This is a genomic window from Streptomyces lacrimifluminis (assembly GCF_014646095.1).
Taxonomy (GTDB): Bacteria; Actinomycetota; Actinomycetes; order Streptomycetales; family Streptomycetaceae; genus Streptomyces; species Streptomyces lacrimifluminis.
In genome coordinates, this window is the sequence record NZ_BMMU01000010.1 from 33,760 (window position 1) to 257,885 (window position 224,126).

Genomic DNA, 224,126 nt, shown 5'->3' on the forward strand with positions numbered 1-224,126 from the left:
CCCCCCCCCCCCCGCCCCCGTTCCCTCCGCTGATTCAGGCCTGCTGCGCTGCTTGCCTTCGGCCCTTCAGCAGGGCGGACCCCGCCCCCAGGGACACGACACCCATACCCGCACTGGTCACCAGGCCCTGGGTGCCGCCCATGGCGAAGGGGGCGACCGCGGCCACGGTGAGGTTGAAGAGGAACAGGAACCAGAGGACAGGGCGGGACGAGAGGAGCGACTGCATGGGATTTCCTTCCGGGGTGGGTGGCTGCTTCCGACCGGTGCGAGCCGAGTGGGGGAGCCGTGAACTGCCGAGATCAACGATCCCGGCATCCACCCGCCGCCACGAGGGAGTGCTCTCCCGAACCGGTGGTGTAGCGGGCTGCACCACCGTCCGGGAGCCCGGTCTCCCGCGCTCCCGCCGGCCCGTCGCCTAGCCTGATGACCATGTGGAAGACACTGCGGCAAGCAGCGCGGGCCACGGTCCAGCTGGTCGCGGTGGCGATCCTGGCCTTCGGCTCGTACATCTTCATCACCGTCCTGCTGATCACGGCCACCGTCTCGCTCGCGGTCGTCGGCATCGGGATGCTCCCCGAGACGGTCCTGCTCATCCGCCGGATCGCGGGCACCAAGCGGCGGATGGCGACCGAGTGGTCGGGCGTGGAGATCCCCGAGGTGTATCTGCCCATCGAGGGCAGGCTGAAGGAGAAGCTGCGCATCGTCGTCCGCGACCCCGGTACGCGCACCGACCTGCGCTGGATGCTCGCCCACTACGTGTACGGCGCCCTGCCGCTGCTGATGATCCCGCTCTGGCCGGTGGGTCTGGTCGTCGACGGTGTGTGGTCCGGACTGCTGCGCCGCGAGGCGGTCGTCCTCCCCCTGATCAGCAGGCTCGCCGACCTCGATGCCTCCTGGTCGGCCGCCCTGCTCAAGCCCTCGCCCAAGGCGCGGCTCGCCCTGCGCGTCGAGCAGCTGAAGGCGACCAGGGCCGACGCGGTCGCCGCGCACGGGGCCGAACTCCGGCGCATCGAACGGGACCTGCACGACGGCGCCCAGGCCCGTCTGGTCTCCCTGTCCATGCGGATCGGCCTCGCGAAACGGGCCTACGACCGTGACCCGGACGCCGCCCGCAAGCTGCTGGAGGACGCCCAGGACCAGGCCGAGGAGGCGCTGACCGAGCTGCGCAACGTGGTGCGCGGCATCCATCCGCCGATCCTCACGGACCGGGGGCTGGTGGGTGCCGTACGGGCCCTGGCGTCGAGCAGCGGCCTGGAGGTCGGGGTGGTCGACGACGGTGTCGAGGACGGCGTACGGGCGCCCGCGGCGGTGGAGGCCGCCGCGTACTTCGTGATCGCCGAGGCGCTGACGAACGCGTCGAAGTACAGCGGCTCGCCGACCGCCTGGGTCGAACTCGCCCGCGTACCAAGAGGGTTGAAGGTCCGGGTGGGCGACCACGGCAAGGGCGGCGCCGACGAGAGGGGCGGCACCGGACTGCTGGGGATGCGCCGCCGGGTGGCCGCGCTGGACGGCAGCGTGGACGTGTCGAGCCCGGTAGGGGGGCCGACCGTGATCGAGGTGGAACTGCCCTGCGTATGGTGAGGGCGACCGCCGCACAGCCGGCGGGCTGGACCGGATCGAGAACAGGACCGTCATGCGCGTAGTGATCGCCGAGGACAACGCCCTGCTGAGACAAGGCCTCGTCCTGCTGCTGACGTCGGCCGGTCACGAGGTCCTGGCCGAAGTGGGCAGCGGCCCCGAGGTACTGCCGGCCCTCCTCGAACACCGCCCGGACGCCGCGGTCCTGGACGTCCGGATGCCTCCCGGCTTCCGCGACGAGGGTCTGCGCGCGGCGCTGGAGGCGAGGGCGCGGATCCCCGGCCTCCCGGTGCTGGTCCTCTCCCAGTACGTGGAGGAGTCGTACGCGGCGGAGCTGCTGGGTGGCGGTGCGAGCGGCGTCGGCTACCTCCTGAAGGACCGCGTGGGCAGGGTCGACGAGTTCCTCGACGCCCTGGACCGCGTCGCCGCCGGCGGCACGGCCCTCGACCCCGAAGTCGTCACCGAGCTCCTCACCCGCCGCCGCGACTCCCCCCTCGACTCCCTCACCCCGCGCGAGCGCGAGGTCCTCAAGCTGATGGCGGAGGGCCACGACAACACGACGATCGCCAAGACCCTGGTGGTCACGGACCGCTCGGTCAGCAAACACATCGGCAACGTGTTCCTGAAGCTGGGCCTGCCCCCGAGCGACAGCGGACATCGCCGGGTACTGGCGGTACTGGCGTATCTGAACAACCAGTAGGAGCCGGCCACCGGTTGGCCAGGCTGCGCGCCAGCGTCTCCAACTCCGGCGCGTGCAGCACCCGTTCGCCGAAACCCGGCAGGGGTACGTGCAACGGCCCGGTCCAACGGGCGGGGATGCCGGTGACGCCGTACACCGCGCCCGCGGTGCGGCTAGGGTGCCGTCGTCCCCGCCTCCGGATGCAGGCGCGTCCAGCCCTCCCACGCCGAGGTGATCATGTCCTGGACATCGTGTTTCGCCTTCCAGCCCAGTTCTGTGGCGATGCGGTCGGCCGAGGCGACGACCCTTGCCGGGTCGCCCGGGCGGCGCGGGGTCACGACCGGGGCCAGGGCGCGGCCCGTGACGTCGTTCACGAGGTCGATCATCTCGCGGACCGAAACGCCCTCCCCCCGGCCGATGTTGAGGGTGAGTTCGCGGCCCGGTGCCGCCTCCAGCGCCCGGGCCGTCGCCACATGGGCCTCCGCCAGGTCCATCACGTGGATGTAGTCCCGGACGCAGGTGCCGTCCGGGGTCGGGTAGTCGTCGCCGAAGACGCGCGGGGGCTCATGGGCCGTCAGACGTTCGAAGATCATGGGGATGATGTTGAAGACGCCCACGTCCGCCAGCTCCGGGGCCGCCGCTCCCGCCACGTTGAAGTAGCGGAGGGAGGCTGTGGCGAGACCCGTCGCCCGGCCCGTCGCGCGGACCAGCCACTCACCCGCCAGTTTCGTCTCGCCGTACGGGCTCATCGGCTCGCACGGCGTGTCCTCCGTCACCAGGTTCACGTCCGGCATGCCGTACACCGCCGCCGAGGACGAGAACACGAACGACGGGACGCGGGCCGCCGTGACCGCGTCCAGCAGGACGCGCAGTCCCTCCACGTTCTCCCGGTAGTAGTGCAGGGGGCGGTCCACCGACTCGCCCACCTGCTTCTTCGCCGCCAGATGGACCACGCCCGTCACCTGGTGATCCCCCATGGCACGCGCCACCCGCTCACCGTCCAGGGTCGAGCCGACCACCAGCGGTACGCCGTCCGGCACGCGCTCGGCGATTCCGGTGGACAGGTCGTCGTACACCACGGTCCGTTCGCCCGCTTCGGTCATCGCGCGCACGATGTGCGCCCCGATGTAGCCGGCGCCGCCGGTGATCAGCCAGGTCATCTGCGGCCGCCCCCTCGTGTGGTCGGGTGATCGGTTGGTCGATCGGTGGGTTGTACTTTGTCAGCTAACTCCCGTTAAGGCGCACTAAGTTCCCGCTCGGGCCGCGGACGAACGAAAGAAGGGGCCGGAGGCGGAAGCACGGCCGGGCGGGCCGAGCGCCACAGCCGTACGAAGGACAGGATCGCCGCCGCGGCCAGCAGACCGTTGCGTACGACCATCACCGTCACCCCCGTCCAGGTGCAGTGCACGACCTCGGCGTACAGGACCGGGTAGTCGAGTCCGCTGACCGCCGAGGCCGCCAGCAGCAGCCACGCCACCGGGCGCTGGCTGGTGCACCGCGAGGTCAGGCACACGGCGGCCAGTCCGAGCAGCCAGACCAGGTACTGCGGGCTGATCACCCGGCTGGTGACCGTGAAGAGGAGTACGGCCGTCAGCGCCGCGTCGAACGGAGTCGCCTCCGTCCAGTGCCGGGCCCGCACCCGCCACAGCAGCAGAACACCGAACGCCACGGCCGTCAGGGCGAGGGACAGCGCGGCCACCGCCGAGACGTACGGGCCCACGAACTCCATCGCGCCGTACTGGTAGCGCACGCGCCCCTCCCACCCGGCGCGCGTGGCGAGGGAGAGCGCGGTGCCGCCGAACGACTCGATCTGCACGCCCCGACCGCCCTGCTGACGCAGGAAGGAGAGGGGATTGCTGAAGGCCACCGCCAGGAGCGCCAGCGCCGCCGTCGCCGTGACCGTCGCGGACGTCCACGCCGACCGGGTCGTACGGCCCTTCGGCATACCCAGCAGTACCAGCGCGGGCCAGACCTTCACCAGGGCACCCAGTGCCGCGAACGCGCCGCACGCGCGCGGGGAGCGCGACAACGTCAACAGGGAGATGACGGCGAACGCCGTGACCTGCACGTCGTAGCGCGCGAGCGGCACATGGAGGAGAAGCGGCAGGCTCGCCGTCCAGTACACGGCACCACGCAGTGAACGGCCCGGACGCCTCCCCGCGCGCGTGAGGGCCAGCAGGATCAGGAGGTCGGCGGCGAGCGTGAGCGCCACGAACGCCTCGAAATACGTCAGCGTCGGCAGCAGTGCGGGCGACAGCAGCACCGGACCCGCGCCCGGCGGGTACTGCCACAGCCTGTCGTCCGCCGGGAACGTGCCCTGGGTGAGGACGCCGTACCAGCGGAAGTACAGCCGCTGCACCTCACGCGCCACCGCGCCGCCGCCGAGCAGCGGGAGGTCGTCGTGGACCAGCAGCCACAGCATCAGCGCCCGGGAGGCGGCCCAGCCGGCGGCGAGGGTGAGGAGGCGGGCGAGGGGGGCGGGGGGTCTCGTCACGGCGGGATCGTAAGCCGCAGGAAGGGAACATTCACGGCAATTCATCACCAATCGCCAACAATGGTTGTCTCATCGCACAAAATCAGGCCCGTGATCAACAGACCGATGAACAAGGAGATGAACAAGAAGACAGCCGCCGTCGCGGTCCCCGTGATCCCCATGGCCGTCATGCTGGCGTTCGGCTGCTGGGGGCTCGACCGGGGCGGCATATGGCGCGACGAGGCGGCCACCTTCCAGGTCGCGCGGCGCACGGTGCCGCAGATCTGGCGGCTGCTGCACGAGGTCGACGCCGTGCACGGCCTCTACTACCTGCTCATGCGGCCCGTCCTCGCCGTCCATCCGGGCGAGATCCTCCTGCGGCTTCCGTCCGTCCTCGCCGCAGCCGCCACCGCCGGCCTCGTCGCGGCCCTCGGCGCCCGTCTGGCCCGCCCGCGCGTCGGCCTCTGGGCCGGTCTGCTGTACGCGGTCAACCCGATGGTCGGTCACTACGCCCAGGAGGGCCGGTCGTACGCCATGGTCGCCGCCGGCGCGGCCGGGGCGACGCTGCTGCTGGTCCGGGCGGTCGGGGGCCGCTCCTGGGTGCCGTACGGCGTGGTCGTCGCCGTCACCTGTCTCCTCCACGAGTTCGCCGTACTGCTGCTCCTCGCGCACGCCGTGACCCTCGCGCTCGTCCGCGTCCCCCGGCGGGTGTGGGCGGGCTGGCTGTGCGCGGCCGGCGCTGTGGCGTCGACGCTGCTCCCGCTGGCGCTGCTCTCGCACGCCCAGTCGGCACAGGTGGCGTGGCTGCGGCCACCCGGCCGGCACAGTGTGGACCACCTCGTACGCCAGTTCGCCGGCCCGACGGACGAGGTTCTCGCGCCCTGTCTGATCCTCATCTACGTCGCGTCGAGTCGCCCATGGGGTCAACACCCGGGCCGTGGCCCGACCCTCCCCGCCGTCGCCCTCCCGCTGCTCGTCGTACCGCCCGTGCTCCTCATGACCGTCTCCCAGTGGTCACCGCTCTACGACGCCCGTTACGTCCTGTACGCCCTCGCCGGGGCCCCTCTTCTCGTCGCCGCCGGGGCCGACCGCATCGCGCGGGCGCTGCCGCGCCTGCCCCGGGTGACCGTCACCCTGGCCGGGGTCCTCGCCGTGGCCCTCGTCTGCGCGCACCAGCTGCCACTGCTCCGGCAGGACCGTTCCATGGCTCAGCGCGGCGGCGACAACCTGGCCGTCGCCTCCGCGCTCGCGGCCCGTGAACTGCGCCCCGGTGACCCGGTGCTGTTCCTGCCGGCCATCGGACGGCGCTCGGCACTGGCGTACCCGAAGGGGTTCCGCGGCACCCGGGACGTGGCACTCGCCGAGTCCGCGCCCCTGTCCGGCACGCTGTACGGCGTCGAGACGAACCCGGCCGCGCTACGGCGGCGACTGGCGGGACTGGACCACGTATGGCTGGTCGCGGAACCGTACGCCCTACGCCCGACCTGGCACCCGGCCGACCCGACCGAACGGACCAAACTGACGGTGGTGAGGGAGGAGTTCGAGCCGCGCCGGGAGTTCAGGGGCAGCGGCGTAACGCTGCAACTCTACGAACGCAGGCTCACGCCGGCGCCCCGACGCGGGGGCGCCCCGTAGGGGCGCGGGGAACTGCGCGACCAGCCACGACGGCGCGGCAGCCGACCGACACACCTCAGCCTTTGCGGCACAGGCACAGGCACAGGCACAGGCACAGCGCCTACGCGTCCAGCGCCGCCGCGTCCAGGGCGACGGTGAGCTCGTCCAGGCGAGCCCGCAACGCCCGGATCTCGTCCACGTCGAAACTGGTCGCCGCGACGATCCGGCGCGGCACCTGAAGTGCCCGCTCGCGCAGCGCGAGCCCCTCCTCGGTCGCCCGCACCTCCACCGACCGCTCGTCCCGGGCGCTGCGCTCGCGCCGGACGAGACCGGCCGTCTCCAGTCGCTTGAGCAGCGGTGACAGCGTGCCGGAGTCGAGGCGCAGGTGTTCGCCGACCTTCTTCACGGGCAGCTGTCCGTGCTCCCACAGCACGAGCATCACCAGGTACTGGGGGTAGGTGAGCCCGAGGTCCTTGAGGACCACGCGATAGACGCCGTTGAAGGCGCGCGACGCCGCGTTCAGGGAGAAGCAGATCTGCTGGTCGAGACGGAGGAAGTCCTCGGCGGAGGTTGCTGACATACCTCCACGATACCTCTTTGCCCACCATCTAGTTGTGCACAATTGAATTGTGTGCTCTACTTATCTTCGTCAAGGAGCCCCCAGAAGGCTCCGGCAAGAAGCTAAAGAAGCTCTGATGTTGATGAGCTCGATGAGAGGGACGGGTTCCATGGACGCGATCTACACCGCAGTCGCCACCGCCACGCACGGCCGCGAGGGCCGCGCCGTCAGCTCCGACGGCAAGGTCGACCTCCCGCTCGCCATGCCGGTCGAGCTGGGCGGCAACGGCGCCGGAACCAACCCCGAGCAGCTCTTCGCCGCCGGTTACGCCGCCTGTTTCGGCAGCGCCCTGGGCCTGGTCGGCCGCGCCGCCAAGGTCGACGTCAGTGACGCCGCCGTGACCGCCGAGGTCGGCATAGGCAAGCAGGGCGAGGGCTTCGGCCTCAAGGTCGCCCTCCGCGTCGAGCTGCCCGACGGCGTGGACGCGGAGACCGGCCGCAAGCTGGTCGAGCAGGCCCACCAGGTCTGCCCGTACTCCAACGCGACGCGCGGCAACATCGAGGTCGAGCTCGTCATCGAGTAGTACGCCGCTCGGTCCATCGAGCAGGACGTGATCAGGAGCAGGTGGGGACGGGCGTGCCGTCGGTGCTGGACTGCGGGTGCGGCACGCTCGCGAGCGGTGCGCCCGCGAGCGTTGCTGCCGCCGATGGCGCCGGGTGACGATCGCCGAGCGGAGTGACCGCTGTCCGCCCGGCCGTCCGGCCCAGCACCAGCCGCTGGACGACCCGTTCGGCGGCGCGCCCGTCGTCGTACTGACAGAACCGCTCGCGGAACGCTCCGCGCAGCTGTGCGGAGCGTGAACCCCGCCAGTGGCCGGTCGCGAAGATGTCGATCAGCTCGTCCTCGCTGCGCGCGAACGCGCCCGGCGGGAAGGTGCGCAGGTCGAAGTAGGTGCCACGGGCCGCCTCGTACGCCTCCCAGTCGTCCGAGTGGATCACGATCGGCCGGTCCAGGTTGGCGTAGTCGAACATCAGCGACGAGTAGTCGGTGACCAGCGCGTCCGAGGCGAGGCACAGCGACTCGATGCTCGGATGGTCGGTCACATCGATGAGCCGGCCGCCGGAAGCGGGCGTCAGCGGGGCGTCGTAGAGATGGTGGGCACGGGCCAACAGCACGTAGCGCGGGCCGAGTTGGCGCAGGACGCGTTCCAGGTCGAGGGTGTGGCGGGGGCCGCGCAGATAGTCGCGCTGGGTGGGCGCGTACAGGATCGCGACCGAACCCTCCGGAATGCCGAGGGACTCGCGCAGCCGGGTCACGTCCGCCGAGGTCGCCTGCTGGAACACGTCGTTGCGGGGCTGCCCGGTTTCGAGAGTGGTGTAGCCGCCGGGGAGGACCCGCTCCCACACGAGGGTCGAGTGGCGGTTGGCCGACAGACAGTGGTCCCAGGTGTCGACGTCCGCGAGGAGTGCGGTGAAGTCGGTGTCACGGGCCGCGGCCGGCCGGTCCTGGAGGTCGAGGCCCATGCGCTTCAGCGGCGTCCCGGCTTGCGTCTGGATCACCACCTGCCCGGCCCGCTTCACGAACTTCTCGTCCCAACTCGCGTTGTTCACCAGGTACTTGGAGCGGGCCAACGCCGTCCAGTAGGCGGCGGTGCCCGGTCGCACCCGGGCGGTCGCCGTCGGGAGCGTGTGGTGGTGCTCGGGGCGGGCGACCCACGCCGTCCGCATGCCCGGCACGAAGGAACGGAACGCGGCTTCCAGGGCGCCCGGGTTGCAGCCGTACCCGCGCCCGGAGTGACTGGTGAAGACGGCCCGGTCGGCGCGCAGCGGCAGCCGCCGCTGGACCCCGTAGTGCAGCCGCAGAGATGCCGAACGGACGCTGCGTGCAAGGGACTTGACCAGGCGGGTGGTGTGTCGGCGCAGGGCGGACGCCAGGAGTACCGTCCGATACGTGCGGTAGCTGCCCGTCCGGACGAGGAGGTGCCGCAGCCGCGCGTGCAGCGGTACGGCGGCACCCGGGGTGCGGTAACGCCGGTAGTGGGCCCGGGACCTGCGCAGGAACTCGGCACGGGCGGTGCGCGGCAGCCGGTCCGGGCGGGCCAGCACCGACACCAGCTGGTCGACCATCCGGCGGAACAACACCGGCCGCCAGTGCGCGAGTTCGGGCCGCGCGTCGACGAACGCGAAGACCCGGTCGTACTGCTCGTGGATGTCGAAGTGCCCCTCACCGGTGGGAGCGCCGGTGAGTTGCCGCCGGCGGCGGTGGTGGACGCAGACCCGGTCCAGGGTCGCGACCGACCCGGCGGCCAGCAGCGCCGGGACCGTCCAGGAGGTGTCCGTGTGGGCGCCGGGTGCGAAGGTGAGACCCTCGCGCTCGACGAACTCCCGCCGGTACGCCTTGTTCCAGGCCACCAGCGGCAGCTTGAGCAGCAGCGGCCGGTCGTCGAGCCGGAAGGGGACGGGACCCTGCTCGGTGAGCTGATGGAGGAACGGGCTGCGGATCGTTTCGCCGGTCCACAGGGCGTGGGCGTGGTCGTAGACGACGACGTCCGGGTCGCCCGCCTCCTTGATCCGGTCGGCGATCGCCCGCAGGGCGTCCGGGGCGAGGGTGTCGTCGCCGTCGACGAAGACGAGATAGTCCCCGGTCGCGTGCTCGATCCCCGCGTTGCGCGCCACGCCCACCCCGCCGTTCTCCGGCAGGTGGACGGGGCGCACACGGGCGTCGCGTGCAGCGAACTCGTCGACGAGCGCACCGCAGGCGTCGGGTGAGCCGTCGTCGACGGCGAGCACTTCGAGATCCGGATACGACTGGCCGAGCACCGATTCCAGGCAGTCCTGCAGATACGCCTGAACCTTGTACGCGGGGACGATGACACTGAACCTGGGCAAGGCACATCCATGGGTCGGCGGGGCGGCGCGGGCCTACAGCCCGGGAACGGCCGATGGAGTGACTTGGTTACGCCGATTGCGGCATGTGGGGGACATGGACGTTTGAACCCGTAACCCCACAAGTGGGATGCTTATCCGTTTACTCGACCGGTGCCCGTTACTTGACCGCGCCCGCCATCACCCCCGACACGAACTGCCGCTGGAACGCGAAGAACACGGCCAGCGGAATGACCATCGAGATGAACGCACCCGGCGCCAGCACCTCGATGTTGCTGCCGAACTGCCGTACCTGCTGCTGGAGCGCGACCGTCAGCGGCTGCGACTGCGAGTCGGAGAACACCAGCGCGACCAGCATGTCGTTCCACACCCACAGGAACTGGAAGATCCCCAGGGACGCGATGGCGGGCGCGGCGAGCGGCATGACGACGGTCGCGAACAGCCGCATCTCGCCCGCGCCGTCCAGCCGGGCCGCCTCCAGCAGCTCGCGCGGGATCTCCGCGAAGAAGTTCCGCAGCAGGAAGATCGCGAACGGCAGCCCGAACCCCACGTGGAACAGCACCACCCCGATGATGTCGCCGAAGATCCCGAGCTTCCCGAAGAGATCGGAGAGCGGGATCAGCGCCACCTGCACGGGTACGACGAGCAGCGCGACGACGACCAGGAACCACCAGTCGCGCCCCTTGAAGTCCATCCAGGCGAAGGCGTATCCGGCCATCGCGCCGATCATGACGACCAGGAGTGTCGCCGGGACCGTGATCCAGACGGTGTTGAGGAGGGAGCTGGTGATCGCGTCGTTCTCCAGCAGCGTCCGGTAGCTCTTGGCGGTCAGCTGCCCGGGCGCGGTGAACACCTTCCACCACCCGGAGGTGGAGATGTCCGTCGGGTTGCGGAACGACGACACGAGCAGCCCGAACGTCGGCACCATCCAGATGAGCGCGACGAGGATGAGGAAGAACCGCATCACACCGCCCGCGGCGCCGGCGGCCAGGCGGGCGGCGAGGGAGCGCTTGGCGCGCACGGGCCGGTCGAGGGTTGGATCGACGGGCGGGTCGAGAGCCGTCACCGCTGACGCTCCTTCCTGAGTCGGCGCAGATTGACGAACATCACCGGCAGGACGAGCAGCAGCAGAATGACGCCGATCGCGCTGCCGACGCCGTAGTTGCCGCCCCCGCCGAACGACGACAGGAACAACTGGAGCGCGAGGACGTTGGCGTCGTCCTGACTGGGCTGCGGGGCGATGATGTAGACGAGGTCGAACACCTTCATCACGTTGATCATCAGTGTGACGAGCACGACGACCAGGACGGGTGCGAGGAGCGGTACGGTGACCCGCCGGAACACCTGCCACTCGTTGGCGCCGTCGACGCGCGCCGCCTCCAGCAGATTCCGGTCCACGCCCGCGAGCCCCGCCGCGATAAGGACCATCGCGAACCCGGCCCACATCCACGTGTAGCTGCCGATGATGGCCGGGGTGACGAGGGTGGGACCGAGCCAGTCGATCCCGCTGTAGGCGGCGGCGAAGTTCGAGCCCGGCAGACGCAGTTGGGCCCCGTCGGCGTCGGCGGACAGACTGAACGTCCCGTCGGCGCCGCTGGTCGCCGAGGCGACGACCTTCCCGTCCTTCACGGCCTCGACCTTGACCCCCTCCAGGGCCTTCTCACCCGGGTCGACCTGCCCCTTCGTACCGCCACCGCCGAGCTTGAAGTCCAGCCAGACGGTGCCGCTGATCCCGGAACCGGAGTCGCCGGCCGCCTTCGCGTCCTCGGGAGTGCCGGGGAGCTTGTTGGGCGCGATGCCCACGAGGGGCAGCAGCGCCGGGGTGCCCGGGCTGACGGTTCCGGTGGAGGTGAACGAGCCACCGCCGGACGCCTTGAGGTCGCTGGCCTGGGCGTTCGGGCGGGCCTTCGGATAGACGGAGGCGTCCACGAAGGCGTCGTGCACGGACGTCACGATCGCGTTGGCGACACCCTGGTCCGGGTCCGCCTCGTAGACGAGGCGGAAGATGATGCCCGCCGCGAGCATCGAGATCGCCATCGGCATGAAGACGATCAGCTTGAACGCCGTACCCCAGCGCACCCGTTCGGTCAGCACCGCGAAGATCAGTCCGAGCGCGGTGACAAGGGCGGGCGCGACCGCCACCCAGATCGCCGTGTTGCGTACGGCGGTCAGCGTGGCGTCGTTCGTGAAGATGTCGCCGTAGTTCTCCAGGCCGACGAAGCCCGAGCCGTCGGCGTCGTACAGGCTGCGCCAGATCGAGTAGCCGATGGGGTAGACGACGAGCGAGCCCAGCAGGACCAGGGCGGGCAGCAGGAACAGTCCTGCCACCCACCAGCGGGTGCCGGTGACGCTCTTGTTCCTGGCTGCCCTCGGGGCGATCGGCGCCGTGTTGGCTGTGTCCGTCTTCGACTCCATGCCGGGGCCGTCAGCCGTTCTTGTACGCCTTGGCGGCGTCGGCCTCTAGTTTCTTCTGGGTGCCCGCGATGTCCTTCGGGTTCTTCAGGAAGTCCTGGAGGTCCTTCCACTCGCCGACGCCCTGGGTACCGCCGAAGGCGGCCGGGGCCTGGTCGGACATGTCGAAGCGGAAGTCGTCGCCGGCCGCGATGAGGGCCTTGGCGATGTCCCGGGTGACGTCGTCCTTGTACGCCGACTGGTCCATCGCCTTGCTGGGCGAGAGGAAGCCGCCCTGGGCCGCCCAGATCTCGGCGGCGTCGGTCGAACCCAGGAACGTCAGGAGAGCCTGTGCGCCCGCGCCGTCCTTCAGCGCCACGGCGACGTCGCCGCCGCTGACGACGGGCGCCTGGTCACCGACCGCCGGGAACGGGAAGACCTTCGCGTCCGTGCCGATCTTCGCCTTCGTGTCCGCGTTGATGTTGGCGGCCACGAAGTCGCCCTCGAAGACCATCGCCGCCGGGGTGTCACCGGAGAAGGTCTGGATGACCGACTTCGGGAACTCCGTCGCCAGCGCGCCGGAACGACCGCCCGCGAGGAGATCGTCCTTGCCCCAGAGTTCGGCCAGGGTGGTCAGGGCGTCCTTGACGGAGGGGTCGGTCCACTTGATCTCGTGCTGGGCGAGCTGGTCGTACTTCTCCGGGCCCGCCTGCGAGAGATAGACGTTCTCGAACCAGTCGGTGAGGGTCCAGCCGTCGGCGCCGCCGACGGAGACGGCGGGGGAGCCGGCGTCGGACAGGGTCTGGGCCGCGGCGACGAAGTCCTTCCAGGTGGCGGGGACGTCGGTGAGGCCCGCGGCCTCGAACGCGGCGGTGTTGTACCAGACCAGGGACTTGTTGGCAGCCTTGACGTAGATGCCGTACTGCTTGCCCTCGAAGGCGCCGAGTTCCTTCCAGCCGGCGTCGAAGTTCTTGTCGAGCTGGGCCTGGGCATCCGCGCCGAGCGGCTTGAGCCAGCCCTTCTCGGCGAACTGGTGCAGTACGCCGACCTGCGGCAGGAACGCCACGTCCGGGGGCTGGCCGCCCTGGATCTTCGTACCGAGGAACGTGGAGGTGTTGTTGCCGGTCGGTACGAAGTTGACCTTCGCGCCGGTGCGTTTCTCGAACTCCCGCAGGACCTTGGTGAAGTTCTCCTGCTCGGGCCCCGTCCAGACGGCGGCGACCTCCAGTGTCTGGCCGTCGAGCTTGGGGAGTTCGACGGAGGCGGAGGTGTCACCGCCGGTGCCCGTGCTGGTGTCGGTGCCCTTGTCGCCCGGGTCGTCGTCGGAGCCGCAGGAGGTGAGGGTGAGGGCGAGGGCTGTGGCGGAGAAGGCGGTCAGGGTGCGTGTACGTAGCGTGCTGCGCATGTGTGCCCCGTTCGTCGTTCGGCGTTGAACGTGTTCGGCGCTTGTCCCGTGGGCTCTGGTCTACGCCGGGTCGTGGGGGTCGGCAAGTGCGCCTGGGGTGTCAAGCGGGTGATCGTGACCGCGTCGTGTCCTTGCTCTCCTGCCCGCCCACCCGACTCGGTCTGTCCACCGGGTGCCCTGGAAATGCTTTCCCACCCACCCCGCCCACCCGTTCACCGCCTGCGTCCAGCGAGGGCAACACCTCTTCAGCGCCGACCGGCACCAACCGGCCCGGCCGGCACCCTCCAGCCCGTCTGGGGGTCCCCCCTCTGGGGGAGTTCGAGGACGAGGCCCGTTCAGGGCCGAAGGGGGGGGCTGGGGGTCTGGGGGGGCAGCCCCCAGGAACGGGATGGGACGGGTAGGGGCGGCGGGGGCGAGGAACGCCCCCGGGTCACAACAGCGACGGCACCTCCGCCGCCGACACCGACCGCGCCGCCCGCTCCAGCGCACTCGCCAGCAGCGCCAGGTCAGTGGGTCCGTTGCCCAGCTCCCGCACCGGCCGCCGCGCCGGCGGATCCCCCATGCGCTGCCAGTCCAGCGCGGTGACAGTCGGCCGCAGCGTCGCCGTACGCGGAATACGCCCCGTCACCCGGCCCCCTTGGAACGGGATGCTCCTCCCGTCCGCCCCGCTCAGCCGCCCCCGCCCGGCCGCGGGTTCGTCCGGCCCCGGCGCCGGCGCGTCCAGCACGACCCGCAGCGCGGCCCCCCGGGCCAGTTCCGTCTCCGCCGTACGCCCACCGACGCCCGCCGCGGCCACCAGATGCACCCCGAGCCGCTCACCCTCCCGGGCCACCGCCTCCAACGCCCGCACCACGGACCCCGCCGACGGCCGCCCCGGCGATCCCAGCGCCGGCGACACCAACGCGTCCAGATCGTCCACGACCACCACGAGACGGGCCAGGGCCGGTGTCTCCGTACGCCGCCGATTCGCCGCCGGCCGCAACCGCATCGTCGAACTGGGCGGCGAATCGAGATCCCCGGCGCCTTCCCCCGCCCCAGCCCCCGCGCCCACCGAACCATGACTGGCCGATTTCAGCCCCGACCCCGACCGCTGCGGACCGATCCGGCCGGACAGTTCGCGCCCGGTGTGCCACTCGCCGAACCCGACCCGCCCGAGCAACTCGGCCCGCCGCTTGAGCTCGGCGCTGAGCGACTGGGCGAACTCCCGCATGCGGACCGGGTCGTTGGCCGTGAGGTGAGTGGTGACATGCGGAAGGTCGGTGCACACCCGCAGCCCTTCCCCGTGCTGCGCGCTGCCGCCGCTCCCCCCGGTGCCGTCCCTGCCGTCCATCAGCACGATGCCCAGCCGGTCGGGCCGCTCGGCGGCGGCCAGCGACGCGACGACCGCCCGCAGCAACTCCGTACGCCCGCTGCCGGGCGGCCCCTCGATCAGCAGGTGGGGTCCCTCGGCCGCGAGGTCCACACCGACGGGCCCGCGCGGCCCGGCGCCTAGCACGGCCCAGGCCCGGCCGCCGAGCGTCTCCTTGTCGTCCGCGGCGTCCGCCCAACGGGCCATCAGAGACGCCGGGGTGGCCCGGGCGAGCCCCAACTCGTCGAGCAGCCGCGCCGCTTGCGGCAGGGGTGCGGAGACGCGCTGCTGCCGCCCGCCGGCGGCACCGTCGGTGCGCAGCGGAGCCAGCGCCCGCGCGAACCGTTCCGCCCAGGCCAGGGACACGGCGTCCACGGCGGCGACGGAACCCTGGCCGACCAGCCCGGCGTTCCCCCCGGGAGTCCGGTCCGGCCCGTCGGCCAAGTCTCCGTCGGGGGAGCCCGGCCGCCCGGGTGCGGTGACCCCGGCCCGCGCCACCCGCATCACGTGCAGCGCCGTGGCCACGTCACCGCTGAGCAGTGCCACCGCCCCGCACTCACGGAACGGCGGCGAGGCCGCGCACGCCGCCTCGTACGTGTCCGTCACCGGTGAGGCGGGCGACGCCGCCTCCGTCTCCGCGAGGCACACGACGTGGATCCCGGCCCGCGGTCCCTCCCACGCCAGCCGTGCGACGGCCTCCCGGACCGCCGCACCGCCCGGGTCCCCGTCCACGACGACCACGGTGTACGGGCCCGCGCAACCGTCCGCCGGCCCGTCAGGGTCGTCGTCCCGGGCCCAGGAGGGCCGCCGGGGCTCTCCCCGGTCGCCCTGGGCATGTTGTTCGGGCTGTCCGCCGCCGGTGAGGCTCTTCGCCGCCGCCTCCGCGTCGTGGTCCTCCAGGCGCCGCAGGAGTTCGTCGGCGCGGGCGGTGGCCTGTTCGCGGTCGTAGGCGAGGAGGAGGCGGCAGTCCTGGCCGTGCCCGGGGCGCAGATGCGGGAGCCAGCCGAGCCAGGACCACTCGGCGGTGCGCTCCTCGGGGGTGCGTGAGCGGTCCGTGCTGATCAGGACGATTTCCAGGGCCTCGGGCGAGTGCAGCGCCGCCAGCTGGGCCACCACCGCGCGGGCCAGCCCGGCGAGCCGCGCGCGCGGCCCCGCCAGCCCCAGTGCCCCGACCTCACGCAGCCCGGCGGTCACCGGTACGGCGGGCAGCAGCCCCGAGCCGTCGGGGGCCGCGCGGTCCGCCGTACCCAGCCGGACCGTGAGTGCCTCCGGGTGTCCCGGGCCGCGCTCCCAGAGCCGGGGGCCGGGGCCCAGGGCCGTGAGCAGCATCGTCGCCGGGTCGGGCCAGCTCTCCGGTGCCTGCGGCGGCGCGTCCGCGAACTCCGGGGCCGCCGGGTCGGAGGAGGGCCCCTCGTCCTCGTACGCCTCGCCCTCGGGCGTCTCCTGCTCCGTGCGCCCGCCGGTCAGCCGTCGCGCCCACTTGGAGAGCCCGCCGCGCCTGCGCAGACCCGGCGGCACGTCCGTCCCCCGAAGGGGCGTTCCCTTGCGTCCGCTGTCCGTGGAGGCATCCGCGTCCGCCTCGTCGTGAGCGCGTGCCCCGGGTATCGTGCCGGCCCCGGACACCGGTCCGGCCACGGAGAACCCGGCGCCGTGGGTGTCCCCGCCACCGCCCGGTGCCCCGGCTGTGCCTGCGGGCCCGGTGGCCCCCCGGTTCTCGATCCGCGGCGCCCGGCCCTGCCCCGGGACGAGCGGCTGCGCCGCCTCCGACGAACCATGCGCCGCACGCGACTCGGGCACGCCCCCGGCAGCTCCCGGACTCGCCGAACCGTAGGCGTGACGGGTCTCCCCGGAGGGCGGCTTCGGCGTGCCGCCCGGCTGCACGCGCGCGGGAGGGACCTGGAGCGGACGGGACGGGGATGCCGTAGGGGAGGAGCGTCTGTTGTGGGTGTCGTCGGTGGTTCCGGGGGCCCCGGTGGTCTCCGACCCGTCCGCCGTACCCCCCGACGCCTTCGCGTGCCCGTCGGCGACACTCACGCGCACGTGCCCCTCGCCGTCCGGGGTCGTGCCCACGCGTGTGCCCGCGTCCCCGGGCGGTGTCAGCCGCAGGGCCGACTCGCCGATACGCAGCAGCGCGCCCGGCGCGAGACGGACCGGGCGGGTGCCGAGGCGGGTGCCGGACAGCGTCGTACCGTTCGTGGAGGCGAGGTCCGCGACCGCTATGCGGCCGTCCTCCGCGACCGTGACCGCGCAGTGCAGCCGGGACACGTCAGGGTCGTCCAGCGGGACGTCGGCGTCGGCGGAGCGGCCGATGGTGATCTGGCCGCCGTGCAGCAGATGGACCCCGCCCGCGTCCGGTCCCGCGACCACGTGCAGCTGGGCGGCCACCTCGTCCGCCTCGGGGTGCGGCTCGGGCTCGGCGGGGGTGCCCAGGGCGAGGACGGCGCCGTCGATCAGCGGGGGCTCACCGAGGGTGCAGCGCTGGGTGTCGAGGCGCTGGTCGCCCGCGTACAGCACCACCGCGCCGCCGCTCTCGCGGCCTGCGCCGCGCTCCGGCTGGGACGAACCACCGTCGCCCGCGACCACCGAGGCCAGGGCCGAGGCGACCGCGGCGAGCGCCGTGCCGGCGGGAGCGGTGACCAGTACGTCGCAGCTCGCGGCGCGCGCCCACGGCTCCGAGGGCGGCCCCAGCGGGTCTACGACGGTCAGCCGGATCTGCATCGCCGTCAGCGGTCCCTTCTGCACGGACACCCGGAAAGGAGGACGAAGCCACGCCACGGGTCCCACCACCGCGGACTTCCCCCACCACACCCGAGCACGTAGGCCAGTACTGGAGGCATCCTCGCACCTGCCACTGACAACGCGCCCGCCCCCCACCCATAAGTGATCTTGAATGGCCGCCTCTGCCCGCAAAAGTGCCTGACCAGTGACCGGCGCCTGTCCGTTTGGGATCGGTTTGGTAATCGATTTGAGATCGGTCACGTTCGGGATTCGGCAACCGAGGGGGCCGATCGAGACGTCTTTCCCGTCGACTTTCCGATTTCCGACGACTTTCCGTCGACTTTTGCGACGTCTTTCGTCGAACGCGCGAAGGGGGCCGTACGTAGCCGTCAGTGGACGGCGGTCGTTGCCCAGGGTGTCCTGGGGGCGCGGCACTACAGTGGGTCGGAAACAGCGTGTACGGGATGTACGTACGTAAGGGAGCCATGACGTGCGGCCGGTAGGGAGCAAGTACCTCCTTGAGGAGCCGCTGGGACGCGGCGCCACAGGTACCGTCTGGCGCGCCCGCCAGCGGGAGACCGCGGGAGCCGAGGCGGCCGTGCCAGGCCAGCCCGGCGAGACCGTGGCGATCAAGGTCCTCAAGGAGGAGCTGGCCAACGACGCGGACATCGTGATGCGCTTCCTGCGCGAGCGGTCCGTGCTGCTGAGGCTGACCCACCCGAACATCGTCCGGGTACGGGACCTGGTGGTCGAGGGCGATCTGCTGGCGCTGGTCATGGACCTCATCGACGGGCCCGACCTGCACCGGTACCTGAGGGAGAACGGCCCCTTCACACCGGTCGCCGCCGCCCTCCTCACCGCACAGATCGCCGACGCGCTCGCCGTCAGCCACGCCGACGGTGTCGTGCACCGGGACCTGAAGCCGGCCAACGTCCTGCTCATGCAGGACAACGGCCGGATGCACCCGATGCTCACCGACTTCGGCATCGCCCGCCTCGCCGACTCCCCGGGCCTCACCCGCACCCACGAGTTCGTCGGCACGCCCGCGTACGTGGCCCCGGAGTCCGCCGAAGGCCGCCCGCAGACCTCCGCCGTCGACATCTACGGCGCCGGCATCCTGATGTACGAGCTGGTCACCGGCCGTCCGCCGTTCGGCGGCGGGTCCGCCCTCGAAGTGCTGCACCAGCACCTCACCGCCGAGCCGCGCCGCCCGTCGACCGTGCCCGAACCGCTGTGGACGGTCATCGAGCGCTGCCTGCGCAAGAACCCGGACGAACGCCCCAGCGCCGAGAACCTCGCGCGCGGGCTGCGCGTCGTCGCCGAGGGCATCGGCGTCCACTCCAACTCGATGCAGATCGCGGCGGCCGAAGGGGTCGTCCACCTGCTCGCACCGGATCCGGCGCCGACCGCGGTGCCCGGCTCGGGCGACCCGACACAGGTGCTGCCGTACGGCGCCGCCGCCGCGGGAGCGTACGACCCGAACGCCGCCACCAGCGTGCTGCCGCACACCGGGGGGCCCGGCCCAGTGGGAGCGATGGGCGGCATGGGTGCCGCGGACCCCACGGCCGTCCTGCCGTCCGTGCCGCCGAACCAGCCCGGCGGCCCCGGAGGGTCCGGGCCCCAGGAGCCGCACCCCTGGCAGAACCAGTTGCGCGCCGCCCGGGACCGCAACGAGCAGACGCAGATCCAGAACCTGGACCCCGGCGAGGACCCCCTGCGCCGCCGGCCCCAGCGACAGCCGGGCCGGCCGCCGCAGCAACAGCCCCAGCAGCCGCCGTACCAGCAGCAGCCGCCGTCGCGTCAGCAGCAGCGGGGCCAACAGCCTCAGCACGGTTACGGCTATCCGCAGGGGCCGGGGCAGGGCGGGCCGCCCCAGCACCAGCAGTACGCGCCGCCGCCCCAGCACCAGCAACAGCCCCAGCGGTACGCGCCGCCCGCTCCGGAGCCCCAGCGCCCTCGGCAGCCCGAGGGCCGGCCGTCGCGTGAGCCGAGGCAGCCGAGGGAACCCCGGCCGCGCAGCGCCAACCCGATGAAGATCCCGGGGCTCGGCTGTCTCAAGGGGTGCCTGTTCACGATCGTCATCCTGTTCGTCGCCGCGTGGCTGATCTGGGAACTGAGCCCGCTGCAGAGCTGGATCGGGTCGACGAAGGGGTTCTTCGAGCAGATCGGTGACTGGATCGACACGGTCAGCGGGTGGGTGGACGGTCTGGGCGGAGGTTCCGGCGGCTCGGGGAACCCGTAGGGCCAGCAGTCCGGCAGTTTCCCGGTCACGGGGACGCCGTTCGCGCAATCAGGCCGTAGCCGGGGCATTTGAGGATCAGACGGGCGGTGCTCCGGCCGTGCTCCGGTGCGACTCTGGGGATTTGTCGACACCTGGGGGGTGATTTCCCTCCCGGTGGTGAAGGTTGGGGCTCCGGACGCGTAGTTTTGTCGGCTGAGGCCGAGGTCTCGTCGGCCGGGGGTCCGGGGGTCGCCCCCGGATCGGCGCAGCGTCGGCTGAGGTCGAGGTGTCGAGGTCTTGTCGGGTGAGGGTCCGGAGGGAGCCCCTCCCGGATCGGCGCAGCGTCGGCAACACGCGTCTGTAGGAGCAGTCTTGGCACGGAAGATCGGCAGCCGGTACACCGCCAACCAGATCCTGGGGCGGGGCAGCGCCGGCACGGTGTGGCTGGGCGAGGGACCCGAGGGTCCCGTCGCCGTCAAGCTGTTGCGCGAGGACCTGGCGTCGGACCAGGAGCTCGTCGGACGCTTCGTGCAGGAGCGGACGGCCCTGCTCGGCCTTGAGCATCCGAACATCGTGTCCGTACGGGACCTGGTGGTCGACGGGAACGACCTCGCACTCGTCATGGACCTCGTGCGGGGTACGGACCTGCGCACCCGGCTCGACCGGGAGCGCAGGCTCGCCCCCGAGGCCGCGGTCGCGATAGTGGCCGACGTCGCGGACGGGCTGTCCGCCGCGCACGCCGCCGGGGTCGTGCACCGCGACGTGAAGCCGGAGAACGTCCTGCTGGACATGCAGGGCCCCCTGGGCCCCGGCGGTGCGCACCCCGCCCTCCTGACCGACTTCGGCGTCGCGAAACTCATCGACTCACCGCGGCGGACCCGGGCCACGAAGATCATCGGTACGCCGGACTATCTGGCGCCGGAGATCGTCGAGGGCCTGCCCCCGCGCGCGGCGGTCGACATCTACGCCCTGGCGACGGTCCTGTACGAGCTGCTGGCCGGCTTCACGCCCTTCGGCGGCGGCCACCCGGGCGCGGTGCTGCGCCGGCACGTGACGGAGACGGTGGTCCCCCTCCCCGGGATCCCCGAGGAGCTGTGGCAGTTGCTCGTGCAGTGCCTGGCGAAGGCGCCGGCGTCGCGGCTGCGGGCGTCGGAGCTGGGGGCGCGGCTGCGGGAGCAGCTGCCCCTGCTGGTGGGGATGCCGCCGCTGGACGTGGACGAGCCGGACTCGGAGGACGAGGAGGAGTCCGGGCAGGGCCAGGGGCACGGTCATGGTTCTGGCCAGATGCCGGGGCAGGGTTCGCGGGCCGAGACGTACGACGAGGTGGCCGTGCCGGCGGGGGAACGGGTACGGCGGGGTGCGGTGCCGCTGGTGCGGGGTGCGAAGCCGGACTCCAACCGGGACACGCACACGTCGATGCGGGTGCCCGGGCCGGACGAGCTGGCGGGCGGGGCGCTGGGCACGGCCCGCGTACCGCGTCCCGCGGGCGCCCCGCGGCCCGGCTCGGCGCGGCACCGGGCTTCGGCGCGGCGGCGCAGGGTGACGTTGGGGGCGGCCGCGGTGGTGCTGGTGGCGGCGGTGGGGGTCGGTACGTGGGCGGCCCTGTCGGGCGACGACGCGGGGGCGACGCCCCAGGACACGCGGAACTCGGCACCGGCGTCACCGTGAGGCCCCTGGGGGCCGCGCCCCCAGACCCCCCTTCGCGCTGAAGGCGCTCGTCCTCAATCGCCGGACGGGCTGGATATGTGGGCCGAGGCCAGAGGGGTGCCGCCCGCGCTGGACAGATGCAGTAAACGGGCGGGTGAGTGGGAAACACGGCCTGCACTGCACCGACCCCACCCCTGAAGCTCCGGGCGGGACCGAAATCCTGCCGCCCGGCGGAGCCGTTACGCTGGTGTCGTGGCAGTCGTCGATGTATCCGAAGAGCTCAAGTCCCTCTCCTCGACCATGGAGTCGATCGAGGCCGTCCTGGACCTCGACAAGCTGAGGGCAGACATCGCCGTGCTCGAGGAGCAGGCGGCAGCGCCGTCCCTGTGGGACAACCCGGACGAGGCGCAGAAGATCACCAGCAAGCTGTCCCACCTCCAGGCCGAGGTCAGGAAGGCCGACGCCCTGCGCGGCCGGATCGACGATCTCTCGGTGATGTTCGAGATGGCCGAGGAGGAGGACGACCCGGACGCCCTTGCCGAGTCCGAGTCCGAACTCGTCGCCGTCAAGAAGGCGCTGGACGAACTGGAAGTCCGGACGCTGCTCAGCGGTGAGTACGACTCCCGCGAGGCCCTTGTCAACATCCGCGCCGAGGCCGGTGGCGTCGACGCCGCCGACTTCGCCGAGAAGCTCCAGCGGATGTACCTGCGGTGGGCCGAGCAGAAGGGCTACAAGACCGAGATCTACGAGACCTCGTACGCAGAAGAGGCCGGCATCAAGTCGACCACCTTCGCCGTGCAGATCCCGTACGCCTACGGCACCCTCTCCGTCGAGCAGGGCACGCACCGGCTCGTGCGCATCTCGCCCTTCGACAACCAGGGGCGCCGCCAGACCTCCTTCGCGGGCGTCGAGATCCTGCCCGTGGTCGAGAAGACCGACCACATCGAGATCGACGAGTCCGAGCTTCGGGTGGACGTCTACCGCTCCTCCGGCCCCGGTGGTCAGGGCGTCAACACGACCGACTCCGCGGTGCGGCTGACCCACCTCCCCACCGGCATCGTCGTCTCCTGCCAGAACGAGCGGTCGCAGATCCAGAACAAGGCCTCCGCGATGAACGTCCTCCAGGCCAAGCTGCTTGAGCGGCGCCGCCAGGAGGAGCAGGAGAAGATGAACGCCCTCAAGGGCGACGGCGGCAACTCCTGGGGCAACCAGATGCGTTCGTACGTCCTTCACCCGTACCAGATGGTCAAGGACCTGCGCACCGACTTCGAAGTCGGCAACCCCGAGGCCGTGTTCAACGGTGAGATCGACGGATTCCTCGAAGCCGGAATTCGCTGGCGCAAGCAGCAGGAGAAGTAGCACTCCGCAGGACGCGCCCGAACGCGCCTGAACGCGCCCGAAGGGCGCCTTGTCGACAAAGCAACCGCCGCCCGCTGGGCGGCGGTTGCTTTGCGTCGGTAGATGTCTGGGTTTTACATCACACTCACAGGGTCTGATGTGCGGCAAGCGAGGAGCAAGGGGACATTGCGCGCGCAACGACCTTGACGTGCTCTTGGAAAATCGGAAAGGTAAAGCGCGGCATGCGTATCTCTGGGGCGCATGTGAACCGGAGGTGCTCTCTGTCGCCTCTGTTGATCACGGCCCCGAGCGCGGCTCCACCGATGAATTCAGCTACTGGGGGTAGCAGCCATATGACGAACAAGACGCGGATCCGGGTCGCGCGGATCGCGGCCGGAGCGGTGATCGCCGCTGGTGCGTCCTTCACCGCCGCGGGCATAGCCTCCGCCGACGACTGTGAACTGCTCGGGGTCTGCGCCACGCCGAGCCCGGAACCGACCGTGACCGACCCGACCGGCGTCCCGACGGAGCCGGACCCGGACCCCACCACGGCGGACCCGGAGCCCTCGGAGCCGGACCCGGACCCCACCACGGCAGACCCGGAGCCCTCGGAGCCCGAGGAGCCCTCCACCGAGCCGAGCGAGCCCACCGAGGAGGAACCGAGCGCCGACCCGTCCGACGACCCGACGGACGACGGCAGCGGGACGGGCGGCGACGGTGGTGACGACACCGACGGCGGCAACAGCAACACCGACCCCGACGGCGGCTCCAACACCTCCGTCCAGGAGGAGGGCTCCTCGGCCCTCACCGACACGGGCTCGGACACCACGGCCCAGGGCTCGGGCGACGAGCTCGCCGAGACCGGTGCCGCCGAGACGGGCTTCCTGATCCTCGGTGCCGCCACCATGATCGCCGGCGGTGTCGCCTTCCGCGTCCTCCCGCGCCTCGTGGGCGGCCGTGGCGGCGCGGCAGCGTAAGCAGTGCCTGGCAGTACCCCGTAGTGCGCACGCGTAAGGGCCCGGAGCGACGAAGCTCCGGGCCCTTACGCGTTACACGCGTTACGTGTGATGTCGAGACTGTGTTCGGGCTATGCCGTCTGGTGTGCCACCAGCGCCAGTGCCGCGATCAGCAGTGCCAGCAGCGCGATCAGCGCCATCGGGTTCAGTCCGCCGAACTGACCGTCCTCCTGCAACCGCTGACGGCTGGCCCGGCAGACGCGACAGCGTCCCTCGTTCACGGGCGCCGCGCAGTTCGCGCACACCAATCGGTCGTACGTCATGCGCCTTGCCCTCCTTGCGCCGCTTCTACGCAGACAACGCTTCCGGGGACGCAACCGTTCCCCACTCCACGCTCCACTGTGCCAGGTTCCGCGGATTTCGGCGCGGCTCGCCTTATCCTGCCCAGCGCTTCCCCGGGTCAGTCGGCTGTGTGAGGCCGCTCACTACCGGCACAAAAGGGCACAACCCTTGTGCAAAGCACTCCCGCGCCTGCGCTCCCGTGCTCGGTTCGCGTATGGTCACGGTCACCTGCCCCCGATGGTCCGTGGTGTATCCGTGATCCGATTCGACAGCGTCTCCAAGGTCTACCCCAAGCAGAACCACCCCGCCCTCCGGGATGTCACCCTGGAGGTCGAAAAGGGTGAGTTCATCTTCCTCGTCGGGTCCTCCGGCTCCGGAAAGTCCACCTTCCTGCGGCTGATCCTCCGCGAGGAGCGCGCCAGCCACGGCCAGGTGCACGTCCTGGGCAAGGACCTCGCGCGCCTGTCCAACTGGAAGGTGCCGCAGATGCGGCGCCAGCTGGGGACGGTGTTCCAGGACTTCCGGCTGCTGCCGAACAAGACGGTCGCCGAGAACGTCGCCTTCGCGCAGGAGGTCATCGGCAAGTCGAAGGGCGAGATCCGCAAGTCCGTGCCCCAGGTGCTCGACCTCGTCGGTCTTGGCGGCAAGGAGGAGCGAATGCCCGGTGAGCTGTCCGGTGGTGAGCAGCAGCGTGTCGCCATCGCGCGGGCCTTCGTGAACCGGCCCAAGCTGCTGATCGCCGACGAGCCGACCGGCAACCTCGACCCGCAGACCTCCGTCGGCATCATGAAGCTGCTCGACCGGATCAACCGGACGGGCACGACCGTGGTGATGGCGACGCACGACCAGAACATCGTCGACCAGATGCGCAAGCGCGTCATCGAGCTGGAGAAGGGCCGTCTCGTCCGCGACCAGGCGCGCGGCGTCTACGGCTACCAGCACTGACGGTCACGGTCATGGTCACTGGTGATACTGGCGATCACCGGTGGTCGGTGACACAGACGGTCCTCGGAGTTCCCGGAAAGGCTTGAGCTCGCCATGCGTGCCCAGTTCGTACTGTCGGAGATCGGTGTCGGTCTCCGTCGCAATCTGACGATGACGTTCGCCGTCATCGTCTCCGTAGCCCTGTCGCTCGCCCTGTTCGGCGGCTCGCTCCTGATGAGCGACCAGGTCAGCTCGATGAAGGGCTACTGGTACGACAAGGTCAACGTCTCGGTGTTCCTCTGCAACAAGAGCGACGCCGAGTCCGACCCGAACTGTGCCAAGGGCGCGGTGACCGGCGACCAGAAGAAGCAGATCCTCGCTGATCTGAAGAAGATGGACTCGGTCGTGGAGAAGGTCACGTACGAGTCCGCGGACGAGGCCTACAAGCACTACAAGGAGCAGTTCGGCGACTCCCCGCTGGCCAGTTCGCTCACCCCGGACCAGATGCAGGAGTCGTACCGGATCAAGCTCAAGGACCCGGAGAAGTACCAGGTCATCGCGACCGCCTTCGACGGGCGCGACGGGGTGCAGTCCGTGCAGGACCAGAAGGGCATCCTCGACAACCTCTTCGAGCTGCTGAACCTGATGAACCGGGCGGCGCTCGGGGTGATGGCGCTCATGCTGATCGTCGCCCTGCTGCTGATCGTCAACACGGTGCGTGTCTCGGCGTTCAGCCGTCGGCGTGAGACGGGGATCATGCGGCTCGTCGGCGCCTCCGGCTTCTACATCCAGGCGCCGTTCATCATGGAGGCCGCGGTCGCCGGTGCGATCGGTGGTGGGCTGGCCTGTGTCTTCCTGATCCTCGGCCGGTACTTCACCATCGACCACGGCATGGCCCTGTCCGAGAAGCTCAACCTGATCACTTTCCTGGGCTGGGACGCCGTCCTGACGAAGCTGCCGCTGATCCTCGCCGCGAGCGTGCTGATGCCCGCGTTGGCCGCTTTCTTCGCGTTGCGCAAGTACCTGAAGGTGTGACGCATGCCAAGGGGGCCGTTCGGACATCCGACCGTACGGCCCTTCGCGTTGTCCTAGACTCACCCGCATGTCGGGCCGCGACCTGTTCACACAGCCCCGCCGCGCAGGCCGCGGGGCGGCTCTGACGTTGCTTTTCGCGAGTGTCCTGGTCGCCGGCGCTGCCACCGGATCGTTCCCCGAGCCCACCGAACAGAAGTCCGCCCTCCCGGACACGGACCGCTCCGCCGCCCCCGCCGGGCACCACGAGGACGTCGCCGCCGCTGCCGCCGAGGCCATGGCCGACGGCAAGTCCCCCATGGAGGCCGCCGAGCGCGCCGTCAGCCGCAGCGGGGACCGCTGGGGAGCGGTGTACTCCCCGGGGGACTACGAGGAGCTCGAAGAAGCTCTCGACGGCCGGTACACGGGCGTCGGGCTGTGGGCCCGGCGTGAGCGGGACGGCCGTATCGAGGTCACCAAGGTGCGGTCCGGGTCGCCCGCGGCCGTCGCCGGCATCCGTAGCGGAGACCGGTTGCGCAGTGTGGACGGCGAGGCGGTCGACGGGCGGCCGGTCACCGAGGTCGTCTCCTTACTCCGCGGTGACGCGCAGGACGCCGCCGCCGGTACGACCGTCCGGCTCGGGCTGGAACGCGGCACGCGCGCGTGGAGCGAGACCGTACGCCGGGCGCAGCTCTCCACGGACTCCGCGACCGTCCGTCGGGTCGCCGAGAGCAAGGTCACCGTCATCCGGGTCGCCGCCTTCACCAAGGGGGTCGGCGACGTGGTGCGCGGCGCGCTACGGGGGGCCCCGGCCGGCGCCGGGATCATTCTCGACCTGCGCGGCAACTCCGGCGGGCTGGTCACCGAGGCCGTCACCGTCGCCTCCGCCTTCCTCGACGGCGGCCTCGTCGCCACGTACGACGTCAACGGCGAGCAGCGCGCCCTGCACGCAGATCCGGGCGGCGACACCACCAGACCGCTGGTCGCGCTCGTCGACGGCGGCACGATGAGCGCGGCCGAACTGCTCACCGGCGCACTCCAGGACCGTGGCCGGGCGGTCGTCGTGGGCTCCAGGACCTTCGGCAAGGGCTCGGTGCAGATGCCGAGCCGGCTGCCCGACGGCTCCGTCGCCGAGCTGACCGTCGGCCACTACCGCACCCCCTCCGGCCGGGGCGTCGACGGCAGCGGCATCACGCCCGACCTGGAGGCGGACGAGGACGCCCTGCAGCGGGCCGAGACGGTGCTCAGCGGCCTCGGGCGGTAGCCGCCTCCGCCGACTCTCGCGCTCCTGCCAGCCCCTCTCGCGTTCCCGTGTTCACCGCTCCCGTTAATCGGCTTTCCGTGGACCCCCCGCGTAGTGCGAAAATGGGCGGCACTATGAGCAAGGGAATGTACGTACCGAAGGAGTCCCAGCCCAAGCAGGGCGGGACGGCCGCCAAGGGCCGGGACGGCGAGAAGGGCGGCAAGCGCAAGATCGTCGCCCAGAACAAGAAGGCCCGGCACGACTACGCGATCATCGACACCTACGAGGCAGGGCTGGTCCTCATGGGTACCGAGGTCAAGTCGCTGCGCGAGGGCCGCACCTCGCTGGCCGACGGCTTCGTCCAGATCGACCGGGGTGAGGCGTGGCTGCACAACGCCCACATCCCCGAGTACCACCAGGGCAGCTGGACCAACCACTCCGCGCGCCGCAAGCGGAAGCTGCTGCTGCACCGCGAGGAGATCGACAAGCTGGAGTCCAAGGCACAGGAGACCGGCCACACGATCATCCCCCTCGCGCTGTACTTCAAGGACGGCCGGGCGAAGGCGGAGATCGCTCTCGCGCGGGGCAAGAAGGAGTACGACAAGCGGCAGACGCTGCGGGAACAGCAGGACCGGCGGGAGTCGGACCGCGCGATCGCGGCGGCGAAGCGGAAGCAGCGCGACGCGTAGCCACGAGGAATACGGTGGCACGCGCTCGCGTTGGTCACGTACGATGGCACTGCACCTCACAGCGGGTGCGCAGGTCCTCCTCGGGGGACTCCTCCTCGGGGGACATTGAAAAAACAACATGGGGATGATCGGTTTCGACAGCGGATGTCGAAGCAGGGGAAGCGTGTCGAGGAAGCGGCCATGATCTCGTAAACCACAGGCCGAAAAAAATAATCGCCAATTCTAAGAGCGGTTCTTCCGCGCAGCAGTACTCTCTCGCCGCCTGATTCCAGGTAGCGACGAGTCTGCTCCGCACTAATGGGAGTGTCAGCCCGGGAGTGTTCCCGACCCGGATCCTGGCATCAGCTAGGGGACTAAACCTTGATCCTGGTCACGGGGTGAAGAGGGAAATCTAACAGTGACTGGGCCCGTCGGCGACTTGTTCGCGTGATTGCCGGGGCCGAGAAAAGCACAGCGAACTGCACACGGAGAAGCCCTGATTCCTCACCGTTGGACGCGGGTTCGATTCCCGCCATCTCCACAATTCCCATGTTATGCAGTGCCAAAGGCCCCGTCGCTTTCGAGCGGCGGGGCCTTTGGCGTGCCTGGGTGCCTACGACTACCTGGGTGCGGTGCCGCGTTTGGACGACTTGAGAGAGTCGATGAAGGGGGCGAAGGCTCCCGCCGGGAAGGTGAGGGTGCGGGTGGCCGGGGCCTTGGAGTCGCGGATGGCTGTGTGGGTGGGGGAGCTGGCTATCTCTACGCACTCGTTGCCGTCGCCGCCGCCGGAGTGCGACGACTTGCGCCAGGTGTCAGGGATGGTCATCGGGCGCCTCAAAGCTCCTTCGCCAACTTGTTGATGAAGTCACGCGAGCGTTCTGGTTCGAGTGACACGTCCTCCACCCTACGGAAGAGCGTTCGAAACGCGCTGAGTTGAGCTTCGGAATCGATGAAGACCGTGCCATGGGGTGCGTCGCGTACGACTGTGTCCAGCTTGGGTACGGAACCACTCACATAGGTCATCGCGTTTCCAGCTCGGGAAAAGCTGTCCAGGTCGAACGGGATCACACGCACGCTGATGTGATCCGCTTCGGAGACCTCCAGAATGCGGCCGAGTTGAGCCTGTGACACCTCGCGGTCGCTGACCCTGATGCGTAGGGCTGCTTCGTGGACCACGATCTCGATGGGAATGGGATTCGGACCTTCGATGATCGCGCGGCGCGCCATTCGGTGCCGGACGCGCAACTCGATTTCCTCTGGGGTGAGTTCAGGGATCCTGTCGGAGAACACGGCACGTGCGTAGTCCGCCGTTTGCAGTAGGCCCGGCACGTACATGATGGCCACGTGGCGCTGGAGGCGGGAGTGGTAATCCAGCTCGGACAGGTCCAGGAAGGACGTGGGCAACAGGCCCCGGTACTTCTCCCACCAGCCGCGAGTTCGATCGCTGGCCATCGCCACCAGGGCGTCGATGAACTCCTCGTCCGTGCAGGCGTAATGGGACGCGAGGCGACGCAGGCGCTGCTCACTCACCCCCGCGAGTGCGGACTCGATGTGGGTGATCTGTGCGGGGCTCACTCCGAGCAGTGCGGCCGCCTGGCGTGAGTTGAGGCCTGCTGTTTCACGGAGTCTGCGTAGTTCGGTCGCCAAGCGCGTCTGGCGGGCCGTTGGTTCGCGCCTCAAAGCTCTCGACCACTCCTTGGTTCAACGCGCCTGGGGCGCGACTCGTTCGGGGTCAGATTACGCGACCGTCTTGCCTCATCTCTATATTTAGATCTACTGTCGGTGACGCGACGCACACTCTGCGGAACGCCGGGACCCCCGGAAGCGCACCACTCCGTCCTGCCACGACGGCTGCGGCATGCCACCACCCGCCCGACCGCAACCCCCACCACCGAACGGGAGTTGACGCATGCCCGAAACCGATGCCGAACCCGAGTTCACGTCCGACCCCGAGTCCTGGGAGTACTCCCTCTACATCCCCAACGACCTCCGCGCAGTCACCGTCAGCCGCCGTACCCTCCGCCTGATCCTGACCATGCACGGACTGATCGGCCTCGTCGATGTCGCGGAACTCCTCGCTACCGAGCTGGTTTCCAACGCGGTACGGCACACCAAGGGCCCCGCGGCCCTGCGCGTGCGCTGGTCGGCCGGCGTACTGCGGATCGGGGCCTGGGACGCGGACCCTCGACCGCCGGAGCCGCCGCAGGAGTTGGGCCAGCTCATCGAGTCCGACGACGGGGGGCGCGGGCTCGGAATGGTGCGGGCCTGTTCAGATCTCTGGGGGTGGCAGCCGCTGTCCCGGTTCGGGAATCGTGGGAAATTCGTGTGGTGCGAGCTGCGGGCCGCCGCGTGATGCGCCCGGAACTGGAAGAGGAAGTCTCCGGCATCGCCACGGGGCTTGTGGCGGCCATGGCTCTGGTGGCCCTCTCGCCCGAGAGTGCCATGACCGAACTCCGCCGCAGTCTCAAGGAGATCCTCCAGCGGGAGGGGCTGTCGCCCGGAGAGATCGCGTATCTGTGGGAAAGATCGAGAACTGGCCGCCGGGATACGCCGAGCAATGGGCCATCGGCTACGCGGACGGCCTGGCGAAGGGGAAGGCCAAGACGATTCTGACCGTGCTGGAAGTAAGCGGCTCCCCGTCTCCGACGACATCCGCGACCGCGTCACCACCTGCGCCGACCTTGCCCGCCTCGACGACTGGCTCGACCGCGTCGGCACTGCGGAGCGCACGGAGGATTTGTTCACCGGGGAACCGGACGGTGTGACGGGTGGTGCTCCTGAACAGGGCTGACGGATCGTAGAGTGCCCGGATGAGCATCATCGGAGTCGGGATCGACGTCGCCGAGATCGAACGGTTTCGGGCCTCGCTGGAGCGGACGCCCGCACTGGCCCAACGGCTGTTCCTGGAGAGCGAGTTGCTGCTGCCCAGCGGTGAGCGGCGGGGTGCCGCCTCGCTCGCTGCCCGGTTCGCCGCCAAGGAGGCGCTCGCCAAGGCGCTGGGTGCTCCGGTGGGCCTGCTCTGGACGGACGCGGAGGTCTGCGTCGAGGACAGTGGACGGCCCTGGCTGCGGGTGACGGGGACCGTTGCCGCGCGTGCGGCGGAACTCGGGGTGCGGTCATGGCATGTGTCGCTCAGCCATGACGCGGGGGTGGCTTCGGCTGTGGTGATCGCGGAGGGGTAGGGCCTCCACGCAGGGGCTCGGCCCGTCTACGGCGGGCCGGTCGGTGGGCCGTGCGGGAGACTCGGTGTATGCGAACTGCGTACGGCGTGGAGACGGTACGGGCGGCCGAGCGTGAGCTGATGGCGCGGTTGCCGGAGGGTGTGCTCATGCAGCGCGCGGCGGCCGGACTGGCTGTCGCCTGCGGCCGGTTGATGGGGCGGGTGTACGGCCGCCGGGTCGTCCTGCTCGTCGGCAGCGGTGACAACGGCGGCGACGCCCTGTACGCCGGGGCCAGGCTCGCCCGGCGCGGAGCCGGCGTCACCGCGGTGCTGCTCGCCCCGGAGCGTACGCACGCCGGAGGGCTCGCGGCCCTGCGGGGAGCAGGCGGGACGGTGATTTCCGGTTCCAGTTCCGGTTCCAGTGGTGCCGAGGTGGCGATCCGGCGCGCCGACCTCGTCGTCGACGGCATCGTCGGGATCGGAGGGCGGGGCGGGCTGCGGGCCGATGCCCTGCCGTTGGCCGAGGCGGTGCGGGAGGCGCGGGTCGCCGTGGTCGCCGTTGATCTGCCCAGCGGGGTCGACGCCGACAGCGGTGAGGTGAACGGGGAGGCCCTGCGTGCCGATCTGACCGTGACCTTCGGGACCCACAAGCCGGGGCTGCTCATCGATCCCGCGCGGGAGTACGCCGGGACGGTGCGGCTCGTCGACATCGGGCTCGGTGAGGTACTTCCCGAGCCGGCCGAGCTGGAGGCGTTGCAACACGCCGACGTCGCCCGGCTGTTGCCGGTGCCCGGTGTCGAGAGCGACAAGTACCGGCGGGGTGTCGTCGGGATCGCGGCGGGGTCGGCGCGGTATCCGGGGGCCGCTGTGCTGGCTGTCGCGGGCGCGCTGCGGGGTGGCGCCGGGGCCGTGCGGTACGTGGGCCCGGCGGCCGACGCGGTGATCGCCCGCTTTCCCGAGGTGCTCGTGTCCGACCAGGGGCCGCACAAGGCGGGGCGCGTGCAGGCGTGGGTCGTGGGGCCCGGGGCCGGGGAGGACGCCGCCACGGTCGCCGAGGTGCTGGGGGCGGACGTACCCGTGCTGATCGACGCGGACGGGCTGCGGCTGGCGGACCGGGAGGCGGTGCGGAGGCGTGGCGCGCCGACGCTGATGACTCCCCACGCGGGGGAGGCCGCCGCGCTGCTCGGGGTGGCCCGTGCGGAGGTGGAGGGCGCCCGGTTGTCGGCGGTGCGTGAACTCGCCGCCCGCTATGGGGCGACCGTCCTGCTCAAGGGCTCGACCACGCTGGTCGCCGACCCGGCGGGGGGTGCCGTACGGGTCAACGCGACCGGCACGGGGTGGCTCGCCACCGCCGGCAGTGGTGACGTGCTGTCGGGGTTGGGCGGGTCGCTGCTGGCGGCGGGGCTTACCGCGTTGGACGCGGGCAGTGTGGGGGCGTATCTGCACGGGCTGGCGGGGCGGCTGGCGTCGGAGGGGGCGCCGGTGGGGGCGCAGGACGTGGCGGAGGGGGTGGGGAGGGCTTGGCGGAATGTCCGGGGCGTTTGAGGTGCTGAGGCGCACGGTCGGGTGACCCCGCCGCGCGGCTGAGCCCGGTGGCGTCAACCCCGCGTTCTCCTGATCGCATGATCAGTCGACCGTTCCTGCTCCGAGGGCTCACCGCGCTGCTTGTCGCGGTGGCCGTGCTGCCCGTCGGCCCTGCCTTCGCCGATCCCGTGCCATCCGCCCCCGGCCCCGAGGGCGTCCTCGTGCCCGGTGTGCCCCCCGCCCCCTCCCAGCCCTGGACCTTCGACACGCCGGACCAGGTGCTCGCGCCGCAGGTGTACACGCCGACGAGGCAGGAGGACGCCCTTGAGCCGGCCCAGGCCGCGCAGGGGACGTACGACCTCATCGAGTACGTACCGTTGGGTGACGCCGCCCGGAAAGTGGCCTGCTCCAAGCTGACCGGGCCCTATCAGCGGCAGGTCGAGTACTGGCTGAAGCTGAAGGTGGACGGAAAGCAGTCCGCCGCCGACTGCCGGGCCATCCGTGCCTTTCAGCGCAAGCACAAGATCAAACCGGACAGCGGATTCGCCGGGCCCGTCACCTGGTCCCGTATGCAGCTGCTGTCCGCCAGGAAGAATCCGAACGCCGCCGGTAAGTGTCCCGTGCGGACCTACCGTGTCGCCTGTGTCGATCTCGGGCGGCAGCTGACCTGGGTGCAGAAGGGGAGGAAGGTCGTTTACGGGCCGGTGCCCGTCCGCAGCGGACGGACGGCGTACCCGACGCGCGGCGGGTGGCACAAGGTGTACTGGAAGCACAAGAACCACCACTCGACCCTCTACGACACCCCCATGCCCTACGCCCAGTTCTTCAGCGGCGGCCAGGCCTTCCACGCCGTCTACGGCAGCATCTACACCACCGTCGGCTCCATGGGCTGCGTCAATATGCGGCTCGCCGACGCCCGTACCCTCTGGGGCGTTCTGAAGACGGGCGACCGCGTGTACGTGTGGGGACGGCGGGCCGCCGGGTAGCCGGGAGTGTGCTCCACGGTCCCTCTGAGACACTGGGGGCGCCATGAGTGAGACAGCAGCCCCGCCGGCCGCCGCCCTGCGAGCCCGCGCCGAGATCGACCTGGCCGCCCTGCGGGCCAACGTACGGACCCTGCGCGCCCGCGCGCGCGGCGCGGCCCTGATGGCCGTCGTGAAGTCCGACGCGTACGGCCACGGGGCGCTCCGGTGTGCTCGGGCAGCCGTCGAGGCGGGCGCCGAGTGGCTCGGCACCGCCACGCCCGAGGAGGCGCTCGCGCTGCGGGAGCCGGCCTCCGGGATTCCCCGTCACGTACGGGTCATGTGCTGGCTCTGGACCCCCGGCGGGCCCTGGCAGGCCGCCATCGAGGCCGACATCGACGTGTCGGTGGGCGGGATGTGGGCCCTGCGGGAGGTCGTCGAGGCCGCCTCTGTCGCTCACCGGCCCGCTCGCGTCCAGCTGAAGGCCGACACCGGGCTCGGGCGCGGCGGCTGCCAGCCGGGGGACGACTGGTGCGCGCTCGTGGCCGCCGCCCTGCGCGCCGAGCGTGACGGGCTGATCCGCGTCACCGGGCTCTGGTCCCACCTCGCCTGCGCCGACGAACCCGAACACCCCTCCGTCGACGCCCAGCTCACCCGCTTCCACGAGATGGTCGCGTACGCCGAGCGGCACGGACTGCGGCCCGAGGTGCGGCACCTCGCCAACTCGCCCGCCGTGCTCAGCCGTCCGGACACACACTTCGACCTCGTACGGACAGGAGTGGCCGTCTACGGCATCTCGCCGAGCCCGGAGATCGGCACCTCCGCCGACCTCGGCCTTCGCCCCGTGATGACGCTGGCCGCCTCGCTCGCGCTGGTCAAGCACGTACCGGGCGGGCACGGCGTCAGCTACGGGCACCACTACGTCACCCCCGGCGCCACCACCCTCGGCCTCGTCCCCGTCGGCTACGCGGACGGCATCCCGCGTCACGCCTCCGGCACCGGTCCCGTCCTGATCGGCGGGAAGTGGCGGACCGTGGCCGGGCGGGTCGCCATGGACCAGTTCGTCGTCGACCTGGGGGGCGACGAGCCCGAAGCGGGCGCGGAGGTCCTGCTCTTCGGGCCCGGTGACCGCGGTGAGCCCACCGCCGAGGACTGGGCGCAGGCGGCAGGGACGATCGCGTACGAGATCGTCACCCGCATCGGAACCCGGGTGCCCCGCGTCTACGTGAACGAGAAAGAGGAACAAGAGGGCCAAGAGGGGTAGCCGCCCGGAGGGATCCTCGGCCGGGCGGCACGAGTAACCCGGGCAACTCCGGTAACCCTTCCCACGTCAGCAAGCCCAGCAACGTCAGCATCTTCAGCAACTCGATCCAGCAAGCCCGGCCCCTTCGGTAAGCGCCGCAAGGTCCGGCGACTTCAGTGGTAATTCCAGATTCCAGCGAGGAGCGGTACGTGAGCGAGAGCAGTGCGGAGGTCGTCGCGAGCGTCGCCACGGCGGCCGTGGCCTCCGCCGCAGGGGCGACGGGCGGGGGATGGCGCCGGGCGACCGGCATCGCGGGCGTCGCCATAGGCGTGGTGGCCGCCGGTGCCGCCGCGGGGGTCGCCGTCGAGCGGCTCACCGTGGGGCGCGGCATGCGCGAGAGGGCGCGGCTCGCGCTCGACTCGACGGGCCCGTACGGCGCGCTGCGCGGCACGCCGGGCAAGGCGTACGCCGACGACGGCACCGAGCTGTACTACGAGGTCGACGACGTCGACCCGGAGGCCGCGCCCGCCCTCACCCCGCGTCGGCGGCGGCTCTTCGGGCGCAAGGCCCCGGCGCCCGTCACCGTCGTCTTCAGCCACGGCTACTGCCTCAGCCAGGACTCCTGGCACTTCCAGCGGGCCGCCCTGCGCGGTGTCGTCCGCAGCGTGTACTGGGACCAGCGCAGCCACGGTCGGTCCGGGCGGGGAGTCGCCCAGCACGAGGGTGTGGCCGTCTCCATGGACCAGCTCGGACGGGACCTGAAAACCGTCCTCGACGCCGCCGTGCCCGAGGGGCCGATCGTGCTCGTCGGGCACTCCATGGGCGGGATGACCGTCATGGCCTTCGCCGACCAGTACCCGGACGTCGTGCGGGAGCGGGTCGTCGCCGTCGCCTTCGTCGGTACGTCGTCCGGGCGGCTCGGCGAGGTCAACTTCGGGCTGCCCGTCGCGGGCGTGAACGCCGTCCGGCGGGTGCTGCCCGGCGTACTGAAGGCGCTGGGGCAGCAGGCCGAGTGGGTGGAACGGGGACGCCGGGCCACCGCCGATCTCTTCGCCGGCATCATCAAGCGGTACTCGTTCTCGTCGAGGGACGTCGATCCCGCCGTCGCCCGGTTCGCCGAGCGGATGATCGAGGGCACGCCCATCGACGTCGTCGCCGAGTTCTACCCGGCCTTCACCGAGCACGACAAGACCGAGGCCCTGGCCCACTTCAAGGACCTGCCCGTACTGGTGCTGGCCGGGGTCGGTGACCTCGTCACGCCCAGCGGGCACAGTGAGGCCATCGCCGACCTGCTGCCGGACGCCGAGCTGGTCCTTGTGCCGGACGCCGGGCACCTGGTGATGCTGGAACACCCGGAGGCGGTCACCGACCGGCTCGCCGACCTCCTCACCCGTGTGGGTGCCGTGCCGACAGGGGCTACGGTTTCCGGTTATGGAAGCACCAGCAGCAGCGCACGACGACCAGGCTGAGTCGCCCTCGCACCCGACACCCGCGTCGACCACCTCGCCCGTGTCGTCCTCCTCCTCGTCCTCCTCGGCCTTCGAGCTGACCGTCAACTCGCCCGACGAGATGCGGGAGTTGGGCCGCCGGCTCGCCGGGCAGCTGCGGGCCGGCGACCTCGTGATGCTCACCGGTGAGCTGGGCGCGGGCAAGACGACGCTGACGCGCGGGCTCGGCGAGGGGCTCGGGGTCCGGGGGGCGGTCACCTCGCCCACCTTCGTGATCGCCCGCGTCCACCCCTCCCTCGGCGACGGCCCTCCGCTCGTCCACGTGGACGCGTACCGGCTGGGCGGCGGTCTCGACGACATGGAGGATCTCGACCTCGATGTCTCGCTGCCCGAGTCCGTCATCGTTGTCGAGTGGGGCGAGGGCAAGGTCGAGGAGCTGACCGACGACCGGCTCCATCTCCTCATCCACCGGTCCGTCGGCACTGTGCCTTCCCGGGGGACGGCCCCCGGATCCCCGGACACGGACGAGGTCCGGCACGTCACTCTCACGGGGGTGGGGGAGCGGTGGGCGACGGTTGACCTGAGCGCCGTATGAACGTTTACGTGAATGTTCCGACAATCCGTCGGCAAGATGTTGCGTGGGGCGTCCCGCGCGTGGTCACATGGTATCCAGTCCGTGGTTAGGGTTACCTAACTACGTCTGCCCCCGAGCGACAGGAGGCGTCCATGTCGGCTACCGAGAGCACGCCCAAGCCGAAGCCGTACGCGGTCCCCGGGGTGTCCATGCGCGATCTGCTGGCGGCCGGCGCCGCCGCCCGCGCGGTCTCCACGCCCCCGCGCGCGCCCGACGCACCCGGTCGGCGGCCCAAAGCCGCTTAGCCGGGCCGCCTAGTCGGGCCGGCTGGCCGGGCCGGTCGACCCGTCTAGCGGATCACGACGACCTTTTCGCCGATCGTCGCGAACTCCCACATCGCGTCCCCGTCCGTCCGGCTCTCCCGGATACCGCCCGTGCGGGCCTCCGGGTCCTGCCGCGGAACCGAGCCGTCCACCGCCGCGCTGAAGCCGATGGCCACTCCGTCCACGCTCGTGAACCGCACGACGTGCTCGATCGGCGTGCCGTCGGTCCCCGTGATCGAGTTCGAGCGGGACGTGACCGGATAGCTGCCCGGCGCCGGGTCGACCGTGCCCGGCGCGACCGGGAACGAGCGGCGCGCCCTGCCGTTGTCGCCGACCAGCCACACCCGGTCGTCGTCCAGCGAGTACACGACCCGCCTGCCCGCCCCTGACCCGGCCGGCAGCGCGCCCGGGTGCCGGGTGTCCCGGGGGACCTTCGAGGCCGTCACCGGCGTCGAGGAGGACGCGCGCTCGGCGCCCGGGCGCAGCGGGGCGTTCGCCGAGGCCTGGTAGGCGAGGAAGCCGACCGTGGCGAGGGCCGCCACGGTGAGCCCGGTCACGAATCCCGAGCTGCTCCTGGTCACCGGTGCCCACCTCTTCGTCTCGTACGTCCCGTTTTGCGGCGACGGTAGCAGCAGTCGTGCCGCCGCCCGGGGCGGCCGTGCGCGGGGCGCGGGCGCCGTAGGCTGTTCGCGTGCTCTTGCTCGCTCTGGATACCGCCACCCCGGCCGTCACGGTCGCCCTGCACGACGGGACGGCCGTCGTCGCCGCGTCGAGCCAGGTCGACGCCCGCCGGCACGGGGAACTGCTGCTGCCCGCCGTCGACCGGATCCTCGCCGAGGCGGGCACGGGCTTCGACGCCGTCACCGGCGTCGTCGTCGGCACCGGCCCCGGCCCCTACACCGGACTCCGCGTCGGCCTGATGACCGCCGACACCTTCGGCCTGGCGCTCGGCGTCCCCGTACACGGCGTCTGCACGCTGGACGGCCTCGCGTACGCCGCCAATGTCGAAGGCCCCTTCGTCGTGGCGACCGACGCCCGCCGCAAGGAGGTCTACTGGGCGCGCTACAGCGACTCCCGTACGAGGGTCACGGAGCCGTCCGTCGACCGGCCGGCGGACATCGCCGACCAGGTCGCGGGCCTGCCGGCCGTCGGCGCGGGCGCCCTGCTCTACCCCGACACCTTCCCGAGCGCGCACGCGCCCGAGCACGTCAGCGCGGCGGCCCTCGCCTCACTGGCCGCCGAACGGCTGGCGGCGGGCGTCGAACTCCCGGCCCCCCGCCCCCTCTACCTGCGCCGACCCGACGCCCAGGTCCCCAAGAACTACAAGGTGGTCACCCCCAAGTGACGACTGCCGTGCTGCGCGAGATGCGCTGGTGGGACATCGAGCCCGTGCTGGAGCTGGAGAAGGACCTCTTCCCCGAGGACGCCTGGTCCCGGGGCATGTTCTGGTCGGACCTGGCCCACGCGCGGGGACCGCAGGCGACCCGGCGGTACTTCGTCGCCGAGGAGGAGAGCCCTCAGGGGGGTCGGCGGATCATCGGGTACGGGGGGCTCGCCGTCGCCGGTACGGAATCCGACAGTGGCTCCGCCACGGGGGCCGACGTACAGACGATCGCCGTCGCCCGCGAGCACTGGGGCACCGGCCTCGGCGCCGTGCTGCTGACCGAGCTGCTGCGGGCGGCGACCGCGTTCGAGTGCGCCGAGGTGATGCTCGAGTGCCGGGTGGACAACGTGCGCGCCCAGAAGCTGTACGAGAGGTTCGGTTTCGAGCCCATCGGGTTCCGGCGCGGCTACTACCAGCCGGGGAACGTCGACGCCCTGGTGATGCGGCTGCGCGACCCGTCGGCCTCGGTGCCGGCGCGAGAAGCCGACGTGCCGCAGACCGACGTGCAGGTAACTGACACACAGGTAGCTGACGTGCAGAAAACAGACGTGCAGAAAACTGACGTGCAGCACATCGACGTACAAGGAACCGAGAGCAATGGCTGACTCCAAGGACGTGCCGCTCGTCCTCGGCATCGAGACCTCCTGCGACGAGACCGGCGTCGGTGTCGTCCGGGGGACCACGCTCCTCGCGGACGCCATCGCGTCCAGCGTCGACGAGCACGCCCGGTTCGGGGGTGTCGTGCCCGAGGTGGCCTCGCGCGCGCACCTGGAGGCGATGGTGCCGACCATCGAGCGGGCACTGAAGGAAGCCGGGGTGAGCCCGAAGGACCTCGACGGCATCGCCGTCACCGCCGGTCCCGGGCTCGCGGGCGCCCTGCTGGTCGGGGTCTCGGCGGCGAAGGCGTACGCGTACGCGCTCGGCAAGCCCTTGTACGGGGTGAACCACCTCGCCTCCCACATCTGCGTCGACCAGCTGGAACACGGGCCGCTGCCCGAGCCGACGATGGCCCTGCTGGTCTCCGGCGGTCACTCCTCGCTCCTTCTCTCCTCGGACATCACCTCCGACGTACGGCCCATGGGCGCGACCATCGACGACGCGGCAGGCGAGGCCTTCGACAAGATCGCGCGGGTGCTGAACCTGGGCTTCCCCGGCGGTCCCGTCATCGACCGGTACGCGCGCGAGGGCGACCCGAAGGCCATCGCGTTCCCGCGCGGGCTGACCGGGCCGCGCGACCCGGCGTACGACTTCTCCTTCTCCGGGCTCAAGACGGCCGTGGCCCGCTGGATCGAGGCGAAGCGGGCGGCGGGGGAGGAGGTGCCGGTGCGTGACGTGTCGGCCTCCTTCCAGGAGGCGGTGGTGGACGTGCTGACCCGGAAGGCGGTACGCGCCTGCAAGGACGAGGGCGTCGACCACCTGATGATCGGCGGGGGCGTGGCCGCCAACTCCCGGCTGCGGGCGCTCGCCAAGGAGCGCTGCGAGGCGGCCGGTATCCAACTCCGGGTGCCCCGACCCAAGTTGTGCACGGACAACGGTGCGATGGTGGCCGCGCTGGGCGCCGAGATGGTCGCTCGTAACCGGGCCCCCTCCGACTGGGACCTGTCGGCGGACTCGTCGCTGCCGGTGACCGACCCGCATGTGCCCGGTCGTTCGCACGATCATGTGCATGAGGTGGGCGAGGGGAACCTGTACGCGTGACGGTCGCGTTGATGTGGGAGGCGCGGGCCGTCGAGGGGCGTGGGGACGAACTCCTCGCCTGGGCACGGGCGCAGGAGCTGGCAGCACAACCCCTGCGCCGGGAGACGCTCCGGGCTCCGCAGGACCGTGTCCTCGTCATCACGTGGTGGGACGCGGAGTTCGACGCCGAGCTGCCCGAACTCCCGGAGCCGGGGGAGAAGTTGGTGGCGCGGGCGGTTCACCGGTGGCGTTTTGAGGTGGTGGGCGCGTAGCGCCCGCTCGGGCGTTCGTCCGCGTGGTCCGTCGTCTACGGGGTGTCGACGACGGCGTCGGTAGTCCGGACCGCAGAGGAAGTCGGCTCCGGGGGTATCGGGGGCATGCGGTCACCGCAATTAGCGCCCTGCTTCTTACCGGGGAGTGGGCCCTGCGGCATTTTCCGCGAGGCATCGATCGATTGGCGGGATCTATGCGCCATCTTGCCTCTGGTGTCCCTTGCACCCCCTCAAGTCCCTTGAGTCGCAGTTGAGTTCACGATTTCGCCGCATAGAATTCATCTCTCCGCTGCTCTTCATGCCTACGTTCACATGGCCATGACAGGTTGATCATGGCTGGGGTGCAGCTGGTACGGGGGAAGGGCTGTCGATGTTTCGGCATGCGCGTAGAGGCAAAGGCGTGGGACTTTCAGTCGCACCGCTCGCGATCGGTGCTGGACTGGCTGTGACAGTCGGTCTCCTGCCAGTGGGAGCTCTCCCCATTGCCTGGGACCTTCAGTCGGCCTCCGCGTCCGAGCGCGCCACGAGCGCCCAACCGGCCTCTGCGGAAGCAGAATCCAGTACCGCGGCCACCGAGGACGAAGCACTCGCCCTGGCGAAGCGCCTGGGCAAGAAGGTGGAGGTGCTCTCGCAGCGCGGCGAGAGCAGCGACCTCTACGCCACCCCTGAGGGGCAACTGGAATCCCGCGAGTACATGCGGCCGGTCCGGACCCGGGTAGACGGCGAGTGGCGGCCCATTGACACTTCCCTCGCGGAGATCGGCACGGGCACCGACAAGGGCATGGTCGCGCCGAAGGCGGCTTCGGTCGGGCTGGCGTTCTCCGGTGGAGGCGAGGGACCGCTGGTACGCCTGGAACGCGCCGGGCGGACTTTCCAACTGTCATGGCCGGGCACCGTACCTGCGCCGCGACTGGACGGTGACACAGCCACCTACCCCGAGATCCTGCCGGATGTGGACCTCCGGCTCGCGGCCCGGCCTGAGGGCTTCACCCAACTGCTTGTCGTCAAGTCGGCGGAAGCCGCCCAGGGCGAGGAACTCGCCGAGCTACGCTTCCAGTTGAGTACCGAGGGCTTGGTGGCAAGGGAGACCGCGACCGGCGGCCTCGAAGCGGTTGACGAGGGCGCTGGCGGTGTCGTCTTCGAGGCGCCCAAGCCGGTGATGTGGGACTCCAGCCCCGGGCCGCAGCAGACGCAGGGCCAGGGAACCGATACCGCAGACCTCGCATCGTTCCCGGACGCCTCCTCCGATGCGGCGCGAACAGGGGTCTCCCGGACCGCGGCCACGCAAACGGGAGCCGTGCAGGCTCTGCAAACTGTCCAAGGCGTCGAAGAGGCAGAGGAGCCCGGCGCCGGCGATTCGGGACGCCTGGAGCCCGTGGGCGTCGACATCCCGGCCAGCGGTGACGAACTCGTCCTCACCCCGGACCGCGAGCTGCTCACCGGCCCCGACACGGTCTATCCGGTGTTCATCGACCCTCAGGTGTACACACCACGCGCCACTGCTTGGACCATGGCCTCCCGGTACTGGGACAGCACACCCCAGTGGAAGTTCAACGGCGACCCGGACGCGGGCCTCGGCTACTGCGGCTGGGACTACTGCGCCCCGCAGGACGTGAAGCGGCTGTTCTACCAGATCCCGACCACCAAGTACGCGGGCCGCAGCATCCTCAAGGCCGAGTTCACCGTACGTGAGACGCATGCCGCCTCCTGCCAGGCCCGCGAGGTGCAGCTGTGGCGGACCAAGGGCATCAGCTCGTCCACCACCTGGAACAGCCAGAACGCATCGGGGTTCTGGATCGACCGCCTGGAGACGCGGAGTTTCGCGTACGGGTTCGACGGCTGTTCCTCGGCCGACGCCGAGTTCAATGTGAAGGGCGTCGTGGCCCAGGCGGCGGCCAACAAGTGGCCGACGATCACCTTCGGGATGCGCGCCAGCGACGAAGGCGACCGCTACACCTGGAAGCGGTTCTCGGACGCCGCATACCTGAGGGTGACGTACAACCGTCCGCCGCCGCGGATCAGCACCTCGCAGCTCACCATGGATCCGGGCGGACCATGCCTGACGTCCGCCAATGCGGTGTCCATCCGCTCCCGCGCGACGATCAAGGCCAGCGATGTGACCGACCCCGACAAGGACCGGGTCTCGGTGCAGTTCCGGGCGCGGTGGGACTCGGGCAGCTGGCTCTCGGCACGGAGCACGATCAAGGCCTCCGGCTCGGACTTCTCCAGCACGCTGCCCACCAGTATTCCCACGGACAAGCTGATCGCTTGGGAGGTACGGGCCTGGGACGGCAAGGACGGGGACAACACCAGCGGCCAGTGGTCGGCCTGGAGTTCCCAGGGCGCCCACAACTGTTACTTCAGGTATGACCTGGGGGTGCCCGCCGGTCCTTCCATCGTCTCGGCGCAGTACCCGCGAGCCGACGACAGCGACCCGAACGACCCCTGGTGGGACGGAGTGGGCCGGTACGGCACCTTCACTATTGACGCGCCGAACTCGGATGTCACCAAGTACTGGATCGGCGTCAACGGGTCGCCCAGCAGCAAGTACACGGTGACCACCACGGGCGGTGCCGCCAGGACGATCAAGGTGATGCCCACCAGGCCGGGCCCGAACTTCATCACAGCGAAGGCATTGGACGCGGCCGGAAATGTCTCCACCGAACCGCGGACCTACAATTTCCGGGTCCGCTCCGGTCAGCCCGACCGACTGTCCTGGCAACTGGACGAGGGCGCCGGGGCGAGCCAGCTCGCCGGCGCGGGGGGTGAGTGGCCCGCCACGATCAACGGGGTCAAGACCGGCGCCGAAGGCGTTACCGGAAGCGGCCTTGAACTCGACGGCGTCGACGACTACGCGGCCACCGACTCCCCGGTGCTCAACACCGGCAAGAGCTTCTCGGTGTCGGTGTGGGCGAAGCTGCCCAGCGACCACCCTGCGTCCGGGAACGTCGCCGTCGCCCAGTCGGGTTCCAACACCAGCGGATTCGAGATCTACTACTCCACCTCGCTGGGTGGCTGGGTCTTCCTGCGGCACTCGGTCGACGCCTTGGGCGGCACGGCGGCCCGAGCCGTACAACCTGCCTGTCCGGCCGGGGACACCACCTGCCTGGAGTCCCGGCTCAACACCTGGACACATCTGGTGGGTGTCTTCGACAACGTCAACCACGTGATGAAGCTGTATGTGAACGGCAAGCTCGTCGGCACCGCTCCCTTCACCGCCCCCTGGGACGCGCGGGGCCGTACCTTCCTTGGCGCTGCATCCCACTACGGGACTGTCGAGAACTTCTTCAAGGGCTCCCTCGACGAGTTCCAGCTCTTCGACTACCAGCTCGAAGACGCCCAGGTGACCCGCCTGCACAACCGAAACCCGGTGGATACGGGCCGTCCCGCGAAGCTGGTCTTCCCGCTCGACGAGAAGGCGGACGACATCGCGTTGATAGGGCGAGCCCAGCCGGTCGCCGCTCAACTGCGCGGCGGAACCACCCCCGGAGCCGACGGTGTGAACGGTCGCGCGGTCGAGTTCGACGGGGTCGACGACTACGCGACGGCCGGCCGGCCGGTCATGGATACCCACCAGAGCTTCGCGGTCTCCACCTGGGTCAAGCTGCCCAAGGACAAGGAGAGCCGGGCGATGACGGCTGTCGCCCAGAGCAGCGCCAACATCACTGGCTTCGAGATCTACTACTCCACCTCGCTGGGTGGCTGGGTCTTCCTGCGGCCCTCCGCCGATGCCTCGAACGCCACTCCCGTCCGGGCCGTCCAGACCGCCTGCCCCGCGAACACCAACTGTGCCGCAGCGCGACTCGGGCAGTGGAACCACGTTGTTGGCGTCTACGACATCGACGCCTCCGAGATCCGGCTCTACGTCAATGGCGTATTGGCGGCCACAACCGCCTACACCACGCCATGGCTGGCCACCGGCGAGGTCACTCTGGGAGGTGCCAAGGGCGCCAGTGGGCTGATCAGTCCGCTCAAGGGCGCGATCGACGACGTGCGGCTCTATGACCGGGCCGTCTCCGACGACGAGGTGCGGCAGCTGTTCAGGCAGCGGCCGTTGGTCAAGAGCCGATGGAAGTTCGAGACCGTCTCAAGCGCTGCTACACCAGTCACTCCGGACTCCGGTCCCATGGGTGCAGGACTCGATCTCTACAACGGCGCCAAAATCGGGCCGCCCAGTTGGGTCGACGGCGACCTGATACTGAATGGCGTCAACCAGTACGCCGCTACTGCGGCCGGGACCGTGCCGCTCGACACCGAGGCTAGTTTCACCGTCAGTGCCTTCGCACAGGCGGCTGCCACTCCGACCGGTTCGGTCGCGTTGCTCAGTGCACCGGGCACGAACAAGGACGCTTTCTCCGTGCGGTACATCCCGAGTACTACCCCGGGAGCCGACGGCGGCCGTTGGCGGATCACCACCGCCGAGGCGGACAAGACTGGCGCCGCGTCTGCCGACGTGGAGAACGGGCAGTTCTACGGTCCCAAGGACTGGACGCATCTGGCCTTGGTTTATGACGGCTTCGCCCACGAGATGCGGCTCTACGTCAACGGCAAGCTTGAGGAAGTCGCTTGTAAAGACACCGACGAGGACGGCGAACCCGATGTAGCGGGCTGCACCGACCAGGTCTCGTCGGCCGAGAACGTGCTGACCTTCAAGGCTGTTCAGTCGCTCCAACTCGGCCGTGACCGGGCCGGCAGGTACTGGCCCGGTTCGGTCTCCGACGTCTGGACATTCCAAGGCGCGCTGAACGACACCCAGATCGGACACCTCGCGACCGGGCAGCCCGGCGCCGACACGACCGTCCCCGGCAACGACTGACCGTCACGACTGGCTTCCACGACATCGGCCTCACACCCACACGAGGGATGAAGAACGAGGATGAACGGCAGAACCCGCAAGCGAGTTCGTATGTTGCGCCGCCGCGTCGCACTGGCCTCGGCCGCGGTCATGATCGGCACTCTCCTCCAAGCCGTGACACAGACTGAAGGCGTCGCCGCCGACCGCGGCACTGGACGCCCCGACCTGCCCACGTCCGAGAAGCCGGTTTCCGTCACGCCGGTCGCGATCCCCCGGCGCCCGGCCGCGAAGGGCCCCCGTATCCCTCAGGAAGCCCCGCGAGCCACCTGGCCAAGGGCCGCATCGGCGACCGTTGAGCTCAACGGTCGCTCCTCGTCCGTCGTACGTGCGAAGGGCATGCCCCTGTCCCTGGGCAGGGTGAAGACGAAGGCGAAGCCGGTCGACGGCACCTCGGTCGAGACCCGCTTTTACGACCGCCGGACCTCTCAGCGCGCCGGTTCGGACGGCCCCCTGTTCACCTTGAAGCCCTCGAAGCCGCTGAAGACCAGGGCGGCCGTAAGCACCCGCCTCGACTACTCCTCCTTCGCCGGAGCGTTCGGCGGCGGGTACGCAGCCCGGCTGCGCCTCGTCGAACTGCCCGCGTGCGCGCTGACCACGCCGACCGAGGCCAAGTGCCGTACTGCCAAGCCCGTCAAGACTGCCAACGACACCGAGCGGCAGACCCTCACCGCTGACAGCGTCCCCTTGCGCGCCTCCGGGGCCACCGTCCTGGCAGCCGTCGCCGACGACGCGAGCATGGGCGGCGACTACAAGGCGACCCCGCTCTCCCCGTCCGCCGCGTGGAGCACGAGCCTCAACACCGGTGACTTCTCCTGGCAGTACGACATGGGAGTGCCGGACGTCCCGGGCGGGCTGACGCCGAGCGTGGGTCTGTCGTACTCCTCGGGCTCGATCGACGGCCGGACGGGCAACAGCAACAACCAGGCCTCGTGGGCGGGCGACGGCTTCGACATCTGGCCGGGGTCGATCGAGCGCCGCTACAAGTCGTGTGCGGACGACGGAGTGGAGAACGCGGACGGCGGCAGGCCGGGCGATCTGTGCTGGGCCTATGACAACGCGTTCATCTCGTTCAACGGCAAGGGCGGCGAGCTGGTGCCGAACGGCACCGACAAGTTCAAGCTGAAGAACGACGACGGCACGAAGATCGAGCGGAAATTCGGCTCCACGACGGACGTGCGTGCCAACAAGGCCCGAAACGACGAGTACTGGAAGGTCACCACCCCCGACGGGACGCAGTACCACTTCGGCTACAACCGCCTGCCGGGCTGGGCGGACGGCAAGGAGGCCACCGACTCCACCTGGACCGTCCCGGTCTTCGGCAACAACACCGCCGAACCCTGCCATGCCTCGACGTTCGCCGCCTCCTGGTGCGAGCAGGGCTGGCGATGGAACCTCGACTACGTCGTCGATCCGCACGGCAACGCGATCGCGTACTACTACGACAAGGAGCTGAACTCCTACGGCCGTAACCTCAAGGCGGAGGACGACACCCGTTACACGCGCGGTGGCTTCCTCGACCGGATCGAGTACGGGCTCAAGTCGTCCACCATGTACTCGGCGCAGGCACTGGCCAAGGTCGACTTCACGAGCGGCGAGCGCTGCCTGCCGAACGCGCAGACCACCTGTGCGTCCATTGGCAGTGACGCCTTCTACTGGTACGACACCCCGTGGGACCTGAACTGCGACGAGGGCGCGACCTGCGACAAGGGGCGGCTGTCCCCGGTGTTCTTCACCAGGAAGCTGCTCGCTTCGGTCAAAACCCAGGTCCTGAAGTCCGGTTCCTACGCTGACGTCGACTCCTGGAAACTTGCCCACCGCTGGGGCATGGCCGACATCGACTACCAGCTGGAGCTGGACTCCATCCAGCGCACCGGCCACACCGCCACCCCCGCGGTCACTCTTCCGAAGACCACGTTCTCCTACGTCCAGCTCGACAACCGCCTGGACAGGACCGGCGACGGCTTCGCCCCGTTCACCAAGGATCGGCTGGCCACCGTCTCGGACGAGGCGGGCGGTCAGATCGACGTCGGCTACTCCGCCCCGGCGTGCGACTTCGACGCGCTACCGACTCCGCAGACCAACACCACCCGCTGCTTCCCGCAGTACCTCGGCGGCACCCCCACCGACGACCCCGACCTGCACTGGTTCAACAAGTACGTCACCTCCACCGTCACTCTGACCGACCGCACGGGTGGCTCCCCGGACCGGATCACGTCGTACGACTACCTCGGCGGCGCGGCCTGGCACTACGACGACGATGACGGGCTGACGAAGGAGAAGTCCAAGACCTGGTCGCAGTGGCGCGGCTACGGCCGCGTCCGGGTGATGACCGGAGGCGAGGGCGGGCCGTCGGCGATGCGGACGCAGGCCGACAGCTACTTCCTGCGTGGCATGGACGGAGACCGCCTCGCACCGAGCGGCGGCGCGAAGGAGGTCAGCGTCGGCCTGGGCACGGGCGAGGGCGCCGCGCTCACCGACCACGACTCGGCTGCCGGGTTCCTGTACAAGACGGTCAGCTACTCCGGGCCCGGCGGCAACGTGCTGGCCAAGACCGTCAGCCGGCCATGGCACCACCAGACCGCGAGCAAGGTGCGTGACTGGGGCACGGTCACCGCCAACCTCACCGGCACCGACCAGACCAGGACCTGGACCTCGCTGGACAACGGGGTGGGAGACAGGTGGCGTACGACCACGTCGGACTACAGCTTCGAGACCACGGCCGGCCGGATCACCCAGACCAACGACCTCGGTGACGACTCCACATCGGCCGATGACAAGTGCACCCGCACCACCTACCCGGCGGCCGGGGCGATCCTCTCCCTGCCCTCCCGGGCCGAGTCGGTCGCCAAGGCGTGCGGTGCCACGACCGACCGTGCCAAGGACGTCATCTCCGACGTCCGCACCGCCTACGACGGTCTCGCGTACGACGCGGCGCCCACCAAGGGCGATCCGAGGGCGACCGCCATGCTCAAGTCCCACGACGGCACCACCGCCACGTACACGGAGACCAGCGCCACCTACGACGCGTACGGCCGCAAGCTCACCAGTAACGACCTGAACGGGACCGTCACCGTCAAGGCCGGCGTCCTGGCCCGGGCGGACCGCACCGACGGGCGTACCACCACGACTGCCTACACCCCGACCACTGGCTTCCCCACCTCCGCCAAGGTCACCACGCCACCCGTGAAGACCGGTGACAGCGCCACCGCTCAGACCTTCACCACAACCAATGACCCGCTGCGCGGGGTGCCGCTGACCCAGACCGACACCAACGACAAGGTCACCAACTTCGCGTACGACGCCCTGGGCCGCACGGCCAAGGTGTGGCTCGCCGACCGGGGAACCGGCGACGTGCCCACGTACGAGTACACCTACACCCTCGCAGACAGGCAGCCGATCGCCGTCGGTACCAAGACCCTCGGCAACAACGGCGCCCAGGTCACCTCGTACGTCCTCTACGACGGCTTCCTGCGCCCTCGTCAGACGCAGGACCCCGGGCCGGATGGCGGCGTGCTGCTCTCCGACACCTTCTACGACGAACGGGGCCTGACGGCCAAGGAGTTCCTGCCCTACTACGCGGCGAAGAAGCCGTCCACGACGCTGCTCAAGCCGCAGGACGCACTTGGCGTGGAGCTCCAGAACCGCTACGCCTACGACGGTCTGGGCCGGCCGACCGAGCACCGGCAGATCCTCGGCAACGGCGACGGCGGCACGGTCCTCAACACCACGAGGACGATCTACGGCGGCGACCGGACCACGGTCATCCCCCCGGTCGGCGGCACCGCCACCACGACGCTCACGGACGCCCGCGGCCAGACGACCGAACTACGCCAGCACCACCAGCGCACCGCGGACTCCGCGTACGACACGACGAGGTACGGCTTCTCACAGAGCGGAGACGTGTCCAAGGTCACGGACCCGGCGGGCAACGAGTGGACGTACGAGTACGACCTGCTCGGCCAGCTCAAGCGGGCCAAGGACCCGGACAAGGGTGAACTCAACTACTTCTACGACGACCGCGGCCTGCTCACCTCCACTGCGGACGCCCGCAGCACGCTCGCGTACATCTATGACGGCCTCGGCCGCAAGACCGAGCTGCGGTCCGGGTCCGCGACAGGCCCTCTGCGCGCCAAGTGGACATACGACACGATCAGCGGCGCCAAGGGACACATCGCCGAGTCCACCCGCTACGCCGACGACGGCCAGGCATACACCTCGAAGGTCGTCGCCTACGACCGCCTCTACCGGCCGCTGCGCACCTCCGTCACGATCCCGGACACGGAGGCGAACAAGGGTCTGGCAGGCACCTACCTGTCGACCGCCACTTACAAGGAGTCAGGTCAGATCGGCAGCGTCGGCCTGCCCAAGGCCGGTGCCCTGGCCGCGTCGTCGGTGGCCTACGCTTACGAGGACGAAACGCTGCGGCCGATCATCGTGGACGGCCGGGAGGGCATCAAGTCCTCGGTCAAGTACAGCCTGACCGGTGATCCGCTCCAATACGAACTGTCCAACGCGGGCGGCAAGTTCGCCTGGATCACCAACGAGTACGAGCCCGGTACCCGGCGGCTGGCCCTCAGCCGAGTGAACCGTCAGGACATCGCGGGCGTCGACCAGGCCTCCAGCTTCCGCTATGACGAGATCGGCAATGTCCTCTCCGTCTCGGACACCTCCCGCTCCGGCACGGACACCCAGTGCTTCGACTACGACCACCTGCGCCGCCTGACGGAGGCCTGGACCCAGTCCACCGGCACCTGCGCGAGTGCGCCCGGAGCGTCCGTACTCGGCGGCCCGGCGCCGTACTGGCAGTCGTACACCTACGACAAGATCGGCAACCGGCGCACCGAGGTCGAGCACGACGTCACGGGCGATGCCGCGAAGGACGTCTCCAGCACCTACGACTACCCCGTGCCCGGTGCGAACGTGGTCCGTCCGCACGCGCTGAAGACCGTCACGCGGACCGGCCCTGGTGTCGTCGCGGGCGACAGCTTCACCTACGACGCGACCGGCAACACCGACAAGCGGACACTGGGCAGCGGCACCACACAGGACCTCGACTACGACGCTGAGGGACGGCTGGCGAAGGTCACGGAACCGGTCGAGGGCGGATCACCGAAGATCACCGAGTACGTCTACGACGCCGACGGCAACCGTCTGATCGCCCGCACCCCGACCGAGACCACCGCCTACCTGGGCGCGACCGAGATCTCGGTGGCCAAGGGCACGACAACTCCCAAGGTCACCCGCTACATCGCTCTCGGCGGCGGCCACCAGGCGATCCAGGGCAACGACGGCAAGGTCTCCTTCACGACCGCCGACCACCACGGCACCGCGCTCCTCGCCATCGACGCCACCACCCAGCAGCTCAGCCAGCGCCGCGCCAAGCCCTTCGGCGGCACCCGGGGCCCGGAGCCGGCGTCCTGGCCAGGCACGAAGGGCTTCGTCGGCGGCACGAAGGACGCCTCGACGGGCCTGACCCACCTGGGTGCCCGCGAGTACGACCCGGCCACGGGCCGCTTCCTCTCGGTCGACCCGCTCATGGACCTGACCGACCCGCAGCAGATCAACGGCTACAACTACGGCAACAACAACCCGCTCACCTTCATGGACCCGATGGGCACGGAGCCGCACACCGGCGACCCTTGCCTGTACGACCTCGCCGACTGCTCCCAGGAGATCCAGGACTCCGTCGGCTACGACCCGAAGACGGGGACGGCGGATCCGGCGAAGGCGAAGAGCTCCGAAAACGTGACCGCTTCCTCGGGGGACAGCCCTGCGCGGACGGTCAACATCAGGCAGGAGGACGGCTACGTCCTGATCGAGAACCAGCAGGTTCCGACGGCCCGCGAACTGGAGGCGAGGTTCCCCCAGTACGCAGAGGAGAAACGGGTCAAGGTCTGGGCTCAGGGCATGTGCCGCACGGCGGATGACCAGAAGTCGGCCTTCTGCGGTGCTGCCGAGGCCCTCGGCCTGGTCACCCACGAGCAGAGCAGCTTCGACAAGATGGTCACCGCGGTCGTCGTCTCTCTGGTAGCCCCGGACGTCGATGCCTGGAAGAGCTGCCTGAGCGGCGCCAGTGCCAAGAGTTGCGGTACGGCGGCGCTGGACTTGCCGATGTTGAGAGTGTTCAAGGGCGCCAAAGTCCTGAAGGCATGCAACAGCTTTGTGCCCGGCACCGAAGTGCTGATGGCAGACGGCACCACGAAGCCCATCGAGGACGTCCGGATCGGCGACAAGGTTCTGGCGACGGACCCGAAGACCGGCGAGACCGTGGTCAAGACGGTGACTGCCGAGATCACGGGCAAGGGCTGGAAGCGTCTGGTCAAGGTGACGATCGACGTCGATGGCGACAGGGGCACCAGGACTGCTTCGGTCACGGCGACCGACGGACACCCCTTCTGGGTTGCGGAGCTGGGTGAGTGGATCGATGCCGCGGAACTGCGGGTGGGGGAGCGGCTGCGCACCAGTGCCGGGGTGTACGTGCGGATCGTCGCTGCCAAGCAGTGGAATGTGCTGTCGGCAACCGTTCACAACCTTACCGTCAGTGACCTGCACACGTACTATGTGCTGGCGGGACATACCGCAATCCTCGTACATAACGCGGATGGTTGCCGTGTAGTAGGGGGCGCTCCTGGCAGTCGGCCGTCGAAACCCTTTACGCCGGCAGGTAAAGGAAAAGTCGTTGACGCTAACAATGAGAAGTATGGTGTGCCTACATGTGAGATATGTGGCAAGGAAGTCACTCAGCCGGCGAAGTCCCAACGAGGGGTGACACCTCCCGAGAATGAATGGCAGATAGACCACATCGAGCCTAAGTCGCGCGGAGGATCGGGAGATCCCTCCAACGGGCAGGTATTGTGCCGAGTATGCAACAGAACCAAGTCGGACAATTGACGGGAAGATTGAATGGGCAAGCATTCCGATATGGGTGAAAACCCTATCCAGTCAAAGATTCGCGAGGATATTGCGGCGCAGGGTTGGAGCTGGATTTGGGTGTTCGATCCGGACGGGGGGTCACCACCTTTCGCGTACACTATCGGGTTCAAGGCTACTTTTGGTCATCCAGAGACGGTCGTTACGGGACTCCCCGAGGGGACTTCTGAAGGGGTGCTGGGCTCCGTCCATGCTGAACTTGAAAGCGGGGCGACGTTTAGTGATGGTGACGTCTCGGATGACGTTCTTGAGGCGTTCGCTGTGCGTTTTATGGCAGTGTCAGTAGATTCGTTGTCCGATATTCTCACGCAGGCCGTTGAATTCTACGGCGGTCGGAATTTCGAGGCACTTCAGCTATGTTGGCCGGATAAGGATGGGAATTTTCCGGGCGATGAAGATGCGCCCGCATGGCTGAACGACCGGCAGCGACTGAGGCCGTAACGGATTCTGTTACTGCTTGTTCGCGAGTGCGGTGGGGTCGGATAGTCCGACGACGAGGCGGTTCCGTGAATCCACCTGGTTCTAGATGCGTCAAGCGCAAATCCCCGTCAGGTGAATCCTGGCGGGGATTCACAAGAAAAGCGCAAAAAGGAATGGTAGCTAATGGTCCCGTTGTTGCATTCCTGGCAAAAATCGAGCACGGATGCCTGATCTTGCGAGATGCAGGAAGTGAAGATGACCTGACTGGCTGGGATCCGGAGTCGAGTAGCTGGTTTCGAGACGGCAGTTCTCTCATCTTCGGCGTCCAAGCCAGTGTTGACGGTCCCGTCGAATGCGAAGTGTGGAAGTCGACTCCTCCAGATGCTGCCTGCGAGCCTCTTCGAGGTGTCACTCCCATGCCCGTCTGGTTGGCTCGTATTGCATGACCCGAACAAGTATGCCCGAATGCAATTTGTGGGGATGTGTGAATCTGTGCTCTGCTCGGTATTGGTGGATGATCCGCAATTTCCGTCAAGGGTGCAGATTCTGTTGAGCGAAGGGGATCGATAGGGCATGTCATTCGGGGTGCAAAATATCTCGGTTAACGGAGTGGGATTTAAGAATCGTCGCCGGTTGTCCTTCTTTGGATCGCTGCTTTCCGTCAGTGTGCTGTCGGTGACCGGGTGTTCGTTTCCCGGAGGGAGCGAGGCCCGCTCGGTGCGCCCGGCTTCGTCGAGTCCCGCCGCCTCTCCTGAGTGGCGTGCCCTAACTCAGGCCGAGTTGGAGAATGCCAGGCTGAATGAAGGTGAGATAGCGGGCTACAGGATCACGCACGGGGGTGAGACGTTGGCGGATCTGGAGAAACTGCCGATTGATGCCTCCCCGGCCGAATGCGTGCCCCTGGCGGAGATGATTTTCCGAGCGCGAGGTGAGAGAGCGACCGGATATTCACCGTCCAACGTGACAGAGAAAAGAGATTTCGCGGATACTATGTCAGTGATTTTGAGTAGTTATCCTCCTGGTGAGGCGGAGCGGGCGTTCTCCGGAATGGATAAATCTCTCTCTGAATGTCGGTCCATGGGCTTCCGTTCGCGGTATGGAGATTCTGCTCGTGTAAAAATTTCGACCGGCGCAGTGACGGAGGCGGGCGACGAGGCTGTCCATGTGAGAATGTCGCGTTCGGCGGATGAGATTGACAGTTACGATTCGTATGTTCTCGTGCGCACCGGCCCCGTGATCGCATACTTCCATTCCCACGGCAGTATGGGTAGTTCCCTGTCGGAGCAGCAGAAGAAGCGGTTCATGCCTGTGGTGAAGGAGGATCTCATCTCCCGGCAGGTGGCCAAGGTGGAGGTAGCTCTGCGGACGGGATCGGCTGTCTGACTGCTGAGAGGCTGCCCGTTGGTGCGATTCCGGGTGTTCCTGTGGCGACGGCCCCAGCCGCAATGGCGAGGGCCGTCGTGTGGCTCAGGCGGGGAGATCTCTGCCTTTGACGGAGTCGACGAACGATCTCCAGGTAGTCGTGACGAAGATGACCGCAGGGCCGTTCGGATTTTTGGAATCGCGGACCGGTATGCCGTCGGGGTGGCTGTCTGATATCTCGATGCAGCCGCCGTCCCCGTTGTCGCTGTGGCTGGATTTGCGCCAAGTGGATAGGGTCGACGCGTCAGGAATCTTCTTCAAGTTCGTACTCTTTCAAATATCTGCGGATCAGGTCGAGTGATTCATTGTCCGTGAGAGCCAGGGATCTGGCTATGTCAAACTTTTGCGTCAACTGGAGAACTCTGCTTGAAGATTCTACTAGTTCTCCAGTTGTGAAGCTTTCGACTGCTGCGATCGTCTCGCCATCGGGCAATGTTCGCAAGGTAAGGCTGCCGCCGAGTACGGGGTGCGCACCTGTATCGAACGGAAGTACCTGTACGGTCACATGCGGGCGAGCGGCGATTTCCAGTACATGTTTGATCTGCTCGATCATGCACCTTCGCTTACCGATTGGGCGCCTGAGCGCGGCTTCGTCCATGATTGCCCAATAGTAAGGTGGTCGGTCGCGGTCTAGGATTCGCTGTCGTTTCATTCGGAGAGTGACCAGCTCGTCCAATTGCCCTTCGGTTTTGCCCGGTTGCGATCTCCGGAAGAGTGCCCGTGCATATTCAGGAGTCTGCAGAAGTCCGGGGATGATGCTGCTCGTGATGACCTGGATACGCGTGGCCTCAGCCTCTTTGTAGAAGGCCACTCGAAAGTAGTCCGGAACGAGAGTGTCATGCGCCAACTCCAGTAGCTCGGCCAGCACTCCATCAGCGTCGAAGAACTCGTCCAGCGTGTTGACCAACGCCTCCGAAGGCAGCTGCTCCCCAAGCTCCACGCGCCCCAAGTAGCTGTGCGAGTAGCCGCCCACGCGTTCGGACAGCTGACGTAGCGACAGGCCCTTGCGTTCGCGGAGCCGTCGTACCCGTCTGCCGACCCTCTCCTCGTGCCAACTCGCTGTCACCCAAGGGCGTTCGGTGACAGTCCAAGCATGTACCCGACCTGCTCCATCGGTCATGTTGGTGACGGTCGGAATACAGAGCGTAGCTACCCGTCCGATCGGGATGCGCACACACGAGGCATGAGGTGTACGGAGTGACCACGACGCAACACGAGGACGAGTTGCCCCCGGCGCGCGGGGCGTTGGTCTACGACCCGGTGGTGTGCAAGGCGGGGGAGTACCAGGACGTGGTGGGGCCGTACGCGATGCTGCGCCCCGTGGGTGGGGGTCGGGAGTGGCAGGCCGACCCGGCGCTGATTCGCCCGGCCACTCCGGCGGAGTGCCTCAGTGCCGAGGTCAAGGCGGCCAACGAGCGCGCCGGGCGGGCTCTGTGAGCGCGCCAGGCTCCGATACGAGCCGTCCGCCCGTTCCGGTTGCCGACTGCGCGACCTGCGCCGAACTCGCCGAGTGTCGTGAATTGGCGCGTGCGGTGTTCGACCGCAGCGCGGAGACGGACACCAACGTGTTGATGCGCCAGCATCAGCGGCAGGCCCACGAGAGTCAGGCTCACCCGGGGCGTACCCGGCGGACGTTCCGGTACGTGCCGTTCACGATCGTGCAGGATGCGACGGCGGAGCCCGAGTATGCGACACGGTGCGTCTCGGGGGATGAGGCCGAGTGCGGTGCCGAGTCTGGTGTACGGGGCCATCCCGCAGACGTCGAGGAGTGGCAGCGCAGGCACACGCAGGAGACTCGGCACGCGCGGTACCGGCGTACGTTCGCGGACTACGCGGTCATGGAACCGCTGGGCGGGTTCGAGGCGGGACTTACGGTCGGCCTCGAACCGGCGCGCGTCGCGCGGGTGCGTACGTCGTGAGGCGCTTACCACTCCGTCTCTCCCTCACCTCCCGCAGTCGCTGAGAAATTTCCCCGCACTCCCTTCAACCTTTCCGCCCCGAACGCGCTCAAGAACAGGTGAGACCGAGACCTGTGAGACGTGTGAGGGGCGTGATGCGTATGAGGCACGTGTGCCTTTACGGCATGTGAGCTCAACAGCCATACGCGGGACGGGAAAAGGGAGAGTGGATGTCGGCGACGGTCCGGCAGCGGGACTTCGAGGAGTACGCGCGGGCAGGCCGGCAGCGGCTGTACCGGACGGCGTATCTGCTCTGCGGCGACCGCGAACACGCCCGTGACCTGGTCCAGTCCACGCTGGCCCGGCTCTTCCAGCACTGGCACCGGGCGAGCCGGGCCGAGCACCTCGACGCCTACGCCCGTACCGTCCTGACCCGGCTGTTCCTGCACGAGCGCCGTCGCCGGCTGCGCGATCTGCTCGCCCACGCCCGCCCCGACCCCGCGCCCGCCGAACCCAGACCCGAGCTGCGCGTCACACTCATGGCCGCGCTCGCTGAACTCCCGCCCCGGGCAAGGGCGATGGTCGTCCTGCGCTATTGGGAGGACCTGAGCGTGTCGGAGGTGGCCGCGCAGCTGCGGTGCAGCGAGTCCACCGTCAAGAGCCAGTGCTCCCGCTCCCTGACCAGGCTGCGCGCGGTGCTGGGCGAAGCCCATGTGTACACCGCCGAGTACTGACCCCCGTACGCCTCCAGCGCTGAGAGGAACATCCGTGTACGACACGCCACCCGGCCGCCCGGACCAGCCCGCGCCGGACGCCGGGTCCGACGACGAACTCGTCGGGGAGCTGCGGGAACTGATGGGGCGCGCCGCCGCCGGTCTCGCGCCGCTGCCCGATCTGACGGAGGAGGCGGTACGCCTCGGCAGGCGCCGCCGGGTCCGGGCGCGGGCCGCTGTGGCAGGCGCGGTGACCGGGGTCTTCGTGATCGGGGGCATCGGCTCGGCCCTGCTCAGCGGTGCGCTGAGCGTAGGCGGAGGCCTGAGCGATCCCGCGTCCCCGTCCGCCGGCCCGGCGGTCGCACCGCCTGCCGCCACTTCCGCGACGCCGCCGGCATCGCCCTCCCCGGTGCCCGGGGCGACGTCGGACGCCGTCCGCCGGGCGCGGACGGCCAAGGTGCTGACCCAGACGCTGGGCGACCTGATCGGGACCGTCTCCCCGGCCGGCGCGGATCTCTTCGCCGGCCGGATCGACGGGCACACCTTCCCCGTGACGTTCCAGGTCAGGCGCGGGGCGGACGCCCTCGTCGAGTGCCCGGACCCGCCGGAGACGGCCGTGGTCTGCCGTACGGCGTGGCTGCCCGGCGGGATCGAGGCGTGGGTCGTCGTGGCGGGCGGCGATCTGTGGGGCGGTCGGTCCGTCAGCGTCAGCTACTTCTACGCGGACAGCACCGTGGTGCTGACCGTCGGCCCGGACACCGACGCCAAGGTCTCCCCACCCGTCAGCGCCGACCAACTGCTGGCAGCGGCGGGCACTTCGGCCCTGCTGTCCCAGGCGAAGTACGAGATCCAGGCGGCGGAGTACGAAGCGGAGGACGCGGCAGGAGACGGGACGGACTCCAGGGGCGAGGCCTCCCTCACCCCGCCCGCCGCGCCCGACCCCGCCCCGACCGGGCTCTCCAGCGCCGAGCCCTCCTCGGCGACCGATTCGAGCAGTACCGACAGTACGAGCGAGACAGGTGGTTTCCCCCGATGAGTGAGCAACGACGTGCCGTGACCGGGTCGCGCCGACTGAGCGCGTTACGGCGGCGGCGCAGGCGCCGGACCCGTATCGGGGCGATCGGCGCCACGGTGTGCCTCGCCGCGCTCGGTACGGCGGCGGTGCCGATACTCCTGCCCCGGCTGCTGCCGGACACCGCGTCGCAGGCCCGCTCCCCGGAGGCGGTCCTGACTCCGGCCGCGCCCAGCCCGGACACGGGGGTGTCGCAAACGCCGGGCACGGCCACCGGGAGCCCGAGGCCCTCCAAGTCCCCGGACGCCAGGAACACATCCGGGACGGGACCGGGAACGGGGACCGGGAAGGGGTCCGCCTCGCAGCCCGCCATCCCCTCCTCCGGCCCCGGCACCTTCGAGACTGCCGCGCTCGCCACCACAGGGCCCGCCTCCGGAACCCCCTTCCGCGTCCAGGTCGAGACCGGCGCGGGCGTCGACCCGGTGGACGCCGCCCGCCAGATCGCCGCCATCCTCGACGACCAGCGGGGCTGGCGTCGGGCGGGCGCCCGCTTCCGCCAAGTCACTGGTCCGGAAGCGGAGTTGACGTTCCGTGTCGCCACCGCGACCACCACGGACCAGCTGTGCGACGTGCGGCAGGCGGACCACATCGGTGAGGTCAACTGCCGTACGGGCGCCGACGTGGTGATCAACCTCAAGCGTTGGCAGCTGGGTTCGCCCGAGTTCGACGGACCGCCGGTCGAGTACCGCGCCCTCATCGTCAACCACGAGGTCGGCCACTGGCTGGGTCGCGGGCACGAGACCTGCCCGGGACCGGGACGCCCCGCGCCCGCGATGATGCAGCAGATCGACGGCCTCAAGGGCTGCGTCTCCAACGCCTGGCCGTACGACACACGGGGCCGCTACCTGAGCGGCCCCGCCGTGCCCTGAGTCGCCGGGGCCGAGTGTGGCCTACGGGCCTACGGGCCTACGGGACCGACCTCCGTCTCGCACCGCAGCCGCCGGTCCGTCCCCAACTCCCTTACTGCGCCCACCAATCGCACCCGCGCCGCATGCCGCACGTCCGCACTCGACGCCCCCAACCGCAGCTCCAGGACCCCCGGCTCGACGATCCGACGCCCCGAGCGGTCCGTGAACGCCGACAGGTCCGTGTGGAAGCGGAACGTCACCCGGCGTGCCGCTCCCGGCGCCAACTCCAGCCGCTCGTAACCGATCAGGCGCACGTCCGGTCGGGTCACCGAGGCCACCGGGTCGTGCAGATACAACTGCACGACCTCCGCCCCGGCCCGCGCCCCCGTGTTGCGAACGGTCACCGACACCTCGTAGGAACCGTCCGTCCCGATCTCGGCCGGACCGCCCTCCGCCCGACCCTCCTCCGTGAAGTCCTCCCAGGCGAACGAGGTGTACGACAGGCCGTGCCCGAACGGGTACAGCGGCGTCGGGTCCAGGCTGCTCACCCCGCCCGCCAGCCCCAGCGGCGGCTGGAGGTACGTCCACGGCTGGCCCCCGCGCTCCCTCGGCACACTCACCGGCAGCCGGCCCGACGGCATGACACGGCCCGACAGCACTCCCGCCACCGCCGGTCCGCCCTCCTCCCCGGGGAAGAACGCCTGTACGGAGGCCGCCAGCCGACCGTGCCAGCGGCCCAGAGCGTAGGGGCGGCCGGTGAGCAGGACGAGCACCACCGGCACCCCCGTCGACACCAGCGCGTCCAGCAACTCGGCCTGCACGCCGGGCAGTTGCAGTTCCGCCACATCGCAGCCCTCGCCCGACGTGCCCCTGCCGAACAGGCCCGCCCGGTCGCCCAGTACCGCCACGCACACATCCGCCTCGGCGGTTCGGGCCACCGCCTCCTCGAAGCCCCCGGTGTCCGGCTCCGAGGTGGCACAGCCCTCCGCGAACGTCACCTTGGCGTCCGGGAGTTCGACGCGCAGGGAGTCCAGGAGCGTGGGGATGTCCACGCCCAGCGGCGTCTCCGGATGGCTCGGCAGGACATGCGACGGGAACGAGTAGCAGCCCAGCATCGCCAGCGCGTCCGCCGCCCTCGGTCCGACGACCGCGATCCGGGTGTCCGGGGCCAGCGGGAGCAGCCCGTCCGGGTTGTCCAGCAGGACCACCGACTCCTCCGCCAACCGGCGGGCCAGCGCGCGGTTTCCGGCCGAGTCCAGGTCGATCGGGCCGTCCTCCGGCTCCGGCCGCCAGTCCTCGTCCAACAGTCCCAACTCGCACTTCTGCTTCAGGACGCGGCGTGCCGCCCGGTCCACCAGCGACTCCGGCACGTCTCCCGCCCGTACCGCCGTCACCAGTGCGTCGCCGTAACTCCCGATCGACGGCAGCTCGACGTCGATGCCGGCCGCCAGGGCCAGATGGGCCGCCTCGGCCGGGGTCCCGGCGACCCGGTGCAGGGACTCCAGGAAGGCGATGCCGAAGTAGTCCGAGACCACCGTTCCCGTGAACCCCCATTCCTCGCGCAGGAGTTGGGTCAGGAGATGTGGGTCCGCCGAGGCCGGGACGCCGTCCGTCTCGTTGTAGGCCGCCATCACCGAACGCGCCCCGCCCTCGCGCAGCGCCATCTCGAACGGGGGAAGCGTCACGTCCGCGAACTCCCGTACGCCCGCCCGGACCGGCGCCAGGTTGCGGGCGCCGGCCGAGGACGCGTACCCCGCGAAGTGCTTCAGCGTGGCGATGATCCCCGCCGACTCCAGGCCCCGCACATAGGCCGACCCGATCGTCCCCACCAGGTAGGGGTCCTCGCCGATCGTCTCCTCGACGCGGCCCCAGCGTGGATCCCGTACGACGTCCAGGACCGGGGCGAGGCCCTGGTGCACGCCGACGCAGGTGAGGTCCCGGCCGATGCGGGCCGCCATCTCCTCCACCAGCTCGGGGTGGAAGGTGGCGCCCCAGGCCAGCGGGACCGGGTACGCCGTCGCGCGCCAGGCCGTGAAGCCGGCCAGGCACTCCTCGTGGGCCAGCGCCGGGATGCCGAAGCGTCCGGCCTCGACGATCCGACGCTGGGCGCGGGCCAGTGCCTGCGCGCCCAGCGTCGGGTCCACGGGGGCCGTACCGAAGGGGCGCGTGAGCTGGCCGAGGCCCGAGGTGATCACCTCGTCCCACTGGTAGTCCGGGGTCAGGTCGTGCTGGTGCGGGGCGACCCCGTGACCGTCCGCCGAGGCGCCCACCCATAGGCCGTACAGCTGGGCGGTCTTCTCCTCCAGGGTCATCCGGGAGAGCAGGTCGTCGACGCGGGCGTCGGCGGACAGGGCGCGGTCACGCCAAGGGGCCGTGGTCATGAAACTCCTGTCAGAGAAGGTGGGTTCACCGGCCGTGGACTCACTTGCCGCCCACGCCCATCAAACCGCCGATCAGTGCCCGCCGGGCCACCAGATAGACGGCGAAGATCGGGATGCCGGAGAGGACGACCGACGCGAGCAGGGCGGGGATGTTCACGCCGAACTGGCTCACGAAGTTGAAGAGGCCGAGGGTCAGGACCCGGGGTTCGTCGGACTGGGTGAAGATCAACGGGAAGAGGAAGCCGTTCCAGGCCTGCAGGGCCGCGTAGATCACGACGGTGCTGATGCCGCCCTTGGCCAGGGGGATCGTCAGCTGGAACAGCATGCGCAGGGGAGAGGCGCCGTCGAGGGCCATCGCCTCGTACAGGTCCTCCGAGATGTCCCGCAGGGTGCCGGTGAGGACCAGCACCGAGACCGGCATCGCGAAGGCCGCCGTCGGCAGGATCACCGCCAACAGGCTGTCGTACAGGTCGAGTTTGGCGATCAGGAGGTACAGCGGGACCACCACGGCCTGGGCCGGGATCGCCACCCCCAGCAGGAACAGCCGGAAGGCCGCGCCCGACCAGCGGGTGCGGGCGCGCACGGCCACGTACGCGAGCGGGACGCAGAGCACGAGGACGATGCCCACGACCGTCACCGCGACGATCACCGTGTTGCTCAGCAGATGCCAGAAGCCGGAGCTGAGGACGGTGTTGTAGTTGTCGAGGGTCGGATCGGTGGGCGGCTTCAGGGGGTTGCCGGTGAGAGCCTTGTCGGGGCCGGTGAGCGAGGCCGACAGCATGGCGTAGATCGGGACGAGGACGATCACCAGCCAGATGATCGAGCCCAGGCCCGCCAGCGGGTTGGCGCGCCGCGTCCAGTGCCTGCTACGGCGGCGCCCCTCCGGCCGTTGTCGTTCCGGACGCTTGTCGGTCGTCGTGGGACGAGGAAGCGTGTCGTGTGACACTCCGTCACATCCCTTCACGCGTACTGCGCATGCCGCCGAAGCCGCTCAGCCGGATGAGGACCAGGGAGAGACCGGTCGCGGCCAGCACGAGCGCGGACGCGATGGCGCTCGCGTAGCCGAAGTCGTACGTCTTGAAGCCCGCCTCGTACATCAGGTAGGGCAGGATCGCCGTGTCCGTGCCCGGGCCGCCCTTCGTCAGGATCAGCACCGTCTCGAAGTACGTCAGCGAGCCGACGACGATCAGCACGGTCGACGTGGTGATCGTGTGCCGCAGTTGCGGCAGCGTGATCGAGAAGAACTGGCGGTAGCGGCCCGCGCCGTCGATCGCCGCCGCCTGATAGAGGACCTGGGGGATCTGGCGGGCCCCGCCCTGGTAGATCAGCGTGTGGAAGGGGATGAACTGCCAGCCGCCGACGAACACGATCGCGAGGAACGCGCCACTGGACGAGCCCAGCGTGTCCTTCTGGATGATGCCGAAGTTCGGGTCGAGCAGGGCGTAGAAGAGGATGGAAATCGCGGTCGAGGAGAGCAGGAACGGGACGAAGAAGATCGCCGAGAGGACCGCCCGGTTGCGCTGCCGGCCCGCCGCCCACACCCCCAGAAGCAGCGCCACGACCGTCTGGAAGGCCCAACTCGCCACCGTCAGAAGGACGGTGATCCCGAGGGACTGGGTCAGCCGCGGATCGTCCAGCAGCTTCTGCCAGTTGGCGAGGCCGACCGGCTTCGGGTCGCCGAGACCGTCCCACTTGGTGAAGGAGAGATAGAAGGCCAGCGCCATCGGGACGACCGCGAAGAAGGTGAAGAAGAGCACCGCGGGGAGCGCCCAGACGGCACCCGGCCGCCCGGCCCGTATCTTCCCCGCCCTTCCGCCCCCGGAGGTGACCGTGGAGCTCACTTCAACCCCTTGCAGGCCGACACGAACTCACTCGGCGACGACTTGCCCGTGAAGAGCTTCCCGATCTCCGTGTGCATCTTGGTGCCCAGCTCGTCGCCGAGCGCCTGGTCCCAGGAGAGCGTGAACGCGGGTGCCTGCTGGACCAGGTCGTACTGGAACGTGGCGTACTCGGGGTTGGGCGCGGAGGACAGCAGCGCCGCCGCGTTCGAGGTCGTCGGGACATCGCCGAGGGCCACCAGGTCCTTCGCGTACGCCTCGGACGCGCAGTCCTTGAGGAACGCGATCGCCGCGTCCTTGTTCTGCGTACGGGGGTTGATCGACCAGTAGTTGGTGGGGTTGCCGACGACGTTGCGCACGTCACCGGTGCCGTCCTCGATCTTCGGGAAGGCCGCCCAGCCCAGGCTCGACTTGGCGAAGTCGGGGAACTTGCCGAGCTGCGTCGAGTACTCCCACGAGCCCATGAGATGCATCGCCGCCTTGCCCTTGGCGAACACGGCAGGGGCACCGCCGTTGACGTACGACACCGAGGTGAACTTGGAGCCGAAGGCGTCGTCGTCGACGAGTTGCTTCACCATCTCGGCGGCCTTCAGCATCGCCGGGTCACCCCAGCCCTCCGCGTCGCCGTCCTGGATCCGGCGGAAGACCTCGGGCCCGCCGATACGGTCCACCAGGTACTCCAGCCACATCAGTTCGGGCCAGAGGTCGGAGCCGCCGAGGGCGAACGAGGTGATCTTCGCCTTCTTCAGCTTGGTGTTGATGTCGAGCAACTGGTCCCAGGTGGTGGGCGGTTGGAGCTTCTGCTCGGCGAAGACGGTCTTGTTGTAGAAGAGGATCACCGGCTGCATACCGCGCATCGGTATGCCGTAGTGGCGGCCCTTGAGGTCACCGGCGGCGAGGACGGAGGGCAGGAAGCCGTTCTTCAGCACCGGGTCGTTCTCGATGATGTCGGTCAGGTCGACGATCTTGTCGGCCTCCTGGTACGCCTTGATGGAGCCGCCGCCCCAGTTGAAGAAGACGTCCGGGGCACTGGGCGACCCCATCGCCGTGCGCAGCTTGGCCGAGTAGTCCGAGCCCGGGATCTTCTCCAGCTTGACCTTGCCCTTGGTCGACTTCGCCGCCGCCGACTTGTTGAACCGCGCGACCGCCGCGGTCTGGACCTTCACCGCGTCGTCCCCGTACACGAACGCGGTGACCGTGTCCCCGCCACCGCCCGAACCCTCACCCGAGCCGCAGGCGCTGAGGCCGGTGGTGAGCAGGGCGGAGGCGCCGGCACCGAGCACCCAGCGCCTGCTGAACGCCGTACCGGTGGACCCTGTGGACCGCCCTCTGTTCGACTCCATGACTGCACCTCTCGCGAATGTTCTGAACGAAACCTGAACGAGTCTCTGTACGAATCTTTCGGGTGGTACGTCGAATGTTCCGGAAATTTATGGGGGGACAAGGTCTTCGTCAAGAGGTCGCGCAGGGATACGATCGCGGCCATGAGACCCTCGAAACCTGTTGAAACGCAGACGGCACCGCAGTCCACCCAGACCGCGACACTCGCCGAGATCGCCCGTGAGGCAGGCGTCTCCGCTCCGACTGTTTCGAAGGTGCTCAACGGCCGCGCAGATGTCGCCCCCGGGACCCGGACCCGCGTCGAGGACCTGCTGCGGGCATACGGCTACCGGCGCCGCCGCGCCGAGGCGACCCGCTCCCCGCTGATCGACCTGGTCTTCCACGAGTTGGAGAGCGCGTGGGCGATGGAGGTCATCCGGGGGGTGGAGAACGTGGCGCGCGAGGAGGGGCTGAGCGTCGTCCTCTCGGAGAGCGCGGGCCGCCTCACCCCGGGCCGCACCTGGGCCGACCAGGTCGCCGCCCGCCGCCCGCACGGCGTGATCCTCGTCCTCTCCGGCCTCGACGAGTCCCAGCGGGCGCTGCTGACCAGCCGTTCCATCCCGTTCGTGGTGATGGACCCGGCGGGCGACCCCGGGGACAACGTGCCCTCGGTCGGCGCCACCAACTGGCAGGGCGGCCTGGCGGCCACCCGCCACCTCGTCGACCTGGGCCACACCCGCATCGCGTCGATCAGCGGCCCCTCCCGGATGATGTGCAGCCGCGCCCGCGTCGACGGCTACCGCGCGGCGCTGGAGACGGCGGGCCTCCCGGTCGACCCCGCCCTGCTGAAGGTGGGCGACTTCCACCACGAGACGGGCTACCGCGCCGGCCTCGAACTCCTGCGCTCCCCGACCCGCCCGACCGCCGTCTTCGCCGGCAACGACCTCCAGGCCCTCGGCCTGTACGAGGCCGCCCGCGAACTCGGCCTGCGCATCCCGGAGGACCTGAGCATCGTCGGCTTCGACGACCTGCCGATCGCCCGCCTGGTCGGCCCCCCGCTGACGACCGTCCGCCAGCCCCTGATGGAGATGGCGGAAACGGCGGCCAAGCTGGTCCTGAACCTGGGCCGGGAGGACGGCACGTCCGGGGCGACAAGGGTGGAACTGGCGACCAGCCTGGAGGTCCGCAACAGCACGGCGCCGCCGCCAGCCGTCTAAAGGGGGGCAGGGCGCCTCCCCAAGGGGCGCGGGGCTGTATCGGTCCGCGGCTCCGCCGCGTGGCGCGCCAAGCCAGAGCGCACCTGTACTCGAGTCGCCGGCCCGCCAGACAGGGACGCGGGGAACTGCGCGACCGGCCACAACGCACCCGCAGCCGAAACACCGGACTCCCCGCGGCACATCCGTATTGACGAGTGACGCAAGGCCCCCCAAACTGCACCGAAGTCAATCGGTTGAACAGCCGAAACTTTCGGAGGCACCCGCAATGAGCCCCTCCAGAACAGCTTTCCGACCGCGCCTGCTCGCCCTCCTCACCGGCGCAGCCACCACCGCCACACTGCTCCTCGCCGGGACGGCAACCGCGGCAGACCCCCCGCTGCGCGACCTCGCCACCGCCAAGGGCAAAGTCATCGGCACAGCCGTCACCGGCTCCAAGCTCACGGGAACGTACGGCGACCTCGCCGGCGCCCAGTTCAACGCGCTCACCCCCGGCAACGCCATGAAGTGGGAGTCCGTCGAGCCCAGCCGGGGCACCTACAACTGGGCCGAGGCCGACCAGATCGTCGCCTTCGCCCAGGCCCACAACCAGCAGGTGCGCGGCCACACCCTGGTCTGGCACAGCCAGAACCCGGGCTGGCTGGCCAACGGCACCTGGACCCCGGCCCAGCTGAGCACACTCCTCCAGGACCACATCACCACCGAAGTCACGCGCTACAAAGGCAAGTTGGCGACCTGGGACGTGGTCAACGAGCCCTTCAACGAGGACGGCACCTACCGCTCGACGCTCTGGTCGGACAACCTCGGCACCGACTACATCGCGCAGGCCCTGACCTGGGCGCGGGCGGCGGACCCCACGGCGAAGCTCTACATCAACGACTACAACGTCGAGGGCGTCAACGCGAAGAGCACGGCCCTCTACAACCTGGTCAAGTCCCTGAAGGAGCGCGGGATCCCGATCGACGGTGTGGGCCTGCAGGCGCACCTGATCCTCGGTCAGTACCCCTCGACCCTCCGGCAGAACATCCAGCGGTTCGCCGATCTGGGCGTCGACGTGGCGATCACGGAACTCGACATCCGTATGCAACTGCCCGCCACTGAAGCCAAGTCGACTCAACAGGCGGCCGACTACAAGGCCGTGGTGGACGCCTGTGTGGCCGTGACCCGGTGCGTCGGTGTGACGGTCTGGGGCTTCACGGACTCCGACTCATGGATCCCGGACGTGTTCGAGGGATACGGTGCGGCGACCCCGTACACGGAGAACTTCACCCCGAAACCGGCGTACCACGCGATCGCCCAGTCGCTCGGCGGTACCCCGTCCACGGAGGGCTGCACGGCGACGTACAGCGTCCCGAGCCAGTGGAACTCCGGGTTCACCGGACAGGTGACGATCGCCTGTCCCGCGGGCCGGTCGCTGTCGTCGTGGAAGGTGAGCTGGACCTACGGCACGGGCCAGCAGGTCACGCAGGCCTGGAACGCCACCTGCACCCAGTCGGGGACGGCGGTGACCTGTGTGAACGCCTCGTACAACGGGACGGTGCCGAGCGGTGGTTCGGTGAGTTTCGGGTTCAACGGGACGTGGAGCGGGAGCAACCCGGTACCGGCGGTCACGCTGGGGTGACTCCTGGCTGATCCCGCGCTGATCCTGGGCTGAGAAGCGTGAGATTTTCCGAAGAATCCCGGGCATGCGCTCCTGCGCGTAATAATTCGGACGTACGTTCCTCTCTGTGACGGGAGACGAAAGACAGACGTCGGATGACGGCGGGGGCGCGGAGAGACAGGTGGGCCGACGGTCGTCGCGCTGGATGAAGGCCGTCGGTTTCACGCTGGCCGGCACCCTGGTGGTCGCCGCCGCGGGTGCGGGCTACGCCTACTGGCACCTGAACCACAACATCAAGAGCGTCGACATCAACAGCGCGCTCGGTGACAACCGCCCGGCGAAGACGCGGTCGTTGCCCTCGACAGGCGCGTCCGCCGCGGCGACACCGCTGCCGAGCGAGGCGCTGAACATCCTGGTCCTCGGATCGGACTCGCGCAGCGGCAAGCGGAACCAGGCACTGGGCGGCGGCAGCAGCGAGGGCGCGCGGTCCGACACGGCGATGGTCGTGCACCTGGACGCGGGCCGCACGAAGGCGACGATCGTGAGCATCCCGCGCGACACGCTGGTCACGCGCCCGTCCTGCCCCCTGGCGGACGGGGATTCGACGGCGGAGGCGTACGGCGCCATGTTCAACACGGCGTACTCGGTCGGTGGCCCGGTCTGCGCGGTCAAGACGGTGGAGTCGATGACGAACGTCCGCATGGACCACTACCTGGAGGTCGACTTCGCCGGCTTCGCGGATCTGGTGGACGCGCTCGGCGGCGTGACCGTCACGACGGACGAGGACATCCACGACGACGACAGCCACCTCGACCTGAAGGCGGGCGAACACCACCTCGACGGCACCCAGGCCCTCGCGCTCGCCCGCACCCGGCACGGCATCGGCGACGGCAGCGACCTGGGCCGAATAGTCCTCCAGCAGAAACTGGTCAAGGCCCTTCTCCAGCAGATCTCGTCGACGAACCTGCTGACCAGCCCGGCCAGGCTGTACGAGGTCGCCGACGTGGCCACGGCCAGTCTGACCACGGACACCGGCCTGAACTCGCTCAGCGAGCTGATGAGCCTGGGCCAGAGCCTGCAGGGACTGTCGGCGGACGAGCTGAAGACGGTGACGATGCCGGTGGTGACGGCGGCGTCCAACGCCAACCGGGTGGTCGCCCAGCAGCCGGAAGCGGCGGAATTGTGGGCGTCCTTGCGCTGAGAGGAACCCTCTGGCCCATCTGAGCTGCGGAAACGCCTCCGGGGAAAAATTCCCGAAGAAATTTCCGCAGCAGTGTCGATCCGGGCTCTCCCTGTTCGACGCACAGGTGAGAGCCCGGAAAGGAACCGGGCCCCGCCCAAGGAGGACCTCATGCCCCGCTATCTCTCCCTCGTGCAGATCGACGAAGCCACCGCCCCCGCCGAAGGCCCCAGCCCCGAGCTGATGCAGCGCATGGGCGAGCTGCTGGAAGAGATCACCAAGGCCGGGGTGATGCTCGACACCGCCGGCCTCACCCCCACCGCGCAGGGCACCCGCGTCCACTGGCAGGACGGCAGGATCTCGGTCACCGACGGCCCCTTCACCGAGTCCAAGGAGATTGTCGGCGGTTACGCGATCATGCAGTGCAAGGACAAGGCCGAGGCCCTGGAGTGGACCAAGCGCTTCCTGAAGGTGCACGAGGAGCACTGGACGGTGACCTGCGAGGTGCGGGAGATCGCGGAGGGCTGAGCAAGAGCCCTCCCCGGTCCGCTCCCCGACTGATCCCGGTTGCTTCTCGGTCTTCCTTGGCCGATCGCCGCCGACGGTGTCTGATGGTGGGCTGTGACCCAGCAGCCCACCTCCGACTCCGCGACCGAGCGATCCGTCGAGACGGTCTTCCGCCTCGAATCCCCCCGCATCATCGCGGCCGTCACCCGCACCGTCCGGGACATAGGCATCGCCGAGGAGCTGGCCCAGGACGCCCTGGTCGCCGCGCTCGAACAGTGGCCCCGCGACGGCGTCCCCGACAACCCGGGCGCCTGGCTCATGGCCACCGCCAGGCACCGCGCCGTCGACCTGATCCGCCGCCGCGAGACGTACGCCCGCAAGCTGGCGGAGATCGGACGCACCCTGGAGACGACCACCCCGCCGGCAGAGCCGTCCGCCCCCGACGACATCGACGACGACCTGCTCCGCCTCGTCTTCACCGCCTGTCATCCGGTGCTGTCCGCCGAGTCCCGCATCGCCCTCACCCTCCGCCTCCTCGGCGGCCTCACCACCCCCGAGATCGCCCGCGCCTTCCTGGTCCCCGAGGCGACGGTCGCTCAGCGCGTCGTCCGCGCCAAACGAACCCTCGCGACGAAGAACGTCGCCTTCGAGGTCCCGTACGGTCCACAGCGCGAGGCCCGTCTCGGCTCGGTCCTGGAGGTCATCTACCTGATCTTCAACGAGGGGTACGCGGCCACAGCCGGCGACGACCTGCTGCGCCCCGCCCTCTGCGAGGACGCCCTGCGGCTGGCCCGCGTGCTGTCGGGCCTGATGCCCAAGGAACCCGAAGTGCACGCGCTCACAGCCCTGTTGGAGCTCCAGGCGTCCCGTTCCGCGGCCCGCACAGGCCCGACCGGTGAACCGGTACTCCTCAAGGACCAGAACCGCTCCCGCTGGAACCGCATGCTGATCGCCCGCGGCTTCACGGCCCTGGCCCGAGCCGAGGCGGCGGGCGCCACGACAACGACATCGGGCCCGGGCCCGTACGCCCTCCAGGCGGCCATCGCGGCCTGCCACGCCCACGCCCACTCCTACGACGACACGGACTGGCCCCGAATCGCCACGCTGTACGCGGCCCTCGCCACCCGGTCCCCGTCCCCCGTGGTGGAGTTGAACCGAGCGGTGGCCGTCTCGATGGCCGAGGGCCCGATCCCCGCCCTACGGATCATCGACACTCTGACGTCCGAACCGGCCCTGCGCGACTACCACTTGCTCCCCAGCGTCAGAGGAGACCTCCTCCTGCGCCTGGGCCGCAGGCAGGAGGCAAGAACCGAATTCCTACGAGCAGCAGACCTGACCCAGAACGAACGGGAACGGGACCTGCTACGAGCCCGAGCGCAGGAGTGCGCCCCATAGGGGCGCGGGGCTGTGTCGATATACGGCTCCGCCGCGGGGCGCGACAAGCCACGACGGGCCCGCCCCCAACGAACCGCCGAACCAGCGGAGCTCACCGCACGGGATGCCCCACAAGCATCACCGGCGCCCCCGCCACCCGAGTAAGAAACACCGTCGCCGAATGAGGCCCCCGAGGCTTCACCATCTTCCGCAGCTCCTCGGGCTCGACAGCGGACCCCCGCTTCTTCACGGTCAGCACCCCGACCCCCCGCTCCCGCAGCAAAGCCTTCAACTTCTTCACCCCGAACGGCAGTTGATCGGTGATCTCGTACGCAGCGGCATAGGGCGTGGCCCGCAGCTCATCCCCCGTCACATAGGCGATCGTCTCGTCGACAAGCCCCCCGCCGACCTCCTCGGCCACCTCCGCCACCAGATGCGCCCGGATGACGGCACCGTCGGGCTCGTACAAGTACCGCCCGACCGGACGTACTTGAGGATCAGGCAGCCCCCGCCCGACGAGAACACGCGGCCCAGGCAGCAGAGTTGCCCGAACGACCCCCGGCTCGGTCCCGAACCACAGCACCGCCTCCTTCACATCCCCGCCGTCCGAGATCCACTCGGCCCCCGCGTCGCCGGGAATCGCCTCGTGCGGCACACCGGGAGCGATCTTCAGCGCGGCCAGCGGAGCCTTCCGGGCCGCCTCCACGGCCCACGAGAGGGGCGGTGAGTACGCCTCGGGGTCGAAGATCCGCCCGCGCCCCCCGCGCCGCGCCGGATCGACGAACACCGCGTCGTACGCCGTCGTGTCCACGTCGGTGACATCGGCCTCCCGTACCTCCACCAGGTCCCCGATCCCGAGCGCCCCGACGTTCGCGCGCGCGACGGCGGCCGTGAGCGGATCCCGGTCCACGGCGAGGACACGGATCCCCGCCCGGGCGAGCGCGAGGGCATCGCCCCCGATCCCGCAGCACAGGTCGGCGACGGAGGTCACGCCCAACTCCCTGAACCGGCCCGCCCGGTACGCGGCCACGCTCGCCCGCGTCGACTGCTCGACCCCGTTCGGCGTGAAGAACATCCGCCCGGCGTCCTCGGCACCGAACTTCGCCACCGCCCGCTGCCGCAGCCGCTCCTGTCCGAGCGCCGCCGAGACCAGTTCGGCGGGATGGTCGCGGCGCAGCCGGGTGGCGACGGCCAGTTCACGGGCCGGCTCGGCACCGCGCACCTCGTCGAGAAGGGCGCGGCCCTCCGGGGTGAGGAGGGCGGCGAAGGCGGAGAGGGGTGCGGCGAGGTCGTTCACCGGGTCATTGTGGGCCAGCCGGTGGACGGCGCGCGTCCGGCGGCGGTGTCGGCCGCGTTCCCCGGTCCCGCCCTGGGAAGATCCGGCACCATGCGATCAGTAGGACAAAAATACAAAAAACGGTCCATGGTTCGTACCGGGATCGCCGCCCTCGCCGCGGCCATCCTCGTCTCCAGCTGCGCGGAAGGCGGCACGGAGGGCAATGCGGAAGGCCGTGCGTCGAGCGGCGCCCCGCCGAAGAGCGTCCGTCCCGCCCCCGGCCAGGAACTGCGCCTCCAGGCACCCCCGGCGCGCGCCCTCGCCGGGTACGCCCAGAAGCTGCGCCGTTCCTACGCGGCCCGAGCGGCCACGGCCAAGCGCTGGGGCCTGGCCGAGCCCCCGCTGACCGCACCCCCGCCCCCCACCCGCAAACCGAGGCTCACCACCCGTAAGGGCTTCGAGGTGGACGACCACGAGGAACGCGGCCTGCCGCCCGTCTTCACCACGATCCCGACCCGCCACAAGATCGTCTTCCTCACGATCGACGACGGCGCCGAGAAGGACCCGGCGTTCCTGCGGATGATGAGCGAACTGAAGATCCCGTACACCGCCTTCCTCAGCGACTACCTGGTCAAGGAGGACTACGGCTACTTCAGGAAGATGCGCGACCGGGGTGTCGTCCTCAACAACCACACCCTCCACCACCGTTACCTGCCCGCCCTCTCCTACGAGCGGCAGAAGACCGAGATCTGCGGCATGCAGGACGTGATCAAGAAGCGGTACGGCACCCGCCCCGCCCTCTTCCGCCCGCCCTACGGCAACTACGACGAGGACAGTCTGCGCGCGGCGAAATCGTGCGGTGTGAAGTACGTCCCGCTGTGGAACCAGGAGGTCTTCGCCGACCGCTGGGACTACCGCGAGTGGGACCGGGACATCCACCCCGGCGACATCGTCCTCAGCCACTTCCGGGGCAAGGACGACGGGAAGGGCACGATGCCCGACATGGTCCGCCGCTTCATGAAGCTCGTCACCGCCAAGGGGTACGCGGTGGCCCGCCTGGAGGACTACCTGTGACCGCGCGCCCACTGGCCGCCGCCGCACTCGCCGCCGCGCTCCTGGCCGCGACGGCCACCGGCTGCGCCCAGCCCGTGGACCCCCTCGAACGCCTCGGCGGAAAGGCGGCCCACGTGGCCGGGCGGACCGCCCGTACGCCCTCCCCGGCCGACGATGCCCACGCGTACCGCCGCTGGGGCCTGCCGTCCCGTGTGCCCCTGGCGCCGCCCCCGTCCTCCCACCCCAGGATCCGCACGGCGGGCCCCGGCCTCCCACCGGTCGTCCACCGTGTCCCGACCCACGACAAGGTCGTCTTCCTCACCTACGACGACGGCGCCGAACGCGACCCCCGGTTCGTCGACCTGGTCCGCGAACTGCGCCTCCCCGTCAGCATGTTCCTCACCGACAGTGTCGTGGGCCCGGGCTACGCCCACTTCGCCCGCCTGCGCGAGGTCGGCGCGAACGTCCAGAACCACACCCTCGACCACCAGTCCCTACGGGGCCTGCCGTACGCCGGCCAGCGCGCCGAGATCTGCGGCCAGCAGGACAAACTCCGGGAACGCTTCGGCATCCGCCCCCGCCTCTTCCGCCCGCCCTACGGCACCTACGACACGACCACCCTGAGGGCGGCCGGGGACTGCGGGGTCTCGGCGGTGGTCCTGTGGACCGAGGGGGAGAGCCTCCAGGCGGGTGACATCCTCCTCGTCGGCCCGGACGACGACCTGAACGGCCCCCCACTGGTCGAGCGGACGGTGAGACTGCTCCGCGAGGTGCAGGAGCGGGGGCTGAGCGTGGGCCGCCTGGAGGACTACCTCTGACGTCCGGGGCGGAGTCGGCCCAGGAACCGGCCGGCGGGGCGACGACCACTTCGGTGTCCGGGTCGTGGCCGATCCGCGGAGGACCGGCGACGATCATGGTGGCCCGGGCCCAGGGTTGTTCCCGCAGCATGAAGGGCAGTTCATCCAGCAGCCAGTTCGCCACGTGCTCCCGCTGTGCGGGGGAGTCACCGTCGCGGGCGGTCGGCAGGCGCTCCTGCTCGTCGAGGTCGCCCTGCATCCACACCGAGGCGTCGAGCCACGGGGCGAGCTCCTCGCGGATGACGCCCGTGCCCTCGACCCGGACGACGTCGGCACCGGTGGGGACGGTGATCGATCCTGGCCGGCCATGGGCGATCCAGGCGTCGGGGCGGAAGTCCACCGCGGCACCCCGGTACAGGGGGCGCAGGACGTTCTCGACGAGCACGGTCGCCCAGTCGAAGCAGGCGTGGTTCCAGGCGATGTCGTCGGTGTGCACGACGGCGGAGCCGGGCACGACGTCGCGCAGACGCTCGGCCAGGGTCGTCCTGCCGGCACCGCCCCGCCCGTCGATCGCGATCACCTGAGGGCGCCCGGTGGCATCGGGCGAGGCGTGGCGCAGCTGCCGGACGGCATCGAGCAGGGTCACCACCCGATGGCCGACGGCCTCGGTCTCACCTGGTCGCAGACGCATCGACACCCTGCCTCCACCCCACGCAACCGACGACGGGATTGGCACTCCGCTTGACCGAGTGCTAATCGCAGTCATAGTCTCTGGTCTGGCACTCCCCACTGGAGAGTGCCAATAGCGACGGGCAGGTCCGGCACCCGCGACGACGGATCGACCTGGTCGCCACCTCAGACAGTTAACCCCGTGAGATCTCCGAAGGGGGAGGTCGGATCGTGACGACCACCAGCTCCAAGGTTGCCATCAAGCCGCTCGAGGACCGCATTGTGGTCCAGCCGCTCGAAGCCGAGCAGACCACGGCCTCTGGCCTGGTCATTCCGGACACGGCCAAGGAGAAGCCCCAGGAGGGCGTTGTCCTGGCTGTTGGCCCGGGCCGCTTCGAGAACGGCGAGCGGCTTCCGCTCGACGTGAAGACCGGCGACATCGTGCTGTACAGCAAGTACGGCGGCACCGAGGTGAAGTACAACGGCGAGGAGTACCTCGTCCTCTCGGCTCGCGACGTGCTCGCGATCGTAGAGAAGTAATTCACCCGGTATTACCAGCATTGCAGTGAACTGCGCCCCTGGCCCCCGCGACTCTCAACAAGCCGGGTGCTGGGGGCGCGGTTCGTTCACCCAAGTTTTCCGAGAGGGCTGAACCGCTCCTATGGCGAAGATCCTGAAGTTCGACGAGGACGCCCGTCGCGCCCTTGAGCGCGGCGTCAACAAGCTTGCCGACACGGTCAAGGTGACGATCGGCCCCAAGGGCCGCAACGTCGTCATCGACAAGAAGTTCGGCGCTCCCACCATCACCAACGACGGCGTCACCATCGCCCGCGAGGTCGAGCTCGACGACCCGTACGAGAACCTCGGCGCCCAGCTGGTGAAGGAGGTGGCGACCAAGACCAACGACATCGCGGGTGACGGTACGACCACCGCCACCGTGCTGGCCCAGGCGCTCGTCCGCGAGGGCCTGAAGAACGTCGCCGCCGGCGCCTCCCCGGCCGCCCTGAAGAAGGGCATCGACGCGGCGGTCAAGGCTGTGTCCGAGGAGCTCCTCGCGACCGCCCGCCCGATCGAGGAGAAGTCCGACATCGCCGCCGTGGCCGCGCTCTCCGCGCAGGACACGCAGGTCGGCGAGCTCATCGCCGAGGCGATGGACAAGGTCGGCAAGGACGGTGTCATCACCGTCGAGGAGTCCAACACCTTCGGCCTGGAGCTCGACTTCACCGAGGGCATGGCCTTCGACAAGGGCTACCTTTCCCCCTACATGGTGTCCGACCAGGAGCGTATGGAGGCCGTCCTCGACGACCCGTACATCCTGATCCACCAGGGCAAGATCGCCTCCATCCAGGACCTGCTGCCGCTGCTGGAGAAGGTCATCCAGACCAACTCCTCCAAGCCGCTGCTGATCATCGCCGAGGACGTCGAGGGCGAGGCCCTGTCGACCCTGGTCGTGAACAAGATCCGCGGCACCTTCAACGCGGTCGCGGTCAAGGCCCCCGGCTTCGGTGACCGCCGCAAGGCGATGCTCGGCGACATGGCCGCGCTCACCGGCGCCGAGGTCATCGCCGAGGAGGTCGGCCTCAAGCTCGACCAGGTCGGTCTCGACGTGCTGGGCACCGCCCGCCGCGTCACCATCTCGAAGGACGACACGGTCATCGTCGACGGCGGTGGCGACAAGGGCGCAGTGGCCGGCCGCGTCAACCAGATCAAGGCCGAGATCGAGAACACGGACTCCGACTGGGACCGCGAGAAGCTCCAGGAGCGCCTCGCGAAGCTGGCCGGCGGCGTGTGCGTGATCAAGGTCGGCGCCGCCACCGAGGTGGAGCTGAAGGAGAAGAAGCACCGTCTCGAGGACGCCATCTCCGCGACCCGCGCCGCGGTCGAAGAGGGCATCGTCTCCGGTGGTGGCTCCGCGCTCGTCCACGCCGTGAAGGTCCTCGAGGGCAACCTCGGCAAGACCGGCGACGAGGCGACGGGTGTCGCGGTCGTCCGCAAGGCCGCCGTCGAGCCGCTGCGCTGGATCGCCGAGAACGCCGGCCTGGAGGGTTACGTCATCACCTCCAAGGTCGCCGAGCTCGACAAGGGCCAGGGCTTCAACGCCGCGACCGGCGAGTACGGCGACCTGGTCAAGCAGGGCGTCATCGACCCGGTCAAGGTCACCCGCTCCGCCCTGGAGAACGCGGCCTCGATCGCCTCCCTCCTCCTCACGACCGAGACCCTGGTCGTCGAGAAGAAGGAAGAGGAAGAGCCGGCCGCCGGGGGCCACGGCCACGGCCACTCCCACTGAGCCAACAGCTCACGCAGCACGAAGAAACCCCCCGTTCCTGGCTGGAACGGGGGGTTTCTCCCTTCGCGGGCGGTCAGTGGTCCCCGTACGCACGCACCCCAAGCCTCGCTCTACCGCTCTACTGCTCCAACGAGTCCAGCGCCCCTAGCTGCCCCATCAGCCCCAGCCGGTCGTACTCCCACCAGCCCTCGACGATCTTCCCGTCCGAGTCGAACCGGTGGATGGTCGTGCCGGTCATCGAGGCCTTCCTGCCGCTGCTGGGAATCCCCATGAAGTCGCCCCGCTGGGTTCCGTTCCACGTCCAGCGGGTGCAGACCCGGTCGCCCTGGGCGATCTGCTCGTGCACGGTGAACGCGAAGTCGAAGCCCGCGCGCCACATCTGCATCTCGCGCCGGGCCGCGTCCAGCCCGACGACATCCTGCTCGTTGGACGGGTCGTGGTCGTGGTAGCTCTCCACGAACAGGTCGTTGAGCGGGGGCAGTTCACCCCGGGTGGCGATCATTTCGAAGAACCGCCGCGAGGAGTCCGCGCACAACTGCTCGTCCCGCACCACGTCCAGATCCGTGAACGTCGGCATCTCGTCGCACAGGGCGACCATCTCCCGGAAGATCCTGTCGGTCTCGGGAAGGTTCGAGTTCCGCATCGCCTCCTCGTACGACGGGAACTCCACGATCTCGACGAAGTGCGACGAGTCCGAGAGATCCTTGCCGACCAGCGTGTGCGTCGCGCTCCGCTTCCCTCTGGTCTGTTCGACCCAGGTGTCCATCAGTCGGTTCATCTCGTCGAACCGACTGGTTCTGCAGTCAATCAGCTGTACGAATGTCATGGCGCCGCCTCCGGCCCCCCTGGGTCCGGTACCTCTCTCCATACTCCCACCGGAGTCGCGGCACCACCTCCTGCACCGAAACCGGTACCAAGACCGGTAAAGGTGTCACTGAGGTCCGTACTTCCGCCCCGTCTTCGACGAGATCCCGCCCAGCAGCGCCCTGGGCGTCACCTTCACCACCCCCATCAGCGCCTTGTATCGCGGGTCCGGGATCGACAGCGACTTGCCCCGGGCCAGATCGGCGAGCGCCGCCGCGACCAGCTTGTCCGCGTCCAGCCACATCCAGTTCGGGATGTTGTCGGTCCCCATCCCGGCCCGCTCGTGGAACTCCGTACGCACGAAACCGGGAGCCAGCGCCATCAGCCGCACCCCGCTCCCGGCCAGGTCCTTCGCCGCACCCTGCGTGAACTGCACGACCCACGCCTTCGACGCCCCGTACGTACCCCGCGGCACGAAGGCGGCGACCGACGCCACATTGACGACACCCCCGCGCCCTCGCTCCCGCATGGCCTCGGCCGCCGCGCTGGTCAGCCGCAGCACCGCCTCGCAGTGCACCTTGAGCATCCTCAGCTCGTCCGCCATCGACACGTCGAGATAGCGGCCCTTGTTGCCGAAGCCGGCGTTGTTGACCAGCAGGTCAACGGGGTTCTTGCGGTCGCCGAGGCGATCGGCGACCGCCTCGATGCCGGCGTCCGTAGCGAGGTCGGCGCTCAGCACCTCCGCCTCGATACCGTGCCGGTCGTGCAGTTCGGTCGCCTGCTCGCCGAGCCGCTTGGCATCGCGCGCCACCAGGACGAGGTTGTGGCCGTCGGCCGCCAGCCGCCGCGCGAACGCGGCGCCGATTCCCGCGGTCGATCCCGTAATCAGAGCCGTTGTCATGGCGCAAGATTAGTGACCCCGACCGTGCTCGTCCGCCCCCCTGCACGCTCCCTCCCGATCGTGAAGTCCCCGCGCGGGGCCCCTGACGTAATCCCTTGTCAGCAGCCGCGCCGCCCGCGCGCGTCAGCCGTACTTCTTCACATACTCGCGAACCGCCGTCGCCGCCTCCGAATGCAGCGCCGCACCAGCCGTGAGCAGCCGGGGCAGCAGTGCCCGCTCGGTCGTCAGAGCCCGGAAGTACAGGGCGACCGTCACGTCGTGGTCCGGCCGGTGCACGATGTCGACCGGGTCGCCCGCCCGTATCTCACCCGGCTCGATCACCCGCAGATAGGCGCCCGGCGCACCCCGCTCCGTGAACCGTTTCACCCACCTTTTCTCACCCAGATGGCCCTGAAACGTCACACAGGGGATACGCCCGCTGGTGACCTCCAGGACCACCTCGGGCCCGATCCGCCAGCGCTCGCCGATCAGCGCACCGGACACGTCCAGCCCCCGGGTCGTGACGTTCTCGCCGAACATCCCGTCGCTCAGCGGGCGGCCCAACTCGCGCTCCCACTCGTCGAGATCCTCGCGCGCGACCGCGTACACCGCCTGTTCGTCACCGCCGTGGTGCTCCTTCGAGCACACCGTGTCCCCGGCCAGACCGCTGCCGCCGATCCCCTTGGGCCCGGGCGCGGCCACCCGCACCGGTCCGTCCACGGGCCGCTTGTCGATGGCGGTGCCCTGCGGATGATCCGTGTACGGCACGGACTGCGCACGGCCCACGTTCACGGACAACACCTTCATCACGCCACTCGCCCCCGCACTCATCACTTCGACACCACATCCATGACCACGACCACACGCTAAGTCACTCTTGCCCAAAGTGTCGACGCATTATTCGCCACTGTCTCCAAGGTTCACTTATGATCGAAAAATGATCGAAGCCCGTCATCTCCGTGTCCTGCGTGCAGTGGCCGCCACCGGCTCCTTCTCGGCGGCGGGCCGCGAACTGGGCTGCACCCAGCCCGCCGTGAGCCAGCAGATGAAGGCCCTGGAGGCCTCGGTCGGTACGCCGCTGCTCATCCGCAGTGGGCGCGAGATGCGTCTGACCCAGGCAGGCGAGGCCCTGGTGCGACACGCGGCCGGCATCCTTTCGGGCCTCACGGCAGCGGAGGAGGAGGTCGCAGCGATCGCCGGACTGCGGGCGGGCCGGGTCCGGCTGGTCTCCTTCCCCAGCGGCAGTTCCACCCTCGTCCCGACGGCCCTCGCCGCCCTGCGCGCCGCCCACCCCGGCACCCGGGTCTCCCTGGAGGAGGCCGAACCCCCGCAATCCGTCGAACTGTTGCGCGAGGGTGACTGCGACGTGGCCCTCGCCTTCCGGTACGAGGGCGCGGCCGGCGCCGGTGAGTGGGACGACCTGGTGGTCCGTCCCCTCCTCACCGACCGCCTCGTCGGCCTGGTACCCGAAGGGCACCGGCTGTCCCGCGCCGAGTCGGTCGCCCTCGGTGAACTCGCCGCCGAGCCGTGGATCGCCGGCTGTCCGCGCTGCCGGGGCCAGCTCGTCGAGGCTTGCGCGAGCGCGGGCTTCACCCCGCGCATCGACTTCGCGACCGACGACTACCCCGCGGTGATCGGCCTGGTGGGCGCTGGCCTGGGCGTGGCGGTCCTGCCCCAGCTCGCCCTCGACTCCGTACGGCCACGGGGCGCGCGCACGGTGACGCTGGAGCCGGCGGTACGGAGGGAGATCGTCGCGCTGACCCTGCCCGACCTGGCGCGGGTGCCGGCGGTGGCGGCGACGCTGGAGCAGCTGGCGCGGGCGGCGGCGCGAGTCTGAGGCGGGCTCTGGTCGAAGGCACGCGCACGCGTGCGCGTGCCTTCGACCAGAGCCCGCGCTTCGCCTGGTCTATGAGGAAACGTTCCTTCAGGTGTTCGAGCGAAGGTCCCCGCCACCGGCCGACGCCGACACCAGCCGGTTGCGCGCCCGCCCCATCAGCTCTTCACGTTCGTCCTCGGTCAACCCGCCCCACACGCCGTAGGGTTCCCGCACCGCCAGCGCGTGCGCCGCGCACTGCGCGCGGACCGGGCATCTCATGCAGACCTCCTTGGCCGAGTTCTCGCGAGCGCTCCGTGCCGCACCGCGCTCCCCTTCCGGGTGGAAGAAGAGCGAGCTGTCGACCCCGCGGCAGGCCGCGAGGAGCTGCCAGTCCCAGAGGTCCGCGTTCGGACCGGGAAGGCGGGAGAAATCTGCCATTGCGTGTCCCCTTGTTGCCGTTCTGGGCTGAGTCAGTGCCCCTGACCGTACAACTACGATCTAAGGAGATGAAAATATGACTCATTGCGAATCTAGCCTCAGACACCAATAAAAGGGAAGAAAAACGTCTAAATGGGGCATAGGTTGTGTTGAAAGGTTGAGGGTCTGTTGTGCATGTCTGCACCGTGTGCGCGCCCTCACGTAGAGTGCCGAAGACGACACACGGCCCCGTAACTCTTTCGAGTGACCGTCGTTGAATGTGCGGAGGCGGTTGGAGGAACAAGCGCTCGGACGGGCGGCAGTACCCACTGCCGGAAAAATCGGTCGGGCGTCAACCGCACAGGTGACGATTTGTACCAGCCTGGAGGCTCAAGGTGACGCGCATCAGCTGCGGAGGGCGGCCATGACATCCGTCCTCGTCTGCGACGACTCCCCGCTTGCCCGAGAGGCGCTCCGCCGCGCGGTCGCGACCGTGCCCGGTGTCGAGCGCGTGACCACGGCGGCCAACGGCGAGGAAGTCCTCCGCCGCTGGGGTGCCGACCGTTCGGACCTGATTCTGATGGACGTACGCATGCCCGGCCTGGGCGGCGTCGAGACGGTCCGGCGGCTGCTGTCCGCCGACCCCGGAGCACGCATCATCATGCTCACCGTCGCCGAGGACCTGGACGGTGTGGCACTTGCTGTCGCCGCCGGTGCCCGCGGCTATCTGCACAAGGACGCGTCGCGCGCCGAACTGCGGGCCACGGTGACGCAGGCACTGGCCGACCCGACCTGGCGGCTCGCACCGCGCCGGCTCCGCTCGGCCGAGATGGGCGCAGCGCCCACGCTCACCGCGCGCGAGATCCAGGTCCTGGAAGGCATGAGCCACGGCCGGTCGAACGCGGAGATCGGACGCGAACTGTTCCTCTCCGAGGACACGGTGAAGACGCACGCCAGGCGCCTGTTCAAGAAGCTCGGCGCCTCGGACCGCGCGCACGCGGTGGCGCTCGGTTTCCGGTGGGGTCTGGTCCGTTAAGTGGACCTCGCCGGGCGTGAAAAAGTCCCCGCCTGCCGCACGGTGGGCGGGGGTCGCCAAACGGCCCGCCGGGTACCCGCTGCTCGTTTCGCCGCGGATGCCGCATCCTTGAGGTGTGGAGTTCCTCGGGGACGAGTCGATCGAGCGGAAGGGGAGGGCGCAGGAGATGAGTTCCGGCGCACCTGCTCATAACGCTTCGGTGCACAACAACGGACGCGGTGCCACGGAGAGAGCGACGCCAAGGCACCATGGTCCGATGCGTGACGACGAGGCGGCTTATGCCCATGGGGTGATTGGTGCGCTCGTCCACCGCGCCGTCGACGGGGACGAGCAGGCCACGCACGACCTGCTCGCCCATGTCCACCCCCTCGCGCTGCGCTACTGCCGCACCCGGCTGTCCCGACTGCCGGGCGACGCGCGGCACTTCGTGGAGGACCTGGCGCAGGAGGTCTGCGTCGCCGTACTCCTCGCCCTGCCGCGCTACCGCGACACCGGACGCCCGTTCGAGGCGTTCGTCTTCGCGATCGCCGCGCACAAGGTCGCCGACCTGCAGCGCGCCGCGATGCGCCACCCGGGTTCGACTGCGGTCCCCTCGGACGAGATGCCGGAACGCCCTGACGACTCCCTGGGCCCGGAGGAACGCGCCCTCCTCAGCAGCGACGCCGAATGGGCCAAGAAACTCATGGCCAACCTCCCCGAGAACCAGCGCGAACTGCTCCTGCTGCGCATCGCGGTGGGCCTCACGGCGGAGGAGACGGGCCAGATGTTGGGAATGTCACCCGGCGCGGTGCGCGTGGCCCAGCATCGCGCGCTGAGTCGGCTCCGGGCGCTGGCGGAGCAGTAAGGGCCGCAGTCACGGACCCGCTTTTCCCGGCCCGGTGTGAACGGTCGGCGCACCGACTCCGTACGAACAGGCGACTCCGTACGAACATACGAAGCCCCGAGGCAGCTCGCACCGTGGAATTCGGGACCCGTGCTTCCCGTTAGCATGGACATCCGCACCGATCAAGGCTTTGGAGAAGGTGTCATGACTGCGAACGTCGACGGAGTGCCCGCCAAATTCGCGACACTCGGGCTGACCTACGACGACGTGCTGCTGCTGCCGGGCGCATCCGAAGTGCTGCCCAACGCGGTCGACACCTCGTCCCTCATCTCCCGCAACGTCCGCGTCAACATCCCGCTGCTCTCCGCGGCGATGGACAAGGTCACCGAGTCGCGCATGGCGATCGCCATGGCCCGCCAGGGCGGTGTGGGCGTGCTGCACCGCAATCTCTCCATCGAGGACCAGGTCAACCAGGTCGACCTCGTGAAGCGCTCCGAGTCCGGCATGGTCACCGACCCGATCACGGTGAACCCGGACGCGACGCTGGGCGAGGCCGACGCGCTGTGCGCCAAGTTCCGTATCAGCGGCGTCCCCGTGACGGACGGAAACGGCAAGCTGCTCGGCATCGTCACCAACCGCGACATGGCCTTCGAGACCGACCGTTCGCGTCAGGTCCGCGAGGTCATGACGCCGATGCCGCTGGTCACGGGCAAGGTCGGTATCTCCGGGACCGAGGCCATGGAGCTGCTGCGCCGCCACAAGATCGAGAAGCTTCCCCTGGTCGACGACTCCGGTCTCCTCAAGGGCCTCATCACGGTCAAGGACTTCGTGAAGGCCGAGAAGTACCCGAGTGCCGCCAAGGACGCCGAGGGACGGCTGCTCGTCGGTGCGGCCGTCGGCGCCAGTCCCGAGGCCCTGGAGCGCGCCCAGGCACTCGCCGAGGCGGGCGTGGACTTCCTGGTCGTCGACACCTCGCACGGGCACAACAGCAACGCCCTGAGCTGGATGTCCAAGATCAAGGCCAGCGTCCACGTCGACGTGATCGGCGGCAACGTGGCCACGCGTGACGGCGCCCAGGCCCTGATCGACGCGGGCGTCGACGGCATCAAGGTGGGCGTCGGCCCCGGCTCCATCTGCACCACCCGCGTCGTCGCCGGCATCGGCGTACCGCAGGTGACGGCCATCTATGAGGCCGCCCTCGCGGCCCGCGTCGCCGGTATCCCGGTGATCGGAGACGGGGGCCTGCAGTACTCCGGCGACATCGGCAAGGCGCTGGCCGCCGGCGCCGACTCCGTGATGCTGGGCAGTCTGCTGGCGGGCTGCGAGGAGTCGCCGGGCGAGCTGCAGTTCATCAACGGCAAGCAGTTCAAGTCGTACCGCGGTATGGGTTCGCTGGGCGCCATGCAGTCGCGCGGCCAGGCGAAGTCGTACTCCAAGGACCGCTACTTCCAGGCCGACGTCGGCGCCGACGACAAGCTCGTCCCCGAGGGCATCGAGGGCCAGGTGCCCTACCGCGGTCCGCTGGCCAACGTGCTGCACCAGCTCGTCGGCGGTCTGCGCCAGACGATGGGGTACGTCGGGGCGGCCACCGTCGGTGAGATGGAGACCAAGGGCCGTTTCGTCCGCATCACGTCCGCGGGTCTCAAGGAGAGCCACCCGCACGACATCCAGATGACGGTCGAGGCGCCCAACTACAGCCGTAAGTAGGCGCGAGCGGTAGCCGGACGCGCGAGGGGCGGTCCCGGAGGTACTCCGGGACCGCCTTCGTCGTGCCCGTCGGGGATACTGGGAGGCGCAGAACCAAGGATGGAAAGGCCACACACGTGACTGAGATCGAGATCGGGCGCGGCAAGCGCGGCCGTAGGGCGTACGCCTTCGACGACATCGCCGTCGTCCCGAGCCGTCGTACGCGCGACCCGAAGGAGGTCTCGATCGCCTGGCAGATCGACGCCTACCGCTTCGAGCTGCCCTTCCTGGCGGCTCCCATGGACTCAATCGTCTCCCCGGCCACCGCGATCCGCATCGGCGAGCTGGGCGGCCTCGGCGTCCTGAACCTGGAAGGCCTCTGGACGAGGTACGAGGACCCGCAGCCGCTGCTCGACGAGATCGCAGAGCTGGACGTGGACAACGCGACCCGTCGCCTCCAGGAGATCTACGCGGCGCCCATCAGGGAGGAGCTGATCGGCGCGCGCATCAAGGAGGTGCGCGACTCGGGTGTGGTCACCGCCGCCGCGCTCTCCCCGCAGCGCACGGCCCAGTTCTCCAAGGCCGTCGTCGACGCGGGTGTGGACATCTTCGTCATCCGCGGTACGACGGTCTCCGCGGAGCACGTCTCCAGTGCCGCCGAACCGCTGAACCTGAAGCAGTTCATCTACGAGCTGGACGTCCCGGTGATCGTCGGCGGCTGCGCCACGTACACCGCCGCCCTGCACCTGATGCGTACCGGCGCGGCCGGCGTGCTCGTCGGCTTCGGTGGCGGCGCCGCGCACACCACGCGCAACGTGCTGGGCATCCGGGTCCCGATGGCCACCTCGGTCGCCGATGTGGCCGCCGCCCGCCGCGACTACATGGACGAGTCCGGCGGCCGGTACGTGCACGTGATCGCCGACGGCGGCGTCGGCTGGTCCGGCGACCTCCCCAAGGCGATCGCCTGCGGCGCCGACGCCGTGATGATGGGCTCCCCGCTGGCCCGCGCCACGGACGCGCCCGGCAAGGGCCACCACTGGGGCATGGAGGCGGTGAACGAGGAGCTGCCGCGCGGCAAGAAGGTCGACCTCGGCACGGTCGGCACGATGGAGGAGGTCCTCCTGGGCCCCTCGCACATTCCCGACGGCTCGATGAACTTCTTCGGCGCCCTGCGCCGCGCCATGGCCACCACCGGCTACAGCGACCTCAAGGAGTTCCAGCGCATCGAGGTGACGGTGGCGGACTCGACGCACATGCGGTGAGCTTGAGGTGACGCTGTGCTCGGCTTGCGTGGCGTCAGCGGCCTGGACGGTCTGAAACGACGAAGGGGCCCGGTTACCCGTAGGGGTGGCCGGGCCCCTTCGCGTGTCCAAGTGGGCCTGGTGGGGCGTGTTTTGCGGGAGGGGGGCGCACGGTTGCTTTCGGGGCGAATGCGGGCTGGCCAAGGGCGGCGAGGCCGCTAGCGTGTGCGCGGCGCCCCCGGTTTCTCTGGAGCGCCCCCTGCCAGGGACATGGTTCCGGACCCCCGCCCGTCGGGGCCCGGCCCGAGTTCCAGCAAACCGCCTACCGGGTCTATGGGCGGCATCGCGGAAGGGGGCGCCCATGGGTCGCTACCGCAAGCCCACCCGCTGGGACCGGATCCGTCTTAGGGCGGTCAAGTTCCGGAGGAGGTGCCTCTTGTGGACCTACGGAAAGTGGGCGGCCACCCCCAAGAGAACTAGGGGTGGACACTCCGTTCACTTTTCAGGAGCCCGCCGCAGTTCCCGCTGCGGTGGGCTCCACCTTTTTCGTAGGGTATCGGCGCGGCGCGCTGTGTGCCACCGGCTCCGGAGGCGCAGCCACCCGCATGCGCCCCCTCACAACCGATGCGCCGCCCCCGTAGGCGTGGCCCCTCGGGTGTCCAACAGCAGCTGGGCCTTCACCGACAGGCCCTGGAGGTCGTACGTGCGGTGCTGCTGGAGGAGGATCGTCAGGTCGGCGTCGGCTGCCGCCTCGTAGAGGGAGTCCGCGCGCGGGAGGGGGCGGTCCAGGACGCTCCAGGACGGGACGTGGGGGTCGTGGTAGCTGACGGAGGCGCCCAGTTCCATCAGGCGGATCGCGATCTCCTGGGCGGGGGAGCCCTGCTGGTCGGCCAGGTCGGGCTTGTAGGTGACGCCCAGGAGCAGTACGCGGGCGCCCCGGGCCGACTTGCCGTGCTCGTTCAGGAGCGTGGCCGCGCGCTGGATGACGTACTGGGGCATGTGGTTGTTGACCTGTTGGGCGAGTTCCACCATGCGGAGGGTGCGGCCGGTGTGGCCCCGCAGGTCCTGGGGGGTGGCGTGGCCGCCGACGCCCGGGCCGGGGCGGAACGTCTGGAAGCCGAACGGCTTGGTCTCCGCGCAGCGGATGACGTCCCACAGGTCGACGCCGAGGTCGTGGCAGAGGACGGCCATCTCGTTGACGAGGGCGATGTTGACGTGCCGGAAGTTGGTCTCCAGGAGCTGCACCGTCTCCGCTTCCCTGGGTCCACGCGCGCGTACCACCTTGTCGGTGAGCCGGCCGTAGAAGGCGGCGGCCGATTCGGTGCAGGCGGGGGTGAGGCCGCCGATGACCTTGGGGGTGTTGGCGGGGGTGAAGTCGCGGTTGCCGGGGTCGACGCGGCTGGGGGAGTAGGCGAGGTGGAAGTCGCGGCCCGCCCGTAGTCCGGAGCCCTCTTCGAGCAGGGGGCGCAGGAACTCCTCCGTTGTGCCCGGCCGCACCGGCGACTCCAGGATCACCGTGGTGTGCGGGCGCAGACGGGCGGCGAGGGTGCGGGCGGCGGTCTCCACCTGGCTCAGGTCCAGGGTTCCGTCGGGGCCGCGCGGGGTGGGGGCGCAGATGACGGCGGTGCGTACGCGGCCGAGTTCGGCGGGGCCGGCGGCCGTCCGGAAGCCTCCGGAGAGCATCCGGCGCAGTTCGGCGGCCGTCAGGGAACCGGCCTCCGGGCCGGTCTTGTACCCGAGGGTGGGGATGCCGGCGGCGACGGCGGCCTGGGCCAGCGGCAGGCCGAGATGTCCGAGTCCGATGACGGCGAGATCTGCGGGCATGCGTGGGCCGTCCTTCCCAGTAGCCGAAGCGGGACAGGTGCGCAAGCCCTGTGGACAGAACGAGCGAGCGCAATGTCAGACTAGGAGTAAATATGACCGATATGCGTGATTGGGTGGGCGAGTTTCCACAGGTGTTTCTGTGGGGGTTGTCCACAGGCTGAGGGCGGGTGGTGGCCGAAGTCGGGCAACCCGGTCAGAATTCGGGCAGGGGATTCGGGCAGGCGCAACCGTACGGCGGAACACAGTGAGCCGGTCGTGCGGAAGTGGCCGGCGGGACAGACAGCGGAGGCAGCGATGAGGACAGCGGCACTGGGACCGGCGCAGCGCGCCGAGTCACTGGCAGCGATGGCCGAGCGTGAGCTGGACGTGCTGGTGGTCGGCGCAGGCGTGGTCGGTGCGGGCACCGCGCTCGACTCCGTGACCCGTGGCCTGTCCACGGGACTGGTGGAGGCCCGCGACTGGGCGTCGGGCACGTCGAGCAGGTCCAGCAAGCTCATCCACGGCGGTCTGCGCTATCTGGAGATGCTCGACTTCGGCCTCGTAAGGGAGGCGTTGAAGGAGCGCGGGCTCTTGCTGGAGCGGCTCGCTCCGCACCTGGTGAAGCCGGTGGCGTTCCTGTATCCGCTTCAGCACCAGGGCTGGGAGCGGCTGTACGCCGGGGCCGGCGTCGCGCTCTACGACGCCATGTCGATGGCCCGCGGGCACGGGCGGGGCCTGCCCGCGCACCGCCACCTGAGCCGCCGTCACGCCCTGCGTGTCGCGCCCGCCTTGAAGAAGGACGCGCTGGTCGGAGCGTTGCAGTACTACGACGCACAGATGGACGACGCACGCTATGTGGCCACCCTGGTGCGTACGGCGGCGGCGTACGGCGCGAAGGTCGCCAACCGCGCGCGGGTGACCGGCTTCCTGCGCGAGGGAGAGCGGGTCGTCGGGGCCCGGGTGCAGGATGTCGAGGGTGGCGGGGAGTACGAGATCCGCGCCCGGCAGATCGTCAACGCCACCGGGGTGTGGACCGACGACACCCAGGGGATGGTCGGCGAGCGCGGCCAGTTCCACGTCCGGGCGTCCAAGGGCATCCATCTGGTCGTGCCCAAGGACCGGATCCACTCGACGACCGGGCTGATCCTGCGTACCGAGAAGTCCGTGCTGTTCGTGATCCCGTGGGGCCGGCACTGGATCGTCGGGACGACGGACACCGACTGGGACCTGGACAAGGCGCACCCGGCAGCGTCCAGCGCCGACATCGACTATCTGCTGGAGCACGTGAACTCGGTGCTCGCGGTGCCGTTGACCAGGGACGACGTCCAGGGTGTGTACGCGGGCCTGCGGCCCCTGCTCGCCGGTGAGTCCGACGCCACCAGCAAGCTGTCGCGCGAGCACACCGTGGCGCATCCGGTGCCGGGCCTCGTGGTCGTGGCGGGCGGCAAGTACACGACGTACCGGGTGATGGCGAAGGACGCGGTCGACGCGGCGGTGCACGGGCTCGACCAGCGGGTCGCCGAGTGCGTGACGGAGGACGTGCCGTTGCTGGGGGCCGAGGGCTACCGCGCGCTGTGGAACGCCCGGGCGCGGACGGCCGCGCGCACCGGCCTCCATGTGGTGCGTGTGGAGCACCTGCTGAATCGGTACGGCTCACTGGCGCAGGAGGTCCTCGACCTGATCGCCGCGGACTCCTCGCTCGGCGAGCCGCTTCAGGGGGCGGAGGACTATCTGCGGGCGGAGGTCGTGTACGCGGCCTCGCACGAGGGGGCGCGGCATCTGGACGACGTGCTGACGCGGCGTACCCGGATCTCGATCGAGACGTTCGACCGGGGAACGCGAAGTTCCCGTGAGGCTGCGGAGCTGATGGCGCCCGTCCTCGGCTGGGACAAGGACCAGATCGAGCGTGAGGTCGAGCACTACGACAAGCGGGTGGAGGCGGAGCGCGAGTCGCAGCGGCAGCCCGACGACCTGACGGCGGACGCCGCGCGGCTGGGCGCGCCGGACATCGTGCCGCTCTGACGCCTCGGCACCTCCGGTCACGAACCGCGGGTTTCGGACTCCCGGCGGCTCCCCGGCCGCACCTCTCGAACTCCTGACCATCACTCGAACGGGTGTCGTGAGCTGGGATCTTTGCTCGGCACCCGTCCGTTCTACGGGGTGCGCGGGCAGAACTCGGCGGCGAGCGGGGCCGGTTCGAGGGCGGGGTCCGCGCTCGCGTCCGTGTTCGTTCGGGAGGGGGGAAAGCAGTGACAGCAGGTAGGACGGCGGATCGCTCGCTTCACGCGGTCTCCCTTCCCACAGGCCGCCGTCCGTCCCGAGGGGCACCCGGGGCACCGGCCGGTTGTCGGGTGAGGGACAATGGAGGCTCTGTCAGGGCGGGTTGCATGAGGGGACGCATGTCGGAGGCGGAGCGGACGGGAGCATCCCGTCAGGACAGGAGTGAGCGTCTCCTCGCCGGACGGTACCGGCTGGGAGGAGTCCTCGGCCGCGGCGGCATGGGTACCGTCTGGCGGGCGGAGGACGAGACCCTCGGCCGGACGGTCGCCGTCAAGGAGCTGCGGTTTCCGGGGAGCATCGACGAGGAGGAGAAGCGGCGGCTGATCACGCGGACGCTGCGCGAGGCCAAGGCGATCGCGCGGATCCGCAACAACAGCGCCGTCACCGTCTTCGACGTGGTCGAGGAGGACGACCGGCCGTGGATCGTGATGGAACTCGTCGAGGGCAAGTCGCTCGCCGAGGTCATCCGTGAGGACGGGCTGCTGGAGCCGCGGCGAGCGGCCGAGGTGGGCCTCGCGATTCTCGACGTGCTTCGGTCCGCGCATCGCGAGGGCATCCTGCACCGCGACGTGAAGCCGTCGAACGTGCTGATGTCGGAGGACGGCCGGGTCGTCCTCACCGACTTCGGTATCGCGCAGGTCGAGGGCGACCCGTCGATCACCTCGACCGGCATGCTCGTCGGCGCTCCCTCCTACATCTCGCCGGAGCGGGCCCGTGGCCACAAGCCCGGCCCGGCTGCCGACCTCTGGTCACTCGGCGGTCTGCTGTACGCGTCGGTCGAGGGTGTGCCGCCGTACGACAAGGGGTCCGCGATCGCGACGCTGACCGCCGTGATGACGGAGCAGCTGGAGGAGCCGAAGAACGCGGGCCCGCTGAGGGACGTGATCTACGGACTGCTCACCAAGGATCCCGCCAAGCGGCTCGACGACGCCGGTGCGCGCACGATGCTCAACGCGGTGATCCACGCACCCCAGCGCAAGCAGGCCGAGCCGGAGCCGGTTGACGTAACCAAGGTCGTGCCGTTGCCGCCCGTCCCCGGCACGACCAAGCGGGCGGACAAGGGCACGGAGAGCGGGAGTTCGGCCGACTCGGGCTCCGCGGGCAAGCGGGGCGAGGACGCCGGCGAGCGGTTCCGGGGGGCGTTCCGGTCCGTGAAGAAGGCAGCCGTCGCGGCGGGAGCGGGGGCGGGGGCGGCGGTGCGTACGAAGTCCGCCGACTCTGCCGGGGCTGCCGGTTCCGCCGAGGACGGGCGAGCGGCCGGGGCCGGAGCGGGTGCGAAGGTTGCGGCCTCCGAGACCGCGATCTCGGAGACCGCGGTCTCCGGGAGTGTGGCTGCCGCCGGTACGGCGGACGAGGCTGTGAAGAGCAGCGGTGTGGCGGAAGCCGGGAAGCCGGCCGGGGGCACTGTTCAGGGGGCCGTTGTTCCAGGCGCTCGGGACGGTCAGGCTCGGGACGGCGGGGCGCGGGGCGGTAATTCCGGCACCGACGGGCGGAGCTCGGGGTGGCCTGTGGTGCCGCCGCCGGATCTGCCACCTCGGTCCGTGCCCAGGGCGCCTATCACCGACGTGGTGCCGAAACGCACGCTGGTGATCATCGCGGTGGTCGTCGCGGTCATCGTGCTCGGCGTGGTGCTGGCCCTCGTGCTCGGGGGTGACAAGTCCACCGACAGCTCCGCCGGCGGGGAGAAGAGCGGCGGGGACAAGGTGACGTCCACGTCCTCCGCCTCCGCCGAGACCAAGGAGGACAAGGACGAGGGCACCCGTACGGACGGTGGGCAGAGCGCCGACCCCACGAAAAGCGCGGAGGCGGGGACCGGCTCGGGCACGGTAGCGGGTTCGGGGACCTCGCCCACTGCGTCGGCGACTGCGTCCGGTGAGTCCGCGGGTGTGTCCACGCACACGAACGGGCAGGGGTTCTCCATCGGACTGCCCGCCGGGTGGAAGTACGAGTCCACGGGAGCCGCGGGGGCCCGATTCGCGGGGCCTGACGGGCAGAAACTGCTCGTTGGGTGGACCACCACGCCCAAGAGCGATCCCGTGGCTGACTGGAAGAACCAAGAGCAGTACATGACGCGTTCGCAGTACGACCGGATCCGAATAGAGAAGGTGGACTACCGAGGCTGGAACACGGCCGACTGGGAGTTCACCTACACGGAGGGCGGGACGAAGTACCGGTCGGTGGACCGGGGGTTCGTCGTCCACGACCAACTCGGATATGGGCTCATGTACACGGCGAAAGCGTCGAATTGGGACAGTGGGCTGCGCAAGGAGACATGGCGGACCTTCACGGAGACGTTCGAGCCGAAATCGTGATGCCCGCGCTTCCGAGTTGAGGCCGTGAGATCTCGAATCCCCTCTTTGCGAGTTGCCTCCGGCACGTATCGTGAGTTGTTGCGGACCGTACGCATGCAGAACGGGACGTAAGGCGAACGGAATTGAGCAGCGGGACGGTCGGGGGAGGCATCGTGGAGGAATATGCGGGGCGGGTACTCGCCGACCGCTACCGCCTGCCGCTGCCGCCGTCCGATGAATTCGAACAGCGCGAAGCCCGGGCCTTCGACACGTACAGCGGACAGGAAGTCCTGGTCAGGCAGGTGCCGTTGCCCGAAGTCGTCGAGGCCGAGGTGCTCGACGCGGACGGGCTGCCAGACGGTTTCGTGGCGCGGGAGGGGCGTCGGGCACGGGGCGCTGCCACGCGGTCCGCGGCCTCCCGCCGACCCAGCGATCCGACCGTACGGCGTGCCATCGAGGCCGCGCAGGCCGCCGCGTCCATCCCTGATCACCCACGGCTCGACCAGGTCTTCGACGTGTTCGCGCAGGGTGGCTCGCTGTGGATAGTGAGTGAACTGGTGCCGGCCCGGTCACTGGAGTCGCTGCTCGCCGAGAAGCCGCTGACCCCGTACCGCGCGGCCGAGGTCGCCGCCGACGTCCTCATGGCCCTGCGGGTGCTGCACGCCCACGGCTGGGTGCACCGCAACATCACCGAGCGCACGGTGCTCGTCTGCGACGACGGGCGCGTGATGCTCACCGGGCTGGCGGCCGGGGCGGCCGAAGAGGCGCTGTGCGGATACGACCCGGTACCCGGCCGGGACACGCAGGGGACGGCCGGGGCGCCGGAGGACGCGAAGCCCATAGGCGGCGCGAGCGCCGCAGTTGGCGCTCCGGGGCCCGGTGGCCGTGGTGGTGTGGGTCATTCTGGGGAGGGCTACGGCGTTACCGGGGGTACGTTCGCCGGGGACCCAGAGGCTGCCCGGCGTGCCGCCATCGAGGCGCGCTCCGGTGCGGGTTCGGCGGGCGGTCGTGGCGCGGGCGGTGGGTACGGGCAGTCACCGGCTTCGTCGGCGGGCGGGCCGGGCGTGGCGAGGCCGCAGGGCCTGACCGGCGGCGGGGCCGGGGGCCAGGGCCGTCCCGGCGGGAGTTACGGGGCCGGCGGGGGTACGTTCGCCGGGGATTCCGGGGCGGATCCCGAGGCTGCCCGGCGTGCCGCCATCGAGGCGCGGACCGGGGGAGGGGTGCCCGGGGCCGGCGTCGACGGGAGCAACTCGGGCTCCACCGGGGGTGAGCGGCAGGCGTTGGAGACCGGGGGGGACATCCGGGCGGCGCGGGCCGGGGCGATCGCCGCGTATCGGGCGGGAGCCCGTGCCGCGGCCCGGGTTCAGGAGGCAGAGCAGAGCGGCCGTACCGCGCTGCCCGGCGCCCGGCCTTCGATCGAGGCGGCCGGCGACACGGGTGGCGGTGGCGGCGCGTACGGCACCGGTGTGGAGCGGGGCCCGGCCACTCCGCCTCCGGGACAGATCGCAGACCCCTACGGCGTGCGCAACGCGACCGCCTGGAACGGCGTCGCCCCCGCGACCGGGGTTGCCGGGCACGGCCCGCAGGTCGGGCACGCCGGACAGGCGCGGACCACACTGTCCGCCGCAGGAAGCGGCGCAGCGCCGGGCGGCGTCGCCGACAGTGTTCCGCACCAGCAGCCCCGCCCGCTCACCCACACCAACGCCCACCCTCAGGGCCAGCCCTCGCCGGAGGACCACGCCCCAGGCCGGCCGCCGGGCCGTTGGGACGACAGGGCCGTCGCCGATGCCCCCAGGCGTGGGCCGGCCACCGCGCTGGCCGCCGAGCGGGCGCGGCAGGCACGGATGGCTGTTGTCGGGGCGGTGACCGAGCGGTGGGCGCCCGAGCAGGCCGGGCCGGTGCACGAGAACTGGCAGCTGGCCGCGCCCATCGGTCCCGCGACCGACCTGTGGGCGCTCGGCGCGCTGCTCTTCAGGGCCGTCCAGGGGCATGCGCCCTACCCCGAGGAGTCGACCGCCGAGCTGGTGCAGCTGGTGTGTGCCGAGCCGCCCGCCTTCGCGGAGGAGTGCGGGCCGCTCAGGCCCGTCGTGGAGTCGCTGCTGCGCCAGGACCCCACCGAGCGCCTCGGCTTCGAGGAGCTGAACGGCTGGCTGCGCTCCCTAGTCCGCTCGGCGCCGGAGCCGGAGGCCGGTGCGCACGTCGTCGCCGCGCCGCCCACGGATCCGCGCCGGCTGCCGATCGTGCGGCGCAGGGGCGAGCTGGTGCGCAGGCGCCGGGCAGGGCTGCCCGCGACCGGTCCGCACGGCCGCCACAAGCGGGGCAGGCAGGAACAGCGGGCGCCCCGCAAACTGGGCCGCAACCTGCTCCTCCTGATACTGCTCGCGCTGGCCGCGGCAATCGCGTACGCCATGTTCTTCATGCCGAAGGCCGGCAGCGACGGAGCACAGGACGGGGAGCGGACGGGTTCCGCCGGCGAGGTGAGCGCGGCGCCGGAGCAGTCGGCCGACAATCCGGACGCGAGCAGTGAACCGCGGCCCGAGCAGACCTCGCCCGATGGCGGAAAGGGCAACGGCACTTCCCCGTCGGCCGGTTCGTCGTCGTCCGAGTCGCCGCCGGCCGACGGGCCCGATGTCGCCGCCGGTTTCACCGTGCGCACCGACCCCGCGGGCTTCCGCGTCGCCGTGGCCAACGGCTGGGACCGGACGGGCAGGAACGGGCGCGGCCAAGTCGTGTACTCGCACGGCTCGTTCGAGCTCATCGTCGTACCGGGCCGGGACACCACCAAGGCGTACGGCGCCGATCCGATGGCGTACCAGCGGGAGCGGGAGTACGAGTTGCAGCCGTTCCGCGACTCCACCTGGGCCACGTCCAGCGGGATGCGGACCATCGAGGTAGGCGGACGGACCATGGCCGAGGGGCAGTTCACCTGGCAGAACAGCTCCGGCAGCGAGGTGTTCGTACGCAATCTCGCGATCGTCGTCGACGGCCGGTACCACGTGGTTCAGATGCGCGGGCCGGAGGCCGAGCGGGACGAGGTGACCCGGCTGTACGAGCAGGCGGCGGCGACCTATCAGCCCACCGGCTGACCGTGGGGTCCTGCCCGGCGGGCAGATCCGTCACAGTGCCGTCCCCGTATGGCCCCCTGCGGTTCCGTCCGGCGAGGGCGCTCCTTAGTCTTGCCCCTGTCAAGACCATTGCGGGGAAACGTGAATCAGATGCAGGGCCAGCTCCTCGCGGGCCGCTACCGGCTCGTCGACGTCATCGGCAGCGGTGGCATGGGCCGGGTGTGGCGCGCGCACGACGAGTTGCTGCACCGTGCTGTCGCCGTCAAGGAGTTGACGGCCGCGCTGTATGTGTCCGAGAGCGAGAAGGCCGTGCTGCTCGCCCGTACGCGGGCCGAGGCGCGCGCCGCGGCGCGGATCAACCACTCCGCCGTCGTCACCCTGCACGACGTGCTCGACCACGACGGCCGGCCGTGGATCGTGATGGAGCTGGTCGAGGGCAACTCGCTGGCCGACGCGGTCAAGGAGGCCGGGCGCGTCGAGCCGCGCGAGGCGGCCCGGGTCGGACTGTGGGTGCTGCGCGCGCTGACCGCCGCGCATGCCGCAGGCGTACTGCACCGGGACGTCAAGCCCGGCAACGTGCTCCTCTCCCAGGACGGCCGTGTGCTGCTCACGGACTTCGGCATAGCCCAGGTCGAGGGGGACACGACCATCACCCGGACCGGAGAGATCGTCGGGTCGGTCGACTACCTCGCCCCGGAACGGCTGCGCGGTGAGGACCCCGGACCGTCCTCCGACCTGTGGGCGCTCGGCGCCACGCTGTACACGGCCGTCGAGGGCCGGTCCCCGTTCCGCCGCACCTCCCCGCTGACCACCATGCAGGCGGTCGTCGAGGACGAGCCCGCCGAGCCGCGGTACGCCGGTCCGCTCGGACCCGTCATCACGGCGCTGCTCCTCAAGGATCCCGCCGTACGGCCCACAGCGGCCGAGGCCGAGCAGATGCTCGCGGAGGCGGCGGAGGGGCGACGGCCCCGCGCGGCCCAGCAGTACGTGCCGACGCAGCACGTCGGGACGGTGCGTTCGCCCGCGGAGGGGGAGGTCGGAACCTTCCGGATAGGCGGGGCGGCAGCGGCGGTCGGCTCCGCCACCGCGCAGCAGGGGACCGTCGCCGGGCCCGCCGCTCCGGGCAGGCCGCGCCGCCGGGGCCGTACGATCGCCCTCGTCGCCGCGCTGGTCGTGCTCGCCGCCGGGGGCGGAGCGGTCGCGCTGCACCAGTGGAACCAGGGGCCGCGGACGGTCGGTTCCGCCTCCCCGGCCTCCCCGTCCGCCCCGTCCGCCTCACGCTCTGCCTCTGCTTCCGCCTCCGCCTCCGCGTCTGTCAGTCCTTCCGGTGTTGCCGCTGCTCCCTCCGTGCCGGAGGGCTGGGCACGGGTCGAGGATCCAGCGGGTTTCAGCCTCCCGCTGCCCAAGGGGTGGACGCGGACGGAGGAGAACGGCCAGATCGACTACTCGCCCGACGGCGGCGAGCACTTCCTGCGCATCGCCATCGACGAGTCCCCGGACTTCGACGACCCCTACCTCCATCTGCTCGACCTGGAACGGCAGCTCAAGCGGCTCAGCGAGTACCGGAGGGTGAGCCTGGAGTCGAACGTCTACCGCGACCGCAAGGGCGCACTCTGGGACTTCACCTGGACCGCCCTGGCCAAGGACTCGGAGTTCCCGGGGCCCCGGCGGGCCGCCGAGCAGGCGTATCTCGGCCTGGACGGAGCCGAGTACGTGATCTACATGTCCGCTCCGGCGGCCGACTGGGCGACCGCGAGCGAGCAGTTCACCGTGGTGATGCGAGGGTGGCGGCCGAACTCCGGCTGACCGGTCCGCTGCCCAGCGGCCTGGGACGGCGGTTGTCGGTCATCCGCCGCGCACCGTCCCGGAGTCCCGCCGTCCGGTGCGGCATGATGAGGCGCATGGGGACCGAGGGGGAGAGCTTCCGACTGATCGCCGGGCGGTACCGCCTGGAGACGAGGCTCGGCCGTGGCGGTATGGGTGTCGTCTGGCGGGCGACGGACCAGCTGCTCGAACGGCGGGTCGCGGTCAAGGAGTTGACGCAGGACACCTCCCTCGCGACGGACGAGGCCCGGCTGCGGCGCGACCGCAGCCTGCGCGAGGCGCGTGCGGTCGCCCAGTTGCACCACCCGCACATCATCGTCGTGCACGACGTCGTCGAGGATGACGAACGCCCGTACATCGTCATGGAGTTGATCGACGGCGGCTCGCTCGCCGACCGGATCTCCCGGCGCGGCCCCGTCGACGCCGACGAGGCCGCCCGGATCGGCATCGCCCTGCTCGGCGCCCTGGGTACGGCGCATGCCGCCGGCGTCCTGCACCGGGACGTCAAGCCCGCGAACGTGCTCCTTGAGGACGCCACCGACCGGATCGTCCTCACCGACTTCGGCATCGCCCAGGTCGCGGGCGCGACGACGCTCACCGAGAGCGGCTCCTTCGTGGGCTCGCCCGAGTACACCGCGCCCGAGCGGATGTCGGGGGTCAGGACCGGGCCGGAGTCCGACCTGTGGTCGCTCGGCGCGCTGCTCTGCACGGCCCTGAGCGGTGAATCACCGTTCAGGCGTGACTCGTTGGGCGGCATCCTGCACGCCGTCGTGATCGACGAGGTAAGGCCACCGGCGCAGGCCGCGCCGCTTCTGCCCGTCGTCCGGGGCCTCCTGGAGCGCGATCCGGAGCGGCGCCTCGACGCGGCGGAGGCGGAACGGATGCTGCGGGCGTTCCGGGCGACCGGGCGTACCCCGAAACTGTCGGCCGCGTACACGCCGGGCCGGCAGCAGAGCCAGCGACGCGAGGAATCCGGCGGCCGGGAGGCGACGCCGACGATCTCGCTCCGCAAGGCCTCCTCCCGCAATGCTTCCTCCCGTACGGCGGACCAGTCGCCGCGGGCCTCGGGGCGGGCCGCGCTCATCGCCGCGGTGCTGGTCGCGGCGCTGGCCGGGGCCGGGGTGTCCGCGGCGGCGCTGCTGCTGAACTCGGAGGACGGCGGGGGCGGCACGCCGAAGGACACGGCGACGGCGACGGTGTCGGCAACGGGGTCGGGGGCGACAGAGGTGTCGCCCAGCAGAACGGGGGTGGCACCCGGTACGGCAGGGGGGTCGCCCGTTACGTCGACGGTGTCGCCCGGTGCGACCGAGGGAACGCGGGGCACTGCCGGGCCGTCCCCTTCTGCCCCGACCGCTCCCTCCGGCTACCGCCTCGCCCACGACCCGCGCGGTTTCTCGCTCGCCGTCCCGGACGGCTTCACGCGTTCCGAGCAGAAGGAGCGCGTCTTCTATGTTTCACCGGGGGAGACTTTCCGCCTCGGGATCAAGATCCTCGACCCTCAACCGGGGGGCCCGCTCGCGGTGATGGAGCGGGCGGACGCCAACGGGTCCTCCACGAACCCGGGTTACCGCGACGGGCGGGTCACCGCGACCGTGCACGCCCAACAGGTCGCTGCACTATGGGAGTTCACCTGGGACGGCTTCAGTGCGGCCGAGGGGCCACGGCACACCTATGACCTGTGCTGGGAGGAGGGCGGGCGGATGTACGACGTGTGGGTGTCGGCGCCCGTCGGCAAGGTGCGGGAGGCGAAGGAGTATTTCGATGTCGCCCTGGACACCTTCGTCACGGCCGGCTGACCGGAAAGCAACGGAAAGCGACAAAGTGATGGGGTGGCGATTTCACAAGCGGACAGCCGCCCTGACAAGTCCCCTTTTCCCGGTCCTGCCCACCCGCAGGGCGAACCCCCCGCCGGGACGGGAAGCCGCCTTCGCGTACCAAAGCCCGCTACGGCGCCACCACTTGACCGCGCCCAGACCTTTCGGTAGCGGCGGCAAAGGCAACACCCTCTCCCCGAGCCGGAGTTCACCGCTCCACACGCCCGGCCCCAGCTCGGCGACGGGCACCTGGACGCTGAACTGCTCGCCGTGCGGGGGCCGTACGGCGGTGAAGACCACCGTGGTGCCCGGCTCCTCCTCGTTGCGCAGGTGCACGGTCAGCGCCCCGCGCGGGTACGCGCCGAGCGTGCAGCGGCCGGTGATCAGCAGCTCGGTGGGCCGGCCGGCGTGCCAGCGGACGTCCCCGAACGTGATCCGCTTCAGCACCGGATGCTTCCGCTCGCCGAGATCGATCGTGTAGTTGCCGTACGGGACGGTGGTGTAGAGGGTGACGGCACGCCGGCCGCGTACGGTCTCCGTGATCCGTACGTCGGGACGGCCGGGCAGCCGGTCGGCCCGGCTGCTGCCTATGCGCACCTCGCGGGTGAGCCCCTGGGCGCCGACGGCGAGGGAGATGTCCCACAGCCCGTCGTCGAGGGGCGATCCGTCGGCGACGGAGTCGATGTCGAAGGCGGCCTCGAATCCGGCCCTCTCGTACGAGTACTGCCCCTCGTCCTCCTCGGCGCCGACGCACGGGGACGCGGTGTGGGCGACGGGCAGCCGGTACTCGGTTCCCGACTCCCGCTCACGCAGGACGAGCTCGGTGGTGATGTCGTGCGTCTCCACCCGGCGCAGATACGCGTACCCGGCCAACCGCACCCGGGTGCCGCGCAGTTCGGCCCGTGAGACGTGATGACGTATCTCTGTTTCGTGCTGTCTCAGAGAATTCGTTTCGGGCACGGTCATCGTCACGCTCTCCCAACAGTGCGAAATGTGAAGTGCGAATGCGCGCGCCGTAATCGGGTATGCGTGGCGACTGGCTCGTGAAGATACCGTGACCCGATCGTGTCTTCAAGGTAAGAGCGCCGTGATCATCCTGCTCAGCGAGGTGAGCCGGGTCACCCTGGAAACGCGCTTGGTCCCGCCTGTGAGCAGGCTGAATACGAACTCTGCTAAAACGTCGACATGGACCTGGGTACCGGCGTGGGCAACGAGCTGTTCGGGCGTGCGCACGCCCGGCAGCGCTGGGCGGCGCGCGGTGCGCTCGGAGCCGCCGGGCTGGCCGTGCTGCTGCCGATCGGCTACTCGGGCATGGGCAGCCTGCTGCTCGGGGTGTTCGGTGTGGGCGGGGCGGTGCTCACCGCCGCCGGCCTGTGGTGGGCGCTCGCCCGGCGCGGCCTCGTGCGGGGCGTCGGAGCGGTGCTCGCCGTCGCCACACCCATCGCCGTTGTCGTCCTCTTCGCCGCCGCCAACCTGCTGGGGCCGGCGATCGCCTCCCTGGCCCTGTGGGTCGCCGCCCTGTGGGCCGGAAAGTTCGCGCTGAGCAGCACCAGGTCCCACGTCCTGGCGGTCCCCGAGTACGAGTCGCCCGCGCCCCTGCGGCCCTTCCTCCTCATGAACCCGCGCTCCGGCGACGGAAAGGTCGAGCGTTTCCGGCTGCGTCAGAAGGCGGAGCTGCTGGGCGCCCGCGTGTACCTGCTCAACTCCGACAGACCAGAACCCGAGGATGTCGTCGCCCTGGCCCGGGAGGCGGTCGCGGCGGGCGCGGATCTGCTCGGCGTGGCCGGCGGCGACGGCACCCAGGCCCTCGTCGCGGGTGTCGCCGCCGAACACGGCCTGCCCTTCCTGGTCGTGGCCGCCGGTACGCGCAACCACTTCGCCATGGACCTCGGCCTCGACCGCGACGACCCGGCGGCCTGCCTCGACGCCCTCACGGACGCGGGCGGGGTCGAGCTGAAGGTGGACCTCGGCTTCCTCGACAGCGGCATCGACGGTGTCGGCGGCGCAGACGACGCCGGTACGGCGGACAGCCGCCCCTTCGTCAACAACGCCTCCTTCGGCGCGTACGCCTCGATCGTGCAGAGCCCCGCCTACCGCGACGACAAGGTCGGCACCACCCTGGGGCTGCTGCCCGAGCTGCTCACGTTCGAACGCGGCCCGACACTGACCGCCCGGGCCTACCCCCAGGCGCGGACGGAGCCGGGGGAGACGGTCATCCACGCGCCGCAGGCCGTGCTGGTCAGCAACAACCCGTACCGCATGGACGACCTCGCCGGCCTCGGCCGCCGCGAGCGCCTGGACGCCGGACTCCTCGGGGTGCTCGGCATCAAGGTCGAGGACGCGGCCCAGGCCGCCGAACTGCTGCTCGGCCGGTACGCCACCGGCATGACCGTCGTCACCGCCCACGAGGTCGTCGTCGACGCGGACCTGCCCGAGATCGAGGTCGGTCTTGACGGCGAGGCACTCGTCCTGCCCACCCCCGTCCGCTGCCGCGTCGAACCGGGCGCCCTGCGCGTCCGCGTCCCCCGCAACCGGCCGGGGGTGCCCGCCCCGACGCCCCCCATGGACTGGCGGCGGCTGCGCAAACTGGCGGCGACGGTCGGCCGTACGGCACTGCCCCGCCGTACGACGGACGCCCTGGACCGGCGTCGACAAGCATCGGCCTCGCAGGGTAGGGATGGGACATGAGCAACGGCGGGGACGGCGGCGCGCACCAGGGTGGGGGGAACCGCAATGGGAGCGGCAAAGGTGACGAGGGGCGGCTGGTCGGTGGCCGGTACCGGCTGACCGAACGCATCGGTTCCGGCGGCATGGGCACCGTGTGGCGTGCCCAGGACGAACTCGTCGAGCGTGAGGTCGCCGTCAAGCAGCCGAGGCTGCCCGGGGACCCGCGGGACGCCGCTCACCAGCGGATCGCCCACCGCCTCCACCGGGAGGCACGGGCCGCCGCGCGCGTCGACCACCCCTCCGCCGTCTCCGTCCACGATGTCGTCGTCGAGGACGGACTCCCCTGGATCGTCATGGAGTTGGTGCGCGGCGAGTCGCTGCACGAGGTGCTCCAGCGTGGCGCCCTCAAGCCCGCCGAGTCCGCGCGCATCGGCCTCGCCGTGGTCGGCGCGCTGCGCGCCGCGCACTCCGTCGGGATCGTCCACCGGGACGTGAAACCCGCCAACGTGCTGCTCGGCCGGCATGGCCGGGTCGTCCTCACCGACTTCGGCATCGCCCACATCATGGGCGAGGAATCCCTCACGATGAGCGGCGAGTTCGTCGGCTCCCTCGAGTTCATCGCACCCGAGCGCATGGCCGGCCGGGGCGCCGGACCGCCCTCCGACCTGTGGTCGCTCGGCGTGCTCCTGTACGCGGCCGTCGAGGGCTGGTCCCCCTTCCGCCGTACGACCGTGGAGTCCACGCTCGCCGCGATTCTCGCCGCCGAACCGGTCAAGCCCCAACAGGCCGGCCCACTCGGCCCGTTGCTCGTGCGGATGCTGGCGAAAAATCCTGCCGAGCGCCCCGACGTGGACGAGGTCACCGCCGCCCTGGAAGCGGTCGCCAAGGGCTGGCCGCTGCCGAAGGCGCCGGAGCGCGCCGAGTTGACGACGGCTCAGGAGCCGTCCGGGACAAAGGAGTTCGCGGACGACTCGGGAACGGTACGGCTGAAGGCCGAGGGTGTGACACCCGAGTCCGCGTCCGCCGCCGCTTCCGGGCCGGAGACGGTCGTACCCGGCGCATCGGTACCCGAGGCCGCCGTGCCCAAGCCCTCGCCCGAAACCCGCGCCACCTCGCTGCCCGCCGCGAAACCGCCGCGTCGCCGGCGTCCCCTGCGGCTGGTCCTCGCGGTTCTGGCCGGTGCCGTAGTGCTGGTGGCCGTGGGCATGCTGGTCCAAGGGGCATCCGTCGAGACCGGCGGCGAGGACGCGGCGGTCGCGGCGGAGGAGGCGCGCGGCACCTCGGACGCAGAACCCACCCCGGAGCCCGAACCCACCCTGGACAACTGGCTGGCCCACGAGGAGAAGGACCTGAAGGCGGTCCTCGCCCTGCCCCGCCAGTACGTCCGTTTCCACGAGCAGGGCGATGCCGTCGACCAGCCCCGGATGGCGCTCTACGACAACGACGAGGCCATCCAGGTCCGCCTCACCCTGTGGGACAAGGCACCCCGTTCACCGCTGGGCCAGGCGAAGGAGGCCGCCGAGATCTGGTCGGGATACGGCGAGTCGACCACCCGGTACACCGACACGACCGTCGACGGTTACGAGGCCGTCCAGGCGGACACCGCCTACGAAACCGAGGGCAGGCTCGTCCGGGTCATGCAGGTGGAGATCCTGACCGACGACGCCAGGCTGTACGAGCTGCGCGTCGACATGCCCAAGGGGACGCCCGACGAGAAGCGGGGGATGGACGTCTTCAAGGGCGCGCGCGACCGGCTCGAAATCGACAGGAGCTGACTCCCGGCCGGCTCCCGGCCGCGGAAAAGTGACGCAATCCGCTGTCCGGGGCCGTATCCGGGTGCGCGCGCGACGCCCAACGCCCTGATCAGCGGATTCGTTGCCAGCGCTCACTGGCGGCATGCCGCCGAGAGCCGACGCCGTGTGCGTACTCGGTGAATCCGGGTTACCCATGGGTACCCAAAGCCTCCGAGCCGTCATACCCTGCGGCTCATGACGGACACGCAGGCCCCGGTACAGCCCGGCACCGACGCCCCCACCGGTACGAACCCCCTGGCACCCGCGCCCACAGGCGCCCGCACCGCCGCCGACGTGGTCACCCCCGAGCTGGTCGCCCAGCTCACCAAGGGTGTCGTCGGCTCCGGTCGCACCGCCAACCACACCCCGTTCACCGGCGAGAAGCTGGCCGACCTGCCCGAGTCCACCCCCGAGGACGTCGAGAAGGCGTACGCGCGGGCCCGCGTGGCCCAGGCCGTCTGGGAGCAGACCCCGGTACGGCAGCGCGCGGCCGTGCTGCTCCGCTTCCACGACCTGGTGCTGGCCCGCCAGGCCGAGGTGCTCGACCTCATCCAGCTGGAGACCGGCAAGGCCCGCCTGCACGCCCACGAGGAGGTACAGGCCGTCGCCGTGGCCGCCCGCCACTACGGCCGCATGGCCCCCAGGTACCTGAAGCCGAAGCGGCACGCGGGTGCGATGCCCACCCTCACCAAGGTCACCGAACTCCGCCACGCGCGCGGGGTGGTCGGTCAGATCGCCCCCTGGAACTACCCGCTGGAGCTGTCGGTCGGCGACGCGATCCCGGCCTTCGTCGCGGGCAACGCCGTCGTGATGAAGCCGGACACGGAGACCTGTCTGACGGCTCTCTGGGCCCGGGACCTGCTCATCGAGGCGGGTCTGCCCGCCGATGTCTTCCAGGTCGTCCTCGGCGAGGGCCCGGTCATCGGCCCCGAGGTCGTCAGGCACGCCGACTACGTCTCCTTCACCGGCTCCACCCGAACCGGCCGCGAGGTCGCGCAGGGCGCCGCCGCGCGTCTGGTCGGCGTGTCGCTCGAACTCGGCGGCAAGAACGCCATGTTGGTCCTGGAGGACGCCGACATCGAGAAGGCGGCGGCGGGCGCGGTCCGGGCCTGCTTCTCCTCCGCCGGGCAACTCTGCATCTCCATCGAGCGGTTGTACGTCCACGAGTCCATCGCGGACGCGTTCGTCGAGCGCTTCGCGGCCCGTACGAAGGCGATGCGGCTCGGCACGTCCCTGGCGTACGGCGCCGACATGGGCTCGCTGGTCGGTGAACGCCAGCTGGAGACGGTGACGAAGCACGTCGACGAGGCGGTAGCGAAGGGCGCGAAGGTCCTCGCGGGCGGCACTGCCCGGCCGGACATCGGCCCCTACTTCTACGAGCCGACCATCCTCGACGGCGTCGAGACCCCGATGGCCGTCTGCTCGGAGGAGACCTTCGGCCCGGTCGTCTCGATCTACCGCTTCAGGACGGACGACGAGGCGGTGGCCCTCGCCAACTCCACGCCGTACGGCCTGAACGCCTCCGTCTGGACGAGGAGCGCCGCCCGTGGCCGCGCCGTCGCGGCCCGCGTGCGCTGCGGCACGGTCAACGTCAACGAGGGCTACGCGTCCGCGTACGGCAGCGTCCAGTCGCCCATGGGCGGCATGAAGGACTCCGGCCTCGGCCGCCGCCACGGCTCCGAGGGCATCCTCAAGTACACCGAGGCCCAGACGATCGCCCAGCAGCGCCTGCTGCCGATGGCCCCGGCCCTGGGCATGGACGACGAGAAGTACGCGGAGTTCATGAGCAGGAGCCTGCGGGTGATGAAGGCGCTCCGCCTGCGTTGAACGCCCCCATCCGCGTCAACGGCTGAGCGCCGGGCAAGAGTTGTGTTCTCAACGAGGAGAGCAAGTGTCGTACGACAGCGATCACGACTACGACTATGACGTCGTCGTCGTCGGCTCCGGCTTCGGCGGCTCCGTCACCGCCCTGCGCCTGACCGAGAAGGGGTACCGGGTCGGCGTGCTGGAGGCGGGCCGCCGCTTCACGCGCGACACGCTCCCCAGGAACTCCTGGGACCTGAAGAACTATCTCTGGGCGCCCAGGCTCGGTATGTACGGCATCCAGCGCATCCATCTGCTGGGCAACGTGATGGTGTTGGCGGGCGCGGGTGTCGGCGGCGGTTCGCTGAACTACGCCAACACCCTCTACGTACCGCCGAAGCCGTTCTTCGACGATCCTCAGTGGGGAGACATCACGGACTGGCAGGGGGAGCTCCGTCCCTACTACGACCAGGCCCGGCGCATGCTCGGCGTACGGCTCAACCCGACGATGACCCCCTCCGACGTCCACCTCAGGGCGGCGGCCGAGCGGATGGGCGTCGGCGACACCTTTCACATGGCGCCGGTCGGTGTCTTCTTCGGAGACGGAGCGGACGGAGAGGGAGGGGAGCGCGCGGTGAAGGCGGCGCCCGGGGAGCAGGCCCCGGACCCCTACTTCGGCGGCGCCGGGCCCACGCGCAGGGCGTGCACCGAGTGCGGAGAGTGCATGACCGGCTGCCGGCACGGCGCGAAGAACACCCTCAACGAGAACTACCTCTACCTGGCCGAGAAGGCGGGCGCGGTCGTCCACCCCCTGACGACGGTCGTGTCCGTCACGGACGACTCACGCGGCGGCTACGCGGTCGCCACGCTCCCCACTGACAGGAAGAAGAGCGGAGGACGCACCTTCACGGCCCGACGTGTCGTCCTCGCGGCCGGCACGTACGGCACCCAGACCCTGCTGCACCGGATGAAGGCGGGCGGTCAACTCCCGCGCCTCTCCGACCGGTTGGGCGAGCTGACCCGTACCAACTCGGAGGCGCTCGTCGGCGCCCAGACCGACGACCGCCGCTACCGCAGGGTGACGGGCGAGACGAAGGTCGACTTCACGCGCGGAGTCGCCATCACCTCCTCCATCCACCCCGACGAGAACACCCACGTCGAACCGGTCCGCTACGGCAGGGGCTCGAACTCGATGGGAGGCCTGTCGATCCTCCAGGTTCCTTACGCGGAAGGGTCGTCGAGGGCCCTGGGCTGGCTGGCGAACGCTGCCCGCCATCCCCTCCTGGTCCTCCGCTCGATCTCCAACCGTCACTGGTCGGAGCGGACCATCATCGGCCTGGTGATGCAGTCCCTGGACAACTCCCTGACCACCTATCTGAAGCCGAAGGGCGCGGGCAAAGGCCTCCTGACGGCCCGTCAGGGACACGGCTCCCCCAACCCCAAGCAGATCAGGGCGGCGACGGAGAGCGCCTCGGCCATCGCCGAGGAGATCAACGGCTTCGCCGGCAGCAACGTGGGCGAACTGATGGGCATGCCGCTGACCGCCCACTTCCTCGGCGGTTGTCCGATCGGCGACTCACGGGAGACGGGCGTGATCGACCCGTACCACCGCCTGTACGGCCACCCCGGTATCTCGGTGGTCGACGGCGCCGCGGTCTCCGCGAACCTGGGCGTCAACCCGTCCCTCACGATCACCGCTCAGGCCGAACGCGCGATGTCGTACTGGCCGAACAACGGCGAGGCGGACCCGCGTCCGGCCCAGGGCGCCGCGTACGAGCGTCTGCAGCCGGTCGAGCCGAAGGCGCCGGCGGTCCCGGCGGAGGCGTTCGGCGCGCTGCGCCTGCCGTTCCTGGGGATGCCGACGGTGCCGGAGAAGAAGTAACGGACGGGCGCCGAACCGCACAAGGAGACCGGGAGCAAGGAGACCGGGAGTGGAGAGACCGAAAACAAAGAGAAGGACCCGCGCCCCCCTCCGAGCGCAGGTCCTTCTCTTGTTCTTGTGGGAGGCCGATTACGCCTCCGAGCCCGCCTTCCGGCGACGCATCGCGAACACCGCACCCGCACCGGCGACGACGGCGACACCGCCGACCAGGCCGATCATCGGCAGGGCCGAACTGGAGCCGGTGTCGGCGAGGTTGCCGCTCGGCAGGTCGGAGACGCTGCCCTGGGGCTTGTGGACCGGGTCCTTGGAGCCGCTGTCGCCCGGCGTGGCCGTACCCGGGTCGGGGTTCGCGGAGCCGGACTTCAGGACCTCGAAGTCGTACTGGGCCCAGCCCTCGGCGATGCAGTCCTGGCCTTCGACGTTGTCGATGTAGGCGCCGGAGCCGAAGGAGTAGGCGTCGCCCGCGGGGGCCCGCTTGTCGATGCTGACGCGCAGGTCGACGGACTCGCTCGCCCCGGCCTTCAGCTTGTCGACGTAGAAGAAGTAGTCGCCGGCCCAGTCGTCGTCGCCGATCCGGTCCCAGCTGCCGGTCTCCGGGTTCTTGAACTCCAGGTCGACGTACGGGCTGAGGAACTTCGCCTCGTCGAACTCGTAGTTCTCGATCTCGGCGTAGAAGGCGACACCCTTGATGTCGGCCTCCGAGTCGTTGGTGACGACCAGCTCGAAGCCGTGGAACCCGTCGCCCGCGACGATCTTGCCCGGCAGGCCCTTGATGTCGGCGGACACCTTGGCGTCGCTGTAGTCCTCGTCGAGGTCCTCGCAGAACGGGACGTCGGGGTCCGTCGGCGACTCGCTCGGCTCGGCGGAGACCGAGGGGGAGGCGGAGAGCGACGAGGAGACCGACGGAGAGGGCGAAGCGGAGCCGCTGGCGGTCGCGGTCGCGCTCGGCGGGACGCTGGTCGACGGTACGTCGGACGGCAGGCCGGTGTCGGGCGGCGTGGCCGACGCGGTGTCGCTCGGGGTCTGCGACGGGGTCCCGGTGACGGCCGTCTCGGCAGGGGATGCCGAGGGCGACTCGTCAGCGAACGCGGTGGGCGCGGACAGCAAAGCCAGCGGGGCTATGACAGCTGTCGCCGCTGCTGCGGCCATGGCACGGCGAAGCTTCATGAAGACCTCGAGCTCTCGGACATCCAGGTGCGGGGCACGGACGTGGCCCCTGGTTCTGAACGTGTGACATGCGGTGGCTGTGAATGGTTGCTCTTCACTCACGGAAAATTTATGTGTGCTGGGTCACATGCGGGCCACCCCCAGGTTTTGGATGTGGGCCGGTTGTGGATCCGCTTTCGGATCACCTAGAAATATCCCTCGTGTCTGATAATCAGTCCGACGGCAAGCCGTCCGAAGAGTTCGAGCCGTCGGTTCCCGACGACGTCTGGGAACAGTTCACCCGTGACACCGAGCGGGACATCCGTGCCTCCGCGCAGAAGGAACCGTCCGCGCGGGCGCGGATGGTCACCGAACGGCTGCGCCAGCAGGACGCGCGCGGCGAGCGGCCCGCGGGCTGGCGCACCGACCCCGGGCGGCAGAAGGTGAACGACCGGGCGGTCCGGCGTCGACGCGGGTGGGTGATGGTCGGCGTACCGCTGGCGATCGCCGTGGCCGTGGTGGCCATGAAACCGTCTCTGCTCCCGGGTGATCCCTTCGGCTCCGCCCGGTCGGACGGAACCTCCGGGACCGCCCCGCTGCCCGAGGAGACGGCGGCGCCGTCCACTCCGCCGCCGGCGGCGGACCCGGATGTCCCGACCCTTGCCAGGCCGTTCGCCGGATCCCCCGCCGAGCAGTACGCGGACGGCGCTGCCGGGATCGTCCTGCCGCCGGCCAAGGCGCTGGGCTCGTTGTCGAAGGCCCAGGTGGAACGGGCGCTGCGGCAGACCAGGCAGCTGCTGATCGTTGCGAACCTCGACTCCGCCACCCTGCGCGGAGGGCGCCCCGAAGCCGCGCTCAAGGTGATCGACCCCACCCAGAAGGACCTGCTCGGCGACCTGAACACGGCCCTGCGCCGACCGGACGAGAAGCATGATCCGCTGTCGATGTTCAGCCGGTTCAACCCCGCCGAGGTGCGCCTGACCGGTCACGTGATCAAGACCCGCGGGCGGATGACGTTCGAGGCGGGCGAACGCGACACCGTCGTCGTGCACGCCGACTACACCTTCGTCTACCCACTGGTGCGCGCCGACGCCGGCGCGACCGAGGTGGCCCGGACCATCGTGCGCCGGGTTCTCGAGATCGAGCTCTACGACCCGGCCAAGTACCAGGTCACTCCGGGGAAGATCAGTGTCGTGCGCCACCGCAGTTCGTTCGGCAACTCGGACTGCGAGGTGTTCGACGGCTATTTCCACCCGCACTTCGACTCGGACGCCGCTACGGCGGGTGCCAACCCCGGCCCCACCATCGACCCCTACGATCGCAGCGACGAAGTGGCCGACGGAAGGTGCGGGACCGCCACGCGTACGTGAGCCCCGGGCGCCGGGCGTGGCAAAGGGCCCCGCGGGGCGGAGCCGCGGGGCCCTTCTCCGTCAGCACCGGCGTCAGGGCAGCGCCGGTGCCTGGGGGAAGCGGCGCCGGGGGGTTGCGCCGCATGGTTGGTCTGTACCCGTGGTCGGGGCCCGGCGTACGGGAAGCACACCTGGTCTGGACCAATGGCAGTCAGGAATCGCGGGACAACGCGCTTGCCTGACAGGGGACTTGGGATGGTTCTTGCATCGTGCTGGAAGGCCGTCGAGTACGCAACCTTTTGACCCGGGCTCGTACTCTTGAGGCCGTTGTGCGGTGTCTGCCGTGCCGTCCGCCTGTGCTGTGCCGGTCGGCCCCGGGCGTCCCCGGAACCGACCGTTCTCGGAGGTGACCGGGCCGCTGTCCCCTGCGGTCCGGTCACGATCACTGGAGCCACGCGTGGTTCGGGCGGGCCCGCCCCTGGCTGGCACGGACACCGGTACCAACGAAGAGCGCGTACGGCGGTCACGCGCCGGACGGGTGAGACGGCGCCCGAACTCAGTTACGACCCCGGACCAGGTCTCAGATCCGGCCCCGGCACAGCTCCAGCAACGTCATCGCGAGGGAGGTGCCGGGCCTGCCCAGCGCGTCCCGGTAGTGGCTGAGGACCTCCAGCTCACGGGAGAGGTTCACCCGCCGCCCGCCGGAGGCGATGCGCGTCTCCTGCACCACGGCGGACACGGCCATCCGTTCCTGGACGAGACCAATGATCCGGTCGTCGAGGGCGTCGATGCGTTCACGTGCGCCGGCGATCAGTTCGGTGGCCTCGGCGGCGTCGGTGATGGTCATGCGGGGCTCCTTGTCGGACGGGGTGGCGCACCCCGGACCGGCAGGACCCGGAAACGGCAGGCGCCCCGGGCCTTGTCGGCCCGGGGCGCCTGGGAAGTCGCTTGTCAGTTGCTCAAGCAGCACGACCATGGCAGCCGGTGGGCCGGTTGCCATAGGTAAAGAGGAAGGTCGGGTGCGTGAGCATGGGGGTCAGTATGCACGGAGAGGGGTGCCCTTCCAAGCCGGGGCTTGATCTTTCAGCACCGGCCCGCGTCTCCAGCCCGTCGGGGGTCCCCCTCCGGGAGTTTGAGGACAAGGCCCGGTCAGGGCCGTGGCGGGGGTCTGGGGGCGCAGCTCCCAGTGACGGCGAGGTGTCCAACCTCCACCCCGGTAGAATCGCCCCCACAGACCCCCGCCCAACCGCCGGAAGGCCCCCGTGTCAGCAGCGACCCCCGCCCCCGACACCGTCCTGGTCGTCGACTTCGGTGCGCAGTACGCCCAGCTCATCGCCCGCCGGGTCCGCGAGGCCCGGGTCTACAGCGAGATCGTGCCGAGCACCATGCCGGTCGAGGAGATGCTCGCCAAGAACCCCGCGGCGATCATCCTTTCCGGCGGCCCCTCGTCGGTGTACGCGGAGGGCGCCCCCAGCGTCGACCGCGCCCTCTTCGAGGCCGGCGTCCCCGTCTTCGGCATGTGCTACGGCTTCCAGCTGATGGCGACCACCCTCGGCGGCACGGTCGACAACACCGGAGCCCGTGAGTACGGCCGTACGCAGCTCGCCGTCACCAAGCCGTCCTCGACCCTCTTCGAGGGCACCCCGGCCGACCAGACGGTGTGGATGTCCCACGGCGACGCCTGCTCCGCCGCCCCCGAGGGCTTCTCGGTCACCGGGTCCACGGACGTCGTCCCGGTCGCCGCGTTCGAGAACGACGAGAAGAAGCTGTACGGGGTCCAGTACCACCCCGAGGTCATGCACTCCACGCACGGCCAGCAGGTCCTCGAACACTTCCTCTACCGGGGTGCGGGCCTGACCCCGTCCTGGACCACCGGCAACGTCATCGACGAGCAGGTGGCGCTGATCCGCGAGCAGGTCGGCGACAGGCGTGCCGTCTGCGGCCTCTCCGGCGGCGTGGACTCCGCGGTCGCCGCAGCCCTCGTACAGAAGGCCATCGGATCCCAGCTGACCTGCGTGTACGTCGACCACGGCCTGATGCGCAAGGGCGAGACCGAGCAGGTCGAGAAGGACTTCGTCGCCTCGACCGGTGTCACGCTGAAGGTCGTCGACGCCGAGGCGCGCTTCCTGGACGCGCTCGCCGGGGTCTCCGACCCCGAGGAGAAGCGGAAGATCATCGGGCGCGAGTTCATCCGCGTCTTCGAACAGGCGCAGGCCGAGATCATCGCGGACGAGGGTCCCGAGGTCGCCTTCCTGGTGCAGGGCACCCTCTACCCCGATGTGGTCGAGTCCGGTGGCGGTACCGGCACCGCCAACATCAAGTCCCACCACAACGTGGGCGGGCTGCCGGAGGACCTCGAGTTCGAGCTGATCGAACCCCTGCGCAAGCTCTTCAAGGACGAGGTCCGGATGGTCGGCCAGGAGCTCGGCCTGCCGGACGAGATCGTCCAGCGCCAGCCGTTCCCCGGCCCCGGCCTCGGCATCCGGATCGTCGGCGAGGTCACCAAGGACCGCCTCGACCTCCTCCGCGAGGCCGACGCCATCGCCCGCGAGGAACTGACCGCCGCCGGCCTCGACCGCGACATCTGGCAGTGCCCGGTGGTCCTCCTCGCGGACGTGCGCAGCGTCGGCGTCCAGGGCGACGGCCGTACCTACGGCCACCCGATCGTCCTGCGCCCGGTCTCCTCCGAGGACGCGATGACCGCCGACTGGTCCCGCCTCCCCTACGAGGTCCTGGCGAAGATCTCGACGCGCATCACCAACGAGGTGGCGGACGTCAACCGCGTCGTCCTCGACGTGACGAGCAAGCCGCCGGGCACCATCGAGTGGGAGTAGTCCCGCAGGACCTGAAGAGGCAGGCTGTGAAGGTCACGTCCGCTTGAGAGTCCGCACCGGCTCTCCGGGCTGCCAGACCTGGACGACCAGGTATTTCTCGTCCTCCACAAAGGTCCGCACGACCTCCGTCGGCTCGGTGCGGAAGAGGTGGAACGGCTCCGGCGGTTCCACCTCTTCCGCGTACGCGGCCTTGGCGGCCGGATCCTCGACCTCGTACGCCCGGCCGCTGATCCGCACATCACCGCCGCCCGTGTCCGCCCCCGGGCCCGGGTTCGCCTGGAGGGCGAAGCGTGGGTCGCGGCGCAGGTCCCGCGCCTTCAGCGAGTCCGGCATCATGGCGAGCCACAACTCGCCGTGCAGGAAGCGGACTTCGAGGCCCGAGGTGCGCGGCGAGCCGTCCTTGCGGAGGGTGGCGAGAGTGTGGTGGGTGAAGGCGCGGAAGCGCTCTTCGACGGTTGTGGCCAGGTCGGGTTCCGCGGTGGTGAATACTGCCCAGTTCATGGAACCGAGTCTGACGCGGATACCCGACACCCTGTGACGTGTATTCGCCGCCGGCTCGACCGATGTCTCGTCGGTGTCTCGGGTCCCTGGCTCAGGTATCTGTTTCATCTCTTCGCCAACATCCCTGTTCTCCTGCGCGGACCGACGGTAACTTCCGCTCCGTAAAGGAACCCAGTGCTGGAGGACCTATGCACGGGCCCACTCCGCCCCTGCCGTTGCCCACCGACCAGCTGCAGTTCGCGATGCCCCCGATGTACGAGTCGCTCGACGACGAGCGCAGGCACCGCAAGGAACGGCTGGCCGGGGCGATCAGGCTGTTCGGACGGTTCGGCTTCGAGGACGGTGTCTCGGGGCACATCACGGCGCGCGACCCCGAGTACAGCAACTGCTTCTGGGTGAACCCCTTCGGGATGCCCTTCAAGCACGTCACCGTGAGCGACCTCGTCATGGCCAACCAGGACGGCCAGGTCATCGAGGGCCGCTACCACATCAACCAGGCGGCCTTCACCGTGCACGCCCAGGTGCACGCGGCCCGCCCGGACGTCGTCGCCGTGGCCCACTGCCACTCGGTGCACGGCCGTGCCCTCTCCGCCCTCGGCGACCTCCTCGACCCGATCACCCAGGAGAGCTGCGCCTTCTACGAGGACCACGCGCTCTACGACGCCTACACGGGCGTCGCCGTGGACGCCGACGAGGGCCGGCGGATCGCGTCCGCGCTGGGCTCCCGCAAGGCCCTCGTGCTGCGCAACCACGGGCTGCTCACGGTGGGCGACTCGGTGGACGCGGCGGCCTGGTGGTTCCTGTCGATGGAACGGTCGAGTCAGGTCCAGCTGACGGCGCGTGCGGCGGGCCGCCCCATCCTGATCGACCACAAGCAGGCCGTCTCGACGCGTGAGCAGCTCGGCGGCGACCTCGTCGCGTGGATCAACTACCAGCCCCTGTGGCGGGACATCAGCGGGAGCGAGCCGGATCTGCTGGGTTAGCGGTCCTGGGGGAACGGGCAACCCCGGGTGGGGCGGAAACCCCGGGTGGGCCGGAAACCCCGGGTGGGCCGGGAACCCCGGGTGGGCCGGGAACCCCGGGTGGGGCGGAAACCCCGGGTGGGGCGGAAACCCCGGGTGGGTCAGAAGCCCCGTAGGACGGCGGCCTTGGTGGTCGCGAACTCCTCGTCCGTGAGCACTCCCTCGCGGTGCAGCTCGCCCAACTCCCGGAGCCTGCGCAGGAGTACGTCGTGATGGTCGGACCGGGGCGGGATCGCGGGCGTGAGCCGGGGCCGCTCCACGTAGTCGACCGCTCGGGTGGAGGGGTGCGGCAGACGAGCGGTGACCGCGGTCGCCACGAGTGCCGTGAGCAGGTCGCGACGGGTGCTGCCCCACAGGTCGAGGGCGTAGGGGTCCTTCTCGGGCGGCAGTTTGGAGAACACCGTCTCGCGGGTCACGAAGCGCATGAAGCCGTCCTCGTAGCCGGAGTTGGGCAGCCAGTCGACCTGGACGAGATCGTGGAGGGAGATGATGCGCGGGCCGGTAGCCCGCTTGACCCGGTCCGAGGTGTCGGACCAGTCGATACGGACCTGCGTACCGTCGAACGACACCATGCCGTCGCTGGACCGCACCGACACCGGCACGGGCGGGCCCGGGAGCAGATACGCCTTCGCCGCTTCCTCGGGGACCTGGTCGAGGAGCAGGGCGTGCCGGATCTCCTCGGCGATGTACTCGGCGACTCCGGACCGGTCGATGTCCACAGTCAGCCGGTACGGGTCGGCAGCGTCCGGCAGCCGTCCGCCGGTCGCGTGGAGCAGCGGGTCGGCGCCCTCGCGGAGCCGGAGCCGCAGCCGCCCACGCTTGCGTTCGGGTGTGTAGACGATGCCCGAGACGGCCTCCAGGGGCACGGCCACCTCGCCGTACGTCTGCCGGAACAGCGGCACGGAACGGTGGAGCCCCGGCGTGATCCTGACCGTGCTGCCGTCGAAGGCCCAGGTCCCGTCGCGCTGGATGATCTCGGCCATACGTGAATTCTCGCAGCCGGGTCAACACGGGGGTCGGGGATTCACTCGCCTTTTCCGCTGCCGGGGCGGACCTGCCGCACACGACGGGTGTTAGGTAGGGCACAATTCGCTCTCGTCGTGGGGGAGTTGCGCGAGCCGGATTTCGGGCTCCAGAAGTCCCGGTGTGCCCCGGTTTGATCCGGTGTGTTTTCCGGTGTGTTGATGTCCTGGTTCGTGATGTGTCGTGTCGGGTGTGGGGAAGGCGGGCGTCGGGCGTGGCGGTGCAGGAGGCGAGACAAGGTGTGCTGCCCGGGGAGCACGGGGGCGGCTGCACCTGCGGGGACTGCCCGCACGGGGCGCGCACGGGACACCGGCGTGCGGTCGCCGAGTTCCTGCTCATGCGGGACGGGTTCGCCGCCGGGCAGGGGCTGCCGGCCGCGGTGGCGCATTCCGCCTCGGCCTCCCGCCAGTGGGTCTCGGACGAACTGACCCAGTCCGCGGCGGTCGTCGCCGAGCGCGGCCGGGCAGAGGGCGAGGTGTGGCTCGCCCGGCTGTGGCGCCGTACGGCGTTCACCGTGTGGGTGCTGATCGGAGTCCTGCTGCTCGTGCAGGCGCTCACCGCCATCGGGGCGGGCTGGACCGCCGCCCGGACGGCCGGACTGGTGGCCGCCGTACTCGTCGGCAGTGCGCTGACCGCCGCGTCCTGGTTCCACCGGGCGCGGGGCGGGGCGCTCGCGCCCCTCATCGGCGAGGACAACCGCCTGTCGACCTCCCGCGTGGTGGCGGCCGGCTGGGTGCTGTTCCTGGCGTACGCCGTGCTCGTGCTGGTGGGCCGGCTGGCGGCTGCCTCCGGCCACGAGGAGCGCGACGCGCTGATCGCCGGCCTCGACCTCGCCCGGGGTGCGGGCGTCGTGACCGTCCTCGCGGTGGTGTGCGCCATCGCGGTACTCGTGCGCAGGGTGGTCGGCCTGCGCGTCCTCGGCCAACGCCTGCAGAAGGTGCGCGCGGACCGCCCCCGCGCGGCCGACCTCCTGACGGACGACGCGGGCCGCGGCACCTTCGCGGACATCCAGTACGTGATGATCGGCACGGTCGCTCTCCTGTTCGCGGTCGTTCGGCTGGCCCGGCGCCCTGATCAGCTGCCGGACCTTCCGTGGGGGCTGGCGGTGGTGGTGCTGGTGTCGGCGGCGACCTATGTGGCCGGCAAGTACTCGGAGGGCGGCCGGCCGGTGATCCTGTCGGTCGTCCGGTCCCGGGAGGCGGGCGACCTGGACGGCCCGATCCGCACCGGCGACGACATCGAGATCCGCGGCGCCGGCTTCGTGCCCCCGGGTGCGGGCACCGCCGACCGGCTGTCCCGCATGGTCGTCCGCATCGGCCCGGTCCACGTCCACGTCCCCCTGGTTCCGGTACCCGGCGGCTTCAGCAACCCCCGCGACGAGGTACTCACGGTGCCGGTACCGGCGGATGTGGAGCCCGGCCGGGTGGAGGTGCAGGTGGTGACCGCGGCGGGCGTGGAGACGAACCGGTGCGTGATCGATGTGACGGACTGAGGGTCTGACCTCCTGACGCTGGTTGCTCACGAACGTCCGGGTGGGTGCGGGCGCTTCCCTGCGGGCTGACGCCCCCGGTCCCTTCCCTGCCGGGGCAGGGCGCCTCCCGGCACGAGCGCCGCCAGGCCATCTCTTCCGCCGTGCCGGGCACCGCATGTGCGTGGCGGAAAATTGCCGTGCCGGAGGTGAGCGAGGTCACGTTGTCGTGCGTATCGTCTGTTGAGGGGTCAACGTTGGCAGGCGAGAGGCGGCTAAGGCCGATGGCTCACAGCACTCGAACGGACTCGCACTCTCCTTATCTCGACGGCGACCGGGACTGGCGGGACACCGCCACTCGTTACGCCCTGCTGCCCCTACGCGTCTTCCTCGGTGTCACCTTCATCTACGCCGGCCTGGACAAACTCACCGACAGCTCCTTCTTCGCCAACTCAGGATCAGGCTCCGTCGGTGACCTGATGCGCACGGTCCGCGACTCCTCCGCGATCCCGGCCCTGGTGGACCTCGCCCTCAAGAACCCCGTCGGCTTCGGCTACGCCATCGCCTTGGGTGAGCTTGCCGTCGGCATCGGCACGCTGCTGGGGCTGCTGGCCCGGCTGGCGGCGGTCGGCGGTGCGCTGATCTCGCTCAGCCTCTGGCTGACCGTGAGCTGGGCCTCCGATCCGTACTACTACGGCAACGATCTGCCGTACCTGTTTTGCTGGGTACCTCTGATGCTGGCTGGGGCTTCCGTCTGGTCATTGGATGCCTGGTTCAGGGGTCGACGGCGGGGCCGGGGCCAGTCGGGGGCCTGGAGGTAAGTCAGAGCTTCTCCTGGTCGGGCAGGTGCCGGTACAGGGTCGCCCTGGACACTCCCAGAGCCTTGGCTATGGCGCTGACGCTCTCGCCCTTGGCTTTCCTTGCCGTGGCCACGGTGAGGAGATCATCAGTGATGACCGTGGGGCGTCCTCCGGTGCGCCCCTGTGCCTTGGCCGCTTCCAGTCCGGCCTTGGTCCTGTCCTTGATGAGGGAGCGCTCGAACTCCGCCATGGCGGCGATGATCTGGAAGAAGAGACGGCCGTCGGCGGAGGTCGTGTCCACGGCGCTGAGAGCCCCCGTCAGTACCTTGAAGCCGATGCCACGGCCCCTCAGGCCGTCCACGATGCTCACAAGGTCGATGAGGGACCTGCCAAGCCTGTCGAGCTTCCAGACAACGAGGGTGTCTCCTGCCCTCAGGTAGTCGAGTACGGCTGTAAGTTCAGGGCGATCGGTGTTCTTGCCGGATGCCTTGTCTTCGAAGATCCGAGAGCATCCCGCATCAGTGAGGGCATCCCTTTGAAGTTGTGCCTCCTGGTCGTCGGTTGACACTCGGGCGTAGCCGATGAGGTGGCCGGTGGTAGGCGTCGTCACATGCCCAACGTCTCACAACTCGTCTCAAAACAGCAAGTGATCCGAGGTGGTTGTGAGACGGGTTTTGGACACCCCTGTGGAACCCTGGGGGGTCTTGTTGGGTGCTGTCTCGTAAACCAAGGTTTCTGAGACACGACCTGCGGCATGCACCCGGGGGTAGTGAGGGCGGGTTTCCCTGGCGTGGACCGCAGGGGCAGGTTCCTTCGATGTTGTACGGGTTTCAGGACTTGCCGCGCTTCGTGCACCGTGTGCACTGACAGGGAGGCCCAGGCCAGGGTCATGAGGGGCTGAAGATCGTCCGCCATGGACACGGTTCGCTCGGGTTCCCAGGTCTTCCCTGAGTCGTGGGAGACGCGCATGGTCATCAAGGGGCGGTCGTCGAAGAGTCCAACCGCTTTCTCGGAGCTCATGAGTTGTGCGCCTCGGCGTGATGCTGGCGCAGCTTGACGTTCGCATCAGAGACGGCGCTGTGGTCGCCTCTCGACCGGGAATTCTTTCGGCGTACGCAGATGTCGAGACAGGCGCTGCATCCTGGAACCGCTCTTGGCTCTGGCGGCAGTTCGGTGAGCCCGTAGCCCTGAGGTTGCTGTGTGCTCGCCATCAGTCCTCCCCGGTTTCGTGACCCATTCATGGTCCACCAGTTGGCGAGCAACGCCGATCAGTATTCCCGTTCCTGACTAAAGATCATCGATAGTGCTCTGCGCACTGCTCAAGCAACTCCCTCGCCTCACCTCCGAGTAGAGCGTGACGCTCGAACGAGGTAAAGACGGCAAGATACTCAGAGATGTCGCGGGGATCACGAAAGACCATGCGGCCAGTGAAGTTCTCGACCGTGGCCAACCGGTCGTCATAGACGGTGAAGGTGTTCATCGGTCCTCGTGGTATCACCGTCCCCATCGGGATAACTCCTATGCGGATGTTGGGAAGGTGGGAGACTGATGTGAGACGGTCAATCTGAACGGCCAGGGCGGAGCGAGGGACGACTGCCCACCTGATTGCCTGTTCCGTGAGGAGAAACGTGAACGTTTTCGTCGTGTCGTAGAGAACGGCCTGACGCTCCAGTTTCCTCGTGATGGTTTTGGAAGGGTCGCCTGGCGTGTGGCTCAGGCTGGCGCGGATGTATTCCGGTGTCGCCAACAGCCCTGTGATCATCGCCGGCAGAAAGTACCGCAGCTCCGTCGCTTCGGACTCCAGTGAGGCCAACTCCGTCTGACGCTTCTCCATCCCTCTGCGCCAGGAAGAGCGCTTGTCCTGCCACTCGGTGTTGGCGATTCGAGCAAGGGCGGTAACCTCTGTAACCAACTCAGGGGGAGTGTCCAGGGCTCGAAGGATCCGTTCGACGTCGACCAGCTTCGGTGTCTTCTTGCCGGTCTCGAACTTGCTGATCTGGCTCTGGGACATGTTGCAGCGCCTTGCGAGCCGATCTCCCGTGAGACCGGCTCGCTTACGCAACTCGCGGAGCTTTTCTGCCAGATCAGTCCTCGACTGCCCTAGCTGCTCGGGCTCGAACGTCACTCGTCAATCGGCTTCTTTCGCGTACTCGAAGAACGGTACGGAGTAGGCCAGAGCTATGCGCTTCCATTCCATATACGGAGCGATGTCTCCAGTGAACAGTTCACGGTTGATCTGTGTCCCGTCCGGGCGGAAGTTGAGGCGCACCACTTGCGTATCGTCGAACATCCACCAGTCGGTTCCCGAGAGCGGCAGACCATAGTCGTCGTCTGTGACATCGAGGATGCGGATATCCTCCCCAGCTTGGATGTTCCCAGGGATTCCCCAAGCGAATTGGTATCGCTGATAGTCCGTCAACGGTCGTCGTACGATCCGTACTCGCCCGATGCTCCGTCCCGATGCCGTGTAGCCGTGAACGCGCTCATGCCAGCGTGAGTTGTGATCGGCAGGCTTGGGTTCCCCCCGAAGGAACCGAGCAACGTTCTCGGTCTCCTTTGGCATGGTGTAGGTGGGCTGAGCCTCGAACCGCCATGCGTCACGTTCGTAGGCGTCGAACGTCCTGCGCCACTCGTCACCATCCAAGAGCACGTACGGCCTCCCTGAGCACTGCTTCGGGGATCTCCACCAGGGCCTCCCCCTCCGGCGGTTGGAAGGCATTGGAGACATCCCCCTGGACCACGATGGAGCCGCCTGCTGTGCGGTAGACGTTCGGGCAGTCGTCGTCATCGCAGTTCGGTCCGTCGAACTTGCCGGTGAGACGGGTCAGTTCCTCACGCGCCATGGTGCCCCCTCGTCTGTGGGCCCCTGTTGGGGCTCTTGCTGATCGACGCTACGTAGCCCGTTGTTCCTCGTCCATGCCAGGACCGAACTATTCCTGATGCGGAATAAATGATCTTCGATCACGTTGTCCTTGTCCTGCCCGGTCCCCTGAGGGACTCTGCTGCCCTCATACGGCGTGATCCCGCTCTCAGCTGCTCAGACTGCCGTCCCAGAATGGCGCAAAGGACACGTACATTATTTATGTGGGGGGTTGTATATACCCCCCTACGAAAAGAGAACTTCTGAGAGTCACTCGTACTAGTGAGCATCCCTCCTCAGGGGGGGTGTCCTCCGGTGTTAGTGAATAGTGAATGGCTCACTTCGGTTTCCAAGGTCCACCTCTCCACCGAAGTCGGTGGTGTTGGAGATTCCCTTGGTGAGGGGATTCAGTCGGATGGTGATTCCTGCCTTTAGTAGGTGACGTGTTCTCTCGACCTCATTTCCTTTGTTCCTCTCCCACATGTGGCGGAAGGTCTCCCCGGTGTCCCGGTACTCGTATCTATCTGGCTTGTCTCCTTCGGCTGCCAGAGAGTCATGTTCCTCATAGAGGGCCGCAATCTCTTCCTCTGTGGCCTTCTTTGCGAATCCCGATGAGTTCTTGCCGCCGGGGCGGAGGGATCTCTGTAGTTCCGATACATACTCTTCGATCTCCCGGAGTCTCTGAGAGTTGTTCGACCCCTTTACGTAGTGGCGCTCATGCATGGGGAAGTCCCCGATGGTTCCGAGGATCATCGTCTCGACGAGCTTCTCCACTTTCTCGGCTCGGAAGGCGTACCCCTTGCCGCAGGAATCCCGATTTGCCGACTTATTGCACCGGTATACAGGCTTTCCTTGTTGTCTCTCCGGGTTGAAGAGGTACAGGTTCTTGCCGCATCCGCCGCAGAGCACAACTCCGCGATAGGCAGTCGTGTTCTTGGTGGAGCGACGGGCGGCACCAGGGCGTCCGTTCATCTCATCCTGGAGCTTCGCCCATTCATCGTCTGTGAGAATGGGGTCTGCCATTCGAATCTTCCCCTCGGAAGTGAGGATGGCTTGCGACACCCCGTACTTCTTTCCGGGAATCTTTACCTCTTCACACTTCCAGCCGAGGATGGTTTCTGACCTCAAAATGTTGGTGATGGTGCGGCTCCGCCATACGGGCATAGGTGTGCCGTTCTTCTTTCGGCGCTCCGACATCCTCTCGCCCGCAGGAGAGGGAACCCCTCTGGTATTGAAGTCATCGCAGATGGTCGAGTAGGGGTCCCCGTCCTCGACTACTCGCTTGTACATCTCCCGAATGATTTTCCGTTGATTCTCCCGGATGCGAAGCCTCATCGCACTGTCGGTGTCACGGAAGGACTCGTAGCCGTAGGGCGGGTTTCCCTTGGCCCATACGTTCTTTGACTTGGTGTAGCTCTGGAACGACTTGACTCGCATGGAGATGTTCTGCGCTTCAGTCTCGGCGATAGCCGCGAACAGGTCGATGATGACGTGCCGGAATGGGCCGATCATGTCGAGCACAGGTTCTTTGACCGAAACCAAGGCCTTGCCGCCGTGTGCAGTCGCCCACTTGATCATGTCCTGCATGTCCACGACCTTGCGGACGAACCGGTCCATCTTCCAGAACAGCAACAGGTCGAACTCTGGAGCCCGATTGTTCAGCCACTCCCCGAGTTCCGGTCTCTGGAAGGGGTGTGACTTGGTGGCGGAGATGTGAGCGTCTCTGGCTACTCCCACCACCTGCCACCCCAGGTGCTGCCTTTCGTTCACGTAGGCCGTGCAGTCCTGGAGCTGCCGCTCCAACGAGGTGGACGCATCGGTCTCGTTGCTGATCCTGAGGGCGATCAGAACACGCACAGCCTTCATGAGCGGTCACCCTACAACAGTGATACGCAAGTGACCTCCCCTACCTGATGGCCTGGCTGCCCCTGATCCTCGCCGGTGCGTCCGTCCTCTCCGTGGACGCCGCCCTGCGGGGACGACGGCGACAGCGGTCCGGGGGATACCGGTAGCAGGTGGTTGAGAGTCGGGGCGGGTGAACGTGTCGACAGCACGACTCGGCAGTAGGCCTCAGCAGTAGGCGGTGTGCCGCGCGCGTGGCCGCGATCTCGTCGCCGATGACCACACTCGGCCAGCCGCACGGCCCGCGCTCCGGGCGGCCAGGGAATCGCCGGCCACTCCCCGCTGGGCTCCGGGCCGCCGGGCCCGCCGGGACCTCCGCCGGGGCCACCCGGCCCGCCGGGCGGGGACCTTGAAGGCGCCCTCGCTGGCCTCGGCGCTCGGCGCCCGAGTTGCACCTCAGTTCGGTATCTCCGGTGGCCTGGACGGTCCTGCCGCCTCCGCCGTCTCCCTGCTTTCCCCGCTTTCCCTCCTCGCTGTTCCGTCCGGTGTGCAGCCGGTGCGTGTCGTCGCGCGGCGAACCCTCGTGCGGCGGCGAATCGCCCCTGTCAGAAGGGCCACCGCGCCTGCCAGGGTCAGGCCGAACACCAGGAGCGGGATCACCGCGAACCAGGGTGTCTCCCAGGCGTCGCCCGCGTCGCCGATGTAGGTGATGCCGGCGACGGTGACGAAGAGGCCCGCGATCAGCTTTCCGGGCTGGAACTCATGACGTGGCACGGGTCACCTCCGCCTGTCCCAGGCCGACTCCGAGGTCGATGTCGATCGTGCCGGCGTTGGTGCCGCCGCTCGCAGGCGACAGCGTGACCTGCTTGTGCTTGCCCGGTGCCACGTCCACGTCCTGTTTGTCGTCGCCGGGCAACTGGATGTCGCCTATGCCCACCTCGATGTCCGCCTCCACCGTCACGTCCTTCGGCACGATCACCTCGACCCGGCCCACGCCCACCTCTACCGCCGTCGTCAGCGTCTGCCCCTTGGCTAGGCGCAGCCCGGTCAGGTCCAACGTGGCGACCCCCGTCCCGAGGTCGTACCTCGGCAGAACGTCTGCCACCGCGGTCGGCGTCCATTGCGTGCGCACCCATTGGGTGCTGACGTCCTTGGGCAGTGCGGCCGAGCCCGCCAGCAGTCCCGCCGTGACGATCGCCAGGAGGACCGAGCCGGCTCCGGTACGGCCGAGGAAAGCGCTGACCGCGATGCCGACGCCGAACACCGTGAGCGCGCAGGCCAAGCCGGTCTGCAGGCTGGTGGCGAATGCCGCCTCGTCCCATTTCACGGCCGTGCCGAGGAAACCGGCGAGCAGGGCGAGCAGGAGGATCCAGCCGCCGATCCAGCGCGGGCCGCGCGGCTTCGGTTGACTGGGCCAGGAGGCCCTTATCCCCGTGTGCGGTCCGCCGTAGTTGCCGTGGGTGATGTTGACCGCCGCGGCGATGTCCCGGTCGCGGGTGTCGTGGGGGCCCCACAGATAGCCCGTGCCGCCGACGTGTGTGCCGTCCTTGACGATGGGGTCGCGCCACCAGGACGGGTAGGCGGACGGGACCGGGGGCGCCTGGGCCTCCGGTGGGGCGTCGGCGACGGCCTGGGCGGCCAGCGGGTCGGGGTCGGGGGCGCCGCGGTTGCGCGACCAGTAGCCGGCGCCCGCGAGGAGGATGGACAGTATGACGGCGAAGGAGAGCACCCCGCCGTTCTTCAGCATGGTCAGGAACACACCGCAGCCGACCAGAGCGAAGAGCACGGCCGTCAGCGCCTGGCCGTCCACACGGCCGGTGAGCAGCTTGCGGACCTCGTTCTCCTCATCGTCCTCGTACGGCACGAACAGCCAGGCGAAGCCGTAGAAGATGAGGCCGATGCCGCCGGTCGCGGAGAGCACCGCGAGCGTGATCCGGAAGATCACCGGGTCCATGTCGCACGTTCGCCCCAGCCCCGCGCACACCCCGCCCAGCACCTTCTGCCGTCGGTCGCGCCGGAACCTGGCCGGCAGCTGCTCGTCGGCTGTGGCAGCCGCGGCAGCTGCCTCGGACGGGTGGGAACTCGCGTGCGGTCCCGCGCCCGCACCTGAATCCGTATCCGCTCGTGTGCCCGTGCCCGTGCCCGTGCCCGTGCCCGTGCCCGCGGACTCGGGAGCGCGCGGTTCCCCTTTCTCCGTGAGCGGGGTTGCCGCGGCGGGTGCGGCATCCTGCGGCCCGGCGCCCGGAGTGGGGCGCGGGCCGGAGCCGGGTCCCGGACCCGTCGCGGCGTGTGCGTGATCTGTCATGCGTCCATGGTGGCGCTTGAGACGGCCCGGCGGCAGTCGGAAGGACCCTGGGCGAACCCTGATTTCGGCCCTGAGAGGGCGCGGGGGCTACGTTCGACGCCAGACGGGTTCGAAGATCAGGGGAGTCTCGGGGGCGGACCCTGATGCCCGGGCGCGGCGGGCGTGTGAACATCGATGGCATGCCGGATGCCGCAGCGTTGCCCCTCGTCGAACCGCGGCCCCCGCGCAAGCTCTACCGCAGCAGCGACGGACGCTGGCTCGGAGGCGTGGCGCGAGGGCTCGCCGGGCATCTCGGGCTGCCCGTGATCTGGCTGCGTCTCATGTTCGTCGGCCTGTTCATGGCCGACGGCCTCGGTGCGCTGCTGTACGCGGCCTTCTGGTTCTTCGTCCCGCTCGGTGTCGGCGGGGTCGAGGCCCAACGGCCTCCGTCCCTGGTCAGCACCGAGACCTCGCCCGATGGTCGCCGCAGACTCGTCGCTCGCAAGCCCGACAAGGGGCAGATCGTCGCCCTGCTCCTCATGGTCGTGGTGGCCATGGTCTTCGTCGGCAACGTGAATCTCGGCGGAGGCGCCAAGGCCTATCTGTTCCCGACCGTGCTGGTCGCCGCCGGCGTCGCCCTGGTCTGGCGCCAGGCTGACAACGCACGGCGGGCCCGCTGGATGGAGGTCGGCAGCCGTCGGCGCACGCTCACCCTCGTCCGAGCCGCGGCCGGGGTCATGCTGGTCACGGCGGGTGTGTCCGGCGTCTTCGTCCTGCAGGGCTCCGCCGCCCACCTCGGCTCGGTCCTGCAGGCAGCGCTCGCGGTGCTGGTCGGGATAGCACTGCTGGCCGGTCCGTATCTCGTCCGTATGACCCAGGACCTCTCCGAGGAGCGCCTGATGCGCATTCGCGCCCAGGAGCGCGCGGAGGTCGCCGCCCATGTGCACGACTCGGTGCTGCACACCCTGACCCTTATCCAGCGCAACGCGGAGAGCGCGAACGAGGTGCGCCGCCTCGCCCGCGCGCAGGAACGAGAACTGCGCAACTGGCTCTACAAACCGGAGGGCACAGGCAAGGAAGAGGACGAGGAACCCGGCACCCTCGCCGAGGCGGTGCGGCGCAACGCGGCCGAGATCGAGGACAAGCACGGTGTCCCGATAGAAGTGGTGGTCGTCGGAGACTGCCCGCTCGACGACAGAACCGGCGCGCAGATGCAGGCCGCGAGGGAAGCGATGGTGAACGCCGCCAAGTACGGTGGCGAGGGCGGCGCGGTACAGGTCTACGCCGAGGTCGAGGGCAGGACGGTCTTCGTATCCGTCCGGGACCGCGGACCCGGCTTCGACCTCGACTCCATACCCGCCGACCGCATGGGCGTCAGAGAATCGATCATCGGCCGCATGGAGCGTAACGGCGGTACGGCGCGACTGCGCGCGGTACCGAGCGGCGGCACTGAGGTCGAGCTGGAGATGGAGAGGGCGGAGAGCACGTCATGAGCGAGGCGCACGGGGACAACAGGCGGACCGGGTCGGCCGGTTCGACGGAGTCGGCCGAACACACAGAGACTGCCGGGCTGGCAGCATCTGCCGAGGCCGCACAGGCCGGTGAGGCTGCCGCAGGCGGCAGCGGCGGTGCTGACGCGGGCGGGCGGCGGGTGCGTGTGGTGCTCGTCGACGACCACCGGATGTTCCGTACGGGTGTTCAGGCCGAGATCGGCCACACCGAGCGGACCGGCGTCGAGGTGATCGGCGAGGCCGCCGACGTCGACCAGGCGGTCACCGTCATCACCGCGACCCGGCCCGAGGTGGTCCTCCTCGACGTCCATCTGCCGGGCGGTGGCGGTGTCGAAGTCCTGCGCCGCTGTGCCTCGTTGATGGCCGACGCGACGCAGCCGGTGCGCTTTCTGGCGCTGTCCGTCTCGGATGCCGCGGAGGACGTCATCGGCGTGATCCGCGGTGGCGCCCGGGGATACGTCACGAAGACGATCACCGGCACGGACCTCGTCGACTCCGTCTTCCGAGTCCAGGACGGCGACGCGGTGTTCTCGCCGCGCCTCGCCGGATTCGTCCTGGACGCGTTCGCGTCCACGGACGCCCCGCCGGTGGACGAGGACCTCGACCGCCTCACCCAGCGCGAGCGCGAGGTGCTGCGGCTGATCGCCAGGGGGTACGCGTACAAGGAGATCGCCAAGCAGCTCTTCATCTCCGTGAAGACGGTGGAGTCGCATGTGTCGGCGGTCCTCAGGAAGCTCCAGCTGTCGAACCGGCACGAGCTGACGCGGTGGGCAACGGCACGGCGCCTCGTCTAACCGGGTCCGCCTGGTCTCACACCACCCTCGTGGCTCCCGCGAACGGCATCTCGTCCAGAGGTGCCACCCGTACCGGTGCCGACGGGTTCGGGGCGTGGATCATCTGGCCGCGGCCCACGTACATGCCCACATGACTGATGCCCGAGTAGAAGAACACCAGGTCGCCGGGGAGGAGTTCGGACCGTGAGACACGCTGGCCGGCGTTGATCTGGGCGTAGGTGGTGCGGGGCAGGGAGATCCCCGCGGAGCGGTAGGCGGCCTGGATGAGGCCCGAGCAGTCGAAGGCGTCCGGCCCGGTGGCACCCCACACGTAAGGGCTGCCGAGCTTCTGGTAGGCGTAGGAAACGGCAGCCGACGCACGCGAGTTGGGGGCCTCGGCCACTCCGGAGGTCCCGGAAGCCCCGGGCGCCCCAGCGACTCCGGGTGCCCCCGACGGCCCCAGACCGTCCCGCGCACTCCCCGACGACCGTGAAGCATGCTCCCCGCCCCAGCCTCCGCCGCCACTGCCGTCCTCCGCCGCGAGCCGGGCACGCTCCTCCGCGCTGAGGCGGGACAGCAGTTGACGGGCCTCGCCCAGCTTGCCGTTCACGGTCTTCTTGTGGCGGTTCAGCTCGGCCTGGCGAGCCTTGAGGGAGGTCAGTTCGACGTGGGCGGCGCCGCGCAGCTGCTCGATCTCCCGCAGCTGCTCGCGTACTTGGGCAACGTCCGACGCCTGTCTGGTGCCCGCCCGTTCGGCGAACGCGGCGCCGTCCAGATAGCCGTCGGGGTCCTCGGAGAGGGCGAGTTGCAGAGCGGGGTCGAGCCCGCCGGAGCGGTACTGCGCCGCGGCCATCGAACCCAGCGCCTCCCGCGCCGAGTTGAGCCGGTCCTCCTTGCGCGCAGCCTCGTCCCGCAGGGTGCCCAGCCGCCGCTCCGCCCGCTCGGCCTTCTCCTTCGAACCGTTGTACTTCTCGGTGGCGACCTCCGCCTCCTCGTACAGCTTGTGCACCTTGGCCTCGACCTGCGCGGGGGTCAGTTGTGGCTCGGCGTACCCGATGCCGTCGAAGCCCGTCGCCGTCGCCGCGCCCGCGAGGGCGATCGTCGCGGCGGTGCGGGCCGTATTGCCGTTGAGCGAGCGCTGTCGGGGCTTGCGGTGCGCTGCCACCGGGGCGTCACGTCCTTTCGTACGACCGCCACTGCGACTACCGCCGACGGTTGCCTGGGAAGCGGACCCAGGAGGGCGGTTGCGCGTCCGGCGACGGCTCGCACAGGGGGAGCGGTCCGCCGCCGGACTTTCTCGGCGGTGGTGTCCGACTGCCGCCCCTGGCCCGGGCGGCGGTGGGGAGCCGGGCACCTGGGGGAGGACGCTAAACCTGAGTGGGGCGTGGGGGTAACGCCATGTACGGAACTGGCGTGAGCCGACCGCCGGGTGACCGCATGCGACCGTGATCCCGTTCCGGCGCCGCCGACTTCACGCAGACGGCTGATCAATGCGGGGGTTCACGGGGCACGTGGGGGTGACACGGTGCTATGGGGTGCATATATGCGGGGTCTCAGCGCGCCGCGCAAACGCCTCGCGAACGCGGGTACACCCGGCCCGGTGTCGTACGGCGTGGGCGGCGCTGACTAGGCTCCGGGCTCATGGACGTACTCATCCATCTCCTCGTCGCTCTGCACATCATCGGCATCGCCTCCCTCCTGGGCGGGTTTCTCACCCAGCTGAAGGCGATGGGGCAGGGCACGGCCCGCTTCGTGCCCGCGATGCTGCACGGCGCGTTCACCATGCTGGTCACCGGTGTCGCACTGGTGGGCCTCAACCAGGCCGACGACCAGCCGGTCAACAACGTCAAGATCGGGGTGAAGCTGGCCCTGCTGATCGTGATCCTCGGCCTCGTCTACGTGAAGCGGGACGACGAGACCGTGGACAGGCGGCTGTTCGGCCTGGTGGGTCTGTTCACCATGGTGAACATCTTCATCGCCGTGCTCTGGACCTGACCGACGGGATCTCGCGTCCGCCGTGCGTCAGGCCGGGCGCACCACGCTGTGGACCGCCGACTCGCCGTCGTAGAAGATCGACTCCTCGCGGACGTACGCCCCCGGCTTCGGGGCGTGGATCATCATGCCGTTGCCGATGTACAGGCCGACGTGGCTGATGTCGTCGTAGAAGAAGACCAGGTCACCGGGCTGGATGGCGGAGAGCGAGAGCGTCGTGCCCGCGTTCACCTGGTCGTAGGTGGTGCGGGGGAGGGTGACGCCGGCGGCCCTCCACGCGGCCTGGGTGAGGCTTGAGCAGTCGTACGAGTCCGGGCCTGTCGCACCCCAGACGTAGGGCTTGCCGACCTGTGCGCGTGCGAAGGCAAGGGCCTTCTCGGCCGTGGTGGCGTACGAGGAGTCGGGGACCGTCGTCGACGTGTCCGGAGCGGTGCTGCCCGTCGACTGCTTCGCCGCTGCCGCGTCCTGCCGGCGTTGCTGCTCGGCCGCCTGTTGCTGCTGGGCGAGTACCTGCGCCTGGCGGCGGGCCTCCGCCTGCTTCTTCCGCTCGATCGCCGCGAGCCGCAGCTTCTCCTCGGCGGTGAGGCGGGAGAGCAGGTGGCGGGCCTGCACGAGCTTCGTCTGGACGGCGGTCTTGGTCGTCTGCAGCTCGCCCTGGGACTCCGTGAGCGATTCGAGGCTCGCGGTGGCCTGCTGGCGCTTCTGCGTCGTCTCGGCCCGCTGTGTGAGGTAGTCGTCGACAGCGTCCTTCTGGCGGGCGGTCAGGCGTTCCATCAGCTGGTTCTGGTCGAAGTAGTCCTGCGGGTCGTCCGCGAGCAGGAACGTCGTCGTCGTGTCGGGGGTGGCGGATCCGGTGCGGTACTGGGCCGCGGCCAAGGAACCCAGCTCCTCGCGCGCGTCGTTGAGCTTCTGGGTGCGCTGGGCCACGTCGTCCATCAGGGCGTCGACCCGCCCCCGCTGCTGGGAGGTCTTCTCCTTGGCGGCGTTGTACTTGTCGGTGGCCGACTCGGCCTGGCGGTACAGGTCGCCGATCTTCGCCTCGACCTCCTCCATGCTCGGCTCGTCGTCGGAGGAGGGCACCGGGGGCGTGGAGGGGGTCGGGGGCGCGGCGTTGGCGGTCTGGGACAGCAGGGCCACGGAGGCCAGGGCCGCCGTGGCGAAGGCGGGGGTCCGTATGCCTGCTACGCGCGTTCCCGTAGGACGCGACTTGCGGTGCGACGACGCCAAGGGAGGCGACTCCTTCCACGTTCCGCCTACCGGGTTAGCTGTCGGGTTCGGGCGGGTGGTTCGGAAGGGTTGCCCTACGGTCCTTGCCCTGGAAGGCAGTCGGACCGATTCACCCCAGGTTTTCGGTGGGTCCCCGGCTCCTGCCGCACGGGGCGGCACGATCGGACTCGGCGGAGGCCGCGCGGCCCGGCGATGTTCGCCGGAGAGGGTCGTACGGCCTTACGGCACGCTAACCAACAGGTGTGGCTTCTGTGAAGGTTGATGACCGCTATGCCCGATACGTATATGTGACCTCGGTCCTAAACATGGCTCTGGGTAGTTGACCGAGGGTGTTATTTAGTGGTACGCGGTGATGTGGTTGATTTGATCCAGTTTGGGTTGGCCGTCCGCGCAAGTCTGCTCGTCCGGTGCGGAAACCAGGGGATGTTTTCGGGGTGGCGGCGGGTTGTCAGTGGGGGCGCCTAGACTCGGAGAGCGATGAGCAGCCTCTTTGACGACAGCTTCCTGGCGGACCTCCAGGGCCCTCGGGCCCGCGAGGAGGAACCCCCGCCGCCGCCCGAGGACGAGCAGGTACCGGAGCCCGTTCCGGACGACCTGTTCGGCGGGAAGTTCGACGCGCCGCCGGATCGGGACGCGTACTACCGCGACGGCGCCCCCCGCCCGGTGGTGGACCCGGCCGCGCTCCTGGACGGGCTGAACGAGAACCAGCGTGCGGCCGTCGTGCACGCCGACACCCCTCTGCTTATCGTGGCGGGCGCCGGCTCCGGCAAGACGCGCGTGCTCACGCACCGCATCGCGTATCTGCTCGGTGAGCGGGGCGTCCACCCCGGCCAGATCCTCGCGATCACCTTCACCAACAAGGCCGCCGGCGAGATGAAGGAGCGCGTCGAGCAGCTCGTCGGCCCGCGCGCGAACGCGATGTGGGTGATGACGTTCCACAGCGCGTGCGTGCGGATTCTCCGGCGGGAGAGCAAGCGGCTCGGCTTCACCTCCTCCTTCTCCATCTACGACGCCGCCGACAGCAAGCGGCTGATGGCGCTCGTCTGCCGCGATCTGGACCTGGACCCCAAGCGCTTCCCGCCCAAGTCCTTCAGCGCGAAGATCTCCAACCTGAAGAACGAGCTGATCGACGAGGAGGACTTCGCCGCCCAGGCGAGCGACGGTTTCGAGAAGACCCTCGCCCAGGCGTACGCGATGTACCAGTCGCGGCTGCGTGAGGCCAACGCGCTCGACTTCGACGACCTGATCATGACGACGGTCAACCTGCTGCGCGCCTTCCCGGACGTCGCCGAGCACTACCGGCGCCGCTTCCGGCACGTCCTCGTCGACGAGTACCAGGACACCAACCACGCCCAGTACGCGCTCGTACGGGAACTCGTCGGCACCGCCGAACACACCGGCGACGACGCCGACGTACCGCCCAGCGAGTACGACCTGCCGCCCGCCGAGCTGTGCGTCGTGGGTGACGCCGACCAGTCGATCTACGCCTTCCGGGGCGCGACGATCCGCAACATCCTCCAGTTCGAGGAGGACTACGCGGACGCGACGACGATCCTCCTCGAACAGAACTACCGCTCCACGCAGACGATCCTGAGCGCCGCCAACGCGGTCATCGAGCGCAACGAGTCCCGCCGTCCCAAGAACCTGTGGACCAACGCGGGCGCGGGCGCGCGCATCACCGGCTATGTCGCCGACACGGAGCACGACGAGGCGCAGTTCGTCGCCGAGGAGATAGACCGGCTGACGGACGCGGGCGACGCGAAGGCGGGCGACGTCGCCGTCTTCTACCGGACGAACGCCCAGTCCCGTGTCTTCGAGGAGATCTTCATCCGCGTCGGCCTGCCCTACAAGGTCGTCGGCGGCGTGCGCTTCTACGAGCGCAAGGAGGTCCGGGACGTTCTGGCCTACCTGCGCGTCCTCGCCAACCCGGAGGACTCGGTGCCGCTGCGCCGCATCCTCAACGTCCCCAAGCGTGGCATCGGCGACCGCGCGGAGGCGATGATCGATGCCCTGTCCCAGCGCGAGAGGATCAGCTTCCCGCAGGCGCTGAAGCGCGTGGACGAGGCGTACGGAATGGCTTCGCGGTCGACCAACGCCGTCAAGCGGTTCAACACGCTGATGGAGGACCTGAGGACGATCGTGGAGTCGGGTGCGGGCCCGGCGACCGTCCTCGAAGCGGTCCTCGAACGCACGGGCTATCTCGCCGAGTTGCAGGCATCGACCGACCCGCAGGACGAGACCCGGATCGAGAACCTCCAGGAACTCGCCGCGGTCGCCCTGGAGTTCGAGCAGGAGTCGGCGGCGGCCGGGGAAGCGGGCGAGGCCGACCAGCCCGCGGAGGGCGAGGCGCCGGCGGCCCCGGCCGGGCTCGCCGCGTTCCTGGAGCGGGTCGCCCTGGTCGCCGACTCCGACCAGATCCCCGACGAGGACGACGACGGCTCCGGAGTCATCACTCTGATGACCCTGCACACGGCCAAGGGCCTTGAGTTTCCCGTGGTGTTCCTGACCGGCATGGAGGACGGCGTCTTCCCGCACATGCGTGCCCTCGGCCAGGCCAAGGAACTGGAGGAGGAGCGGCGGCTCGCGTACGTCGGCATCACGCGCGCGCGTGAACGGCTGTATCTGACACGGTCGTCGCTGCGCAGTGCGTGGGGGCAGCCGTCGTACAACCCGCCCTCGCGTTTCCTGGAGGAGATCCCGGCGGCCCATCTGGAGTGGAAGCGCACGGGCGCGGTGGCTCCGGCGACGTCCTCGGGGGCCGCCTCCGGGGTGTCGTCGTCGTTCTCGTCGTCGCGCTCGCGCTCCGCGGCCTCGGGCGCGTCCGGTTTCGCCACGCGCCGGGGCGGTGCCGAGAAGCCGGTCGTCGCGCTGGCGGTGGGGGACCGGGTCACCCACGACCAGTTCGGGCTGGGGACCGTGGTGGGCGTGAAGGGCACGGGCTCGAACGCCGAGGCGACGGTCGACTTCGGCGAGGACAAGCCCAAGCGGCTGCTGTTGCGCTACGCGCCGGTGGAGAAGTTGTGAGGGGACACCCGGGCATCGTCGAGATGCCCGGGCCACGCCGGTAACCAGGTACGGGAAAGGGACCGGGCGGGACTTACGTCGGGTCGACGCCGTGGCTGCGAAGCCACGAGAGCGGGTCGATCGCCGAGCCGCCGGCGGGCCGTACCTCGAAGTGCAGGTGCGGGCCGGTCGAGTTGCCGGAGTTCCCGGAGTACGCGATGGGATCGCCGGCCTTGACCGTCGTGCCGGACGCGACCCGGTAGGTGGAGAGGTGGCAGTACCACGTCTCCGTGCCGTCCTTGTCGGTCACGATCATCATGTTGCCGTAGGCGCTGTTCCACTGCGTCCGGACGGTGCCGTCGGTCGCGGCCATCACCGTCGTGCCGTACGAGACGGGGAAGTCGATCCCGGTGTGCACGGACATCCAGTTGATGCCGGCCTGGCCGTAGTAGGCGCTGAGGCCGTGCTGTTCGACCGGGAGGGCGTACTTCGGGCGCAGTCGCTCCTTGCGGGCGGCTTCCGCCGCCGCCGCCTTCTTCTGGGCGAGCTGCTGGGCCTTGAGGTCGATACGTTCCTGCGTCCGGCTTGCCCGGTCGGCGAAGTCGTCGGCGCCCGCGGAGAGGCTCTCCAGCTGGGAGTCCAGCTTGTTGTTCGCGGTGGACGGCTTCACGGCGACACCGTCCGACGCGGATGTCGTCGTGTTCTGCTCGCCGTCACCGGTCATCCCGCTCACCGAGGCGGCGGCGATACCCGCGACACCCATTACACAGGCGGACGGAACGGCGATGGTCAGCAGGGCGGAACGTTTGGCCGGGGTACGACGCCGGGACCGGCCCGCGTTGCGCGCCGCCGTACGGGACGCCGCACGCCCGGCTCCGGGCACCGTGCCCGGGGCGACCTCTTCCTGCCCGTCGAGCAGCGAGGCCTCGGCGGGCGGTTCACCATCGGTGAAGGGGGCCGACTCGTCGTGGGCGAGGGCGTGTCCGTCGTACTCCGGTGCGTCCGCCACGTCCGTGATCTGCTCGAACATCGCGGTGGCCTGCTGGTCGTACTCGTGCTCCTGCGCGTGGTCGTACTCGGCCGACGGGGCGGGCGTGCTGCCCGGGCCGCTGTCCGAGTTCCACTGCGTGGCGTCGTACACACCGGTGTCGGAGGCCTGCGTGCCCCACTCCCACTGCTGGGTCTGGTCGGCGGGGCCGGCCTGCTCGGGCTGGAGCCAGGCACCGGCGTCCCACTGGCCGCTGGTGTCACCGCCGGGAGGCGGCGTCTGCGCGGGGATCTCGGCGAGCTGCTGGTAGCCGGGCGCCCAGGTGGAGGTGTCGTACGCCCCGGTGTCGTAGGCCGCGTGGTGCTGGGCCGCGTACGGGTCGTAGTTCAGGGTCTGGTGACTGCCGGTGGACCACTGGGAGTTGTCGTACGAACCGGTGGTGTCCTCGCCCGGCATATTGCCGAAGAGCGGGTCGGTTTCGAAATTGCCGGTGCAGGTACCCGTACCCATACCGACGTCCAAACCGTTGGCGAAGGTGGGGTCGTACGTGGTGAAGTCACCGAAAGGGACTTCCTGCGTGCCGTACGACGCGTAATGAGCCGTCGCGGCATCGGAAGCCGGAGCCGGGGTGGTCATGGTCCCCGACGGGTGACGTTCGTTCACCAACTTCTCTTTCGCCTCGACAACAGGGGCTGGCAGAGCAGTGCGGCGACTGTACCCGGCGGTATGCGGGCGCGACAATCTTCCGTAGGTTTCGTGCCTGGGGGAAACGGGCATTCGGCCGTGTTTCGGGGGACTGCGGGCACGGGTTTGGCCTGGCGTTCGATGAGTGTTCGAATCTTGGGAGACTGTCAGGCGGTCCTGATCGGCCTGTGTGTGGCGTTCGTGGCCCGGGGTTCAGGCCACGGTCAGTCCACCGGCTCGGGCCCGGTCGGTCCGCGCTCCGGCGGCGACGGAGTGGTCGCTCTCGTCCAGGGCCTGCCGTATCCCGGTCGCGACGGCGGGGTGCACGGGCAGGGCTAGGTGGCCGACGCCGGTGACCTGCACGTTCTCCGCCAGCAGGTCCGGGTGGTCGACGCAGGCCGTCTCCGGCGGGCTCATCAGGTGGTCCAGATCGCTCCAGAAGCTGACGAAGCGGGTACGGCAGTCCGGCGCGGGAAGGCGCAGTTCCTCCATGACCTCCGAGCCGGGGCGCATCTGGCGGACGATCGGGTGCGCGTCGGCCAGTGGGACGACCCGGGTGCCGGAGTGCGGGGTGCCGAGGGTGACGAGCGTACGGACGCGGAGGTCACCGCCGAGGCGCTGCACGTAGTAGCGCGCGATCAGGCCGCCCAGGCTGTGCCCGACGATGTCCACGCGCGGCTGGTTCGTGCGCCTGCAGATCTCCTCTATGTGCCGGCCGAGCAGCTCGGCCGCGGTGCGGATGTCACAGGTCAGCGGGGAGTAGTTGAGCGACTCGATCTGCTGCCGGCCGTGCTGGGCGAGGGACCGGCGCAGCAGGACGAAGACGGAGCGGTTGTCGATGAAGCCGTGCAGGAGGACGACCGGGGGTTTCGGCTCCGTCGGCAGGTGGGTGGGTGAGGCGGCGTCAGCGGGGGCTCCGGGGAGCGCGGAGGGGTCGGGGGTCGTGGGCCGGCGTTCCTGGACGATGCCCGACGGATAGAGGAGCAGATGTCCCGCCAGGATCGCGATCTCCAGGGCGGTCGCCTTGAGGAGCGCGGCGGAGAGCCCCGTCAGCGTGCTCGGCAGGACGCGCCGGCAGAGCGGGAGCAGGGGCAGTGCTGCCCGGATGACCTTCATGGCCGACCTCCTGTCGGCACGCGGGAGGCTTCTCTGTCCCCCGTGTGCCCTCGTGGGGGGTCGCGACGAGGGCGGCCGGTGGTGGCGTCGGTGGTGCACGAGTGGGGCGTGCGGCGTGTGTGACGCCAAGGGGGTCGCGAGGCTCCCTGTCGTACGACGACGAAGCTCCCCGCTGTCGTGCCCTTGCTGCCCTTCGTGTCATCTCCGACGCACCGCACCCACACGGCGCGCGGCTCGCGACGCGGTGGTGCGACGACCTCGATGCGGCTCCCCTTGCGCCGGTCCCACCGGTGCGCGGTGAACGTGTCCCACCGTGTGATTTCCCCCTCGGTATCCGTCGCGAAACTGCCGGTTGGGGGATGCTTGACCCAACGTTCGTTCACTTCGCTGGAGGCGACGATGGGTTCGGCAGCCGATCCGATCCGCGTGGTGGTGGCGAAGCCGGGGCTCGACGGCCACGACCGCGAAGCCGAGGTGATCGCGCGGGCGTTGCGTGATGCCGGTATGGAGGTCGTCTACAGCGGCCTCCACCAGACACCCGAGCATGTCGTCGTCACCGCGATCCAGGAGGACGCCGACGCGATCTGGCTCTCCGCCCTTTCCGGCGCCCACCACACGCTCCTCACGGCCGTGACCGATCTCCTGCGGGAGCGTGACGCGGCGGACATCAAGGTGTCCGGCGGTGCGCCCGGGGCGACCACGGCTTCAGTTGTGGAGTGGGTGCGGGGGGCTGTGCGGGGGTGAGGGGGCGCTGTTCAGGCGTTCCCACCCAGCCCTTCTGCACCCGCCCACCCGCCGGTCTCGGTCCGATTGCACGGTGTCCTCCGGGCTGGTTCGAGCAGCCCTCAGTTCCTCAGTTCTTCCGCCATCGCCGCGCGCAGGCGCAGTGTGCCCACGAGGCGCTGGAATGCCTCCGCCCAGTAGCTTCCCGCGCCCGGTGACGCGTCCTCCCCTTCGTCGGGTATCGCCAGCAGGCCGTCGAGGCGGTCGGCCTCGGAGGGGTCCAGGCAGCGTTCTGCGAGCCCCATCACTCCGCTGAAGCTCCATGGGTAACTACCGGCGTCCCGAGCGATGTTGAGCGCGTCGACCACGGCCCGCCCGAGCGGCGGAGCCCACGGCACCGCGCACACCCCGAGGAGTTGGAAGGCCTCCGACAGCCCGTGTGTCGCGATGAAACCCGCCACCCACGCGGCCCGTTCGGCGGAGTCCAGCGTGGCGAGCAGCTTCGCCCGCTCCGCCAGGGACACCGCCCCCGGCCCGCCGGCCTCGGGTGTCGAGGGCGCGCCGAGGAGCGCCCGGGACCAGTCGGCGTTCCGCTGCCGCACCGCCGCCCGGCACCACGCGGCGTGCAGCTCGCCCTGCCAGTCGTCGGCCACCGGCAGCGCCACGATCTTTTCGGGCGTACGTCCGCCGAGCCGTCCCGACCACGATCCGAGCGGGGCCGCCTCCACCAACTGGCCGAGCCACCAGGACCGTTCACCGCGTCCCGCCGGGGCCTTGGCCACGACGCCGTCGCGCTCCATGCCCGCGTCGCACTCGTGCGGCGCCTCCACGACGAGCACGGCCTCGCCCCTCGTACCGCCTCCGGCCTCCGCGCTGTTCGCGTGGTCGAGCGCTACGCACGCTCCCGCGCGAACCGCCATCCGTGCGGCGAGCGCCGAATCCGGCAGTGCCGACAGCAACTCGGCCGCTGTCGCCCGGACGTTGCGGCTGCGGTCGGCCAATGCCCGCTCCAGGAAAGGCTCGTCCTCGGCGCGCAGTCCCATGCGGAGCGAGTCGAGGAACATCAGCCGGTCCTCGGCCCGCTCCGTCGCCCAGGTCGTCTCCAGCAACTCCCGGGCGGCGGCGGGCTCCCGCGCGCGTATCGCAGCGAGGAGGGAGACGCGTTCGGCGAACAGGCCCTCCTGCCACAGTTGCTGGATCCGTTCCGTCTCCTCGGCCCCGGGCAGGGCCGCGCCTCCGCCCGGGGTCGAGCGCAGGGCGAACCGCCAGTCCGGGTTCAGCCGGGCGAGCCACAGGGCGCGCGGGCCCGCGAACGCCAGCGCCGCCGGCCGTAGGTCCGTACGTCCCCTGGCCGCGTCGAGCAGCGCCGGCAGCACCTGTGGTGGGGCCGCGAAACCGTGTGCGTTCGCCGCCGCGAGCCACTGGGGCAGCAGCTCCATCAGGTCCGGCGCCGTGCCCCGGCGACCGCTGCCGCCGGGAGTGCCGGGCCGGTCGGCCAGGAGTAGCGCCAGCCTGCGGGCCGCCGCGGGCGGCAGCGGCGGGCGTGGGTCCGCAGCGGCGGGCTCCAGCCGCGCCGCCGCCGGGGCCGGTCGCAGTCCCGCACGCCGCCGTACGGTCTCCACGGCCGCCGCGTCGAGCAGCGTGACCGGTGCCTGCCTGCCGGGCGGGCAGCCCGGGGGCGTACGCCGCTCCGTGCCGAGCAGCGCCGCGGTGACCAGCTCCTCCCAGGCGCTCGCCGCGGCCGAGCCCATGGGGGTGACGGCCCTGCTGCCGTTCATGAGGTTCCCTTTCGTCGGGAGTCGTGGGTCCGGCCGTGAGCTGTGAGCTGTGAGCCGTGAGCCGTTGCGTTGCGTTGCGTGGTGTGGCGTGGTGTGGCGTGTCGCATCGCGTCAGCACAGCGGGACCGCCTGTCCCACCACCCCCTCCGGCCAGGCCGTCAGAGGAGTGAAACCCCGGTGACCGCACTCGCCGAAGACCGTGACGGGTCCGCCGCCCGAGAGCGCGACGAGGCGCCACAGGCCTGGGTGCGCGACGGCGGACGGGGCCAGGGGCAGCGCCAGGTCGGTGTCGGCGTCCGCCAGTTGCCAGGAGCCGCCGACCGGGACGGGCATGACGCGGTCCAGCGTCACCGGGAAGGAGTCCAGCCAGGGGTCGGCCCGGAGAGCCTCTCCGTAGCGCTCGGCCGCGCACGTGGTCGTCGTCCCCGGTGGCCGTACCTCCGTCGGCGCGGGCGGTGTGAACCGCTCGCCCAGGGCGGCCCGCAGCTGCCCGGCGCCGGGATACGCGGACACCTCCGCCTCGAACGCCAGACCGACCGGCAGTGCCAGTTCGGGGGCGCGCCCGGCCGCTCCGTAGGAGAGGAGCAGCGCGGTGCGGCCCGACTCCGCGCCGTGCAGCCAGATCCGGCGGGTCGTCAGACGGGCGTCCGCCGTCTCGTACTGGGCGAGGACCAGCCAGTGGTCGCGCACCGGCGGGCCCTCCGCCGAGCCGGGCACGCCGATCCGTGACCGCACCGTCGCCGCCAGACCGTCCGGCAGCTCGTCCCGGCGCAGCCAGCCCCGGTCGAGGAGGTGGAGCAGCGCGCACTCCTCCAGCAGCCGCACCGGCCAGCCCGGACCGGACGCCGGTATCGCCCCCAACTCCCTCACCCGCGCTGCCAGTCCGGGGGCCTGGGCATCGACCATCCGGGCCGCCGTCTCCTCCCACAGCCCGTACCCCGCCTGCTCCGCCGTGGCCAGGCCGCCGCGCAGCAGGTCGGCGAGGCGCTGCTCCAGTTCCGTCGCCCCCGCCGTGATCCGCTCGGCCCGGCGCTCCGCCCTTCGTCGCGCCGCCTCCGGATCACCGGACGGGGAACCGGCAGGGCCCGCCGCCCGTTTCTCCTCCGCGCGCTTGCGCCGCCCGGTCAGCCACTCCTCCGCCCAGCCCGGCGCCTCCCCTCGCGGCACCGCGCCGTCCCCGCCCGCCCAGAGCAGCAGCAGCCCGAGCGCGTGCTTGCACGGGAACTTGCGGCTCGGACAACTGCACTTGTACGCGGGCCCGGTGGCGTCCGCGATGTCGACGACCGTCTGATACGGCTTGCTGCCACTGCCCTTGCACAGTCCCCACACCGTCCCCTCGTCAGAACTGCCGGCCTCCGACCACGGCCCGGACGCACCGAGTTTGCTTCCCGCTTTGCGTGACGAGACGTCAGGCGCCAGTGCCAGCACCTGATCCGCTGTCCAGCGCACCCCCTGCTGAGTCATGACATCGAAGGTAGATCCCGGCACTGACAATCGGTCCTCACAGCGATCCACGCTCAGCCTCCGGAATGGCATTTTCGCAGGTCAGAGTGCATTGTCAGTGGCGTGGTGCAGTGTGGACACCAGATCCGAACGGGCCAAGACCGGCCGAGCTGGAGGGGGACCGAGCCATGCCTGTTTCCGCTGAACCGACATCCGTCGACCCGCGTCACGAGCAGTCCGCGCACGCGAACGCCACGGAGGAACTGCGCCCGCACGCCGAGGACGCCTTCGCTGCCGAACTCGCGGCACTGGCCGCGCAGGACGACCGCCCGCGCCCGGCCCGCTGGAAACTGTCGCCGTGGGCGGTCGCGACCTATCTGCAAGGCGGCACCCTGCCCGACGGCACGGTGATCACACCGAAGTACGTGGGCCCGCGCCGCATCGTCGAGGTCGCCGTCACGACCCTCGCGACCGACCGTGCCCTGCTGCTGCTCGGCGTGCCCGGCACGGCGAAGACCTGGGTGTCGGAACACCTGGCGGCGGCGGTCAGCGGCAACTCGACGCTGCTGGTCCAGGGCACGGCCGGCACGCCGGAGGAGGCGATCCGCTACGGCTGGAACTACGCCCGGCTCCTCGCGCACGGCCCGAGCCGCGAGGCCCTCGTGCCCAGCCCCGTCATGCGGGCGATGGCGGAGGGCATGACGGCCCGCGTCGAGGAGCTGACCCGTATCCCGGCCGACGTACAGGACACGTTGATCACGATCCTGTCGGAAAAGAACCTGCCGATACCGGAGCTGGGGCAGGAGGTGCAGGCGGTACGCGGGTTCAACCTGATCGCGACGGCCAACGACCGCGACCGCGGGGTCAACGAGCTGTCCAGCGCCTTGCGCCGCCGCTTCAACACGGTGGTGCTGCCGCTGCCGGAGAGTGCCGATGCCGAGGTCGACATCGTCTCGCGCCGGGTCGACCAGATCGGCCGCTCGCTCGACCTGCCGGCCGTGCCGGACGGTGTCGACGAGATCCGTCGCGTCGTGACCGTCTTCCGTGAACTGCGCGACGGGGTCACGTCGGACGGCCGGACGAAGCTGAAGTCACCCAGCGGCACGCTGTCCACCGCCGAGGCGATCTCGGTCGTCACCAGCGGTCTGGCCCTGGCGGCCCACTTCGGCGACGGCGTCCTGCGGGCCTCCGACGTCGCCGCGGGCATCCTCGGCGCCGTCGTCCGCGATCCGGCGGCCGACCGGGTCGTCTGGCAGGAGTACCTGGAGGCGGTGGTCCGCGAACGCGACGGCTGGAAGGACTTCTACCGGGCGTGCCGTGAGGTGAGCGCATGAGCCGTGACCCGGGCACGGACGGACGGGGGCGGGTGTTCGCGATGCTGGCGGGAGACGGTTCGGTGACCGTGCGGGTTGGTGGCGTGAGTGATGCGGTCGGTGACGACGACTCGTCGTGGGGCAGGAAGGGGGCGTCGTGACCGAAGGCGAGAGGCGAACCGGGCCGTTGCTGCTCGGCGTGCGGCACCACGGGCCCGGGTCGGCGCGGGCGGTACGGGCCGCGTTGGCGGCGGCGCGGCCGGCGGTCGTCCTGATCGAGGGGCCGCCCGAGGCCGACGCCCTGGTCCCGCTGGCCGCCGACGAGGACATGCGACCGCCGGTCGCCCTGCTGGCCCACGCCGTGGACGAACCCGGCCGCTCGGCCTTCTGGCCGCTGGCCGAGTTCTCCCCGGAATGGGTGGCGATCCGCTGGGCCCTGGAACACGGGGTCCCCGCCCGCTTCATCGACCTCCCCGCCACGCACACGCTGGCGTGGGAGAGCGACAGCGGGGGCGAAAGCGAGGGCCAGGGCGATGACGAGGGCGAGGGCGAGGGTAACGACGGCTGTCCGCCGGAATCGGACGCTGTCCGAGGCCCCGCACCAGCGGATACCGACCCGGACACTGTCCCGGATGCGGATCTGCGGGTGGATCCGCTCGCCGTGCTCGCGCGGACCGGTGGTTACGACGATCCAGAGCGCTGGTGGGAGGACGTTGTCGAGCACCGGGGGGCAGGCGAGGGGGACGCGTTCGCTCCCTTCGAGGTGCTGGACGAGGCCATGGGCGCGCTGCGCGAGGTGTACGGGACCGGGGGTCACGAGCGGGATCCCGTGCGGGAGGCGTACATGCGGCTCCAGGTCCGGGCGGCGCAGCGGGAGTTCGGGGACGCGGCGGTGGCCGTGGTGTGCGGGGCGTGGCATGTGCCCGCGCTGCGGCAGAAGACCGCCGTCGCCGCCGACCGGGCGTTGCTGAAGGGGCTGCCCAAGGTCAAGGTGGACGTGACCTGGGTGCCGTGGACGCATCGCAGGCTCGCGCGGGCCAGCGGGTACGGGGCGGGCATCGACTCGCCCGGCTGGTACGGGCATCTCTTCGGCGCACGGGACCGGCCGGTCGAGCGGTGGATGACAAAGGTGGCAGGGCTGCTGCGCGACGAGGACAGGATGGTCTCCTCGGCGCATGTCATCGAGGCGGTGCGGCTGGCGGATACGCTCGCCGCGATGCGGGGCCGCCCGCTGCCGGGGCTGACGGAGACCACCGACGCCGTGCGGGCGGTGATGTGCGAGGGCTCGGACGTCCCGCTGGCCCTGGTGCACGACCGGCTCGTCGTCGGGGACGTGCTCGGGGAGGTACCGGAGTCGGCGCCCGCTGTGCCGTTGCAGCGCGACCTGACACGCCTCCAGCGCCGGTTGCGGCTCAAACCGGAGGCGCTGGAAAGGGAGTTGGAACTCGACCTGCGCAAGGAGACCGACGCCGGGCGCAGTCGGCTGCTGCACCGCCTGCGGCTGCTCGGGATCGGCTGGGGTGAACCCGCGGCGTCGCGCGGCAGCACCGGTACCTTCCGGGAGACGTGGCGGCTGCGGTGGGAGCCGGAGCTGGCAGTACGGGTCGCCGAGGCCGGCGTGTGGGGGACGACCGTGCTCTCGGCGGCGACCGCCAGAGCGGAGGCCGACGCCGTCGGCGCGGGCTCGCTGGCCGACGTGACCGCACTCGCCGAGCGCTGTCTGCTCGCCGAACTGGCCGACGCGCTGCCCGTGGTGATGCGTGTCCTCGCCGACCGCGCGGCCCTGGACGCCGATGTGGGTCACCTGGCCCAGGCCCTGCCGGCGCTGGTCCGGTCCCTGCGCTACGGCGACGTACGCGGCACGGACACCGGGGCGCTGGCCGAGGTCGCGGCGGGCCTCGCCGAGCGCGTCTTCGTCGGCCTGCCCCCGGCCTGTGCCGCGCTCGACAGGGAGGCCGCCGAGGAAATGCGGCGCCATGTGGACGCGGTGCACGGGGCGGTGGGGCTGCTCGGGGAGGCCGTGGCCCCGAACCCGGCTCCGGCCGGCACCGCTGGTGCAGGGGAGACCGCGGACGGCGTCTCCGTGGGTGCCGCTGCGGAGAACCCCGCGAGAGCCTCTGAGCCGGGGGCGGCTCTCGGGAGTGGCACCGCGCCCACCTCTCCCTCCTCTGCCTCGGGCGCTCCCGCGAGTGCCGCCGAGGATGTCCCCGAGCCGGGGCACCACAGCGAGCTGCGACGCCGCTGGCACTCCGTGCTCCGGGTGTTGTCCGCGCGGGACAGCGTGGCCGGAGTCGTGCGCGGGCGGGCCGTGCGGCTGCTGCTGGACGACGGGGAGCTGGCGCAGGACGAGGCGGCGGTCCTCATGGGGCTCGTGCTGTCACCGGGGACGGCGCCGGGGGACGCGGCGGCGTGGATCGAGGGGTTCGTCGGGGGCGGCTCCGGGGGCGGGATGCTGCTGGTGCACGACGAACGGCTGCTCGGCCTGGTGGACGCCTGGCTGACCGGAGTGCCGGCGGAGGCGTTCACCGATGTGCTGCCCCTGCTGAGGCGCACGTTCTCGGTGTACGAGCCCGGGGTCCGCAGAACCCTGGGGGAACTGGTCCGGCGCGGTCCGGAGCAGCGGGGGAGCGCGGTGGCCGGCGCCGCCGGTCTGCCGGGCTTCGCACCCGACCTCGACGCCCGGCGAGCGGATGCCGTGCTGCCGGTGTTGCGGCTGCTGCTGGGGCCGCTGGGCGCGGGTGACGGGGGCGTCGACGACAACAACCTTGTGGGGGTGGGGACATGACGACGGCGACAGACCCGGCGGATCCGGCACTGGAGCGGCTGCGGCGGTGGCGCCTCGTGCTCGGGGGCGACGCGGCGGACGGTACGGGGTGCGCGCTCTCCGGACAGGACGCCGCGATGGACGGGGCGCTCACCGCGCTCTACGGGAGAGGCGACGGGGGCAAGGCCCGGGTGGGGCGGGAACGTTCGGCGGGGCTCGGGGCGTCCGCGCCGTCGGTCGCGCGATGGCTCGGTGACATCCGGACGTACTTCCCGTCGTCCGTCGTCCAGGTCATGCAGCGGGACGCCATCGACCGCCTGGGCCTCTCCGCCCTCCTGCTGGAGCCCGAGATGCTGGAGGCGGTCGAGGCGGACGTCCACCTCGTCGGCACGCTGCTCTCCCTCGACAAGGCGATGCCGGAGACGACGAAGGAGACGGCAAGAGCGGTCGTACGCAAGGTCGTCGAGGACCTCGAGAAGCGGCTCGCCACGCGGACCAGGGCCACGCTCACCGGGGCGCTGGACCGCAGTGCCCGCATCAGCAGGCCGCGCCATCACGACATCGACTGGAACCGCACGATCGCGGCCAACCTCAAGCACTACCTCCCCGAATACCGCACGATCGTGCCGGAGCGGCTCGTCGGCTACGGGCGCGCCTCCCAGTCGGTGAAGAAGGAGGTCGTCCTCTGTATCGACCAGTCGGGGTCGATGGCGGCGTCGGTGGTGTACGCGTCGGTGTTCGGGGCGGTGCTGGCGTCCATGCGGTCGATCGACACCCGGCTCGTCGTCTTCGACACGGCGGTCGTCGACCTCACCGATCAGCTCGACGATCCGGTGGATGTGCTGTTCGGTACGCAGCTCGGCGGGGGCACCGACATCAACAGGGCGCTGGCGTACTGCCAGTCGCAGATCACCCGGCCCACCGAGACGGTCGTCGTGCTGATCAGCGACCTCTACGAGGGAGGCATACGCGACGAGATGCTGAAGCGGGTCGCCGCGATGAAGGCGTCCGGGGTGCAGTTCGTGACGCTGCTCGCGCTGTCGGACGAGGGGGCGCCCGCGTACGACAGGGAGCACGCGGCGGCACTCGCGGCGCTGGGCGCACCGGCGTTCGCCTGCACACCCGATCTGTTCCCGGACATCATGGCCGCGGCGATCGAGAAGCGCCCGCTGCCGATACCCGACACGGAGTGAACCACTGGAGCCACTTGAGCCACTTGAACCGAGTGACATGAAGGCGGCTTCGGTCGGCAAAAAGGACATGAGTGCGCATCGGTAACGGGGGACTTGCGCGACCTCGGGAGGGCCGTGCGAGGATCGGCGCCGCCTCGTCCTGCTCGTCGTCGTCCTAGATGATCGCGGTTCCCTGACGCTCGTCGTCGTGTCGCCGCCCGGGAGAGTCCTTCCCTTGAACTGGCCAGTCGCCCCGCCCGTTGCCGTACTGCGTGTGACGCGTAGGGCGGCGGGGCGGCGCGCGCTGCGAGTGGCGGTGCTGGTGGGCGGGTTGTTCGTGTTCGGGTTCCTCTGCGGGGAGCGGGCGCACGCGGCGCAGGGCGCACCGCCGGTGCGGGACGACGGGTTTCGAGCGGTGGTCGAGAAGGCCGGACCACCGCTCGATGGTCCGGCGCGGGCCGTGACCGAAGAGCGGACCCAGGAGCTGGCGGAGGAGTTGGCGGAGGTACCGGCGCTGACGCCGAGGTTGCCCGCTTTGCCAACGCTTCCTGAACGGCCTGCGTTGCCTGAACCGCCGACGCTGCCCGTGGTGCCCGTGGCGCCTGTGCTTCCAGACCTTACGGATCTTCCAGGTCTTCCGGGTGCCCCGGGCCTTCCGGGCCTTCCGGAGCTCCCCCAGCTTCCGGTGATTCCTGAGGTGCCCGGGATTCCGGGCTTGCCCGGGGCGCCCACCGTCCCCTCTTCTCCCCGTTCCTCTTCCCCTTCCCCCTCGCCCTCCCCGGCTTCCCCCGCGACTCCGGCTTCTCCTGTCTCTCCCGCCTTCCCCACCTCTCCCTTATCCCCGGCTGCGCACGCGCTGCCGGGGAAGGCGTCGTCGGCACCCGCTGCCGGGACGCCTCAAGGCGGGGCCGTCAACGGTCCGTGGTTCCTCGGTCGGGTCGGCGGTGTCGTGGACGGCCGTGGAGCGGTGGCGGCCGGTGACCGGGGTGGCGTGGACGTCTCACGGGCGTCTGTGCGTCAGGCGCCCGGAGGCATGCCGGACAACGGGGTGCCCCACAGGGCGCTGGATGATCGGGTCGTCGACGGCGGTGGTCCCCGGCATGGTGGACTCGGCGACGGGCAGGCCGTCGCGCTGAACCAGCGGGCACCGGTGTGTCTCGTACCGGGGGTTGCCCCGGTCGCTGCCGGTGTCGAGGCCAGGAACAGGTACCGGGACATTCCGGTAAGCCCCGCCTAGGCAGGGTTTCGCCCCCGCCCCGTCGGCGTGCGCGATTCCGCCCGTCGGACCGAAACGGGGCCGCGACGACTGTACGGAGTGCCAGCCGGGCGTGACCTCCGGGCACTCACTCCGCGTTCCGGCACTCCACGCACCCGACCTCCACGCACCAGACCTCCGCACGCCTGGCGTGCGGATCTACCGGACTCCGCCAGGAAAGCCCCCGTACGGCCGAATGCCATCGGTCCGGTCCGGTCAGGGCGTGCCGGGCGGACGGCGGTGAGCGGCTCCCCCAGGGGTGGGGACCGCTCGCCGGAGGACCGTCACAACCGTTGGCGGTCCTTCCCGGGGCCTCACCGGGCCCACCCCAGCCCGGTGAGGCCTCACCTTTGCGTCCCTATGCATGCGTAACGCGTCTTTACGCCCCGTACGCAGGCCGATCGGAGGCAGATCGGAGGCAGATCGGAGGTCGATCGGCGGCCGTCGATGGCACTCTGTGACAGGTATCACCGCTCAGGTGTGATTCCTGATTTAGGGACCTGCGGGGTGCGGCGATAACCTGCGAGACGGACATGCCGCGCGCTCGGACACCGTGTGCGCCACCCTTGTGACACAGCGGACGTCACGTTGCCCATCGCGGCACGCCCACGCAGACAACGAACCGCGAGATCACTGATAGGGACGGACGCGCGTGGACCTGTTCGAGTACCAGGCGAGGGACCTCTTCGCCAAGCACGGTGTACCGGTGCTGGCCGGTGAAGTCATCGACACGCCTGAGGCGGCGCGCGCGGCGACCGAGCGTATGGGCGGCAAGTCCGTCGTCAAGGCGCAGGTGAAGGTCGGTGGGCGTGGAAAGGCCGGCGGCGTGAAGCTCGCCGCCACCCCGGACGAGGCCGTCGCCCGCGCGACGGACATCCTCGGCATGGACATCAAGGGCCACACGGTCCACAAGGTGATGATCGCCGAGACCGCCCCCGAGATCGTCGAGGAGTACTACGTCTCGTACCTCCTCGACCGCACCAACCGCACCTTCCTCGCCATGGCGTCCGTACAGGGCGGCGTGGAGATCGAGGTCGTCGCGGAGGAGAACCCCGAGGCCCTCGCGAAGGTCCCGGTCGACGCCAACGAAGGCGTGAGCATCGAGAAGGCCCGCGAGATCGTCGCCCAGGCGAAGTTCCCGGCCGAGGTCGCCGACCAGGTCGCCGAGATCCTCGTGACCCTGTGGGACACCTTCATCAAGGAGGACGCCCTCCTCGTCGAGGTCAACCCCCTCGCCAAGGTCGCCTCCGGCAAGGTCATCGCCCTCGACGGCAAGGTGTCCCTGGACGAGAACGCCGAGTTCCGCCAGCCGGAGCACGAGGCGCTCGAGGACAAGGACGCGGCCAACCCGCTCGAGGCCGCCGCGAAGGCCAAGAACCTCAACTACGTGAAGCTCGACGGTGAGGTCGGCATCATCGGCAACGGCGCGGGTCTCGTCATGAGCACCCTCGACGTCGTCGCCTACGCCGGTGAGGCGCACGGCGGGGTCAAGCCCGCCAACTTCCTCGACATCGGCGGTGGCGCCTCCGCCGCCGTCATGGCGAACGGCCTGGAGATCATCCTCGGCGACCCGGACGTCAAGTCCGTGTTCGTCAACGTCTTCGGCGGCATCACCGCGTGCGACGAGGTCGCCAACGGCATCGTGCAGGCGCTGCAGCTGCTCGCGGACAAGGGCGAGGAAGTCTCCAAGCCCCTCGTCGTCCGTCTCGACGGCAACAACGCCGAGCTGGGTCGCAAGATCCTCTCCGACGCCAACCACCCGCTGGTCCAGCGTGTGGACACCATGGACGGCGCGGCCGACAAGGCCGCCGAGCTCGCGGCTGCGAAGTAAGGGAAGAGGGACAGAACAGCCATGGCTATCTTCCTGAACAAGGACAGCAAGATCATCGTCCAGGGCATGACCGGTGCCACGGGCATGAAGCACACCAAGCTCATGCTGGCGGACGGCTCCAACATCGTCGGTGGCGTGAACCCGCGCAAGGCGGGCACCTCCGTCGACATCGACGGCACCGAGATCCCGGTCTTCGGCACGGTCGCCGAGGCGATCGAGAAGACGGGCGCGAACGTATCGGTCCTCTTCGTACCGCCGGCCTTCGCCAAGGCCGCCGTGGTCGAGGCGATCGACGCGGAGATCCCCCTCGCGGTCGTCATCACCGAGGGCATCGCCGTCCACGACTCGGCCGCGTTCTACGCGTACGCCGTGGCGCAGGGCAACAAGACCCGGATCATCGGCCCGAACTGCCCCGGTCTCATCACGCCGGGCCAGTCGAACGCCGGCATCATCCCGGGCGACATCACGAAGCCGGGCCGCATCGGCCTGGTCTCGAAGTCGGGCACGCTGACGTACCAGATGATGTACGAGCTGCGGGACATCGGCTTCTCGTCCGCCGTCGGTATCGGTGGCGACCCGGTCATCGGGACGACGCACATCGACGCGCTGGCCGCGTTCGAGGCGGACCCCGACACCGACCTGATCGTGATGATCGGTGAGATCGGTGGTGACGCGGAGGAGCGTGCCGCGGACTTCATCGCGAAGAACGTGACGAAGCCGGTCGTCGGTTACGTCGCGGGCTTCACGGCCCCCGAGGGCAAGACGATGGGCCACGCCGGTGCCATCGTCTCCGGTTCGTCGGGTACGGCTGCCGCGAAGAAGGAGGCCCTTGAGGCCGCCGGTGTCAAGGTCGGCAAGACGCCCACCGAGACGGCCAAGCTGGCGCGTGAGATTCTCGCCGGCTGACGCTTCCTGGCAGTACTGAGCTGAACCCGTGTGGGCCCGTTCCCTTTGCTGGGGCGGGCCCACCGGCGTGTTCCGCCCCAGCGGAACGACTGCCCACAGCCGGGCCGGGCCGGCGGGTGTTCACCTCGGTTCCGGGTGCACCCTCTGCGGGCCGCTCGGCATCGTGTTCTGGAGTCTTTCGCGGAGGTTCCGTTCCGTCCGTGACAGCGGTCCCGGTGCCGCCTGGGGTGGTACGCCCTGCACTGTCGTCCCCGGTGCCACCGGTGGCTCGTAGCGGGTCGGGGCCGTGTGGAGGGTGAACGTGGTGGCGCCGATCAGGGCGACGGTGAAGGCGATCGCCGCCTGGGTCCAGTTCCGGGCGCGGCGTTCGCTGCACGCGCGGACGGCCGAGGGGCGGGCGGCGCGCAGCCGGGCATGGGCGGCCAGGCCCGCCAGGCCGGACGACAGGTGGGCCGGGTCCGCGAGGTCCGGCAGGCGGGTCGCCACCGTCTCGCGGGCGTGGAGGAGGCGACCCGCCGCCGCACGGGTGCTCGCCTCCGTCTCCGCCGCAGTCTCGGGCAGGCCGAGGCCCACACCGTCGTGGAGAACCAGGGTGCGGCGGTACGGCGGGGGGAGTGTCAGGAGGGTGGACAGCAGCGCGCGGTCGGCCGCTTCGGCGGGCGGTGCCTCCGGGTGGCGATGGCGGGCGCGGAAGCGGTGCCAGGGGGAGAGCGCGCACTCGTACGCCGTCGCCCGCACCCACCCCGCCGGGTCCGGGTCGACGGCCACCTCGGGCCAGCGGTGCCAGGCCAGCTGGAACGCCCGTTCGACCGACTCGCGCGCCAACTCCCGCCGCCCGGTGAGGAGATAGGTCTGCCGTACCAGGGCGGGGGCGCAGAACGCGTAGAGCGCGTCGAAGGCCTGAGCGGGCGTCAGGGGGGCGGTGGGGGGCGACGTGTCGGCGGCCACCACGTCTTTTGTGGCCGTGACGGCGGCGGGTGCCGGTGCTGATGCCGGTGTAGGTGTAGGTGTAGGTGCCAGCAGGCTCGCGTACGTCTGCGCCTTGCGTCCGCGCGGTGTCGTGCGGCCGGTCTCCCACGCGCGTACCGTCTCGCGGCTGACGCCCACCAGTTCGGCGACCTGAGCCTGCGTCAGTGACTGGGACTCGCGCAGGCGTCGGCGTTCGGCGGGCGGGGGCAGCGGGATGGTGGGGCTTTGCGTCACCAGGGGCCCCTTCGCACGGAAAAGTACATAAAACGTATATTGGGTGACACGTCGTAGGTTCGCCTGTTACGACGGGAAAGCGCGTGTCGTTGGGAGCATGGCGCTCGTGACCCAGACGACCGACCGCCGCCTTCCCTTCCTGCCCCTGAGCAACCGGGGCCGTACCCGGGTGCCTTCCCGGTTGCGCGATCGGCTCCGTGACCGTCTGCGCGACCGTTCCCCCGGACTGGGCGTCGGCCTGCTCGGCGGCGCGGTCGCGGCCGGGCTCGGGCTCGGCTCGTTCGCCGTGCTCGTGATGGTGCTGTGGATCAGCTCCCCGTACCCGGACAGCGGACCCGACGGCGCGCTGCACATCGCCGCCGCGCTCTGGCTGCTCGCCCACGGGGCCGAACTCGTCCGCGCGGACAGCCTGTCCGGCGCCCCCGCCCCCGTCGGCGTCACTCCCCTCCTGCTGCTCGCGCTCCCGGCCTGGCTGCTGCACCGCGCCGCCCGCGACGCGACGGAGGGCCGTGAGGAGGAAGGGGCGACGCAGGACGCGCCCCCGCTTCCCGCCCGTACCGTCTGGCTCGGCGTGGTCGCCGGGTATCTGGCCGTCGGCGGGGGCGTCGCACTGTACGCGTCCGGGGGCGGGCTGCGTCCCGACTGGGCGTGGACGGCCGTATGTGTACCGCTGCTCGCCATGACGGCGGCGGGCGCCGGGGTGTGGACGGCGTACGGCCGACCGGGCGGGCCCCTGTCGCCCCGGGTGCTGTATCCGCTGCCCAGGTGGGTGCGCCGGCGCGTGCTGGACCCGGATGCCCGTGGCCGTTTCCTGGCCGCCGGGCGGGCCGCCGGGGCCGGAACGGCCGTGTTCGTCGGGGGCGGGGCGCTGCTCGTCGCGGTGTCGCTGGTGGGGCACGGTGGGGCCGCCCGGGCCTCCTTCCTCCAGCTCACGGAGGCGTGGTCGGGCCGGATCGCCGTACTGCTGCTCTGTCTGGCCCTGATCCCCAACGCGGCGCTGTGGGGCGCGGCCTACGCCCTCGGCCCGGGGTTCACGCTCGGCTCGGGCCATGTCACCGGTCCGCTGGCCTCCGACCCGGCGCCGCTGCTGCCGCCCTTCCCGCTGCTGTCGGCGGTGCCGGACGCGGGGCCGGGCACCCCGCTGGCCTGGACGGTCACCGCGGTTCCGGTGGCGGCGGGGCTGACGGTTGCCTGGTTCACGGCGCGGGCGGCGGACCCCGGCGAGGGGAAGACGCCCTGGACGAGCGGGCGTACCGCCGCGAACGCGGGTTGTGCCGCCGCCCTGTGCGCGGGCGCGCTCGCGGTGCTGGCCGCGCTGGCGGGCGGGCCGCTCGGGAGCGACGCCCTCGCCCATGTCGGGCCGGTGTGGTGGCAGACGGGCGCGGCGACGCTGGCGTGGACGGCCGTCGTCGCCGTACCGACGGCCCTGGGACTGCGTGCGTGGAGGCTGCGGAAGCGGCCGAAGGACACCCGTACGGACACCGGCACGCTGAAGTTGACGCCCGCGGCGGCGCCCGTCGAGGCGAAGCGGCGGCACATGACCGCCGACGACGCCTACGAGGCGAGCGACCCGTACGAGGCGGAGGCCGCCTACGACTTCCTCCCCGCCGACCTGCCGTCACCCTCGCCCTGGTACGACGACACCGCGTCCCGTGAGGCCCGCTGGGCCGCGCTCAAGGAGGCGTCGTCGACGACGCCTCCGGAGCCGAAGGAGACTCAGCTGTAGCTGTAGCCGGATCTGGTTGTGCCTAGCTGTTCGTGCCGAACACGTCCCGGAGTTCCTTCGGGAGCAGGTCGTTGCATGCCTTCTCGGCGGTGTTCGTGAGGGCGTCGTTCGTGCACGTGTAGTAGTCGCGGTACACGAACTGGAGACTGAACGTCACGGCGACCATGGCGAGTGCCAGGGATGCCGTGACCAGACCGCTGATCGCGGCCGTCCGCTGCGGCCGGCCCCCGCCTGCCGTGCCCTGCGGGGGCACGGGGGTGTCCGGGTTCGGGGTGCGGGGCTTGGCGCGCAGGGCGCTGATGCCCCAGTGCAGAGCGAGCGCGCCGAGCAGCAGCGCCACGTACGGCCAGTTGAAGAGGGCGAAGAAGAAGGCCCACATACCGCACAGCAGTGCGTACCGCGCGTGGCGCTGGGCCGGGTCCGTCGGGTCCCAGCGGGGGTTGGTGCCCTGTCCGTCGCCCTGGCCCTCGGGGCCGCCCTGGCCGCCGGACCGGCCCGAGCGGTCGCCGAAGATGCCCGGAGAACGGCCGGGCTGCCGGTCGCTCCACTGACTGCCCCACGGGGAGTTACCGCCGTCGCCGGAGGTGTCGTCGCCCGCCGGACGCCGGGGCTGCCAGGGCTTGTCCGGTGTGCCCTCCGGCGGCGGGGCGAACGGGTTGTCGTCCTGGGCCGCGCTTCCCTGACCGTCGCCGTTCGCGCCGGTGTCGCCGTTGTTCTTGCCCGAGGACGCGTCGGGCGGCGACGCGGGGCGCTCCCGCAGCAGCACAGACTGCGGGGTGAGCGTGAGGAGTCGCAGGCTGCGGTCCGACATCAAGTGAGCGTCTTCCCCTTGTTGATCACGGCCGTGGGTGCACGGCTGTCGATTTCGGCTGTTCGGCATGTGCCGCCACCCCGTGAACGCACCGCATGACGGCCGCGTTCCCGGACCGGCTCCTGCCAGACGCTACCTTCCGGCCACGCACCCGTCCCGTGGGGGCTGTCCGGAGTGCCGGTATCGTTGCTGGCGGTCGGCCGCTTTGTAGACTTCCCCGTATCCCGGGGCGCGAAGCATTCGTATGAAGACATGAGCCGCCCGCACGACCTGTTCCCCCGAGAAAGGGCCCCGCCGTGGCCGAGTCCCAGGCTGCCAAGCGCCTCGTCGTGCTGGTCTCCGGATCCGGTACGAATCTGCAGGCGCTCCTCGACACCGTCGCGGCCACCGGCACCGAGGCCTACGGGGCCGAGATCGTCGCCGTCGGCGCCGACCGGGACGGCATCGAAGGGCTCGCGCGCGCCGAGCGGGCCGGGCTGCCGACCTTCGTGTGCCGGGTGAAGGACCACGGCACCCGGGCGGAGTGGGACGCGGCGCTCGCCGGTGCGGTGGCCGCGTACGAACCCGATCTGGTCGTCTCCGCCGGGTTCATGAAGATCGTGGGCAAGGAGTTCCTGGCCCTGTTCGGCGGACGGTTCGTCAACACGCATCCCGCCCTGCTGCCCAGTTTCCCGGGGGCCCACGGCGTTCGCGACGCGCTCGCGTACGGCGCGAGGGTCACCGGCTGCACCGTCCACTTCGTCGACGACGGCGTCGACACCGGACCGATCATCGCTCAGGGCGTGGTGGAGATCCGGGACGAGGACGACGAGAGCGCTCTGCACGAGCGCATCAAGGAAGTCGAGCGAAGGCTGCTCGTCGATGTCGTGGGGCGGCTCGCCCGCAACGGCTATCGCATTGAGGGACGAAAGGTAGTTATCCAGTGACCGCCGACACCGCCGACATCACTGTCACGGCCGAGAGCGACAAGCGGGCCCTTCGCCGGGCGCTCGTCAGCGTCTACGACAAGACCGGTCTGGAAGAGCTGGCCCGTGGCCTGCACGAGGCCGGCGTGGAACTCGTCTCCACGGGATCGACGGCGGGCCGGATCGCCGCCGCCGGTGTCCCCGTCACCAAGGTCGAGGAGCTCACCGGCTTCCCCGAGTGCCTGGACGGCCGGGTCAAGACCCTGCACCCCAAGGTGCACGCCGGCATCCTCGCCGACCTGCGCCTGGAGGACCACCGCACCCAGCTCGCCGAGCTGGGCGTCGAGCCCTTCGACCTGGTCGTCGTCAACCTCTACCCGTTCCGCGAGACGGTCGCCTCCGGCGCCTCGCCCGACGAGTGCGTGGAGCAGATCGACATCGGCGGCCCGTCGATGGTCCGCGCCGCCGCCAAGAACCACCCGTCGGTGGCCGTGGTCACCAGCCCGGCGCGGTACGCGGACGTCCTGGCCGCGGTCAAGGACGGCGGCTTCGACCTCACGGCCCGCAAGCGGCTGGCCGCCGAGGCCTTCCGGCACACCGCCGAGTACGACATCGCGGTGGCGAGCTGGTTCGCGAGCGCCTACGCGCCCGCGGACGACTCCCAGTTTCCCGACTTCGTCGCCGCCGCCCTCCAGCGCAAGAGCACCCTCCGCTACGGCGAGAACCCCCACCAGCCCGCCGCGCTCTACGTCGACGGCACGGGGACCGGTCTCGCCGAGGCCGAGCAGCTGCACGGCAAGGAGATGTCGTACAACAACTACACGGACACGGACGCCGCCCGCCGTGCCGCGTACGACCACGCCGAGCCCTGCGTCGCGATCATCAAGCACGCCAACCCCTGTGGCATCGCGGTCGGTTCGGATGTCGCCGAGGCGCACCGCAAGGCGCACGCGTGCGACCCCCTGTCCGCCTTCGGCGGGGTCATCGCCGTCAACCGGCCGGTCTCCAAGGAGCTGGCCGAGCAGGTCGCCGAGATCTTCACCGAGGTCATCGTCGCGCCCGACTACGAGGACGGCGCTCTCGAAGCCCTCGCCCGGAAGAAGAACATCCGCGTCCTGAAGGCCCCGGCCGCGCCCTCGCACCCCGCTGAGGTCAAGCCCATCGACGGCGGCGCGCTCCTCCAGGTGACGGACCGCCTCCAGGCCGACGGCGACGACCCGGCCAACTGGACCCTGGCGACGGGCGAGGCGCTGTCCGCGTCCGAGCTGGCGGAACTCTCCTTCGCCTGGAAGGCGTGCCGGGCGGTCAAGTCCAATGCCATCCTGCTGGCCAAGGACGGCGCCTCGGTCGGCGTCGGCATGGGCCAGGTCAACCGTGTCGACTCGGCGAAGCTGGCGGTCGAGCGGGCGGGCGAGGAGCGGGCGCGGGGCGCGTACGCGGCGTCGGACGCGTTCTTCCCGTTCCCCGACGGGCTGGAGATCCTGACGGCCGCGGGCGTCAAGGCCGTGGTGCAGCCCGGCGGTTCGGTGCGGGACGAGCTGGTCGTGGAGGCGGCGCAGAAGGCGGGCGTCACGATGTACTTCACGGGGACGCGGCACTTCTTCCACTGAGCCGGACAGCGTCGACGTGAACGGGCCCGCCGACAGCTGACCGGCGGGCCCGTTCACGTCGAGCTGAAACCCGTGCGCGACGCACGGACACGTGGCCTCCGGTCCCCTCGGGGTCCGGAGGCCAAGCTCGTCACCGCAGGTCGGACGGTGAACTCCTGCTGGGATACCTGGAGTACCTGGTACCTGGTACCTGGGGTACCCGCAGTACTAGGTGGTGACGCGGAAGGCGCTGACCCACGGCCCGATGTTGCCGTAGCCGCTGTCGTCGATGGTGATCGACCACCCGGTGCAGTTGGCGTGTTCCCACAGCTCGACCCTGACGGCGGTGTCGCCGGTGCGGGCGGAGCGGACCCTGTCGTTCCAGTTGCTGCCGACGTAGGTGCACGACCCCGTGGATCCGGAGAACTCGTTGTCCGGACCCGAGAAGCCCGTCTCACTGAAGCCGCGCCACTTGCCGGCCGCCTGGACGGCGGCAGTGCCGGTGGTGGAGTCGGACGACGGAGCGGCGACTGCGGTGCCGGCCGTCAGCAGTCCGACCGTGGCGAGCGCGGCAGCCGCGGCGGGCATCCGCTTGAACGAGAACGCCATCTTCATGATGTATGTCCCTCCTTGAGACGTTACCCACCCCCGTAGGTGGACGTCCTCACCCTCGTACGGAAGGGAGGGGAGGGGTACCTCGGAACTCTCAGGGTCACTTCTTCCCCGGTGGCGTGTACTCCTTGAGGTGGTGGGCGACGCGGTCGGCGTACGGCTGGTTCTTCGGGGGAACGCCGACCGTGTCGTTCACCACCTGGTACGACGTCCGGTAGGCCGCCGCGATCAGTACCCCGCGGTCGCCCGGCAGCTTCGGGTCCAGGCGGGGCGCGATCCAGCACAGGTAGCGGCCCATGGCCGGGATGGACTCGGCGGGCGGGAAGGGCGGTTCGGGCACCGACGTACCGGGAGTGCCGTCCTCGTGCATCCACCAGCGCAGCACGCTCGGGGTCCAACGGGCGATGCCGTACTCGTTGTTGACCGGGTCGGCGAGGTCCGGGTCGAAGTTGCTCTCGACCTTCAGTATGGCCGCGATGAGGGCCGGCGTGACGTGCGGTTGGTCGCAGTCGTGGGCCGTCTCGACGATCAGCAGCCGGTAGGCGGGCGGCACGCCCTTGTCGGTACGGAGGACCGAGGAGCCGTACGAGGCGGCCGTCGCCGTCACCGCCGCCGTACCGCCGGGGCCGTTGGACCTGCTCGCCCCTTCGTCCCCGTACGCCCAGCTGCTGATGCCGTAGCCGAGCGCGGCGGCGGCCACCGCGGCGGTCGCCGCGCCCGCGATCAGCGTCCTGCGGCCCCGCGCCCGGTGCGGGAACCGGCGGACGAGCCCGGACAGGGAACGGGACAGGAATCCCGCTCCGGCCCTCGTGCCCGCCAGCGCCTCCACCCTCCGCAGCAGCGCCTCGCCCGTGATCCGCTCCTCGTGCGTACGGGCCAGACAGTCCCGCACGATCTCCCGCCAGGCGTCCGGGAGCCCGGAGGTGAGACGGAGCTCGTCGGTGCCCCGGGCGTAGGCGACCGCCGCGTCACGCCGGGTCACCGGGGTGCCGCCGGGCAGCGGGAAGGTGTCGGTGAGGACCAGGTGGGCCAGCACCCCGAAGGCCCAGATGTCGGCCGACGGACGGATCCGGCGGCCCCGTTCGCCGATCTCCGACCACAGGAGTTCCGGGGGCGTGTAGTCGGGGGTCGAGAAGGCGGGCGTGTACGCGTGCGTGCCTTCCAGCTCCGCCGCCATGTTGAAGTCGGCCAGCCGCACCGACCCGTCCTTCATCAGCAGCACATTGGCCGGTTTCAGGTCCCCGTGCACCCAGCCCGCCCGGTGGAGCTGGACCAGCCCCTCGCAGATCTGGGCGAGCAGGTCCTGGCCCTGCGGCGGTGGGCCCGGTGCGCGGGTGAGGAGGGCGGCCAGGGACTCCTCCGCCTTCTCCAGTACGAGGACCACGGCGCCGTCCAGGTCCGGGTGGGCGGGGTCGTCCACGGTCAGCGTCTCGTACATGCGGATCAGCCGGGGACGCTTCAGCTCGCGGTGCAACCTCAGCTCGCGGTCCGCCAGTTCACGCAGGTGGGCGAGGTGACGGGGGGTGCCGGTGCCCGTGGGCAGGAACTTGAGGGCGGCGGTGCGGGGCAGGTCCTCGGGCCTGCCGCCGGTGAGCACGTCCCCTTGGCCGCCCGGTCCGGCGTCGACGCGCCGGGCCTCGTACACGCTGCCGAACGCCCCTGTCGCGATCGGCTCCCGCACCTCCCAGACGCCCACCCGGTAGCCCCTGGGCACCGTCACCGCGTACGCCTCCGGCATCACCGCTCCCCCGGGCCCGGCGCTCTGGTGAGCACGGTCAGGTCGTCCTCCCGGACGAGGTCGAAGCGGAGCGCCAGCGATACCAGGGACTGCTTCTTGCCGTTGAGACGCGGACCCGTGTCCGCCTCGTCGGGGCTGGGCTTGAGACGCAGCTTCACGGCCAGGTAGTCGATGTTCCACTGCACCGAAGCGCGGGACGCGGCCGGCCAGTCGGGGCGCAGCCGGTCGACGACCTGGTCGACCGTCGGCAGTGGCGCGTGCGGGGCGCCGCGCAGCCGGGGCTCGCAGAGCGCGACCAGGACCGCGAAGTAGCGCTTCGTACGGTCGACGGAGAAGGCGGGGGCCGTCGTCGCGCCGGTCGGACCGCCGGACGGGTCCCGGTAGTCGTGGCGCGGTGCCCACACCTCGATCGGGAGCAGGTCACCGGCCGCCGGGAGCACGATCCGGGAGAACTCGAAGGGGATCGGCGCGTCCAGTCGCCCCGGGCTCACCTTGACGTGCTCACCCGCTCCCTCCGGGTTCTCGACGACGTAGGTCTGGGACCCGCTGTGGTTGCTGAGTATCCAGAAGGCACCGTGCGCCCTGATCTCCCCGGCGGCGCGGGAGACGCCCTCGTGCGGGATCTCCAGGTCGTTGTCGGCCGCGGACCGGCCGAACGTGAGCCGTTCACCGGGCGCGAGCCGGAAGCGGGTGTCTCGTCGCTCGTCCCCCGTGGTCGGCGGAGGTACCACGATGATGCTGTACAAGGTGCGTCTCCCCAGGCCTCGGAGCTACCGGAGTCAGACTAGGACGACGTACCAGGGCCGTGTCTCCCCTTTACAGGGGGGTGTCACGGCAATGGCGTGAACTTGTCGGCGGCCCCGCCCGCGACCGCTGCCCGCCGGTGCCGGGCGCGCTCAGGGGCGCTGTGTGGGCGACGCTGCCGCGCCGGCCGCCCGTTCGCAGTGCCGCCAGTCGTGGAAGTCGCGGTCCTTTCTCCACAGGCGTTCGGCCGCACCGATGTTCCACGCCGGGTCCAGCGCCTGCCGCGGTGTGCCGCCCAGTTCGCGCAGCCGGGTGTCGGAGATCTGGAACAGGCCCCAGTTACGGGTGCCGTTGGTGTTGGGCAGGATGTGCAGCGGGTCCAGGAAGGACTGGCAGTCCGCGATGGCGACGGCCTTGTCGGGCGCCTCCGTGAACACCGCGCGGATGCGCTGGCGCACCTTCTCAGGCGACCACACGTTCATGCGCACCGTCGACGACGAGTACAGCGCCTTCTTCGTCGCGTCGTCCACGACACCGTTGGGCGGGAGACCGGCGAACACCTGGAACGCGGTGACCCGGCGCAGGGTCTGCGGCCCGAAGTCCGAGTCGACACCGATGTCCGCGCCCTTGTCGTGCAGCAACTGCTGCACCTCGCGTACGCAGGTGTCGTGCTGGCCCATGGCCACCACCGAACGGCAGGCGGTCGAGAAGAGCACGCGGCCGTCGGCTCTCGGCGACGCCGAACTGTCCTTGCCGCCCTGGCCGTTGGCGGAGGACGCCGCCTCGGTCGACAGGGCCCAGGCCGAGATGCCGAGCGTGAGGACCGCCGCCGCCGCGGCGGCGAGAAGGGGGTAGTGGGTCCGGCGGGCCGGAACGGGGTCCGGCGTCGCGGGTTCCCCGACGGCCGGATCCGTCACCGGCACCGTGTCCGCGGTCTCCCCGGCCTCCCTGCCCTCTTCCTTGCGCTCTTCCCCGTTCTCCCTGAGCCGGGCCGTGTCCGCGAGCGCCCACAGCCGGTGCAGTGACCGGAGTTCGTCGGGGGACGCGCCGCAGACCGTGCCGATGCGGTGGACGCTTCCGTAGTCCTGGGGCACCGAGGTGCCCTTGCAGTAGCGGTGCAGGGTGGAGCCGCCGATATCGGTCCGTTTGGCGAGTGCTTCGTAGCTCAGTCCTGATCTGTTCTTCAACGCGCGCAGTGTCGCGGCGAGTTGTTCGGATTCCGGGTGTGCGGGCATGGTTTCCCCCCATGGCACGTTGGTCAGACGCTCCAGTAGCCGGGCCACTGTGCCACGCACGCCGTCCCATGGCCGTTCCAACGATCTCGGAACGTGCCCGGTGAGCGGCGTCCCGCCGTCCCGGCATCCCATGGGGCCGGATTTCCTTGCCCGGCGGGTGGGTTCCTTGTCAGCGTCGGGCCGTCCGAGCACCGGTCGACGTATCGTCGACGAACTCAAGGAGATCAGGCCCATGAACCTTTCCGTACGCAGGCCGCGCCGCCTCAAGCCGCTCGTCGCGGTCCTCGCCGTCAGCGCGGCGGCGGTCACCGCCCTCGCCGTGCCCACGTCCGCCTCGGCCGCACAGGCGGCTCCCACCGCCGTGGACTGTGCGAGCGGGCACATCTGCTTCTGGACGGGCGCCAACTTCACCGGCCAGAAGTGCGCGTGGGACGTCGCCGACCCCGACTGGCAGGGCGGTGCGGTCCGTTGCTCGTGGGCTGCCACGACGAACGTGAAGTCGGTGTGGAACGCCGGTACCGGCTCGTCCACCGGGGTCGCCTACTACCGGGGTGCCGACTACTCCGACCGGATCGGCTGCACCCGGCAGCAGCACGGCGGCAACCTCGCCGGCACCTACAGGGTCCGCTCCCACAAGTGGATCTCCGGCAGCTGCGGCTGAGCCCGGCCGCGCGACCCCGTGACTCCCGGGGTCACCCCTTCCCGGGAGACGGGCACTCCTTGAGACGGTGGGCGACGTGGTCGGCGTAGGGCCGGACCCTCGGGGGAACCCGGCCACCTCGGTCACCCTCTTGCCGATCGTCGTCCGTGGTCCGCGGGGGAGACCGCGATGATGCCGTGCAAGGTGCTCTCCCGGGCCTCGCGGCCTTCGGAGCGAGGGCGGGGAGACACACCAGGGCCGTGTCTCCCCGCCCTTGTGCGCGGTGAGACACGGCCCTTGAGAGTGATCGGCGCGCACCGGTCGACGACCGCCGCCCCGTGACGTCCGCCGGTGCCTAGTGGTGGGCCCCCGGGTGCTTCGCCCGGTTGAACCAGGCCTCGCCCTCGGACCTGCCGACGAACACGGCGACGAGGATCGCGAGCACGGTGTGCACCAGGCCGACCACGATGAACGGGTAGATGCCGAGCGCGGCGGTGATGATCGCGAACACCATGGTCGTGATCCGGACGCCGTTGCCGCCGCTGCCGAACTTCGCGCCCAGGACGATCGCGAAGACGCCCCAGCCGAGGACCAGTGCGGTGAAGGCCCACAGGGCGCCGGACGAGTAGTCGGCGAGCTGCTGGAAGTCGACGTTGTCCTTGAGCTCCTGGTCGTTCTTCGCGGCGTTGATCGCGACCGCGGACAGCGCGATGAGGATCGCGCCGATCACCTGGAAGCCCGCGATGACGTAGAGCATCACGCGGGCGGCCTTCACATTGCCCGGCATGGTGAGCGGGCCGCCCGGGTAGCCGCCGTAGCCCGGCTGCCCGTATCCCTGCTGGCCGTATCCCTGTTGGCCGAGCGGCGGGGCCGACGGGTAGCCGTAGCCGGGCTGCTGGGGCGGGGTCTGCTGGGGGTAGCCGTAGCCGGGCGCAGGCTGCTGGGGCTGCTGCTGGGGTGGGCCGTAGGGGTTGTTCGGGTCGCCGAAACTCATGGCGGGGCTTCCTCCGTCTGCGTCAAGTGCGGGGACGACGCGAGGCACCGAACGGAGGAAGGTGATGTACAGATGCGGTCCGCCCCCCGGCCCTGCCCGCGGCACTGTGCTGCTTGCCGTTTTATCGTTCTTTAGTTCGCTTGTGCTTGTCCAGCCGCATAGTGCATGTGTTGTGCAAGTGCAACATCCTCGATCATGCGTACGGGCGTGCGCACACGTGGGTGGGTACCCGGATTGGAACCCGGATTGGAACCCGGAGGCGGTCATCCGCGAGGATGGGGGCATGACCGCCCAGATTCTCGATGGCAAGGCCACCGCAGCCGCGATCAAGTCCGATCTGACCGCCCGCGTGGCGGCGCTGAAGGAGAAGGGCGTCACGCCCGGCCTCGGCACGATCCTCGTCGGGGAGGACCCCGGCAGCCAGAAGTACGTCGCCGGCAAGCACCGCGACTGCGCGCAGGTGGGCATCGCCTCCATCCAGCGCGAACTGCCCGCCACGGCCACCCAGGAGGAGATCGAGGCCGCGGTCCGCGAGCTGAACGAGGACCCCGCCTGCACCGGTTACATCGTCCAGCTGCCCCTCCCCAAGGGCATCGACGAGAACCGCATCCTCGAACTGATGGACCCCGACAAGGACGCCGACGGCCTCCACCCGATGAACCTCGGCCGCCTCGTCCTGAACGAGCCGGCCCCGCTGCCCTGCACCCCCAACGGCATCCTCACCCTCCTCCGCAGCCACGGCGTAGAGATCAAGGGCGCGGAGGTCGTGGTCGTCGGCCGCGGTGTCACCATCGGCCGCCCGATGCCGCTGCTGCTGACCCGGCGCAGCGAGAACGCGACGGTGACGCAGTGCCACACGGGTACGCGTGACCTGGCCGCCCACATCCGCCGCGCCGACATCGTCGTCGCCGCCGCGGGCTCGGCCCACCTGATCCGCCCCGAGGACGTGAAGCCGGGCGCCGCCGTCCTCGACGTCGGTGTCTCGCGGGGTGCCGACGGCAAGATCGTGGGCGACGTCCACCCGGGCGTCGCCGAGGTCGCCGCCTGGATCTCCCCGAACCCCGGCGGAGTCGGCCCGATGACCCGCGCCCAGCTGCTCGTCAACGTGGTCGAGGCGGCGGAGCGCAGTGTCGGCTGAGGCGGAGGACAGGCGGGCACTGAACGCCGGGCGCCCAACGCCCGGCGACGGCATGCCCGACACCGGGGCGTCCGAGCCGGGCCGGGTGCGTGGGGTCCGCCGGGTGTCCGAGGCCGACAGGGCGTCCGAGTCCGGGGGGTCCGCGTCGGGCCGGGCACGTGAGGCTGGCCGGGTGTCCGAGTCCGGTGGGGCGCGCGAAGCCGACAGGGTGGCCGAGGCCGACAGGGGGTCCGACTCCGGAAGGGCGTCCGCGTCGGGCCGGGCACGTGAGGTCGGCCCGGGGTCCGACGCCGGTGGGGCGGCCGAAGTCGACAGGGTGTCCGAAGCCGACAGGGTGGCCGGGCAGGGCGGTCGGGTCGGTGCAGTGCCGGAGGCCGGTGAGGTGTCCGAGCCCACGGCCATCGACCCCGTCAGCGCGCCGGACGCCCAGGGGCGTCCCCGGCGTACGACGCGTCGCTTCCCCCTCTTCACGCGGGACACCGCGCGACCCGAGGGAGGCGGCCGGGCGGCTTCGGGGGACGCGCCGGCGCCCGCACGGCAGTGGCCGATCCTCGCCGTGCTGAGCATGGTCGGGCTCGGGCTCCTGATGACCGCGCTCGACGTGTTCCGCTACGGGACGCTGCTGATCGGGGCCGCGCTGCTGGCCGGTGCGGTACTGCGCTGGGTGGTGCCGGACGTCGGCATGCTCGCCGTCCGCTCCCGGTTCACGGACATGGTCACGTACACGGTGCTGGGTACGGCCATCGTGCTGCTGTCGATGATGGCGCAGCCGAAGCCGTGGCTGGAGATCCCGTTCCTGGACGACACGCTGCACTACACGATCCGCAGCCTGGGCGGATAGGACCGTACTTCGCCCCGTCGGGAACCGATCCACCGTCTGACGTCGTCAAATGCCTCGGACCGGCAGCCTCGGACCGGTCGACGAACGTCGAGGAGGACGCGCGATGAGCGCCTGGCAGCCGCTGCCGGACGATCTGCCGCCGGAGGTGCGGCACTTTGTCGAGCAGGTGCGGCTCCTCAAGGACCGCACCGGGCTCAGCCTGGCCGCGCTGGGCGCGCGCACCGCGTACAGCAAGTCCTCCTGGCAGCGGTACCTCAACGCGACCCAGCCGCCGCCCCGGCAGGCGATAACCGCCCTGTGCCGTGTCGCGGGCCTGACGCCCACGGACGCCGAGCGCTTCGGCGTCCGCTGGGAGCTGGCGGTCCAGGCCTGGCCCCGGCCGCCGGCCCCGGCGAACCCGGAGCAGCGGGACGGGGTGTACGAGGAGGAGGTGCCCACCCTTCCGTGGTGGGTGGAGTCCGGTGGGTCCGGTGGGAATTCCGTGGCTTCCGTGGCTTCCGTGGACTCGTCCCGGTGGGTGCTGCTCGTCGCCGTAGTCCTCGTCCTGGTGCTCGGGCTGCTCGCGGTGGTCGGCGCTGTCGCTTTTGGTTGACGGTGCTCAGGGAATGTGGCGTCCGTGTGTCCGATGTGACCTTTCTCGTGCTTTCTATGTGGCGATATGTCGATAAGTTCGAGGAATCGCAACCGGAACGCAACGCGACAGGGTTAATGTGGGCAATCGGGACGGTCCGGGGCGTCCCGTGCGCCATCCAGAAGGTTCGGCCGGCCGGGAGGGCTGTCGGTGGAACACTGGACGGTGGGCCGGGGGCGTGCAACGGTGCACCTCCAGGCCCGACAATGCTCCCGTGCGCCCCCACCCCGGGAACCGAGATCCTGACTGGGCGCATCCGTGTGGGTAGCCAGCATGAGGATTCGGCCAAGGGGATCCACGGCACCACGCACGGGAGAACAGCCAGCACGACCGGGGGGAATGAGGGGGGACGCAATGCCTCGTTGGAGGGCCTTGCCGGATGAACTGGATCCGCAGGTCAGGGAGTTCGCGAGCCAGCTGCGGAGGCTCGTGGACCGCAGTGGCCTGAACATCGCGGCGGTGGCCGACCGCACGGGCTACAGCAAGACGTCGTGGGAGCGTTATCTCAACGGCAGGCTGCTCGCGCCCAAGGGTGCGATCGTCGCCCTGGCCGAGGTCACCGGGACCAATCCGGTGCACCTGACCACGATGTGGGAGCTGGCCGAGCGCGCCTGGAGCCGCTCGGAGATGCGCCACGACATGACGATGGAGGCGATCCGGATCTCCCAGGCGCGCGCCGCGCTCGGAGAGTTCGGGGCGCCTGCCGTCGAGACGAAGAACGGGAGCGGCAAGAACGGGCGGGCGGCCCGGAGCGCGACGGTGACTCCGGGAATCGCCGGACCCGCGGGCGTCTCGCCGACCGTGCCGCCGCAGCCGAAGGCCACGGAGACCCGGGACTCGGCGGGCGACGCACGGGCCGGCGCGGCGCGGGGCGGTGTGTCCGGCGGCTCGGTGAGTTCCGCGAGTTCGGCGAGTTCCGTCTCGGCCGAGAGCAACTCGTGGGGCATGGCCGGGTATCAGGGGCCCGCGGCGAGAGGCGGCGCCGGAGGTCGCCCGGCCTCGCCCGCGGGAACGTCCGGACCTGGACCTTCCGGGGCGTCGAGGGCGCCCGGACAGCTGGGCGCACCGCCCTGGACTCCCGCTACGCCTGTGGCGGCGCCCGGCGGTCCGCCGGAGGACGCCCGTCCGGGCGGCGGCGGAAAATCCGGCGGGTCGCGGCGCAAGCGGCGGCTCACGATGTTCCTCGCGGGCGTCGTCGGGGCGTCGGTGGTGGTCGCGGCGGCCCTGATCTTCACCAACCGGGGCGACGACACTCCGGAGGCGAAGCCGAGCCCGTCGCCGACCGTCTCGGCCGGCATCGATCCCGACCTGCCGGTCGGTGTGAAGTGCAGCGGCGCCGCGTGCACCGGCAAGGACCCGGAGAGCATGGGCTGCGGCGGCGAGTTGGCGCAGACCGCCAACAGCGTCACCGTCGGCACCACGCTCGTCGAGGTCCGCTACAGCAAGACCTGCCGGGCGGCGTGGGCGCGCGTCACCCAGGCCGCCCCGGGTGACCAGGTCGACGTCACCGCCTCCGGCGCGGCGAAGCAGACCGGCACGGTCGACACGGACACCGACGCGTACACGCCGATGGTGGCCGTGAAGGACGCGGGCGACGCGACGGCGTGCGTCACGCTCGGTGCGACCGGGCAGAAGGGTTGCACCCAGTAAGCCTGCTCCCAGTAGGGCTGCACCCTGTAGGACTGCTGCGCGAAGCAGGACGGAACCACGGCACCTTCTCCTCGTACGGAATCGCGAATCGCCGTACGAGGGGAATGCCCGGCCCGGTTCGGGGCAGGTGCGGAAGTACCCCACGGGAGTCCGCCATGGTCGATTCCCGTGCGACGGCCGCCCGTCACCCCCTCCCCCCGGACGGGCGGCCGTCGCCTTTCGTGGCACGGTGAACGCGGCTCTGTGGGCTGGGCCACACGGGACCGGGACATCCGGGATCCCGGATGCGCGATAGCCTGACGGCGGATCTCTCTTGACGCCAAGAGATCGATCATCCGAACCGGGGCAGCGACGCCCCACCGCCAGCTGTCATACGGAGAACGCCATGACCCGCACTCCCGTGAACGTCACCGTCACCGGCGCGGCCGGCCAGATCGGTTACGCCCTGCTCTTCCGCATCGCCTCCGGCCAGCTGCTCGGCGCGGACGTGCCGGTCAAGCTCCGCCTCCTGGAGATCACCCCGGCGCTCAAGGCCGCCGAGGGTACCGCGATGGAGCTGGACGACTGCGCCTTCCCGCTGCTCCAGGGCATCGACATCACCGACGACCCGAACGTGGCCTTCGACGGTGCGAACGTGGGCCTGCTGGTCGGCGCCCGCCCCCGCACCAAGGGCATGGAGCGCGGTGACCTCCTGGAGGCCAACGGCGGCATCTTCAAGCCCCAGGGCAAGGCCATCAACGACAACGCCGCGGACGACATCAAGGTCCTCGTCGTCGGCAACCCGGCCAACACCAACGCGCTGATCGCCCAGGCCGCCGCTCCGGACGTACCGGCCGAGCGCTTCACCGCGATGACCCGCCTGGACCACAACCGCGCGCTCACGCAGCTGGCGAAGAAGACCGGCTCGACGGTCGCCGACATCAAGCGCCTGACGATCTGGGGCAACCACTCCGCCACCCAGTACCCCGACATCTTCCACGCCACGGTCGGCGGCAAGAACGCCGCCGAGGTCGTGAGCGACGAGAAGTGGCTCGCCGAGGACTTCATCCCGACCGTCGCCAAGCGCGGTGCCGCGATCATCGAGGCCCGTGGCGCGTCCTCGGCCGCCTCCGCCGCCAACGCCGCCATCGACCACATCCACACCTGGGTCAACGGCACGGCCGACGGCGACTGGGCCTCCATGGGCATCCCGTCCGACGGCTCCTACGGCGTCCCGGAGGGTCTCATCTCCTCCTTCCCGGTCACCACGAAGGACGGCGTGTACGAGATCGTCCAGGGCCTGGACATCAACGAGTTCTCCCGCGCCCGCATCGACGCCTCCGTGAAGGAGCTGGCGGAGGAGCGCGACGCGGTCCGCGCCCTCGGCCTCATCTGAGCCCCAACCGTCTTGCTCTCGGGCCCCGTTCAGGCTTCGGCCGGACGGGGCCCGGGTGTGTCCGGCTCCGCCCCGTGAACGTTGCCCGTGCGACGGTCCGCGGGCCCTGACAATCCGCCGTCCCTCAAACCGCTGTCCCCGGACCCCTCCGCCCCTCTATGCTGATGGGCTGTCAACTGGCCCTCTGGCAAGGGTCGTTACACGCATCGGGGGAGCAGCGTGAGTACCGCGTATGTGCCGCAGCAGCCACAGCCGTCACCGGCCGCACCGCCCGCACCGGCGCCCGTACCGCCGCACGCCAGTGAGGCCACCCGGCTGCTGTGCGCGGGCACCTACCTGGACTCCGGATACCGCGACCAGGTCATCGAGGAACTGCATCTCAACGAACAGCGGATCGTGGCGCCCTCGCTCGGCTTCGACGCCGCCCGCGTCCTCGCGCACGCCCTGCGGGCCAGACGTCAGGAGCTGATGTGGGCCGGGGCGATCCTGGGCCTGTGGGTGATCGGCACGGCGCTGACCGGCGGTCTGCTCGCCCTTTTCCTGTTCCCCGTCGCGTACATCGCGGTCGCGTCCTGGATCCGGGGCCGTGACGCGTACCCGCCCCTGTACCGGCGGTTGCCCGCCTTCCTGCTCCGCTGGTGGGGCCGAATCCTGTTCGCGATGCTGCTGTTCTTCACGGCGGCCGTCGCGTTCGGCGTCCTGGACGACGACTCGGCGAGCGGTTCGTCCTACGGTTCGTCCTCCGGCCTGTACGGCGACGGCTACTCCGACTCGCCGAGCGCGAGCGACGTACTGGTGCCGTCCGGCGACAGCGTCAGCGAACTGATCGGTCTGTGGCAGGCCTGGGCGACGTTCGCGATGTTCGCCCTGATCGCGCTGTGCGTGGCCGCGCAGCGCGGCCAGTTCGCCAGGGCGCTGGCGGCGGAACTGTCCCCGCAGCGCTTCCCGGACGCCGCCTCGGACCCGGCCGAGCAGGCCGAGGGGCAGCGGTTCCAGCGGCTCAAGGACCGCATCCGGCTCGAACAGCACGCCCCGTTGATCATGTACAACGAGGCGCGGCCGTTCCGCGGGGCCGGCGCGGCCTACCAGACGTGGGTGCTCGCCGTGGAGCTGCGGCCCGACGAGATGAAGAAGCAGCAGCCGCTCGGCAACCGTGTCGTGCTGGAGAAGATCCGGCCGCTGATCGAACAGCTGCGGCTGCCCGCCGAGTACGCCGGTCAGCTCGGGCGGGACCGGCTGCGCCGGCTGGAGATCGACGAGTGCGTGTTCCTGCCCGCCGAGGGGATCCGGCGGCGCGAGGAGGCGCCGTACCACCCGCAGGCCTTCGAGGAGCACCGGGCGCGCGCTGTCGAGGAGGGCGCCGAGAAGAGACGGCACTTCCTGCGCATCCGGGTCGGCGGCTGGGAGGAGGAGCTGGTCGTCACGGTGTTCGTGCGCATCCACACCCAGGGCCGCATGCTCACCCTGGAGGTCGCCCCGCACGTGCTGACGCCGGTGCGGGAGGACTTCAAGAACGCCGACCGCGCCGCCCATCGCTACCTCAACAACAACGCGCTCGGAAAGGCGGCCTGGGCCCTCGCCCAGGTCCCCGGCTCCGTGGCCCGCTCACTCCTCACGCTGGGCAAGGGCCTGCTGTACGTCTGGCGGCTGCTGACCGGCGGCCACGCCGGGGCGCTGCCCGACGGGCCGGGCCTGTCCGTGCGGGAGCTGGGCTCCGTATCCCTCGGGTCCGACTTCCAGGAGATGGACGTCCTGCGCTACCTCAAGAACGTGCAGGACCGGGTGGCCAACGGGGTGCGGGTCGCGCTGGCCGAATCCGGTTACCAGACCGGCGAGTTCATGCAGAAGATCGTCAACATCAACAACAACGGCGACGTGACGAACATCGCCCGGGTCGAGAACAGCACCTTCGCGGTCGGCCGGCACGCCTCCGCCTCCTCCACGACCGGCGGCACCGCGCCGCAGACGGGATCCGGTACCTGATGACCACCGACGAACCGAACGTCAGTATCGGCGATGTCTCGCACAGCACCTTCGCCATCGGCAGCCACGCGCGTGCCGTCGGCCACCACGGCACGGCTCCCCAGCGCGACGAGGCCGCCGAGGAACTGCTGAAGGCGGTACGCGAGCTGCGCGCCGACCTGACCCGGGTGCGCGCCAGCGAGGAGACCGACGCACTGCGCGCGGCCCTGGAGGAGACGGAGGAGGAGATCACCCGCACCGGCCGGGCGGCTCCCTCGCGCCGGGAAAGACTGCGGGAGCTGCTCACCGACTCCCAGACCCTGCTGAGCGTGCTCGCGTCGGCCGGGGCCGTGGCGGGCCTCGTGGGGCTGTGAGGGGACCACGATGAGCGGGGGATCGCGGTACTGGAACGAGGAGACGCAGCGCTGGGAGGACGCCGAGAGCCGCAGCACCGCTCCGACGACCCCACCGCCACCGCCTCGGCCGGCCTTTCTGCCGACGGGGCAGGGGGCAGCGGGCACGGACGCGCCCGCAGGGGGCGCGGACGCGTTGGCCTACGGGCCGCCGGCCGGTGCGGAGGGGCTGCCCCTCGTATCGGGGCCGGCCGGGGCGCCCACCGGCTCCGCGTCGGCCGGGTGGCCGGGCACGCCGGTCCACGGGCCGTCGGCCGCTGGTCCGGCCGGTGTGGCCGGTGTGGCCGGTGTGGCCGGTGCGGATGAGTGGCCGCACGTGCCCGAGGCACCCTCCGGCTCCGTGCCTGCCGGGTGGCCGGGGGCGGTGGGGGCGGGCGCGTCGGACGTCGATCCGGCGAGTGCGGGTGAGTGGCCGCCCGTGGCCTCGTCGGCCGAGGCGCCCACCGTGTCCGCGCCCGTCGGGTGGCCGGGGGCCGCTGCGCAGAGCGGCTGGCCCCCGGCGGCTGCCGGAGGGGCCACGACGGACGCTGATGGTGGCGGTCTCTTCGCCGAGGAGCCGAGCGTGTCCTGGCCGCCCGCCGGCCAACCGGCCACGCCCGCCGCCACCGGTGGCCCGAGACGGCGGCTCATGTGGTCCGTGCTGATCGGGGCCGCCGTCGTCGCTGTCGCCGTGAGTCTGGTGCTGACCTTCGTGGTCCGCCCCGGGGACGACGACAAGGACAACCGGACGACCACGGCCCAGGAGTCCACGGCCTCCCCGGCGTCCCCCACGCCCGTGACGTCGGAGCCGACGGACGTGACCCGGTCGCCCACCGAGGGCACGGCCTCGCCCTCCGCGTCCGTGTCCGAACCGCCCGTCGGTTACACGGTGCACGAGGACGAGGAGGGTTTCCGGATCGCGATCCCCGAGGGGTGGAAACGCACCACGGCGGACTCCTCGTACGGCATCCGCGTGGTCAACTACCGCGACTCGGACCGCACTCACCGGATACAGGTGTACCAGGTGTCGGAGTCGTCGCCGGACGCGTCTTTCGACCTGTTTCTCTCGGACGAGACCCCGAAGGCGCCCGGTTTCACGCAGATCGGCAGGGAAACCCTCGACGACGGCACCTTCACGGGATCGAGGCTGGAGTATCTGGCCGACTCGATACGGGGCGAACCCGACCTCGGCACCTGGCACGTCTACGACGAGCGTTTCGTGGCCTCGGACAGCAACATCTACGCGATCGCCGCGTACGGCCCGGACGCGGACGGCCGCGACGACGAACTGGAGCTTCTCACCACGGCGTTGGACTGGTTCTGCCCGCCCCTCGGCGCCTGCGAGGCGGAGATTCCACAGGATTCCACACCTCAGACCCCCTGAATTCGGTGAAATCACGTGTCCGGCAGGCCCGTTGTGTGCACGCTCAGTGCATGAGCGACTACAGGGATGATGTTCCGGCGTATCTGACGATCCGGGTCACCGCCCAGGAGGGCCCGATCGCGGCCTTCGCGGAGCAGGAGGCCGCGGAGGCCGCCCGGCGGTACCCCGACCTGATGGGGGTGGGCATCCCCGAGTTCTTCCATGCCAGGGAGCGCGAGACGGGTGGCTGGGAACTCCACGGCTACGGCAGCGACACCCCGCAGGGCTCCCGGGACTCGCTCGGCTCGGAGTTCCGGTTGCACGCCAGGGACGCCGAGGAGGCCGGGGACGAACTTGCCCGGCGCAAGTGGATGGCGGCGGCGGTGCGCATGGACCGGGAGGTCGTGAACGACCTGCGGGTGCGCGGCGAGCGCTTCCGGATCGTGCGCGCCTCCCGCTTCGTCCGGATGGGGCCGAACGGGCCCGAGCCGCCCCGCCCCTCCGACCCCGACCCGGCGGAGGTCGGCGAGGCGTACCGGGTGGGACCGCGCACCAAGGGCTTCGTGGTCGATCCCATCACCGGCACCGGGCTGTCCGACGGCATCCTCAAACTGGACCTCATCCAGTTCGTCGGCGTCGCGCCCGGCGCACCGCAGGAGGTCCGGGACGAGGCTCGGCGGGCCCTGCACACGCACCCGGGCGGGGTGCTGCTGCCCGCCGTCTACATGATCTCCGAGCGGGTGGACGGGAGTTGGCGGGCGCACAATCCCGGCTCCTCGGACTCCACACCCCAGGGCGCGCGGGACTCCCTCGCCTACTGGCTGCGCGTGATGGCCCCGTTCACCCTGCGGCTGAGCGAGGAGAAGGCCGCCGAGTACGCCCTGGCCGCCGACCGCGTCGACGAGAAGCGCTCCAACGTCGCGACCGTCGACGGCGTCCGCTACCGCGTCACCCGGGTCGAACGCCTGATCAGGGTCGGCCCCGACGGCCCCGAGGGCCCGCGCCCCTCCGACTTCGACCCGGAACCGCCCGTGGACGTGCAGACCCGCCGCCTCAAGGAGCAGGGCCTGTGGCGGGAGGAGGACGACGAGCCGATCCCGCTCAGCGAACGCAGCCTGGAGTTGAAGCGCCGCTGGGACGCGGAGGAGGAGCGCCGCCGGACGGTGCGCGAGAGCAGGAAGAAGGCGAAGGGTGACGGGGTGACGGGGTCCGGGCTTACGTCCGGGCCCACGTCCCCTGCCTGACCCCGCCGACGAACACGTGAGCGACGCCTCGATGCCGGACCGCAGCAGCGGCGGTACGGCGAGCGGGGCGCCGATGGGGTAGACGCACCTGGTGCCCGCCGCGACGGGCAATGCGGCCCGCTCGACGGCCCGTTGGGGGTCCTTGCCGCCGCTGTCGGAGACTGGGGGTTCAGGAGGCTGTGGGTGGGGCGAGGGGAGTGATCTCTCCGGAGGGGGGAGCCGCATGTCCTTGCTGACCTGCCTCTGCCCTCCGCCACTCCACCTCCCTGGTGGTCAGCGGGCCGTGGACGCTGTACACGTCGCCGACCCGGAGATTGTCCGGCGTTTGGTACTCGCCGTAGGTGCCTATGACGGTGACGGCGACACGGGACTCGGGCTGCCAGAACGTACGGAAGTACGGGCCGAACCCCGGGACTGGCGGGATCTCCAGCAGGGGGACGCCGCGCCGCGCCAGCAGACGCCGCAGCTTCTCGAACCGGAGCCTGGGGGTGAACCGTCCGTACCGGGCGCGGAACACGTCGTGGACGTCGCTGCGGTCCCGGCGCGCGAGCCGGTGCACCTGAAGGGTGAAGTGGTGGCCCGACCAGGGCTGGTCGGGGGAAGCGCGGTCCCAGAAGAACTCGGCGAAGCCGTAGCCGAGGCACATGGTGTGATCGTTGAGGAAGCCCTCGGCGACGTCCGGCCCCAGAACCTTGGCGACATGCTCGGGAGAATCCGCGTGGCTCACGCCGAACACGGTGCCGGTGGTGACGACGTCCATGTAGAACGCCAGGGAATACGGAGTCAACGGCCGATCCTCGCTGCGTCAGCCGTCGCTCAGCGCCCTTGCTTCTCTTTGACCTCGGTGACGAACGATGCCCAGGCGGAGGAGGCGAAGAGAACCGCCGGGCCGTGGGGGGACTTGGAGTCGCGGACGGGGACGATGTCGGCCACGCCGTCGCCGACTTCGAGGCACTCGCCGCCGTTGGGGCTGCTGTAGCTGCTCTTGCGCCATGCAACGGGCAGCTCGTCCGCACTGATCGTTCCGCCGACTTCGAGGCAGTCGCCACCATTGGTGCTGTAGCTGCTCTTGCGCCACACAACAGACAGCTCGCTTGCGCTGATCATGTGTCCAGCTCCTTCAGATGCCTGCGGATCAACTCGGCCGACGCGTCGGGCGACAGGGCAACCGCCCTGAGCAGATCATAGGCTCGGATCCCCTCGGCCACCTCGTCCTGGCCAAGGGCTGTTCGACCCTGGGAGAAGCCGTCTACGAAGAGCACGTCCGGCCCTTCATCGAACCCAAGCACCGTGAACGGACCTGCTAGACCGGGATGCTCGACCACAGTGCGGGGGATGATCTGGATCACCGTGCGGGGATGTTGGCCCGCCTCCAGTAGGCGTTCGAACTGGCCGCGCATCACGGACTCACCGCCGATGTGCCGCATGAGCACGTACTCGTCCACGATGAACCAGGTCCGGGGGCGATCCTCGCGTTCGAAGATCTCCTGCCGCGTCATTCGGGCGGCCACCAGGTCGTCGAGGTTGTCCGGCCGGACGGCGACCAACATGGAGCGTGCGTACTCCTCGGTTTGCAACAGACCGGAGAGGATCTGGCTCTGGAACGACCGGATGGACACGGCCTCACGTTCCAGCTCCACGAACGGCAGGAACCAGGACGGATACGCGTAACTGATGACGAGCGGGTGCAGCCGCGCGAAGTGGCCGTCCGTCTTCAGCGCGACGTCGAGGTCGCGCGCGAGGTCCAGAGACGGAACCCGTTTCGCCGCCTCGACCTTCGACAGCATCGACTGGGTGGTGTGGGCGAGGCGGGCCGTCTGCTCCTGGGACAGCCCTGCCTTGGTGCGCAGGCGGGTCAACTCCGTGCCGAAGAAGGCCAGGAGGGACTTGGTGGGGTCAGGGGCGGGGTCGGTCTCGACGGTCATTCGCAAACCTCCTCCGTCATGACCAGGGCCTGGTCATGGGGGCCTGCCATGACCTCGGCTCAGTCATGGCGTTCTGCCTGGTGAAGCTACCCAACGGAGCGCAACGCTGTCTCCACAACCGGTAGTTGCCCACCCCAACGGGGCACAGGGGCACAGGGACGCATCGACGTGGAGAAGCGCGTGGAGACAGACAAGTGTGCGGGTACGGCCCCGGAGGCCGGAGCGGTTCTGTACGACGAGGAGGCGGAGAGGGTCGGGGAGTACCGGGCGAAGGTCGGCCCGTATCTTCTGCTCCGCCCGCTCGGCGGCGGCCGGGAGTGGGAGGCGGCCCCGGCCGACGTACGCCCCGCGACTCCCGCCGAGCAACTGAGCGCCAAGGTGCGGGCGGTGAACGACCAGGCCGTGCGCAACCGGGCGGAACCGGTGAACGGGCCGAGCCGTGAGGTGTGCCGCCCGCCGGTGCCGGTCCCCGGCTGTGCGGAGTGCGCCGACCTGGGTGACCGACGCGCCCTCGCCCGCGCCGGGTTCGACTGGAGCGGGGAGACGGACGCGAACGTCCTGCTCCGCTCCCACCAGCGCCGGGACCACGGCGCATGACCCGCCGGATCTTCCGCTACGTGCCCTACACGATCGTCCAGGACCAGACCGCCGAACCGGAGTACGCGGCGCGCTGTGTGTCCGGTGACGAGACCGACTGCGGAGCTGCCTCCGGCGTACGGCAGGGCCCGGCGGACGTGGAGGAGTGGCAGCGCAGGCACACGCAGGACACGGGGCACAATCGCTACCGGCGTACGTTCGCCGACTATGCGGTCTGGGAGCCTCAGGACGGTCCCTCCGGGAATTCATCCCGGAGCGCTTTTCAGCGTATACAGTAATCCCATGACCGCCACTGAACCTATATCCCGAGTCGCCCTCAAGAAAATCACCCCCGAGGTCTCCGCCTCGATGGGCGCCCTGCACGGTGCCGCTGTTTCCGCCGCGCAGGACGCCAAGGTCGAACCCGAACTCCTGGAACTGATCCGGATTCGCGCCTCCCAGCTCAACGGCTGCGCTTTCTGCCTCGACATGCACACCAAGGACGCCCGCGCCCAGGGCGAGACCGAGCAGCGGATCTACGCCCTGAACGCCTGGCGGGAGACCCCCTTCTTCACCGAACGGGAGCGCGCCGCACTGGCGTTGACCGAGGCCGTGACCCTGGTGCAGGACGGACACGTCCCCGACGACGTCTACGCCGAGGCCGCCGCCGTCTTCGACGAGGCACAGGTCGCGGCGTTGATCTGGGCGGCCACCGTCATCAACGCGTACAACCGGATCGCCATCGCCACGCGTATGGTTCCCGGGGGTTATCAGCCGGTCCAGAAGAGCAACTGAATTCAGGCAGGAAAAGGCAGGGAGGGGCAGGGTAGGGCGAATGTGAATGCGCCCTACCCTGCCCCTCCCTTTGTGTGGCCTTTTGTTATTGCAGTGGCTCTGCCACGCCTTCCAGCCATAGCCGCCATTCGGCGGCCCGTACCGCCCGGCCCGCCCGCATGGGCGGTTGCGCTCCGCCCGTCCATTCCGTCACCGGGCGGATTCCGTGCAGCGCGTTCACGAGCCACACCTCACAGCCGTCGAGGTCGGCGAGAGTACGTTCGCGGTGGGCGACGCGGACGCCGGTGCGCTGGGCGTGTTGCTGGATGAGGGCGACGGTGACTCCGGCCAGGACCGGGAGTTGCGGCGAGGGCAGGCACAGGGTGTCGTCCTCCCACCACAGGAGGCTGGAGTGGATGCCCTCCAGGACCACGCCCGAGGGGGCGATCAGCACCGCCTCGTCCGCGCCCTCGGCGATCGCCCGTTGCCGGAGCCGGGCCAGAATGTCCAGGTCGGGACCCTTGCGGCGGGGGACGGTACGCGCGTCCAACTGGCCCACCGCCCAGACCCGTACGCCCGTGCCGAGCGGAGGCGCGGGGCGGAGAAGAAGCCTCAATTCCCTGGACTCGGCGCCTAGTTCAACTCGGGGAAACCATTCCCCGGTGCGCGGCAGCGCGTCGGTCATGTCCCGCCAGAAGTCCACCAGTTGGCGCAGCGAGGGGCCGCCGGAGTCGCCGCAGGCCCGCAGGAATCGCTCCCGGTGCCGGCCGAGGCCGCGTACTCGGCCGTCGCGCAGCAGCCAGGAGTCGGCGACCACCAGTCGCTCACCGACGGCCGGGACTCGGTCGTGTGCGTCCGGGCCGGTCAGGCCCCGGCGCGGCGACCACGTCAACAGCCCTTCCGTGGCCGATGCTTGTGTTGCTGTTCGCGTCATCAAGTGCTCTTTCCTGATACCTCGGTCAGTACGTGCGGCCCGCCACCGCCGGCGCCCCGTTCCGGGGCCCGTACGGTGCGTGCTCCAGCCACGATCCGCACCACGGCAGCACCGGCGCGAGGGCAGCCGCCGCGCGCTGCTTGGCCCGGACGATCCGGCGCCGTGGCCGCAGATGGTCCAGCGCGTTGCCGGCGGCGGCGCTGTTGAACACGGCCGCCGCGTGCCGTACTTCGGCGAACTCGGCGACCGCTCCCACCAGCCCCGTCCTGGCGACCGCCGCGATGGCCTCCGCCGCAGCCGCCGCGTCCGCGATCCCGCTGTTCATCCCGCGCGCCCCGAACGGCGGGAACAGATGCGCCGCCTCCCCGACGAGCAGCACCCGCCGGTGCCGGTCGGTGAACGCGTCCGCGACCTTGCGCAGGAAGCGGTACGTCGACACCCACAGGATCTGGTTCCCGTACCCGGGCGCCTCCAGCACCGCCGGCAGCCAGTCCCGTACGGCCTCCTCCGTTCCGTACGCCTCCAGCGGGTCGTCGTCGCGGCACTGGAGGTCGACCTGGAAGCCGCCGGTGAAGGGCACCCGCATCACGCTCCGGCCGCCCACGCCCGGGTGTTCGTAGTGGAAGACGCGCTCCAGGGGGAGTTCGGCGCCGGGGATGTCGGCGACGTCCACCACCACGTGGAACCCCTCCGACCGGGTGCCGTCCATGGTGATCCCCAACTCCGCCCGGACCGCCGAGCGTGCGCCGTCGGCGGCGACCACATGGGTGCCGTGCCAGACGCCGCCGCCGGAGTCGGTGAGGGTGACCCCGGTCGGCGAGGACCGGACGCCCGTCACCCGCACGCCCCACGCGAACTCCACGCCCGCGTCCCGGCAGGCGGCCCGCAGGAAGCGCTCGGTGTCCACCTGGCGCAGGCTGGTGAAGGGCGGGGTGGCCGCAGGCGCCTTCGGCTGCTCGGGGAAGGTGCGGGAGTAGACCTCGCGGCCCCGGTACAGCGTGCGCCGGGTGTGCCACGTGCGTCCGTACGACGCGAACTCGGCGGCCAGTCCCGGGCGCATCCCGTCCAGCAGGCGCAGGGTCTCGCGGTGCACGAACAGGGCGCGGCTGCCCGGGCGTTCACGGTCCTCGGGGTCCGCCTCCAGTACGGTGACCGGCAGCCCGTGGGCGCGCAGACCGAGGGCGGCGGAGAGACCGACGGGACCCGCGCCCACGACCAGGACCCGGTCAGGGGCAGTGTCGGTGTCCGGGGGGTTCATGTGCGTGCGCCTTCGGCGAGCATGCGGGTGATCTCCACCCGTTTCACCTTCCACGTCGCCGTCATCGGCAGCTCCTCGAACCGCCACTGCCGGGGCTCGGCCATCGTCGGCAGATCGGCGGTCGCCTGGCGCCAGCGGTCCGGGTCCAACGGCATCTCGTCCCGTACGCAGACCACCGGCACCGGCTCACGGTCGGCGCCCGGCACGATGACGACCTCGCGCAGCTCCTCCAGCCGGTCCATCAGCGTGTCCTCGACCTCCAGGTTGCTGTGCACGGAGTCGATCCGGTCGATCTCCCGGTCGATGAGATACAGCGCGCCGAGCCTGCTGCGGTACCCCATGTCGCCCATCTGCCACCATCCGTCGCCGTCGAGCTGGCGCAGATACTGCTCGCGCGCGCCGAGATAGGTGAGGATGCGCCCACGCGTACGCGCTTCGATGCGACCGGGTTTGCCCGGCGCGGCCGGCCGGCCGTTGTCGTCGGTCACCCGGACCCGGGTGAAGCCGGGAATCCCGATCCCGACCCGGCGTCCGTCCACCTTCGCGACGCCGCGCCGGGTGAACCACTGGAAGGCGACGGGCCCGGTCTCGCTCTGCCCGTACAGCTGGATCAGCCAGGCGCTACGGCGCTTCGAGGCGCCCAGCAGCCGCCGTACGGTCCGTGGGTGGATCGCGTCGAACGTCGACCCGTACGACCGTACGCGCGACAGCGGTTGACCCGGTGCGTCCGCCAACTCCTCCCACAGGACAAAGGTGTTGGGGTGGGTCTCGACGATGCCCGGGCGATGGCGGGCGAGCAGCGGGCCCACAGCGGCCGGGGCCGGGTCGGTGATCAGGAGCAGCGGGCTGCCGAAGTGCAGGAGCACGCCGAGGAGATGGTAGAAGCGCGAGTGCACGAACGACATGTGCAGCGCGGCCGTCTCCCCGCGCGTGGGCCAGCCCATCGCCTGCTGCGGTACGAGACGGTTCCACATGGTGTTCGCGCAGTGCACGGCGAGCTTGGGGATGCCGGTGGTGCCCGAACTGTGGGTGATCAGGGTGGGTTCGCGGGGGTGGAGGCGGACGGCGGCGGCGGGCTCGGCCCCCGCGTACCTGGCCAGCGGCTCGGCGCCGGGGGTGTCGGCACCGGTGTCGGCGTCCACGGAGAGGGTCCGGCGGACCAGCGGGGCAAGGTCCAACTCCGCCAGCGCACCGGTGAGTTTGGCGCTGTCGGTGAGCAGCCAGGGGCGGTGCAGACGGGCCAGCAGCTGCGCGACGACCGGTCCGGCGAGGCCCGGGGACAGCAGCACGGGGACCGCACCGATACGGGAGACGGCACAGGTCAGCAGCACGATGTCGACGTTGTCCGTCTTGTGGACGACCACCTCCTCCGAGGGCCGCACCCCGGCCGCCCACAGCTGGGCCGACAACTCCTCGACCAGGTCGGCCAGTTGGACGTAACTGAGGTTGACGCCGAGACCGGGACTGACGTCGAGCGGCCGGTCCAGGGTGACGAAGACGGCTCCGTGGCGGTCGGCGGCCCGCCGGAAGACCGGGCCCAGATAGAAACCGCGGTCGGCGAGCAGGGGCTGCGGCTGTGGCATGCGCCCGGTCCTTCCTGTCGTACGGCGGGTGGTCGTGGAGGGTGTGGTGGTCGCCGGGGTCACCAGGCGCCCCGGCGGACCAGATGGCGGCGGAGTTTCCCGGTCGGGGTGCGGGGCAGCGACGGGACGAAGCTGACGCTCCGGGGGACCTTGAAGGCGGCGAGCCGGGCGTGGGCCAGCCCGATGAGCTCGGTCTCCAGACCCGCCCGGACCGGCCCGACGGGGACGACGAAGGCACGCAGTCTGCTGAAGCCCCGCTCGTCGGTGAGAGCGGCCACGGCGACCTCCTTCACCGCCGGGTGGGTGTGCAGTACGGCCTCCACCTCCAGCGGCGAGACCGTGATGCCGCCGACCATCTCCAGGTCGTCGGCGCGGCCCAGATGCCGGTAGGTGCCGTCCGGTTCACGCACCGCCCGGTCCCGGGTGGCCAGCCAGCCGCCGACCAGTGAACGGGCGGTCTCCTCGGGCCGGTTGAGATAGCCGCTCGTCACCGTGGGCCCACGCACCCAGAGTTCGCCCTCGGTGCCCTCGTCGGCGTCGGGTAACCGGAGCCCGGCGCGGTCGCGCAGCTCGACCTCGAAACCGGGGACGGGGTGGCCGACCGTACCGGGGTGGTTGTGGTCGAGGCTGTTGGCGCAGAAGGCGTGCCCGGCCTCCGTGGACCCGATCTGCTCCAGCACCGGCGCGCCGAGCAACTCGCCGACCTGCTGTCCGAGCCCGTCCGGCAGCCCCTCGCCGGCCGATACGGCGGCCCGGACGGAGGCGAAACAGGCCTGGTGTCCGTTGCCCCGGTCGGCGACCAGGGCCGCGTAGGCGGACGGCACGGAGTAGAGCAGCGTCACCCGGTGGCGGGCCACGAGTTCGTCGACGGCGGCCGGGGTCGGGCGCCGGTCCACCAGGACGGCCGACGAGCCGGAGAAGAGCGGGAAGACGAAGGCGTTGCCGAAGCCGTAGGCGAAGTAGAGCTTCGAGACGGAGAGGGTGACGTCGTCCTCGGTGATCCGCAGCAGACGGCGTCCGATGAGGTCGTGGTAGGTCTTCGGGTCGCCGTGACAGTGCACAACTCCCTTGGGGCGTCCGGTGGTTCCCGACGTGTACTGCACGTACAACGGCGTGTGCGCGTCCACCGGGTGTGCGGTGGTGGTGGGTTCGGCGGTGGGGGCGAGGGCGGCGAGCTGGTCGGCGCCCAGGAGGGGCCGCCCGGCGAAACGCCCTTCGTCGCCCTCGCTCTCTTCCGTCCAGGGTCCGGTCACGCACAGCACGGCCTCGGCGTCCTCGGCCATGAACGCGTGGTCGGCGGGCGGGAGTTCGGGGTTGACCAGGACGGCTACGGCACCGAGCCGGGCGGCGGCGAGGAAGGCGGTGACCCAGGTGATGCCGTCGGGCAGCGCGAGGAGCACCCGGTCGCCGGGCCCCACCCCGTGCCGGGCGAGCACCGTCGCGGTACGGGCGGCCAGCTCGTGCACCTCGCCGTGCGTCCAGGAGCGGTGCCCCTGGTGGCTCTGGTGGAAGGCGGCCCGGTCGCTCCAGCCGCGCCGTTCGGCGAGGGCGGCGAGATGGGCGGCGAGATTGCCGGGGGCACCGGCATCGGCGGGGAATTGCGCGGCTGCGGCTGCGGGCGCCGGGGGAGCGGTGGTGGACGGGTGGGTCGTCATCGGGCGGCCTCCTCGGCGGCGGCCGACAGGGACGAGGACCGCGGATACTCCCGGTACTCCCGGTCGCCCTCGTAATGCTCCTCGTACTGGGCCTCGGACTGCTCCTGGTACTCCTGGTAGGCCCGCATCTGCGCGGACGTCTTCAGGAGCATCTCGTCGTACTCCGCGACCGGGTCCGAGCCGAGGATGATCGCGCCGCCCGCGCCCAGCTGCATCTCGCCGTCGGCGATCACGGCGGTCCGGATGACGATGCTGAGGTCCGCACCGCCGCCGCACCCCAGATAGCCGAGGGCGCCGGAGTACACGCCACGGGCTTCGGTCTCCAGCTCGTCGATGATCTCCATCGTGCGGAGCTTGGGCGCGCCGGTCATCGAGCCGCCGGGGAAGCAGGCGCGGACCGCGTCCACCGAGTCGGTGCCCTCGCGCAGCTGTCCCTCGACGTAGGAGACGAGCTGGTGCACGGTGGCGTACGTCTCGGCGACCATGAGCCGGGAGACGCGTACCGTCCCGGTGCGGCAGACCTGGCCCAGGTCGTTGCGGAGCAGGTCGACGATCATCAGGTTCTCGGCGCGCGTCTTGTCGTCCGCGGCCAGTGAGTCCCGGAGCCGGTCGTCCTCCTCCGGGTCGTTGCCCCGCGGGGCGGTGCCCTTGATGGGCCTGGCCTCGGCCATGCCGTCGCGGGTGATCCGCAGGAACCGCTCGGGGGAGGAGCCGGCCACCTCCAGGTCCCCGAACCGCAGGAACGCCGCGTACGGCGCCGGGTTGACGCGACGCAGGACCCGGTAGTAGTCGTACGCGTCGGTCGGGGCGGGCATCCGGGCCGCGTTGGTCAGGCAGACCTCGTAGCTCGTGCCGGCCGTCAACTCCCGTCGGCAGGCCGCGATGTCGGCGAGATAGGTGGCCCGGTCGCGCACCAGCCACGGTTCCGCCGAGGCGGGGTCAGGCTCGGCTGCCGGCACGGGCAGCGGCGGCTGTTCCCCGGACACGAAGGAGAGTTGGGCCAGCGCGCTGTCGAGCCAGTCGGCGGCCTCCAGCGTGGCCTGCGGAGTGTCCTCGGCGACGCAGACGGCGTACGTGCAGCCGTCCTGGTGGTCCACCGCGATCAGCCGGTCGGCGAACAGCCAGCAGGCGTCGGGGGTCTGGGCCTGGTGGACGTTGGAGGGAGCGGAGGGAGTGGAAGGAGCGGGGCCGCCGGTGTTCCGGGACGAGGGGCCGCAGTCGGCCTTCGTCTCGTACCCGAAGTAGCCGACGTATCCGCCGGTGAAGTCGAAGGGCAGTCCGGTGGCGTCGACATGACGGTACGTCAACTGCCGTTTCAGGTAGTCGAAGACGCTCGCCCTGACCTTGCGCGTCGGCCGCCCGGCCCGCTCGATCTCACAGACGCCGCTCGTGACGTCGTAGCGCACGAACTCGGCGAGCGGACCGGAACCGTCCCCGAGGAACGAGAACCTCGACCGCCCCTTCTCGACCTGGGAACTGTCCAGCCAGAACGCGCGCGGCGAGCCGGCGTACATCCGGCCGAAGGCGGCCTCCGTGTCCACGGCGGTGGCGATCCGGCGGGTGTGCAGACGGTGGGTGGGGCGCTGCTGAGGCGGGCGGCGCTGCGCGGGGATGCGGGCGGTGCGGGGGACGAGCGTGGGGGAGGGGAGCTCGGGCATCGCCGCCGCGGTGCGGGTGACGGCGGTGTTCTTCGTCCGGAGCTTGCGGGCGCGTTCCGCCGTGAGGTTGCGGAAGTTCATGAGCATGCGGCGCCCGTACTCGGTGAGGACCGACTCCGGGTGGAACTGCACTCCCCACAGGGGGCGCGTGCGGTGCCGCAGCCCCATCAGGACGCCGTCCTCGGCCCAGGCGGTGGCCTCAAGGGTGTCGGGCAGCGGCTCGCGCACGGAGAGGGAGTGGTAGCGCACGGCGGTGAAGTTCTGCGGCAGCCCCTTGAAGAGGTCCCGCTCGTCGTGCCGGATCGTGGAGAGATGCCCGTGACGCGGCTCCGGGGCGGGCGCGATCCGACCGCTCTCGCCGAGCGCGATGCCCTGGTGACCGAGGCAGACGCCGAGTACGGGTATCCGCGACTCGGCGAGTACACGTGCGCTGATCCCGAAGTCGCGGGCGGCGGCGGGGTGCCCGGGCCCGGGGGAGACGACCACGTTCTCGAACTTGTCGAATTCCAGCAGACTGTCGACTCTGCTGGTCAGCGCGTCGTTGCGGATAACCGTCGGCTCCTCGCCGTTGACCTCCGCGATCAGCTGGAACAAGTTGTACGTGTACGAGTCATAATTGTCGATGAGCAGGGTCTTCACCCGCCCACCTCCCTTGCGTCGTTCATGCCGCCGTTCATGCGGTCCGCCTTTTGTGCCGTCCACGAAGTGCCTGGAGCGGCGGGTAGAGCCATTTCTTGAAGAAACGCTGAAGGCGCGGCATGAGAATCCAGGTGACGAGTGCCGTCACGGCCAGACACAGCAGTAGAGTGCGAATGAGTGCATTGACGCCACCGAGAAAGGGAAGAACGGTCAGATTGAATACGAGCACGGGTGGAAAAACCGCGCTCATATTAACGAACCAAAGCTTCCATTTGTCCGGCGGGCGCGGTGGGGAGGGCGGTGCCGGGGTGGTGGCCGGTAAGTCCGTCTGGGAGTCGAACCACACTTTGGAGCCTCGGACGGTACGGCGCCCGGTCTCCCGGGCGAGCCCTTCCGCCCGGCCCGCCCACTGTGCCCAGTTTGGGGAGTTCTCCCAGGCCAGGGCAGTGTTCTCGCTGTCGAAGCGGTAGACCACATGCCACTCCGCCTCTCCGTCGACAAGCACGCCTCCCCCCAGGAAACCCGGCTCACGCGCCCTCGCGCGCAGCACGGCCCAGCCCCAGGAGTGGAACTCGGTCTCGCGGCCCGGGATCACTTGATACGCCACCGTGACGGTGACGGGATTCCTGGTCACCCTGTCGTATACGCAGCGAGAACCGATCACGCTCAAATCTTCAACGAAGATTTTCGAAACCTCCTCCAGGATGTCCGGAAGGTTACTTTTTATCGGTTTTTAGGGCGGCTTGCCGTGCTCTTTCGATCAATAATCGGGGTAACTTTTATGGAATTCGGGAAAGGGCTTGCCCGGGGGAGCGGGAAAGCTGCACGATCGCCATTCGATCGTCATTCGGCTGACGCGAGGGAGATTTCATGTCCAGGTACGACTGGGATGTGACCCACGAAGGGATCGAGCGGGCCCGGTCCGTGATCGACCCGGTGCGAAAAGAAGTGACCGCCCACCCGATTTACCAGCGGATAAACACTCGGGAACACCTGGCGACGTTCATGGAACACCATGTGTTCGCGGTATGGGACTTCATGTCCCTGCTCAAGTCGCTGCAGCGGGAGCTGACCTGTGTCGACGTCCCCTGGGTGCCGCGCGGGTCGGCGGTGAGCCGGCGCCTCATCAACGACATCGTGCTCGTGGAGGAGAGCGACGAGCTGAACGGCGGCTTCACCAGCCACTTCGAGCTGTACCGGGCCGGTATGGCCGAGGCGGCGGCGGACACCTCCCGCATCGACACCCTCGTCGCCCTGGTGGGGGAGGGGCACGATCTCGGCTCGGCGCTCCGTGTCGCCCAAGTCCCCGGCCCCGCAGCCGAGTTCGTCCGCACCACGTTCGAGATCGTCAACGGCCGGCCACTGCACTGCCGGGCCGCGGCCTTCGCCTTCTCCCGCGAGGATCTCATCCCGGACATGTTCGACCAGGTCATCAAGGAGGAGGGCACCGACCGCTTCCCCCTGTTCCGCGACTACCTGTCCCGCCACATCGAGGTCGACGGCGAGGAGCACACCCCCATGGCGATGCAGATGGTCGCCGACCTGTGCGGTACGAGTGACGAGCACTGGGCGGAGGCGGCGGAGACGGCGACGGACGCGCTGGAGGCGAGGGTGCGGTTGTGGGACGGGGTGGTGGAGGGGATGGCGTGACCGTCTTCAGCCCGTCCGGGGGTCCCCCTCTGGGGGTGTTTGAGGACGAGCGCGTTCAGCGCGACAGGGGGGTTCGGGGGCGCGGCCCCCGAGGACGGGACGGGTAGGGGCAACGGGGGGTGGGGCCTAATCCGGTGCCTCACCGAACCGGGCCAACGCCAGCGCCCCCACCACGGCGACCCCGAACCCCGCCACCGCCAGCCACCCCAACCCCTCCCGGGTACGGTCCCCGAGACACACCACCCCGATCACCGCCGGCCCGAGCGTCTCCCCGATCACCATCCCCGCCGTCGGCACGGTCACAGCCCCCCGCTGCAACGCCGACGTCAGCGCCAGAAACGCCGCCCCGCCTCCCACCACCAGCGCGTACACCGCCACGTTCGTCACCAGCGCCCCCACCGACACCTCGTCGACGAGCCGCACCGACACCTCGACCACCCCGAACCCGAACCCGGCACCCAACCCGAGCACCAGCCCCCGTACCCGCTCCGGCAGCCGCCCGCCCAGCAACCCCAGCACCAGCACACCCAGCGCGGTCGCGAGCATCGCGTACCTCAGCGCGTCCGGCCCCGCCCGCTCCCCCTCCGTGCCCGACGCCAGCCCCAGCATCCCCAGCCCGGCGCACACCACCCCCACCGAGGCCCACTCCACCCCGCTCAGCCGCACCCGCAGCAGCCGGGCGGCGACCACCGCGGTGACCGCGAGACTCGCCGCCAACGCCGCGCCGACGGCGTAGATCGGAAGGGACCGCAACGCGGCGATCTGGAGGAGGAAGCCGAGCCCGTCCAGGGCCAGCCCGGCGATGTACCGCCACTGTCGCAACGCCCGCAACAACAACGCCGCGTCGCCGCCCGGACCGCCACCGGAACCGCTGCCCGGACCGGCGGCATCGGCCGCCGCCCGTGCGGCCATGGCCTGCAACACCGTCGCCGTACCGAAGCAGACCGCCGCGCCGAGCGCGCACACCATTCCAAAGAGCACAAAGCGACTCTAGGCGGGCAGAAGTCGGGTGGGAGGAACAGGGGGCCAGCCGAGCACAGTCCTTGGACGATCTTTAAGCTGAGGGGAACTTCAAACCGGTCCAAACACCAACGGGGAGCACGAACATGGCTGACGCACGCAGACAACCGGGCAGAAAACTCCGCTCGGGCACCGTCGTGCTCGGCGGCATGGGCCTCCTCGCCGCCGCTCTCACCGCCTGCTCCTCCGACGACCCCGACAAGCGCTGCGTCGACCGCGACAGCTACAAGACCGGCAAGGGCTACAAGGTCGTCGCCGAGAAGAACTGCAAGACCAGCACGACCGTCAACGGCGCCCACTACTACGGCGGCAAGAAGAAGTCCGGCTGGGTGAAGGGCGGCTCCTTCACCAAGTCCGGCAAGGGCAGCGGCAGTTCGAGCAGCGACGACGGCAGCAGCCACACCGGCGTCTCCCGAGGCGGCTTCGGCGGCGGCGACAGCGGCTCGGGCGGCTGAGCCCCGCCATGGAGCGCCGCACGATCGAGCCCCGCCCCGGCTGGCAGCAGACCGTCGAGGCACAGGGGCTCGTCTACCCGCTCACCCGCCACCCCGACGACTCCCTGCGGCCCTACTGGGACGAGAGCGCGTACTACGTCTTCTCGCTCCCGGAGGTGGAGGCGCTGGAGGAGACCGTCGAGGAACTCCACGCCATGTGCCTGGCCGCGGCCGACCACATCGTCACCGCGAACCGTTTCGCCGACCTCGGCATCACCGACCCGCGCATCGCGGCAGCGGTCGCCGAGGCCTGGCACCGCCGAGCCGAACTCCCGTCCGTCTACGGCCGTTTCGACCTCCGCTACGACGGCACGGGCCCCGCGAAGCTCATCGAGTACAACGCCGACACCCCCACCTCCCTCGTCGAGGCCGCCTCACCCCAGTGGTTCTGGATGGAGGACCGCTTCCCCGGCGCAGACCAGTGGAACTCCCTGCACGAACGCCTGATCGCCGCCTGGCAGAAGCAGGCCGCCCTCCTTTCGCCCGGCAGCCCCCTCCACTTCGCGCACTCCGCCGCCGACGAGATCGGCGAGGACCTGATGACCGTCGCGTACCTGAAGGAGACGGCGGAGCAGGCGGGCCTCGACACCGAGTGGATCTCCATGGAGGAGATCGGCTGGGACCCGCTCTCCGGCCGCTTCGTCGACAACCAACTCCGGTTCATCCGCAGCTGCTTCAAGCTGTACCCCTGGGAGTGGCTCACCACCGACGAGTTCGCGGACCATGTCCTCGACACCCTGGACAACGGCGGCGGCACGGGCAGCACCCTGTGGATCGAACCGGCCTGGAAGATGCTCCTCAGCAACAAGGCCCTCCTCGCCGTCCTCTGGGAGCTCTACCCGGACCACCCCAACCTCCTCCCCGCCTACCTGGACGGGCCCCGGGAGCTGGCGCACACGACCGGTTACGTCGCCAAGCCGCTGCTGGGCCGGGAGGGGGCCGGCGTGACGGTCCACGAGCCGCACACCGCCCCCGTCCCCGCTCCCGCGGCCGACCTCGCGAACCCCGAAGAGCTTTGCTGCTATCAGGAGTTGGCCCCCCTCCCCGCCTTCGACGGCAACCACGTCGTCCTCGGCGCCTGGGTCGTCGAGAACGAGTCGGCGGGCCTCGGCATCCGCGAGTCGGCCGGCCTGATCACGGACGAGTACGCCCGCTTCCTGCCCCACGTGATCCTCTGACGCCCGTGCGGCGGACGTCCGACACCCGTGCGGCGGACGTCGCTCGCATGGTGGACAGGGCGGCTCGGCCCTCCGGCCTGCCCGGTAGGCTGACCGGCGGGCCGTGACTGGCGCGCTGGGATGGGACCGACCATCGGGAAGCGGCCCCAGGACCCGTCGCAACCCGTTGCCGGGATCCGTGAGTGAGTGCCGTGCGCCTGGGCCGAGCCGTGAACGCCGAACGCCACGTCCGGAGGTCCCCATGTCAGCCGAGTCCCTCTCCACCGAATCCACCGCCTTCCGCAGCGCCCTCGACGTGATCCGTGCCGTCGAACCGCGCGTCGCCGACGCCATCGGCCAGGAGGTCGCCGACCAGCGCGAGATGCTCAAGCTGATCGCCTCCGAGAACTACGCCTCCCCGGCCACCCTGCTGGCCATGGGCAACTGGTTCAGCGACAAGTACGCCGAGGGCACGATCGGCCGCCGCTTCTACGCCGGCTGTCGCAACGTCGACACCGTCGAGTCCCTCGCCGCCGAGCACGCCCGCGAACTCTTCGGCGCCCGGCACGCCTACGTCCAGCCGCACTCCGGCATCGACGCCAACCTCGTCGCCTTCTGGTCCGTCCTCGCCGACCGCGTCGAGGTCCCGTTCCTGGAGAAGACCGGCGCCCGCCAGGTCAACGACCTCTCCGACGCCGACTGGGCCGAACTGCGTCAGGCCTTCGGCAACCAGCGCATGCTCGGCATGTCCCTGGACGCCGGCGGCCACCTCACCCACGGCTTCCGCCCCAACATCTCCGGCAAGATGTTCGACCAGCGCTCCTACGGCACCGACCCGGCGACCGGCCTGATCGACTACGAGGCGCTGCGCGCGACGGCCCGTGACTTCAAGCCGCTGATCATCGTCGCCGGCTACTCCGCGTACCCCCGTCTCGTGAACTTCCGGATCATGCGCGAGATCGCCGACGAGGTCGGCGCGACCCTCATGGTCGACATGGCGCACTTCGCCGGCCTGGTCGCGGGCAAGGTCCTGACCGGCGACTTCGACCCGGTCCCGCACGCCCAGATCGTCACCACGACCACCCACAAGTCGCTGCGCGGCCCGCGCGGCGGCATGGTCCTGTGCGACGACTCCCTCAAGGACCAGGTCGACCGCGGCTGCCCGATGGTCCTCGGCGGCCCCCTCCCGCACGTCATGGCAGCCAAGGCCGTCGCCCTCGCCGAGGCCCGCCGGCCCGCCTTCCAGGACTACGCCCAGCGCATCGTCGACAACGCCCGCGCGCTCGCCGAGGGCCTGATGAGCCGGGGCGCCACCCTCGTCACCGGCGGCACCGACAACCACCTCAACCTGATCGACGTCGGCTCCTCCTACGGCCTCACGGGCCGCCAGGCCGAGACCGCGCTCCTCGACTCGGGCATCGTCACCAACCGCAACGCCATCCCGGCCGACCCGAACGGAGCCTGGTACACGTCGGGCATCCGCATCGGCACGCCCGCGCTGACCACGCGGGGCCTGGGTACGGCGGAGATGGACGAGGTGGCCGGTCTGATCGACCGCGTCCTCACCGCCGCCGAACCGGGCACCACCAAGTCGGGCGCCCCCTCGAAGGCGTCCCACGTCCTGGACACGAAGATCTCCGACGAGATCTCCCGCAGGGCGACGGACCTGGTGGCGGGCTTCCCGCTGTACCCGGAAATCGACCTCGGCTGAGGATTCCAGGAGCGCGGGGCCGCATCGATCTGCGGCTCCGCCGCGGGGTGCGACCAGCCCCCACCGGTCCGCAGTCCCCACGCACCGAACCATCCCCCACGTCCCGGGCAAATCTCACCCTGACCCTCTGAGACAATGGGCAACATGGCCTCTGACCGTCCCCGCGTGCTCTCCGGAATCCAGCCCACCGCAGGCTCGTTCCACCTCGGCAACTACCTCGGCGCCGTACGCCAGTGGGTGGCCCTGCAGGAGTCCCACGACGCGTTCTACATGGTCGTCGACCTGCACGCGATCACGGTCCCGCAGGACCCGAAGGAGCTCACGGCCAACACCCGCCTGGCCGCCGCCCAGCTCCTCGCGGCAGGGCTCGACCCCGACCGCTGCACGCTGTTCGTCCAGAGCCATGTCCCCGAGCACGCCCAGCTCGCCTGGATCATGAACTGCCTCACCGGCTTCGGCGAGGCGTCCCGGATGACCCAGTTCAAGGACAAGTCGGCCAAGCAGGGTGCCGACCGGGCGAGCGTCGGGCTGTTCACGTACCCGATCCTCCAGGTCGCCGACATCCTGCTCTACCAGGCGAACGAGGTGCCGGTCGGCGAGGACCAGCGCCAGCACATCGAGCTGACCCGTGACCTCGCCGAGCGCTTCAACGGCCGCTTCGGCGAGACCTTCACGATCCCGAAGCCGTACATCCTGAAGGAGACGGCGAAGATCTACGACCTTCAGGACCCGTCGATCAAGATGAGCAAGTCGGCGTCCACGCCCAAGGGCCTCATCAACCTCCTCGACGACCCGAAGAGCACCGCCAAGAAGGTCAGGAGCGCGGTCACGGACACGGACACCGTGATCCGCTTCGACCCGCAGGAGAAGCCCGGCATCAGCAACCTGCTCGGCATCTACTCAACCCTCACCGGCACGGATGTCGCCGAACTTGAGCGGACGTTCGAGGGCAAGGGCTACGGTGCGCTCAAGGTGGACCTCGCCGATGTCGTCGTCGACTTCGTGACGCCGTTCCGGGAGCGCACCCAGCAGTACCTGGACGACCCGGAGACGCTCGACTCGATCCTGGCCAAGGGCGCGGAGAAGGCACGGGCCGTCGCCGCGGAGACGCTCGCCCAGGCCTACGGGCGAGTCGGTTTCCTGCCCGCGAAGCACTGAGAAGCACTGAGAAGCACTGAACCGTCGTCGCAGGGGTACCAGTACCACCGCACAGCGCACGACGCGGCATCAGAGCGCTGCACATCACTATGGTTGCGCCTGCCCGCAGACCCGTCGTGGCCGTACAGTCGATAGCCGACCGGTACGAGCAACAGCCCATATGAGCAATACGGGCACGAACAACAACGCACGGACGACAGCGCAGGCGCAACACCGCACGGCCAATACCGAGACGACGACAGGAGACGACGTGGGGACCGTAACGATCGGTGTGTCGATCTCGGTCCCGGAGCCACACGGCAGCCTGCTCCAGGCGCGGCGTGCGGGCTTCGGCGACGCCGCCGCACACGGTATCCCCACCCATGTCACCCTGTTGCCGCCCACGGAAGTCGACTCCGCGGCGCTGCCCGCCATCGACGCCCACCTCGTCGAGGTGGCCACCGCGGGCCGGCCGTTCCCGATGCGGCTCTCCGGGACGGGTACCTTCCGGCCGGTGTCGCCCGTCGTGTTCGTCAAGATCGTCGAGGGTGCGGAGGCCTGCACCTGGCTGCAGAAGCAGGTCCGTGACGCCTCCGGGCCGGTGGCGCGTGAGCTGCTGTTCCCGTACCACCCGCATGTGACGGTCGCGCACAGCATCGACGAGGAGGCGATGGACCGCGCCTTCGCGGAACTCGCCGACTACGAGGCCGACTGGCCCTGCACCGGCTTCGCGCTCTACGAGCAGGGTGCCGACGCGGTGTGGCGCAAGCTGCGCGAGTACACCTTCGGTGCGGCCGTCGTGCCGCCGCAGGCGGCCCATGTGGAGCGTGGCCCCCTTCCGGCCAGGTAGAACCCCCGAGAGCCACCACCATCAGGCACTTCCGGGGTAAAAGGTCATCATGGACTGGCTGAAGAAGCTCCCCGGCGTCGGACCGATCGTCGTCCGCCTCATGACCACGCACGTGTGGAGGTCGTACGAGCGTCTCGACCGGGTGAAGTGGTCGCGTCTCGCGGCGGCAATGACCTTCATCAGCTTCGTGGCACTGTTCCCCCTGCTCACCGTGGCCGCCGCGATCGCCGCCGCCACGCTCAGCACCGGGCGGCAGAATGAGTTGCAGGAGAAGATCGCCGAGCAGGTGCCCGGCATCTCCGAGCAACTGGACATCAACGCTCTGGTCCAGAACGCGGGCACGATCGGGGTGATCGCCGGCGCCGTGCTGCTGTTCACCGGGATCGGGTGGGTCGGCTCGATGCGGGAGTGTCTGCGGGCGGTGTGGGAGGTACCGGAGGACGAGGGGAACCCCGTCCTGCGGAAGGTCAAGGACACCGGGGTGCTGGTCGGGCTCGGGGGCGCCGTCCTCGTCACGATCGCCGCGTCCACCGTCGCCTCGGCGGCGGTCGGCTGGACGGCACGAGGACTCGGTGTCGACGAGGCCGGCTGGGGCGCGGTCCTGCTCCGCCTCGCCGCGTTCACCGTCGCGGTTCTCGCCGACTTCCTCCTGCTCCTGTACGTCCTCACCCTGCTGCCCGGCGTGGAACCGACCCGGCGTCGCCTGTTCGTCGCCGCGCTGATCGGCGCCGCCGGGTTCGAGCTGCTGAAGCTGTTGCTCAGCAGCTATATGCAGGGGGTGGCGGCGAAGAGCATGTACGGGGCGTTCGGTGTCCCCGTGGCCCTGTTGCTGTGGATCAACTTCACGTCGAAACTCGTCTTGTTCTGCGCGTCCTGGACGGCGACGGGTTCATCGCCTCCGGCGTCCGAATCCGAGGCTGAGTCCGAGCCAGAGTCCGACTTGTCCGGGGTCTGAACGGCGACGCCGGTGCAGCCCAGGCCGTGTTTCCCAGCCACCCGCCCGCCCGTTTGCTGTCTGTGTCCAGCGCGGGCAACACCTCGTCAGCGCCGCACCACACCTCCAGCCCGTCCGGGGGTCCCACTTCTGGGGGAGTTCGAGGACGAGGCCCGTTCAGCCCGGGCGGTGTTTCCCGCCCACTCGCCCCCGCCGTCTCTATGGCCCAGGTTCAGGCATCTCCAGCCCGTCCGGCGTTTGAGGACGAGGCCGTTCAGGCCGACAGAGGGGGCGAAGAAAGACCGCACCCACCCCCACCTCACCTCCGCCGCCGCACCAGCTCCGGCAGCGGCCACCGCCGGTTGATCAGAAACGCGCCCCCCGCCAGCAGCACCACCACACCACCGGCGATCCCGAGCGCGACACCCATCCCGCCCCCGTCCGACCCGGCCCCGGAGGACGCCTTCGCGACCGGGGACGCGGAGGAGTCACCCTTGCCGGACCCGTCACCCGAGCCGCCCCCCGCCTCTCCGGAACCGGAGTCGGCGGCGTCCGTCGACCCCGGCTGGGCACCCGCCCCCTCCGACCCCTTGGGAGCGACCAACTCGCCCACCGGCTGCACCTTCCCGGCGGCCCGGAAGCCCCAGTCGAGCAGCCGCGCGGTCTCCTTGTAGACCTCGTTGTGCTCGTTCTTCTCCGGGTTCATCACCGTGACCAGCAGCACCTTGCCACCGCGCTCGGCGACCCCCGTGAAGGTCGCGCCCGCGTTGGTGGTGTTGCCGTTCTTCACGCCCGCGATGCCCTGGTACACGGAGATGTCCGAGTCACCGGCGAGCAGCCGGTTGGTGTTCTGGATCTCGAAGGAGCCGCGGGCCGATTTGCCCTTCTTGTTCTTCTTCGTCTCGCCGGGGAATTTGGCCGAAACAGTCGAGCAGTACTCGCGGAAATCCTTCTTCTGCAACCCGGAGCGGGCGAACAACGTCAGGTCGTACGCCGACGACACCTGCCCCCGCTCGTCGTAGCCGTCGGGGCTCACCACATGGGTGTCGAGGGCCTGGAGCTCCTCCGCGTGCTCGTTCATCTCCTTGACCGTGGCCCCGATGCCACCGTTCATGTGGGAGAGGACGTGGACCGCGTCGTTGCCGGAGCGCAGGAAGACGCCGAGCCACAGATCGTGGACCGTGTACGTCTCCTTCTCCTTGATGCCGACCATGCTGGAACCGGCGCCGACGTCCGCCAGCTCGGCGGGCGTGACCTTGTGCTTCAGCGTTCTCGGGAACTTGGGCAGCACCGTGTCGGCGAACAGCATCTTCAGCGTGCTCGCCGGGGGCAGCCGCCAGTGCGCGTTGTGGGCGGCGAGCACATCGCCGGACTCGGCGTCCGAGACGATCCACGAGCGGGCGGTGATGTCCTTGGGGATCACCGGCACGCCGGTGGCGAGGTTCACCTGCGTCCCGGCCTGCCCGAGCCGCTCCCCGCCCACGGTCGACATCTTCGCCGGTGGAGTCACCGACGGCGAGGCGCTCGGCGTGGGCTTGGGAGCCGCGAACGCCGGTACGGGCGCGGTCAGCGCGGCGGACAACAAGGTGGCGGAGGTGACCAGCAAGGTTCGCTTGGCGGTCTTTTTCGAGGCGGACACGATCGAGAACGTACATGTACCGGCCCATGAAGTCGCACCGCCCCCGGCCCGGACCCGCACGCCTCCTTCCCCACCCCGGCCACAGGACCCGACACCGGACGGCGATACTGGACTCATGACGCTCAGCCGCCCCATTTCCTGGTTCCTGCTCGCCTTCGGGGTGTGGAGCTGGGTCATCTGGGTCACTTTCATCAAGAATCTGGTCAAGGACGGCAGCGGGCTCGCGTTCGATGACGCGGGCACTCCGACGGCATACTTCTGGGTGCACCTGGTGCTCGCCGTCGTCTCCTTCGTATTGGGGACGATCGTCGGCGGCATCGGGTTGCGCGGACTGCGCGCTTTGCGCCAGACCTCATAACGGGGGACACACCCGCATGGTCATCGTTTTTCTGCTCGTCGCGGTCGCCGCTCTGGTGGGGCTGCACTGGTACGTCTGGCGCCGCCTGGTGCGCGACACGACCGCCGGCCCCGGCCTCGCCCGCCGCGTCGGCACGGTGGTGTTCGTCGCCCTGCCCGTCCTGATGATCGGGGCCTTCGTCGCCGAGCGCGGCGGCGCGCCCTTCTGGCTCCAGCGCACGCTGGCCTGGCCGGGCTTCCTGTGGCTGGCCCTGTTCATGTACCTGGGGCTGGCCCTGATCGCGGGCGAGCTCGTACGGCCGTTGCTGCGGCGGTTCCTGGAGCGTCGCCGTCCGGCCGAGGCACCCGTACCGCCGGCCGTGCCCCTCCGGAGGACGGAGACCGTCCCGGTGGGAGCACCGGACACCCCGGAAGCCGCCACGGGCACTCCCGGCGCCCCTGGCACCCCGGACCTGCCGGACACCCTCGGCGCCCCGGATTCTCCCCGCCTCCTCGCCGCCCCCTCCCGGCGCCTCTTCGTCTCCCGTGTCGTGGCCGGCGCCGCCGCCGCGACCGCGGCCGGGACCGTCGGGTACGGCACGTACGGCGTCCTGCGCGGCCCCCGCGTGAAGCGCGTCACCGTGCCGCTGGCCAAACTCCCGCGCAGCGCCCACGGGTTCAGGATCGCGGTCGTCAGCGACATCCATCTCGGGCCCGTGCTCGGCCGCGGTTTCGCGCAGAAGGTCGTCGACACGATCAACTCCACCCAGCCCGATCTGATCGCGGTCGTCGGCGACCTGGTCGACGGCAGCGTCAAGGACCTCGGTCCGGCGGCGGCGCCCCTCGCTCAACTCAGGGCGCGGCACGGGGCGTTCTTCGTGACCGGGAACCACGAGTACTTCTCCGGCGCCGAACAGTGGGTCGAGGAGGTGCGGCGGCTCGGTATGCGCCCGCTGGAGAACGCGCGCGTCGAACTGCCCGCCTTCGACCTGGCCGGGGTCAACGACATCTCCGGTGAGAGCGAGGGCCAGGGCCCCGACTTCACCAAGGCGCTCGGCGACCGGGACACCTCGCGGGCGACCGTGCTGCTGGCCCACCAGCCGGTGCAGATCCACGACGCCGTCGACCACGGCGTCGACCTCCAGCTCTCCGGCCACACCCACGGCGGCCAGTTGTGGCCCGGCAACTTCGTCGCCGACCTCGCCAACCCCACGCTCGCGGGCCTGGAGCGGTACGGGGACACGCAGTTGTACGTCACCCGGGGCGCCGGCGCGTGGGGTCCGCCCACGCGGGTGGGGGCGCAGTCGGACATCACCGTGGTGGAACTGGCGTCCGCACAGGCTTGATCACCGTTTATGACAGCCGCAAACCGGCCGAGGCGGACTAGGTGACGCTGGGAGGGTACCCAACACAGCATCAGGTGTGCTGACGGTGTGGGCCGGGTGAGGAGCGGACGTGTTGAGGCGCAACTCCTTCCGGCTTCCCCGGCATCCGGCGTCCGTCGAGCTCGCCCGGCGCCGGGTGCACGACCATCTGGCCGACTGGGGACACAGCACCGACGGCCCGGCGCTCACGGACGCCGTCCTGCTCGTCTCCGAGCTGGCGACCAACGTCGTACGCCACGGCCCCCTCCTGGAGCCGGAGTTCGAGGTCGCCGTCACGGCACTCGCCGACGGCTCCTGCCTCATAGAGGTCTCCGACGAGGGCACGACGGAACCTCGCCTCCACCCGTTGACGGACGGGGAGGAACACGGCCGCGGCCTCCACCTGGTCGAGGACATCGCGGAGGCGTGGGGGGTGTGGAGCAGAGGCCGCCACGGGAAGACGGTCTGGGCACTGGTCACAACGCCCCCATAGGCCGCCCCGCAGGGGTGTGCCCATAGGGGCGCGGGGCCGTGTCGTTCTGCGGCTCCGCCGCGTGGGCGCGACCAGCCACAACGGACCGGCAGACAAAGGCACTCAGCAACGCCCGTTCACAAACACACAGCCCGCTCCGGCAAACTGACCGTCACCGCCAACCCCTCGCCGGCGGCGGTCCGCACCGAGACCTCCCCGCCGTGCGCCAGCACCACCCCCTGCACGATCGCCAGCCCCAACCCGCTCCCCGCCCCACCTCCCGCCCGGAAGAACCGGTCGAACATGCGCGCCGCGTCCTCCCGCGCCAGGCCGGGCCCCAGGTCCGCGACACACAGCCGTACGACACCGTCCGCCCGCTCCACACCGAGCCGCACCGGCACATCGGCGGACGTGTGCGTACGGACGTTGCCCACCAGGTTGCCCAGCACCTGTCTGAGCCCCGACTCGTCGGCCCGCACCAGGATCGCCCCGTCGGCGGCCACACTGATCGGCCGGTCCGGTTCCTGGATCCGCAGATCCTCCGCCGCGTCCCGCACCAGACGGCTCAAGTCGACGTTTCGCAAGCGCAGTTCGGGCTGCTGGTCGAGACGGGCGAGCGTCAGCAGCTCGTCCACCAGGCGTCCCATGCGATCCGCCTCGCCGTTCATCCGGTCCCAGGCGCGCCGCCGTTCCCGCGGGTCGGTCAGCATCCCCTTGTCGTACAGCTGGAGGTAGCCGCGGATCGCGGACAGCGGGGTGCGCAGTTCGTGCGAGGCGTCGGCGACGAACCGCCGCAGCTGGGCCGCGCTGCGCTCGCGGGTGCGGTACGCCGACTCGACCTGGTGGAGCATGGTGTTGAGGGCGATCCGCAGCTGTTCGACCTCAAGGGTGGCCTCGCGGCTGGACGGGACCCGCCGGGTGAGATCACCCTCGGCGATGGCCGTCGACGTCTCGACCATGTCCTCCAGGGGAGCCATCCGGCGGCTCACGCTGAACATCGTGAGCACGGCGAGCAGCGCGAGCAGCAGCGTCCCGACGGCGAGGTCGAGCTTCAGGGCCTTGCCGAGGACGTCGTGCAGGGCGTCCGTCGACGTGGCCAGGAGCACGGTCGCGCCGTCGGCGAGGTGGGCGGCGGTGACCCGGTAGGGGGCGTCCCGCACCCGGATGTCGTGGGGTTCGTCGTCGCGGGCGAGGGCGGCCGGGTCGGAGACGGCGGTGGCGAGGGCGCGCTGGTCGGCGGTGGCCTCCAAACCGGCGACGGACATGGCCCGCCCCTCCTCGCCGACGACCGCGAAGATGCCGTCGGACATGAGGGTGTCGGCGTTCGCGAGGCCGGTGTCGCCGGCGCCCGTGTCGGAGGCGCCCGCGTTCGCGGAGCCGGTGCTCGCGGAGCCGGTGTTCGAGGGGTCGGACCCGGCCGAACCGCCGCCGCTGTCACCGGAGGCGTGCCGATACCTGTCGGTGAGGGCGGCGATCGCGCTCAGCGAGTCGATCTGTTCCAGCGTCAGCCGGGAGCCGCCGATCGAGTTCCGGGTGTTCATCAGCTGGTTGTCGACGCTGTCCAGCAGGTACAGCCGCATGCCCATCACGCTCACGGCGGTCGCCACGACGATGCCGAGCGCCAGCAGCACCACGTTGGCCAGCGTGAGCTTGACACGCAGGGAGTGGATACCGCGCTCGCAGCGGAAGGTGCGGCACCATCCCGCCCCGAAGGCGCGCCCCCATCCCCTGCCGATCGCGAGGAGACTCATGCCAGCCCGTATCCGACACCGCGCCGGGTGGTGATCACAGGCGGTCCGAGCGCGTCGAGCTTGCGCCGCAGATAGCTGATGTACGTCTCGACGACCGTCGATTCGGGAGGCGTGTGCTCGTACTGCCAGACATGCCGCAGGAGTTGCTCCTTGGGTACGATCCGGCCGCCGTTGCGCACCAGGAACCGCAGCAGCGCGTACTCCGTCGGAGTCAGCTCTACGGTGCCGCCCGCGCGGTGCACGCTGTACGTCGACTCGTCCAGCTCCAGGTCGCCGTAGCGCAGCGGGGGCCGCTGGGGCAGCATGTCGGCGGGCCGGGTCCGCCGCAGTACGGCGGTGATCCGTGCGACCACCTCATCGATGTTGAACGGCTTGGTGATGTAGTCGTCGCCGAACTGCAGGGCGCCGACGATCTCGCCCGGCGCGTCCCGCGCGGTCAGGAAGACGAGGGCCAACTCGGGCCTGCGGTCGCGCAGTTCACGCCCCAGGGCCCGGCCGTCGCCGTCCGGGAGCATGATGTCGAGCAGTGCGACGTCCGGGCGGGTGCGCCCGGCGAGCGTGAGCGCCTCACGGACGGTGCCCGCGACCATCACCTCGAAGCGGTGGTAGCGCAGGGCGATGGCGAGGACGTCCGCGATGCTCGGTTCGTCCTCCACCACCAGCACGGTGCCCGTGCCCGTGCCCGTACCCGCACCCGTGACCGTGACCGTACGTGTGGTTGTGCTCGTCCCTGTGCCCGGAACCGTCATACCCCCAGTATCGGCGGGGCCACCGACAGCCGGACCCGGTTCGTGCTTTGGAGTTCCTTGAGAGTCATGGCCGGCTCATGCCCGCCTCCGCTCCCGCCCCTGATCCTGTTGCCAGGACCTGGGGGACCAACCGACCGAACGACCTGACGAACAAGGGGTGTTGAGCGTGGCGGCATTGGCTCGGTGGTGCTATCGGCACCGGCTGGTGGTCCTGTTGATATGGGTGGGGACCGTGTTCGGACTGGGCTTCGCGGGCTCCGCCGCGGGCACGGACTACGCGAACAGCTTCTCCCTCCCCAACACGGACTCGACGCGTGCGTACGACCTGATGGAGGAGGCCTTCCCGCAGTCCTCGGGCGACACCGACACGGTCGTGTGGAAGGTCGACGACGGCACGGTACGGGACGAGTCGGTACGGTCCCGGATCGAACCGGAACTGGCGGAGATCGCGAAGATGGCGGGGGTCGGCGAGGTCACCAGCCCGTACGCCTCCGGCGGCGCGGCCCAGATCAGCGAGAACGGGCGGATCGCCTACGCCCAGATCACCTTCACCGAGCAGGCCAACGGGGTGCCCAAGGCGACGATCGAGGACGTTGTCGGCACCGCCCAGGCAGCCGAACGCGACGGACTTCAGGTCGAGTTGGGCGGCCAGGCGATCGCCAGGACTGAGGAAGCGCCCACCGGCATCGCCGAGATGGTGGGTATCCTGGCCGCGTCGGTCGTCCTGTTCCTCGCCTTCGGCTCCTTCTTCGCGATGCTGCTGCCGCTCGTCGTGGCGATCGCGGCCCTCGGCACCGGCCTGATGGCCACCTCCCTCCTCAGCCATGTCACGGACGTCCCCGAAGTCGCCCCGCTGCTCGGCTCGTTGATCGGTCTGGGCGTCGGCATCGACTACGCGCTGTTCATCGTCACCCGGCACCGCCGGGGCATCCTGCGTGGCATGAAGCCCGAGGAGGCGGCGGTGACGGCGCTCAACACCTCGGGCCGAGCCGTGCTGTTCGCGGGCGGCACGGTGTGCATCGCGCTCGCCGGGATGCTCGTGATGAACATGCGCTTCCTGGACGGCGTGGTCATCGCGACCTCCCTGACGGTCGTCCTGAGCGTCCTCGCCGCGACGACCCTCCTCCCGGCGCTCCTCGGCCTCCTCGGCATGCGTGTCCTCAGCCGCAGGCAGCGCCGCCGACTTGCCTCGACGGGACCGGAACCGGCGGAGGCGAGCGGGCTGGCCGCGCGCTGGTCCTCGTACGTCGAAAGGCGCCCGCGCTCCACGGCGGCGATGGCCCTGGTGGCGATGCTCATCCTGGCGCTCCCCGTCCTGTCCATCCGGCTCGGCGCGACCGACCAGGGCAACCACCAGGAGTCGACGACCACCCGGCAGGCGTACGACCTGCTGGCGGAGGGCTTCGGCCCCGGCTTCAACGGCCCCCTCCAGGTGGTGGTGGCCAAGGGTGACGCGAACGCGCTGGTCTCGACGATCCGTACGACGGAGGGCGTGGCGCAGGCAGCGGCGGCGCCCCCGTCCCAGGGGATCACGGTGATCCAGGTGGTCCCGACCACCTCTCCCCAGTCGGAGCACACGGACCAGTTGATCGACCGTCTGCGTGACGAGGTCATCCCGGCCTCGGGGGTCGAGGCGCACGTCGGCGGGGTGACGGCGATCTTCAAGGACTTCGCGGCGGTGACGAGCGACCGCCTGCCGTACTTCGTGGCGGCGATCATCCTGCTGGGCTTCCTGTTGTTGCTGGTGGCGTTCCGCTCCCTCGTCGTCCCGCTGACCGCCGCGCTGATGAACCTGATCGCGGCGGCGGCCTCCTTCGGCGTCCTGGTCGCGATCTTCCAGTGGGGCTGGGGCACGGAGTTGCTCGGCGTCGGCAAGGAGGGCCCGATCACGGCGTTCCTCCCCGTCATCATGCTCTCCCTCCTCTTCGGCCTCTCGATGGACTACCAGGTGTTCCTGGTGAGCCGGATGCACGAGGAGTGGGTCCACACGAAGGACAACGCACGGGCGGTCCGCGTCGGCCTCGCGGAGACGAGCAGGGTCATCAACTGCGCGGCCCTGATCATGATCTGCGTCTTCTCGGCCTTCGTCCTGAGCGGCGACCTGGAGGGCGCGATGGCGGGCATCGGCCTCGCGGCGGCGGTGGCGCTGGACGCGTTCATCCTCCGTACGGCCCTGGTGCCGGCCGCGATGCACCTGCTCGGCAACTCCAACTGGTGGCTGCCGGCGGGCCTGGAGAAGCGTCTGCCGCATCTGGCGGTGGAACCGAAGGAGGATCCGGAGACAGCGGAACCCGACCGGTCGGCGGGCGGCGCCTCGGTGGTCCACGGTTTCGTCCGTGACACGGAGGGCGCGCCGGTCGAGGACGCGTCGGTGACCCTCCTGACGAAGGGCGGACGCCAACTGGACCGGGTCACGTCCCTGGCGGACGGCTCGTACATCCTCTCCGTCCCGGCCCCGGGGGCGTACCTGCTGGCGGCGACAGCGGTCTCGTACGGCTCCCGGGCACGACAGGTGACGGTGGAGAACGGCCCGCTGGTGTACGACGTGGAGCTGCCGGAGGCGTCGGCGGACGAAGCGGAGGAGGCGGCGGACGCGGTGACCTGACGCCCCTGCCGCTCACTTGGCCTGTTCGCCCTTCCCGGGGTTCTCTCGTTCCTCGGGAAGGGCGTTGGTCATCCCCGGCAGGAAGTCACTGAACAGGTCGTGGACTTCACGGACGAGCGGACGCAGTATCCGGAAGCGGGCCAGAGCCACCCCGCGTGCGGTGAGGCGGGCGCCACGCCCGGCGAGCCGGTAGGTGCGCTCACGGCCCTCCGAACGGTCGTAGATCCAGTACATGACCATGCCCATCTGGGACAGCCACATCAACTCGGGCAGCACGTCCCGGAGTTCCTCCGGAACCTTGGCCTTCGAACCCGCGAGTACTTCCTTGTGTACGTCGATGGCCTGCACGCGGGCGTGCTCCGACTCGGGCGAGAAGGGGCTGAGCGGACTGTTCGGGTCGGCTGCGGTCTTGAAGAACTGCACGGCGAACTCGTGGTAGGGAGCGGCAACATCGAGCCAGGCCCGGTGCACCCCGGCCAGCCGGGCCTCCAACTCGGTCTCCCGGTCCAGGACTTCGCGCGCGACCACCTGGTACTCGCGGGCGAGCTGGTCGTAGAAGCCCTGGATCAGGTGTTCCTTGCCGGCGAAGTAGTAGTACGCGTTGCCGACGGAGACCCCGGCCTCCTGGGCGATGGCCCGCATGGTCGTCTTGTCGTACCCCCGCTCCTTGAACAGCCGCATGGCCGTCTCCAGGATCAGCGCACGGGTCTGCTCACTCTTGGCGGGAGCAGGGGCAGAGGGCTCAGAGGACTCGGCGGACTCGGAGGATTCGGGGCTGTCTTTCGCTGCTGACACGGAAGGAGCCTAACCAGTGGAGCAGGCGCCGCTGTCACAGCCGGGTGCGGTGCCGGGTGGCGTGTGGCTCCAGCCGAAGCGCGGGTCGTACGACCATCCGTCGGCCCGCCGGTACACCGGACGGCCACCCCTGTCGGTACCCCAGTGGCTCCCGCGCCACTTGGCGGCGGCGAGAACGGCACCCTTGGCGAGCCGGGCCCCGGCAGGCGTGGCGAACCGATGGGCGAGCGGCCGGTGCTCACGCAACGCCCACAGCACGACGACCCAGGCACCGGTGCCGCGGTAGACCTGCCCGGCGTCCCCGACGACGGTGATGTCGTCGAGGGTGGCGGCGTGATCGAGGCCGGGAAAGAGCGCCCGCGCCTGCCCGGACCCCGCCGGAACCATGTCCAGCGGCACCAACTGGGGCTGCCGTTCGAGCCAGCCGCGCACGAAGGTGCACAGGGCGCAGTCGGCGTCGTACAGGACGGTGAGCCGGCGGACCGGAACGCCCCCCGTGGCGTCCCGGTCCGCGCGGGCGGTGGTGTCCCCCGACCCCACCGCGTTCAGGTGGCTCATCGCGGTCACGCCCCGGCCGTGGGGGCGACCCAGCCCTGCGGCGCGACGGGCGGCACCTGCTCCCGCTCCATGACACCCCGCCGACGGATCTTGCTGAGAACGAACACGTTGGCGAGATGCATGACGCCGAGCACCAGCAGCACCACACCGAGCTTGGTCGAGAGCGCCTCGAAGACCTCCCGGGTACTGGCGATGTCCCCGTCGCCGCTCAGATAGAGGGCCACGAACCCGAGGTTGACGAGATAGAACCCGACGACCAGCAGATGGTTGACGGCCTCGGCGAGCTTCTCGTTCCCCCGCAGTACATCGGCGAGGAAGACCCGCCCGTTGCTGCTGAGAGTCCGCGCGACCCAGACGGTCAGCGCGACGCTGACCAGCAGGTAGATGACGTATGCGACGACTGTGAGGTCCATGTCTTCGTCCTTGTCCCCGAGCACCCTGAACGGCTTGAACGCGTTCAAAAGTTCTGATGAGGGAGACTGTAGACCTGTTTTTGAACACGTTCAAGTGGTGGTCGGGTAACCGGGGTGGGCTGGCCGATTCCGCCCCCGGAGAGTTGGACCGCCGACGACGTAGACCGCATCCCCGATCTCCCGAAGCACACGGAACTGCTCGACGGGAGCCTCGTCTTCGTCAGTCCCCAGACGCGGTTCCACCAGACCTGGGACGAGCCGGGGGACGTCTTCCTGACGGTGGAGGTGGTCGCGGGAGACACCCGAGACCGCGACCGTGAGGTCAAGCCCCGCAAGTACGCGGCGGCCGGGGTGGCACACTTCTGGCGGGTCGAGCAGGACGGCGACAAGGGGCTCCCGGTCGTCTACGTCTACGAACTCGACCCGGCCACCAAGGCCTACGCTCTCACCCGCATCTTCCACGACCGCCTGGAACTGACCGCCCCCTTCGAGATCGACATCGACCTGACGGTGATCGATCGGCGGCCGGGTTCATGACCGCGCGAGTTCCGGCCGCTTCGTGTAGTCCGTGAAGCCGATGACGTTGCCCCAGGGATCGGCGATCTCGACGGTCCAGCCCGTGGCCACGGACATCGGGGCGTCGAGCGGGGTGATACCGGCCGTGGCCAGGGCGCGGGCCGCCGCCTTGGCGTCCGGCACCTCCAGCCAGATCCGGGGGGACGCCCACGGCGGCGCCCGGTGCCCGAGCGCCTCCTCGACCCGCAGCAGCAGCCCCGGCGTCTCGGCCCCGACCCTCAGCACGGCGATCCCGGCCTCGTCGACCCGAGCGGTGACCCCGAACCCGGCACGCTCATAGAAGCCGACCGCCTCGGCGAGATCACCGACGGGCAGCAGCACGTTGTCGAAACCGAGCAGTTCGTACGACTCGTCATCTGACATGGCGTCAGGGTAAGGGGATGGTCGGCGGAATCCTGGGAGGCTTGTACGGGGACAAGGGTGATCGGTGTGATCAGGGGGTCCGCTTCGACTGGCCGGCGTCGAGGATCGCAGCCACGTCGAGGGTGACCTTGGCGCCGATGGAATCGGGGAGGGTGACGAGTTCGCCAGGGGCGTGGATGCGGTGATTGCCGTAGTCGTTCTCGGCGGGGTCGGTGAGGACGTGGAGGCGCTGATGCTTGCGGTCGATGATCACGTAGACCGGGACCTTGGCCCCGGCGTAGGCGGCGACCCTGGTGCGCAGGTCTGTCTGGTAGTTGCTGGACGTGACTTCCAGGACGAGGCGGAAGCAGATGGGGTCGTAGCAGCTGTTCTCGACATGGCTGCCTCTGTATTCGGCGTCCACCACCGCGAGGTCAGGGATCGCGTAGTCCTCCGGACCAGTGGGGAGCCACAGCCCGACCCCCTGTAGCACTCTCGACTCCGGGCCGTGCAGCCCTGCCGCCAGGAAAGGAACGGTGAGACTCGTCAGAGCATCTGCGTGTGGGCCGTCCGGGGGCGGGGACACGAGGATCTGGCCTCGGATGATCTCGACGCGGTTGCCCGGATTGCGCTCCATGAGGCGGTGCGCCTCCGCGATCAGCGGACGGTCGCCATGGTGCCGCTCGATGGATGCTGCGGACATCACGTGCCTCCTGTGGGCTGGTGCCGAGGCCATCATCGTAGGCCGGGAGGAACGGGCGTGTCCCCTTCACACCGCGCCACCCGATCGTGTGGCAGGCACGTGGGAGGGCCCGATTCCTGCGGAAACGAGCCCTCGACGACGTACGTGCGACACGTCAGCCGGTCATCCGACGGCGATCCGGTTCTGCCACCAGGGTGCCGCGCCGATGACCTCCTTGCCGGACCCCGCCACGACCTCTGACGGTCAGCACCCGCGAGCGCAGATCTCCCGCAGCCACGGTTCCTGGACGGCAGGCATCCGCGCCAGCGTGTACCGGAACGCGTCGCACGACGGCCCGAACAGCAACTGCGGATGCGGTGGCAGCGGATCGTCCCGCACCACGCCCGCAGGCAGCCCGCCGACCACCGGCAGCCGCGTCCGCTGGGGAGGGAAGGCCAACTCGGCCCAGAACGCGGCCTCTACGGGCACCGCCACCCCACCCCTGCTCGGCTGCCACACCTCTCCGGTCCCTCACCGTCGAAGCCCCTGCATCCCACCAGGCCGGTGACCGATAGGCAACGGGATTTCCGCCGACGCCGAACGCCCCGGCGGGCAGCGCCCGCTCCAGGTGAGGGGCGAGGCACGGCACCGCCCGCCTCACCCCTCACCAGGTCAGCGCATCCTCAACACCCGCCCACGCGCCCCGAACTCACCACCACGTCATCCATCCGCACGTCGTACGACGACGGAGTCGGATCCCCCTGGTACAGCTGCCACCCCAGCTTCAGCTCGTCGAACGTCGGGAAGGCGAAGTCGGAGTCCTGCGCGCCCCCGTGGTGAGTGGCGTCGACCGTCAGGTCCGACTGCTCGACCCCGTCGAAGTACACCGTGACCCGGCTGTCCACAGCGTCGAGATGGAATTCCACGCACTGCCACGTGTCTGCCACAGCCGGTGCCGACGTCTTCCACGACGTCCAGTCGCCCGTCGGGCCCAGATCGGAGCCGACGCCCCAGAAGTTGCCCTTGTCCGTGGGGGCGTACTGGCCGCCCAACGGGCGTACGAGGGTGGGGGAGTCGGCGCCGGAGGCCTCCGCGATGGTCCAGTGGGCCCAGTCGGGGGCCGTGGGGAAGGCGTCCACGCGTAGGCGCAGGCGGGCCCAGTAACTGTTGCCGGGCGCCGAGAGGTTGGGGAAGACGACGAACGCGCGGCCGTTGCCCTGCGTACGGATGCGGAGTTCGCGGCCCTTGCCGGTCGAGCTCGGGGCGACGGTCAGGGTGCCGTTGGAGGTGTCCGTCGTCCAGCCGCGGCCGGCGGTGACCGGGCCGAGGGGAAGACGGTCGAAGTTCTCCCGCGCGAGAGGCCGTACGAGAGGCCGTTGGCCATATGCCGTGTCGTGGGCGGGAGTTGCCGAGGCGGTGGGGGGAATCGCGAGCAGCGTGGCCGCCGAAGCCGCGGCGGCCGACAGTGCGGCGATCGATTTCCTCAGGATGGTCATGTGCCCAGTCTGTGACGGGAGTTGACCAAGTTCCTAGTCGTACTGGTGGGTATGGAGGGGTGTGTGGCCGCGATCACCGCACGGCCGAAACGCCCGGCGGACAAACGCCCGGTGGCCGTGCTTCTGTCGATGCAGAAGCACGGCCACCGGAGGGCAGTGCGAGATCAGAGCGACCCGAGTGATCGGAACCGCAGAGTGATCAGAAGCGCCGAGTGATCAGCGCCCTCTTCACTTCCTGGATCGCCTTCGTGACCTCGATGCCACGCGGGCACGCGTCCGTGCAGTTGAACGTGGTCCGGCAGCGCCAGACGCCGTCCCGGTCGTTCAGGATCTCCAGGCGCTGCTCGCCCGCCTCGTCACGCGAGTCGAAGATGAACCGATGCGCGTTGACGATCGCGGCCGGGCCGAAGTACTGGCCGTCGTTCCAGAAGACCGGGCACGAGGACGTGCACGCCGCGCACAGGATGCACTTCGTCGTGTCGTCGAAGCGCTCGCGGTCTTCGGCCGTCTGGAGGCGTTCCCGGGTCGGCTCGTTGGTGTCCTTCGTGATCAGGAAGGGCATCACGTCGCGGTACGCCTGGAAGAACGGGTCCATGTCGACGATCAGGTCCTTCAGGACCGTCAGGCCCTTGATGGGCTCGACCGTGATCGGCTTGGCGGGGTTGATGTCCTTGATCAGGGTCTTGCAGGCAAGGCGGTTCTTGCCGTTGATCCGCATGGCGTCCGAGCCGCAGATGCCGTGCGCGCAGGAACGACGGAACGTCAGCGAACCGTCCTGGTCCCACTTGATCTTGTGGAGGGCGTCGAGGACGCGCTCCTTCGGGTCGATCTCCAGCTTGAAGTCTTCCCAGACCGCCTCGGCCGCCAGCTCCGGGTTGAAGCGGCGGATGCGGAAGGTGACCGTGATGTACGGGGAGTCGGCGAAGCCGGGCTCGGGCTCGCCGGCCGCGTCCGCCTTGTCCAGAACAGGGGTTGCCATCAGTACTTACGCTCCATCGGCTGGTAGCGGGTCTGGACGACCGGCTTGTAGTCGAGACGGATGGACTCGGTGCCGTCGTCGCCCACCTCGCGGTACGCCATGGTGTGGCGCATGAAGTTGACGTCGTCGCGGCTCGGGTAGTCCTCGCGGTAGTGACCGCCGCGCGACTCCTTGCGGGCCAGCGCCGACACCGCCATGACCTCGGCGAGGTCCAGGAGGTTGCCGAGCTCGATGGCTTCCAGCAGGTCCGTGTTGAACCGCTTGCCCTTGTCCTGGATCGAGACGTTCCGGTAGCGCTCGCGGAGTTCCGCGATCTTCTCCACCGCCGTCTTGATCGTCTGCTCGGTACGGAACACCATGACGTTCGCGTCCATGGTCTCCTGGAGCTCCAGGCGCAGCGCGGCGACCCGCTCCGTGCCCGTGGACTCGCGCAGGTGCTCCACCTGGGAGGCCACCAACTCCGCCGGGTTCTCGGGGAGTTCGACGAAGTCGGCCTTCTGGCTGTACTCCGCCGCCGCGATACCGGCCCGCTTCCCGAACACGTTGATGTCCAGGAGGCTGTTCGTGCCGAGACGGTTGGCACCGTGCACCGACACACACGCGACCTCACCGGCCGCGTACAGGCCGGGCACCACCGTCGTGTTGTCGCGGAGAACCTCACCCTCGACGTTCGTCGGGATGCCGCCCATCGCGTAGTGCGCGGTGGGCTGGATCGGGATCGGGTCCGTGTACGGCTCGATACCGAGGTAGGTGCGCGCGAACTCGGTGATGTCGGGCAGCTTGGCGTCCAGCTGCTCCGGCGGAAGGTGCGTCAGGTCGAGGTAGACGTGGTCGCCCTCGGGGCCGCAGCCGCGTCCCTCACGGATCTCCGTGTAGATGGAGCGGGACACGACGTCACGGGACGCGAGGTCCTTCATGACCGGCGCGTACTTCTCCATGAAGCGCTCGCCGTCCTTGTTGCGGAGGATGCCGCCCTCACCACGGGCGCCCTCCGTCAGCAGGATGCCCATGCGCCAGATGCCGGTCGGGTGGAACTGGAAGAACTCCATGTCCTCCAGCGGCAGCCCGCGACGGTAGACCGCCGCCTGGCCGTCTCCGGTCAGCGTGTGCGCGTTCGACGTCACCTTGAAGAACTTGCCGCAGCCGCCGGACGCGTAGATCACGGCCTTCGCCTGGAAGACGTGGATCTCACCCGTGGCGAGTTCGTACGCGACGACACCGGCCGACCGCTTCACGCCGTCGACCTCGACGATCAGCTGGTCGAGGACGTAGAACTCGTTGAAGAACTCCACGCCCTCCTTCACGCAGTTCTGGTACAGCGTCTGGAGGATCATGTGACCGGTACGGTCGGCCGCGTAGCAGGACCGGCGGACCGGCGCCTCGCCGTGGTTGCGGCTGTGGCCACCGAATCGGCGCTGGTCGATCGTGCCGTTGGGCGTGCGGTTGAACGGCAGGCCCATCTTCTCCAGGTCGAGGACCGAGTCGATGGCCTCCTTCGCCAGGATCTCGGCGGCGTCCTGGTCGACCAGGTAGTCACCGCCCTTGACCGTGTCGAAGGTGTGCCACTCCCAGTTGTCCTCCTCCACGTTGGCGAGCGCGGCGGCCATACCGCCCTGCGCGGCGCCCGTGTGGGACCTGGTCGGGTAGAGCTTCGTCAGTACGGCGGTACGGCTGCGCTTCGTCGACTCGATCGCGGCGCGCATGCCGGCGCCGCCCGCGCCGACGATGACGGTGTCGTACTTGTGGATCTTCATCAGGATTTCCTCAGTCCCTCAGCACCGTGGCCTAGCGGATGTTCGGGTCGAAGGTGAAGATCACCAGCGTGCCCAGCAGGATCGTGAACACCGTGGCGGTGTAGAGCAGGCCCTTGAGCCACAGTCGGGTGTTCGCGCGCTCCGCGTAGTCGTTGATGACGGTGCGCAGGCCGTTGGCGCCGTGCAGCATCGCCAGCCACAGCATCAGCAGGTCCCAGACCTGCCAGAACGGGGAGGCCCAGCGGCCGGCCACGAAGGCGAAGCCGATCTTGGAGACACCGCCGTCCAGCACCAGCTGGATGAGGAGGTGGCCCAGGACCAGCACGACCAGGACGATGCCGGACAGCCGCATGAACAGCCAGCCGTACATCTCGAAGTTGCCCCGGGTGGACTTGGGGGTCTTCTTCGTGCGCTTGCGCGGGGCCTCGATCAGGGGCGCCGGGTTGTCGGCGTCGTAGCCCGCGAACGTGCCCGCGCCCTCGACGGGGCCGATGCCCGAAGCGGTGGATTCAGTCGTCGCCATCTGCGTCAGCTCCCGAACAGTTCACGAGCGGCGTGACCGAGGACGGGGTAGATCGCCCCGATCATCAGCACGACCCACAGGCCGACGACGGTCCACAGCATCTGCTTCTGGTAGCGCGGGCCCTTCGACCAGAAGTCGACGGCGATGACGCGGAGGCCGTTCAGCGCGTGGAAGAGGATGGCGGCGACGAGGCCGTACTCCAGTACGGCGACGATCGGCGTCTTGTACGTGGCCACCACCTTGTCGTATGCCTCGGGGGAGACACGGACGAGAGCGGTGTCCAGGACGTGTACGAACAGGAAGAAGAAGATGAGGACGCCGGTGACTCGATGAGCCACCCAGGACCACATTCCTTCCCGGCCGCGGTACAGCGTTCCAGCCGGCACGGAAAACCCTCCGGGAGCGGGGATCGGAGCCGCGCCGGCTTCGGGTGTCGGACGGGCCCGGCCGGGTACGGTCCACCGGCCCTGGCCATCGTAGCGACGTGTTGTCGGAACGCTTACAGCGGGCCTACCGATGTGATCAAACAGGCTCGTACGGGCTACTGGGTGCGGTTACCGAGTGCGGCTACTGGGGGAGGGCTTGCGGTTGTCTGCCGAGTGACCGGTCAGTTGTGGCTGGTCGCGCTCCGCGGCGGAGCCGGAACATGTTGCAGCCCCGCGCCCCTGAGGGCGTTCCCCAGCCGCTCTCTCGCCAGGCGCCGCAGTTCCTCGGCCGCCACCACCCGCTCTTCCTCCGGGTCGTTTGCCAGACGTGACCGGATGGCGGCCAGGATCGTGTTCAGGACCTCGGTGGGAGGGGTGCCGTCCAGGCAGATGACGAAGACATGCCCGAACCTGGCCTCGTACGCCGCATGCGCGGCGCCCAGTGCCGTGTGGGCCGCCGAGTAGACGCCGTCGGGCAGTGCGGGCAGCGCCTCCGCGGCCAGGGCCTCGGAGAGGTCGCCCGGGGTCAGGTCGTACGCCGCCTCGTCCGCTGCCGCGAGCAGGGAGTCCAGGTCCGGATAGGGGCGGTGGTCGGTGAGGCGGCGGGCCCAGCGGAGGCTGTGCAGGCAGGTCAGGAGCGTGCGCTCGATGTCCTCGGCGGGCTCGGCGTTGAACCGTGTCAGGCCCGGCGGCGTAGGAGAGGGGGACTCGGTGCGCGCCTGTGCCGGCATGGCGAGCCGGCCGGAGAATTGGGGAAGACGGTGCGCGGACAGCGTGAGTCCTCGGAGGTCTGGGTCGGAGTGCGAGATGCGCGTGGAGAGGCGCCGCTCACATTATCGAGAGGTGGTCAGGAGCTGTTCGACGGAGGTCTGAATTTCACCCGAACGGGAGAGTTTCGGAACGTACGGTGGACGATCCCGGTGGGGTGGGGTCGTAGGTTCAGAGGGGGAGGCGATCCAGGAGGTGCGTGACATGCGGGCGATACGTGAGGCTCGGGCAGGTGGGAACCGGTGACCGGCCGGAGGCGACGGGCTCCTGAGCGGAAACGGGGTCCGAGGAGGAAGACGTACGGGCAGGGGTCCGGGTTGCTTCTCGGGGCCGGTGTTCTCGTCGCCGTCGGTGCGGTGGGGGTGACCGTCGCGCTCTGGCCGGTCGGTGACACGGGCTCCGGCACCGGCGGCGACATCGCGTCGACCGGCGCGGCGCGCTCCTCGGACGAGGCCGGAGCGGCCAGCTCCGCGTCCACCGCGTCCCGCGCCCCGTCCCCCGCCCCCTCTCAGTCCCCCGCCCGCGTCTACCCCCTCTCCAAGGTCCCCCGCACCATCCCCGCCGTACGCGAGCACACAGCGGCCCGGGGTCCGGGCTGGCGCCCCGCCTCGGCGTCCCGGGTGGTCGTCACCGCGGGGGGCCTCGCCGACGAGGGGAAGCTGCTCGCCGGTGAGCTGCGGATGACGTACGGCGGTACTGCCGCCCCCCGCGCCGGGGACGTCCAGCTCAAGCTGGACCCCGGCCAGGTGGCGAAGGGCCGCGAGTCCTACACGCTCACCGTCAGGAACGGCCGCGTCACCGTCGCCGCCCCCGCCGAAGCCGGCGTCTTCTACGGCACCCGCACCCTCAAGCAGGAGGTGACCGGCGGGAGCACCGCCCCCGAGGGTGTCGTGCGCGACCGGCCGGCCAAGGAGCGGCGCGGACTGATGCTGGACATCGCCCGCAAGCACTTCACGGCGGCCTGGATCGAGGACCGTGTCCGGGAGCTGGGCGACCTCAAGTTCAACGAGCTGGGCCTGCACTTCTCCGACGACCAGGGTTTCCGGATCGCCTCCGACACGCACCCGGAGGTCGTCTCCGGCACCCACCTCACCAAGGCCGAGGTCCGCCGCATCCTCGCCCTCGCCGCGAGCCGTCACATCACCGTCGTGCCCGAGATCGATTCCCCGGGCCACCTGGGCGCGGTCCTCGCCGCCCACCCCGACCTCCAGCTGAAGAACGCGCAGGGCACGGCGGCACGCGGGGCGATCGACATCTCCGAGCCCGGGGCCGCGAAGATCGTCGACGACCTGCTGGGCGAGTACGCCGATCTCTTCCCCGGCGCGTCCTGGCACCTGGGCGGCGACGAGTACCGGGCGCTGACGGTCTCCAGCCCGGCGACCTCCTACCCCCAGCTCGCCGCCGCTGCCGTCCGGAAGTACGGATCCGGCGCCGGCGTCTCCGACCTCGCGACGGGCTGGCTCAACGACCGCGCCGCCACGGTCCGCGCCCACAACCGGACGAGCGTGCGCGCCTGGAACGACGGCTTCTACAAGTCGGGTTCGGTCCAGGCGGCCAAGAACATCCAGGTCGCCTACTGGACCGGCAAGGAGATCGGCGCCAGGCAGCCGACCGCCTATCTGAGCGCGGGCCGCAAGGTCGTCAACTACAACGACGAGTACCTCTACTACGTGCTCGGCCAGCCGAACACCTTCGTCTATCCGACCGGCGAGCGGATCTACAGGCAGTGGACCCCGCGGGTGCTGCGCGGCAGTACGGCCGTCTCCGCGTCGTACGACGGACAGATACTCGGCGGGGTCTTCGCCGTCTGGTGCGACCTCGCCGGATCGCAGACCCAGAACCAGGTGGCCGCCGGCATACGGATGCCACTGCGGGCGACCGTGCAGAAGCTGTGGGACCCCCGGGCCCAACCACCCCTGTCCTGGACCGAGTTCAAGAAGCTGGCGGGCAGGCTGGGCTGAAACCGGCTGGACGTACGGGCCCGGTGAACCGTACGTTCCGCACAGGTAGCACACGTATTCGTATTCGCATGTCGGGCGCGGTCCTGGGGAGGGACGGCGCCCGGCTTCTTGTTCCCGGGGGATCGACATGTTCTGCAAGCACTGCAAGCTGTCCACGGCAGCTACCCCCGAGGGCCTGTGCTGGGACTGCGCCGACGCCGCCGACGAGCCCAGGTCCGGGCGCACGTTCGCGTCCCGGCCCGTGCTCCCGGCGCCGCCCGCACCCACCGGTCCCGTCGTCCAGCCGCACGGACCGGCCTGGCTGCGTTCGCCGGTCGGACTCGGCAAGGCGGTCGCCGTACTGCTCGGCGTGGTCATCGCCGTCGACCTCTTCGCCGTCTACGCCGACTTCACCATGTACGACGTGATGAGCTCCATGACGGACGACAGCCTCGGCTACGACGGCTACAACGACCTCCAGGGCGACGCCGAGCGGGCGGACTCGCTCTTTGCCGCCGCCGCGGTCGCGCAGATGGTGGCCTTCGTCGCGGCGATCGTCGTCTACCTCGTCTGGTTTCTGCGGGTGCGGGTCAACGCCGAGGTGTTCAACCCGTTCGGGCACAGCAAGAAGCGCGCCTGGGCGGGCTGGGGATGGTTCGTGCCGGTCGTGAGCCTGTGGTTCCCGCGCCGGATCATGCTGGACATCTGGGACGCGAGCAGCCCAGCCGGCACCCGCACCTCGCACGCGCTCGTCAACGCCTGGTGGACGCTGTGGCTCGTCGCGGTGCTCACCAGGAGGCTCGGATCCAGCGCGTACAACCGCGCCGAGACCCTGGAGGAGATCCGGGACGCCGCCGGCCAGGTGCTCTTCTCCGACTCCGTCGACATCGTGGCAGCCGTGCTCGCGATCCTCGTCGTGCTCCGGCTGACCCGTATGCAGCACGAGAAGGCCCAGCACGGCCCCGTCCCCGTGGGCGTCTGACGTCCGATTGTCGGATCCCTGGCCAACTCGCGTGTGTCTGTGGTGTATTCGGCGCGGGCACTGCGAGCAGAACCGGAACGCCAGGGGGATGGCATTGGGTTACTGGGGCTACTTGATCGTGGGCAGGAGCGAGCAGCCGCTCGCGGAGACCGACGCCCTGCGTGCGGTGCGCGACGGCCTGACCTCGCGGGAACGGCGGGACGACGGCTGGCAGGTGTGGGAGTACCCGAGCGGCGACGGTGACGTCGGCAGCATGAACGCGCTCGCCATGGAGACCGGCGCTCCCGCGCTCTTCGGGTACGTCATGGACAGCCACTGTGTGGTCCTGGAGGCGGCGGCGCCCGCGAGCGGGGCGTGGACCACCTGTCTGGTGCGCGACGCCATGGCCGGGTACCTGGGCGCCGGGCAGAGCGACGGCGCGGAGGCGGGCGAGGGCGAGGAAGGCGCTGGGCTGACGCTCGACGACTACTTCCTGGAGCCCGGCGACGCCGCCCGGCGCGCGGTCGACTGGGCCGCCGAGGCTGGCCACACGGTGAACGCCGGGCCGCTCCTCGACGTACTGACCTCGGAACCCGACCCGTTGGCCGAAAACCTGTTCTTCCGGTTCCTCGACCGACTAGGTGTTCTCCCTCTGTGACGCTCCGGGTACGTTGCACGCAGTAAGGGAAAATACGGGCTCCGTAAGGGATGGCGCCCTCGGAGGGAGGCGTGCATGAGCCTGGTGGAACTGATCGACGATGCCGACGAGCGCGGACTGACGGCCAGTGGACTGGCTTGTTTGGATCGGTGCGTGTCCCTCCTGGGCGGCGACGACGAGATCCTGCGTCCCCTGTGGGCCAGCCTCGCCGACGGCAGTGACGCGGAGGACTGGGCGACCCACCTGGAACAGGTCCGGGTCAAACTCGGCCCCGCCGACCCCGCCGACCCCGCCGCCACCCCTCAGGCCACCCCTCAGGCCACCCCTCCGGCCACCCCTCCGGCGGCCTCTGCGGCCCCCGTGGCCTCCGCCGAGGGTGAGGCCATCCTCCTCGCCCGGCGGATGCTCGCCACCGCCCCCGCCTCCCGGTCCGTCGCCGAGGTGCGCGCCTGGGCCGACGACTGCTCCGTCGCCGCCCTCCGTATCCACCGGCTCCTGGACGCCTCCGCCGCCGGCCCGTCCTCGGTCGACTCCCACCGCGCAGGCGGTACGGAGGGAATCTCGCCCCTCGTCGCCGCCGAACTGCGGCGCCAGATCACCGTGCTGGAACTGCTCGCGGGGCACGGTTCCGGCGGGCTGCGGCAGGCGCTGGCCGTGTCGACCGAGGGGCGGCGCGTCCTGCGCGCGGTGGTGTCGCGACGAGCACGCGGACGGGCCTGACCACCGTAACCGGGCGGGCCTGACCACCAGAACCGGGCGGGCCATGTGGCTTTCCTGTGGTCGTCCTGGGGTGGACCTGGGGTGTTCCCGCGCTGATCCCCGGCAGGCGCCGAAATAGGGTGACGCGCGCCGCCACCTGCGCGCTTACCTGGAATGTGACAGCACACCGAGCACCAGAACGAGCAGCCCGAGCGACACGTCCGCAGGCCGCCGCGAAGCCCGTGCGATGGGCCGCCGACACCGTCTCGACGATGCGCGAGGGCGCGCGGCTGCGCCTCGACTACTCGACCCAGAGTCTGTGGCGCGCCGACCGGATGATCGAGGAACTCCGCCGCGAGCAGACGCCGTACGCCGCCGTGGAGTCGGTGCTGCGCGGCTTCGGGGCGTACGCGGGAGAGGTGATCGTGCGGCGGACCGAAGGCGCCGCGGAGTGGCTGGAGGCGGGCGGCGGGCACTGGGTCCGCACGGCCGACGGGCGGTTGTGGGACCCGGTCGACGAGGCCCGCCGCTGTTTCGCCGGCCACGGTTCGCTGCGACTGCTGTGCCGGGACGCGACGGCGAACTGAACCGGCGCGAGCAGTGACGTTTCCGTGCCGAGCGACGCAGTTGCCCATGGGGACGGGGAGCCGGACCCGCACTCGCACTCGGTGCGCCGGTACGGACGAGGACAGCGCTTGGGCCAGGGACGACGGGAACCCCGCCGGGTACGGGTGGACGACGCGCGGCTGGGCGACGCCGTCGCGCGGGCCCAGGACGGGGACGAGGCGGCCTTCGCGGTCGCCTACCGGCTCGTGCAGCCCGGACTCCTCGGCTATCTGCGCGGCCTCGTCGACGACGAGGCCGAGGACGTGGCGTCCGACGCCTGGCTGGAGATCTCCCGCGACCTGGGCCGCTTCAAGGGCGACGGCGCCGGGTTCCGCGGCTGGACGGCGACCATCGCCCGCAACCGCGCCCTCGACCTGCTGCGCCGTAGACGGACACGGCCCCGGGGGACGGCGCTCGAACAGGACGTACTGGACCTGCCCGGCCCGCACAGCACCCCGGACCAGGCCCTGGAGGCACTCTCCACGGAGTACGCCCTCGGGCTCATCGCCGGGCTCCCGCGCGACCAGGCCGAGGCGGTCCTGCTCCGTGTGGTCGTCGGCCTCGACGCCCCGGCCGCCGCCCGCGTCCTCGGCAAACGCCCCGGCGCGGTACGCACGGCCGCGCACCGGGGCCTGAAGCGCCTCGCCCGGCAACTGGGGGAACCGACATGAACGGCGACGACATGACAGGCGGCCGACCGCGCGGGCGCCTGGCCGGGCTGCTCGCCGCCGCCCTGCGCGAAAACCCACGCGACGACGACGACACCACCACCGGCGACGGCGAGCGGAAGGCGATCGCCGCGTTCCTCCTGGCCAGGGACTCCGGCGCGCACAAGGTGACACGTCCCCGGCGCCGGGACGACTGGCGATGACCACGGGCCCCGCCGACCGCCGATGGCAACGACCGGGGCCGCCACCCCCCACAGGAGAGGCCCCGGCCGTCGCGCGGCACGGGCCGCGCGGCGGCCCGTATCTCCTACAGCGCCGCGCGTGCGTTTTCTGTCACACCGTCACCGCGTCACGAGTTAGTTGCACGTTGTACGGACATGGACGAGGAGCGCTTTCACGCCGTAACGTGCCTTTCGCTACAGGCTGCGGACGACAGGCAACTGCATCCACTGAGGTCTTGAGGTGTGCGCGGTGCAGGGGGACGACGCGGAGCTGACCACCGCGGTGCTTGCGGCACAGACCGGGGACGAGACCGCTTTCCGGACTGTGTACCGCTCGGTGCACCCACGGCTGCTCAGGTACGTGCGGACACTGGTCGGCGACCCGGACGCCGAGGACGTGACGTCCGAGGCCTGGCTCCAGATCGCCCGTGACCTCGACCGGTTCAGCGGGGACGCGGACCGGTTCCGGGGCTGGGCCGCGCGGATCGCCCGCAACCGCGCCCTGGATCACATACGGATGCGCGGACGCCGCCCCGCCATAGGCGGCGACGAGACCGAGCTGTCCGGCCGGGCCGCCGACTCCGACACGGCGGGTGAGGCCATGGAGTCGCTGGCCACCGACAGCACCCTCTCCCTCATAGCCCAACTGCCGCAGGACCAGGCCGAGGCCGTCGTGCTGCGGGTGGTCGTCGGCCTCGACGCCAAGACCGCTGCCGAGACCCTCGGCAAGCGCCCCGGAGCCGTCCGCACGGCGGCGCACCGCGGACTGCGACGGCTCGCGGAGCTGCTCGGGGAGGACCCGGACACGACCGTCGCGCTGGACGCGCTGCCGCTCCCACGGGAACCGCACGGACGTGCGGTGTCGTCGGCCGGTGTGACGCATACGCGTTCGCGGACGCAGAAGGACATGTGATGGCCGACGACGATCCGTACAGGTGGCTGGACCGCGCTGCGGCGGAGCGTTTGCTGAGCGGGGAGCCCCTGGAGGCTTCACTGGAGTCCGCGGGCCCCGAAGCCCGCGACCGGGCCGAGCTGCTCGCCAAGACCCTGGGCGCGCTCTCCGTGGACACTCCGCCGGGCAGCGCCGAACTCCCCGGCGAGGCCGCCGCGTTGGCCGCTTTCCGCAAGGCCCGCCCGGCCCCCGGCCGCACCACCGTCGCCCTCACGCCCGCCACGCTGCCGGCGTCGGACATCGGCTCGGACATCGGTTCGGACATGGGCCTCGTACGGGTGGGAGGGTTCGGGCGTGCCGGTGCCTCTCCCCGGAGCGGCGCGCGCGCTGCCCGCTGGGGCCGTCCGCTGCGTCTGGGGCTCGGTGCCGCGCTGGCCGTCGGCATGGTCGGCTCGGTCGCGATGGCCGCCGGCGTCGGTGTCCTGCCGAACCCGTTCGACGGGGACGAGCCCGGCCGCCCCGCCGCCACCGTGTCGGCCGGCGAGTCACGCGACCCCATGCAGGCCTCGCCGTCGCCGGACGCCCCCCGGGGCAAGAGCGTCCCGACCTTCAGGCCCGACAGCACCGCCGGGGGCTCCGCCGGCAAGGGCACCGCCGGGCGCGACGAGCCCCAGGGCAGCCCGACCGGCGGGGGACAGGGGTCCCGCTCCGATCCGGGCGTGCCCGGCGACTGGCGCAGCGGACTCGCCCTGTCCTGCCGTGACATGCGCAGCGGCAAGAAGCTGGAGGCGGAGCGCAGACGAGCCCTGGAGAAGGCGGCCAAGGGTTCCAGGAAGATTCCGGAGTACTGCGAGGACGCCCTGAGGGACGAACCGGCCGTCCGTTCGAACACCGACACGGGCACCGGTGCGGGCGGGGGAGACGCCGATGTCGAGGACGGCCAGAACGGCGCCGGCGACACCGGCGGCAAGGGCAACGGCGTGAGCGACGGCAACGGCAACGACCACGGCGGTGACGGTGACGGTGGGAACGACCACCGCAGTGGCAACGGCGGGGGCCGCGGCAACCGTGCCGCGGCGCAGCCGACACCCACGCCGACGTCCTTCTCCGCGCCCAGGGCGGACGAGACCCCGTACGATCCGGCGCCGCCGGAGCCCGACCCGTCGTACGGCGTCCTGCCGCTGCCGACGGCCACCTGAGCCCGTACGCCACAAGGCGCACTCCTCTGCCCGCGTCGCACGCATCGCACCGCGCCGGGATCGACCGCAGCACACCGCTCCGACCTGCACAGACGTGCGCCGGTGAACTTCTCACGTGCCGGGTGTGACACTTTCGGCGGCGCCGACGCAGTAGAAAGTGAGCCGACTGGTCATCGGTTCCTCGCACAGAGCCGGGGTTCCCCCCGTACCTACGGCTCGTGCACCTGGCGCGGGCGGGACACGTTCCCCCGGTCCCGTCCGCGCCCCGGATCCCGTCGAATCCCTCGCCGCGGGATCACCAGTGGACGACGACCTTGTCGCCGTTGCTCACCTCGGCGAAGATCGCCGCGATCGCCGTCTCGTCCCGGATGTTCACACAGCCGTGCGAGGCGCCGCCGTAGCCGCGGGCCGCGAAGTCGGCGGAGTAGTGGACCGCCTGACCGCCGCTGAAGAACATCGCGTAGGGCATGGGGGAGTCGTAGAGCGTGGACACGTGGTGGCGTGACTTCCAGTAGACCCTGAAGACGCCTTCCCGGGTCGGCGTGTACTGGCTGCCGAACCGCACGGCCACCGTCGAGACGGTCCGGCCGTCGATCATCCAGCGCAGCGTCCGGCTCGTCTTGCTGATGCACAGCACCCGGCCCGTGAGACAGCGCGGGTCGGGATAGGCGGCCGGCTGCCCGCCCATCAGATACAGCTCCCACCGTCCGGGTTCGCGCGTCATCCGCAGCAGGCGCTGCCAGGTGACGGTGTCGGTCCTCCCGGTGCGCGGCAGCCCGCGCTTGCCCTGGAAGCCCCTGACGGCGTTCTCCGTCAGATCGTCGTACGACCCGGTCGGCCCGTCGTAGAGCCAGGCGACCTGGCGCAGCCGCGCCTGGAGTTCCCGCACGTCCCGCCCGCTGTCCCCGCGCGACCAGAGAACGGGGGCCGGCGGCGAGGGAGCGCGGGTCGCCTTCCTCGGAGTCGGCGTCGGAGTCGGCACCTGTGTGGGCGCCTGGGTGGGCGTGGCGCCGGGTTTGTCGTCGTCGGGCGGGTGCGAGACCTGGATGTGCACGGGCGACCGCGGGTTGCCGTCCGGGTCGGTCGTCTGCACCGTGCAGCCGCTCACCGCAAGAGCCGTGAGAACGGCGAACATCACCTTTCGCATGCCCGTAGTACGCAAGCCGGACCCCCCGAAGCTCATCGCCTGGCCCCCATCCGTCCGTCCCCTCGTGCTCTCCACGGCCCCCGCACCTGACCGGGGACGAACTACGCGGCCTTGTACGGGTGCGGCGACAGGCAAGTTACGCGGAGGCACACACCATGACGGGTGAGTCGGTGTCGGGACTACCCGTCGAACCGGTGTCCACACCCGCCAAGCCTTCCTATGCCCTCTGAGCTGGGCGATTCATCCGAATGAGTGATCGGAGGTGGAATGCGCACGCCCCCGGTTACTCTCCTGAAGTGCGAGCCGTCAACTACCTGGTCGTGGACGACCGGGCTTGCTGCTCGAGTCATCGATGGCTCCGATGGGTCTCGGCTGCGTCCAGCTCTCACGCGATGAGGCGTATCCCGACCCTCAGCGCTTCAAAACGGGGCCAGAGCGTGCCTGTCCCGGAGTCCGTCGGCGTTCGCGTCGAACTCTCCGTGGACACCCTCCTCGACGGCTGACCGGGGGAGCGTCGTGTCGTACGCCCGTGCGACACTCCCCCCATGTTCGGCGTAACAGACCTCCCCACGTATCTCACCGGCCTGGTCCTGATCGTCCTGCTGCCCGGCCCCAACTCCCTCTACGTCCTGTCCGTCGCCGCACGCCGAGGCGTCCGCGCCGGATACACGGCCGCTGCGGGCGTCTGGTGCGGGGACGCCGTGCTGATGACCCTCTCCGCGGCCGGGGTCGCCTCCCTTCTCCAGACGAACGCCCTGCTGTTCGGGATCGTGAAGTACGCCGGCGCCGGTTATCTGACCTGGCTCGCGGCAGGCATGCTGCGAGCCGCCTGGGGCATGTGGCGCACGCGCGGTGAGCAGGCAGAGACGCAGGAGACCCCTGATGTCACCGACGAGCGGCCCTGCCGCCGCGCCCTCGTCATCAGCCTCTTCAACCCCAAGGCGATCCTGTTCTTCGTCGCCTTCTTCGTGCAGTTCGTCGACCCGGGATACGCCTACCCGGCCGTCTCCTTCGTCGTCCTCGGTGCATTCGCCCAGCTCGTGAGCTTCCTCTATCTCACCGCGCTGATATTCGGCGGTACGAAGCTCGCCGCCGCCTTCCGCCGCCGCAGGCGTCTCTCAGCGGGGGCCACCTCCGCGGCCGGTGCCCTCTTCCTGGGCTTCGCCGTGAAGTTGTCGCTTGCCGGTTCCTAGCCGAACGGCATGCCCAACGAGCGCCGTGAGGGGTACGGCGTCGAGGAGCGGGCCCGGCGGATGGCAGACTTTCCTCTGTCGGCCGCGGCCGGCGCCGAGGTCTTCCAGGACTACGACCGACAGTTCGAGGAAGGGCTGGGGCTGGTGCTCGCAGGGATCAGGGCGACGTACGCGATGACGTACGGGAAGTCGTCGTGACGCGCTGGGAGTTCGGCCCCGCCCTCATCCGCCGAACGCTGTCCGGCCGTGACCGAGTTGACTTCCGGCGCCGAATAACTCTTACTGTCGCGGAATCTGCAGCTGAGAGAGCCCAGGTGTGCGCGTGACCAATCGTCCCCCGATACTGTCCGTTATCGTCCCCTGTTACAACATCGAGACCTATGTCTCGGACACAGTGACGAGTCTCGTCAACAACGACCAGGACGACTTCGAGTTCATCTTCGTCGAGGACCGCTCGACGAAGGACAAGACCTACGAGGCGTTGCTGGAGCTGACGAAGCGGCTGAAGCACGGCAGGGTGATCCAGCACGAGCAGAACGGCGGTCTGGCCACCGCCCGCAACACCGGCATCGACGCGGCCGAAGGCACCTACCTCACCTTCCTCGACGGTGACGACTGGCTGGCCCCGGGCTATCTGAAGGACCTCGTCGACTCGATCCAGCGCCACGACGTCGACTTCGTGCGCACCGACCACGTCCAGGTCAACGGCATCGAGCGGGCCGTCCACCGGGCACCCGAGGGCCGCCGGAACGTCCCGCTGGACCCGCGCACCTCGATCCTCCCGGTCGACGACACCACGATGGTCGACTACCCCTACGCCTGGGCCGGCGTCTACCACCGCCGCCTCCTCGACAAGGGCATGCTGCGCTTCCACGACGGTCTCAAGACCGCCGAGGACCGCCCCTGGATCTGGGACCTGCACCGCAGGGCCGAGTCCTACCTGGTCGCCAGCCTGCGAGGCGTCTTCTACCGCCGGGGCGTCACCACCTCCCTCACCCAGATCGGCGACGTCCGCCAGCTGGACTTCTTCCGGTCCTTCGACCTCGTACTCGCCGAACTGGCGAACGACCCCGAGGTCGGGCTGCTGCGCAAGAAGGCGCTGCGCAACTACTGCGTCGTCATCGCGCACCAGCTGCTCCAGCGCAGCCGGTTCGACCGGCCCACGGCCGCCAAGCTGCGGCAGATGAGTGCCGACGCACTGAACAAGATGTCCGAGGACGAGCTCCAGGCCGCCCTCATCGGGATGGGCGAGCAGCGCGTCCACCTGCTGCGGCGCGTGCGCGGCGGTATGAAGGGAATCGCGGCATGATCCAGATCTTCTTCTCGGCGACGCAGTACGCCGCGGCGACCGTCACGGCCGCGATCCGCGCCGGCCTCTTCGGCCCGCGCGAGGACCACCGCCGCATCCTGGTCGTCAGCAACACGGCCGCCATTCCGGAGGTCGGCACCCCGCTCGACAGAATGGCCGGCTTCGAGAAGCTGCGGCCCGAGTTCGACGAGGTGCGCTCCTGGAACGAGTTCATCTCCCCGCACCACCCGGCCGGCTGGTCCCCGCGCGCGCAGGACGCGATCATGTGGCAGAAGGCCGTACGCCTGGCCTGGAACCTCGGTGACGAGCCCGTCGAGATCGCCTGCGAGTCGATCCAGGCGAACCCCTCCCGCGCGGTCGCCGAGATCTTCGCCGACAGCCCGATCCACGTGTACGCGGACGGCCTGATGAGCTACGGCCCCACCCGCAACCGCGTCCCGCACGGCATGAGCAGCCGCATCGCGCGGGTACTCCACCTCGACCTCATACCGGGACTTCGGCCCATGCTCCTCGCCGAGTACGGCGTGGAGCCGGTGCCGATCCCCAACGAGCCGATCGTCGGCGTGCTCAACGAGATCGGGGAGCAGGGGGCCGACATCCTGGCCGCCCGCATCCCGGCCGAGAACCGTCCGACGGCCGTGCTCCTCGGCCAGTACCTGTCCGCCATCAACCTCATCACCCAGGAGGAAGAGGAGGAGCTGCACGTCCGGATGCTCCGGGCCGCGGCCAGGGCCGGTCACACGGCCGTCCTGTTCAAGCCGCACCCGAGCGCCCCGGCCGCGTACTCCACCTCCCTGCAGTCCGCCGCCACGGAACTCGGCGTGCACCTGAGCGTGCTGAACGAACCGGTGCTCGCCGAGACGGTGTTCGCGTACCTGAAGCCGCAGCTCGTCGTCGGCTGCTTCTCCACCGCGCTGATGACCGCCGCGACCTTCTACGGCATCCCGGTCGCCCGCGTCGGCACGGAGACGCTCCTCGACCGCATCACACCGTACGAGAACAGCAACCGCATCCCGCTCACCATCATCGACGCGGCCCTGCCCGACGCCGAACGCGACCTCGCGGCCAGCATCGGCACCCCGTCCGACGACCCCGGGCTGGTCGGGCGGCTGTCGCCGCTGGTGAAGGCGGTCGGGTACTGCATGCAGTCCCGCAAGCACCCGCAGCTGCGCGACGAGGTCGCCGCCTGGCTGTCGGTCCATCTGCCGGAGAACGCCCACTACTTCAAGCGCCGCCGCCTGACCAGCCTCCGCCTCCCCGGCGGCAGCACGGTCCGCGCGGAGACGCTCCGGCGCAACCCGACGGTCCGCAAGGTCGTGAAGAAGGTCAGGGCCGTGCGGTCCTGACGCGTTCAGGGACATGGGCAGGTGAGAGGGCCCGGGGTCGGATTCCGACCCCGGGCCCTCTCACCTGGGCCGCCTTCACCGCGGACGGGATTCCGCAGACGATGTACAAGCCACAGCCCCGGAGCGCCGGCAACCCGAACGGCTACACGGGTGCATTGGAAGACTGGCTCCTGGGCGTGGAACGGAGATCAGATAGATGCGGCCCGAGGAGAGTCCGAAGGTCCCAGCGGAGACCGCCTGCCGCGTCTGCGGGCTGGACGTCGGGGACGCGCTCTGGGACGAGTACGGCGTGCCGCAGTACCTCATGCGCCTGCTGCGCAACGGAGTCAGGGATTGGTGACGACAACCTGTCCCAGGTGCGAGAGATCCGCGGCTACTGGGTGGCCCGTGGTGCCAAGTGGGACGATCCAAGGCTCAAGCCGAAGGACTGGGACCTGCTGAAGCAGGTGACCCACATCCCCGCTGAGTGGCGCTGACTGCCCGCTTGGAAACCGCGGGCCCGCGTGACCACAGGTGGGCCCGCCTGCGTATGCAGTTCCGGCCCGTGCCGTTGCCGCCGATGAACGGCCTGGCGGCCCTCCGCGAGGAGATGGCGAAGCCGTACATCACTGCCGCAAGCTTGTCGAGCATGTTGAACGGCTCTACCGGGCAGACGCGAGAATCGGCAGCGGAAGCACCGCAGCCACAGTCCGCCTTGAACCGGCCAGCGGTGGCGAGGTGGGCGGGGCCACGGCTTCCTCGATCATGATCTCGCCGAGCAGCCGCTCACCCCGCTCCAGCCGCCAGACCTGCCCCAAAAACCCACCAGTATCAGCCTCCAAGATTCTGGACGCGCTCTAAAACCCGCCAGCGACAGTGAGGCCGGCACCGGATGCCCACCACTCACTGTTCCTCGCCCATGGCCTGGAGTGCGTACAGGCGTACGACGTCGTCGGTCGTCGTCCAGTTCGAGGGGCGGGGCGGAGTACGTACGGGCGACTGCCAGCAGTCTTCCTCGGGGAGGAGCAGGTCAGTCCGGTCCTTGTACGGGGTGTGTTGTGTACGTCGGTGCCAGCGTCGCCAGCGGGCGTGGTGGGGGTTGGGCAGGCTCCAGACGTACGGGTCCGGGGTGCGCGGCGGCTGGGTGAGTGTCGCCGGGGCTGGTGGGCTCGGTGTGCGAGGGCGGAGTCCGGCGGCCAGCCTGGTGACCAGCCGGGCGGTCAGCCGGAGCATGCGGGGGCGACCTCCGGCAGCGGGAAGGTGGCCCAGGAGCATTTGGTGAACCGGCGCAGGTCGCATCCCCATTGCCCGGCGAGCGCCGAGATGACGGCCAACCCGCGCCCGTTCTCGTCCTGTTGGCCGGCGGTGCGGGGTGCCGGGGTCTTCTCCTTGTCGGGGTCGGAGACCTCCAGCAGGAGTTGGCCTGTGTGGAGGGTGAGGGTCACCTCGACCAGGGAGAAGGTCACTTCGCAGTGCCGTACGGAGTTGGTGACGAACTCGGTGGCCACGAGGGCGACGTCGGCGGCGAGTTCGGTGGGCACGCCCCAGTCCGCGAGGGTTTTTCGGACCTGGGCGCGGGCTTCGGGGACGTTTCTGGGGTGCTTGGGGATGCGGAAGGTGGCTTTTTGGCGGGGCTCGGGGTGGGGCTGGGGTGAGGTGGGTTCGGGCATGGCGGGACCCCCTGACGCTTGGTCACATGCACGCCGTGCGGCAGTACAAGTGCACTGAGGCTAGGACTCGATCCTCAACTCACGCAATCAAAACTGATGCACACGTGCATAAGAGGCCACTTTCGAGTGAAGCTGTCCTACAAGTGCCCGTGAGACGGGCAGACTTGGCAGCTCGTGAGGCCAGGAGATGGAGGCGGCGACATGCCCGCAGGTGGGAAGCCGACCGTGCGCAGCAGACGGTTCGGCCGCAAGATGCAGCAGCACAGAGCCGGCGCTGGGTTCGATCAGGCGCAGGCGGCTGCTTTCATCTACGGATCGCGATCCAAGATCAGCCGTATGGAGGACGGCATCACCACCGCCAAGCCCGCAGAGGTGCTCCTGCTCCTGGACAGGTACGGCGTCACCGACGAGACGGAACGCGAGCACCTTGTGTGGCTCGCGAAGAACAGCGGCCACCGCGGCTGGTGGCTCGAACACGCCGCGCACCTGCGGCCGGACTACCTTGACCACATCGCGCTGGAGGACGACGCCACGTACATCCGCGAGTGGCAGCCGGTGCTGTTCCCCGGGCTCCTGCAAACTCCCGCTTATGCGGAAGCGGTCATCACGATGGGGCCCAACGTCGTTGCCCCCGAACGGGTGGTCCACCTGGTGAAGGCCCGAGAGGGGCGCCAGGCGAAGATCCGAGAGGGTGGAGCGGCGTACACCGCCATCCTCTGGGAATCGGTCATCACGCAGCCCTTGGTGAACGTCGAGGTCCACCGGGAGCAGTTGTCCTCTCTCCTGGAGGCAGGCAAGCGGCAGAACGTGACGGTGCAGGTGCTGCCGCTCACCTCAGGGGTACTGGCGGGATCGACGTCCGCCTTCTCGTCCTTCAGCTTCGATTCCGAACCGACAGTCGAAGCAGTG

Annotated in this window: 193 protein-coding genes, 1 other RNA gene, 2 pseudogenes and 1 riboswitch; of the genes and pseudogenes, 117 read left to right on the forward strand and 79 right to left on the reverse strand. The window is 70.2% G+C overall.

What is annotated here, in order from left to right; all coding sequences use genetic code 11:
• Positions 1-34 precede the first annotated feature (34 nt).
• Complete coding sequence (locus IEY89_RS16890) at positions 35-226, reverse strand: hypothetical protein (RefSeq protein WP_189148236.1); 192 nt, start codon at positions 224-226, stop codon at positions 35-37.
• A gap of 203 nt (positions 227-429) precedes the next feature.
• Here IEY89_RS16890 and IEY89_RS16895 point away from each other — a divergent pair, with 203 nt between their 5' ends.
• Both IEY89_RS16895 and IEY89_RS16900 read left to right on the forward strand, forming a co-directional pair.
• On the forward strand, positions 430-1,581 hold the full coding sequence (locus IEY89_RS16895; protein WP_189148237.1) for a sensor histidine kinase: 1,152 nt from the start codon (positions 430-432) through the stop codon (positions 1,579-1,581).
• A 52-nt stretch (positions 1,582-1,633) separates the two neighbouring features.
• On the forward strand, positions 1,634-2,278 hold the full coding sequence (locus tag IEY89_RS16900) for a response regulator (RefSeq protein ID WP_189148238.1): 645 nt from the start codon (positions 1,634-1,636) through the stop codon (positions 2,276-2,278).
• Positions 2,279-2,294: 16 nt separating this feature from the next.
• Here IEY89_RS16900 and IEY89_RS40665 read toward each other — a convergent pair.
• The 3 genes and pseudogenes from IEY89_RS40665 to IEY89_RS16910 all read right to left on the reverse strand — a co-directional run.
• Positions 2,295-2,423, reverse strand: a pseudogene (locus IEY89_RS40665) (ADP-ribosylglycohydrolase family protein); the annotation flags it as partial.
• Between the two features lie 7 nt (positions 2,424-2,430).
• Positions 2,431-3,417, reverse strand: coding sequence for a UDP-glucose 4-epimerase GalE (galE, locus tag IEY89_RS16905; RefSeq protein WP_189148239.1), 987 nt, complete (start codon positions 3,415-3,417; stop codon positions 2,431-2,433).
• A 74-nt stretch (positions 3,418-3,491) separates the two neighbouring features.
• Positions 3,492-4,751, reverse strand: a complete 1,260-nt coding sequence (locus IEY89_RS16910; RefSeq protein WP_189148240.1) for a glycosyltransferase 87 family protein — start codon at positions 4,749-4,751, stop codon at positions 3,492-3,494.
• Between the two features lie 90 nt (positions 4,752-4,841).
• Between IEY89_RS16910 and IEY89_RS16915 the strand changes: the two genes are divergently transcribed.
• Positions 4,842-6,365, forward strand: coding sequence for a glycosyltransferase family 39 protein (locus IEY89_RS16915; RefSeq protein ID WP_308437443.1), 1,524 nt, complete (start codon positions 4,842-4,844; stop codon positions 6,363-6,365).
• A 100-nt stretch (positions 6,366-6,465) separates the two neighbouring features.
• Here the strand turns inward: IEY89_RS16915 and IEY89_RS16920 are convergent, their stop codons facing one another.
• Positions 6,466-6,924, reverse strand: a complete 459-nt coding sequence (locus IEY89_RS16920; RefSeq protein WP_189148241.1) for a MarR family winged helix-turn-helix transcriptional regulator — start codon at positions 6,922-6,924, stop codon at positions 6,466-6,468.
• A 148-nt stretch (positions 6,925-7,072) separates the two neighbouring features.
• Between IEY89_RS16920 and IEY89_RS16925 the strand changes: the two genes are divergently transcribed.
• Positions 7,073-7,486 carry an organic hydroperoxide resistance protein gene (locus IEY89_RS16925; protein ID WP_189148402.1) on the forward strand — a complete coding sequence of 138 codons (414 nt, stop codon included), beginning with the start codon at positions 7,073-7,075 and terminating at the stop codon, positions 7,484-7,486.
• Positions 7,487-7,517: 31 nt separating this feature from the next.
• Here IEY89_RS16925 and IEY89_RS16930 read toward each other — a convergent pair whose 3' ends face one another.
• The 5 genes from IEY89_RS16930 to IEY89_RS16950 form a co-directional block, all read right to left on the reverse strand.
• Positions 7,518-9,791, reverse strand: a complete 2,274-nt coding sequence (locus IEY89_RS16930; RefSeq protein ID WP_189148242.1) for a bifunctional glycosyltransferase/CDP-glycerol:glycerophosphate glycerophosphotransferase — start codon at positions 9,789-9,791, stop codon at positions 7,518-7,520.
• 157 nt (positions 9,792-9,948) lie between these two features.
• The gene (locus IEY89_RS16935; protein ID WP_229695282.1) at positions 9,949-10,752 is read right to left on the reverse strand and encodes a carbohydrate ABC transporter permease; all 804 of its coding nucleotides are present in this window, start codon (positions 10,750-10,752) and stop codon (positions 9,949-9,951) included.
• 98 nt (positions 10,753-10,850) lie between these two features.
• Positions 10,851-12,203: a carbohydrate ABC transporter permease gene (locus tag IEY89_RS16940; RefSeq protein WP_189148244.1), complete on the reverse strand. Its 1,353-nt coding sequence runs from the start codon at positions 12,201-12,203 to the stop codon at positions 10,851-10,853.
• 10 nt (positions 12,204-12,213) lie between these two features.
• Positions 12,214-13,584, reverse strand: coding sequence for an ABC transporter substrate-binding protein (locus IEY89_RS16945; RefSeq protein ID WP_189148245.1), 1,371 nt, complete (start codon positions 13,582-13,584; stop codon positions 12,214-12,216).
• A gap of 430 nt (positions 13,585-14,014) precedes the next feature.
• Positions 14,015-17,650 carry an FHA domain-containing protein gene (locus tag IEY89_RS16950; protein WP_189148403.1) on the reverse strand — a complete coding sequence of 1,212 codons (3,636 nt, stop codon included), beginning with the start codon at positions 17,648-17,650 and terminating at the stop codon, positions 14,015-14,017.
• A 490-nt stretch (positions 17,651-18,140) separates the two neighbouring features.
• On the opposite strand from IEY89_RS16950, the gene IEY89_RS16955 reads away from it, so the two are divergent.
• The 4 genes from IEY89_RS16955 (at position 18,141) to IEY89_RS16970 (ending at position 23,833) form a co-directional block, all read left to right on the forward strand.
• The gene (locus tag IEY89_RS16955; RefSeq protein WP_189148246.1) at positions 18,141-19,892 is read left to right on the forward strand and encodes a serine/threonine-protein kinase; all 1,752 of its coding nucleotides are present in this window, start codon (positions 18,141-18,143) and stop codon (positions 19,890-19,892) included.
• A 351-nt stretch (positions 19,893-20,243) separates the two neighbouring features.
• Positions 20,244-21,539, forward strand: coding sequence for a serine/threonine-protein kinase (locus IEY89_RS16960; protein ID WP_189148247.1), 1,296 nt, complete (start codon positions 20,244-20,246; stop codon positions 21,537-21,539).
• Between the two features lie 231 nt (positions 21,540-21,770).
• Entirely contained in the window at positions 21,771-22,877 is a 1,107-nt protein-coding gene (gene prfB / locus IEY89_RS16965; RefSeq protein ID WP_189148248.1) for a peptide chain release factor 2, read from the forward strand.
• Between the two features lie 332 nt (positions 22,878-23,209).
• Complete coding sequence (locus IEY89_RS16970; RefSeq protein WP_189148249.1) at positions 23,210-23,833, forward strand: hypothetical protein; 624 nt, start codon at positions 23,210-23,212, stop codon at positions 23,831-23,833.
• Between the two features lie 110 nt (positions 23,834-23,943).
• On the opposite strand, the gene IEY89_RS16975 is transcribed toward IEY89_RS16970, so the two are convergent.
• Entirely contained in the window at positions 23,944-24,135 is a 192-nt protein-coding gene (locus tag IEY89_RS16975) for a hypothetical protein (RefSeq protein WP_189148250.1), read from the reverse strand.
• A 274-nt stretch (positions 24,136-24,409) separates the two neighbouring features.
• Between IEY89_RS16975 and ftsE the strand changes: the two genes are divergently transcribed.
• From ftsE to ssrA, 5 genes are all read left to right on the forward strand, one after another.
• Positions 24,410-25,099, forward strand: coding sequence for a cell division ATP-binding protein FtsE (ftsE, locus tag IEY89_RS16980; RefSeq protein WP_053741518.1), 690 nt, complete (start codon positions 24,410-24,412; stop codon positions 25,097-25,099).
• A gap of 93 nt (positions 25,100-25,192) precedes the next feature.
• A complete protein-coding gene (gene ftsX / locus IEY89_RS16985) occupies positions 25,193-26,113 on the forward strand; it encodes a permease-like cell division protein FtsX (RefSeq protein WP_189148251.1) in 921 nt (306 codons plus the stop codon).
• 67 nt (positions 26,114-26,180) lie between these two features.
• A complete protein-coding gene (locus tag IEY89_RS16990; RefSeq protein WP_189148252.1) occupies positions 26,181-27,353 on the forward strand; it encodes a S41 family peptidase in 1,173 nt (390 codons plus the stop codon).
• A gap of 125 nt (positions 27,354-27,478) precedes the next feature.
• Complete coding sequence (smpB, locus tag IEY89_RS16995) at positions 27,479-28,021, forward strand: SsrA-binding protein SmpB (RefSeq protein WP_229695283.1); 543 nt, start codon at positions 27,479-27,481, stop codon at positions 28,019-28,021.
• Between the two features lie 120 nt (positions 28,022-28,141).
• Positions 28,142-28,544, forward strand: a transfer-messenger RNA (tmRNA) gene (gene ssrA / locus IEY89_RS17000).
• A gap of 75 nt (positions 28,545-28,619) precedes the next feature.
• Here the strand turns inward: ssrA and IEY89_RS17005 are convergent.
• Positions 28,620-28,826: a DUF397 domain-containing protein gene (locus IEY89_RS17005; protein ID WP_189148253.1), complete on the reverse strand. Its 207-nt coding sequence runs from the start codon at positions 28,824-28,826 to the stop codon at positions 28,620-28,622.
• Positions 28,827-28,834: 8 nt separating this feature from the next.
• Positions 28,835-29,680 carry a helix-turn-helix domain-containing protein gene (locus IEY89_RS17010; protein WP_189148254.1) on the reverse strand — a complete coding sequence of 282 codons (846 nt, stop codon included), beginning with the start codon at positions 29,678-29,680 and terminating at the stop codon, positions 28,835-28,837.
• A 229-nt stretch (positions 29,681-29,909) separates the two neighbouring features.
• On the opposite strand from IEY89_RS17010, the gene IEY89_RS17015 reads away from it, so the two are divergent.
• The 8 genes from IEY89_RS17015 (at position 29,910) to IEY89_RS17050 (ending at position 37,216) form a co-directional block, all read left to right on the forward strand.
• Positions 29,910-30,353, forward strand: coding sequence for an ATP-binding protein (locus IEY89_RS17015; RefSeq protein WP_189148255.1), 444 nt, complete (start codon positions 29,910-29,912; stop codon positions 30,351-30,353).
• Between the two features lie 457 nt (positions 30,354-30,810).
• Positions 30,811-31,182 carry a holo-ACP synthase gene (locus IEY89_RS17020; RefSeq protein ID WP_189148256.1) on the forward strand — a complete coding sequence of 124 codons (372 nt, stop codon included), beginning with the start codon at positions 30,811-30,813 and terminating at the stop codon, positions 31,180-31,182.
• 68 nt (positions 31,183-31,250) lie between these two features.
• Entirely contained in the window at positions 31,251-32,705 is a 1,455-nt protein-coding gene (locus tag IEY89_RS17025; protein ID WP_189148257.1) for an NAD(P)H-hydrate dehydratase, read from the forward strand.
• Positions 32,706-32,782: 77 nt separating this feature from the next.
• On the forward strand, positions 32,783-33,670 hold the full coding sequence (locus tag IEY89_RS17030) for a L,D-transpeptidase family protein (protein ID WP_189148258.1): 888 nt from the start codon (positions 32,783-32,785) through the stop codon (positions 33,668-33,670).
• Between the two features lie 43 nt (positions 33,671-33,713).
• Positions 33,714-34,910, forward strand: a complete 1,197-nt coding sequence (gene alr, locus IEY89_RS17035; RefSeq protein WP_189148259.1) for an alanine racemase — start codon at positions 33,714-33,716, stop codon at positions 34,908-34,910.
• 188 nt (positions 34,911-35,098) lie between these two features.
• Entirely contained in the window at positions 35,099-36,358 is a 1,260-nt protein-coding gene (locus IEY89_RS17040; protein WP_189148260.1) for an alpha/beta fold hydrolase, read from the forward strand.
• Positions 36,321-36,932, forward strand: coding sequence for a tRNA (adenosine(37)-N6)-threonylcarbamoyltransferase complex ATPase subunit type 1 TsaE (tsaE, locus tag IEY89_RS17045; RefSeq protein WP_268240734.1), 612 nt, complete (start codon positions 36,321-36,323; stop codon positions 36,930-36,932). Before IEY89_RS17040 ends, tsaE begins: the two co-directional genes overlap by 38 nt.
• A gap of 131 nt (positions 36,933-37,063) precedes the next feature.
• Positions 37,064-37,216, forward strand: a complete 153-nt coding sequence (locus tag IEY89_RS17050; protein ID WP_189148262.1) for a hypothetical protein — start codon at positions 37,064-37,066, stop codon at positions 37,214-37,216.
• A 44-nt stretch (positions 37,217-37,260) separates the two neighbouring features.
• Here IEY89_RS17050 and IEY89_RS17055 read toward each other — a convergent pair whose 3' ends face one another.
• Positions 37,261-37,815, reverse strand: coding sequence for a L,D-transpeptidase (locus tag IEY89_RS17055; RefSeq protein WP_189148263.1), 555 nt, complete (start codon positions 37,813-37,815; stop codon positions 37,261-37,263).
• Positions 37,816-37,925: 110 nt separating this feature from the next.
• Here IEY89_RS17055 and tsaB point away from each other — a divergent pair, with 110 nt between their 5' ends.
• The 8 genes from tsaB (at position 37,926) to IEY89_RS17095 (ending at position 54,155) form a co-directional block, all read left to right on the forward strand.
• The gene (gene tsaB / locus IEY89_RS17060) at positions 37,926-38,579 is read left to right on the forward strand and encodes a tRNA (adenosine(37)-N6)-threonylcarbamoyltransferase complex dimerization subunit type 1 TsaB (RefSeq protein ID WP_189148264.1); all 654 of its coding nucleotides are present in this window, start codon (positions 37,926-37,928) and stop codon (positions 38,577-38,579) included.
• Positions 38,580-38,599: 20 nt separating this feature from the next.
• On the forward strand, positions 38,600-39,223 hold the full coding sequence (gene rimI / locus IEY89_RS17065; RefSeq protein ID WP_189148405.1) for a ribosomal protein S18-alanine N-acetyltransferase: 624 nt from the start codon (positions 38,600-38,602) through the stop codon (positions 39,221-39,223).
• The gene (gene tsaD, locus IEY89_RS17070; protein WP_189148265.1) at positions 39,216-40,316 is read left to right on the forward strand and encodes a tRNA (adenosine(37)-N6)-threonylcarbamoyltransferase complex transferase subunit TsaD; all 1,101 of its coding nucleotides are present in this window, start codon (positions 39,216-39,218) and stop codon (positions 40,314-40,316) included. The genes rimI and tsaD overlap by 8 nt, the downstream gene beginning before the upstream one ends.
• Entirely contained in the window at positions 40,313-40,567 is a 255-nt protein-coding gene (locus IEY89_RS17075) for a hypothetical protein (RefSeq protein WP_189148266.1), read from the forward strand. The genes tsaD and IEY89_RS17075 overlap by 4 nt, the downstream gene beginning before the upstream one ends.
• Before the next feature lie 466 nt (positions 40,568-41,033).
• On the forward strand, positions 41,034-45,383 hold the full coding sequence (locus IEY89_RS17080; protein WP_308437444.1) for a LamG-like jellyroll fold domain-containing protein: 4,350 nt from the start codon (positions 41,034-41,036) through the stop codon (positions 45,381-45,383).
• A 60-nt stretch (positions 45,384-45,443) separates the two neighbouring features.
• On the forward strand, positions 45,444-52,313 hold the full coding sequence (locus IEY89_RS17085; RefSeq protein WP_229695268.1) for a polymorphic toxin-type HINT domain-containing protein: 6,870 nt from the start codon (positions 45,444-45,446) through the stop codon (positions 52,311-52,313).
• A gap of 12 nt (positions 52,314-52,325) precedes the next feature.
• The gene (locus IEY89_RS17090) at positions 52,326-52,793 is read left to right on the forward strand and encodes a DUF4262 domain-containing protein (RefSeq protein ID WP_189148268.1); all 468 of its coding nucleotides are present in this window, start codon (positions 52,326-52,328) and stop codon (positions 52,791-52,793) included.
• A gap of 552 nt (positions 52,794-53,345) precedes the next feature.
• Positions 53,346-54,155 (forward strand): hypothetical protein, encoded by an 810-nt coding sequence (locus tag IEY89_RS17095; protein ID WP_189148269.1) that lies wholly within the window; start codon positions 53,346-53,348, stop codon positions 54,153-54,155.
• An 84-nt stretch (positions 54,156-54,239) separates the two neighbouring features.
• On the opposite strand, the gene IEY89_RS17100 is transcribed toward IEY89_RS17095, so the two are convergent.
• Together IEY89_RS17100 and IEY89_RS17105 are read right to left on the reverse strand one after the other, a co-directional pair.
• Positions 54,240-54,455 carry a DUF397 domain-containing protein gene (locus tag IEY89_RS17100; RefSeq protein WP_189148270.1) on the reverse strand — a complete coding sequence of 72 codons (216 nt, stop codon included), beginning with the start codon at positions 54,453-54,455 and terminating at the stop codon, positions 54,240-54,242.
• Positions 54,439-55,314, reverse strand: a complete 876-nt coding sequence (locus IEY89_RS17105) for a helix-turn-helix domain-containing protein (RefSeq protein ID WP_189148271.1) — start codon at positions 55,312-55,314, stop codon at positions 54,439-54,441. The genes IEY89_RS17100 and IEY89_RS17105 overlap by 17 nt, the downstream gene beginning before the upstream one ends.
• A gap of 77 nt (positions 55,315-55,391) precedes the next feature.
• Here IEY89_RS17105 and IEY89_RS17110 point away from each other — a divergent pair, with 77 nt between their 5' ends.
• From IEY89_RS17110 to IEY89_RS17130, 5 genes are all read left to right on the forward strand, one after another.
• Positions 55,392-55,631, forward strand: a complete 240-nt coding sequence (locus tag IEY89_RS17110) for a hypothetical protein (RefSeq protein WP_229695269.1) — start codon at positions 55,392-55,394, stop codon at positions 55,629-55,631.
• An 83-nt stretch (positions 55,632-55,714) separates the two neighbouring features.
• The gene (locus IEY89_RS17115; protein ID WP_229695270.1) at positions 55,715-56,113 is read left to right on the forward strand and encodes a DUF7848 domain-containing protein; all 399 of its coding nucleotides are present in this window, start codon (positions 55,715-55,717) and stop codon (positions 56,111-56,113) included.
• A gap of 209 nt (positions 56,114-56,322) precedes the next feature.
• On the forward strand, positions 56,323-56,826 hold the full coding sequence (locus tag IEY89_RS17120) for a SigE family RNA polymerase sigma factor (RefSeq protein WP_189148272.1): 504 nt from the start codon (positions 56,323-56,325) through the stop codon (positions 56,824-56,826).
• A 34-nt stretch (positions 56,827-56,860) separates the two neighbouring features.
• A complete protein-coding gene (locus IEY89_RS17125) occupies positions 56,861-57,841 on the forward strand; it encodes a hypothetical protein (RefSeq protein WP_189148273.1) in 981 nt (326 codons plus the stop codon).
• Positions 57,838-58,746, forward strand: coding sequence for a DUF3152 domain-containing protein (locus tag IEY89_RS17130; RefSeq protein ID WP_189148274.1), 909 nt, complete (start codon positions 57,838-57,840; stop codon positions 58,744-58,746). Before IEY89_RS17125 ends, IEY89_RS17130 begins: the two co-directional genes overlap by 4 nt.
• A 29-nt stretch (positions 58,747-58,775) precedes the next feature.
• Here the strand turns inward: IEY89_RS17130 and IEY89_RS17135 are convergent, their stop codons facing one another.
• Genes IEY89_RS17135 through IEY89_RS17150 form a run of 4 tightly spaced genes read right to left on the reverse strand, consistent with a single transcriptional unit; the run spans position 58,776 to position 64,287 of the window.
• Complete coding sequence (locus IEY89_RS17135) at positions 58,776-61,106, reverse strand: beta-xylosidase/alpha-l-arabinosidase (RefSeq protein WP_189148275.1); 2,331 nt, start codon at positions 61,104-61,106, stop codon at positions 58,776-58,778.
• Positions 61,107-61,146: 40 nt separating this feature from the next.
• A complete protein-coding gene (locus tag IEY89_RS17140) occupies positions 61,147-62,052 on the reverse strand; it encodes a carbohydrate ABC transporter permease (protein ID WP_189148276.1) in 906 nt (301 codons plus the stop codon).
• Between the two features lie 4 nt (positions 62,053-62,056).
• A complete protein-coding gene (locus IEY89_RS17145) occupies positions 62,057-62,947 on the reverse strand; it encodes a carbohydrate ABC transporter permease (RefSeq protein WP_189148277.1) in 891 nt (296 codons plus the stop codon).
• Positions 62,944-64,287: an ABC transporter substrate-binding protein gene (locus IEY89_RS17150; protein ID WP_189148278.1), complete on the reverse strand. Its 1,344-nt coding sequence runs from the start codon at positions 64,285-64,287 to the stop codon at positions 62,944-62,946. The genes IEY89_RS17145 and IEY89_RS17150 overlap by 4 nt, the downstream gene beginning before the upstream one ends.
• Positions 64,288-64,428: 141 nt before the next feature.
• Here IEY89_RS17150 and IEY89_RS17155 point away from each other — a divergent pair, with 141 nt between their 5' ends.
• The 5 genes from IEY89_RS17155 (at position 64,429) to IEY89_RS17175 (ending at position 70,160) form a co-directional block, all read left to right on the forward strand.
• On the forward strand, positions 64,429-65,481 hold the full coding sequence (locus IEY89_RS17155; protein ID WP_189148279.1) for a LacI family DNA-binding transcriptional regulator: 1,053 nt from the start codon (positions 64,429-64,431) through the stop codon (positions 65,479-65,481).
• A gap of 265 nt (positions 65,482-65,746) precedes the next feature.
• On the forward strand, positions 65,747-67,099 hold the full coding sequence (locus tag IEY89_RS17160) for a glycoside hydrolase family 10 protein (protein ID WP_189148280.1): 1,353 nt from the start codon (positions 65,747-65,749) through the stop codon (positions 67,097-67,099).
• 184 nt (positions 67,100-67,283) lie between these two features.
• The gene (locus IEY89_RS17165; RefSeq protein WP_373287255.1) at positions 67,284-68,279 is read left to right on the forward strand and encodes an LCP family protein; all 996 of its coding nucleotides are present in this window, start codon (positions 67,284-67,286) and stop codon (positions 68,277-68,279) included.
• A 150-nt stretch (positions 68,280-68,429) separates the two neighbouring features.
• The gene (locus IEY89_RS17170) at positions 68,430-68,786 is read left to right on the forward strand and encodes a YciI family protein (protein ID WP_189148282.1); all 357 of its coding nucleotides are present in this window, start codon (positions 68,430-68,432) and stop codon (positions 68,784-68,786) included.
• A 93-nt stretch (positions 68,787-68,879) separates the two neighbouring features.
• A complete protein-coding gene (locus IEY89_RS17175; protein WP_189148283.1) occupies positions 68,880-70,160 on the forward strand; it encodes an RNA polymerase sigma factor in 1,281 nt (426 codons plus the stop codon).
• 91 nt (positions 70,161-70,251) lie between these two features.
• On the opposite strand, the gene IEY89_RS17180 is transcribed toward IEY89_RS17175, so the two are convergent.
• Positions 70,252-71,436 (reverse strand): class I SAM-dependent methyltransferase, encoded by a 1,185-nt coding sequence (locus tag IEY89_RS17180; RefSeq protein WP_189148284.1) that lies wholly within the window; start codon positions 71,434-71,436, stop codon positions 70,252-70,254.
• Between the two features lie 126 nt (positions 71,437-71,562).
• Here IEY89_RS17180 and IEY89_RS17185 point away from each other — a divergent pair, with 126 nt between their 5' ends.
• From IEY89_RS17185 to groL, 5 genes are all read left to right on the forward strand, one after another.
• Complete coding sequence (locus IEY89_RS17185) at positions 71,563-72,489, forward strand: polysaccharide deacetylase family protein (protein WP_189148285.1); 927 nt, start codon at positions 71,563-71,565, stop codon at positions 72,487-72,489.
• Entirely contained in the window at positions 72,486-73,286 is an 801-nt protein-coding gene (locus IEY89_RS17190; RefSeq protein WP_189148286.1) for a polysaccharide deacetylase family protein, read from the forward strand. The genes IEY89_RS17185 and IEY89_RS17190 overlap by 4 nt, the downstream gene beginning before the upstream one ends.
• Positions 73,287-73,449: 163 nt before the next feature.
• Entirely contained in the window at positions 73,450-74,010 is a 561-nt protein-coding gene (locus IEY89_RS17195; RefSeq protein WP_189148287.1) for a hypothetical protein, read from the forward strand.
• 155 nt (positions 74,011-74,165) lie between these two features.
• Positions 74,166-74,474: a co-chaperone GroES gene (groES, locus tag IEY89_RS17200; protein WP_006377800.1), complete on the forward strand. Its 309-nt coding sequence runs from the start codon at positions 74,166-74,168 to the stop codon at positions 74,472-74,474.
• A 121-nt stretch (positions 74,475-74,595) separates the two neighbouring features.
• A complete protein-coding gene (gene groL, locus IEY89_RS17205; RefSeq protein ID WP_189148288.1) occupies positions 74,596-76,221 on the forward strand; it encodes a chaperonin GroEL in 1,626 nt (541 codons plus the stop codon).
• Between the two features lie 118 nt (positions 76,222-76,339).
• On the opposite strand, the gene IEY89_RS17210 is transcribed toward groL, so the two are convergent.
• The 3 genes from IEY89_RS17210 to IEY89_RS17220 form a co-directional block, all read right to left on the reverse strand.
• Positions 76,340-77,047: an ester cyclase gene (locus tag IEY89_RS17210; protein WP_189148289.1), complete on the reverse strand. Its 708-nt coding sequence runs from the start codon at positions 77,045-77,047 to the stop codon at positions 76,340-76,342.
• Between the two features lie 105 nt (positions 77,048-77,152).
• Entirely contained in the window at positions 77,153-77,926 is a 774-nt protein-coding gene (locus IEY89_RS17215; protein ID WP_189148290.1) for an SDR family NAD(P)-dependent oxidoreductase, read from the reverse strand.
• Between the two features lie 123 nt (positions 77,927-78,049).
• A complete protein-coding gene (locus IEY89_RS17220; RefSeq protein ID WP_189148291.1) occupies positions 78,050-78,712 on the reverse strand; it encodes an MOSC domain-containing protein in 663 nt (220 codons plus the stop codon).
• A gap of 130 nt (positions 78,713-78,842) precedes the next feature.
• On the opposite strand from IEY89_RS17220, the gene IEY89_RS17225 reads away from it, so the two are divergent.
• Positions 78,843-79,742: a LysR family transcriptional regulator gene (locus IEY89_RS17225; protein WP_189148292.1), complete on the forward strand. Its 900-nt coding sequence runs from the start codon at positions 78,843-78,845 to the stop codon at positions 79,740-79,742.
• 87 nt (positions 79,743-79,829) lie between these two features.
• On the opposite strand, the gene IEY89_RS17230 is transcribed toward IEY89_RS17225, so the two are convergent.
• Complete coding sequence (locus IEY89_RS17230) at positions 79,830-80,159, reverse strand: WhiB family transcriptional regulator (RefSeq protein WP_189148293.1); 330 nt, start codon at positions 80,157-80,159, stop codon at positions 79,830-79,832.
• Positions 80,160-80,562: 403 nt separating this feature from the next.
• On the opposite strand from IEY89_RS17230, the gene IEY89_RS17235 reads away from it, so the two are divergent.
• The 4 genes from IEY89_RS17235 (at position 80,563) to IEY89_RS17250 (ending at position 84,945) form a co-directional block, all read left to right on the forward strand.
• Positions 80,563-81,174 carry a response regulator transcription factor gene (locus IEY89_RS17235; protein ID WP_003948568.1) on the forward strand — a complete coding sequence of 204 codons (612 nt, stop codon included), beginning with the start codon at positions 80,563-80,565 and terminating at the stop codon, positions 81,172-81,174.
• 256 nt (positions 81,175-81,430) lie between these two features.
• On the forward strand, positions 81,431-82,018 hold the full coding sequence (locus tag IEY89_RS17240; protein WP_053741094.1) for a sigma-70 family RNA polymerase sigma factor: 588 nt from the start codon (positions 81,431-81,433) through the stop codon (positions 82,016-82,018).
• A 183-nt stretch (positions 82,019-82,201) separates the two neighbouring features.
• Positions 82,202-83,704, forward strand: a complete 1,503-nt coding sequence (gene guaB, locus IEY89_RS17245) for an IMP dehydrogenase (protein WP_189148294.1) — start codon at positions 82,202-82,204, stop codon at positions 83,702-83,704.
• A 116-nt stretch (positions 83,705-83,820) separates the two neighbouring features.
• Positions 83,821-84,945, forward strand: coding sequence for a GuaB3 family IMP dehydrogenase-related protein (locus tag IEY89_RS17250; RefSeq protein ID WP_189148295.1), 1,125 nt, complete (start codon positions 83,821-83,823; stop codon positions 84,943-84,945).
• 594 nt (positions 84,946-85,539) lie between these two features.
• Here the strand turns inward: IEY89_RS17250 and IEY89_RS17255 are convergent.
• Positions 85,540-86,748, reverse strand: a complete 1,209-nt coding sequence (locus tag IEY89_RS17255; RefSeq protein WP_189148296.1) for a nucleotide sugar dehydrogenase — start codon at positions 86,746-86,748, stop codon at positions 85,540-85,542.
• Between the two features lie 294 nt (positions 86,749-87,042).
• Here IEY89_RS17255 and IEY89_RS17260 point away from each other — a divergent pair, with 294 nt between their 5' ends.
• The 5 genes from IEY89_RS17260 (at position 87,043) to IEY89_RS17280 (ending at position 97,983) form a co-directional block, all read left to right on the forward strand.
• Positions 87,043-88,749 (forward strand): glycerol-3-phosphate dehydrogenase/oxidase, encoded by a 1,707-nt coding sequence (locus tag IEY89_RS17260; protein ID WP_189148297.1) that lies wholly within the window; start codon positions 87,043-87,045, stop codon positions 88,747-88,749.
• A 377-nt stretch (positions 88,750-89,126) separates the two neighbouring features.
• Positions 89,127-91,319: a serine/threonine-protein kinase gene (locus tag IEY89_RS17265; RefSeq protein ID WP_189148298.1), complete on the forward strand. Its 2,193-nt coding sequence runs from the start codon at positions 89,127-89,129 to the stop codon at positions 91,317-91,319.
• 152 nt (positions 91,320-91,471) lie between these two features.
• Positions 91,472-94,384, forward strand: a complete 2,913-nt coding sequence (locus IEY89_RS17270; RefSeq protein ID WP_189148299.1) for a serine/threonine kinase C-terminal domain-containing protein — start codon at positions 91,472-91,474, stop codon at positions 94,382-94,384.
• A gap of 129 nt (positions 94,385-94,513) precedes the next feature.
• Positions 94,514-96,169, forward strand: a complete 1,656-nt coding sequence (locus tag IEY89_RS17275; RefSeq protein ID WP_189148409.1) for a serine/threonine-protein kinase — start codon at positions 94,514-94,516, stop codon at positions 96,167-96,169.
• A 95-nt stretch (positions 96,170-96,264) separates the two neighbouring features.
• Positions 96,265-97,983: a serine/threonine-protein kinase gene (locus IEY89_RS17280; RefSeq protein ID WP_189148300.1), complete on the forward strand. Its 1,719-nt coding sequence runs from the start codon at positions 96,265-96,267 to the stop codon at positions 97,981-97,983.
• Between the two features lie 42 nt (positions 97,984-98,025).
• Here IEY89_RS17280 and IEY89_RS17285 read toward each other — a convergent pair whose 3' ends face one another.
• On the reverse strand, positions 98,026-98,967 hold the full coding sequence (locus IEY89_RS17285; RefSeq protein ID WP_189148301.1) for a hypothetical protein: 942 nt from the start codon (positions 98,965-98,967) through the stop codon (positions 98,026-98,028).
• Between the two features lie 219 nt (positions 98,968-99,186).
• Here IEY89_RS17285 and IEY89_RS17290 point away from each other — a divergent pair, with 219 nt between their 5' ends.
• From IEY89_RS17290 to IEY89_RS17305, 4 genes are all read left to right on the forward strand, one after another.
• Positions 99,187-100,689, forward strand: coding sequence for a diacylglycerol/lipid kinase family protein (locus IEY89_RS17290; protein WP_373287253.1), 1,503 nt, complete (start codon positions 99,187-99,189; stop codon positions 100,687-100,689).
• Positions 100,686-102,443 (forward strand): serine/threonine-protein kinase, encoded by a 1,758-nt coding sequence (locus IEY89_RS17295; RefSeq protein WP_189148302.1) that lies wholly within the window; start codon positions 100,686-100,688, stop codon positions 102,441-102,443. Before IEY89_RS17290 ends, IEY89_RS17295 begins: the two co-directional genes overlap by 4 nt.
• A gap of 213 nt (positions 102,444-102,656) precedes the next feature.
• Positions 102,657-104,288 (forward strand): succinic semialdehyde dehydrogenase, encoded by a 1,632-nt coding sequence (locus tag IEY89_RS17300; RefSeq protein WP_189148303.1) that lies wholly within the window; start codon positions 102,657-102,659, stop codon positions 104,286-104,288.
• Between the two features lie 64 nt (positions 104,289-104,352).
• Complete coding sequence (locus IEY89_RS17305; protein WP_189148304.1) at positions 104,353-106,146, forward strand: GMC family oxidoreductase; 1,794 nt, start codon at positions 104,353-104,355, stop codon at positions 106,144-106,146.
• A gap of 129 nt (positions 106,147-106,275) precedes the next feature.
• On the opposite strand, the gene IEY89_RS17310 is transcribed toward IEY89_RS17305, so the two are convergent.
• Positions 106,276-107,313, reverse strand: coding sequence for an LAETG motif-containing sortase-dependent surface protein (locus tag IEY89_RS17310; protein WP_189148305.1), 1,038 nt, complete (start codon positions 107,311-107,313; stop codon positions 106,276-106,278).
• A gap of 200 nt (positions 107,314-107,513) precedes the next feature.
• Between IEY89_RS17310 and IEY89_RS17315 the strand changes: the two genes are divergently transcribed.
• Complete coding sequence (locus IEY89_RS17315; RefSeq protein WP_189148306.1) at positions 107,514-108,662, forward strand: hypothetical protein; 1,149 nt, start codon at positions 107,514-107,516, stop codon at positions 108,660-108,662.
• A 559-nt stretch (positions 108,663-109,221) separates the two neighbouring features.
• Here IEY89_RS17315 and IEY89_RS17320 read toward each other — a convergent pair.
• Entirely contained in the window at positions 109,222-109,488 is a 267-nt protein-coding gene (locus IEY89_RS17320; RefSeq protein ID WP_189148307.1) for a chorismate mutase, read from the reverse strand.
• A gap of 415 nt (positions 109,489-109,903) precedes the next feature.
• Between IEY89_RS17320 and guaA the strand changes: the two genes are divergently transcribed.
• Positions 109,904-111,475, forward strand: a complete 1,572-nt coding sequence (gene guaA, locus IEY89_RS17325) for a glutamine-hydrolyzing GMP synthase (RefSeq protein ID WP_189148308.1) — start codon at positions 109,904-109,906, stop codon at positions 111,473-111,475.
• A gap of 33 nt (positions 111,476-111,508) precedes the next feature.
• Here guaA and IEY89_RS17330 read toward each other — a convergent pair whose 3' ends face one another.
• On the reverse strand, positions 111,509-111,976 hold the full coding sequence (locus IEY89_RS17330; RefSeq protein WP_189148309.1) for a pyridoxamine 5'-phosphate oxidase family protein: 468 nt from the start codon (positions 111,974-111,976) through the stop codon (positions 111,509-111,511).
• Between the two features lie 188 nt (positions 111,977-112,164).
• On the opposite strand from IEY89_RS17330, the gene IEY89_RS17335 reads away from it, so the two are divergent.
• A complete protein-coding gene (locus IEY89_RS17335) occupies positions 112,165-112,959 on the forward strand; it encodes a class II aldolase/adducin family protein (protein WP_189148310.1) in 795 nt (264 codons plus the stop codon).
• A gap of 140 nt (positions 112,960-113,099) precedes the next feature.
• Here IEY89_RS17335 and IEY89_RS17340 read toward each other — a convergent pair whose 3' ends face one another.
• The gene (locus IEY89_RS17340) at positions 113,100-113,981 is read right to left on the reverse strand and encodes a DUF4429 domain-containing protein (protein WP_189148311.1); all 882 of its coding nucleotides are present in this window, start codon (positions 113,979-113,981) and stop codon (positions 113,100-113,102) included.
• A 254-nt stretch (positions 113,982-114,235) separates the two neighbouring features.
• Here IEY89_RS17340 and IEY89_RS17345 point away from each other — a divergent pair, with 254 nt between their 5' ends.
• Both IEY89_RS17345 and IEY89_RS17350 read left to right on the forward strand, forming a co-directional pair.
• Positions 114,236-115,513 carry a hypothetical protein gene (locus tag IEY89_RS17345; RefSeq protein WP_189148312.1) on the forward strand — a complete coding sequence of 426 codons (1,278 nt, stop codon included), beginning with the start codon at positions 114,236-114,238 and terminating at the stop codon, positions 115,511-115,513.
• Positions 115,514-115,773: 260 nt separating this feature from the next.
• Positions 115,774-116,310: a DoxX family membrane protein gene (locus IEY89_RS17350; protein ID WP_189148313.1), complete on the forward strand. Its 537-nt coding sequence runs from the start codon at positions 115,774-115,776 to the stop codon at positions 116,308-116,310.
• A 1-nt stretch (position 116,311) separates the two neighbouring features.
• Here the strand turns inward: IEY89_RS17350 and IEY89_RS17355 are convergent, their stop codons facing one another.
• From IEY89_RS17355 to IEY89_RS17385, 7 genes are all read right to left on the reverse strand, one after another.
• A complete protein-coding gene (locus tag IEY89_RS17355) occupies positions 116,312-116,899 on the reverse strand; it encodes a recombinase family protein (protein WP_189148314.1) in 588 nt (195 codons plus the stop codon).
• Positions 116,900-117,583: 684 nt separating this feature from the next.
• A complete protein-coding gene (locus IEY89_RS17360) occupies positions 117,584-118,414 on the reverse strand; it encodes a helix-turn-helix domain-containing protein (RefSeq protein ID WP_189148315.1) in 831 nt (276 codons plus the stop codon).
• Positions 118,415-118,417: 3 nt separating this feature from the next.
• Positions 118,418-118,939 carry a DUF6879 family protein gene (locus IEY89_RS17365; RefSeq protein ID WP_189148316.1) on the reverse strand — a complete coding sequence of 174 codons (522 nt, stop codon included), beginning with the start codon at positions 118,937-118,939 and terminating at the stop codon, positions 118,418-118,420.
• A complete protein-coding gene (locus IEY89_RS17370) occupies positions 118,923-119,132 on the reverse strand; it encodes a hypothetical protein (protein WP_189148317.1) in 210 nt (69 codons plus the stop codon). Before IEY89_RS17370 ends, IEY89_RS17365 begins: the two co-directional genes overlap by 17 nt.
• A 335-nt stretch (positions 119,133-119,467) precedes the next feature.
• Positions 119,468-121,015, reverse strand: coding sequence for a recombinase family protein (locus IEY89_RS17375; protein ID WP_189148318.1), 1,548 nt, complete (start codon positions 121,013-121,015; stop codon positions 119,468-119,470).
• 432 nt (positions 121,016-121,447) lie between these two features.
• The gene (locus IEY89_RS40670) at positions 121,448-121,765 is read right to left on the reverse strand and encodes a hypothetical protein (protein ID WP_229695271.1); all 318 of its coding nucleotides are present in this window, start codon (positions 121,763-121,765) and stop codon (positions 121,448-121,450) included.
• Positions 121,752-123,296: a PspC domain-containing protein gene (locus IEY89_RS17385; RefSeq protein ID WP_189148319.1), complete on the reverse strand. Its 1,545-nt coding sequence runs from the start codon at positions 123,294-123,296 to the stop codon at positions 121,752-121,754. The genes IEY89_RS40670 and IEY89_RS17385 overlap by 14 nt, the downstream gene beginning before the upstream one ends.
• Positions 123,297-123,475: 179 nt before the next feature.
• Here IEY89_RS17385 and IEY89_RS17390 point away from each other — a divergent pair, with 179 nt between their 5' ends.
• Together IEY89_RS17390 and IEY89_RS17395 are read left to right on the forward strand one after the other, a co-directional pair.
• Complete coding sequence (locus tag IEY89_RS17390; protein ID WP_189148320.1) at positions 123,476-124,768, forward strand: ATP-binding protein; 1,293 nt, start codon at positions 123,476-123,478, stop codon at positions 124,766-124,768.
• Positions 124,765-125,580 (forward strand): LuxR C-terminal-related transcriptional regulator, encoded by an 816-nt coding sequence (locus IEY89_RS17395; protein ID WP_189148321.1) that lies wholly within the window; start codon positions 124,765-124,767, stop codon positions 125,578-125,580. Before IEY89_RS17390 ends, IEY89_RS17395 begins: the two co-directional genes overlap by 4 nt.
• A 16-nt stretch (positions 125,581-125,596) precedes the next feature.
• On the opposite strand, the gene IEY89_RS17400 is transcribed toward IEY89_RS17395, so the two are convergent.
• Positions 125,597-126,724, reverse strand: a complete 1,128-nt coding sequence (locus IEY89_RS17400) for a C40 family peptidase (protein WP_189148322.1) — start codon at positions 126,722-126,724, stop codon at positions 125,597-125,599.
• A gap of 476 nt (positions 126,725-127,200) precedes the next feature.
• Between IEY89_RS17400 and IEY89_RS17405 the strand changes: the two genes are divergently transcribed.
• Positions 127,201-127,554, forward strand: a complete 354-nt coding sequence (locus tag IEY89_RS17405) for a hypothetical protein (RefSeq protein WP_189148323.1) — start codon at positions 127,201-127,203, stop codon at positions 127,552-127,554.
• A gap of 27 nt (positions 127,555-127,581) precedes the next feature.
• On the opposite strand, the gene IEY89_RS17410 is transcribed toward IEY89_RS17405, so the two are convergent.
• Positions 127,582-128,778 carry a C40 family peptidase gene (locus IEY89_RS17410; RefSeq protein WP_189148324.1) on the reverse strand — a complete coding sequence of 399 codons (1,197 nt, stop codon included), beginning with the start codon at positions 128,776-128,778 and terminating at the stop codon, positions 127,582-127,584.
• 8 nt (positions 128,779-128,786) lie between these two features.
• A riboswitch (cyclic di-AMP (ydaO/yuaA leader) is annotated at positions 128,787-128,946 on the reverse strand.
• A 309-nt stretch (positions 128,947-129,255) separates the two neighbouring features.
• Here IEY89_RS17410 and pcrA point away from each other — a divergent pair.
• Positions 129,256-131,802: a DNA helicase PcrA gene (gene pcrA / locus IEY89_RS17415; RefSeq protein ID WP_189148325.1), complete on the forward strand. Its 2,547-nt coding sequence runs from the start codon at positions 129,256-129,258 to the stop codon at positions 131,800-131,802.
• A gap of 73 nt (positions 131,803-131,875) precedes the next feature.
• On the opposite strand, the gene IEY89_RS17420 is transcribed toward pcrA, so the two are convergent.
• Positions 131,876-133,432, reverse strand: a complete 1,557-nt coding sequence (locus IEY89_RS17420) for a M23 family metallopeptidase (protein WP_229695272.1) — start codon at positions 133,430-133,432, stop codon at positions 131,876-131,878.
• Positions 133,433-133,666: 234 nt separating this feature from the next.
• On the reverse strand, positions 133,667-134,569 hold the full coding sequence (locus IEY89_RS17425; RefSeq protein WP_189148327.1) for an esterase/lipase family protein: 903 nt from the start codon (positions 134,567-134,569) through the stop codon (positions 133,667-133,669).
• Between the two features lie 399 nt (positions 134,570-134,968).
• Between IEY89_RS17425 and IEY89_RS17430 the strand changes: the two genes are divergently transcribed.
• Positions 134,969-135,313: a cobalamin-dependent protein gene (locus IEY89_RS17430; RefSeq protein WP_189148328.1), complete on the forward strand. Its 345-nt coding sequence runs from the start codon at positions 134,969-134,971 to the stop codon at positions 135,311-135,313.
• 101 nt (positions 135,314-135,414) lie between these two features.
• On the opposite strand, the gene IEY89_RS17435 is transcribed toward IEY89_RS17430, so the two are convergent.
• Both IEY89_RS17435 and IEY89_RS17440 read right to left on the reverse strand, forming a co-directional pair.
• Positions 135,415-137,070: a DUF5691 domain-containing protein gene (locus IEY89_RS17435; protein WP_229695273.1), complete on the reverse strand. Its 1,656-nt coding sequence runs from the start codon at positions 137,068-137,070 to the stop codon at positions 135,415-135,417.
• Between the two features lie 111 nt (positions 137,071-137,181).
• The gene (locus IEY89_RS17440) at positions 137,182-138,534 is read right to left on the reverse strand and encodes an SWIM zinc finger family protein (RefSeq protein WP_189148329.1); all 1,353 of its coding nucleotides are present in this window, start codon (positions 138,532-138,534) and stop codon (positions 137,182-137,184) included.
• Positions 138,535-138,701: 167 nt separating this feature from the next.
• On the opposite strand from IEY89_RS17440, the gene IEY89_RS17445 reads away from it, so the two are divergent.
• The 6 genes from IEY89_RS17445 (at position 138,702) to sucD (ending at position 147,754) form a co-directional block, all read left to right on the forward strand.
• Positions 138,702-139,847 (forward strand): ATP-binding protein, encoded by a 1,146-nt coding sequence (locus IEY89_RS17445; protein WP_189148330.1) that lies wholly within the window; start codon positions 138,702-138,704, stop codon positions 139,845-139,847.
• Positions 139,844-139,987 carry a hypothetical protein gene (locus IEY89_RS17450; protein WP_189148331.1) on the forward strand — a complete coding sequence of 48 codons (144 nt, stop codon included), beginning with the start codon at positions 139,844-139,846 and terminating at the stop codon, positions 139,985-139,987. Before IEY89_RS17445 ends, IEY89_RS17450 begins: the two co-directional genes overlap by 4 nt.
• Positions 139,984-142,611: a DUF5682 family protein gene (locus IEY89_RS17455; RefSeq protein ID WP_189148332.1), complete on the forward strand. Its 2,628-nt coding sequence runs from the start codon at positions 139,984-139,986 to the stop codon at positions 142,609-142,611. The genes IEY89_RS17450 and IEY89_RS17455 overlap by 4 nt, the downstream gene beginning before the upstream one ends.
• Positions 142,608-143,783: a VWA domain-containing protein gene (locus IEY89_RS17460; protein ID WP_189148333.1), complete on the forward strand. Its 1,176-nt coding sequence runs from the start codon at positions 142,608-142,610 to the stop codon at positions 143,781-143,783. Before IEY89_RS17455 ends, IEY89_RS17460 begins: the two co-directional genes overlap by 4 nt.
• Before the next feature lie 1,886 nt (positions 143,784-145,669).
• Positions 145,670-146,848: an ADP-forming succinate--CoA ligase subunit beta gene (gene sucC, locus IEY89_RS17465; RefSeq protein ID WP_189148334.1), complete on the forward strand. Its 1,179-nt coding sequence runs from the start codon at positions 145,670-145,672 to the stop codon at positions 146,846-146,848.
• A gap of 21 nt (positions 146,849-146,869) precedes the next feature.
• Positions 146,870-147,754 (forward strand): succinate--CoA ligase subunit alpha, encoded by an 885-nt coding sequence (sucD, locus tag IEY89_RS17470; protein WP_189148335.1) that lies wholly within the window; start codon positions 146,870-146,872, stop codon positions 147,752-147,754.
• 120 nt (positions 147,755-147,874) lie between these two features.
• Here the strand turns inward: sucD and IEY89_RS17475 are convergent, their stop codons facing one another.
• Complete coding sequence (locus tag IEY89_RS17475) at positions 147,875-148,957, reverse strand: helix-turn-helix domain-containing protein (protein ID WP_189148336.1); 1,083 nt, start codon at positions 148,955-148,957, stop codon at positions 147,875-147,877.
• Positions 148,958-149,054: 97 nt separating this feature from the next.
• Between IEY89_RS17475 and IEY89_RS17480 the strand changes: the two genes are divergently transcribed.
• Complete coding sequence (locus tag IEY89_RS17480) at positions 149,055-150,683, forward strand: cell division protein PerM (protein ID WP_189148337.1); 1,629 nt, start codon at positions 149,055-149,057, stop codon at positions 150,681-150,683.
• A 22-nt stretch (positions 150,684-150,705) separates the two neighbouring features.
• Here IEY89_RS17480 and IEY89_RS17485 read toward each other — a convergent pair whose 3' ends face one another.
• A complete protein-coding gene (locus IEY89_RS17485) occupies positions 150,706-151,494 on the reverse strand; it encodes a hypothetical protein (protein ID WP_189148338.1) in 789 nt (262 codons plus the stop codon).
• 296 nt (positions 151,495-151,790) lie between these two features.
• Here IEY89_RS17485 and purN point away from each other — a divergent pair, with 296 nt between their 5' ends.
• Entirely contained in the window at positions 151,791-152,420 is a 630-nt protein-coding gene (gene purN / locus IEY89_RS17490; protein WP_189148339.1) for a phosphoribosylglycinamide formyltransferase, read from the forward strand.
• A gap of 17 nt (positions 152,421-152,437) precedes the next feature.
• Positions 152,438-154,009: a bifunctional phosphoribosylaminoimidazolecarboxamide formyltransferase/IMP cyclohydrolase gene (gene purH, locus IEY89_RS17495; protein WP_189148412.1), complete on the forward strand. Its 1,572-nt coding sequence runs from the start codon at positions 152,438-152,440 to the stop codon at positions 154,007-154,009.
• Positions 154,010-154,216: 207 nt separating this feature from the next.
• On the opposite strand, the gene IEY89_RS17500 is transcribed toward purH, so the two are convergent.
• From IEY89_RS17500 to IEY89_RS17515, 4 genes are all read right to left on the reverse strand, one after another.
• Complete coding sequence (locus tag IEY89_RS17500) at positions 154,217-154,603, reverse strand: peptidase inhibitor family I36 protein (protein WP_189148340.1); 387 nt, start codon at positions 154,601-154,603, stop codon at positions 154,217-154,219.
• 97 nt (positions 154,604-154,700) lie between these two features.
• A complete protein-coding gene (locus IEY89_RS17505) occupies positions 154,701-156,338 on the reverse strand; it encodes a protein kinase domain-containing protein (protein ID WP_189148341.1) in 1,638 nt (545 codons plus the stop codon).
• Positions 156,338-157,084: an FHA domain-containing protein gene (locus IEY89_RS17510; RefSeq protein ID WP_189148342.1), complete on the reverse strand. Its 747-nt coding sequence runs from the start codon at positions 157,082-157,084 to the stop codon at positions 156,338-156,340. The genes IEY89_RS17505 and IEY89_RS17510 overlap by 1 nt, the downstream gene beginning before the upstream one ends.
• A 150-nt stretch (positions 157,085-157,234) precedes the next feature.
• A complete protein-coding gene (locus tag IEY89_RS17515) occupies positions 157,235-158,317 on the reverse strand; it encodes a helix-turn-helix domain-containing protein (RefSeq protein ID WP_189148343.1) in 1,083 nt (360 codons plus the stop codon).
• Between the two features lie 232 nt (positions 158,318-158,549).
• Here IEY89_RS17515 and IEY89_RS17520 point away from each other — a divergent pair, with 232 nt between their 5' ends.
• Positions 158,550-158,978, forward strand: coding sequence for a peptidase inhibitor family I36 protein (locus IEY89_RS17520; RefSeq protein ID WP_189148344.1), 429 nt, complete (start codon positions 158,550-158,552; stop codon positions 158,976-158,978).
• Positions 158,979-159,312: 334 nt separating this feature from the next.
• Here IEY89_RS17520 and IEY89_RS17525 read toward each other — a convergent pair whose 3' ends face one another.
• Positions 159,313-159,951, reverse strand: coding sequence for a hypothetical protein (locus tag IEY89_RS17525; protein ID WP_189148345.1), 639 nt, complete (start codon positions 159,949-159,951; stop codon positions 159,313-159,315).
• Between the two features lie 283 nt (positions 159,952-160,234).
• On the opposite strand from IEY89_RS17525, the gene IEY89_RS17530 reads away from it, so the two are divergent.
• From IEY89_RS17530 to IEY89_RS17570, 9 genes are all read left to right on the forward strand, one after another.
• On the forward strand, positions 160,235-161,089 hold the full coding sequence (locus IEY89_RS17530; RefSeq protein WP_189148346.1) for a bifunctional methylenetetrahydrofolate dehydrogenase/methenyltetrahydrofolate cyclohydrolase: 855 nt from the start codon (positions 160,235-160,237) through the stop codon (positions 161,087-161,089).
• 382 nt (positions 161,090-161,471) lie between these two features.
• Positions 161,472-161,930: a DUF3017 domain-containing protein gene (locus IEY89_RS17535; RefSeq protein ID WP_373287254.1), complete on the forward strand. Its 459-nt coding sequence runs from the start codon at positions 161,472-161,474 to the stop codon at positions 161,928-161,930.
• Between the two features lie 103 nt (positions 161,931-162,033).
• A complete protein-coding gene (locus IEY89_RS17540; RefSeq protein ID WP_189148347.1) occupies positions 162,034-162,522 on the forward strand; it encodes a helix-turn-helix domain-containing protein in 489 nt (162 codons plus the stop codon).
• Between the two features lie 393 nt (positions 162,523-162,915).
• The gene (locus IEY89_RS17545; RefSeq protein WP_189148348.1) at positions 162,916-164,211 is read left to right on the forward strand and encodes an XRE family transcriptional regulator; all 1,296 of its coding nucleotides are present in this window, start codon (positions 162,916-162,918) and stop codon (positions 164,209-164,211) included.
• Between the two features lie 385 nt (positions 164,212-164,596).
• Positions 164,597-165,586: a malate dehydrogenase gene (locus IEY89_RS17550; protein WP_189148349.1), complete on the forward strand. Its 990-nt coding sequence runs from the start codon at positions 164,597-164,599 to the stop codon at positions 165,584-165,586.
• A 219-nt stretch (positions 165,587-165,805) separates the two neighbouring features.
• Positions 165,806-167,569: an AbeC-like domain-containing protein gene (locus IEY89_RS17555; protein ID WP_189148350.1), complete on the forward strand. Its 1,764-nt coding sequence runs from the start codon at positions 165,806-165,808 to the stop codon at positions 167,567-167,569.
• Positions 167,569-167,922 carry a hypothetical protein gene (locus IEY89_RS17560; protein ID WP_189148351.1) on the forward strand — a complete coding sequence of 118 codons (354 nt, stop codon included), beginning with the start codon at positions 167,569-167,571 and terminating at the stop codon, positions 167,920-167,922. Before IEY89_RS17555 ends, IEY89_RS17560 begins: the two co-directional genes overlap by 1 nt.
• 10 nt (positions 167,923-167,932) lie before the next feature.
• The gene (locus IEY89_RS40675) at positions 167,933-169,324 is read left to right on the forward strand and encodes a serine/threonine kinase C-terminal domain-containing protein (RefSeq protein WP_229695274.1); all 1,392 of its coding nucleotides are present in this window, start codon (positions 167,933-167,935) and stop codon (positions 169,322-169,324) included.
• Between the two features lie 50 nt (positions 169,325-169,374).
• The gene (locus IEY89_RS17570) at positions 169,375-170,547 is read left to right on the forward strand and encodes a DUF5954 family protein (protein ID WP_189148352.1); all 1,173 of its coding nucleotides are present in this window, start codon (positions 169,375-169,377) and stop codon (positions 170,545-170,547) included.
• A 169-nt stretch (positions 170,548-170,716) separates the two neighbouring features.
• Here the strand turns inward: IEY89_RS17570 and IEY89_RS17575 are convergent, their stop codons facing one another.
• The 3 genes from IEY89_RS17575 to IEY89_RS17585 are packed head-to-tail and all read right to left on the reverse strand — an operon-like array spanning position 170,717 to position 172,472.
• A complete protein-coding gene (locus IEY89_RS17575; RefSeq protein ID WP_229695275.1) occupies positions 170,717-171,334 on the reverse strand; it encodes a hypothetical protein in 618 nt (205 codons plus the stop codon).
• A 29-nt stretch (positions 171,335-171,363) separates the two neighbouring features.
• On the reverse strand, positions 171,364-171,654 hold the full coding sequence (locus tag IEY89_RS17580) for a DUF397 domain-containing protein (RefSeq protein ID WP_189148353.1): 291 nt from the start codon (positions 171,652-171,654) through the stop codon (positions 171,364-171,366).
• Positions 171,651-172,472, reverse strand: coding sequence for a helix-turn-helix domain-containing protein (locus IEY89_RS17585; protein ID WP_189148354.1), 822 nt, complete (start codon positions 172,470-172,472; stop codon positions 171,651-171,653). Before IEY89_RS17585 ends, IEY89_RS17580 begins: the two co-directional genes overlap by 4 nt.
• Before the next feature lie 180 nt (positions 172,473-172,652).
• Between IEY89_RS17585 and IEY89_RS17590 the strand changes: the two genes are divergently transcribed.
• Genes IEY89_RS17590 through IEY89_RS17600 form a run of 3 tightly spaced genes read left to right on the forward strand, consistent with a single transcriptional unit; the run spans position 172,653 to position 173,843 of the window.
• Positions 172,653-173,069 carry a hypothetical protein gene (locus IEY89_RS17590; protein ID WP_189148355.1) on the forward strand — a complete coding sequence of 139 codons (417 nt, stop codon included), beginning with the start codon at positions 172,653-172,655 and terminating at the stop codon, positions 173,067-173,069.
• On the forward strand, positions 173,066-173,347 hold the full coding sequence (locus IEY89_RS17595) for a DUF7848 domain-containing protein (RefSeq protein ID WP_189148356.1): 282 nt from the start codon (positions 173,066-173,068) through the stop codon (positions 173,345-173,347). Before IEY89_RS17590 ends, IEY89_RS17595 begins: the two co-directional genes overlap by 4 nt.
• Before the next feature lie 4 nt (positions 173,348-173,351).
• Positions 173,352-173,843 carry a carboxymuconolactone decarboxylase family protein gene (locus IEY89_RS17600; protein ID WP_189148357.1) on the forward strand — a complete coding sequence of 164 codons (492 nt, stop codon included), beginning with the start codon at positions 173,352-173,354 and terminating at the stop codon, positions 173,841-173,843.
• 85 nt (positions 173,844-173,928) lie between these two features.
• Here the strand turns inward: IEY89_RS17600 and IEY89_RS17605 are convergent, their stop codons facing one another.
• The 6 genes from IEY89_RS17605 to IEY89_RS17630 are packed head-to-tail and all read right to left on the reverse strand — an operon-like array spanning position 173,929 to position 182,219.
• Positions 173,929-174,756 carry an aminotransferase class IV gene (locus IEY89_RS17605; RefSeq protein ID WP_189148358.1) on the reverse strand — a complete coding sequence of 276 codons (828 nt, stop codon included), beginning with the start codon at positions 174,754-174,756 and terminating at the stop codon, positions 173,929-173,931.
• A gap of 25 nt (positions 174,757-174,781) precedes the next feature.
• Complete coding sequence (locus IEY89_RS17610; protein WP_189148359.1) at positions 174,782-176,014, reverse strand: FAD-dependent monooxygenase; 1,233 nt, start codon at positions 176,012-176,014, stop codon at positions 174,782-174,784.
• Complete coding sequence (locus IEY89_RS17615) at positions 176,011-177,597, reverse strand: class I adenylate-forming enzyme family protein (protein ID WP_189148360.1); 1,587 nt, start codon at positions 177,595-177,597, stop codon at positions 176,011-176,013. Before IEY89_RS17615 ends, IEY89_RS17610 begins: the two co-directional genes overlap by 4 nt.
• 59 nt (positions 177,598-177,656) lie before the next feature.
• Positions 177,657-179,252: a benzoate-CoA ligase family protein gene (locus IEY89_RS17620; protein ID WP_189148361.1), complete on the reverse strand. Its 1,596-nt coding sequence runs from the start codon at positions 179,250-179,252 to the stop codon at positions 177,657-177,659.
• Positions 179,249-181,549 (reverse strand): aminodeoxychorismate synthase component I, encoded by a 2,301-nt coding sequence (pabB, locus tag IEY89_RS17625; RefSeq protein ID WP_189148362.1) that lies wholly within the window; start codon positions 181,547-181,549, stop codon positions 179,249-179,251. Before pabB ends, IEY89_RS17620 begins: the two co-directional genes overlap by 4 nt.
• 34 nt (positions 181,550-181,583) lie before the next feature.
• Positions 181,584-182,219 (reverse strand): antibiotic biosynthesis monooxygenase, encoded by a 636-nt coding sequence (locus tag IEY89_RS17630; protein WP_229695276.1) that lies wholly within the window; start codon positions 182,217-182,219, stop codon positions 181,584-181,586.
• Between the two features lie 200 nt (positions 182,220-182,419).
• Between IEY89_RS17630 and IEY89_RS17635 the strand changes: the two genes are divergently transcribed.
• Positions 182,420-183,199, forward strand: a complete 780-nt coding sequence (locus IEY89_RS17635) for a DUF3050 domain-containing protein (RefSeq protein WP_189148363.1) — start codon at positions 182,420-182,422, stop codon at positions 183,197-183,199.
• A gap of 126 nt (positions 183,200-183,325) precedes the next feature.
• Here the strand turns inward: IEY89_RS17635 and IEY89_RS17640 are convergent, their stop codons facing one another.
• A complete protein-coding gene (locus IEY89_RS17640) occupies positions 183,326-184,168 on the reverse strand; it encodes a hypothetical protein (protein WP_189148416.1) in 843 nt (280 codons plus the stop codon).
• Between the two features lie 137 nt (positions 184,169-184,305).
• Here IEY89_RS17640 and IEY89_RS17645 point away from each other — a divergent pair, with 137 nt between their 5' ends.
• The 6 genes from IEY89_RS17645 to IEY89_RS17670 all read left to right on the forward strand — a co-directional run bounded on the left by IEY89_RS17645 (position 184,306) and on the right by IEY89_RS17670 (position 190,523).
• Positions 184,306-184,674, forward strand: a complete 369-nt coding sequence (locus IEY89_RS17645; RefSeq protein WP_189148364.1) for a hypothetical protein — start codon at positions 184,306-184,308, stop codon at positions 184,672-184,674.
• Positions 184,675-184,682: 8 nt separating this feature from the next.
• Positions 184,683-185,891, forward strand: a complete 1,209-nt coding sequence (locus IEY89_RS17650; protein WP_189148365.1) for a glutathionylspermidine synthase family protein — start codon at positions 184,683-184,685, stop codon at positions 185,889-185,891.
• A gap of 241 nt (positions 185,892-186,132) precedes the next feature.
• On the forward strand, positions 186,133-187,581 hold the full coding sequence (locus tag IEY89_RS17655) for a glycine hydroxymethyltransferase (RefSeq protein WP_189148366.1): 1,449 nt from the start codon (positions 186,133-186,135) through the stop codon (positions 187,579-187,581).
• A gap of 144 nt (positions 187,582-187,725) precedes the next feature.
• A complete protein-coding gene (gene trpS / locus IEY89_RS17660; RefSeq protein ID WP_189148367.1) occupies positions 187,726-188,739 on the forward strand; it encodes a tryptophan--tRNA ligase in 1,014 nt (337 codons plus the stop codon).
• Positions 188,740-188,989: 250 nt separating this feature from the next.
• Positions 188,990-189,568, forward strand: a complete 579-nt coding sequence (locus IEY89_RS17665; RefSeq protein ID WP_189148368.1) for a 2'-5' RNA ligase family protein — start codon at positions 188,990-188,992, stop codon at positions 189,566-189,568.
• A 49-nt stretch (positions 189,569-189,617) separates the two neighbouring features.
• The gene (locus IEY89_RS17670) at positions 189,618-190,523 is read left to right on the forward strand and encodes a YihY/virulence factor BrkB family protein (RefSeq protein ID WP_229695277.1); all 906 of its coding nucleotides are present in this window, start codon (positions 189,618-189,620) and stop codon (positions 190,521-190,523) included.
• Between the two features lie 298 nt (positions 190,524-190,821).
• Here IEY89_RS17670 and IEY89_RS17675 read toward each other — a convergent pair whose 3' ends face one another.
• Positions 190,822-192,141, reverse strand: coding sequence for a D-alanyl-D-alanine carboxypeptidase family protein (locus tag IEY89_RS17675; protein ID WP_345635563.1), 1,320 nt, complete (start codon positions 192,139-192,141; stop codon positions 190,822-190,824).
• A 115-nt stretch (positions 192,142-192,256) separates the two neighbouring features.
• On the opposite strand from IEY89_RS17675, the gene IEY89_RS40685 reads away from it, so the two are divergent.
• From IEY89_RS40685 to IEY89_RS17685, 3 genes are all read left to right on the forward strand, one after another.
• Complete coding sequence (locus tag IEY89_RS40685; RefSeq protein WP_229695279.1) at positions 192,257-192,499, forward strand: SCO4848 family membrane protein; 243 nt, start codon at positions 192,257-192,259, stop codon at positions 192,497-192,499.
• 16 nt (positions 192,500-192,515) lie between these two features.
• Positions 192,516-193,823 (forward strand): metallophosphoesterase, encoded by a 1,308-nt coding sequence (locus IEY89_RS17680; RefSeq protein ID WP_189148370.1) that lies wholly within the window; start codon positions 192,516-192,518, stop codon positions 193,821-193,823.
• A gap of 109 nt (positions 193,824-193,932) precedes the next feature.
• Positions 193,933-194,334 carry an ATP-binding protein gene (locus IEY89_RS17685; RefSeq protein WP_189148371.1) on the forward strand — a complete coding sequence of 134 codons (402 nt, stop codon included), beginning with the start codon at positions 193,933-193,935 and terminating at the stop codon, positions 194,332-194,334.
• A gap of 116 nt (positions 194,335-194,450) precedes the next feature.
• On the opposite strand, the gene IEY89_RS17690 is transcribed toward IEY89_RS17685, so the two are convergent.
• Together IEY89_RS17690 and IEY89_RS17695 are read right to left on the reverse strand one after the other, a co-directional pair.
• Positions 194,451-196,064 carry a sensor histidine kinase gene (locus IEY89_RS17690; protein ID WP_189148372.1) on the reverse strand — a complete coding sequence of 538 codons (1,614 nt, stop codon included), beginning with the start codon at positions 196,062-196,064 and terminating at the stop codon, positions 194,451-194,453.
• Positions 196,061-196,729 carry a response regulator transcription factor gene (locus IEY89_RS17695; RefSeq protein ID WP_189148417.1) on the reverse strand — a complete coding sequence of 223 codons (669 nt, stop codon included), beginning with the start codon at positions 196,727-196,729 and terminating at the stop codon, positions 196,061-196,063. The genes IEY89_RS17690 and IEY89_RS17695 overlap by 4 nt, the downstream gene beginning before the upstream one ends.
• 259 nt (positions 196,730-196,988) lie before the next feature.
• Between IEY89_RS17695 and IEY89_RS17700 the strand changes: the two genes are divergently transcribed.
• On the forward strand, positions 196,989-199,418 hold the full coding sequence (locus tag IEY89_RS17700) for an MMPL family transporter (protein ID WP_189148418.1): 2,430 nt from the start codon (positions 196,989-196,991) through the stop codon (positions 199,416-199,418).
• A 12-nt stretch (positions 199,419-199,430) separates the two neighbouring features.
• Here the strand turns inward: IEY89_RS17700 and IEY89_RS17705 are convergent, their stop codons facing one another.
• From IEY89_RS17705 to IEY89_RS17715, 3 genes are read right to left on the reverse strand one after another with little or no spacing between them, the layout of a single operon-like run.
• Positions 199,431-200,213: a TetR/AcrR family transcriptional regulator gene (locus IEY89_RS17705; protein WP_189148373.1), complete on the reverse strand. Its 783-nt coding sequence runs from the start codon at positions 200,211-200,213 to the stop codon at positions 199,431-199,433.
• Positions 200,214-200,222: 9 nt separating this feature from the next.
• Entirely contained in the window at positions 200,223-200,771 is a 549-nt protein-coding gene (locus tag IEY89_RS17710) for a thiol-disulfide oxidoreductase DCC family protein (protein ID WP_229695289.1), read from the reverse strand.
• Positions 200,772-200,776: 5 nt separating this feature from the next.
• Positions 200,777-201,184 carry a hypothetical protein gene (locus IEY89_RS17715; RefSeq protein ID WP_189148374.1) on the reverse strand — a complete coding sequence of 136 codons (408 nt, stop codon included), beginning with the start codon at positions 201,182-201,184 and terminating at the stop codon, positions 200,777-200,779.
• A gap of 114 nt (positions 201,185-201,298) precedes the next feature.
• On the opposite strand from IEY89_RS17715, the gene IEY89_RS17720 reads away from it, so the two are divergent.
• On the forward strand, positions 201,299-201,721 hold the full coding sequence (locus IEY89_RS17720; protein WP_189148375.1) for a Uma2 family endonuclease: 423 nt from the start codon (positions 201,299-201,301) through the stop codon (positions 201,719-201,721).
• Here IEY89_RS17720 and IEY89_RS17725 read toward each other — a convergent pair.
• From IEY89_RS17725 to IEY89_RS17765, 9 genes are all read right to left on the reverse strand, one after another.
• Complete coding sequence (locus IEY89_RS17725) at positions 201,716-202,123, reverse strand: VOC family protein (RefSeq protein ID WP_189148376.1); 408 nt, start codon at positions 202,121-202,123, stop codon at positions 201,716-201,718. The two genes, IEY89_RS17720 and IEY89_RS17725, sit on opposite strands and share 6 nt — an antisense overlap.
• Positions 202,124-202,193: 70 nt before the next feature.
• The gene (locus IEY89_RS17730; RefSeq protein ID WP_189148377.1) at positions 202,194-202,805 is read right to left on the reverse strand and encodes a Uma2 family endonuclease; all 612 of its coding nucleotides are present in this window, start codon (positions 202,803-202,805) and stop codon (positions 202,194-202,196) included.
• Between the two features lie 243 nt (positions 202,806-203,048).
• Positions 203,049-203,279, reverse strand: a complete 231-nt coding sequence (locus IEY89_RS17735; RefSeq protein WP_189148378.1) for a hypothetical protein — start codon at positions 203,277-203,279, stop codon at positions 203,049-203,051.
• Positions 203,280-203,467: 188 nt separating this feature from the next.
• Entirely contained in the window at positions 203,468-204,280 is an 813-nt protein-coding gene (locus IEY89_RS17740) for a hypothetical protein (protein ID WP_189148379.1), read from the reverse strand.
• 199 nt (positions 204,281-204,479) lie between these two features.
• Complete coding sequence (locus IEY89_RS17745) at positions 204,480-205,259, reverse strand: succinate dehydrogenase iron-sulfur subunit (RefSeq protein ID WP_189148380.1); 780 nt, start codon at positions 205,257-205,259, stop codon at positions 204,480-204,482.
• Positions 205,259-207,013, reverse strand: a complete 1,755-nt coding sequence (gene sdhA / locus IEY89_RS17750) for a succinate dehydrogenase flavoprotein subunit (RefSeq protein ID WP_189148381.1) — start codon at positions 207,011-207,013, stop codon at positions 205,259-205,261. The genes IEY89_RS17745 and sdhA overlap by 1 nt, the downstream gene beginning before the upstream one ends.
• A 31-nt stretch (positions 207,014-207,044) precedes the next feature.
• Complete coding sequence (locus IEY89_RS17755) at positions 207,045-207,536, reverse strand: succinate dehydrogenase hydrophobic membrane anchor subunit (protein ID WP_164322300.1); 492 nt, start codon at positions 207,534-207,536, stop codon at positions 207,045-207,047.
• Between the two features lie 5 nt (positions 207,537-207,541).
• Positions 207,542-207,922 carry a succinate dehydrogenase, cytochrome b556 subunit gene (sdhC, locus tag IEY89_RS17760; RefSeq protein WP_105973587.1) on the reverse strand — a complete coding sequence of 127 codons (381 nt, stop codon included), beginning with the start codon at positions 207,920-207,922 and terminating at the stop codon, positions 207,542-207,544.
• 221 nt (positions 207,923-208,143) lie between these two features.
• Complete coding sequence (locus IEY89_RS17765) at positions 208,144-208,692, reverse strand: 2-oxo-4-hydroxy-4-carboxy-5-ureidoimidazoline decarboxylase (RefSeq protein ID WP_189148382.1); 549 nt, start codon at positions 208,690-208,692, stop codon at positions 208,144-208,146.
• A gap of 354 nt (positions 208,693-209,046) precedes the next feature.
• Between IEY89_RS17765 and IEY89_RS17770 the strand changes: the two genes are divergently transcribed.
• The 9 genes from IEY89_RS17770 to IEY89_RS17810 all read left to right on the forward strand — a co-directional run bounded on the left by IEY89_RS17770 (position 209,047) and on the right by IEY89_RS17810 (position 216,573).
• Positions 209,047-210,690 (forward strand): beta-N-acetylhexosaminidase, encoded by a 1,644-nt coding sequence (locus tag IEY89_RS17770; protein WP_189148383.1) that lies wholly within the window; start codon positions 209,047-209,049, stop codon positions 210,688-210,690.
• 127 nt (positions 210,691-210,817) lie between these two features.
• Positions 210,818-211,651, forward strand: a complete 834-nt coding sequence (locus IEY89_RS17775; protein ID WP_189148384.1) for a DUF4328 domain-containing protein — start codon at positions 210,818-210,820, stop codon at positions 211,649-211,651.
• Positions 211,652-211,745: 94 nt separating this feature from the next.
• The gene (locus IEY89_RS17780) at positions 211,746-212,288 is read left to right on the forward strand and encodes a hypothetical protein (protein ID WP_189148420.1); all 543 of its coding nucleotides are present in this window, start codon (positions 211,746-211,748) and stop codon (positions 212,286-212,288) included.
• A 75-nt stretch (positions 212,289-212,363) separates the two neighbouring features.
• Positions 212,364-213,008 (forward strand): hypothetical protein, encoded by a 645-nt coding sequence (locus IEY89_RS17785; RefSeq protein WP_189148385.1) that lies wholly within the window; start codon positions 212,364-212,366, stop codon positions 213,006-213,008.
• 155 nt (positions 213,009-213,163) lie between these two features.
• Positions 213,164-213,574 carry a DUF6278 family protein gene (locus IEY89_RS17790; RefSeq protein ID WP_189148386.1) on the forward strand — a complete coding sequence of 137 codons (411 nt, stop codon included), beginning with the start codon at positions 213,164-213,166 and terminating at the stop codon, positions 213,572-213,574.
• A gap of 108 nt (positions 213,575-213,682) precedes the next feature.
• Entirely contained in the window at positions 213,683-214,264 is a 582-nt protein-coding gene (locus IEY89_RS17795) for an RNA polymerase sigma factor (protein WP_189148387.1), read from the forward strand.
• Positions 214,261-214,464, forward strand: coding sequence for a hypothetical protein (locus IEY89_RS17800; RefSeq protein ID WP_189148388.1), 204 nt, complete (start codon positions 214,261-214,263; stop codon positions 214,462-214,464). The genes IEY89_RS17795 and IEY89_RS17800 overlap by 4 nt, the downstream gene beginning before the upstream one ends.
• A gap of 268 nt (positions 214,465-214,732) precedes the next feature.
• A complete protein-coding gene (locus IEY89_RS17805) occupies positions 214,733-215,395 on the forward strand; it encodes an RNA polymerase sigma factor (protein WP_189148389.1) in 663 nt (220 codons plus the stop codon).
• Positions 215,395-216,573 carry a hypothetical protein gene (locus IEY89_RS17810; protein ID WP_189148390.1) on the forward strand — a complete coding sequence of 393 codons (1,179 nt, stop codon included), beginning with the start codon at positions 215,395-215,397 and terminating at the stop codon, positions 216,571-216,573. The genes IEY89_RS17805 and IEY89_RS17810 overlap by 1 nt, the downstream gene beginning before the upstream one ends.
• Positions 216,574-216,868: 295 nt before the next feature.
• Here the strand turns inward: IEY89_RS17810 and IEY89_RS17815 are convergent, their stop codons facing one another.
• Positions 216,869-217,720, reverse strand: coding sequence for a L,D-transpeptidase family protein (locus tag IEY89_RS17815; RefSeq protein ID WP_189148391.1), 852 nt, complete (start codon positions 217,718-217,720; stop codon positions 216,869-216,871).
• Positions 217,721-218,265: 545 nt separating this feature from the next.
• On the opposite strand from IEY89_RS17815, the gene leuE reads away from it, so the two are divergent.
• The 5 genes and pseudogenes from leuE (at position 218,266) to IEY89_RS41670 (ending at position 221,908) form a co-directional block, all read left to right on the forward strand.
• Positions 218,266-218,913: a leucine efflux protein LeuE gene (gene leuE / locus IEY89_RS17820; protein ID WP_189148392.1), complete on the forward strand. Its 648-nt coding sequence runs from the start codon at positions 218,266-218,268 to the stop codon at positions 218,911-218,913.
• A gap of 9 nt (positions 218,914-218,922) precedes the next feature.
• Positions 218,923-219,111, forward strand: a pseudogene (locus IEY89_RS17825) (TetR/AcrR family transcriptional regulator C-terminal domain-containing protein); the annotation flags it as partial.
• Positions 219,112-219,235: 124 nt separating this feature from the next.
• Complete coding sequence (locus IEY89_RS17830) at positions 219,236-220,222, forward strand: glycosyltransferase family 2 protein (protein ID WP_189148394.1); 987 nt, start codon at positions 219,236-219,238, stop codon at positions 220,220-220,222.
• Positions 220,219-221,568 carry a polysialyltransferase family glycosyltransferase gene (locus tag IEY89_RS17835; RefSeq protein WP_189148395.1) on the forward strand — a complete coding sequence of 450 codons (1,350 nt, stop codon included), beginning with the start codon at positions 220,219-220,221 and terminating at the stop codon, positions 221,566-221,568. The genes IEY89_RS17830 and IEY89_RS17835 overlap by 4 nt, the downstream gene beginning before the upstream one ends.
• Before the next feature lie 196 nt (positions 221,569-221,764).
• Positions 221,765-221,908, forward strand: a complete 144-nt coding sequence (locus tag IEY89_RS41670) for a hypothetical protein (RefSeq protein WP_308437445.1) — start codon at positions 221,765-221,767, stop codon at positions 221,906-221,908.
• Positions 221,909-222,450: 542 nt separating this feature from the next.
• Here the strand turns inward: IEY89_RS41670 and IEY89_RS17845 are convergent.
• The gene (locus tag IEY89_RS17845; RefSeq protein ID WP_189148396.1) at positions 222,451-222,780 is read right to left on the reverse strand and encodes a hypothetical protein; all 330 of its coding nucleotides are present in this window, start codon (positions 222,778-222,780) and stop codon (positions 222,451-222,453) included.
• Positions 222,768-223,217: an ATP-binding protein gene (locus IEY89_RS17850; RefSeq protein ID WP_189148397.1), complete on the reverse strand. Its 450-nt coding sequence runs from the start codon at positions 223,215-223,217 to the stop codon at positions 222,768-222,770. Before IEY89_RS17850 ends, IEY89_RS17845 begins: the two co-directional genes overlap by 13 nt.
• 201 nt (positions 223,218-223,418) lie before the next feature.
• On the opposite strand from IEY89_RS17850, the gene IEY89_RS17855 reads away from it, so the two are divergent.
• Positions 223,419-224,126: helix-turn-helix domain-containing protein (locus IEY89_RS17855; protein WP_189148398.1), on the forward strand; the 708-nt coding region annotated here is incomplete at its 3' end.

Bases quoted from the DNA above. Each gene is read 5' to 3' on its own strand.
- IEY89_RS16890 (WP_189148236.1), bottom strand. From the start codon at position 226: ATGCAGTCGCTCCTCTCGTCCCGCCCTGTCCTCTGGTTCCTGTTCCTC.
- IEY89_RS16895 (WP_189148237.1), top strand. From the start codon at position 430: ATGTGGAAGACACTGCGGCAAGCAGCGCGGGCCACGGTCCAGCTGGTC.
- IEY89_RS16900 (WP_189148238.1), top strand. From the start codon at position 1,634: ATGCGCGTAGTGATCGCCGAGGACAACGCCCTGCTGAGACAAGGCCTC.
- galE (WP_189148239.1), bottom strand. From the start codon at position 3,417: ATGACCTGGCTGATCACCGGCGGCGCCGGCTACATCGGGGCGCACATC.
- IEY89_RS16920 (WP_189148241.1), bottom strand. From the start codon at position 6,924: ATGTCAGCAACCTCCGCCGAGGACTTCCTCCGTCTCGACCAGCAGATC.
- IEY89_RS16925 (WP_189148402.1), top strand. From the start codon at position 7,073: ATGGACGCGATCTACACCGCAGTCGCCACCGCCACGCACGGCCGCGAG.
- IEY89_RS16935 (WP_229695282.1), bottom strand. From the start codon at position 10,752: ATGCGGTTCTTCCTCATCCTCGTCGCGCTCATCTGGATGGTGCCGACG.
- IEY89_RS16940 (WP_189148244.1), bottom strand. From the start codon at position 12,203: ATGGAGTCGAAGACGGACACAGCCAACACGGCGCCGATCGCCCCGAGG.
- IEY89_RS16945 (WP_189148245.1), bottom strand. From the start codon at position 13,584: ATGCGCAGCACGCTACGTACACGCACCCTGACCGCCTTCTCCGCCACA.
- IEY89_RS16950 (WP_189148403.1), bottom strand. From the start codon at position 17,650: ATGCAGATCCGGCTGACCGTCGTAGACCCGCTGGGGCCGCCCTCGGAG.
- IEY89_RS16970 (WP_189148249.1), top strand. From the start codon at position 23,210: ATGACGAACAAGACGCGGATCCGGGTCGCGCGGATCGCGGCCGGAGCG.
- IEY89_RS16975 (WP_189148250.1), bottom strand. From the start codon at position 24,135: ATGACGTACGACCGATTGGTGTGCGCGAACTGCGCGGCGCCCGTGAAC.
- ftsX (WP_189148251.1), top strand. From the start codon at position 25,193: ATGCGTGCCCAGTTCGTACTGTCGGAGATCGGTGTCGGTCTCCGTCGC.
- IEY89_RS16990 (WP_189148252.1), top strand. From the start codon at position 26,181: ATGTCGGGCCGCGACCTGTTCACACAGCCCCGCCGCGCAGGCCGCGGG.
- smpB (WP_229695283.1), top strand. From the start codon at position 27,479: ATGTACGTACCGAAGGAGTCCCAGCCCAAGCAGGGCGGGACGGCCGCC.
- IEY89_RS17005 (WP_189148253.1), bottom strand. From the start codon at position 28,826: ATGACCATCCCTGACACCTGGCGCAAGTCGTCGCACTCCGGCGGCGGC.
- IEY89_RS17015 (WP_189148255.1), top strand. From the start codon at position 29,910: ATGCCCGAAACCGATGCCGAACCCGAGTTCACGTCCGACCCCGAGTCC.
- IEY89_RS17020 (WP_189148256.1), top strand. From the start codon at position 30,811: ATGAGCATCATCGGAGTCGGGATCGACGTCGCCGAGATCGAACGGTTT.
- IEY89_RS17025 (WP_189148257.1), top strand. From the start codon at position 31,251: ATGCGAACTGCGTACGGCGTGGAGACGGTACGGGCGGCCGAGCGTGAG.
- IEY89_RS17030 (WP_189148258.1), top strand. From the start codon at position 32,783: ATGATCAGTCGACCGTTCCTGCTCCGAGGGCTCACCGCGCTGCTTGTC.
- alr (WP_189148259.1), top strand. From the start codon at position 33,714: ATGAGTGAGACAGCAGCCCCGCCGGCCGCCGCCCTGCGAGCCCGCGCC.
- tsaE (WP_268240734.1), top strand. From the start codon at position 36,321: ATGGAAGCACCAGCAGCAGCGCACGACGACCAGGCTGAGTCGCCCTCG.
- IEY89_RS17050 (WP_189148262.1), top strand. From the start codon at position 37,064: ATGTCGGCTACCGAGAGCACGCCCAAGCCGAAGCCGTACGCGGTCCCC.
- rimI (WP_189148405.1), top strand. From the start codon at position 38,600: ATGCGCTGGTGGGACATCGAGCCCGTGCTGGAGCTGGAGAAGGACCTC.
- tsaD (WP_189148265.1), top strand. From the start codon at position 39,216: ATGGCTGACTCCAAGGACGTGCCGCTCGTCCTCGGCATCGAGACCTCC.
- IEY89_RS17085 (WP_229695268.1), top strand. From the start codon at position 45,444: ATGAACGGCAGAACCCGCAAGCGAGTTCGTATGTTGCGCCGCCGCGTC.
- IEY89_RS17090 (WP_189148268.1), top strand. From the start codon at position 52,326: ATGGGCAAGCATTCCGATATGGGTGAAAACCCTATCCAGTCAAAGATT.
- IEY89_RS17095 (WP_189148269.1), top strand. From the start codon at position 53,346: ATGTCATTCGGGGTGCAAAATATCTCGGTTAACGGAGTGGGATTTAAG.
- IEY89_RS17105 (WP_189148271.1), bottom strand. From the start codon at position 55,314: ATGACCGATGGAGCAGGTCGGGTACATGCTTGGACTGTCACCGAACGC.
- IEY89_RS17120 (WP_189148272.1), top strand. From the start codon at position 56,323: ATGTCGGCGACGGTCCGGCAGCGGGACTTCGAGGAGTACGCGCGGGCA.
- IEY89_RS17130 (WP_189148274.1), top strand. From the start codon at position 57,838: ATGAGTGAGCAACGACGTGCCGTGACCGGGTCGCGCCGACTGAGCGCG.
- IEY89_RS17135 (WP_189148275.1), bottom strand. From the start codon at position 61,106: ATGACCACGGCCCCTTGGCGTGACCGCGCCCTGTCCGCCGACGCCCGC.
- IEY89_RS17150 (WP_189148278.1), bottom strand. From the start codon at position 64,287: ATGGAGTCGAACAGAGGGCGGTCCACAGGGTCCACCGGTACGGCGTTC.
- IEY89_RS17155 (WP_189148279.1), top strand. From the start codon at position 64,429: ATGAGACCCTCGAAACCTGTTGAAACGCAGACGGCACCGCAGTCCACC.
- IEY89_RS17160 (WP_189148280.1), top strand. From the start codon at position 65,747: ATGAGCCCCTCCAGAACAGCTTTCCGACCGCGCCTGCTCGCCCTCCTC.
- IEY89_RS17165 (WP_373287255.1), top strand. From the start codon at position 67,284: ATGAAGGCCGTCGGTTTCACGCTGGCCGGCACCCTGGTGGTCGCCGCC.
- IEY89_RS17170 (WP_189148282.1), top strand. From the start codon at position 68,430: ATGCCCCGCTATCTCTCCCTCGTGCAGATCGACGAAGCCACCGCCCCC.
- IEY89_RS17185 (WP_189148285.1), top strand. From the start codon at position 71,563: ATGGTTCGTACCGGGATCGCCGCCCTCGCCGCGGCCATCCTCGTCTCC.
- groL (WP_189148288.1), top strand. From the start codon at position 74,596: ATGGCGAAGATCCTGAAGTTCGACGAGGACGCCCGTCGCGCCCTTGAG.
- IEY89_RS17210 (WP_189148289.1), bottom strand. From the start codon at position 77,047: ATGACATTCGTACAGCTGATTGACTGCAGAACCAGTCGGTTCGACGAG.
- IEY89_RS17215 (WP_189148290.1), bottom strand. From the start codon at position 77,926: ATGACAACGGCTCTGATTACGGGATCGACCGCGGGAATCGGCGCCGCG.
- IEY89_RS17220 (WP_189148291.1), bottom strand. From the start codon at position 78,712: ATGAAGGTGTTGTCCGTGAACGTGGGCCGTGCGCAGTCCGTGCCGTAC.
- IEY89_RS17225 (WP_189148292.1), top strand. From the start codon at position 78,843: ATGATCGAAGCCCGTCATCTCCGTGTCCTGCGTGCAGTGGCCGCCACC.
- IEY89_RS17230 (WP_189148293.1), bottom strand. From the start codon at position 80,159: ATGGCAGATTTCTCCCGCCTTCCCGGTCCGAACGCGGACCTCTGGGAC.
- IEY89_RS17235 (WP_003948568.1), top strand. From the start codon at position 80,563: ATGACATCCGTCCTCGTCTGCGACGACTCCCCGCTTGCCCGAGAGGCG.
- IEY89_RS17240 (WP_053741094.1), top strand. From the start codon at position 81,431: ATGCGTGACGACGAGGCGGCTTATGCCCATGGGGTGATTGGTGCGCTC.
- guaB (WP_189148294.1), top strand. From the start codon at position 82,202: ATGACTGCGAACGTCGACGGAGTGCCCGCCAAATTCGCGACACTCGGG.
- IEY89_RS17255 (WP_189148296.1), bottom strand. From the start codon at position 86,748: ATGCCCGCAGATCTCGCCGTCATCGGACTCGGACATCTCGGCCTGCCG.
- IEY89_RS17260 (WP_189148297.1), top strand. From the start codon at position 87,043: ATGAGGACAGCGGCACTGGGACCGGCGCAGCGCGCCGAGTCACTGGCA.
- IEY89_RS17265 (WP_189148298.1), top strand. From the start codon at position 89,127: ATGTCGGAGGCGGAGCGGACGGGAGCATCCCGTCAGGACAGGAGTGAG.
- IEY89_RS17275 (WP_189148409.1), top strand. From the start codon at position 94,514: ATGCAGGGCCAGCTCCTCGCGGGCCGCTACCGGCTCGTCGACGTCATC.
- IEY89_RS17280 (WP_189148300.1), top strand. From the start codon at position 96,265: ATGGGGACCGAGGGGGAGAGCTTCCGACTGATCGCCGGGCGGTACCGC.
- IEY89_RS17285 (WP_189148301.1), bottom strand. From the start codon at position 98,967: ATGACCGTGCCCGAAACGAATTCTCTGAGACAGCACGAAACAGAGATA.
- IEY89_RS17290 (WP_373287253.1), top strand. From the start codon at position 99,187: ATGGACCTGGGTACCGGCGTGGGCAACGAGCTGTTCGGGCGTGCGCAC.
- IEY89_RS17295 (WP_189148302.1), top strand. From the start codon at position 100,686: ATGAGCAACGGCGGGGACGGCGGCGCGCACCAGGGTGGGGGGAACCGC.
- IEY89_RS17300 (WP_189148303.1), top strand. From the start codon at position 102,657: ATGACGGACACGCAGGCCCCGGTACAGCCCGGCACCGACGCCCCCACC.
- IEY89_RS17310 (WP_189148305.1), bottom strand. From the start codon at position 107,313: ATGAAGCTTCGCCGTGCCATGGCCGCAGCAGCGGCGACAGCTGTCATA.
- IEY89_RS17320 (WP_189148307.1), bottom strand. From the start codon at position 109,488: ATGACCATCACCGACGCCGCCGAGGCCACCGAACTGATCGCCGGCGCA.
- IEY89_RS17330 (WP_189148309.1), bottom strand. From the start codon at position 111,976: ATGAACTGGGCAGTATTCACCACCGCGGAACCCGACCTGGCCACAACC.
- IEY89_RS17335 (WP_189148310.1), top strand. From the start codon at position 112,165: ATGCACGGGCCCACTCCGCCCCTGCCGTTGCCCACCGACCAGCTGCAG.
- IEY89_RS17340 (WP_189148311.1), bottom strand. From the start codon at position 113,981: ATGGCCGAGATCATCCAGCGCGACGGGACCTGGGCCTTCGACGGCAGC.
- IEY89_RS17350 (WP_189148313.1), top strand. From the start codon at position 115,774: ATGGCTCACAGCACTCGAACGGACTCGCACTCTCCTTATCTCGACGGC.
- IEY89_RS17370 (WP_189148317.1), bottom strand. From the start codon at position 119,132: ATGGCGCGTGAGGAACTGACCCGTCTCACCGGCAAGTTCGACGGACCG.
- IEY89_RS17375 (WP_189148318.1), bottom strand. From the start codon at position 121,015: ATGAAGGCTGTGCGTGTTCTGATCGCCCTCAGGATCAGCAACGAGACC.
- IEY89_RS17385 (WP_189148319.1), bottom strand. From the start codon at position 123,296: ATGACAGATCACGCACACGCCGCGACGGGTCCGGGACCCGGCTCCGGC.
- IEY89_RS17390 (WP_189148320.1), top strand. From the start codon at position 123,476: ATGCCGGATGCCGCAGCGTTGCCCCTCGTCGAACCGCGGCCCCCGCGC.
- IEY89_RS17395 (WP_189148321.1), top strand. From the start codon at position 124,765: ATGAGCGAGGCGCACGGGGACAACAGGCGGACCGGGTCGGCCGGTTCG.
- IEY89_RS17405 (WP_189148323.1), top strand. From the start codon at position 127,201: ATGGACGTACTCATCCATCTCCTCGTCGCTCTGCACATCATCGGCATC.
- pcrA (WP_189148325.1), top strand. From the start codon at position 129,256: ATGAGCAGCCTCTTTGACGACAGCTTCCTGGCGGACCTCCAGGGCCCT.
- IEY89_RS17425 (WP_189148327.1), bottom strand. From the start codon at position 134,569: ATGAAGGTCATCCGGGCAGCACTGCCCCTGCTCCCGCTCTGCCGGCGC.
- IEY89_RS17430 (WP_189148328.1), top strand. From the start codon at position 134,969: ATGGGTTCGGCAGCCGATCCGATCCGCGTGGTGGTGGCGAAGCCGGGG.
- IEY89_RS17435 (WP_229695273.1), bottom strand. From the start codon at position 137,070: ATGAACGGCAGCAGGGCCGTCACCCCCATGGGCTCGGCCGCGGCGAGC.
- IEY89_RS17440 (WP_189148329.1), bottom strand. From the start codon at position 138,534: ATGACTCAGCAGGGGGTGCGCTGGACAGCGGATCAGGTGCTGGCACTG.
- IEY89_RS17445 (WP_189148330.1), top strand. From the start codon at position 138,702: ATGCCTGTTTCCGCTGAACCGACATCCGTCGACCCGCGTCACGAGCAG.
- IEY89_RS17450 (WP_189148331.1), top strand. From the start codon at position 139,844: ATGAGCCGTGACCCGGGCACGGACGGACGGGGGCGGGTGTTCGCGATG.
- IEY89_RS17460 (WP_189148333.1), top strand. From the start codon at position 142,608: ATGACGACGGCGACAGACCCGGCGGATCCGGCACTGGAGCGGCTGCGG.
- sucD (WP_189148335.1), top strand. From the start codon at position 146,870: ATGGCTATCTTCCTGAACAAGGACAGCAAGATCATCGTCCAGGGCATG.
- IEY89_RS17480 (WP_189148337.1), top strand. From the start codon at position 149,055: ATGGCGCTCGTGACCCAGACGACCGACCGCCGCCTTCCCTTCCTGCCC.
- IEY89_RS17485 (WP_189148338.1), bottom strand. From the start codon at position 151,494: ATGTCGGACCGCAGCCTGCGACTCCTCACGCTCACCCCGCAGTCTGTG.
- IEY89_RS17500 (WP_189148340.1), bottom strand. From the start codon at position 154,603: ATGAAGATGGCGTTCTCGTTCAAGCGGATGCCCGCCGCGGCTGCCGCG.
- IEY89_RS17505 (WP_189148341.1), bottom strand. From the start codon at position 156,338: ATGCCGGAGGCGTACGCGGTGACGGTGCCCAGGGGCTACCGGGTGGGC.
- IEY89_RS17515 (WP_189148343.1), bottom strand. From the start codon at position 158,317: ATGCCCGCACACCCGGAATCCGAACAACTCGCCGCGACACTGCGCGCG.
- IEY89_RS17520 (WP_189148344.1), top strand. From the start codon at position 158,550: ATGAACCTTTCCGTACGCAGGCCGCGCCGCCTCAAGCCGCTCGTCGCG.
- IEY89_RS17525 (WP_189148345.1), bottom strand. From the start codon at position 159,951: ATGAGTTTCGGCGACCCGAACAACCCCTACGGCCCACCCCAGCAGCAG.
- IEY89_RS17530 (WP_189148346.1), top strand. From the start codon at position 160,235: ATGACCGCCCAGATTCTCGATGGCAAGGCCACCGCAGCCGCGATCAAG.
- IEY89_RS17540 (WP_189148347.1), top strand. From the start codon at position 162,034: ATGAGCGCCTGGCAGCCGCTGCCGGACGATCTGCCGCCGGAGGTGCGG.
- IEY89_RS17545 (WP_189148348.1), top strand. From the start codon at position 162,916: ATGCCTCGTTGGAGGGCCTTGCCGGATGAACTGGATCCGCAGGTCAGG.
- IEY89_RS17550 (WP_189148349.1), top strand. From the start codon at position 164,597: ATGACCCGCACTCCCGTGAACGTCACCGTCACCGGCGCGGCCGGCCAG.
- IEY89_RS17560 (WP_189148351.1), top strand. From the start codon at position 167,569: ATGACCACCGACGAACCGAACGTCAGTATCGGCGATGTCTCGCACAGC.
- IEY89_RS40675 (WP_229695274.1), top strand. From the start codon at position 167,933: ATGAGCGGGGGATCGCGGTACTGGAACGAGGAGACGCAGCGCTGGGAG.
- IEY89_RS17570 (WP_189148352.1), top strand. From the start codon at position 169,375: ATGAGCGACTACAGGGATGATGTTCCGGCGTATCTGACGATCCGGGTC.
- IEY89_RS17580 (WP_189148353.1), bottom strand. From the start codon at position 171,654: ATGATCAGCGCAAGCGAGCTGTCTGTTGTGTGGCGCAAGAGCAGCTAC.
- IEY89_RS17585 (WP_189148354.1), bottom strand. From the start codon at position 172,472: ATGACCGTCGAGACCGACCCCGCCCCTGACCCCACCAAGTCCCTCCTG.
- IEY89_RS17595 (WP_189148356.1), top strand. From the start codon at position 173,066: ATGACCCGCCGGATCTTCCGCTACGTGCCCTACACGATCGTCCAGGAC.
- IEY89_RS17600 (WP_189148357.1), top strand. From the start codon at position 173,352: ATGACCGCCACTGAACCTATATCCCGAGTCGCCCTCAAGAAAATCACC.
- IEY89_RS17605 (WP_189148358.1), bottom strand. From the start codon at position 174,756: ATGACGCGAACAGCAACACAAGCATCGGCCACGGAAGGGCTGTTGACG.
- IEY89_RS17610 (WP_189148359.1), bottom strand. From the start codon at position 176,014: ATGAACCCCCCGGACACCGACACTGCCCCTGACCGGGTCCTGGTCGTG.
- IEY89_RS17615 (WP_189148360.1), bottom strand. From the start codon at position 177,597: ATGCCACAGCCGCAGCCCCTGCTCGCCGACCGCGGTTTCTATCTGGGC.
- IEY89_RS17620 (WP_189148361.1), bottom strand. From the start codon at position 179,252: ATGACGACCCACCCGTCCACCACCGCTCCCCCGGCGCCCGCAGCCGCA.
- IEY89_RS17635 (WP_189148363.1), top strand. From the start codon at position 182,420: ATGTCCAGGTACGACTGGGATGTGACCCACGAAGGGATCGAGCGGGCC.
- IEY89_RS17640 (WP_189148416.1), bottom strand. From the start codon at position 184,168: ATGGTGTGCGCGCTCGGCGCGGCGGTCTGCTTCGGTACGGCGACGGTG.
- IEY89_RS17645 (WP_189148364.1), top strand. From the start codon at position 184,306: ATGGCTGACGCACGCAGACAACCGGGCAGAAAACTCCGCTCGGGCACC.
- IEY89_RS17650 (WP_189148365.1), top strand. From the start codon at position 184,683: ATGGAGCGCCGCACGATCGAGCCCCGCCCCGGCTGGCAGCAGACCGTC.
- IEY89_RS17655 (WP_189148366.1), top strand. From the start codon at position 186,133: ATGTCAGCCGAGTCCCTCTCCACCGAATCCACCGCCTTCCGCAGCGCC.
- trpS (WP_189148367.1), top strand. From the start codon at position 187,726: ATGGCCTCTGACCGTCCCCGCGTGCTCTCCGGAATCCAGCCCACCGCA.
- IEY89_RS17670 (WP_229695277.1), top strand. From the start codon at position 189,618: ATGGACTGGCTGAAGAAGCTCCCCGGCGTCGGACCGATCGTCGTCCGC.
- IEY89_RS40685 (WP_229695279.1), top strand. From the start codon at position 192,257: ATGACGCTCAGCCGCCCCATTTCCTGGTTCCTGCTCGCCTTCGGGGTG.
- IEY89_RS17680 (WP_189148370.1), top strand. From the start codon at position 192,516: ATGGTCATCGTTTTTCTGCTCGTCGCGGTCGCCGCTCTGGTGGGGCTG.
- IEY89_RS17690 (WP_189148372.1), bottom strand. From the start codon at position 196,064: ATGAGTCTCCTCGCGATCGGCAGGGGATGGGGGCGCGCCTTCGGGGCG.
- IEY89_RS17710 (WP_229695289.1), bottom strand. From the start codon at position 200,771: ATGAGCCACCTGAACGCGGTGGGGTCGGGGGACACCACCGCCCGCGCG.
- IEY89_RS17715 (WP_189148374.1), bottom strand. From the start codon at position 201,184: ATGGACCTCACAGTCGTCGCATACGTCATCTACCTGCTGGTCAGCGTC.
- IEY89_RS17725 (WP_189148376.1), bottom strand. From the start codon at position 202,123: ATGTCAGATGACGAGTCGTACGAACTGCTCGGTTTCGACAACGTGCTG.
- IEY89_RS17730 (WP_189148377.1), bottom strand. From the start codon at position 202,805: ATGTCCGCAGCATCCATCGAGCGGCACCATGGCGACCGTCCGCTGATC.
- IEY89_RS17740 (WP_189148379.1), bottom strand. From the start codon at position 204,280: ATGACCATCCTGAGGAAATCGATCGCCGCACTGTCGGCCGCCGCGGCT.
- IEY89_RS17745 (WP_189148380.1), bottom strand. From the start codon at position 205,259: ATGGCAACCCCTGTTCTGGACAAGGCGGACGCGGCCGGCGAGCCCGAG.
- sdhA (WP_189148381.1), bottom strand. From the start codon at position 207,013: ATGAAGATCCACAAGTACGACACCGTCATCGTCGGCGCGGGCGGCGCC.
- IEY89_RS17755 (WP_164322300.1), bottom strand. From the start codon at position 207,536: ATGGCGACGACTGAATCCACCGCTTCGGGCATCGGCCCCGTCGAGGGC.
- IEY89_RS17765 (WP_189148382.1), bottom strand. From the start codon at position 208,692: ATGCCGGCACAGGCGCGCACCGAGTCCCCCTCTCCTACGCCGCCGGGC.
- IEY89_RS17775 (WP_189148384.1), top strand. From the start codon at position 210,818: ATGTTCTGCAAGCACTGCAAGCTGTCCACGGCAGCTACCCCCGAGGGC.
- IEY89_RS17785 (WP_189148385.1), top strand. From the start codon at position 212,364: ATGAGCCTGGTGGAACTGATCGACGATGCCGACGAGCGCGGACTGACG.
- IEY89_RS17800 (WP_189148388.1), top strand. From the start codon at position 214,261: ATGAACGGCGACGACATGACAGGCGGCCGACCGCGCGGGCGCCTGGCC.
- IEY89_RS17810 (WP_189148390.1), top strand. From the start codon at position 215,395: ATGGCCGACGACGATCCGTACAGGTGGCTGGACCGCGCTGCGGCGGAG.
- IEY89_RS17815 (WP_189148391.1), bottom strand. From the start codon at position 217,720: ATGCGAAAGGTGATGTTCGCCGTTCTCACGGCTCTTGCGGTGAGCGGC.
- leuE (WP_189148392.1), top strand. From the start codon at position 218,266: ATGTTCGGCGTAACAGACCTCCCCACGTATCTCACCGGCCTGGTCCTG.
- IEY89_RS17835 (WP_189148395.1), top strand. From the start codon at position 220,219: ATGATCCAGATCTTCTTCTCGGCGACGCAGTACGCCGCGGCGACCGTC.
- IEY89_RS41670 (WP_308437445.1), top strand. From the start codon at position 221,765: ATGCGGCCCGAGGAGAGTCCGAAGGTCCCAGCGGAGACCGCCTGCCGC.
- IEY89_RS17845 (WP_189148396.1), bottom strand. From the start codon at position 222,780: ATGCTCCGGCTGACCGCCCGGCTGGTCACCAGGCTGGCCGCCGGACTC.
- IEY89_RS17850 (WP_189148397.1), bottom strand. From the start codon at position 223,217: ATGCCCGAACCCACCTCACCCCAGCCCCACCCCGAGCCCCGCCAAAAA.